Raw genomic sequence first — 225,125 nt, 5'->3', positions numbered from 1 at the left:
CGATGTGCTCCTCCGGCCAGTACAGGCGCATGGGGTTGTCGACCAGCAACTTGCGTTGCAGCTCGGGTGTGGTTGCGATGTGCGGGATGAAATCGACCAGCAGGCCGTCGTCCGGCATGTGGTTCTTCAGGTTCGGGTGAGGCCAGTCGGTGCCCCAGAGCACGCGGTCCGGGAACTCCTCGACGATGCGACGCGCGAAGGGGACCACGTCGACATAGGCATCGCGCTCACCCTGGAGCGCAGGCGGTCCGCTCGTCGATAGCCGCTCCGGGCAGGTCACCTTGCTCCACACGTTCGGATGCTCGCGCATGAACTTCAGCAAGAGAGCGAACTCCGGGCCATCGACCGACTGGGTCACGTCGGGTCGGCCCATGTGGTCGATCACCACGTCGGTGGGCAGTTCGCTGAAGAAGTCCCACAGCTCCGGCAGGTCCTGCGCCTCGAAATAGATGACGACATGCCAGCCGAGCCGTGCGATGCGGCCCGCAATCTCCATCAACTCGTCCTTGGGCGTGAAATCGACAAGGCGCTTGACGAAGTTGAAGCGCACACCGCGGACGCCGGCCTCGTGCAACTGTTGGAGTTCGTTGTCCGTGACGCCGCGGCGCACCGTGGCGATGCCGCGCGCCTTGCCGTTCGAGTGCGCAAGGGCGTCGACCATTGCGCTGTTGTCCGCACCGTGGCAGGTGGCCTGCACGACGACATTGCGAGCGAACCCCAGGTGGTCGCGCAAGGCGAACAGTTGGTCTTTGCTGGCATCGCAAGGCGTGTACTTGCGCTCCGGTGCGAAGGGGAATTGCTCGCCGGGGCCGAAAACGTGGCAGTGCGCGTCCACAGCGCCAGCGGGGAGCTGAAATCGAGGCTTGCTGGGGCCGGCGTACCAGTCGAGCCATCCGGGAGTCTTGGTGAATTCCATGGTCATGCCTTTGAATGAGGGCCGCTGATGAATGCAGTTCGTTTCGCCGTGTCGCCGCTATTGCTTCGCGATGCCTGCACGCGTCATCACATCGCCCCACCGCGTGATCTCGCTGGTGAGCAACTCGCGCGCTTGCTCGGGCGTGCTGGCGCCGGGCGATACGTGCAGTTCACGCAGCTTCTTCACGACCTCCGGGTCCGCGAGCGCTGTATTGACTTCACGGTTGAGCCGTGCAATGACCGATGCAGGCGTGCGCGCGGGTGCGGCGAGCGAGTTCCACGATGTCACTGAATAGCCAGCAATGCCGCTTTCGATCACGGTCGGCACGTCCGGCAATGCGGGTGAGCGCTTCTCGCCCGTGACCGCCAGGACGCGCAGCGCCTTGGACGTGACTTGCGCCATCACGGGCGACAGGATCTCGACCGCGGCATCGATCTGGCCGCCGCGCAGGGCGGTGAGCACGGCGGGCGATCCATTGAAGGGCACCACCTGGAAGTCGACGTTGGCCCGGATCTTCAGCAGCTCTGCGGCCAGGTGCTGGGTGCTGCCGACATTGATGCTGCCGATGTTGAGCTTGCCGGGGTTGGCCTTCGCATACGCCAGCAGGTCGGCGGCATTGCGAAAGCGCGAGTCGGTCTTCGTGAGCAAGCCGAGTTCGAACGTGCCGAGGGTCGAGATCGGCGCGAAGTCCTTGCGTGCATCGAAGGGCAGGGTCTTGAACAGATTGGCGCTGACCGCGGTGGCGTTGGACATCAGCAGCAGCGTGTAGCCGTCAGGCGCCGCCTTGGCCACGGCATCGGACGCGACCACACCGCCGGCCCCTGGCTTGTTGTCGATGATCACGGCCTGGCCCAGCGATTGGCCCATGCGTTGGGCCACGACGCGTGCCGTCAGGTCGGCGACGCCGCCGGCACCAAAGGGCACCACGATGCGAATGGGTTGGGCCGGCCAGTTTTGCGCGTAGGCGCTCAGGGCGGGGGCGAGTGCGCTTGCGGCGGCGACCACCCAGAGCAGGCGGCGGATTCTGGATTTCATGTTGTGTCTCCTGGATCAGTTGAGCGAGTGTGGGTACTGTCAGCTATGCCGAAGAGATCAGCAATGTCAGGAAAAGACTTCTTGATATGCCGAAATGCGATAGCTCACCCTTAACATGGCCCCATGGACCTGAAGCAACTCCAATACTTCGTGCGTGTGGCTGAACTCGGCAGCTTCACGAGGGCCTCCGCAGTCCTTGACATTGCGCAGCCCGCCTTGAGTCGACAGGTGCGAATGCTGGAGGTTGAACTGCGACTCAACTTGCTGACTCGCAACGGCCGTGGCGTCACGACGACGGAAGCCGGCAGGCTGCTGCTCGAGCACGGCCGCGGCATCCTGCACCAGGTGGCGCGCATGCGCGAAGAGCTGGGTCGGGTGCACGGTGCGCTGGCGGGCCGCGTCTCGCTGGGCTTGCCACCCAGCGTTGCGAAGGCCCTCACCGTGCCTCTCACGCGTGAGTTTCGCAAGCGCCTGCCCAGTGCCGCGCTGTCGGTCAGCGAGGGGCTGTCGACCTACATGCAGGAAAGCTTGCTGACCGGTCGCCTCGACATCGCATTGCTCTACAACCCGATTCCCTCACCAGACCTCGAGATTGCGCCGCTCATGGAAGAGGAGCTTTTTCTCATCGGCCGCAGGAGCCAGAAGGCAAGTGCCAAGGAGGTGGGCGCGGCCCGCACGCTGGCAGACGTCGCGAAGCTCCCCCTGGTCATCCCGACCCGACCCAACGCGATACGCATGCATGTGGAAATGCAGATGGCGGAAATCGGTTGCCGGCCGAACATCGCGCTGGAGATCGACGGGATCACCGCCATCCTGGATCTTGTCGCCGATGGCGCGGGGTACGCCATCCTGCCGCGACATTCGCTGCGAACCTCGGACCAGCCACAGGCCTTTGTCGTTCACCCGATCGTGCAGCCAAGCCTTCGCAGCAAGCTGTCCATTGCGATCGCCGCGAACCGTCCGTCGACGCTGACCCAGAAGGCGATGGTTGAGCTGTTGCGCGACGTGACAGCGTTGGTGTTCAGCGGCGCCTTGCGCAACACGACCGCCTGACATCGATGCGGCTGACTTGCCGCGCATGAAGGGCTCGCTGCAGCGCGGACGCTACCCTGCACCTCGCCGGCATAAGCACAGCTTATGCAAACGCAACGCGCCACGACTGACAACCGATTGAAGCGTTTCGGATACTGGGCGACAGACACCAGGCCTCCGAATGACCCACACCTTTTCCCGCAGTCTTACGCCCGTCAGCGCAGTCGACAGCCACGCGCACGTGTTCCGCCACGACCTGCCGTTCGCAGACGGTCGGCGGCACTCGCCGGACTTCGATGCGCCTCTTGCCGAGTATCTCGGCCTGCTCGACGCGAACGGCGTGTCGCATGCGCTGCTGGTGCAGCCGAGCTTTCTCGGTACCGACAACACCTTCCTGCTTGCGGCCCTGCGCGCCAACCCGGACCGTTTGCGAGGCGTGGCCGTGGTCGATCCATCCGTCTCCGATGCCGAACTCCAGGCACTTGCAGGCCAGGGCGTCTGCGGAATCCGCTTGAACCTCGTCGGCGCAGCGATACCGGACCTTCGCAGCCGCGCGTGGGTCGCGTTGCTCCAGCGCGTGAAAGCCTTGAACTGGCACGTCGAGCTTCATCTCGAGCTTCCTGCGCTGCCTCCGGTGGGACAGGCCGTGATCGACAGCGGCTGCCGCCTGGTGATCGACCATTTCGGACGGCCCGGCGCTGCGGACGCCGCAGGACTCGCCTGGATGCTGAATGCGGCTGGGACGGGTCGGGTCTGGGTCAAGCTCTCCGCCGCGTATCGCAACTGGGCGCCCTCGGCAGGGCAGGCGCAAGCCACGGCGGCTGCCGCCCGGCTGCTGAAAGCGTTCGGCCCCGAGCGCCTGCTGTGGGGCAGCGACTGGCCGCACACGCAGCACCGCGACCTCGCTTCGTTTCCATCCACCTTGGCGTCATTGCATGCCTGGGTTCCCGACGCCGCCGCGCGTCAAACCATCCTCGTCGACACCCCCTGTCGCTTGTTCCAGTTTTCTTCAGGAGACAACAATGAATCGATCTAGAAATTTCAATCGCGTGCGTGTCGTCGGCGCCGCCATCGCATGGATGCTTGCATCCAGCGTTGCCATGGCCCAAGCCTGGCCCTCCAAGCCGGTCAAGCTGGTGGTGAGCTACCCGCCGGGCGGCACTGTCGATGCGGTCGCGCGCGTGATCGCACCGAGGCTGTCGGAGCGCCTGCACCAGCCCGTGGTGGTGGACAACCGCGCGGGTGCCGGGGGTGCGATCGGCGGTGAAGCGGTGGCCAGGAGCCCGGCCGACGGCTACACGCTGCTGCTCGACGCTTCCAATCACGCCCAGAACCCGGCCCTGCGCAGCAAGATGCCGTTCGACACCTTGCGCGACCTGGTGCCGGTGTCGTTGCTGGTGAAGGTGCCCAATGTCCTGGTCGTCACGCCATCCACGCCTTATCGCAGCGTGAAGGACTTGCTCGCCCAGGCCAAGGCGAAACCTGGCGAAATCAACTTCGCCTCCTCCGGCAACGGCTCGGCACAGCACCTGGCGGGCGAGCTGTTCCAGACGATGGGTGCGGTGCGCCTGACGCATGTCGCCTACAAGGGCGGCGGCCCGGCATTGACGGACGTGATGGCAGGGCAGGTGCCGGTCTTCTTCGCCAGCCTCGCGTCGAGCCTTCCGTACATCCAGAGCGAGAAGCTGCGTGCGATCGCCGTGACGGGGAAGACCCGGTCACCCGTGTTGCCCCAACTGCCGACCGTTGCGGAGTCGGGCCTGCCGGGCTATGAGGTCTACGAGTGGAACGCGATCTTCGCGCCGCGCGGCACGCCGCCGGCGGTGATCGAACGCGTCTCGACGGAGCTGGCCGCTGTCGTCCAGGAGCCGGCGGTGAAGAGCCGCCTGGAGGCCATGGGCGCCGAAGTGATCGGGTCCGGACCGGCAGAGCTCGAGCGCTTCCGTCGTGCGGAAATCGAGAAATGGGCCCGGCTCGCCAAGGACAACAAGATCAGCCTGGACTGAAGACCGATCAGGCGTCGCGGCTTGCCAGGACTGCGGCGAATGCATCCGCGAAGCCCGGCCTCGATCGCGCGCGCCACATCGCTGCGAGCTCGTATGACGGCAAGCAGGCGCCGTCTCGCACCTCGGCATAGCGCACGCCGTCGTGGTGCAGGGCGCGTACGGAGCGTGGCAGCAGGGACCAGCCCAACCCCGCTGCCACGGCGGCCAGCACCGTCAACGTGCGGTTGGCTTCCTGCACCACCGCGACCTGGTGGCCGGCGCTGCGGATCGCACTGAGCATCTCGTTGCGAAGGCCCGATACCTGCCGCTCGGGAAACCAGACCAGCCCCTGCTGCGCCAGTTCGGCGAGCGAGACACAGCCGTCGTCGGCGACTTTGAAAGCCGAAGGGAGCGCGGCGATCATGGCCTCCGCGCCGAGTTTGAGTTCGTGCACACGGGCGTTGACCGACACCGGCGGGTGGAGCAGCGCGATGTCGATGTGGCCCCGCTCCAGCGCCTCGACCTGCTCCGCATTGTTCATCTCGCGCAGGAGGAATTGAACCTCCGGATGAAGCGCCCTGAAGCGCCTCAGCGCGCGGGGCAGCACTTCGTACAACGCATGCGAGACGAAGCCGATCGTCAGTTCGCCGCCGATCCCAGTGCCGATCGCGCGGGCCCGGGCGAGCGCCACGTCGCCATAGGCCAGGCTCGCACGGATGTCATCGATGATCGCGTGACCCGCCTCGGTCAGCGTCGCGCCGCGACGCGAGCGCACGAAGAGCCGGGTGCCGATCTCGGCTTCCAGTCGGTTGATGGTCTGGGTCAGGGCCGGCTGCGCCAAGCCCAAGGTCTCTGCAGCACGCGTGAGGCTGCCGCTATCGGCGATCGCCAACACACATCGCATCTGCCGGGTGTCCATTGCGGGATTATGAGTCGAGGGTTCGCGAGCCCGGCTTGGCACGCAGGACGGTGCACCGAAGCCGGCTGGTGGACGACTGGCGACTTCCGCAACGAACCGCTTGCCTGGAGGCCGACCGACAGCAAGGGCTGCTGCGCCCGACCTACTTCGGCGTGCCCCCTGGCATGGGCTTGGGCTTTCCGGGTCGGCGCATGTCGCGCGTCTCGGCCCTGCGCTCGCCGGTCATTGCAGCCTTGTCCGTTCCGATCGCGCCGCCCTCCGCGACCTTGGGCATGTCGCTGCCACCGCGCGGGCTGATGCCTTGTGCCAGGCGCGAATCCTTGCGCACTTCTCCAGCCCGCTGTGCCTTGTCACTGGCAACGCCGGGTGTGTTGGGCGGAACCGCCACGCCCGGTGGGCTGGATTGCGCCCAGGCTCCGCCCGTCAGCGCGCCCAGCAAGGTGAGTGCATGGAACATCTTCTTCATCGTGACTCCTTCAACAGTTGAGCGCCGTCAGCGCCAGTGCGAATGCACTCTGCTGGTACGCAAGGGGCACGGGTTTGGATGTGTGGCGGCGTTGGCGCGGCAGGAGGGATGCAGTTGATGCACGCGCTCGATGGCCTCGCCGTGCCCACGGGCATCACGAATACGCCGGCAGCCGCTTCGCAGCGGTTGGCGATGGACCTATCGGCCGCCTTTCATGAGCTTGCTTGAAAGCCCGCTCGGCTACCGCCTCAGGAACATCCTCACCGAGACGAGTGCATTGCTCGCAGGAAAGCCGCGCGCGCGGCACCTTGCCACCGCGCCTGAAGATCCGCTGCTGCGCGTGCAGCGGTCCGAACCCTCAGCGTCTGTCGACAGGCTCCAGCGTCCAGAGATATTCGCTGTTCTCATAGAAATGCAGGTACCAACTCCGATTACCTGGCGCGATGGTGGTCAGGTAGTTCTCATGGTCATAGCACGGCACCAGGCACTGTCCGCTGCCGCCGGTTGCCCATCCGAACTCGTATGCGCTCTGGATGCCGACGCGGTCACCGAAATGGACCGGGCCTGGCTTGTCCTTCACGAGGATCCAGGTCTGGCGCGTGCTGTTGTCGCCTTCCATGTAGTCGTTGAAATAGTAGGCGTCGGTGGAGTCCTTCCATGCGCCCAGCACGTTGTAGGCGCCGAGCCCGCTCTCGGCGGCGACCAGCCTCGTCTTCGCGCCGGGGATTGCCTGGACGCCACCCGCGTACGGGCGATCTTCGGCATTCTCGAAATAGAACTCGGTGCGCTTCGCGGCGGGCGCCATATTGCTCAGGATCGGAAAGAACTCGCTGATGTTCGGATCGGCGGCGACTGTCGAGAACGGCAAGACGTAGTGTTCCGCAAATCCGGCGACATACCGGCCCTTGTGATCCTTCAGCCAGAAGCGATCGTGGTACGCGAGAGGTTCGCCGTTCGCGTGTGACTTGAGGAAGCGGACCGCCTTCTCGTCGCGCCGTGCGGTCTTCAAGGAAGGCACGCCGTCGAAGGTCGGTGCCTTCGCGGTACGGCTGCCGAAATCCGGGATGTTCTTCTCCAAGCCACGCCATTTGAGGATGGTCGCGATGAGCGACGTGTGATCGTAGGGCGCTTCTGTTTTCGACCTGAACACGGTGCCCTTCTCGATCCACGGCGACACCAGGATGGCGGGTACGCGACCGCCATACCGGCGAAAGTCGAAACTCGATTCCTGCTTGATTTGCGAAGACCCGTCGCCCCAGGGCGGTATCGCCGCGGGCGGCGGCACGTGGTCGAACGAGCCGACGGGTTCGTCGAAGGTGAGGACGAACAGGGTCTTTTCCCAAGCGGCCCGGTTCGCGATCAGGCTGTCGTAGATGTCCTTGACCAGGTTCTCCGCGGCATCGAGGTTGCCGGGCGGGTGGTAGTCCCGGCCCTGGTGGAAGAGCACGCTCTGGATGCCCAGCGTGGAGCCGAAGCCGCCGCCGGTGCCGGCGTGGGCGATCGTCCATTCGGGTTGCAGGTAGGAGAAGTGCGGCAGTTTTCCGGCGCGCGCCAGCGTGTGGAAGTCGTCGAGTTTCGCGAAGTGGGAGTCCGCATTCGCGACGCGAAGGATCTCCGGGAAAAGGCGGTGGGTGTAGTCGGACACCACGTCCGGAGAGCTCAGCTCCTTGAGGTATTGCGCGTGGTCCGCGCTGATGGCCGCGAGGATCACTTGCCCGAGCGCAAGCAGGGGTGCCCTTGCCGCAAACCCGATCTCCGCCGCGATGCTGCCGCCCGTGGCAAGTTGGATGGCGTTGTAGATGTTGCTCGGAAGATAGCCGCTCTGGTAGAACACCTTCCACGTCGAATGGGCCTCCTCCAGCGCGTTGAAGATCGTCTTCGATTCGAAGCGGTCGTCGCCGATCAGGTATCCGAAGGCGTTCTCGATGGGGGCCGCGCGCGAATCCTTCTCCAGGAAGCCGTTGTTGACCAGGCCCATCGAGGTGCCGCACATCGCGAAAGCGCGGTTGGGGTTCGTCTGCGACGGCACCGACGAGAACCACATGTCAGAGACGGCGTAGTGCTCCGCCAATCCATTGATGACGGGCAACTGATCGGGCGTGAAGCTCTGCATCACGTGGGAGGCGTAGCGCCCGACAGCATCTTCCGGAAAGGCAAGGTGTCGCAGCACATTCGTGTAGTCGCGCACATAGCCTTTCATGCTGGCCTTGCGCGAGCGCGTCCATGCCATGAGCACGAGGTCCTCGTTGGCGCTGCCCTGGAGTTCGCCCGCCGGAATGGAGAAGGTGTTCGCCAGCCACGCGATCACGGTGTTGCGATGCTCGTCGTCGGTATGCGACTTGAGCCACGGCACGTCGCGGATCTTCGCGTCTCGCAGGAGCGCGACGATGGCCAGCTTGCCGGCCAGGTCGTCGGCGGGCGGACCATTCAGGGGCCGGCTGTCGGGGAAGGCCGAGAAGTAGGCCTGGCCCTGGGTGCTGTGGTCGGCCAGCGTGGCACTCAGCGCCTCGTGCACCTGCGCGGGCGACATGCCCTTCACGGCGTCGTGGGTGCGCCATCTGCCTGCCGCCAGCACGCCGCCCGGCGTGATCTGGATGGGCGGTGCGAAGGTCATCTCGAACGGCCATTCGTACAACTGCGTGGCGACCTGCGCGAAGTTCTCGCCCGGCGCAATGTTGGGGACGTTGAGCCCCTGCGCGCCGCGGGTCGGCCTGACCTTGATCCGCCCGGTCGCATCGACGTTCTCGAATGCGCCCAGATCGAGACCTTGCAGGCCTTCGTAGGCGCGCAGTCCCTGCCGAAGCGGCGGCACGTGCCGGGCCGGATGGCCTTTCTCGTAGAGCCAGCCCAGCAGACTGTCGAACGATCGGTTCTCCATCATCAGCAGCACAACGTGTTCGATCTGCTGCATGGGCCGGCCCGATGTGCCTGCGGCGCCGGTGGCCACGACGCGGGTCACGAGCTTGTCGGCGTAGTTCGCGACCCACATGCAGGTGCCGTCGAAGACCATGACGGCGGCGCTGGACACGCGGTCGATCGTCTCCACGACCTCGCCGGAGGCGGCATCCAGCTTTGTGATGACGCCTCGGGCCTGGTCGGCGGCCCAGATGCAGTGGCCGTCAAAGGCGATTTCCTGGGGACTGTTGCCGGCAGGGCGTTCCCAGACCACCGCGCCGGTGTCGACAGCGAGCTTGGTCACGATGCCCCGGCCCGTTCCCGAAACCCAGACATGGGTGCCGTCGCAGACCAGGCCGCCCGACGACTCGGCGACCCGATAGGTGCCGACCACGGCGCCCGTGGCCGCCATGAGCTTGGTCACGCTCTCGCCGAATTCGCTGGTGACCCAGATGTGCGTCCCGTCGAACGCCAGAGCCGAGGGCCGCTCGCCGGTGGGATAGGTGCCGACCAGTTCGCCGGAGCGCGTCAGCAGCTTCGACACGCTGCTGTGGCGGTAGTTCACCGCCCAGACGTTGGTTCCGTCGGCGGTGATCGCGGACGGTTGATCGTCGGAGGCCAAGGCATACGCATACTTGCCGACCACCTCGCCGGTCTCGATCGACAGCTTGAGCAAGCCGTCGGCCGACAGGACAACCATGTCGGTACCGTCGAAGGCCAGCCCTGACGGTGCGAGGACAGGATAGGTGCCCATGGTCACGGCCGTGGCGGCCTGTATCCGCATCACGTTGTTGCTGGCCCAGTTGGCCACCCAGACGCAGGCGCCGTCGAAAGCCAGGGCACTCGGATTGACTCCGGCCCGTATCGTGATCTTTTCCGTCATCTCGATTCCCCTCTGGTTGCGCAGGAAGATGTGCAACATCGACGTGGGCCGCTGCCTGGCAGGGGCTCGCGTCGATGGGGCGGGACCGGGAGGCGATGCTCTCGGAAGGACGTGTCGCGCGGCATATTGGCATGGGAGGCTCGCGCTTGTCCATGACAAGTTGCATGCGGCGCGATGCACTTGTCTTCCGTGATATGCCCGAGGAATTAGCCTGTGCCGTACGCTTTCACCGGCGTTCATGCGACATGCCGGCCAGCTTCGTTCTTGCACTTGCGCGCGCCGCGCTCGCAGTGATGATCCCGTCGAGCGTCGTCTCGACTTCGCGCCACACGTCGGACGCATCGTTGAACGCGCCGAGTTGCGCGAAGGGTGCCAGGCCGCGTCGCTTCAGTCTGGACAAACAGCGCTACTTCTTTGTCAGCAGCAGTTGTCCCATTTTCTGAAGCCTGTCCTTGAGGCCGCCTGCGATGACGCGCAGGACACCAGGCAGTTCGATTTCAATCGTTACCGTGGCATCGAGGACCTGGATGACGCCGGCGATAGCCTGGCCCAGCGCCTCGACGCTGAAGATGAGCCGGTCCCCGTCCCAGCGCTCGCTGAGGGCCCCGCTGCTGACAGGCAGGACGTTGATGATCTTCGAGAAACCGCCTTCGATGCGACGACGTGCCTCGGCGCGGCCGAGCTGATGTGGAATGCTGATGATGATGGGCGCTGCCATATGCATAGAGTGCAGCGAATTGCCGCATTGGGCAAGAGGCTGCAGGGGCACGGTGCAGCTCCGCAGTCCCGCGCACGCGCGCATGCCTGTGATCTAATCGCATGACTACATTCGGTTTGTAGACAATAAGGGAATGGGCATGCCGATCAAGAAACCAGAACCCGGCGCGGCGCGGGCCGAAGCGCCACCAGCGCGCGCCAAGAAGGCCGCGAGCCGCCAATTGCAGACGCTGCCGGAGCAGATCGCCGAGCACATCTTCAATGCCATTGCAAGCGGTGAATACGCGCCGGGCGATCGCATTCGCGAAGAGTCGCTGGCCGAGGAATTCGAGGTCAGCCGCGGGCCGGTGCGCGAGGCCTTGCGAATTCTCGAGAGTGACTCGGTGGTGCGCATCCTGCCCAATCGGGGGGCGCATGTCACGCAGCTGTCCATCAAGGAGGTCGGCGACATCTTCGAGATTCGCCGCACGCTGTCGGGCGCCATGGTCGCCCGGCTCAGCGCCGAGGAGGCGGTCGCGGTGGCGGCGAGCCTGGATGCGGACATCAAGGCGCTGGATGCACTGGCGCAGGACCCCAACGCTGACGGCACAGCCTACTTCGACACTTCGTTTCGCCTGGGCCGGGTGTTGCGCGACAACTGCGGCAATGAGCGCATGGCGGAGATCCTGTCGTCGCTGTCGCGGCAGACCCTGCGCTACACCCAGTTGGGCCTGGCCACGCCGGCCCGGCGCAAGGAATCGGCGCGCAATTGGCGGGCCATGCAAAAGGCACTGAAGGCGGGCAACGTGGAAGCTGCCGCCGAGTCTGTGGAAAAGCTCATCGAGGATTCGAAGCGCGAAGCGGTCCGGCAGCTCCAGGCGCGCGAAGCGGGCGAAGGCGCATGACAAACCCACCCCGAATGCGCCTGCGGCGCCGGGGCGGCCGCCAGAGGCGGCTGCTCTTGCGGGCCGTCCAAGCCTGCGCAGGCAGGCTTGGAGCCGCGGCCCTCAGCCCTCAAGTGGGCGCACCCGGCGGCCCGGCAGAGCCGGATCCGCGAGTGCCCACGCACAGGCATTGCTCGCCCTCGTTTCATGCGTCGCGGGGGCACACGATAGCGTGATGCACAGCTGACATGAACCGCGCCTTTGCTTGAGGTCACTCAGGCTTGAAGTCGATGGCCTTCAGTACGGCGCCGATGCGCTCGTAGTCGGCGTGCAGCGACTTCGTCAATTCGTCCGGCGTGCGCGGCTGGCCGGGTGCCAGGCCGAATTCCGTCAGGCGATCCCGCATGGCCGGTTGCGCCATGACTTTCATGGCGGCTTCGCGCAAGCGGTTTTGCGCGGCAGCCGGCACGTCCGGGGTCAACCACAGGCCGACCCACGCCAGCGCCTCCAACTGCGGGTAGCCCAGTTCCGTGAAGGTCGGCACGTTGGGCAGGTTCGGGGAGCGCTGCGGCAGGCTCACCGCATAGGGCACGATCTTGCCGGACTTGACCAGCGGAACGGCGTTGGGAATGCCGGCAAACATCAGCGGCACGTGCCCGCCCATCACGTCCACCAGCGCGGGTGGCGTGCCCTTGTAGGCGACGTGCGACATGTCGATGCCGGCCGCCTTGTTGAGCTGCAGCCCCATCACATGCGACACGGTCCCGGCGCTGTAGCTGGCGTAGCTCACCTTGCCGGGGTTGGCCTTCACGTAGGTGATCAGCTCGGGCAGGTTCCTGGCCGGCAGCGATGGATTTCCCACCAGCACGAGGCCGCCGCGCGCGAGTTCGGCGATGGGCTTGACCTCCTTGGCCATGTCGTAGCGCAGCTTGATGATGTGCGGGATCTCGCTGACCAGTGCGTCGAGCGTGACGACCATCGTGTTGCCGTCGCGGGGCGCCTGCATCAGGTCATTGACGGCCACCGCGCCGCCGCCTCCGGGCTTGGCCTCCACGATCACGGAGCGGTCGAGTTCACGCTGCAAGCCTTCGGCCAGCAAGCGTGCCACCACGTCGAGGGTGCCGCCGGGCGGACCGGCCGCAATGATGCGCATCGCCTTGTCGGGCGTTGATTGCGCGAAAGCGAGGGGCGCTGCAATCAGTGCGAGCGCGGTGGCCAGGGTGCGCCAGGTTTTCATTTCAAGCATGGATGCTCCAGAAGATGGGATGTGGGAAGCGTGTCGATGCCGACGCGCTGAAGAAGGTCGTCAGGCGTTCATCGCGATTCGGTGTCCAGCACCATCACCATGTACGCCGACATCACGAGGCCCCCGGCCTGCATCAGGCAGTTGCGCGCGCCTGGCACCTGGCGGTCGCCGCAGTCGCCGCGCAGCTGGCGCACCGACTCGATCATCAGCGGCATGCCGAACATGCCGCCGTGGTTGAAGGACAGCCCGCCGCCGGAGGTGTTCATGGGGAAAGCGCCGCCCGGCGCAATGCGACCGCCTTGCACGAAGGCGCCGCTTTCGCCGCGCTCGCAGAAGCCCAGTTCCTCCAGGCCGACCAGCACGCCGATGGTGAAGGCGTCGTAGATCTGCACGAGGTCGATGTCGGAACGGGTCATGTCGGCGCGTTGCAGCGCCAGGCGGCCCATCTTCGCGAGCACGCCGTTGTCGAGCCAGTCGTCGGTGCCGAAGGGCGTGGCGTGCTGGATGTATTGCTCGGCAAAGCCCTGGACGAGCACCGGCTTGCGGGGCAGGTCGCGTGCGTGGTCGGCGCGCACCAGCACGACGGCGCCGGCGCTGTCGGTCACCTGGCAGATGTCGAGCTTGCGCAGCGGGTCGGCCACCATCGGCGAGGCGAGGTAGTCGTCCATTGTGAGCGGACCTTGTGCGATCGCGTTGGGGTTGAGCTGGGCCCAGCGCCGTGCGGCCAGCGCGACTTCGCCCAGGTCTTCGGCGCGCGTGCCATGGCGGTGCTTGTGCAACTGCGCCTGCATGGCATAGAAGCCGATCGGGCTCAGCATGCCGTAGGGCAGCACGAACTGGCCGCTGGGCATGCGCGCGTCCTGCATCGTGCCGCCGCGCGAGCGGCTGCGGTCCAGGCGTTGCGTGCTGCCGTAGCTGATCAGCGCGACATTGCACAAGCCCGCTTCCATCGCCGCCATGGCATGGGCGATGTGCGTGAGGTTCGACTGGCCGCCGACCACGGTGCTGTCGACGTAGCTCGGCGTGAGGCCCATGTACTCCGTCACGAGCAGGCCGGCCGCGCGGTCGTCCCAGTGTGCGAACACGCCGTCGATGTCGGAAGGCTTCAAGCCCGCGTCCAAGATGGCTTGGCGCGCCGCCTCGCATTGCAGCGACAAGGCCGTGTCGCCGGCCTGTGCCTTGCCCATGCCCGCCTCGCCGATGCCGGCGATCGCATAGCGACCACCCAGTGCTTTGGGATCCATGTGCATTCCCTTCAAGCCGACAACGGTGCGGACGTGAGCTTGGCGCGCACATCCTTCTTCAGCACCTTGCCCACCGGGCTGCGCGGCAGGATGGGCCAGAACTCCACCTGCTTGGGCGTCTTGAGGCTGCCGAAGCGCTTCTTGCACATCTCGATGATCTCCTCGGCCGTCGCGCTGCTGCCGGGCTTGAGTTCGATCACGGCCGTGAGGCGCTCGCCCCAGTCGGCGTCGGGAATGCCGACCACGGCGCAGTCCTGCACGGCGGGGTGGCCCCAGATCACCTGCTCGATTTCGCTCGGATAGATGTTGAAGCCGCCGGAGATCACCATGTCCTTCTTGCGGTCGACCACGTAGAGGTAGCCGTTGTCGTCGAACACGCCGATGTCGCCGGTGTGATGCCAGCCGAAGGCGCGTGCGGCCACGGTGGCTTCGGGGTTGTTGTAGTAGCCGGGCGAGACGAGGTCGCCACGCGCGACGATCTCGCCGCGTTCGCCGGTGGGCACGATGTTGCCGTCGTCGTCCATCAGCGCCACTTCGCAGGCGCCCGAGGGGCGGCCGGCGGATGCGAGGTGCTTGTCGAGTTCGGGGTCGTTGTGCACGCAGTGGTCCTTGCGCGACAGGCAGGTGATGACGCCAGGCACTTCCGATTGGCCATAGGACTGCATGAACACCTGGCCCCAGCGCGCGATGCCCTCGCGCAGCTTGTCGACAGACATGGGCGCGGCGCCGTACATCACGTATTCGAGCGACGAGCAATCGCGCGTGGCCACATCGGGATGCGCCAGCAGGCGATAGATCATCGTCGGCGGCAGGAAGATGTGCGTCACGCGTTCGCGCTCGATCGCCTCCAGGATCACGCCGGGATCGGCCGATGCCGCGATGACATTGCGCGTGCCGAAGCGCGACAGCGCGACCATGGTGGCGCCCGCGGCGTGCGTCAGCGGTGCGACGACCAGGTGCACCGGGTCTTTCTTCGGTGGCGTGAACTGGTTGGTGATGCGATAGGCCGTTTCCAGCGAGCGGTGGCTTTGCATGATCGCCTTCGGCCGTCCGGTGGTGCCGCCGGAGGATTTGATGAGGGCGATGTCATCCGGTCCGCGCCGCACGTCGACCCGTTGGCCCGCGAAGTCTGCCAACCATTGCGTGACGGAGGCACCACCGGCTTCCAGCGGCTCGGTCAGCCCGATGACGCGCTTGAGTGAGGGGATTTCCGCCTTCATCCGTTCGAGGTGCGGCGTGTACTGCGAATGGCAGACCAGCACCGCTATCTCGCAGAACTTCGCGAACCAGATGATGTCCTCGATGGGGTCGCGTGCATTGAGCGGCACATAGACCGCGCCGCTGCGCATCACGCCGAGCATGGCCGGCAACACCATCGGGTGGTTGGGCGAGAGCACGGCCACGTGCGTGCCCGGTTGCACATCGCGCACCAGCGCGGCAGCGACGGCGTGCGATGCGTCGGCGGCCTGGGCATAGCTCATCTGCATGCCGCCGCCCTGGACGAAGGTGCGCTCGGGGAACGCCGTGGCGCCGGCGTCGAAGGAATCGATGATCATCTTGTCTCCGGGATCTCTTGGGTTTGTGGGGCAGCCGTGGCGCCGCCCGTGAGCCTGAACATCGGCAGCGCGATGTCGTCGGCGATGTTCTCGAAGCACACCTCCACGGGCGCGCCGATGGCCAGTTGCTGGAGGTCCGGGCCGACGATGCCCGCCAGCATGCGGACGCCCTCGTCGAGTTCGACCATGCCGATGGCATAGGGCACGCGCGATTCGAAGGCAGGATGCGCCGCGACGTGGCACACCGTGTACGTGTAGACGCGGCCCTTGCCGCTGGCCTGCACCCATTCGATTTCGGTCGTCAGGCAGGTGGTGCAGAAGCGGCGCGGATAGAACTGGTGGCGCTGGCAGGCGGGACAGTACTGCACCTTGAGGCGGCCTTCGAGGGCCGACTGCCAATAGTGCGTGGTCTCGGCGGTGGGGATGGGAAGCGGGCGTTGCAGCGTGGCGGTCACGGTCGTGCTCCTTCAGTTCGCGCAGAGCGAGAAGCTGGCGCCCGACAGGCGCACCTGCGACTTGCGCTTCGATCGGGCCAAGCCCGACACGAGGTCGACCACCGGGTGATGCAGGCTGTAGGTGTCGTCCGTGGCGGTCGGCTTCAGCGCGTTGATCTTCTCGTCGCCGTACATGTAGCGCAAGAGCAGTTCGTCGTCGCCGATGTCCTTGTAGCGCTGGCGCAGGCCGGGCAGCACGGGCTCGATCACGGGTGGCTGCATGGCCACGTCCTTCGAGCCGTTGGCGATGACCTTGTCCTTGACGTTGCCGTCGACTGGCAGCGGCAGGTCGCCGAAATAGCCGCAGACGTACTTCTTGACCTCGTCGGGCACGACCTTGTAGCGCTCGCCGTTGAGCACGTTCATCACCGCCTGCGCGCCGACGATCGCGGGGTAGGGCGTGACCATGATGGGCGAGCCCAGTTCCACGCGCACGCGGCCGATTTCTTCCAGCACCTGGGGCATCTTGTCGGACATGCCGGCGAGCTTGAGCTGCGATTCGAGGTTGCTCATGGCGCCGCCCGCGTACTGTGTGATGTAGTGGCTGGGCTCGTACTCGGCGGGCACGCCGACCGGCTGGTTTTCACGTTCGGCCAGCGCGCTGAAGTAGTCACCGACCTCGTCGAGCAGGCGGTCGTCGACCTTGACGTCGAAGCCGATCTCGCGCAGGTTGCGGGCGATCATCTGGGCGGCGGGCAGCGAGTTGCCGTTGGCGAGCGGATCGACGGCGGTGAGGATGCTGTCGGCGCCGTGCACTGCGGCCTCGATGGCCAGCAACGGTCCCAGGCCGGTCAGGCAGTGGGTGTTGAACTCCAGCTTGGCGCGGTTGCCGATGGCCGCCTTGATGGCCGGGATCAGCGTGCGTACACGCTCCAGCGTCAGGATGCCCGCCGCGTCTGCCAGCGTGACGGTCTGCGCGCCAAAACGCTCGACCGCCTCGCGTGCCTTGCCGGCATACAGCGCGTCGTCATAGCCGGGGGCGATGTTGTAGCCGAGCAGGTAGGTGATGTTGGCGCCAAGCCGCTTCGCCACGCCGATGGCCGGGGCGAGGTTGTCCGAGCACATCAGCGCGTCGAAGATGCCGATGTCGCGTACCCCGTTGGCGATCTGCCGCTCGACGAACAGTTCGGTGATGTCATCGGCCACCGGAAAGAAGCCGCGCATCAGGTTGCTGCGGATGGCCGCGCGCAGGGGCGTGCGCGGCATGCGTTGGCGCAGTTGGCGGATGCGCTCGAAGGGGTCCTGGTTCAGGAACAGCACGCTTGCATCGAACTGCACCAGCGCAATCGCCTGGATCGACAGGAAGCCGGCGCGGTCCATGCGTTCGGCGATGGGCAGCATGTGCTCGGTGCGCATGCGCGTGGCCCACAGGCATTGCTGGCCGTCGCGCAGGGTGTCGTCGGTCAGGTGGACGGTGCGGCGCTTGCCGGTGCGCGTGGTTTCGGCCGCGACGAGCTGTTTGAGATGGTCGAGCATGGCTTTCAGCCCTCCGTGCCTTGAAGTTGAACCGCCACGCCGGGGCCTGTGACCTCGAGTTGGGCATAGCGCGCCGCACGCTTGGTGAGACCGGCGATGAGTGCGTCCGTCGGGGTGGTCTGGACGTAGCGAAGGGCGTCGGTCGATGCCGGCGCGGGGTGGGTGTCAGGTTCGACACCACAGACCATCGCGGTCACGAGTGCGGCGTCGCTGGCTGTGGGGTAGGCCGTGCGCAGCAGTTCGACCCACGGCGATTCCGTTTGGGGCAAAGCACCCACGCGACGGGCGAGCCCGGCATCGACGCTGCCGGGCGCGGCACCGTAGACCTGCTGCAGTGCGCGGCGCACGCCCGGCCGCAGTTCGGCGTGGCGCGGCATGCCCTGCAGATGCATCAGCGCCTGCTCCGCGATGGGCTGTGCAAAGGGGGCCAGCATCGGCGGCGAACCGAGGTCGGTGCGGATGCGCGCGCATTCGTTGGCGAAGGCGTGCAGCTTGTGCATCAGGCCTGATGCGGCGAGTTGGCGCATGCAGTGCGCGGCGATGTCGCCCGGCAACTGGTGTGCGTAGGGCGCGAGGTCGAAGACCCACGCGCGACCGGCTTCAAAGCCGTGGCGGTCCGCGATGCTGGTGAGCAGCTTGTCGGCTTCGCGCACCGCGTGCAGGCGTTGTTCGGTCACCGGGCATCCGGTCTTGAGCAAGCGCAGCGATTTCAGCAGCGTGCCCAGCGCGGGTGTCGAGGCGCCGTTGGCCAGTGGCGCAAAGGCCGTGTCGAGCCCGTCGATGCCGATGCGCACCGCTTCGAGCGCGATCATCGGGCCGAGCGCCGTCTGGCAGCGCAGGTGCAGGTCGAGCGGCGTGGCGCCCAGCCCTGCGCGCAGGGCGGGCAGCAAGCTCGCGAGGCGGTCGGCGGCCAGCAGGCTGGACTCGTCGCGCAGCATCACGCGACTGGCGCCTGCGGTGGCCAATCCCTTGGCCTGCGCACGCAGTTCCTCATCATTCAGCGCTCCGCTGAAGGGCAGGGCGGCGATGGCGGTCAGGCCCATCGACGTGGCGGACTTCAGCACTGGCGAGATGCGATCCATCTGCATCAGCGGGTCGATGACGAGGACTTCGTTGACGCCGCGTTGGGAGAGCTCGGCGAGCCACAGGGTGGCCATGTCGGTCGACACCACGTCGGCGCCGCGCTTGCCGTGCGAGGTCAGGAGCGAGAGCGATGCGCGCAGCGCGACGGCGGGGCAGCGCTCGCGCAGCAGTTCGATGCGCTGCCACGGGTTTTCGCCGCGGGCCACGCATTGCTGCATCGTGGCATTGGAGGTCACCTCGATGGCGGCGGGTTGGGCGGCGGCCAGTTGGCTGGCGGCGGCCAGCGCCATGGGCGTGGTCATCGCGCCGGCCCAGCGTGCGCTTTGGCCGTCGGTCAGGCTGACGTCGGTATGGCGGATGGTGCGTTCTGTCATGGCTGCGCCTCTGCCGATGCTTGCGCAAGCTTGGCAGCCTGCGCCGCCGCCTTCTGCGCCGCCTTGCGCTCGGGCAGGAAAGTCTCTTCGACCCAGCGCGTTGTGACCTTGCCCTGGATGAAGTCCTCATGCGCGAGCACGGAGTCGTGGAACGAAGCCGTGGTCGTCGGCCCCTCGACACGCAGCCCGCCCAGCGCCTGGCGCATGCGCGCGATGGCCTGCTCGCGCGTGGCGGCATGCACGATCAGCTTGCCGAGCAGCGAGTCGTAATAAGGCGGCACGGTGTAGCCGGCATAGCAGTGCGAGTCGACGCGGATGCCCTCGCCCGAAGGCACCTCCCACGCCGAGATCAGTCCCGGCCGCGGCAGGAAGTTGCGCTCCGGGTCTTCGGCGTTGATGCGGCATTCGATGGCGTGGCCTTGCAGTTGGACTTCGGCCTGCGTGAACGAGAGCGGCAGGCCGCCCGCCACGCGGATCTGCTCGGCCACCAGGTCGAAGCCGGTGATCATTTCCGTCACCGGGTGCTCGACCTGGATGCGGGTGTTCATCTCGAGGAAGAAGTAGCGGTTGTCTCGCTGGTCGACGACGAATTCGATGGTGCCGGCGCCGCAATAGTTGGCATTGCGCGTGAGGCTCACCGCGCATTCGCCCATGGCCTGGCGCATGGCCGGGTCGACTGCCGGGGAGGGCGCTTCCTCGATGAGCTTCTGGTGGCGGCGCTGCGTGGAGCATTCGCGCTCGCCGAGGTAGACCACGTTGCCGTGCGAGTCGGCCATCACCTGGATCTCGATGTGGCGCGCGTGCTCGATGAACTTCTCCATGTAGAGCGTGTCGTCGCCGAAGGCGGACTTCGCCTCGTTGGCGGCCGAACTCATCAGCGATTCGAGTTCGCTTTCATCGCGCACGATGCGCATGCCGCGCCCGCCACCGCCGGCGGTCGCCTTGATGAGCACCGGATAGCCGATCTCGGCGCCGGCGCGCTTCGCGTGCGCCACGTCGGCCAGCGCGCCCGTGCCAGGCACCCGCGGCACGCCGGCCTTTTGTGCCAGGCCCACGGCCGTGATCTTGTCGCCCATGGCGTCGATCGACTCGGCCGAGGGACCGACGAACACCAGGCCCGCTTCGACGCAGGAACGCACGAAGGAGGAACGTTCGGAAAGAAAGCCATAGCCGGGGTGCACCGCGTCGCAACCCGTGCGCAGGGCCGCTTCGACGATCTTGTCGGCGCGCAGGTAGCTTTCGGCCGCCAGCGGCGGGCCGAGCACCACCACTTCGTCGGCCATCTTCGCGGCAAGGGTTTCGGTATCGGCTTCGGAAACGCCCACCACCGCCTCGATGCCGAGCGTGCGGCAGGCGCGGATCACGCGCACGGCGATCTCGCCGCGATTGGCCACGAACACGCGGCGGATGTCGCGCTTGGCGACGGGGATCGTTGCAGTCGTGTTCATGGTCAGGCTCCCTTCGAAGGCTTGATGAGCATCAGGATCTGGTCGTGGGTCACGGGCTTGCCGTTGCCCACCAGGATGCGTTCGACCGTGCCCGCCACGTCGGACTTGACCGTGTTGAACATCTTCATGACTTCGACCAGGCAGACCGTGTCGCCGGCCTGGACAACTGCGCCGACGGCCACGAATTCGGGCTGGTCGGGGCTCGGCCGCAGATAGAAGGTGCCGACCATCGGGGCGCGCACGGCGAGCAGGCCTTCCGGTACTTCGGTGAGCGCTTCTTCTGCTGCTGCTGTTTCTGTTGTTACGACTGCTTGCGCTGCTTCGGTGGAGGCGGTGCGGGCTGCCAGGGCTTGCCCAGCCCGTTCGCGGGTGAAGGCAGAGGCGCCGGGCTTGCGGGCATGAAGTTCGAACTCCCCCACGGTCACGTCCAGCGATTCGAGGTGTTCGGCGCTGTCGAGGATCTCGAGGATGCGACGTACGTCGGAATAGGAAAGAGGCACGGTTTTATCTCCGGTTGCGGCGGGAGTGTCCGCCTTGTCTGCGCAGCTGTCTTGCTGCAGTGAACGGATTAGATCATGCGAATATTAGGATTGTCAACAATCATAATGTCGATTACAGTACGTCCATCCCGACACGAAGTCGGGCATTTCAAAAAGGAAATCGACATGACGACACAGACGACGATTCGCTCCGACATCACTGGAACCGTGTGGAAGATCGTGGTGGAAGACGGGGCCACGCTGCAGGCCGACGACACCATCATGGTTCTCGAATCCATGAAGATGGAGATCCCGGTCCTCGCCCCCGAAGATGGGCGCGTGATCAAGCTCTTGATTGCCGAGGGCGCGCCGGTGCGCGAGGGGCAGGAGATCGCGATCTTTGAAGAGGCTTGAGCGCCGTGCCGGACATGAGTGTTTCCGAGGGTGCGGCAAAGCTGATGACGCTGCCCGAGCAGATCGCCGAGCGCATCTTTGCGGCGGTCGTCAACGGCGAGTACGCGCCGGGCGATCGCATCCGCGAGGAAATGCTGGCCGAGCAGTTTGATGTGAGCCGCGGGCCGGTGCGCGAAGCGCTGCGCATCCTCGAGAAAGACTCGGTCGTGCGCATCCTCCCCAACCGGGGCGCCCACGTCACGCAGTTGTCGGTCAAGGAGGTCAGCGACATCTTCGAGATCCGTCGCCAGCTGGTGAGCGCCATGGTGCGCGGCATGGCCAGTCCGGACGACAGGTTGATGGCCTGGATCGACGGCAAGGTCGGCGAACTCGAAGTGCTCGCCAGGACGCCGGACACGGGCGACGACTACCTCTCCATCAGCTACCGGCTCAGCCGCATGCTGGCTGAGAACTCGGGCAACGAGCGCCTGGCTGAAATCCTGACCTCCCTGGCGCGGCAGACGCGGCGCTACTCGAAGCTGGGCCTGGCCACCGCCACACGCCGCCGTGAATCGGCACGCCTGTGGCGCGCCACGGCCGATGCGATGAAGGCGGGAGACATCGACCGCGCCGCCGCGGCCATCGAACAAATGATCGACGCGTCCGAGCGCGAAGCCGTCCGGCAATTGCAGCCGAGGAGAACGGCCAGCCGCCCATCGACCCGCACGACCGGGTCCGCTGCATCCGCAGCGAACGACCACCCCACACAGGACATCCATCCATGAGTTCCACACGAATCGCAGGCCACGCCCTCTCCTGGGCCGCCGGTCAGTTTCGCGACTGCACGGCGGTCGTGTTCCGTGACCGCAGCTTCACTTACACGCAGATCGAGCGGCGCAGCAACCAGTTGGCCAATGTGCTGATCGGGCTGGGTCGCCGCCCCGGCGAACGACTGGCCGTGCTGCTCAACAACTCGGTCGAAAGCATCGAGGCGCAGTTCGGCGCCGAAAAAGCCGCGCAGGGCTACGTTGCCCTCAACGCGCGCCACACCGTGCACGAGCAGGCGGCGATCCTGAACGACGCCGAGGCCTCGGTGCTCATCGCCGGGCCCGAGTTCCGCGACTCGGTGATGAAGGTGCGGCTGCAGGTGCCGTCGTTGCGCGTCGTGATCGGCGTGGGTTGGCAGGATGCCAGCGTGCTCGATTACGACGCGCTGCTGGCGCGCGCTTCCGACCGGGCGCCGCACCTCACGGTGCCGGCGGACCTGCTGCTGCGCATCGCCTACACCTCGGGCACCACCGGCAAGCCCAAGGGCGTGGCCTACAGCATCGAGCGCTGGGAAGCCCGCCTTGCCAATCATTTCGCCGCGATGGAATACGGACTGGGCATCGATGACGCGATGCTGCATGTCGGCCCGCTCACGCACGCCGCCGGCGTGCACCTGCTGCCGTGCTACCTGCGCGGCGCAAGGAACATCGTCGCGGACAAGTTCGATGCCGAGCAGGTGCTGGCGCAGATCGGCAGCGAACGCATCAGCCAGTTGATGATGGTGCCGACGATGATGGGCCGCTTGCTCGAAGCGGTGGCTGCCAACCCCGGCGCGGACCTGTCTTCCCTGAACCGCGTGCACTACGGCACGGCGCCGACGCCGACGAGCATGGTGCACGAAGCGCTCGAACGCCTCGGCCCCATCCTTCGCCAGCAATACGGCATGACGGAAGCAGTGCAGCCCTTGTGCGTGCTCTATCCGCACGACCACCTGCAAGACGGCAAGCCGTCGCACCGCATCACCTCTTGCGGGCGCCCGACGATGGACGTCGAGATCACCGTGCGCGGTGCCGATGGCCGACCGGTGGCACAGGGCGAAGTCGGCGAGATCGCGATCGCCCACCGCGGCATCGGCGAAGTCGCCTTCTGGCGCCGCCCGGACCTCGAAAGCGAATCGATCCGCCATGGCTGGTACTACAGCGGCGACCTCGGCCGTTTCGACGAGGAAGGCTTCCTCTACATCGTGGGCCGGAACAAGGACATGATGATCAGCGGCGGCTTCAACGTCTATGCACGTGAAGTCGAAGACGCGCTGCACGCGCACCCGGCCGTCGCCGAGGTCGCCGTGCTCGGCCTGCCCGACACCGAATGGGGCGAAGTCATCGCCGCCTTCGTGGTGCGCCGCCCCGGCGAAAGCATCGATGCCGCGGCGCTCGCCCGGCACAGCGGCGAACTGATCGCCGGCTACAAGAAACCACGCGTGATCGAGTTCGTCGACGCGCTGCCGCGCAACCACGCCGGCAAGGTGACCAAGAACGACCTGCGCGATGCGTACCTCGCGCGCCATCCTGAAGGAGCCCTTTCCAAATGAACACCACACTCACATCCGCACCCGTCGCCAACACAGTCCAAGAGGGGGACTGGGCCGAAGACCTGCAGGAGCTCAACGAGCGCCGCGCCATCGCGAATGCGCTGGGCGGCGAAGAGCAGGTCGCCAAGCACCATGCGCTGGGCAAGCTCACGGCGCGCGAGCGCATCGAGCATCTGCTCGACGCCGGCAGCTTCGGCGAGATCGGCGCGCTGGCTGGCGCTGTCAAGTACGGCGCGGACCGCAAGCGCGCGAGCTTCACGCCAAGCAATGCGGTGGTCGGCATCGGCAAGATCGATTCAAGGCGCACCGTGGTGGCGGCCGACGACTTCACGATCCGCGGCGGTTCCTCCGAAGGCTCGGTGTCGGAAAAGTGGATCTACGCCGACCGCTACGCCTGGGAATACAAGCTGCCGCTCGTTCGCATGATCGACAGCGCCGGCGGCAGCGTGAAGCTGCTCGACAAGCTCGGCCACACCAAGATCCCCGGCTACCCGATGCTGCCGATGACGCAACTGTTGGGCGTGGTGCCCGTGGTCGGCATCGCGCTCGGCGCCTGCGCCGGCCTGGGGGCGGTCCGCGTGGGCGCATCGCACCTGGCCATCATGATCCGCGGCAAGAGCCAGATCTTCGCGGGCGGCCCGCCGGTCGTGAAGCAGGCGCTGGGCATCGACATCGACAAGGAATCGCTCGGCGGCTATGAGCAGATGCACCGCTACAGCGGCGCGGTCGGCCTGGCCGTCGACACGGAAGAAGATGCGTTGAAGGCGACGCGCCGCTTTCTCTCCTACCTGCCAGCCAACGTGTGGGAGCGCCCGCCGGTGGTGTCTTGCACCGATCCGGTCGATCGCTGCGACCCGTGGCTCAACAAGGCGATCCCGGCGGACAAGCGCAAGGTCTTCAACCCGCGCAAGATCCTGAAGTCCATCTTTGACGAAGGCTCGGTCTTCGAGATGTCGCCGGACTTCGGCGGCTCGACCATCACCTGCTTCGCGCGCCTGAAGGGCCACGCAGTCGGCGTGTTGACCAACAACCCCATGATCATGGGCGGCGCGCTGACGCGTTCGGCGGCCCTCAAGATGGCGCGCTTCGTCGACCTGTGCGACACCTTCCACTTGCCCATCGTCAACCTGGCCGACCAGCCGGGCGTGATGACCGGCGCCGATGCCGAGCGCGAAGGCACCATCTCGGCGGCACTGCAGGCGATGCATGCGATCGAGCAATCGGGCGTGCCGTGGCTCGCCATCGTGCTGCGTCGTTGCGTCGGCCTGGCCGGCGCGATGCTGAGCCCCTTGCACGGGCCGTCGGGCACCTCGCTGCCGAACCGCTATGCATGGCCGTCCGCGCGCTGGGGTTCGATCCCGGTCGAAGGGGGTGTGGCCGCGGCGTACAAGAAGGACATCGCCGCTGCCGAAGATCCGGTCGCGCACCGCCTCGACCTGGAGGCGCACTACCACGCGATCTCTTCCCCGATGCGCACCGCCGAACGGTTCGGCGTGCTGGACATCATCGAGCCGGCATCCACGCGGCCCTTGTTGTGCGCCTGGGTGGAGGACGCCTACCAGGCCACCGGCCGCCGCCTCGGCCCGGTCGGCCGCACGATGCGCTGATACGAAAGGAATCCAGATGAACGCCGCACTGATTGCACCCATGATTGAACCCACCGCCCCCGCCGCCCCGTCGAAAGGGTCCGGCACCTACGAAGACCAACGCGTCGAACTCGATTCGCGCGTCCATACCGCACTCGCCATGGGCGGCGAAGCCAAGCTCGCGAAACGCCGCGCCAGCGGCCACCTGAACGCCCGCGAGCGCATCGAGCAACTGTTGGACGATGGCTCCTTCAACGAGTCCGGCATGCTGGCCGTCTCGGTGGTGCCGGGTGATCGCGAATCCTCGCCGGCCGACGCCAAGATCACCGGCACCGGCCGCATCGAAGGGCGCCGCGTGGCCGTGGTGTCGAACGACATGACGGTGATGGGCGCATCGTCCTCCGCCATCAACATGCGCAAGATCGCCCGCCTCAAGGAGACGGCCACGCGCAACGGCATGCCGCTCATCTTCCTCGGCGAATCGAGCGGCTCGCGCGTGCCCGACAGCCTCGGCGCCGAGGCGATGGCCGGCGCCGGGCAGGACCCGCAGCAGTATTGCCGCCGCCGCGAGATCCCGTGGGTCAGCGCGGTGCTGGGGCCGTGCCTCGGTTCATCGACCTGGTACACCTGCCTGTCGGACTTCGTGGTCATGCGCAAGGGTGCGTTCCTCGCGGTGTCGAGTGCGCGTGTCACTTCGCTGGCCATCGGCGAAGCCGTGGATCCCGAAGAACTCGGCGGCTGGAAACTGCACGCCGAGCAAACCGGCCTCGTGGACGTGGTCGTCAACAGCGACGAGGAAGCGCTCGCGGCGATCCGCCGCTTTCTCAGCTACCTCCCTTCAAATTCGGGGGCAAAGGCGCCCAGCCTGCCCGCTACCGCGGCGGTTGCGCCCGACGCCGACAAGCTGCTCGAACTCGTGCCCTCCGCCCGCAGCAAGACCTACGACATGCGCAAGGTCATCGCCGGCATCGTCGACGAAGGCAGCTTCTTCAACCTGAAGGACCGCTTCGGCCGCGCCGCCGTCACCGGCCTCGCACGCCTGGACGGCGAGAGCGTCGGCATCGTCGCGTCGAATCCGATGTTCAAGGGCGGCGCCATGGACCCGGACGCCTGCCGCAAGGTGACGTCCTTCCTGGTGATGTGCGACTCCTTCAACATCCCGGTCATCTTCCTGGTCGACACGCCCGGCTTCCTGGTCGGCATCGAAGGCGAGCGCAAGGCCGCGCCGGCGCACATCATGAACATGATCCACGCGGTGCAGCTGTGCAGCGTGCCCAAGCTGTCGGTGATCCTGCGCAAGAGCTTCGGGCAGGCGTACATCAACATGGGTGGGGGTCGCAACAGCGACGAGACGGCGGCCTGGACCAGTGCCGACGTCAGCTTCATGGATCCGCACATCGGCGTGAGCGTGCTCCATGGCATCCAGCGTGAAGATGCGCCAGACCACTTCGACCGGCTCAAGGCCGAGCTCTCGCGCGACACCTCGGCCTACGCACTGGCCGGCGCCTTTGGCGTGCAGTCCGTGATCGCGCCGCAGCAAACCCGTGAATGGCTCATCGATGCGATGGCCACCCACCGCCGCGACCGCAACGGCGGCATCGGGCAGCACGACATGCGCTCGTGGCCGACCTATATCTGAAATGAAGCCCACCCCCGCAGCGCCTGCGGCGCACCCCCTCGAGGGGGCGCACCCAGCGGCCCGGCAAAGCCGGTTCCGCGGGTGCCCACGAACAGACATTGCTCCGCCAGCTTTCATGCGTCGAGGAAGACGCGGAAGCGCCGTGGAGCAACTCGCACCCACATCCTGACAAGAGACAACAGCCATGAACCCCACCCTTTCGGCGGACTCCGCCAGCCTCGACGCGCCCGACGACAAGCGCCGCATGCCACGCCTCTACGCCTGGTCCGTCTTCGCGCTCACCTTCGGGCTGATGATGTCCGACTACCTGTCGCGGCAGGTCATCGGCGCGGTCATGCCCGCCCTCAAGATCGAGTGGTCGCTGCTCGATTCGCAACTCGCCATGCTGGTGAGCGTGGTCTCGCTGGTCGTCGGCGTGCTGACCGTGCCCATCTCGCTGGTCGCCGACCGCTGGGGCCGCGTCAAGAGCATCACGCTGATGGCCTTCGTCTGGTGCCTGGCAACCATTGCCTGTGGCATGGCGCAAAGCCATGGACAGCTGCTGTGGGCGCGTGCCTTCGTGGGTTTGGGAGAAGCCGCGTACGGGGCCGCCGGCGCCGCGCTGCTGGCCCATGTGTTTCCTGCCCGGCAACGCGCAGCGGTGCTGGGAGCCTTCCTGTCGGCGAGCCTGTTCGGCTCGGTACTCGGCGTGGTGATTGGTGGCGCCGTCGCGGCGCAATCGGGCTGGCGCATGGCCTTCTTCGTCGTCGGCGCGCCGGGGCTGTTGCTGGCCTTGATGTACCCCTTCGTGGTGCGCGACTACAAGACGGTCGCCCTGGACGGCACGAAGGGCCTTGGTGACCCGAGCACCGGCCGCCCGGGCTTCCAGCGCGTGGTGCGGGAGGTCTTCGCCTCGCGTGCCGGCAACTTCGCCTTCCTTGCAAGCGGCCTGCAAATGGCCATGCCCGCAATGCTCATCGCCTGGTTGCCGACCTACTTCAACCGCTACCACGACATCGACCTGAAGAAGGCGGGGTTGATGGCGGGGGTTGCCGTCATGGCTGCCGGCCTCGGCATGATGTTCGGCGGTGGCGTCGCGGACCGGTTGAGCGCCCGCCACCCGCGGCGCAGGGCGCTGGTGCCGGCGGTCTACTCCGTGCTGACGGCCGTGGCGCTGATGGGCGCGTTTGCCTTGCCCGCGGGTCCGATGAGCTTGGGGCTCATCTTCCTGGGCGCCTTGTTTGCTGCTGCGCAGGGTGGCTGTTCGAGCGCCATCGTGTGTGACGTGACGCACCCTGGTGTGCGGGCCACGGTTGCGGCGACGATGGCCTTGGCCAACAACCTCATCGGCCTCGCGCCCGGACCGCTGATCGTCGGCATGCTGTCGGACCACGTGGGGCTGAAGCTGGCGATGACGCTGACACCCGTGCTCGCACTGGCCGCGGCCTTCTTCTTCGTGCTGTCCTCGCGCAGCTACGAGGCGGACGCGGCGCGCATCCGGGCGAGGGCCGCGGCATGAACCTCTCGCTGAGCTTGCCGGCCTGGCGAGAACCCGCCCGCACGAATTTCCACGGCGTCTTGATGTCGGTGGTGGTGGCGGTGGCCGCCATCTCGCTGGCCGAGCACTACCACGTCTCCGCAATGCTGTTTGCCCTGCTGCTGGGCATGGCATTGAACTTCCTTTCGACCGAAGGGCGTTGCGTGCCGGGCATCCGCTTCTCCGCGAGCACGCTGCTGCGCATCGGCGTGGCGCTGCTGGGCGTGCGCATCACGCTGGGCCAGATCACCGCGCTGGGCGCGATGCCGATCGCGATGGTCGTGGTCTCCGTCGCATTGACCATCGGCTTCGGCATCCTGCTGGCGCGCATGATGGGCTACCGAAACCGCTTCGGCGTGCTGACAGGCGGGGCCGTAGGCATCTGCGGCGCGTCGGCCGCGATGGCCATCGCCGCGGTGATGCCCGCGCATGCCGACGACAAGGTGAAGGAGCGCGCCACCATCTTCACCGTGATCGGCGTGAGCACGCTTTCCACCGTCGCGATGGTGCTCTACCCCATGATCGTCACGCTACTCGGGTTCGGCCACGAAGCCTCCGGCGTCTTCCTGGGCGGCACGATCCACGACGTGGCACAGGTTGTGGGCGCAGGCTACGGCATGTCGAAGGAAACCGGCGACGTCGCGACCATCGTGAAACTGTTGCGCGTTGCGATGTTGCTGCCGGTGATCCTGGTCATCACGCTGTCGTACCGTAAGGACCACGCGGCGACAGGCGCGACCGGCCCCAAGCCGCCGCTGCTGCCCTGGTTCGTCGTGGCCTTCGCGTTGCTGGTCGGCGTCAACAGTGCGGGCTTGATCCCGACGGCGTTGCAGCACGCGCTGCAGACGCTGTCCACCTGGCTGCTGGTGATCTCGATGGCGGCCATCGGCATGAAATCCCACCTGAAGGACTTCGCGACGGTGGGCGTGAAGCCGATCGTGCTGATGGTGAGCGAGACGGTGTTTCTTGCGCTCCTGGCCGCGGCCTTCATCCATTTCGCGCGATAAGCGATGACTTCCATGATCACAGCAGACGACGCCCTCCAGCGCTTGCGCGAAGGCAATGAACAGTTCGCGTCGGGCATCGGCAGCGCAGAGACCTTCCTGCGCCGCGTGCAGCGTGCCCGCACGGACTTCAAGCAGGAGCCTTTTGCCATCATCATCGGCTGCTCCGACTCCCGCGTGCCGGTGGAGATCGTGTTCGACCAGGACCTGGGCGACCTGTTCGTCATCCGCGTGGCCGGCAACATCGTCTCGCCTTCGCAATTGGGCAGCGTCGAGTTCGCCGCCGCGGCCTTCGGCACGCCGCTGGTGGTCGTGCTTGGCCACTCGAACTGCGGTGCGGTGCTCGGCACGCTGGAGCGGCTGCGCCGGCCGGCCGAGGCCCGCTCGCCGCACATGCGCTTCATCGCGGAACGCATCGAGCCGGCGGTGGCGGGCTTGCTGGCGCCGGAACTGGGCTACGACCGCGAGACCTTGATCCGCAAGAGCGTGAAGGCCAATGTGCGCCAGTCGGTCGCGCAATTGCGCAAGGGATCGAAGATCCTTGAGGAACTGATCGAGGCCGGCAAATTGCGCGTCGTGGGCGCCGAGTATTCGCTCGCAACGGGCAGGGTCGAATTCCTGGACGATGCCGTTGAAGCCATGCGGTCGCGGATCGCCTGACCGCCGCGGGTCTATTTCTTGCGGCAGCGTGGGTGGCGGGTACAGTGCAGACCGTACTTCGTAGCTCCCCTTTCACTCGGTTCTGACTGGAGGATGTCGATGCTGAAACCTGATTCCGGACGCCCGCGTGTCGCCGTCATTGCGCTGCTGGTCGTCATCGCCGCATGCCTGGCCTGGATCGCCCAGCAGCGCGGGTGGTTCGAACGCCATGACCTGCTCTACGTCGAGGCCCCCGATGCCGCCGGAATGACCGAGGACATGCAGGTCACGAGCCGCGGCGTGGTGGTCGGCAGCGTTCGCCACATTGCGCTCACGTCGTCGCAGGAGTCCGCCGGCCACGGCGCACGGATCGAGTTGCGCATCGGGCACGAGCACATGCAGGGCATTCCCAAGGGCAGCACGGCGAAGCTGGTGCGCGAGAACCTCATCGGCAAGCAGACCATCGACCTGCTGCCGCCGAGCGGCCCGGCACAACCGGTGGTTTCCGGCGACGTCCTCGCCTTCGAGCGCGGCAAGGACCGCAGCCAGCAGGTCGTCGAGGAGATCCAGGCCGCGCTGATGCCGGTGATCGCCGATGCGCGCAAGCTGACCGACAGCCTGAACGATCCCGAAGGGCCCTTTCAGCAATCGCTGAAGGCAGGTCAGGAGGTGGCCGAGAAGTTGCCTGCCATGGCCGAAAAGACCGGTGAAGTGCTCGATCAAGCCCGGGAAGGCGTGAAGTCCATCGAGAACGGCGCGAAGGCGACCTTGCAGAAGGCCGGTCGCACCATCGATGTCGTGCAGGAGGCCGCGCCAGCCGTGATCGAGAGGGTGCAGCAGGCGGCAGCCACCTCGCAGAAGGCCAGCGCAGACGTACAGGCCATGGCCGCGCAGGCGGCTGAGCGCTTGCCCGCGGTGCTGGACCAGGTGCAGGCTGTTGCCACGCAGGCCAACCAGATGGTGAGCAATGCGCGGCAGACCTGGCCGATCAGCATGCTGACCGGCACGGCCACCACGCCGCAGTCGTTGCCGATCGACAGCATCGGCGGCTTGCCGTTGCCAGGGGAGACGCGATGAACGGCATGTGGCGATTGATGGCGTGTGGCCTGCTTGCCGTGGCCACGGGCCTGCTCGGCGCATGCTCGACGCCGCCCGCGCGATCGTCGGCCGATATCCAGGCACAGGGCTACAACACGCAGGGGATGGATCGCTACAAGGCGGGCGACTTGCCGCGTGCGCTCAGCTACTTCGAGCAGGCGCTGGTGGTCGCGCGGTCCATCGAGGACGAGGAGGCCATCGCCGCCACCCGGCTGAACCTGGCCATGGTCCATCTCGGCATGGGTCGCCAGGACGAGGCCTTGAAGCAACTGGACGCAGTGATGGATGAACGTCGGCTTGCCTTCAGTGCCGACCGGCGCGCTGAAGCCGCTCTACGGCGCGCGATGGCCGTGCAGGCCAGCGATCCTGCAGGCGCCGAGCAAGCGCTAGACCGCGCTGGCGTGCTGTGCGGCAACAAATGCAGCGTCAGGGGAAAGATCCTCAACCTGAAGGCCTGGCTGGCATTGAATGGCGGAAGCCCTGCGGAGGGCTTGCGCTTCGCGCAGCAGGCGCAGAGCGCACTGGCCAAGAACGACATGCTGGAAAGGGCCAACGCGCTTCGCCTGCAGTCGAGCGCCTACATTGCGATGAAGACGCCCGCTGCCGCGGTGCCCCTGCTGCACGAGGCCCTCAAGATCGACAAGGCCGCGGGCGCGAGCGGAAAGATTCACCAGGATCTGCTGCTCCTTGGCCAGGCCTCCGCGGACAAGCCGGAACTCGCGAGGGACTATTGGACCCGGGCACGCGACGTGGCGGTCGCGGCCGGCAACGCGGCGGGGTCGGAGAAGGAGCCTGCATGGCTGGCGGGACCATCGCCTTAGCGAGCCTGCCATCGGCGTTCAGGCGCTTCAGCAATCCAGCGGATTCAAACCCCGACATTGCATCGAACCCTTGACGTTCAGCGGCATCAACGTCGTGACGGCCAACGCAACGCCTGCTTCGCGATAGGGGAAGAACCTGGCCCCGGTCAGGGCCTGCACCGCCGCACCGTCCAGGACCGCGCTACCGCTGCTACTGGCGAGCGATGCCTTGCGCACATTTCCCAGCGTGTCCACGTGCAGGCGCAGAACCGCTGTTCCATTGGGCATCGGTTCGTTCAGATTGCGCCGGGGCATCTTGATCTGCAAGGGTTCCGCCAATCGCATCTGGTTTGACGGGACCTGCGTGGCCGGCCAGGCGTCTACGTCGTTGCTCGTCGCACAACCTTCAATGCCAGGAAGTGTGGAGAGGAGCATCGCACCCAGCAAGAAGCGCGATGCGATTCGGCGAAGTCGGCAAGGCATTGCGCGAGATCCCATGGACTGATCGGCTGAAATTTCACACGCCATCAGGGCGCCGGCAACATCCGCCGCAACGCCTCGAAGAACAGGTCCGACTGCTCCCGCTCCCCCTGGATCTGCGCCGCCACGCGCGCCGCCATCGCCGGGTCCACCGGCACCAGTGGACGCCCGGTCTGCTGTGCGATCACTTGGTGCAGGCAACTGCGCTCGAGGTAGTAGAGGTCGTCGTAGGCATGCGCGATGGCCGCGCCGGCCACGATCACGCCGTGGTTCGCGAGGAAGGCCACGTCCTTGCCGGCCATGGCCTTCGCGATGCGCTCGCCCTCGGCATCGTCGAGCGCGAGGCCGTTGTAGACGGTGTCGATGGCGATGCGGTTCATGTAGCGCATCGCGTTCTGGCTCAACGTGGGATCCAGCGCCCGGTCGGTGGTCAGTGTGAGCGCGGTGGCATAGGGCATGTGGCAATGCAACACCACCGCATGGCCGGTCAGGCGATGCACCGCGCCATGGATGAAGAGCGCGGTGGGCTCGACGCGATGACGACCCGCCAGCACCTTGCCCTGCACGTCGATGAGCACGATGTCGTCCGGCCCGATCTCGCTCCAGTGCAGTCCGCGCGGATTGATGAGGTAGCGGTCAGTGGCACCGGGCACCAGCACGCTGAAGTGGTTGCAGACGCCTTCCGACAGCCCGTGGTGCGCAGCCGCACGCAGGGCCAGCGCGAGGTCTTCGCGCAGCTTGCGCACGCGCGGGTTGGCGTACTGGGCTTGGGGGGTGTCGCGGATGTTGCCCTTGATGATCGTTTCAACCATGGTGATGGGGTCCTCAAGCAGTGATGGTGCCGGCCCATGCCGACACGAATCGGGTAGCGTCCTCGCGGACGGCGGCAGCGGATTTGCCGGGCTTGTAGAGCGACGAGCCGATGCCGAAGCCGGCCGCACCCGCGGCCCGCCACTCGCCCATGTTGTGTGGCGCGATGCCGCCCACGGGCATCAGCGGCGTGCCGGCCGGCAGCACGGCCAGCAGCGCCTTCACGACGGCCGGCGAGGCCAGTTCCGCCGGGAACAGCTTCAGCCCCGTGGCCCCTGCGGCCAGCGCGCCAAAGGCTTCGGTGGGCGTCATTACGCCGGGCAGGCAGACCATGTCGAGCCGCACCGCTTCCGCGATGACTTCCGCGTTGAAGTTGGGCGAAACGATCAGTTGCCCGCCGGCCGCATGCACCTCGCGAACCTGCTGTACATCGAGCACCGTGCCCGCGCCGACCAGCGCCTGCGGAAAGCGCTTGCGCATCAACGCGATGCTCTCGAGCGGATCGGGCGAATTGAGCGGTACTTCAAGCAGCCGGAAGCCCGGCTCGACGATGGCATCGCCCACGTCGGCGGCCTCGGCCGGCGTGAGCCCGCGCAGGATCGCGATGAGGGGAAGCTGCTGCATCGCAGCGTTGAATGTGGCGAGTGCGGTCATGGTGTGGGGTTGTGTTGGATCAAGGCCAGCGCATGAAGTCCAGCCCAGGTGGCTTCGGCGCCCAGCGTGCGTGTCGCAACGCCGGCGGCGCCGATCGCCAATGCATAGCGCTGGGTGAGGGCGGGGGAGCCGATCAGCACCACCTCGCCCGAAGTCTTCAGCGACTGCGTACGCAGTTCCTCGCCGATGAGCAGGCCGGAGAGGTAGCTCGACAGATGCGCCTTCGGCGTGCGGTTGAACAAGGCCAACGTTCGCGCGCCGAATGCGTTGTGCAGCAGCCCTTCGCCATTGTCGGACTGCGCGACGCCCTGGAGGAATGCGGCTTCATCGAGCGGCGCATCCGCATCGAGCGTGCGGGCGATGATGGAGTGCTGGCTCAGTAGCGCATAGAACTCGCCCGTCATGAAGGTGCGGAAGCCTTCGACGCGGCCGTCCTTCACGCGAACCCATTTGTTGTGCGTGCCTGGCAGCACGAAGACCCCGTCCCGCAAGCCCGTGAGCGCGATGGCGCCGAAGATCTGGACCTCTTCGCCACGCATCACATCGGGCACGCCGGCGTGCTCGTCGCGCAGGCCCGGCACCAACGCGATGCGGCCCGGCTGGATGTCGATGATGCTGCGGGCCACTTCGCCGAGCCCGGCGGGGCAGGCGCAGTAGGGCGCCTCGACCCAGCCCTGCTGGCTGCCGGCCATGCCCGAGATGATGCAGCGCGTGCCTTCGGGCCGCATCCATTCGGCGAACAGCGACTCGAACACCTCGGGGAATCCACCCGCGGGAACGCTCAGGATGCCGCGTGGATGGCCTTGCTCGGCGAGCACTGTTCCGGTGCCGTCGAGCAACGCGCCACGCAGGGAACTGGTGCCCCAATCGACCGCGACCAAATGCATTGGTTCATGTCTCCGTATGGCATGTTTCAGGAGGCCGCAGATCAGGGTTTCCCTGCAGTGGCGGCCATTTCAATCATCATATGATAAGCCGCGAACCGGGCAGCAAGCCTAGGGTTTTCCGAGTGAAAAATCAACGGACCAACTACATGCAAAGCTCACCTGTGGCGCACCGCCGCCAAGTCCTGCAGGGCCTCGCGGCCATGCTCTTGCCCACCTCCTTCGCCGCCTTTGCCGAGGACTATCCGACCAAGCCGGTGGAACTCGTCGTGCCCGCATCGGCCGGCGGCGGCACCGACGCCCTGGCCCGCAGCTTCGCCGAGCTGGCGAAGAAGAATTTCTCGCAGCCCCTCATCGTCAACGACAAGCCCGGCGCCAGCGGTGTGGTCGGCATGTCCGACGTGCTCAACAGCAAGCCGGATGGCTACAAGGTCAGCGTGGTGATCGCCGAACTGGTGATCCTGCCGCACCTGAACCTCTCCAAGTTCACCTATGCCGACTTCCGCCCGGTCGCGCGCCTGAACGCCGACCCGGCCGCCATCACCGTCAAGGCCGACGCGCCCTGGAACACCATCGAGGAATTCATCGCGGCGGCCAAGGCCAAGCCGGGCGAGATGAAGGTGGGCAACGCGGGCAACGGTTCGATCTGGCACCTGGCTGCGGCGGGCTTCGAGGACAAGACCGGCGTCAAGTTCAACCACGTGCCCTACCAGGGCGCGGCGCCGGGCGTGGTCGCCTTGCTCGGCGGGCACATCGATGCGGTCGCGGTCAGCCCCGGCGAAGTCTCCGCGCATGTGCAGGGCGGCAAGCTCAAGATGCTGGCGGTGATGGCGGACGAGCGACTCAAGGCCTTCGACAAGGTGCCCACGCTGAAGGAGCGCAAGATCGATTTGTCGATCGGCACCTGGCGCGGCCTGGCGGTACCCAAGGCCACGCCCAACAACATCGTCGACGCGCTGCGCGAAGTCGCACGCAAGACGGCCGCGGACCCCGCCATGCGCGAATCGCTGGACAAGCTCAACCTGGGCTTCGCCTACCTCGACGCCGACGCCTTCGGCAAGGCCATGGAGCGCGACCACGCGTACTTCAAGCAGCTGGTCGAGAAGGTCGGTATCAAGTCATGAGCGACAAGATCGAAGTCCTCGCCGTCGCGGCGCTGATGCCCTTCCTGATGGAAAAGCTGCGTGCCGAATACACGGTGCATGACCGCATCCACGTCAGCGATCCGGACGCGTTCGCTACGGTCGCGCCGCGCATCCGTGGCGTCGTCGCCAATGGCGAGGCCAAGGTGCCGCGCGAACTCATCGGCAAGCTGCCCGCGCTCGAAGTGATTTCGGTCTTTGGCGTCGGCTATGACGGTGTCGACGTGGCGGCTGCGCATGAGCGCGGCGTGCCCGTCACCAACACGCCGGAGGTGCTCAACGATGACGTGGCCGACCTGGCCATCGGCTTGCTGTTGTCGATTGCGCGGCGCATCCCTCAGGCGGACAAGTTCGTACGCAACGGCTCGTGGCTCAACGGCCCGATTTCGCTGGCGCGCAAGGCCACTGGCGCGCGGCTGGGCATCGTCGGCATCGGTCGCATCGGCCAGGCCATCGCGCACCGGGCGCAGGCTTTCCGCATGGACATTGCGTACACCGCGCGCTCGCCGCGTGCTGGCGTGCCCTACACCTACTACCCCAATGCCGAGGCGCTTGCAGCGGCGGTCGACTTCCTCGTCGTCATCACGCCCGGCGGCGCGGCCACGCGCGGCATGATCGATGCCAAGGTGCTGAAGGCGCTGGGCCCGCAGGGCTACCTGATCAACGTGGCGCGCGGCACGGTCATCGACCAGCCGGCGCTGATCGCCGCCTTGCAGGCCGGCGACATTGCCGGCGCGGCGCTCGATGTGTTCGTCGACGAGCCCAACGTGCCCGCCGTGCTGCGCGAGATGGACAACGTGGTGCTCACGCCGCACATCGGCAGCGGCACGCGGCAGACGCGCGAGGCCATGGGCCAGCTCACCTTCGACAACCTGCGCGCGCATTTCGCGGGCGAGCCGTTGTTGACCCCGGTCGCTTCCTGAGCCTCGCCCCGAATGGTCAAGAACGCCCACGGCCACACGGTCGACCTGCTTGGCGAGTCGATCGTTGCGGGTCGCTATCGCGAAGGCGGGGTGATCCCGCCGGAGCCGATCCTGGGCGAGGAACTGGGCGTGAGTCGCACCGTGGTGCGCGAGGCGATCAAGGCGCTGGCGGCCAAGGGCCTGGTCGTGACCGGTCCGAAGGTCGGCAGCCGCGTGCTGCCGCAGGACTCCTGGAACTGGTTCGATCCCGACGTCATCACCTGGCAGGCACGCGTGGGCTTGACGCCGGAGTTCCTGCGCGACCTGCAGGACTTGCGCCGCGTGGTCGAGCCCGCGGCCGTGCGCCTGGCCGCGGAGCGCGCCACTGCAGAAGACATCGAGGACATCGAGGCAGCCTACGCCGGCATGAAGAACGCCATCGAGCATGGTGGCGACTACGTCACGCATGACCTGCGTTTTCATCACGGCCTGCTGCGTGCCGCGCGCAACCGCATGCTGACGCAGATGAGCAAGGCGCTGAACGCGCTGCTGCGCACCAGCTTTGAAATTTCCACCACGCGCAGCAATGGCCCGGCGCTGTCGTTGCCGATGCATCGCGCGGTGCTGGATGCCGTCATCGCCCATGAGCCGGCGAAGGCAGAGCGTGCCGTCCTCAAGCTGATCGATGGTGCGCGCGTCGACATCGAGGCCGTGCTCGGCTCGCGCCGTCGGTTGCCGCGATTGAGCAGGCCACCGCCGCGGCTCAAGGCGCATTGAGGCGCGGCCACAGACATTCGAGTTCCCCCCAATTCCCGGTCCCCCCTTCCCCCGTTGCAATCGAAGCATCCGTCATCAAGGAGACATCTCACCATGAAATTGAAACCGCTATTCGCCGCGTCGCTCGTTGCGCTGGGGCTCGTGGCCAGTGGCCAGGCGGCCGCAGAAGAAAAGCTCACCGTCTGGTGGGTCAAGGGCTTCTACAAGGCCGAGGACGAAGCACTCTTCGCCGCCATCAAGAAGTACGAGGCGAAGCACAAGGACGTCAAGATCGACCTGTCGCAGTACCCGATCCAGGACATGATCCCCAAGACCGTGTCCGCGCTCGACTCCGGCAGCCCGCCGGACGTGGCCTATGCCGACGTGTACGACTTCCAGGTCACCGGCAAATGGGCCTTCGAGGACAAGCTCGAGGACATCAGCAGCATCATCAACCCGATGAAGGCGCGCTTCGCACCCAACACGGTCGAGACCACCTTCCTCTATGACGACAAGACCAAGCAGAAGGCCTACTACGCCTTCCCGATCAAGCAGCAGACCATGCACGTCGAGTACTGGCTCGACATGCTGACGGAGGCCGGCTTCAAGGAATCGGACATCCCGACGACGTGGAAGGAATACTGGCCGTTCTGGTGCGAAAAGGTGCAGCCCGCCAGCCGCACCAAGACCGGCAAGCGCACCTTCGGCATCGGCCAGCCGATGGGCGTGGATTCGAGCGACTCGTTCTATTCCTTCCTGACCTTCGCCGACGCCTACAACGTGAAGATGGTCGACGACAACGGCAAGTTGCTGGTCGACGATCCGAAGGTCAAGGCCGGCCTGGTCAGCGCCCTGACCGACTACACGATGCCCTACATCAAGGGCTGCACGCCGCCGTCCGCCACGAGCTGGAAGGACCCGGACAACAACGTCGCCTTCCACAACAAGACGACCGTGATGACGCACAACGCGACCATCTCGATCGCCGCCAAGTGGCTCGACGACATGAACAACGAGACGCTCACGCCCGAGCAGCGTGAAGAGGCCAAGAAGAACTTCAACGAGCGCATCCGCACGGCCGGCTTCCCGACCAAGCCGGACGGCAGCAAGATGGTCTACCGCACCGCGGTGAAGACCGGCGTGATCTTCAAGGAAGCCAAGAACAAGAAGCGTGCGAAGGAGTTCGTCGAGTTCCTGATGCAGGAAGAGAACCTGACGCCCTACGTGGAAGGTTCGCTCGGCCGCTGGTTCCCGGTGACCAAGGCCGGCCAGGCCAGCCCGTTCTGGCAGGCCAACGAGCATCGCAAGTCGGTGTTCAACCAGTACGCCAGCGGCACGGTGACCTTCGAATTCACGAAGAACTACAAGTTCACCATTCTCAACAACGAGAACGTGTGGGCCAAGGCAATGAGCCGCGTCGTGACCGACAAGATCCCCGTCGACAAGGCCGTCGACGAGATGATCGAGCGCATCAAGGTGGTCGCGAAATAGTTTTCGCTCCGCCCCAAGGTCGGCTTGCTTCGTGAGTCGACCACCCCCTTCGCCGGGGGCAACACCTGCGGCCCGGCAAGGCCGGTTCCGCGGTGTTTCTGAACAGACAAATCCGATGAACTAGAGGAAGGGGGCTTGTATGAGCAGTACCGCAACCGTCGGTGGCGCCGTGAGTGGCGCGTCGACCATGCAACGCAAGGACCGATGGCAAGCCTGGGGCCGATGGATGGTCCTGCCTTACCTGCTGATCTTCCTGGTGTTCGTGCTGTACCCGGTGGGCTATGGCCTCTGGCTGGCGCGCCATCCGCAGAGCTACGTGCACCTGGAGGCCGACCCGATCTTCCTGCGGTCGGTGGTCAACACCTTCGTGTTCCTGATCGTCGCGATCAACGTCAAGATGATCCTGGCACTGGTCCTGTCGGGCTTCTTCGTGCAGACGCGCTGGTGGATCAAGATCGTCTCGGCGCTGTTCATCCTGCCGTGGGCCATGCCCTCGATCCCGACCATCCTCTCGGTGCGCTTCATGCTCAACCCGGAGTGGGGCGTGATCAACACGACGATCTTCCGGCTGACGGGTGCGGATGGGCCCAACTGGCTCAACGACCCGACGCTGGCGCTGACCTTCGCGATGCTGATGCATGTGTGGAAGTCGCTGCCGTTCTGGACGCTGATCCTCGTGGCAGGCCGCCTCGCGATTCCTTCGGAGCAATACGAGGCCGCCTCTGTCGATGGCGCCACGTCATGGCAGAAATTCAAGTTCATCAGTTGGCCGGCGCTCAAGACGCTGTACCTGACCTCCACCATCCTCTCGATGATCTGGACGCTGGGTGACTTCAACAGCGTCTACCTGCTGACCGGCGGCGGTCCGGCCGACATGACGCACGTGCTGGCGACGCTGGGCATCCGCTACCTGCGGCTGGACCAGGTCGACTTGTCGATGGCGTCGATCGTCGTTGCGATGCCTCTTGTGTTGCCCTTGGTTTATTTCATGATGAAGAGGTTGTCCAAATGAGCAAGCGCTGGACCCCCAAGGCCATCGCCACCGAGGCCAAGCTGCTCCTGATTGGCATACCGGTGGTGCTGTGGACGCTGATCCCGGTCTATCACATGGTGCTGTTCGCGATCTCGCCGCGGGACTCGGCCACCTCGGGCCACCTGTGGCCGACGCACCCGACGTTGCAGAACTTCGCCATCGTCTTCGGGCAGAAGCACTTCTACCTGACGCACTTCTGGCAGCAGCTCTGGAATTCGTTGCTCATCGCGGTCACGGTGGGCGTGCTCACGCTGTTCGTCGCGACCACTGCCGCCTTCGCCATCAGCCGCTTGCGCGTGCGCGGTGGCCGCACGGTGATGAACATGGCACTGTTCACGTACTTCATCCCTGCTGCATTCCTGGCCGTGCCGATGTACAAGACCATGGGCAACTACGGGCTGCTCAACAGCCAGTGGTCGCTGATCCTGGCGATGGTGACGATTGCCTCGCCGTACTGCATCTGGGTGCTCAAGCAGGCTTCCGACAAGCTGCCCTACGAACTCGATGAGGCCGCGCGCATGGACGGCGCCTCGCCGCTGCAGTTGTTCCGCCTGGTTTACCTGCCGCTGATGGTGCCGTCGCTCGTGGCGGTCGGCACCTATGCGCTGCTGCTGGCCTGGAACGAGTACCTGTTCGCCTTCCTGCTGTTGTCGAAGGACACGAGCGTGACGCTGGCCGTGGCGCTCGGCAACTTCCTGTCTGCCGACGATTCGCCATGGGAGCTGTTGATGACGACGGGCCTGATCTACGCGCTGCCGCCAGCAGCCATCTACTACACCTTCAAGCGCTACATGGTCGGCGGCCTCACGGCCGGCGCGGTGAAGAGCTAAAACGATAACGAGGAGATTCAATGGCTTCCGTCACATTCCGCAATATCAAGAAATCATTCGGCAAGACCGACATCCTCAAGGGCCTGGGCTTCGAGATCAGCGACGGCGAATTCGTCGTGCTGGTCGGCCCCTCGGGCTGCGGCAAGTCCACGCTGCTGCGCATGCTGGCCGGCCTGGAAGACATCACCGGCGGCGAGATCCTCATCGATGGCAAGGTGGTCAACGAGCTCGAATCGAAGGACCGCGACATCGCGATGGTGTTCCAGAGCTATGCGTTGTATCCGCACATGACGGTCGGTGAGAACATGGCCTTCAGCCTGCGCTTGCGCGATGCCGACAAGGGCGTCACGGCCGAGCGCGTGGCCAATGCCGCAAAGATCCTCAACCTCGACAAGCTGCTGGAACGCTATCCGCGTGAACTCTCCGGCGGCCAGCGCCAGCGCGTGGCCATGGGTCGGGCCATCGTGCGCGACCCGAAGGTGTTCCTGTTCGACGAGCCGCTGTCCAACCTTGATGCCAAGCTGCGCGTCGCGATGCGCGCCGAGATCAAGGCGCTGCACCAGCGGCTGAAGACCACGACGGTCTACGTGACCCATGACCAGATCGAGGCCATGACCATGGCCGACCGCATCGTGGTGATGCACGACGGCATCATCGAGCAGATCGGCACGCCGCTGGAACTGTTCGACCGACCCGGCAACCTGTTCGTCGCGCAGTTCATCGGCTCGCCGTCGATGAACGTGCTGGCGGGTGTTGCGCGCAAGGTCGAGGGCAGTTTCTGGGTCGAGGCGCAGGGCGCGTACTGGCCCTTGCCGGACGGTGCCAAGGTCACGGACGGCCAGTCGGTGCACTATGGCGTGCGGCCGACCGACCTGGTGCTGGCGCCGACCAACCAGGGCATTCCGGCGCAGGTCGTGGTGGTGGAACCCACCGGCGCTGAAACCGAACTGCTGGTGCAGGTCGGGCAGGAGAAGCTGGTGCTGGTCATGCACGGCCGCACGGACGTGGGGCCGGACGACACGGTCTACCTGGCGCTCGACCCGGCCAATGCGCATGTGTTCGATGGCGCCAGCGGCTTGCGCCTGGATTGAAGGGATCGACCACATGACCGCATTCAGCAAAGTCATCCTGTTCACCGACACCGACGGCAAGGCGCGCTTTCGGGAGGAGCCGATCGAACTCGGCGAGGGCACGCCGGCGTCGCAGCTGTCGCAACTCTTCCCGTCGCAGGGCTACCAGTTGCGCCACAGCCCGGTGGGCTTTCGCAGCCAGTTCCATTGCACCGTCACGCCGCAGTGGGTGCTGATCCTGCAAGGGCAGATGGAGATCGGCCTGCAAGGCGGCGAGTCGCGCGTGTTCAAGGCTGGCGAGCATTTCTATTCGGACGACAAGTTGCCGGAGGGCGCGACCTTCGATGCGTCAGTGCACGGCCACTGGAGCCGGCAAGTCGGTGACGAGCCGCTGGTGACGATGTTCGTACGGAGCTGAACAAGGAGAGAAGGCCATGGCACGCTTGTCCGCCAGCGAGATCGCGCAGTACCGCGCGGAAGGCTATGTGATCCCGCAGTTCCGTCTCCCGCCCGATCGCGTCACGCAGATGCGCGAAGCGCTCGATGCGCTGATCCGCGACAACCCCGGCGTGCGGCCGGAGAAGCTGGTCTCGGCGCACATCGAAGGCGACAACGGCGAAGGCGTGCGGGGCAGCCGCTCGTTTCTCGACCTGGCCAAGGACCCCGAGATCGTCGAACTGGTCTCCGGCGTGATCGGTGAGGACGTGATCCTCTGGGGCTGCCACGTGTTCTGCAAGCCGCCGTCCGAGGGCTTCGAGACACCTTGGCACCAGGACGGCCACTACTGGCCGATCAGGCCGCTCGCCAATTGCACGGTGTGGGTCGCGCTGGAGGAGTCCACGGTGGAGAACGGCTGCCTGCGCGTGATCCCGCGTTCGCACATCGGCGAGGTGCTGCACCCGCATCTTCACGAAGACCGGACCGACCTCACGCTGAACCAGCGCATGGCCGAAGGCGCATTCGACGAGGCCGATGCGGTCGACCTCGAACTGCAGCCCGGCCAGATGTCATTGCACGACGTCTACATGATCCACGGCGCCAAGGCCAATACGTCGACGAAGCGGCGCACCGGCGTGGCCTTGCGCTACATGCCGGCGACCTCGGTGTTCGAGCGGGACTTGCGGCCCTCGGATGGCAAGACTGGCGTGGCTGTCAATTTCGGGCAGCGACCGTTGTGGCTGCTGAAAGGCGTGGACCGCAGCGGGCGCAACGATTTCGAGATCGGGCATCGGCATGGCGCCGCGGCGACCTGACGCACCCCGCTATTCGCTCCAGTTCAGGTAAGAAAGAAAGAGCGGCGCAGCCGTTCGGAGAATCAACGCCTCGGCAGGATCGATGTTGCGGCGCTCCACGTCGAAGTGAATCAGCACGCCGCAAGGCACCGTGCCCGCGACGGGTTGCAGCAGGCGCCCGAAGCACGATTCAAGTGAACCGGTCCGGTCGTGGGGACTCAGGCGACTGTCCTCCGAAGCGCTGTTCGTCATGAATTCGCCATCCTGCAGCATGCGGCGCCAGACGCTCGTGCGAAGTGGCGTCACTCGTTGTCGCGGTCGAAGCTCTGTGGCCCTGTCGAACAGGAAAATCGCGCACATGCCTGCGCCACGCAGCTTGAACAGGCCGGTGTAACGGTACTCCGTCTTGTCGTTGAGCGTGGCCAGCGCCGAGACCACGCCATCCGTCGCAAGAACGCTCCGGATGCTCGCGATCCGAAGGTCCACGTCCAGTTGTTGCATCGCACGCCTCCCAGTGGCAGCGCGTCACGTCAGACACATCGTCGACGCAGCCGTGCGCATGCATGCAACGATAGGGCGAGCGATTGCCGTCGTCTGTGCGGTGCCGTACGCAGGGAGCACACCAGCGGCTTCAGCGCTCTCCGAGGAACTCGTCGTAGGTTGTCCGTTCGGCGGCATAGCATCCGCACGCAGCCGCTTCGAGGCCCCTGCGGTCCAGCACTTCGATGTCGCCCCTGCTGTAGTTGATCAGGCCACTGCGCTGCAAAGCGCCGGCGGCTGCGGTGATGCCGGCGCGCCGCACGCCGAGCATGTACGCCAGGAACTCCTGCGTGACGCGGAAGCGCGCAGACTCGGCGCGATCCTGGCTCATCAGCAGCCAGCGTGCCAGGCGCGGCTCGATCATGTGAAAGCGCAGGCATGCGGATGAGGTCGCCAACTGCTTCATCAGGACGTAGACATAGCGGTGCATCGATTGCTGCAATGCGGGGCTGTGTTTGAGCAGCGTGCGAAACGCCGGTGTGGTGATGCACAACGCCGCGCCCCGGCCCTGTACCAGTGCCCGCAGCGGCGTCACCGATATGCCCAGGGCGAGTTGTGCGCCCAGCATCCCTTCCTTGCCGATCATGCCGACCTCGACGCCCGGGCTCTGGTCGATCACCGACACCAGCGAGACGAAGCCCTCGGTGGGGAAGAACACATGGGTCGTGAGGGTGCCGCTTTCGCAAAGGACCTCGGACAACACCAGGGTCACCGGCTCGCAGACCGCGAGGAGGCGCTCTTGATCAGGGAGCGGCAGCCCTGCGATCAGGCTGTTGCGAGCGTTCGTCATGCGGCATCTCCAGAAGAATGCCGCCTGCCGGGTCGGCGAAACGGCTTGCCGTCAACGCTCTTTTCTCGCCTGCAGTAGGGTCCGGTGGCGAAGTATGCGCGCTTTCACGACGTCGCGCCCGGCGGGAGCAACCGGTCGTATTCGTTCTTGACGACTGCATAGCATTCGCAACTGCGTTTCTCCAGCCCGGCGCGGTCCAGCACTGTGATGCGCCCGCGCGCGTAGCGAATGAGGTTTGCCTTCTGCAGCTTGAGTGCGACCTCCGTCACGCCTTCGCGCCGCACGCCGAGCATGTTGGAGATCAGTTCCTGGGTCATGGACAGTTCGTTGTCCCGCAGCCGGTCGAGGCTCAGCAACAACCATCGGCAGAGTTGCTGGTCCAGCGTGTGGTGGCGGTTGCAGACCGCCGTTTGCGACATCTGCGTGATCAGCGCCTGCGTGTAGCGCAGCAGCAGATGCAAGACCGGCCCGGCCCGGTCGAACTCTTCCTTCATGGCATGCGCCGTCATGCGGAAGCCTGAACCCGAACTCTGCACGACCGCGCGGCTGGGCGTCGAGCCGCCCCCCATGAAGAGCGAGATGCCCACGATGCCTTCGTTGCCGACGACAGCGATCTCTGCCGAAGCCCCGTTCTCCAGGACGTAAAGGAGCGAGACGATGGCCGTGGTCGGGAAGTAGACATGTGTTTGCCGGCCGCCCGATTCGTAGAGCACGTCACCCAGTCCGAGCTCGACCGGTTCCAGGTTCGGCAGCCATCGCTCCCATTCGGAGGTCGGCAGCGCGGCGAGCAGCCGGTTCTCCCTTGGATCGAGCAACAACATCTGCAAAAAACTCCTGGCGCGAGCGGGCGCGGACATGGCCCTTGTGGCGCCCCCCTGCAGAGTGCCGGCTGAAGTATATGAACCGGGTTCCGGTTCGTATGTTCGCTAGCGCACAGAGTCAATTGAATGTCAGCATGCCCTGCGTCGTCCGGCCGGTGGCCGTTGGCGACGGGCCGGGATCGACGTGCAGGTCCGGCAAGCGTCAATCGAAATTCAGGATCACCTTCATCGCCTGTGTGCGATCGGCCGCCAGCGCAAAGGCGCGGGCCGAATCGCGGTAGGAGAGCGTGGCCGAGATCAACGGCTTCACGTCGACCAGTCCTTTGTTGAGCAACTCGACGGCAACCGCGAATTCCTCGTGGAAGCGGAAGGTGCCGCGCAGGTCGAACTCCTTGGCGACGATGGTATTGATCGGCAGCGTGAAGTCCCCGCCCAGGCCCATCTGCACGATGATGCCGCGCGGTCGCAGTGCGTCGAAGGCGCCGACGAGGGCGCGCGCGTTGCCGCTGGCTTCGAAGAGCACGTCGAAGCTGCCCTTGTCGGCGGTGAAGCGGGCCAGGCCTTGCGGGTCCTCGGCCACGTTGACGACTTCATCGGCACCGACCTTCAAGGCCTTGCCCAAGGTGTGCGCGCCGACGTCGGTGCCAACGATGTGGCTTGCGCCCGCCCGCCGCGCCGCGATGATCGCCAGCGCGCCGATCGGGCCGCAGCCGGTGACCAGCACGCGCTTGCCCAACAGCGGGCCTGCGCGCCGCACCGCATGCAGCGCCACGGCAAAGGGCTCGGCCATGGAGCCTTCGCCATCGCTGACCGAATCGGCCAGCAAGTGTGCCTGGTGCTGCTCGACGACGATCTGCTGGCGGAACGCGCCCTGCACATGCGGCGTGCGCATCGCGCTGCCGTAGTAGCGCATGTCGAGGCAATGGTTCTGCAGGCCTTCCTGGCAATATTTGCAAAGGCCGCAAGGCCGGCTCGGGCTGATCGCGATGCGGTCGCCCGCCTTGTACTTCGTGACCTGGGCGCCGACCGCTTCGATCATGCCGGCCACTTCATGGCCAAGCACCATCGGTTCCTTGATGCGGATCGTGCCGAAGCCGCCGTGCTGGTAGTAGTGCAGGTCGGAGCCGCAGATGCCGCCGCAGCGCACGCGCACCTGGAGTTGATCCGGGCCGAGTTCGGCGGTTTCGTATTGCTCGACGCGCAGGTCGCCGGGGGCGTGGATGACGAGGGCTTCCATGGTGTTGTGTGCCTTGATCAGAGTTGAGCGGTCACGCCGCCGTCGACGTAGAGGATGTGGCCATTGACGAAGTTCGACGCGTCGCTGGAGAGGAACACGCCGGCGCCGACGAGATCTTCCACGTCGCCCCAGCGGCGCGAGGGCGTGCGGCCGATCAGCCAGGCCGAGAACTCGGCGTTCTTGACCAGCGCATCGTTGAGTTCGGTCTTGAAGTAGCCCGGCCCGATGCCGTTGACCTGGATGCCGTATTGGCCCCAGTCGATGGCCATGCCCTTGGTCAGCATCTTCAGCGCGCCCTTGGTGGCCGCATACGGTGCGATGCCGGGCCGGCCCAGTTCGCTCTGCACCGAGCAGATGTTGATGATCTTGCCGCGCTTGCGCGGGATCATGCGCTTGGCCACTGCCTGGCCGACGAGGAACACGCTGTCGAGATTGGTCTTGATGATCTCGTGCCAGTGCGCTTCCTCGAACTGGTCGAGCGGGTTGCGGCGCTGCATGCCGGCGTTGTTGATGAGGATGTCGATGGGGCCGGTCTCGCTCTCGATCTTCTCGATGGCGGCGTTGACGGCTTCGCCCGAGGTCACGTCGAAGGCGGAGGTCACGACCTGCGCGCCTTCGGCTCGCAAGGCTTCGGCAGCGGCTTCGAGCTTGGTGGCGTTGCGCGCATTCAGCACGATGCGCGCGCCGGCGCCGGCCAGGCCGCGCGCCAGTGCCAGGCCGATGCCGGCGCTGGAGCCGGTGATGAGCGCGGTGCGCCCGGTGAGGTCGAAGCTCTTGAGGACGGGGTTCAAACGGTGCTCCTGGATTCTGTGGCTTGCTGCGTCAGCACTTGCGGGTTGACGGGCGTGGGCGACTGGCCGGCGCGCGGGCCGAAGCCGAGCGCGGCGATCAGATTGTCGATGGTCAAGGCCGCCATGGCTCGGCGCGTTTGTACCGATGCGCTGCCGATGTGGGGTGTGAGCAGGGCGTTTGGCAAGCCGATCAAACGGGGGTGGATGGTGGGCTCGCCTTCGAACACGTCGAGGCCCGCGGCGGCGATGGTGCCGGCGCGCAGCGCTTCGGCCAGCGCCGCGTCGTCGACGATGCCGCCGCGTGCGATGTTGGTCAGCGTGGCCGATGGCTTCATCTGCGCCAGCTCGGCGGCGCCGATCGCGTGATGCGACTCGGGGGAATAGGGCAGCACGAGGATCAGGTGGTCCGCTTCCTTCAACAAGGTGGCCTTGTCGACGTACCTCGCGCCAGATTCGGCCTCGGCTTCAGCGGGCAATCGGGAGCGGTTGTGATAGATCACCTTCATGCCGAAGCCCAGCGCGCCGCGACGCGCGATGGCACGGCCGATGCGGCCCATGCCCAGGATGCCGAGCGTGGACCCATGCACGTCGCCACCGACGAACATGTCGAAGATGCCGGTCTTCGTCCATTCCTTGCGCCGCACGAAGTCCTGCGACTCGGCGATGCGCCGGGCCGTCGCCAGCATCAATGCGAAGCCGTAGTCGGCCGTGGTTTCGGTCAGCACATCAGGCGTGTTGGTGACCAGCACGCCGCGCGCCGTGCAGGCCGCCAAGTCGACGTTGTTGTAGCCCACGCCGACGTTGCAGACCGCCCTGAGTTGCGGGCAGGCGTCGAGCAACGCGGCGTCGATGCGCTCGCTACCGGTGCTCATCACGCCTTGCTTGCCCTGCAGGCGCTGGCGCAGTTCGGCGGGGCTCCAGATGGTGTCCGAGGGGTTGTCTTCGACGTCGAAGTAGAGGTGCAGGCGGTCGGCGATGTCGGGGAAGGTGGCGCGGGTGGCCAGGACGGATGGGCGCAAGATGTCTCCGGGGTTGTTTGATGCCTCACAAGGCGAAGGCGCCACCTTACGCACCGGGCCGGTGCGCAACAAGACGAGTTCGGTCTGATCCCATCCGGAATGCTTATGCCGGGGTCCCGGTCGCGGACTGCTTCCGCGGGCATCGACTTGAGGATCGGGGTGAATGTCGCGATCAGCCCACTTGCCATCAGCGAATGCGAACGCCGTAGAACAAAGGCGTCTTGGCCTCGCCAGCCGGAAAAGCCTACCGTTCGTTCCATTGCAACGCAGAGGAACTACCCCAGTGACCGCTTCCCGGATTTCGTCGCGCATCCGTCGCATCAAGCCATCCCCGAGCGCCGCGGCGGCCGAGCGCTTCGCCGCATTGCGCCGCGAAGGCCGAGACATCATCAACCTGGCCATCGGCGAGCCCGATTTCGACACGCCGGCGCACATCCGCCAGGCCGGCTGCGACGCGATTGAGCGCGGCGAGACGCGTTACACACCCGTCGCTGGCACGCTCGCGCTGCGCCAGGCCATCGCGGCGAAGCTGAAGCGCGAGAACGGCCTGGACTACTCACCGCGCGACATCATCGTGACCTGCGGCGCCAAGCATGCGCTGTTCAACGCGTTGTCGGTGACGGTGGAAGAAGGCATGGAAGTCATCATCCCTGCCCCCTTCTGGGTGTCCTACCCCGACATGGTGCTGGCCTGCGACGGCACGCCGGTGATCGTCCAATGCCGCGAGGAGGACGACTTCCGCCTCACGCCCGACGCGCTGGAAGCCGCGATCACGCCGAAGACGCGCTGGCTGGTCTTCAACTCGCCGACCAACCCGACCGGCACCACCTATACGCCGGCCCAGTTGCGCGCGCTGGCCGACGTGCTGATGCGCCACCCGCAGGTGATGGTGCTGACCGATGACATCTACGAGCACATCCGCTTCGACGATGTGGAGGCGCATCATTTGCTCGAGATCGAGCCGGGGCTGCGGGATCGAACGCTGCTGGTCAACGGCGTCTCCAAGACCTATGCGATGACCGGTTGGCGCATCGGCTATGCGGCCGGGCCGGAGGACATCATCGGCGCGCTGGACATGCTGCAATCGCAGTCCACCAGCGGCGTGTCGTCGATGAGCCAGGCGGCGGCGGTGGTCGCGCTCAACTCGGCGCCGACGTTTCTCCCCGAATGGGTCGCGACCTACCGCAAGCGCCGCGACACGGCGGTGCGCCTGCTCAACGCCATCCCAGGCATCCGTGCTCGCGCACCGGGCGGTGCCTTCTACCTCTATCCGCATTGCGGCGGTCTGATCGGCAAGCGCACGCCTGCGGGCAAGGTGCTGGAGACCGACAACGACGTCGTCATTCACTTCCTGGAGGCGGGCGGGGTGATGGTGCTGGCCGGCACGGCCTACGGCCTGTCCCCTTACTTCCGCATGTCGACCGCCACCAGCGTCGAGCAGATCGAGGAAGGCTGCCGCCGCATCGCGGCTGCCGTGGCCGAGCTTTCGTAGCCCCATCAGGAATGGCGATGCCCGAAGCCGGATTCCCTATTGGCCCTTTCGCCGCGCCGTTCCTACCATTCATTCACAACCCCACCATTCACCTGCAATCGACCGGAGAAATGCGATGAGCTGTTATCCCACGACCCCCACCCTTGGCGCGGCTGCACGGGGCGCCGCCGCGGCGCTTCTCGGCCTGTGTGCCTTCTCGTATGCCGCGGCGCAGGCGGGCGATCCGATCAAGATCGGCATCATCAGCCCGATGAGCGGCCCGAACGCGCGCTACGGCGCCTTCGCGAACAAGGGTGCGGCGCTGGCAGCCAGCGAGATCAACGCCGCAGGCGGCCTGCTGGGGCGCAAGGTGCAACTGGTGAGCGGCGACAGCCAATGCGTGCCGTCCGAAGGGGTCGCGGCCACGCAGCGCATGATCAGCCTGGAGAAGACGCCGATCATCATCGGCGACATCTGCAGCTCGGTGACGCTGGCGATGCAGCCGCTGGCCGAAGAATCGAAGGTGCTGCTGGTCAACGCTGCATCGTCGAACCCGGACATCACCTACAAGGCCGGCGTCGGCGGCTTCAAGTGGACCTTCCGCAACTACCCGACCGATGAAGTGCGCGCGGCGACCGTGCTGGAGTATTCGGTCAAGACCAAGGGCTTCAAGAAGTTCGCCGTGCTGTCGGTGGACAGCGACTACGGTCGCGGCGCCATCAAGTTCACCAAGCGCTACCTGCCGAAGTACGAAGGCGCCGAGATCCTCAGCGAGGACTACTACAAGGACTCGGAGACCGACTTCCGCACGGTGCTCAGCAAGATCCGCCGCTCCGGCGCGCAGGCCATCATCCTCTACGGCCAGGCCGACACCACGCCGATCATCGCGCGCCAGATGCTGGAGCTGGGCCTGGCCGGCAAGATCGCGCTGGTCGGCAACGGCGAGTTCAACACCAAGGACACGATTGCCGCCGCACCCAAGGTCATGAACGGTGCGGTCGAGGCCGCCGCATGGCTGCCCGAGGTGCCGGCACCGCGCAGCCTGAAGTTCGTCGAGGACTACAAGAAGGCCAATGGCGGCGAGATGCCGAACAACCATGCCTACACGCACTACGACACGCTGCAGCTGATCGCGCAAGCGGTGCGCGATGCCAAGAGCGCGAAGGGCGAGGACGTGCGCAACACGCTGGCCGGCATCAAGTACGAAAGCCCAATGGGCAGCGTGACCTTCGACGATCACAACCAGGCTGTGCTGCCGATGGCATTGGTCGAGATCGTCGATGCCAAGCCGGTCATCAAGGGAATGATCACCACCAAGGTGGACTACGGGACGAGCGCCAAGTAAGGCGCGAAGCAAGTTCCCCAAGGACATCCACGTGGACTCCTTCATCCTCGAGCAGATCGTCAACGGCATCATCACCGGGTCGATGTACGCCCTGGTGGCTGCCGGCATGACGATGATCTTCGGCGTGCTGCGCGCCATCAACTTCGCGCACGGCGAGTACTACATGCTGGGCACCTTCGCGGCCTGGTGGGTGATGAGCCACCTGACCAGCGAATACAGCCTGGCGATCATCGGCGGCGTCGCCATCGTCAGCGTGATCGCGGTGGTCATCGGCCGTGCCGTCATGCAGCGGCTGGTGGGCCAACCCTTCCAGGCCGGCGTGCTGGCCACGCTGGGGCTGTCGCTGATCCTCCAGAACGTCGTCATCCTCGCCTTTGGCGGCGGCTACAAGGTGTTCTCCGGCGGCTGGATCGAGCCGATCGAGCTCGGTGACTTCGGCATGTCGCAGCAGCGCGTGATCCTGGTCGGCGTCACCGTCGTCGTGTTCGTCGCGCTGGAATGGATGGTGCGCAGCACGCGGCTCGGCCGCTCGATCCGCGCCGTGTCGCAGAACATCGAGTGCTGCCAGGTCAACGGCATCGACGTAGAGCAGGTGGTGCGCAAGACCTTCCTGATCGGCGTGGCGATCGCAGCCCTGTCGGGCATCCTCACCGGCCCCATCAACGTGAGCATCTACGGCGGCATGGGCGAGTCGATCACGCTCAAGACCTTCGCCGTGATCGTCATGGGCGGCATGGGCAACGTGCGCGGCACGCTCATCGCGGGCTTGCTGCTGGGCGTGGTGGAAAGCCTGGTCGCAGGCTTCATCGGCCTGCAGTACCGCGACTCCGTCGGCTTCATCGCCTTGCTCCTGATGCTGATGCTGCGGCCGCACGGCCTGTTCAGCAGCAAGGCCAGGTTCTGACTAACCCCACCCCATGCAACAGGCCATCATGTCAACCACCACGCTGGACACTCCCCGCCTGCCCGCCGCGCGGCTGGCCACGGTCAACTGGAGCGCTTGCGCCCTGGCCCTGGCCGCGCTGCTCGCGGCACCGCTCTTCATGGGCGACTACTACCTGCACGCCATGGTGCTGGCGATGATCTTCCTCCTGCCCGCCCTGGGCCTGAACCTGATCCTCGGCTACACCGGCATGCTCTCGCTCGCACAGGGCGTCTTCTTCGGCATCGGCGCGTATGTGTCGGCGCTGATGTCGATTCACTTCGGCACTTCGTTCATCGTCAACCTCCTGGTCGCGGGACTGGCGGCCGGTCTCATTGCCTTGCCACTCGGCATCCCGGCGCTGCGGTTGCGCGACACCTCCTTCGTGATGTGTACGCTGGGCCTGGTCGTGATCGCGCAGATGGTCTCGAAGAACTGGGTCGACCTGACCCGCGGTGACATGGGCCTCTCCGGTGTGCCGCGTCCGCGGATCGGCTTCGGCGACTGGGCCTTCACCGTCGTCCAGGCGCCGGAGTATTTCTATCTCGCGCTGGTGATTGCCGCGCTTGCGGTGCTGGGCTTCGTGGCGCTGATCCGCTCCCCGGCCGGGCGCTGCATGGTGGCCATCCGCGACAACGAGCGGCTGGCGGAATCACTCGGCGTGCCGACGTGGACCTACAAGCTGCTGGTGTTCATGCTGAGTGCGGTGTTTGCCGGCCTGGGCGGCAGCCTCTACGCGCACTTCTCGACGGTGGTGAGCCCGCTGGTGTTCCAGGCCTACTACTCGAACACCATCCTCATCATCGTGCTGGGCGGTGGCGTCGGGAAGATTCCGGGCGCGGTGATCGGCAGCTTCGTCTTTGTCGCGGTGTCGGAAGCGCTGCGCATCACGCCGGAACTGCGCATGGTGATCTACGGCATCGTGCTGCTCGGCCTGGTGTTCGTGTTCCCGCAAGGGCTGGCGCCATTGTTCGAACGCTTTGCAGCGCGCATCGCTGGCTTCGGCAGCAACAAGGAGGTGGCGAAATGACCGACGGCACATCCATGCTGCGCATCGAAGGCTTGCGCAAGAACTACGGTGCGGTGGCAGCCCTGCAGGGCGTCGACATCGAAGTGCGCCGCGGCGAGGTGTTGGGCCTGATCGGCCCCAATGGCTCCGGCAAGTCCACGCTGTTCGACTGCTGCACCGGCTTGCAGAAGAGCGACGCGGGCCGCGTGCTGCTCAAGGGCATCGACATCACCGACTGGCCCATGAACCGCATCGCACGTGAAGGCCGGTTCCTGCGCAGCTTCCAGAAGACCGTGGTCTTCCCGACGCTGGACTGCGAGGAGAACCTGGTGCTGGCGGGGCAGATGTCGAGCTTTCCGAATGTGCTGTCGACCTTCTGGATCGGGCCCTCGGCCAAGCGCCGGGTGAGCGCCTTGCGCAAGCGGGCCAAGGAACTGATCGAGATCACGGGCCTCTCGCGCGTGGCGCACCTGCCGGCGGGGAACATGTCCGGTGGCCAGCAGAAGCTGCTGCAGTTCGCCTCGATGCTGATGCCCGAGCCGGAACTGATCCTGCTGGACGAGCCGTTGGCCGGCATCAACCCGATCCTGATCGAGAAGGTGATCCAGAGCATCGAGCATGCGAACCGCGAACTGGGCGTGACCTTTGTCGTGATCGAGCACAACACCGACGTGCTTATGAACCTGAGCCACCGCGTGGTGGTGCTGCACCAGGGCGCCAAGCTGGCGGACGACACGCCCGAGGCCGTGGTGAAGAACCCCGAAGTCATCGAAGCCTATCTCGGCGGCTGAACACGGAGCCCCTCATGGAACTCGAAATCGACAACCTCTACGCCGGCTACGGCCACCTGGACATCCTGCACGGGGTGGACCTGAAGATCCGCCACGGCGAATTCGTCACGCTGCTCGGCCCCAACGGGGCCGGCAAGTCGACGCTGCTGAAATCGCTCTTCGGCATGACTACCCACAAGGGCGGCGCGATCCGCTGGAAGGGCAAGGACATCGCCGGCCTCAAGCCGCAGGCCATGCTGGGCCACGGAATCGCCTACGTGCCGCAAGGGCGTTGCAACTTCCAGCTCATGACCATCGACGAGAACCTGGAGATGGCGGCCTACACCATCAAGGACGGCGACCTCAAGGGCGAGCGCGACTACGTCTATGACCTGTTCCCGATCCTGCAGAAGCGCCGCAACGAGCTGGCCGGAAACATGTCGGGCGGCGAGCAACAGTTGCTCGAGATGGCCATGGCCGTGCTGCGCCGGCCGGAGATCCTGCTGGTGGACGAGCCTTCGGTCGGTTTGTCGCCGCAGGCCATCACGCTGGTCTTCAACGAACTCAAGCGCCTGCACAAGGGCGGCCGAACCATCCTGCTGGTCGAGCAGAACACCCGCAAGGCGATGGAGGCGGCCGAGCGCGCGGTGGTCCTTCGCCTGGGCAAGGTGATCTGGGACAGCCCGTGCAGCGAGCTGAGCAATGCCGACCTGGGCGAACTGTTCATGACAGGCCGCCGCGCATCCGACACCGTCACCGCCTGAAGTCCAGGCAACTCAACTGAACACTTAGGAGCTGAAAAGCATGAAACTGGCATTCGACACAGGTGGCACGTTCACCGACTTCGCCATGACCGAGGACGACGGCACCATCCTGCTGCACAAGGTCCTGAGCACGCCGGACGCGCCTGCGCGTGCGGTGTTGCAGGGCGTGGATGAACTGCTCGCCAAGGTCCGCGCCAAGAACGCCGATAAGAAGGCCAAGTCCAACGGCGCGTTGCAGATCCTCGGCGCCACCACGGTGGTCACCAACGCCGTGCTGGAGCGCCGCGGCGTGCACACCGCCTTCATCACGACCGACGGCTTCCAGGACATGCTGCGCATTCGCACCGAAGGCCGTTACGACCTGTATGACCTGCGCATCCAGTACCCGGCCCCGCTCGTGTCGCGCGAGTTGTGCTTCGGTGTGGAGGAGCGCATCGCCGCGGACGGCACGATCATCAAGGCGCTGGACGAGGAGGGCGTGCGCGCCATCGCCCGCACGCTGCTGGAGCGCAAGGTCGAGTCCGTCGCCGTGTGCCTGTTGCATGCCTACAAGTACGCGCAGCACGAGCGGCGCGTGGCCGAACTGATCGCCGAGGTGGCGCCGAACATCTCGGTGTCGCTGTCGTCGACGGTGTGCCCCGAGGTGCGCGAATACGACCGTGCCTCGACCACCGTGGTCAATGCCTACACCCGGCCGATGATGGTCGGCCATGTGAACCACCTGGAGCGCGAGCTGTCGCAACGCGGCGTGGATGGGCAATTGCTTTGGATGACGTCCAGTGGCGGCGTGGTGCCCAGTTCGTCGGCCTCGCGCACGCCGGTGCGCCTCATCGAATCCGGGCCGGCCGCCGGTGCCGTTGCCGCGGCAGACTATGCGCGCCAAGCCGGCGAGCAAAGCGTGCTCTCCTTCGACATGGGCGGCACGACCGCCAAGCTATGCCTGATCCCGAACGGCCAGCCGATGGTGGCCAACGACCTCGAAGTGGCGCGCCATGAGCGCTTCCGCAAGGGCAGCGGGTTTCCGCTGAAGATCCAGTCGATCCACATGATCGAGATCGGCGCGGGTGGCGGCAGCATCGCGGCGCGCAACAAGATGGGCCTGCTGAGCGTCGGTCCGCGCAGCGCCGCGGCGGCGCCCGGACCGGCCTGCTACGGCCGTGGCGGCACGGAGCCGACCGTGACGGATGCGGACCTGCTGCTGGGCTACCTCGATGAGAAGTCCTTCCTCGGCGGCGACTTCGCGCTCGACCGTCCGGCCGCCGCCGCGGCGATGGCGCGCCTCGCCAAGGACCTGGGCATCAGCGCCGAGCGCGCCGCCTGGGGCATCCACGACATGGTCAACGAGAGCATGGCCGAGGCCGCCTCGATGCAGGCGACCGACAGCGGCGTCGACCCGCGTGCCCTGCCGCTGATCGCCTTCGGCGGTGCCGGCCCGGTCCATGCCTATGGCGTGGCGCGCAAGCTCGGCATTCGCAAGGTGATCTGCCCGCTGGGCGCTGGGGTCACCTCGGCCATCGGCCTGCTCGGCGCGCCGGTGGCGGCGGACCTGTCGACCAGCCTGCCGATGCGCTTGTCGGCCTGGAATCCGAGCGCGGTGAACGTGGTCAAGACCAGCCTCGCCAACCAGGGCCGCGAAGTCGTGCTGGCCAGCAAGGTGCCGGCCGATCGCATCAGCTTCTCGTACACGGTCGACATGCGGCATGTGGGGCAGGGCTATGAGATCTCGGTTGCGCTGCCGGACATCGATCCGGCCGACCCAGCCTTCCTGCCGGAGTTGCTGTCGCGCTTCCACGCGAACTATGTGGCCCTGTATGGCCGGGCCGTGGCCGGCACCGATGCCGAAATCATCACCTGGCGCATCCGTGCCAGCGGCCCCAAGGCAGCAGTCTCACTTGCGAACCTGCGCGGCGAGGCCGGTGCGGTGCGCGACCCGCGCAAGGGCACCCGCCCGGTGTTCTTCTCCGAACTCGGCAAGACGGTCGACACGCCGGTCTACGACCACTATGCCTTGCTGCCCGGCGTGCCGGTGGAAGGCCCAGCCATCATCGAACAGCGCGAGTCGACCGTCGTCATGGGCCCGAACGCTAGTGCCTCGCTCGACGCCCAGCACAACCTCATCATGCTTCTGAACTGAAGGCCACACGCCATGTCCATGCTCAAGCCCGACTTCAACGACCCGATCACGCTGCAAGTGATGTGGGACCGCCTGGTGTTCATCGCCGACCAGGCCGACAGCGCCCTCGGCCGCACCGCCTTCTCGCCGATCGTGCGCGAGAACCACGACTATGTGAACGTGCTGCTCGACGCCAAGGGCCGCGCGCTGGCGCAGTGCACCTGGTCGATCCCGGTGTTCATCACCACGCTGCCGATGGCTGCGCAGAACTACTTCCTGCCGGCCTTCCCGCCCGAATCGCTGGAGCCGGGCGACGTGCTTGCGACCAACGACCCGATCATCGGCACCGGCCACCTGCCGGACATGGTGATGCTCACGCCCATGTTCCGCAACGGCAAGATCGTGGCCTATGCCGGCAGCATCGCCCACCTTCCCGACATCGGCGGACGCCCGCAATCGCCCGATTCGACCGACATGTTCGAGGAAGGCATCCGCATCCCGATGCTCAAGCTGTTCAAGGCCGGCCAGCCGAACACGGACGTGTTCTCCGTCATCGAGGCCAGCGTGCGCCTGCCGCATGAAGTGCGCGGCGACATCCAGAGCATGGTGGCGGCCAACGAGGTGATGTGCCGCGAGTTCATGCGCTTCATGGACGAGTACGGGCTGGACGATTGCGAAGGCCTCGGCGAAGCCATCTTCAGCCGTTCCGAGCGCCACATGCGCCAGGCCATCGCGGCCTGGCCCAACGGCAGCTACAAGGCCGACATGACCATCGACGGCTTCGAGACCGAGGTCAAGCTGTGCGTCAACGTCGAGGTGGGCGACGACTCGATTCATGTCGACTACACCGGCACCTCGCCCGAGGTGGCGCGCGGCATCAACGTGGTGCCGCACTACCGCGTGGCGCACAGCGTCTATGCGCTCAAGTGCCTGCTGGACCCGGACACGCCGAACAACGAAGGCTGCATGGTCGCGTTGACCGACTCCGCGCCGCAGGGCTCCATCCTCAATCCACGCCCGCATGCGGCAGGCGCCGCGCGCAACCTGGTAGGGCACTGCATTCCCAGCCTGATCTTCAAGGCCTTGCAGGACGTGGTGCCGCACGGTGCGATGGGCGACAGCGGCGGCGCGCCGATCTGGGGCATCAATTGCCAGGGCCAGCGCTCCGACGGCACGGCCTATGGCAGCGCGCAGAACTTCCACGGCGGGCAGGGCGGTCGCTCTTCGATGGACGGGCTCGACACGCTGAGCTTCCCGTCGAACTGCCGCGTGACGCCGATCGAGATGTACGAACTGGCGGTGCCGGTGCTGACCGAGTGCAAGGAGCTGATCCCCGACTCTGGCGGGCCGGGCAAGTACCGCGGCGGCCTGGGCCAGCGCGGCGTGATCCGCAACCTGTCGGACCGCGAGATGAACATCTACCTGAGCACCGAGCATGTGAAGTACCCCTGCCTCGGCGTGTTGGGCGGACAAGCCGGCCGCAATGGCGCGGTGCTGCATGACGGCAAGGCCGTGTTCGCCAAGGGGCGTCTCGTGCTGGCACCGGGCGAGCGCTTGCAGATCGAACTGCCCGGCGGCGGCGGTTGGGGCGAGGCGCTGGAACGCCCGCGTGAACTGGTGGAAGACGACCTGCGCCAGGGGCTGGTCAGTTCCGAGCGGGCGCGCATCGACTATGGCTACCTGCCGGCTACTGCGCCTGTCGTCGCGCCAGCGGCCAAGCCTGCCGAGGTGCCGGCGTGACGGCTGGCGCGGCGTTGAAAGGTCAGGTCGCGCTCGTGACCGGTGGCGGCTCCGGCATCGGGCGCTCGACCGCCCTGATGCTCGCCGCCGAGGGCGCGCGCGTGATCGTCATGGGCCGGCGCAAGGAGCCGCTCGATGCCGTGGTGGCCGAGATCAAGGCGGCCGGCGGCGAAGGCTGGGCCCGGCAGGCCGACCTCCAGAGCCGTGAGCAGTTGCAGGAGCTGGTGCGGTGGATCGAGGCCGAGGTCGGCCCGGTCGGCATCCTCATCAACAACGCAGGCCTGACGAGCCGCGTGCGCAACATCCGCTGGATCGAGGCGGACGACTGGGAGTCGGCAATCTCGGTCAACCTCACCGCCGTGTATGTGCTGATCCAGGCGGTGCTGCCCGGCATGCTCGGGGCCGGCGCGGGCACGGTCGTCACGGTGTCGTCGCTCGCGGCCGTGCGGCCCAACCTGCTCGGCGGTGCGCCCTACGGCGCCGCGAAGGCAGCCGTCGTCAACCTCATGGGCTTCCTGCACGGCACCTTCCGCAACAACAACATCCGCTCGACCACGATCCTGCCCGGCGAGGTCAACACGCCGATTATGGACACGCGCGTGCGCCCGCCGACGGCCGAGGAACGCGCCGCGATGGTCGCCCCCGAGGACGTGGCGCGGGCCATCCTGCTGGCCTGCACGTTGCCGCAGGGCACAACCATCGAACAACTCGTCATCAGCCCCACGCTCGCGCGCGACCAGGGGCCTGACGTCGAGATCAGCCGCTGGCTCGGTGCCCCCGAAGGCACGCCAGGCAAGCCTTGAATCGAGAGACAAAGCAATGAGCACTTCACCCCACCAACGCCTGGCACGCGGCGATTCCGTGCTGATGGTCAACCCCAACCACATCTCGCCCACGCTGTGCGAGAAGCTGGTGCGCTCGGGCGCCGATTCGGTCTTCATCGACTGCGAGCATGGGCTCGCGAGCTACGAGGACATCCACCACATGGCCAAGGCCGCGCGCTATGCCGGCGGCTTCGGCATCGTGCGGCCGCAGAACCAGGAACGCTCGACCATCACGCGCTGCCTCAATGCAGGCGCGGACGGCGTCATGGTGCCGCTGATCCACACGGCAGAGATCGCGCGGCAGGTGGTGCATACCTTTCGCTATGCCGTGCCGGACGACCATGCGAGCAAGCTGCTGGTCGGCATGGTCGAGTCGGTGGAAGCCGTGCGCAACCTCGACGAGATCCTGGCGGTCGAAGGCATCGACGTCTTCTTCGTCGGACCGGGCGACCTGTCTCAGTCGATGGGCTATTCGCCCGCGGTCGCGCCGGGCAAGCGTCGCGCGCAGCCGGTGCTGGACCTGGTCGACGAGACCTTGCAGCGCATCCGCGCGGCCGGCAAGGTGGCAGGCACGCTGGTCGTGCGGCACGACGTGGAGCACCTGGTGTCGATGGGTGCGCAGTTGCTCTACTACCATGCGGACCCGTTTGTGGCCGAAGGGGTGAGCGCGATGCGCCAGCTGTCCACGCCGGCGACGGCCGAAGCGCACTGACGTTCAGGCCGGCGCCTCGGGCGCGCGGATGCCGGCGAAGCGTCCCTCGGCGAAAAGCTCATCGACCTGCCTGCGAAGAATGGCCAGCACCGCGCTGGCCTGATCCGACATCGGCAGATGGTCGGTGACGCACAGCGAGATCGTGGCCTGCATCGCCGGCTCGACGATGCGGCGTACGACGGGCCCGTCCACGGCGGATGAGACGCCTGCAACTGCGGCGGGAAGGATCGTCGCGCCAAGTCCGACGTCGATCGCCTGGCGCAGCGTGGCCGCCGACTCGATCTCCGCTGTGATGCGCGGTGCGACGCCGATGCGTGCGAACTCATCGTCGATCATCCGGCGCAGGAAGTGCATACGGCTCGGCAGCAGCAGGTCGAACCCTGCGAGCGCACGCAACGGGATGGTCTGGTCATCGGACGGAGGCAATGCGGTGCCGGCTGGTGCCACGAAGAACAGCTCTTCCGTGAGCAGAGGCTGCAACTGCAATCCCTTGATCGGACTGCCGGCATAGATCACGGCCATGTCCATGCGCCCCGTCATCACCATCTCGCTGAGCACGAGCCCGAAGTTGTCGTTGATGAAGAGGTTGACGTTGGGGCATTCACGGCGCACCGCTTGCAGCAGCGGCGTGGAGAGGATCGAGGCAGTGCTGTAGGTGGCCAGGCCCACCGAGACCGGGCCGGCAATGAATCCCGCTTCGCCGGCGGCCATCAGTTCGCCTTCAGCCTGCTCCAGGTGGCTGAGGATCAACTGCGCATGCCGGTAGAGCGCGGTGCCCGGCCGCGTCGGTGTGACGCCGGCATTCGAGCGGCTCAGCAGCTTGTGCCGGAAGTGGTCTTCGAGGGAGGCAATGTGCTGGCTCAGGGCCGACTGCGCGAGGCCGAGTTGCTGCGCCGCGGCCGACAGGCTCCGGGCATCCACCGCGGTGACAAAGCTCTTCAAGGTCTTGAAATTCACCGTCATGGTCGCGTGATCGTAACCCCGGTTGACGCGTCAGGAGGGTGGCTTGATGCTTGCTTGGACAAGGCAATAGCAACCATGAGGCCCCCGTGAATCTCCGGCGCTTGAAGTATTTCGTGAAGATCGTCGACGTCGGCAGTTTGACCCAAGCCTCCGAGGTGCTCCATGTCGCGCAGCCGGCGTTGAGCCAGCAGATCGCCACGCTGGAGGGCGAGTTCAAGCAGCAACTGTTGCTGCGCACGCAGAAGGGTGTGGAGCCGACCGAGGCAGGCAAGGCGCTGTATCGACATGCGCAACTCATCCTGCGCCAGTTCGAGCAGGCGCAGGCCGACGTGCTGAACGCGGGGCGCGCGTTGTCAGGGCAAGTGTCGGTGGGACTTGCGCCCGGCACCGCGGCTTCGACGCTGGCGCTGCCGCTGCTGCAGACCGTGCATGGCCGCTATCCGCAGATCGTGCTGCACATCAACGAGAACCTCGGCACCACGCTGTGCGACGTGGTGCGCGAAGGCCGGATGGACATGGCCGTGCTGTATGGCGGCGGGCGTTTGATGCAGGGCCTTTGCTTCGACCACTTGCTGACGGAGAGCCTTTACGTCGTGGCGCCGCAGGGCGTATTGGGCGATGGCGATGAGGTCATGATCGAACGCCTGCGTCACGTCGACTTGCTGCTGCCACGCGCGACCAATGAACTGCGTCGACGGGTCGACCAGGCCTTCGCAGCGGTGAACGTGGTGCCGCGCGTGGTCGCGGAGATGGAGTCGTCCGACACGCTTGCAGCGGCAGTGGCGTCGGGCGTCGGGGCGACGATCCTGCCGTGCTCCGTGGCGCGCGGCGTGGCGTCCACGGCCTCGGGCGAGTTGCGCCGTATTGCGTCACCGACGATCGAGATGCCGCTGGCGCTGTGCTGCTCGGATCACCTGCCGTTGTCGGAGCCTGCGCAAGCGGTGAAGGCGATCCTGCTCGAATTGGCGAGCAAGCGGATGGTCCACCGGGCGGGGGCGGACGCGTAGGCCATTGCCGAGTGCTCAGTTCGGGCAGCGTGCCTCGAGGGCGTCGATGAAGCTGCGATCCCAGCGCCCCTCCGTCATCGCACGAATCGTCTCGGCCTCCGTTGCCAGGTGCGCGCGCGCCTTCTCGATCAGCCACTCCGCATCGTCGGGCGAGAAGGCCATCAGTCCGTCCATGTCTCCGACCACGATGTCACCGGGGTTCACCACCATGCCGCCCACGGCCACCGGCACATTGATCTCGCCCGGCCCGTCCTTGTAAGGCCCACGATGGTTCACGCCGCGCGCATACACCGGGAAGTCGCGCTCCGAGATCTCGGCCAGGTCACGGATGCAGCCGTCGAGCACCACGCCCACCGTGCCGATCTTCGCGGCGTAGAAAGACAGGATGCCGCCGATCATCGCGTTCGACATGTCGCCGCCGCCATCCAGCACCAGCACGTCGCCGGGCCGGCAGAACTCGAAGGCGCGCAGCATCGTCAGGTTGCAGCCGCCGCGCGACTTGACCGTGACAGCCGTGCCGGCCATGGTCTTCTTGCCGGCGCGGTGATAGGGGCGCAGGCCGACGCTGCCGATGTTGCGGTGCATGTTGTCGCTCAGCGCCGCCACGGGGATGTCGCGCAGGGCTTCGAGGATCTTCGGGTCGGCCTGCGGGGCCGAGGGGTTCTTGCGGATGGCTTTGAATTGCACGGTGTGTCCTTGGTGTTGTTGTGTGGTTGTTCAGTGCAGCTCGGCGACGGCGCCGGCGATGCGCTTGCAGCCTTCGTCGAGGTTCTCGATGGACGTGGCGATCGACAGCCGGAAGTAGGGCGAGAGGCCGTAGGCCGTGCCCGCGACCGTGGCGACGCCGGCGTTCTCCAGCAGGTACATCACCACGTCGCCGTCCTGCGCCAGCGGCTTGCCGGCGGGCGTCTTCTTGCCGATCAGGTCGCTGCAATTGATGTAGAGGTAGAAGGCGCCCGGTGGCGTCGCGCAGCTCAGGCCCGGGATGGCGTTGATGTTGGCCAGCGTGCGGTCGCGGCGCTGCTTGTAGACCGCCACGCTCTCCGCAACAAAGCTCTGGTCGCCATTGAGCGCCATCGTGGCGGCGGCCTGGCTGACCGAGCAACAGTTGCCGGAGGTCTGCGACAGGAGCGTGTCCATCGCGGTGACCAGGTCGGCAGGACCGGCCGCGAAGCCGATGCGCCAGCCGGTCATGGCATAGGTCTTGGAGACGCCGTTCACCACCAGCGTGCGGTCGCGCAGCGCCGGCTCCACGGCCAGGATGTGCGCGGTGGCCTCGCCGTCGAAGCGGATGTGCTCGTAGATGTCGTCGGTCATCACCATCACGTGGGGGTGCTTCAGCAGCACGTCGGCCAGCGCGCGGTATTCGGCGGCGGTGTAGCTCGCCCCGGTCGGGTTGCTCGGCGAGTTGATCAGCAGCCAGCGCGTGCGTGGCGTGATGGCGGCTTCGAGCTGTGTGGCGGTGAGCTTGAAGCCGTTGGCCTCGGGGCAGGCGACGATGACGGGCTGGCCTTCGCAGGCGATCACCATGTCGGGGTAGGAGACCCAGTAGGGCGCCGGGATGATGACCTCGTCGCCCGGCTCCACCGTGACGGCGAAGGCGTTGTAGATCGCGCTCTTGGCGCCGCTGGTCACGATGATCTCGTTCATCGCATAGTCCAGTCCGTTCTCGCGCTTGAGCTTGGCGACGATGGCCTGGCGCAGTTCCACCGTCCCGGACATCAGCGTGTAGCGCGTGGCGCCCTTGTCCATGGCCTCGGTGGCGGCGCGGCGGATGTGGGCGGGCGTGTCGAAGTCCGGCTCGCCGACCACCAGGTTGACGATGGACTTGCCCTGCCGGCGCAGTTCGTTGGCGCGGTCGGCGGCGGAGGTGCTTGGCGAGGGCTTGATGCGGCGGACGCGCGACGAAATGCGGGAGGGGGTGTTCACGGAACTTCCTTGGAGTGGGCGGTGCATGGGACGTAACGGTACGCAGATCGCCGCTGCAAGGCCAAGACGAGATCGGTCTGTATCGATAGGCGCTGCTTATGACTGCGCTGATCCGGCCCCGATTGCGCCGCGGTTTGCGGAACGCGTGAAGCGGCCAAGGGTGCCTTGGGTGTCGTCCGATGGTCACACCGCCTGCCCGGTGCTAGGCTCGGCTTTTGCGTAGGACCCGGTGTGAACCTGCGACGCCTCAAATACTTCGTGAAGATCGTGGACATCGGCAGCCTGACGCAGGCAGCCGAGGTTCTTTTCATTGCCCAGCCCGCCCTGAGCCAGCAGCTTGCGACGCTCGAAGGCGAGGTGCGGCAACAGTTGCTCGTGCGCACCAAGCGCGGCGTGACGCCGACGGAAGCCGGCAAGGTGCTCTACCGCCATGCGCAGATCATCCTGCGGCAATGCGAGCAGGCGCGGGTCGACATGGAGGCGGCGGGGGAGGGCCTGTCGGGGCAGGTGTCGGTCGGGCTGGCGCCGGGCACGGCCGCCTCGGCCTTGTCGCTGCCGCTGCTGCGCACCGTGCGCGCGCGCCATCCCGGCATCCTGCTGTACCTCAACGAGAACTACGGCACCACGCTCAGCGAGCTCATCATGAACGGCCGCATGGACCTGGCCGTGCTGTACGGCGACAAGGCCATCCACGGCCTGACCTTCCAGCCGCTGCTGAAGGAGCCGCTGTTCCTGGTCGGCCCGGCCTCCACGCCGCCGCCGGCGCAGCCCGTCAAGCTGGCCGATTTGCGCGATATGGAGCTGATGCTGCCGCGCCCCTACAACGTGGTGCGCAAGCTGGTCGATGCGGCCTTCGTGCGCGCGGGCATGGTGCCGCATGTGGTGGCCGAGATCGAATCGGCCTTCACGCTGACGGCCGCCATTGCCGACGGGCTGGGCGCCAGCATCCTGCCGGCCTCGATGGCGCGCGAGGTGGTGGCCGCCTGCGGCGCCTGGCAGTTCCAGATCGTCGAGCCGGTGATCGAGGCGCCGCTGGCGCTGTGCCTGTCGGACCATTTGCCGCTGTCGGAGCCGGCGCAGGCGGTGAGGGACATCGTGCTGGAACTCGTCGTGGAACTGGCTGGCACGGTGGCGTCGACGCCCACGCCCGAGCTGACCGCCTTGTCCTGAGCGGCTTGTCATAAGCCCCCCTTATCCCGGCACAGCCAATCCGTCTTTGGCAGGAAGGCCGCCGGCCGTTACCTTTCATGCATGCCGTCACGCGTCCGCTGGATGCGTCGGTCCAACAGGATGCGCCATCCAGCGCACGATGCATGAAGCAGGAACAGATCAAGACGCTCATCGACGCGCTGGCAGGCTCCGACCTGTCGGAGCTGGAATTCAGCGAGAACGGCAGCACGCTGCGGCTGGTGAAGAAATCGGCGTTGGGCAATGCAAGGCCGCACGGTGTTGCGACTCCCGCTCGCGCCACCGGTGAACGCACCGCCGCAAAGGTTGCCAAGGCGCCTGCCGCGGTTGCTGACGAATGCTTGGCGCCGCTCTTCGGCGTGGTGCATCTGCAATCGACCCCCGGCGAACCACCCTTCGTGCAGGCCGGCCAGGCGGTGAAGGCCGGCCAGCCGCTCTGCGTCATCGAGGCCATGAAGGTGTTCAACGAAGTGCGTGCCGAGCGCGATGCGACGGTGCTCGAAGTGCTGGTCAAGTCCGGCCAGGAAGTCGAGGCCGGCCAGCCGATGTTCCGCTTCTCGACGGAAGGATGACACGCATGTTCGACACCGTCCTCATCGCCAACCGCGGGGAAATTGCGCTCCGCATCCAGCGCGCCTGCCGCGGCCTCGGCCTCAAGACCGTGGTCGTGCATTCCGAGGCCGACCGCGACGCCAGCTATGTCGCGCAGGCGGACCAGGCGCTGTGCATCGGGCCGGCGGCGCCGGGGCAGAGCTACCTGAACCAGTCCGCGGTCCTGTTCGCTGCCGAGGTCAGTGGGGCGCAGGCCATTCATCCGGGCTACGGCTTCCTGTCCGAGAACGCGGGCTTCGTGGAGAAGGTCGAGCGCGCCGGGCTGACCTTCATCGGCCCGAGTGCCGCCTGCATCCGCACGATGGGTGACAAGGTCGCGGCCAAGAATGCGATGCGGCGCGCTGGCGTGCCCTGCGTGCCCGGGCCGGACGAAAGCCTACCGGACGATCCGGCGCAGGTGCTCGCGTTGGCGCGCGACATCGGCTATCCGGTCATCGTCAAGGCGGCGGGCGGCGGCGGCGGGCGCGGCATGCGCGTGGTGCACGAGGAAGCCGCCTTGCTCGACGCAATGGCCTTGACTCGTGAGGAAGCGCGGCGTGCCTTCGGCAACCCCGAGGTCTACATCGAGAAGTTCCTGCTGCACCCGCGCCATGTCGAGATCCAGGTGCTGGCCGACAGCCACGGCAATGCGGTGTGGCTCGGCAGCCGCGACTGCTCGCTGCAGCGCCGCCACCAGAAGGTGATCGAGGAAGCGCCCGCGCCGGGAATCGACGAGGCGCTGGTGGCCGAGGTCGGCGAGCGTTGCGCTGCGGCGTGTCGCCAAATCGGCTACTGCGGCGTCGGCACCTTCGAGTTCCTCTACGAGCGCGGTGCCTTCTTCTTCATCGAGATGAACACGCGGCTCCAGGTCGAGCATCCGGTCACCGAGATGACGGCCGGCATCGACATCGTGCAACAGCAGATCCGCGTGGCCCGCGGCGAGCGCCTGTCCTTCACGCAGGCCGACGTGCAATGCCAAGGCCACGCGATCGAATGCCGCATCAACGCCGAAGACCCCCGGACCTTCGCACCCTCGCCGGGGCGCATTACCGGCTGGCAGGTGCCCGGCGGCTTCGGCGTGCGGGTCGACTCGCATGCCAACGCGGGCTATCGCGTACCGCCCTACTACGACTCGATGATTGCCAAGCTAATCGTGCATGGCAGCACGCGCGACGATGCGCTGGACCGCATGCGCCTGGCGCTGGCGGAGATGCGCGTCGAGGGCATCTCGACCAACGTGCCGCTGCACCGCGACGTGCTGCAGGACGAAGGCTTTGCCAGCGGCGGCGTGGACATTCATCATCTGGAGCGTTGGCTTCAACAGAGGGCAGCCCAATGAGCACGACGACGACCCCGCGTGCGGCGCGCAAGACGAGCGCGAAATCCGCGGCGCCCAAGCCCGCCGCCTCCATCAGCCTGCTCGGTACGACCGCGTTGCTGTTCGAGGCCCCCGGCGAACTCGAACTCGCCTCGCAGAAGCGCATCTGGGCGCTGGCCCGCGAGACGCAGGCCTGGCCCGAGATCCGCGAATCGGTCCCCGGCATGAACAACCTCATGCTGACCTTCGTGCGCCCGCCGCGCAGCACCAGCGCGCTCGAGGAACTCGAAGCACGGCTCCAGAAGGCATGGGATGCGGCCATCGAACTGCCCATCGAAGGCCGGCTCATCGAACTCCCCGTGGTCTACGGCGGCGAGGGCGGCCCGCACATGGCGGACGTGATCGCGCACACGGGCCTCAGCGCCGAGGAAATCGTCGAACTGCACAGCGCACCGACCTATCCCGTCTACGCACTCGGCAGCCACCCCGGCTACTGCTACCTCGGCGGCATGGACCCGCGCATCGCCACGCCGCGCCGCAAGGTGCCGGTGCTGAGCATTCCCGGCGGCGCCGTGTCGATCGGCGGCGCGCAGACCGGCGTGTCGGCATCGGCCGGGCCGAGCGGCTGGAACACCATCGGAAGCACCTCCATGTCCTTCTTCGACCCCACGCAAGACCCGCCCGCGCTGCTGCAGCCCGGCGACATGATCCGCTTCCGCGTCGAGAGGATCGTCAAATGATCGAAGTGCTTTCTTCCGCCGCCCTCGCCACCGTGCAGGACCTCGGCCGCGCCGGCAGCCTGCGCTGGGGCGTGGGTACATCGGGCGCCATGGACAACCTGGCGCTGGCCGCCGGCAACCTGATGCTTGGCAACGACGTCAATGCGGCCGGTGTCGAGGTGCCGGTGTTTCCGTTCAAGGTGCGCTTCGATGAGGACTGCGCGTTTGCGTTGACCGGCACCGATTGCGCGGCGCGGCTCGACGACCAGCCGTTGATGCCATGGTGGAGCCACCAGGCGCGCGCCGGCCAGGTGCTGACGCTGGGCCTGCCAAAGGCCGGTCCGCATCGCGGCAGCCGTGCCGTGCTGTGCGTCGCGGGCGGTGTCGATGTGCCCGAGGTGCTGGGCTCGCGCAGCACGCAGATGCGCGGAGCGTTCGGCGGCCATGAAGGCCGGGCACTCAAGCGCGGCGACGCGCTGCGTGCGGCCGGGGCAGGGACCGAATGCAAGACCGGCTTCGGCCTGGTGCCACCTTCGCTGGCGCTGCCGCTCTACAGGGACGAGGTGCTCGCCGTGCGCGTGCTGCCCTCGGCCGAATACGCCGCCTTCGAGGAAAGTTCGCGCGCCGAATTCTGGGCTGGCGAATGGAAGATCACCGCGCAGAGCGACCGCTATGGCTACCGCCTCGAAGGCGAGGCACTTCGGCCGATTGCGCCCATGGAAATGCGTTCGCATGGCATCGTGCCCGGCGTGATCCAGGTGCCCCACAGCGGCCAGCCCATCATCCAGATGCGCGACGCGCAGCCTTCGGGCGGCTATCCCAAATTCGGCACGGTCATCGAGGCCGACCTTTGGCGGCTGGGCCAGGCGCCCATGGGCAGCCGCATCCGCTTCATCGAGGTCGACTGGGACCAGGCCGTCGCGGCGCTGGACGAGGTCGAGGCCTGGCTTGACAAGGTGAAGCGCGTCGTCGACCTGCATCGCAGTTCGCCAAGGGTGAATTGACATGCCGCGCACCGAACAACTCCAGCAATTGATCCAGTGGCTGGCCGGCACGGACATCGGCCTGCTGGACCTGCGCACGCCGGAAGGCTCGATCCGTCTCGAACGAAACGGCGCCTCGGAAGAGATCCTCGAACTGGACACCGACGAAGACGCAGCACCGCCGAACGACGCCACGCCCGTCGCAGCGTCTTCACTGGGCATCTTCCTGCACACCCACCCCATGCAGGCGACCGCATTGACCAACGTCGGCGACCAAGTCTCCGCAGGACAGCCCCTCGGCCTCTTGCAGATCGGCCCGTTGCTGCAATCGGTCGATGCGCCGCTGGCCGGCGTCATCACCCAGTTGCACGTCGACAGCGGCCGACCCGTCGGCTATGGCGAACCACTGCTCGACCTCCAACCCCTCGAATGAACCCAAGGACCAAGACATGGACATCGACCTGAACGCCGACCTCGGCGAGGGCTTCGGCCCCTGGCACATGGGCGAGGACGAGGCGCTGCTCGACATCGTCTCCTCGGCCAACGTGGCCTGCGGCTTCCACGCCGGCGACCCGGTCATCATGGACCGTACCGTCCGCATGGCGCAGTCGCGCGGCGTCGATGTCGGCGCACATGTCGGCTTCCCGGACCTGCTCGGCTTCGGCCGGCGCCAGATGCAGATCGACCCGGTCGAACTCGCCACCTACGTCACCTACCAGCTCGGCGCACTCGCCGGCATGGCACGTTCCGCCGGCCACCGCATGACGCACATGAGCTTCCACGGCGCCCTCGGCAACATGGCCGCGGCCGATGCGCAACTGGCCGCGCCGCTGGTGCGCGCCGTCGCCGCCTTCGACCCGGATCTCATCATCAGTTCGTCCGCCAGCCGCGCCATCGAAGACGCAGCAGCCGCTTGCGGCCTTCGCGTCGCCACCACCTTCCTCGCCGACCGCGCCTGCGACGACGACGGCCTGCTGGTGCCGCGCAAGCTGCCCGACTCGGTCATCCACGACAAGGAGGCCGTGCTGGCACGCGTGAAGCAACTGCTCGACGACGGCACCGTCACCACCTACAGCGGCAAGAAGATCCCGATGAAGGTCCATTCGATCCTCTTGCACGGCGACACGCCCGGCGCCGTGACGCTCGCGCGCACGGTGCGTGAAGTGGTCGAGTCGGCAGGGCGCGTCGTGCCTATTTCGCGCCAACAGGTCCAGTGATGAATCCGTCCTGGCCAGCCCTCCAATGGTGCGCTGCAGCAGTGCGCGTGCACGCCTTCAGGGCGACATAAGGACCCCTTATCTCTCCACAGACATTCCGTCTTGGCGCCAAAGCACCGCCCTCGACACAATGAAACCACTCCTCCACGAAAGACCCGAAGATGCCGTTTTCTGACTACAAGACCGCCCTCGTCACAGGCGCCTCCTCGGGCATCGGTGCCGCCGTGGTCGAGCGCCTCAGCAAGGAGGGACTGAAGGTCCACGCGGTGGCGCGCAGTGCCGGCAAGCTGGACGAACTGGCAGCGCGCACCGGTTGCATTCCCCACGCCTTCGACGTGAGTGACCTCGAGGCCATGACGAAACTGGCAAGCGAAGTCCCATTCGACGTGCTGGTCAACAACGCGGGTGTCGACCGCCCCGGCTCCATCCTCAAGGCCGACGCCGAAGGCATCGACTTGCTGGTCGACGTCAACCTGCGTGCCGTGCTGCACCTGTGCCGCTTGGTCGTGCCGGGCATGGTGGCGCGCGACCGCGGCCACGTGGTCAACATCAGCTCGATCGCCGCGGCCTACAACTTCGGCGGCAACAGCACCTACCACGCAACCAAGGCCGCCGTCAGCATGCTGTCGCGCCAGTTGCGCATCGACGTCTTCGGCAAGCGTGTGCGCGTCACCGAGATCTGCCCGGGCCGCGTCGCCACCGATATCTTTGCCCACGTGCATGGCGACTCCGAGGAAACCTACAAGCGCTTCGTCGAAGGCTTCGAGCTGCCCAAGGCCGAGGACATCGCGAACGCCATCGCCTTCGCCATTGCCGCGCCGATCGCGGTGAACGTGGGCCACATGGAAATCACGCCCACGCTGCAAGTGCCCGGCGGCCTTTCCACCACCCGGCCCGAAGCGGCGCAGGCCTGATCCAGCAACCGCCGCAACGCACCCCAAACACACAACGACAAGGACCGGCGCATGAAAGACTTCGACCTTCTCGCGGTGCTGTTGAAACCGGAGTTCGGCGCGATGCTGCTGCACGGCATCGTCATGACGCTGAAGATCGCGGCGGGCTCATGGCTCCTGGCCATGGCCATCGCCATCGTGCTGCTGGTAGTGCGCCTCAGCACCAACCGCATCGCCGAGCGCGCGGTCGCGGCCTATGTCTCCTACCACCGCAACGTGCCGACGCTGGTGCAACTGATGCTCTGGTACTTCGGCATCTTCAGCCTGTTGCCGGACCCGGTGCAGGAATGGCTGTCGAATCACAACGCCGAGCTGCTGATCTCCATCATCGCGCTGGGCCTCTGCCAAGCGGCGTACTTCAGCGAGGACATGCGCTCCGGCCTGCGCGCCATCCCGGCCGGGCAGGCAGAAGCGGCACGTGCCCTGGGCCACGGCTACATCGGCTCGATGCGCCACGTGATGCTGCCGCAAGCCATCCGCAATGCGATCCCGGCACTCATCAACCACAGCGTGTCGCTCTTCAAGAACAGCAGTTTGGCCATGGCCATCGGCGTCGCCGAACTCACCCATGCGGTCAAGGAGATCGAGAGCCAGAGCTTCCGGGCCTTCGAGGCCTACAGCATCGCGACCGTGCTGTATCTCTTGTTTTCGCTGGTCATCATGGCCATCGGCGCGGGTGTGTCGCGTCGCTATCGCGTTGCCGGCGCAAGGTAAGAAGCCATGTACAGCATCTACGAAATCCTGCGCGACAACTGGCTGCTGCTGCTCATCGGGCAGTACCCCAACGGCCCAATGGGCGGCATCGTGGCGACGCTGATGCTCTCGGTGCTTGGCATCACGCTGGCGTTCCCTCTTTCGGTTCTGCTGGCGCTGGCCCGGCTCTCGCCCTGGAAGCTGTTGAGCTGGCCGGCTGCCGTGCTGGTCTACGTGGTGCGCGGCGTGCCGCTGCTGATGGTGATCCTCTGGGTCTACTTCCTGGTGCCGCTGCTGATCGGCCGCGAAGTGTCCGGCTTCACCACGATGCTTTGCACGCTGGTCATCTACGAAGGCGCGTACCTCTCGGAAGTTGTGCGCGCCGGCATCCAGTCCTTGCCCAAGGGCCAGTCCGAAGCGGCCCGTGCGCTCGGCCACAGCCACCTCGGAACCATGTTCTACGTGATCCTGCCGCAGGCGCTCTACAACATGCTGCCGAGCATGCTGAGCCAGTTCATCTCCACGATCAAGGAGACCACGCTGGGCTACGTGATCAACGTGCAGGAACTGACCTTCGCCGCCAACCAGATCAACAACCAGCTGCTGACCAAGCCCTTCCAGGTCTTCTTCATCCTGGCCATGACCTTCTACGTCGTCTGCTTCAGCCTCACGCAACTCGCGCAGTGGGTGGAGCGGCGCATCGCACACAAGCGGCTCGGTGCCGCGCCGGTCAAGACGCTCGACGAAGACGTCACGCCGATGCCGCCGCCCGTGGCAACCCTTCCCTGAGATCGCACAGACGGTCCTTTCCAGAACTTTCGGAGACAAACGCATGACCCAAGTTCCAGCCCAAGGCCGACCGCAAGGCGGCGAGGACACTCCGATGATTCTGTTCAACAACATCAACAAGTGGTACGGCGAGTACCAGGCGTTGACTGACGTCAATGCCGAAGTGAAGAAGGGTGAAGTCGTGGTGGTCTGCGGCCCCTCGGGCTCCGGCAAGTCCACCCTGATCCGCACCGTCAACCGGCTGGAAGAGGTCAAGTCGGGCCAGCTCCTGTTCGACGGCCACGACATCCACGCACCGATGAGCGGCCCGGCGCTGAATAAGCTGCGCAGCCGCATCGGCTTCGTGTTCCAGAGCTTCAACCTGTTCCCGCATCTTTCGGTGCTGGAGAACATCATGCTGTCGCCGATGCGCGTGCTCGGCGTGAAGCGCTCGGCAGCGCGCGAGAAGGCGATGCAGTTGCTCGAGCGCGTGGGCCTGGCGAACAAGGCTGGCGCCTATCCGGCGCAGTTGTCGGGTGGCCAGCAGCAACGCGTGGCCATCGCACGCGCCCTGGCGATGGAGCCGCCTGCGATGCTGTTCGACGAACCCACCAGCGCGCTCGACCCCGAGATGGTCGGCGAAGTGCTCTCGGTCATGCGCAGCCTGGCCAACGACGGCATGACCATGATGTGCGTCACGCATGAGATGAACTTCGCCCGCGAAGTCGCTGACCGCGTCTGGTTCATGGACGCCGGCCAGATCCTCGAGAAGGCCGACCCCGAATCCTTCTTCAACTCGCCGCAGCATCCGCGCGCCAAGCGCTTCCTGTCGGACCTGCGGGCCCACTGAATTCACCCTTCCCGTCACACATCACCTCATCACTCAACCGGAGTCCATCATGTCGAAGAAGACCGCTTATTTCCGTCTCGCCGCCATCGGCTGTTGCCTTTCCACGCTGGGCATGCTCGCCCATGCCGACCAGTGGGACGACATCCAGCAACGCAAGGAACTCAAGTGCGGCACCTTCGCCGACGTGCCGCCCTTCGCCGCCCCGGACCCGAAGACGCGCGAGATGGTCGGCTTCGACGTTGACCTCTGCAACGCGGTGGCCAAGCAGCTGGGCCTACCCGCCAAGGTCACGCCGCTGTCGGTAGAGGCCCGCGTGCCCGAGGTCAAGCTCGGCCGTGTCGACATCACCGTCGCCAACCTGGCCTATACCAAGAGCCGCGGCGAGCAGATCCAGTTCAGCGACCCGTACTACGTTGCCAAGGAAATGCTGGCCGTGAAGGCCTCCGACCCCGGCACCACCAAGGCCGACTTCAAGGGCAAGCGCCTGAGCTCGACCAAGGGCTCGACCTCGGAACTCTCGATCAAGATGAACGGCTCCGAGCCCGTCACCTTCCAGGACACCGGCTCCGCATTCATGGCCGTGCAGCAGAACAAGTCGATGGGCATGGTCGCCAACACCATGACCATCACCAAGCTGGTCAACCAGTCGAAGACCTCCGGCGTCGAGCTCAAGATGATCAAGGAGCCGATGGTGCTGCAACCGGTCGGCATCGGCATGAAGAAAGACGAGCCCGTGCTGCTCGCCAAGGTCAACGCCGCGCTCTACGCGCTCGACAAGGCCGGTGAGATCGACAAGCTGTGGGCCAAGTGGCTCGGGCCGAACACCGAGTACAAGCTGACGCGCGACGAGAAGGTCACGCCTTTGGCGGAACTCAAGTTCGAACTCTTGCCCTGAGTGACCGTTGGAGATCGCTCCCGCGTCAACACGGGGTGCGAATCATGTTCACCATCCGTAGAAGCGGGGCCACACCTTCGTAGCCCCGGAAGCCGCAAGCGCGTGGTATTCCGGATGTTGCGCGCCGGTTGCGCAGGCATGGTTGGGCAGGATGCGCAGGCGCGTTCCGATCGGGAAGCGCCTCGCGATGTCGCCATCCGCATCACCGACTCGGGAAATGATCCCGTGCTCCTGGTTGGCTGAACTGACGACGTAGCCGTCAAGAACCTGGCCCGCCAGAGTGCACACCTGCCCGAAACCAAAGTCGTGCTTCTGCTTCTGCGTCCCCCGGTCACGGCTCATCGCCATCCAGCCGGCATCGACGATGACCCAGCCCTTTTCCTCCTGATGACCGATGACCGTCGTCAGCACGCTCAGCGCAATGTCGCTGATGTCGCACACCCCCACGTTGTGCATGACCAGGTCGAAGAAGACGTAGACACCCGCGCGAACCTCCGTCACGCCGTCGAGCTTCGGAACCGTCAAGGCGGTTGGCGTCGAGCCCAGGCTGACGACGGGGCATGCAAAGCCGGCGGCGCGAAGACGTTCGGCTGCGCGCACGACGCCATTGCGTTCCTGTTCCGAGATCTTCATCAGGTCTTCGTGCGTGTCGTAGTCGTAGCTCGAGCCCGCATGCGTCAGCACGCCACCCAGCTTCATGCCGGCCGATTCGAGGGCCCGCGCAACGCCCAGGAGCTTTTCCTCTTCCGGGGTAATCCCTGATCGGTGCCCGTCAGTGTCGATCTCGATCCAGACCTCGAACACCTCGCCCGTCTCACGCCCGAAGGCGCCGATGGCCTCGGCCGCCGCGACGCTGTCCGCGATGATCTTCAGGTCGCAGCCACGTCGTCGCAGCGCCAGCGCCTGGGGCAGCTTGGTGACGACCATGCCGACGGCGTAGAGGATGTCCGTCACCCCCGCGTCGAAGAACTGCTCCGCCTCCTTCAGTGTGGAAACCGTGATGCCGCGCGCACCGGCCGCGATCTGTGCCTGCACCACCGGCAGGCATTTGGTCGTCTTGACGTGAGGACGGAAGCTGACGCCGAGCGCCTCCATCCGCGTCTGCATCCGTTCGATGTTGTGCTCCATTCGCGCGGTGTCGACCACTGCAGCGGGGGTGTTGAGTTCCAGGAGGCCTGTCATACGTGTGTCCCTTCAGTGGCGTTGGGCGAGGGCGGGTGGGTTCAGTTTGTCCGCAGCCGCAACAGCGCCCGCACGAAGCCGTGGTCCGAGCGCGACCGGTCGCGGCCTTCGTGCAGGTGGTCGTTGAAGTAGTCGACGCGCCGCACGTCGCCGAGGTTGTGGTGGCTGCCGGGCATGAACTCCTCGCTGACGAGGATCTGGTCCAGCACCTCCGGATAGCCCTGGTGGATGTGCGAATAGGCCACGTCCTTCTTCAGCGCCGACTCGCCCTGCATCTCGTAGGCATTGAACAAGGCCACGTCGCGCGCGGCCTTGTCGTAGGCGACGTCGGAGGTCGCGGCCACGAGCTGCGTCGTCACGCTGTGCGGGTTGTCGTTGAAATCGCCCATCACGACCAGCGGCGTGCCCGAGCCGCGCAGCAGGTCGATCACGATGCAGCGCAACGCAGCCGCCTCGGCGCCCCGCATCAGCAGCGAGCGCAACGACGCACGCACGGCAACCTTGCGATCGTCGCGGTCCTCGATGGCATTGCCGTTCGCATCCTGCAGGAACTTCGGCCGCTTCGACTTCAGGTGCACCGACATCACGTGCACCAACTGCCCATGCTTCATGCGCAGCGTGGCCAGCAGCGGTGGGCGCTCGAAGCGCGTGTGCGGACCGAGCCCCGGCACATCGACGACAAAGCCCGGCTGGAATTCGGTGAAAGACCGAAGTTCCTCCACACGCAACCGCGTCGCGATGCCCACGCGCGGCGTGCCTTGCGCGCCCTGGGCCGGTGGCGTGTTCTCCGCACCCGGCACCGACACGAAGTCATAGCGCAGCCCACTCGCGCCGATCGCGTCCTTGAAGGCCGCTTCGTCCCACACTTCCTGCACCGCCAGCACGTCCGCGTTGAGCGCACGAAAGCGCTCGCCGGTCCAGGCGATCTTGCGTTCGTACTCCTGCTGCGTGTAGCCGTCCTGGTTCTCGTAGAAGATGCGGTTCGGCAGCGCCAGGTTCAGCAGGTTGCCGGTGGCAAGGAAGAGGGTGGCTAAGTTGGGTGGGATGTCGGGCATGGCGCGATCTTAGGCAACGCTGAGCAAGTACCGGTGATGGCCCGCGCCGCGACGCACAAGCAACCGATCCAGCGCTGCCCAAACCCCTTGGCGGCAGAATCGGCCCGGGGTCGGCCCAAAAACGTTCCCCAGAAGGCGAGATTGCTCACGGACCCGCTTGCGCAACGCGTTGAACTTCGCGTGGCAGGCTTGGATCGACCAACTCTTCGTGCGCGTGGCACCCGCCTGGCTGATGCCTCAGGAATCATTCGAGATGAACACGAATTCTGTCTTTGCGGAACTGAGCTTCTGGTTCATGGCCATCGCGTCCGTGGCGGTGCCGATCGTGATCTACGCGGCCCTGCTGGCAAAGCGGGCCGTGTCGCGCACCACGGTGCTCGTGCTCGGCATCACGCTTGTGGCGATCGCCGGGCTCGACATCTACTTCCTGCGGCACATGGCCGCGCTCGCGGCCACGACGGCATCTCTCGCCGATGACGCGCTCTTCCTGTCGGAGCTGTCCTTTGCGCTCTACCTCTTCCCGTTGATGTTCGGCGGCATCGGCGTGAACCTGATTTCGCATGTGCTGATCTCCCACCTCATTGCGGCCGAACGGCGCTTCGAGAAAGAGCATCACGAGAACCGATGAGCGAATTGATCCAGCCGTGAATCGCGAGTGCGCCTTGCGGTCCGCCAGTGTCCAAGTAGTACGTTCGTTGAGTTCCGACCGGCCCGCTACAGCATGGCCGAGATCATGATGGCCAGGCCCGCGAAGCCAACCAGCCACACGACGGTACGGAGGTAGGTGATGCCGGCGTAATAGACCGGCAGATAGAGGACACGCGACCAGAAGAAGATCTGCGCGCCCATGGCGACCTTCGGACCATCCACGCCGGCGGCATGGGCGGCCAGGGCGATGGCCGCGAAGAGCACGAAACCCTCCAGCGTGTTCTGGCCTGCGCGCATGGCGCGACCCGCCAATGGCGTTGGCTCCGGCATCCTGTCGCGATTGCCGATGGCCAGCATCGTCCCCGCGAAGGTCCATCCCCTGGCGCGGATGAGGCTCCCCGCAAGGAGCGCCACCCAGGTGAGGATGGCCGTGTAGACAACGAACTTGAGGGTGTCGGTCATCGCAGTCTCCCGTTGGAAATGGGGGCGAGTGTAAGGGGAGACAGTGACCGCCGCTCCACAAAAAAAGGCGCCGAGTCGGCGCCTTCTTGAGGGAATTCAGGCCGGGCTCGGCCCAAGCTGGACGCTCAGTACGAGCGACCGCCGCCGGAGCGGCCACCGCCGCCATAACCGCCGCCGCCGCCCGAACGACCACCACCGCCGTAGCCACCGCCACCCGAACGGCCGCCGCCGCCCGAACGGTTGCCACCGCCGTAGCCACCACCACCACCGCCGCCCGTGCGACGACCGCGGCCGCCGCCCATGCTGTCGACGCTGGTGCGCAACGGATCCGGTTGACCCGCAACGCCGCTGGCGACCGATTCAGCGCGGCGATGCGCGACCTGGTCGGCTTGCGTCGGGCTGTGGCTGTTGCCGTGATGGCGCGGTTGGCGCTCTTCATGCGGCATGCCGTGATTGGCTTGATGGCCGTGATGCGTAGCGTGCGGTTGCGGTGCACGCGCGGCGCCCTGATGACCTCCAGCACCCGCGCCGGCGCCAGCACCGCCGCGACGGCGACGACCGCCTTGGCCGCCTGCACCTCCGCCGGCGCCGTGGCCTGCGCCACCTGCGTTGCGGCCTTCAGCACCGGCATTGCCGGCGCCACCGGCACGACGTTGACCGCCATTGCCGCCACGCCCGCCGCCTTCGCCACCCTGCGCAGCCTTGTTCTCGCGAACGCGCTGCAGCATCTCCGTGCGCGCAGCCTTGGCGGCCGCCTGCATCACTTCACGGCTCGGCGGACGACCGGCGCCGCCCCAGATCGTCTGGCGACCCATGGCGATGGGCTCGGCGCGTTCACCGGCTTCGGGACCAAAGCCGTCGACCAGCTTGACCGGGATCGTCTGCTTGGTGAAGCGCTCGATCTCCAGCATGAAGCCTTCCTCGTCCAGGCAGACCAGGCTCACGGCCTCGCCGCTGTTGCCGGCACGGCCGGTGCGGCCGATGCGGTGGACGTAGTCTTCGCTGACGTTCGGGATCTCGTAGTTGACGACGTGCGGCAACTCGTCGATGTCGATGCCGCGGGCCGCGATGTCGGTGGCGACCAGCGCGCGAATCTCGCCGCTCTTGAAGCCGGCCAGCGCCTGTGTACGCGCGCTCTGGCTCTTGTTGCCGTGCAGCGCCATCGCCTCGATGCCGTTCTTGGTCAGGAACTCGGCCACGTTGTTGGCGCCGAACTTGGTGCGGGTGAACACCAGCACCTGGCTCCAGTTGTGCTCGTTGATGATGTGCGCGAGCAGTTGCTTCTTCTTGCCGCGGCCCACGGGGTGGATCACCTGCGTGATGCGCTGCACGGTGGTGTTGCGTGGCGTGACCTGCACGCTTTGCGGGTTCTTCAGCAGCGTGGCCGCGAGGTCGCGGATCTCGTCGCTGAAGGTGGCCGAGAACAGCAGGCTCTGCTTGTCCCTGGGCACCAGTGCCAGCACCTTCTTCACGTCATGGATGAAGCCCATGTCGAGCATGCGGTCGGCTTCGTCGAGCACCAGGATCTGGACTTGCGCGAGGTCCAGCATGCCTTGCTGTTGCAGGTCCAGCAGGCGGCCAGGCGTGGCCACGAGGATGTCGACACCCTTCTTGAGCTTGCTGATCTGCGGGTTCATGCCGACGCCGCCGAAGATCACGGTGGAGTCGAGTTCGAGGTACTTGCCGTAGGTGCGAACAGACTCTTCGACCTGGGCCGCGAGTTCACGCGTGGGGGTCAGCACCAGGGCACGGATGCCGATGCCGCCGAACTTGTTGGTGGCCGTTTCGCCGGTGGCCAGGCGATGCAGCATCGGCAGCGTGAACGCTGCAGTCTTGCCGGTGCCGGTCTGGGCGCCGCCCAGCAGGTCGTGGCCTTCGAGGACCACGGGAATGGCTTGCGCCTGGATGGGGGTGGGGGTGTCGTAGCCGTGCTCGTGCACAGCCTTCAGGATGGCCGGGGCCAACTTCAGATCGTCAAAGTTCATTGAGAGTAATAGCGCCTTCCATGGCGCAGTGGCATCAGCCCGCCGTGGTGCTCTTTTGTCTGGGAGCGACCCGGCCAGTCAAGGCAGATGAGATCAGGAGTGGGAGCCGAAGGCCTGTGATGAGCCGACTTGTCCCCGGCAGAAGAGCCGCTGTTGCGGGCAACTGGACCCGGCAACGACCCGTATTGTCGCATGACTCGTCAAGATTGCGGTGCGGACGCTTCCGAAAGGCCTCCGCCAGCTTCCTGCAAACTGGCCCGACGGCCCTTTCAACCGAGGCTCTTGCGGTCATGCGGTAAACTCTTACCAAGCCAGTATTACCAGGAGCGCAGCATGCGGCTCACGTCCAAGGGGCAGGTCACCATTCCCCAGAACATCCGCGAACTCGCGGGGCTCAAGCCCTACGACGAGGTCGAGTTCGAATACAAGAACAAGCAGATCGTGGTCCGCCCCGTGAAGCGCAAAAACACGCCCGCAGAGGAGGCCATCGCATTGCTGCGTGGCAGCGCCACGTCCAACCTTGACATGTCGGCTGACGAATGGCTTGAGATGACGCGGGGCGAACGCTGAAGTGAGCGAGACTTTCCTGATCGACAGCAACGTCCTGATCGACGTCATTCACGAAGACCCAAACTGGATGGACTGGTCTGCCGCCGCCATCACCGATTGCCTGGGGCGCGGCAAGCTGGCCATCAATCCGCTGATCTATGCCGAGGTTTCGGCCTATTTCAATTCCGACCGCGATACCGATGCCGCCTTGCCGGCCCGGCTTTACGAGCGGCTGGAGTTGCCCTACGCCGCCGCACGCGGCGCGGCGGTGGCGTTCCGCAAATACCGCAAGGCGGGCGGGACGCGACCGTCGTTGCTGCCCGACTTCTACATCGGCGCGCATGCGCAACTGATCGGGTGCACGCTCGTGTCACGCGACCGTGCCCGCTACAAGACCTACTTTCCCAAGATCAAACTGATTTCACCCGAGTAAAGACACAAAGACACCCAACATGGCCCAGTACGTCTACACAATGAACCGCGTCAGCAAGACCGTGCCGCCCAAGCGGCAGATCTTGAAGGACATTTCCCTCAGCTTCTTCCCCGGCGCCAAGATCGGCGTGCTGGGCCTCAACGGCTCCGGCAAGTCGTCGCTGCTGAAGATCATGGCCGGCGTCGACAAGGAGATCGAAGGCGAAGCCATCCCGATGCCGGGCCTCACCATCGGCTACCTGGAGCAGGAGCCCAAGCTCAACGCCGAGCACACGGTGCGCGAGTCGGTGGAAGAGTCGATGGGCGCGGTCTACGCGGCCAAGGCGCGGCTCGAACAGGTTTACGAGTTGTACGCCGCCGAGGATGCGGACTTCGATGCGCTGGCCGCTGAACAGGCCGAGCTCGAAGCCATCATCGCCACCGCCGGCACCGACTCCGAGCACCAACTGGAGATCGCCGCCGACGCGCTGCGCCTTCCGCCGTGGGACGCGAAGATCGGCTTGCTCTCCGGTGGTGAAAAGCGCCGCGTCGCGCTGTGCCGCCTGCTGCTGTCCAAGCCCGACATGCTGCTGCTCGACGAACCCACCAACCACTTGGACGCCGAATCGGTCGAGTGGCTGGAAGTGTTCCTCAAGCGCTTCAGCGGCACTGTCGTGGCCATCACCCACGATCGCTACTTCCTCGACAACGCGGCGGAATGGATCCTGGAACTGGACCGCGGTCGCGGCATTCCATGGAAGGGCAACTACAGCACCTGGCTCGAGCAGAAGGGCGACCGCCTTGCGCAGGAGCAGAAGAGCGAAGAGGCGCATGCCAAGGCGCTGAAGAAGGAACTCGAATGGTCGCGCCAGAACCCGAAGGCACGCCAAGCCAAGAGCAAGTCGCGCCTGGCCCGTTTCGAGGAACTGAGCGATGTCGAATACCAGCGCCGCAACGAGACGCAGGAAATCTTCATCCCCGTGGCCGAGCGCCTGGGCAACCAGGTGTTCGAGTTCAAGAACGTCAGCAAGTCCTTCGGCGACCGCCTGCTGATCGACAACCTGAGCTTCAACGTGCCGGCCGGCGCCATCGTCGGCATCATCGGCCCGAACGGCGCCGGCAAGTCGACGCTGTTCAAGCTGATCGCGGGCAAGGAGAAGCCGGATTCGGGCGAAGTCATCGTCGGCTCCACCGTGAAGATGGCCTTCGTCGACCAGCATCGCGATGAACTGGCCAACAACAAGACCGTGTGGGAAGACATCTCGAACGGCCTCGACATCATCAACGTCGGCAAGTTCCAGATGGCCAGCCGCGCCTATGCGGGCCGCTTCAACTTCAACGGCAGCGACCAGCAGAAGAAGGTCGGCACGCTGTCGGGTGGTGAACGTGGACGCCTGCACTTGGCGAAGACGCTGATCGCCGGCGGCAACGTGCTGATGCTGGACGAACCGTCGAACGACCTCGACGTGGAAACGTTGCGTGCACTGGAAGACGCGTTGCTGGAATTTGCAGGCTCGGTGCTGGTGATCAGCCATGACCGATGGTTCCTCGACCGCATCGCGACGCACATCCTCGCGGCCGAAGGCGACAGCCAGTGGACCTTCTTCGACGGCAACTACCAGGAGTACGAAGCCGACAAGAAGCGACGCCTGGGCGAAGAGGGCGCGCGGCCGCATCGCATGCGCTACAAGGCGCTCAAGTAAATCGCCCGACCTACAAAGGCCCCGGAAACGGGGTCTGCGCTTACAAATGAAACCGCCGCGAGGCGGTTTTTTTTCGGCGGTCTGGGCCTGAAACTTGCACCATATGCCTGTCGAGAATCACCGAACGATGAAAGAAGGTCAGGGATGAATGTTTCGATGCGATTGCTCTGGACTGCCGCGCCCATGTTGGTTGCGAGTTGCGGCGGCGGGGGAGGGGGCGGTGGCGCTGCAATTCCCCTCATTGCTTCCACGACGCCGGTGACCACCGAGGGTGTGCCGGTATCTGCACCGGCCGCCCCTTCGGGCACCCCGGTGGCTCCGGGCACGCCGGCGGCCGCGCCGTCTCCCGCACCATCGCCTGCACCTGCACCTGCACCTGCACCATCTCCAGCGCCATCTCCAGCACCCGCTCCCACACCGGCGCCGGCGCCGGGACCAGCCCCCGCGACTGCGCCCGCGGGGCCACCGATGGCCGCACCACCACCCGCCCCATCACCGGCGCCCGGACCCGTCCCGGCGCCCGCCCCCGCGGGACCACCGGTGAGCGCACCGCCACCCGCGCCAGCGCCAGCCCCCGCGCCCCCGCCCACGCCCGCCCCCGCCCCCGCCCCCGCCCCCGCCCCCGCGCCACCTTCGGGTCCGCTGAAAGTGACGGAGGTCGCCACGGGCCTGCTGTACCCCTGGTCGCTCGCCTTCCTGCCCGATGGCCGCATGCTCATCACGGAGCGCACCGGCCGCCTTCATATTCGCAGCGCCGACGGCTCCGTGGTCAATGGTGGCGACGACACCGTGTGTTGCGTCCCCGCAGTCGCCAGCGCTGGGCAAGGAGGCTTGCTCGACGTTGCGCTCGATCCGGCCTTCGCCACCAACAAGCGCATCTACATGACGATCGCCGAGCGCGATGCGGCCGTTCCGGCGCTCAACGGTGTCGCCGTGTTGCGCGCGGTGCTCGATGCGGACAGGCGCACGCTGGCCAACGTGACGGTGATCTATCGACAGGAGCCCAAGGTCGCGAACAGCGAGGCGCACTTCGGCTCGCGGCTCGCGTTCGACAACCAGGGCTATCTCTTCGTGACGATGGGCGAACGGCTGCTCGATTCGCAGCGCGGGTTTGCGCAGGACCTGACGCGCGGCAATGGCAAGGTGGTGCGCATCACCACCGAAGGCGGCGCGGCGCCGGGCAATCCCAACTTCGGCGTGCCGGGCGCGCAGCCTGCCATCTGGAGTTACGGCCATCGCAACCCGCAGGGCGCGGCCATGCGCCCCGGCACCAACCAGTTGTGGACCAACGAGCACGGCCCGCAAGGCGGCGACGAGGTCAACCTGACGCAGGCGGGTCGCAACTACGGCTGGCCCGTGATCAGCTACGGCCAGGAGTACGGCGGGCTCACCCAGGTCGGCGAGGGCACGGCCAAGGCCGGCATGGAGCAGCCGGCTGCGTACTGGGAAAAGAGAGACGGATCGGCCTGGACGCCCGGCACGCAGAAGTCGTCGATCGCACCCAGCGGCATGGCCTTCTATTCGGCCTCGAACATTCCCGAATGGCAGGGCAACCTGTTCGTCGGCGCGCTGGCCGGTGCGGCGTTGTGGCGCCTCACGCTCAACGGCGACACGGTCGTATCGCGCGAGCGCCTGCTGGCCGAGCGGGTCGAGCGCATCCGCGACGTGCGCCAGGGACCTGACGGCTGGCTGTACGTGCTGACCGACGGCGCGAGCGGAAAACTGCTGCGACTCACGCGTTGATCGACAAGCTCAAGGCCGCGCTGCGATCACCCGCTTGCGCACGGCAAGGATGTTGTTGCGCAGCGCATAGAGCTCGTCCGCATACGAAAGCGGCACCGCCACCTTGTTGACCTTGCGGTCGATGTCGTCGAGTTCCTTGAGAAGTGCCTCGTGCTCGCCGGTGCCGCCTTCCAGCCGGGTTTCCACGTCGCGCAACCGCGCATACCAGCGGAACACGCGCGAGCGCACGCGAAAGGTGTAGAGCGGCGGCACCACTTTAGACAGCGGCAGCATCAGCACGATCAGGCCGCCCAGCACCAGCCACATGCGCTCGACCAGGTTGCTGGCCCAGAAGGGCAGGTAGCGTTGCCAGAACGGCGGCGAACCGTTGATGGCGCGGTCGCCTTCGGGGCTGACCGGAAGTTCGCTCGTGCGCGTGTTGGGAAAGTCGCGCGCGCGGTTGAACCAGCCGGCCTCGCTGTGCAGCTTCTGCGCGGTCTGCGCGAACAGCTGGCGCAGGGCAGGGTGCGTTTCCTCGCGCGACAGCAGCGAAGTGGTGGCGGCCAGCAGCGCCACGTCGTGCGGCGGGATGTCCTTGTCCAGCGTGACCACGCCGCGCGGCAACGCCACGGCCGAGAGGAAGGCGAAGCGCCGCGCATAGGCGTCGCCCTGGTCGAAGGGCATCAGCCTGATGTTCGGCGAGCGCAGCAGTTCGCGCACCAGCGGCGATTGCGGCGCCGACGCCAGCACGACGACATCGATCAGTCCGGCCTGCAGCGCCGCGTTGGCCGGTGCCGGGTCCAGATGGGACAGGTCCATGTCCTTCGTGTCCATGTGGTTGGCGGCGAACAGCTTCTCCATGATCTGCGGCACGCCGCTGCCGGCCTTGTCGATGTTGACGTGCAGGCCCTTGAGCTGCGCCAGCGAGGTGAGCAGTCCGGTCTTGCGATCGATCTTGCGGCCCACTTCCTCGCGGTAGAACACCCAGATCGGTTCGTAGAAGAGGCTGCCCAGCGAGGTGATGCCGGCCTCCTCGTCCGCCACCGGATCGGCCGCGCCGCCTCGCACGAAGGCCACGTCGGCGCCGCCGCTGCGCAGCAGGGCCAGGTTGTCGAGCGCGCCCTCGGTGGTCTTCAACTCGACCTGGATGCCGCTGGCTGCGAGCGACTGCTGGTAGCGCTTGCCGAACTCGGCATAGGCGCTGCCTTGCGGGCCGGTCGCCAGCACGACGGTCTTTGGCGGCTGCGGATCGAGGTACCAGTACGCAGCGATCAGCAGCCCGATCACGATGAAGATCACCGGCCCGATCGAGACAATCAGGTCCCGGATAGTCAGCAGAAAGAGACGAAGGGCACGTGGCATGTGAATCAAAGGTTTTCAGTCATCGGTGCTTGCAAGCAAAGCATTTGACGTGCATCCGGGATCGTCATCAGAATGATGATATGTTGCAGTTGGTAACAGTGAATTGAGTTCAATGGCAGGCCGCGCCTGGGCGAGAGGCACGGGGTCTTTCAGGGGGAACGAAGTGACTATACAAACGCCCGGCGCTGGCTGGGCCGGGAGTCTGGAAAAGGTCGACCACGCTGACGCTCTGAAGCGCTGGCTGGACGGGCCGCTCCAGGAACTGGTGCCTCATCGCGCAGCGCTGGCGGGCCATGCGCTGGCCCATTCCGCCGGCTACACGGGCACCCAGTTGTGGAGCGCGGGCCTGTCGGCCGCCTACCTGGCCACGATCGTGCGGCTGGGCGCGAGCGTGGTCAGCCCGATGTTGAGCCGGCTTGTGTCGAGCGGCAAGGGGTACATGTTCTTCGATGCGGGTCGCGGGTGCGACGTCGCTGGCGTGAATCCCCTCTGGCTGTCCACGTTCAAGGACGCAGGCATGCACAACCTGCTGGCCCTCGGCGATCGATTTGCATGCGGGCCTGACCAGTTCCTGACCTCGATCGCCCTGTACAACGTGCCACCCGAATTCGAGGCCCGCGGCGAAGCGCTCCAGCTTGCGTTGCTGCCCGCATTGCATGCCGCCTTGTGCCGCATCCAGCAGTCGATGGCGGCGCCGCCGACTCCCGTGCCGGTCCGGCGCTTGCGGCTGACGCCAGTGGAGGAGGACATCGTCCGCCTGCTGATCCAGGGCAAGACCAACAAGGAGATCGGCCAGTTGCTCGGCAAGAGCGCCGAAACCATCAAGAGCAGGATCAGCCCGCTGATGCACCGCTGCGGCGTGAAGAACCGCACCGAACTGGTTTCGATGATCCTGGCCAGCCAGCCCGATCTCGTGGCGCCGGGCAGTTGAATGTGTGGCATGCAGTCATGGGCAGATATGCATACACCCAAGCGGGGGAATTGTTACGAGAGCGTCCAGTACTTACATTTTGGGTGTCGATTCGATGCCCTTCGACATCGGCCAGGCCTTCTGAAACCGCCAGCACAGCGATCCTCGCCGTAGGGCGCCGGCCTGAATACAGAGGGAGAGGAGTGCCCATGTCGCAACACAATCTAGGTCTTCCGGTTGCCGCACAGGTTGCGGTGCAGTTGCTTTCGATCGGTTTGCTCGCCGTGGTGGCGGGGCAGGACATCGTGCCCGAACTCGAACTGGTCAGTGAGCTCATCCGTTGCGCGGCGGGCTGCGGATTGGTGCTGGTCGCGATGGACCTGGTGGCCGTCGTGCGGGGCGATTTCGACAAGCTTTCGAACGACCAGGGCCAGTCGATGGAACCCCACGCGGAGTCGCGCGTGCCGGCCGCCAGCATGCCGCCGCTACCGCAAGTCCCGCGCGGCCAGCGCATGGCGGCCGCCCACCGTCAGCGATTCCGCAGCACGCACGGCGCGTAGCGTCGCGCGCGCCACCGCTTCCGCCGCCATCGCACTCAGCACCGTCATCCCCGGCGTGGCGCCGGTGCCGGGCGCGCGGCAGGTGGCGAGCGCGAACAGCGTGTCGCCGTCGCTCATCGTGTGGACCGGGTTGATGCTGCGCGCCAGCCCGTCGTGCGCCACCATGGCGAGGCGATTCGCCTGCACCTTGGTCAGCACCGCATCGGTCGCAACCACGCCGATCGTGGTGTTGGTGCCGGCCAGCAGGGGTTGGGGCAGTTCGCCGCGCAGCAACGCGCGGCGTGTGTCGAGCAGCGCGAGGCCATCCGCCGTGCGCGCGCCGGCCACGACCTGCCCGGTGTCGGGATCGATCACGTCGCCGAGTGCGTTGCATGCGATCAGCGCGCCGACGGTGACGCCGGCCACCGTCACCGAAGCCGTGCCGATCCCGCCCTTCATGGCCCGGTCGATGCCGAACAACTTGCCCACCAGCGCACCGCTGCCGGCGCCGACATTCCCCTCGGCCGGCGCTTGGCACGTCGCCGCCTCGCAGGCCGCGTAGCCCGCTGTCGCGTCGGGCCGGATGCGCGGGTCGCCCATGGGCAGGTCGAACAACACGGCGGCCGGAATGATGGGCAACGTGCCGTAGCGCACGTCCATGCCGACGCCGCGCTCCTCCAGCCAACGCATGGCGCCTTCCGCGGCGGCCAGCCCCCAGGCGCTGCCGCCGGCGAGCATCACGCCATGCACGCGTTCGACCAGGTTGCCCGGCGCCAGCAGGTCGGTCTCGCGCGTACCGGGCGCCGCGCCGCGCACATCGACGCCGCCGACCGCGCCTTCGCGCGTGAGGATGACGGTGCAGCCTGTGGGGCGGCGGGTGTCGGAGAAGTGGCCAACCTCGATGCTGGCGACATCGGTGATGGCGCCTGCGGGCGGCAACGGGGTGTAGGACATCGGCGGCGATGATAGGCGACCCGACTTCGCAATCAGGCGCATGACTGCGTTGAATCGCCTTGCCGTGCTACAGCACCGTCTGCGGCGCTCCGCCTTGTCCTGCGCTTGATTGCAAAGTCGTATCGCGGGCAGGCTCATTCGGCCTCGACCGTCACCTCGACCCGGCCGGAACGCACGGCGTCGGCCAGCACCTCGTGGTCGGCTTCGTTCTGGTCCGCATAGGCCACTCCGAATTTCATGATCGCCTTGTCGAAAGATTCGCTCTTGCCCAGGTAGCCGCTGATCTCCGCGGCCTCGCCCGAGCGCGCGTGGGCGCGAGCGAGCGTCCAGCCGCACAGCTCGGCGTACTCGGTCATCGAACTGGGTTGCATGATCTCGACCTCCGCACTGACCTTCATGTCCTTGAGCTGGCGCACGAAGTAATGGCGGCCATGCCGGCCCATGGTCCAGCCCAGGAAGATGTCGCTGGCAGACTGGATGCGCCGATAGCCGTTGACCACCCGTTGCCCTTCGTTCGGATACAGGCTCTTGCCCGCGTAGGGCGCCAGCACCGAGGCGCGTGCTTCCTTCACCTGCAGGAAGAGCGGATCGTCCTTGTTGGCCATCAACAGCAGCACGCCGCAGAAGGTGCCTACGCTGCCGACCCCGACCACCTTGAAGGCGATGTCCTTGAGTTCGTAGCGGTCGATCAGCGTGCGGCGGTCTTCCTGAATCGACTCGCGGTACATGGCGAAGGCTTCGCGGGCTTGCTCCAGCAAGGATTCCTCGTCGATGTTGCGCGGGTGGTAGACGAGCGGCGGGTTGTCCTTGATCGAGGGCTCCTCGCCCCGCATGGCGGCGAGCTTGGGGAAGTCGTGCTCAAGCACGCTGCGCGCGCGGGCCTGCGCGATGCGCTTTGCCAGGCGCTTGCGTCCGTCGGCGTTGCTGAGGGCGTCCACGGCCTGCTCGATCTCGATGCGCGAGTACCAGGTGTCCAGCGCCGACATCTGGCTGTACTCCGCCATGCGCTCCCGATACGAGCGCACGCAGGTCATCGCCGCATCGCGCGCCGAGCCTTCGCCGAAGCGGTTGTCGCGGCAAGCCAGGATGAAGCTGGCGGCCAGCCGCTTGAGGTCCCACTCCCATGGGGCGGGCAGCGTCTCGTCCATGTCGTTGAGGTCGAAGATCATCCGCCGCTCCGGCGTCGCGAAGGCGCCGAAGTTCATCAGGTGGCAGTCACCGCAGGCCTGCACGCGCAGGCCCGTGACGGGCGTGTTCGCCAGGTCGTGCGCCATGTTGAGCGCGGCGCCGCGGTAGAAGGTGAAGGGCGTGCGCACCATCCGACCCATGCGCAGCGGGATCAGGTCGGGGACGCGGCCCTTGTTGGACTGGTCGATCAGTGCCAGCGGACTGGGGCGATCGGGCGGCGGATTCCAAGCGCCATGGGAATCGCGTGGGCACTTCTCGCGCAGGCTCTTGCCGAGTGCCTGCTGCTCGTCGCGCGAGAGGCGAGGTCGGGTGGGTGCTGCGGGCTTCTGCTTGCTTTCCTTGGCCACATGGACTCCCGGCTACCGCGAATGCGGCCGTGGGCAAAGAGCGTAGCGCATGTCGATTTGTTTGGCACCATATGGCTCATGCCTATTGCCGCCACTGCCATTCTTTGCCTCGTGCTGTCCGTCTCGGATGGCGACACCCTCAAGGCGCTCTGCGACGAAGCAGCGCTGCCGCAGAACCTGCTCACGGTGCGTCTCGCCAGCATCGACGCGCCGGAAAGCAACCAGGCTTTCGGGCGTCGGGCCCGGCAGGCCCTGAGCGGGCTCGTGCTCGACAAGATGGCCCGGCTCGAATGCCGTGGCAACCCGGACCGCTACGGCCGAAGCGTGTGCAAGGTGATGGTGGCGCCGCCTTCATGCACACGCGAGCCGTGTGCGAGGACGCTGGATGCGGGGCTCACCTTGGTCACGCTGGGCCTGGCGTGGTGGGAGCCGCATTACGCGGAGGAACAGACGCCGCAGGAGCGCGGCCAGTATGAGTTTGCCGAGGTCGAGGCCAAGGGGAAGCATGCAGGCCTTTGGCGGGACGGCGATCCGGTGGCGCCATGGACCTGGCGCCAGGAACATCCGCGTCCGCGCTGAGGGCGCGACCCGTGAATGAATCAGTGGAGCGTGTTCGGTTCCTTCGATGCCGCGCGCGATTCCGCGCGCCGTTCGAGGGCCGCAATGCCGGCCCTCATGGCGGCGGTGTAGGTGGGCATCGGCCCGGCGGCGTAGTCGACGGGGACCGGGTTCTGGTCGGGTGCCTCCTGCTTCAGCAGGACCCAGCAATAGTGCCCCGGGATGGGCTCGTCGACGATCAGTTCAATGCTGTGCGCGTTCATGGCGTGTCCTTTCGCGGGGGCGTCAGCGCTGGCGGTTCTCATGCAGAACGAATGGCCTTGGCGGAATTGAAACGCCCGCATCCAGACTAACTTTTGTCGTAGCGGCAATCCAGTGGTTGGCGCTCCAAAGAAGGCCACGGATGTGATCGGTTGCACACTGGCGGCACGTCAATCGTGTAGGGAGGCAACGAAGGTTGACAAAAGAAGCGCCGCAGTCGTCGTGCACATCGCGTCCAGGGAAGGGAATCGCGTGAACGTCGAGTATCGGCCGCGTGCGGACGCGCTGGTTGCGTACTTCGCACGGGATTGCGCGAAGCCACGAGGGGTCGAATCGGCAACGGCTCGTCAGCGAGCCGTCGTGACAGGCAGGACCCGATGATCCATTGCCGCGACACCGCGTTCTCGCAGCACGTCACCCAGCACATCCGGAAAGTCCGTGATGATGCCGTCGACCCCCATGTCCAGCAGCCGCAACATGTCGACGCGCTGGTTCACCGTCCAGGGCAGTACCGTCATCTTCAGCGCCTGCGCCTGTCGGACTTGTGCCGGAGTCAGGTCGTTGAACGCTGGCGACCAGATCACCGGCGCCTTGCCGCCGGCGGAGGCGGCCTGCACCAACAGTGGCGTGGAGCCGAAGCTGGTGGCATCGAGGCCCAGCGTCCAGCGGCTGTCACGCAAGGTCCGCGGGCTCGTGAGATAGGCGCGTGGCAGGTCGGGCCCCAGTTGGCCGACCAGCGCGAGCGTGCGCCAGTCGAAGCTCTGGATGGTCACGCGCCGGGCCATGCCGGCCTTGTCGATCTCGGCGAGCAAGGCGCGCACCATCGGCTCGGGCGCGGCGGTCTCGTCGGGCCTGGTGGGGTCGATCTTGGTCTCGATGTTGAAGCGGACCTGCGTGTTGCCGCTTTCGCTGGCCAGTGCAAAGAGTGCGGCCAGTGTCGGGATGCGTTCTCCATCGCTGGGCTTCTGGCTGCTGAAGGGCTTGCCGTAGCTGCTGTCCGGATGGAGCCGGCCGACGTCATGGGCCTGGACTTGCGCCAGCGTCATCGAGCGGATCGTGGGGCCGACGGCCGGCAACCATGCGCCCCTGGCATCGCGCGTGTGGTCGGGATTGAGGGCGGTGTCGTGCGAGATGACGACCACGTTGTCGGCGGTCAGGCCGATGTCGAGTTCGAGCGTCGTCACGCCGAGCTGCATCGCGTTGCGGAACGCGGCCAGCGTGTTCTCGGGCGCGAGGCCGCGGCCGCCGCGATGGGCCTGGAGATCGAAGCTGCCTGCCGACGAGGCCGGCGGCGCGACGCAACCCACCAGCAAGGCTCCCGCCAACACCGAGATGCACCGGACAAGCGCCGTCACTTCAGTTCCACCTTGATGCCATCGTCCAGGACCGTGATCGCGCCGATCTCGTAGGTCTTGCGGCCCACGGTCAGTTCCTCGCGCTTGAAGGTGTGCAGCGGATAGTCGCGCAGCAATTCCTGCGCGACCACGCCGCCGACTTGCTGCAGCCGCGCAGCGTCGCGCCCGCCGAGGCCTTGCAGTTCGATGCGGTCGGCGCGCGGCTGGTCCAGCCGCAACGTCAATGCAGCAACGTCGTACTTCAATGCACTGCTGACCGACACGATGCCGCCGACCGCCGACGGCTGCATCAGCGGGCTGCCGATGACGACGATCGCCGAGATGGCTGCGCGGTTGTTGCGGGCATCCAGCGTCAGCCGCGGATCGCGCAGCAGCACCTCGAAGATCTCCGCATAGCGCTGCTGGACCGGAAAGCGCTTGACGATCTGCGCCTCCAGCTCGGCCCGGCTGGCGGTGTATTCGCTGGTGAAGAAGTTGAAGCCGGCGAGCGCGGGGAATGGCGTCGGCAGCAAGGCGGCGCCAACCAGGCCGCCGATGAGGCCGCGTCGTGAAAGTGAAGTCCGTTCGAGGGCTCTTGCGGAATCGGCTTCGCCGGCCCGCTGGCTGCGCCCGCTGGAGGTGGAGGCGCCGCAGGCGCAGTCGGGAGTGGGTCTCATGCTTTCGTGAGCTTGCCACAGCACGAACGTTCCGTGCCAGTGGTGCATTCGCCGGCTACGATGGGCGCCGCACAACGCCACGGAGGTGACATCGTGACCCCTTCCTCATCCGACATCGCGGCCCGGCGCCGCGCCTTCCGGCAACTGCACGCGACCGGCTGCTTCGTCATTCCGAACCCATGGGACGTGGGCAGCGCGCGCTACTTGAAGACGTTGGGCTTCAAGGCACTGGCCACCACCAGTTCCGGTTGTGCATGGTCGCTGGGCCTCGCCGATGGCGACATGTCGCGCGAGATGGTGCTGGCGCATCTGCGCGAGATGGTGGCGGCCACCGACCTGCCGGTGAACGCGGACTTCGAGAGCGGCTTCGCGGCCGATCCGCAAGGCGTCGCGGAAAGCGTGCGCCTGGCCATCGAGACCGGTGTGGCCGGCCTGTCGATCGAGGATTCGACCGGCGATCCTGCCGATCCGTTGCTGGACATCGAGGTGGCGGTCGCGCGGATTCGCGCGGCCCGCCATGCGATCGACAAGGCCGGTGGCGACACCCTGCTGGTCGGCCGCGCCGAGAACTTCTTTGCCGGGCGGCCGGACCTGGACGATGCCATCGCCCGGCTCAAGGCCTATTCCGAGGCCGGTGCCGATTGCCTCTACGCGCCGGGCATCCGCACCCGCGAACAGATCGAGATCGTGGTCGCGGCCGTGTCGCCGAAGCCGGTGAACCTGCTGGTCGGCTCGGCCAGCGACCTGACGATGCACGACATCGCGGCGCTGGGCGTGCGGCGCGTGAGCGTCGGCGGTGCGCTGGCGCGCGCGGCATGGGGCGGCTTCATGCGCGCGGCGCGCGGGCTGTCGGAGCAGGGCAGGTTCGATGGCTTCGCGGACGCGGCGTCGGGCGTGGAACTCAACGGCCTGTTCCGCGCATGACGCCGCCTCATCCCATCAGGATGGCTTCTTCGTCGACGCCTTCAGCGCGTTGAGCGCCGCGTCCGAGAAGATCTGGTGCCCGCGCGGCGTCGGGTGGAACGCATCCGACCACAGCCAGGTCGTCGCGGCGTCCGGAGCCCGCAACGTTGCCGCCGTGCAGAAGGCGGCGCTGGCCACCGTGCAGGCAGGCGCGTCGACATTCACCAGGCCGTACTTCGACGGGTTGGCCACGGCGTCCGCGAAGTCGGTCGCGGCGTCCACGTAGATCACGTTGCTCATGCCTGCGATGCCGGCCTGCAGGATCGTGTTGAACTGCGTCGTCCACGCGGTGATCTGCGACGCAGGCACCTTGGTGTAGCAGCCGGTGGTCTGGTAGGCATCGCTCAGGTAGTGCGCGCCGAAGGGGTTGCTGCCCCAGTCCGACGCCGCGGCCACCAGCACCACCGGCGCGCCGTTGTCATGGATGCGCTTGATGTTGGCGACCTGGGCATTGGCGGCCGTCACGATCTCGCTGGTTGCGCCCGCGATGGTGGCTTTGCCGCCGCCCGTGCCGGGCCCGTTGTCGTCGGTGCCCCAGCACACCGAGCTGAACTGCGCGTAGGTGTCATTGCCGCCGCCGTCGAGGATGACGAGTTCGCTGGCAGGGAACTTGGCGTGGCTGGCCAGGTAGCTGGTGATCTGGCGCGAGATCGGCGCCACGATCTGGTTGTTGCCGATGCCGCTTTCGCTGGGGAGTGCGTCGATGCGCGCGCCGCCTTCGGCATAGCCGTTGCCGCCAATCGCGGTAGCGGTGCCCACGCCGGCACCGGCCACGCCGCTGGCGGTTTCGTCCAGCGTGAGCGAGCGGTTCGGCTTCACGGTCAGGCCGAAGAAGCCGGCGATGTTCTCGACCCAGAGCTTGCCGGGGTTGACCGTGAACTTGCCGGGGTTGGCAGGGTCCCCGGTGGCGGCCGCATAGGTGCCGACGTCGCTGAGGCTGTCGCCGAAGACGGTGACCGAGGTGATCGCCACACGCGCATCGGGTGGCGGCGCCTCGGTCCTGGGGGGCGTGGTCACGATGGGAAAGCTGTAGCCGCCGCCACCACCGCCGCAGCCCACGAGGGCGCTGCCTAACACCACGCACATGGCGGTCAAGCGCAAGGCCTTGACGCTGCTCTTTTTCATCTGTCTGTCTCCGGGAGTTCAATCGATCGAGGTAAACGGGGATGGCGCGCACGCCAAGCCCCGCCGCGATTCTTGAAGTGCGTCCAGGAGTGCTGCGGTCGCGGAAATGACAGATGGAATGAGCCCGGGGGAAATCCCCGATGAGGTGCGCCGTTAGTTGATGCCTGCAAGCAACATACCGCGCGGTATCACGATGGCGAACTACCACCGGGGACGCGCATTTCAGAAGGCGGGGGAGCCGTTGCCGCCCGCACAAGAGGCATCAGCTCTTCAGCGTCGCCTTCATCGTGATCTCCGGCACGCTCGCCAGCGCCTTCGACAGCGGGCAACCCGCCTTGGCGCCGGCCGCGATCTTCTGGAACGTGGCTTCATCGATGCCGGGAATGGCCGCTTCGAGTTCCAGCGCGATGCGGTCGATCTTGAAGCCGTCGCCATCCTTCACCAAACGCACGGCGGCCTTGGTATCGATCGACGTGGCCGCCAGGCCCGCACCCTCCAGCGCGAAGGCAAAGGCCATCGTGAGGCAGCCCGCGTGCGCCGCGCCGAGAATCTCCTCGGGGTTGGTGCCCTTGCGGTCGTCCTCGAAGCGGCTGGCGAAGCCGTAGGGGTAGGCCTTCAGCGCACCGGTCTCGGTGCTGATCTGGCCCTTGCCGGTCTTGCCGGCGCCTTCCCAATGGACGCTTGCGTGCTTTTCGGGCATGTGGATTCCTCGCGTAGGGGTTGAACGACCTGCGGTTGTAGGTCGTCGCGGCGGACTTGTCTGTAGTCATGTGTCGCATCCCAGCCGAACGTCGCCAAGGTGACGCCATTGGGGCTTCCCTGATTTGGGATTGCTGCGCTGCCGCGTAGGCTCGGCCTCTCTCCAGGAGACCCAATGGACCGCCCGCATTACAAGTTCTGGCCCGCGCGCCTGCCGAAGTCGATCACCGTACCCGCCACCTCGCTGTGGCACAACTTGGCCACCAGTGCTGCCCGCTATCCAGACAAGCCCGCGCTGGTCTTCTTCGGCAGCGTCATCACCTACCGTGAGTTCCTGGCGCAGACCGAGCGCCTGGCCGGCACGCTGTACGCCCTGGGCGTGCGGCGCGGCGACCGTGTCGTGCTCGACATGCAGAACTGCCCGCAACTCGTGATCGCGCACTTCGCAATCCTGCGGGCCAATGCCGTGGTCGTTCCGGTCAACCCGATGAACCGGGCCGAGGAACTCAAGCACTACATCACCGACCCCGACGCCAAGGTCGCCATCACCACCGGCGACCTCGCGCCCGAACTGGCCAAGGCCAGCGACGCGCTGCCGCCGGCACAGCGCTTGGCGCACCTGATCGTCACGCAGTTCACCGACACTTTCGATCCCGCCGTGGAAGGTGATGAAGCCCCGGCCCCCGCCTGGCGCGACTGGCTGTTGACGCAATACCCGCCGGCCAAGCTCGAAGGCGGCCAGGTCATGACCTGGAAGGAAGCGGTCAACGCCGACCACGAGGCGCCACCGCACGTCGTGGGCGCCAACGACATGGCGCTGCTGCCCTACACCAGCGGCACCACCGGCCTGCCCAAGGGCTGCATCCACAACCATTCGAGCCTCAACCACAACGCCTTCGCCAGCCAGCTCTGGGGCCTGGGTTCGTCGGAAGGGGTGATGCTGGCCGTGGTGCCGATGTTCCACATCACCGGCACGGTGAGCCTGATGCACACGACCATCGTGTTCGGCGGCACCATGGTCATCATGCCGCGCTGGGACCGCGACGTGGCCGGCCGCCTCATTTCGCGCTGGAAGGTCACGAGCTGGACCAACATCCCGACCATGGTCATCGACCTGCTGGCCAGCCCCAATTTTGCGAGCTATGACCTCAGCAGTTTGGTCTACATCGGCGGTGGCGGCGCGGCGATGCCGCAGGCCATCGCGCAGCGCCTGCTCGATTCCTATGGCCTCAAGTACCAGGAAGGCTATGGCCTGACCGAGACGGCCGCGCCCTCGCATGCCAACCCCTTCGAGAATCCGAAGCAGCAGTGCCTCGGCATTCCGTACATGAGCACCGACTCGCGCGTGGTCGACCCGGACACGCTGAAGGAGCTGCCGATCGGCGAATCGGGCGAGATCATCACGCACGGCCCCGAGGTGTTCCAGGGTTACTGGAAGCGTCCGGACGCGACCGCGGCGGCTTTCGTCGACTTCGAAGGCAAGCGCTTCTTCCGCACCGGCGACATGGGCCGCATGGACGAGGACGGCTACTTCTTCATGACCGACCGCCTGAAGCGCATGATCAACGCGAGCGGCTTCAAGGTTTGGCCGGCGGAGGTGGAATTGCTGATGTTCAAGCACCCCGCGATCCAGGAAGCCTGCGTCATTGCGACCAAGGACGAGTACCGCGGTGAATCGGTCAAGGCGGTGATCGTGCTGCGCGCCACGCACAAGGACACCACCGAGCAGGAGATCATCGACTGGTGCCGCGAGAACATGGCGGTCTACAAGATCCCGCGCAAGGTGCAGTTCGTCGATACGCTGCCGAAGAGTGGCAGCGGCAAAGTCATGTGGCGGTTGCTGCAGGAGGCGGAGTCGGCGGTGAAGGGCTGAGCGTCTGGCGGTGCGGTTGCCGCCTGATACGCGTCTCGCGATTTTCTCCACGCCGAAGGCAGCAGATTCACCCCAGATGCACGACCGCCAAAGCCAGCGCGGTCCACAGGCCGATGAAAACCTGGAAGCCGATCAACAGCAACGGGTCTTCAGGCAGCATGCGCTTCTTCGTCCTGGCGATGCGCCTCGATCAGCGAGGTATAGAAGTCGATGGTCGCGTTGATGGCCGCGAGGTCGTTCCGTCGCAGCTTGCGGCCCGCGGTGACCGCCTCGGCAACCTTGCGCGTGAGCGGGTGGATCTGCTTGCTCAGCGGGCGCGCGGAGGTGCAGTGCGAGCGGATCTCGGCTTGCAGGATTTCAATCCAGGTGGCAATGGCGGCCAATGCGGTGTCGAACAGGGCGGCGGTTCCCTGGTCCTTTTGATCGATAACGTCGTTCATGCGAATTTTCCTGAAAAAGACGGCCCGCGGGAGGCGGACTGAAGTGCTCAGGTCGATGACTTGGTTCATTGACCCAGCGAACCTCGATTGGGCGCCAATCGTGGGTTCTCCGATGCAGGCAACTGGCGTTGCGTCGGCAGGAAACTTCTGCGTCAGCGGCAGAAAATTCGCCCTGCATTGACAGGCAGGCGACCGCGCCGCTCCGCCCGTGCCGGCGCGGGGGCGGCAACCTGCACCGGGCGAGCCGCAGGCGGTTGGGGCGGCAGTGGATCAGGTGTGGTTTGCGGGCCGATGCTCGGGCAGCGTCTCGGGAACCACGCGCGCGCTGCGCTGGTAAGTGCCATAGGCGCTGGCCCAGTCCATCAGCACGATCAGCCGGTTGCGAAAGCCGATCAGGAAGTAGACGTGTGCGAACAGCCAGAACAGCCAGGCCATGCGGCCGCTGAATCGCAACGGGCCCAGCGGCGTGCTCAGGTCGACCACGGCGGCGTTGCGGCCGATGGTGGCCAGGTTGCCGTAGTCGGCGTAACGGAACTGCTCGGTCGGCTGGCCGTTGAGCCGGCGCAGGATGTTGGCCGCCGCAGTGCGGCCCATCTGCTTGGCGCCCGGCGACACCCCGGGCACCGGCTTGGGCTCCTTGCCCTTGTGGTAGCTCATGGCGGCGGCCAGGTCGCCCACCACGCTGATCTCGGGGTGGCCGGCAAGGCTCAGGTCGGGTTCGACCTTGAGACGGCCGGCACGGTCGACGCTCATGCCGAGCGCTTCGCCCAGGCCGCGTCCCAGCGGCGACCCGGTCACGCCTGCGGCCCACACCACGCAATGGCTGTCGATCCTTTGCACGTTGGCGGGCGTGCCGTCCGCCCCGCCGCCGGTCTGGAAGCTCAGGCCGTTGGCATCGATGGCGGTGACCTTGGCACCCAGCTGCACCTCGACGCCCAATTCCTCCAGATGCACCTGCGCCTTGTGGCTCAGGCTTTCCGGCATGGCTTGCAGCACGCGAGAGCCTCCCTCGATCAGCAGCACCCGCGAGTCGGCCGGGTCGATGTGGCGGAACTCGCCCTTCAACGTGTGCCGCGCGATTTCCACCATCGTGCCGGCCATCTCGACACCGGTCGGTCCCGCGCCGATCACGCAGAACGTGAGCATGGCGCGGCGCTTTTCCGGGTCGGATTCTCGCTCCGCCGCCTCGAAGGCGAAGAGCACCTTGCCGCGCACGGTGAAAGCGTCCGCCAGCGTCTTCAGTCCGGGCGCGTGGGCGGCCCAGTCGTCGTGCCCGAAATAGCTGTGCGTGGTGCCGGCGGCAACCACCAGGTGGTCGTAGACGATGCGATGGCCGTCGGCCAGGATCACCTCGCGCGTGGCTGGCGCGAAGCCGCTGACTTCTCCCATCAGCGTCGTGACATTGCGCTGGTTTCGAAACAGGGTGCGAGCGGGCGCCGAGATCGAAGGCGCCGCCAGGCCGGCCGTGGCCACCTGGTACAGCAGGGGCTGGAACAGGTGATGGTTGGTGCGCTCGATCACGGTGATGTCGACATCCGCACGCTGCAGTGCCCGTGTCGCTTCGAGCCCGCCGAAGCCGCAGCCGATGATGACGATATGGGGACGGGCAGTGGGGGAGGACGGAGTGCTCATGCGGCTGATTATCCATGTCGCTTCAGGGGGTTCAGCCTGCGTTGCGCGGACGATTTGACAGGTGTAGGTCAAAGGTTTTGAGACGGTCCCGGCGCCTGAACGAATTTGTCCTACGCGCATCGATCGCGCTGATCGGCTACAAACACGCTTTGCCCGCGATGGAGACTGCATGAATCCGGACAGCCCGCTCGCGCAGGCGGCCGACACCCTGCGCCAGCAGTACCGTGCCGTGCGTGCCCACAGCCTCGCATTGGCGGCGCCGTTGTCGCCCGAGGACCAGTGCATCCAGTCGATGCCTGACGCCAGCCCGACCAAATGGCATCTGGCCCACACCACCTGGTTCTTCGAGACCGTGCTGCTGCAGCCGCATGCCCGCGGCTACCAGCCATTCGATACGCGCTTTCACTACCTCTTCAATTCCTACTACGAGGCCCTGGGACCGCGCCATCCCAGGCCGCAGCGGGGCTTGCTGACGCGGCCTTCGGTGGACGAGGTGCGTGCCTATCGCACCCACGTGGACGAGGCCGTGGAGGCGCTGATTGGCCAGCCGGGCGCGGGCGCATGGCCGCAGATCCAGGGGATCGTCATGCTGGGGCTGCACCACGAGCAGCAACACCAGGAACTGCTGGTGACCGACATCCTCCATGCGTTGTCGTGCAACCCGATGTTGCCGGCGTACCGCTCTGCATCCGGTCCGGCGCTGCGGCTGGCCGCCGTGCCGGCGCCGGTGCGGTGGCTGCCTCATGCGGGTGGTCTGGCTGAAGTCGGCCACGCGGGCGAGGGCTTCTGCTTCGACAACGAGACGCCGCGCCATCAGGTGCTGCTGCGGCCCTTCGAGATCGCGGACCGGTTGGTCAGCTGCGGCGACTATGCGCAATTCATTGCCGATGGCGGCTATCAGCGGCCCGAGCTGTGGCTCTCGGATGGCTGGGCCGCGGTGCAGGCGCAGGGCTGGCATTGCCCGGCTTATTGGCTGGCGCCCGACGATCCGCGCCTGGCGCTGCGTGGCCATGGCGCCGGCCATGCATCGGGCTGGCATGTGTTCGGTGTGCATGGCTTGCGCGCGCTGGAGCCCGAGGCGCCCGTGGCGCAACTGAGCTTCTACGAAGCCGCCGCGTATGCCGAGTGGGCCGGCGCGCGCTTGCCTACCGAATTCGAATGGGAGGCCGCAAGCAGCCTGCCCGGCATTCGGCAGCTCACCGGGCATGCCTGGCAGTGGACGCGTTCGTCCTATGACCCGTACCCGGGCTTCCGCCCGCTGCCCGGCATCGCGGCCGAATACAACGGCAAGTTCATGGTCGGGCAACTGGTGTTGCGCGGCGGTAGTTCGGCCACGCCGGACGGGCATGCGCGCTCGACTTATCGCAATTTCTTTCCGCCGGCCGCGCGCTGGCAGTTCACCGGGCTAAGGCTCGCGCGGGGGCTCTAAGACATGCGCAATCCATCGTTCAACATCGATTCGCTGTCGGCTCGCCAGGAGCAGCCCCTGTCCGACTTTGCGCAGGACATGCTTTCGGGCCTGGCCAGCAGGCCGCGCAGCATTCCGCCCAAGTACTTCTACGATGGCGCCGGCTCGGCGCTGTTCGATCGCATCTGCGGGTTGCCGGAGTACTACCCGACGCGCACCGAACTGCGCATCCTCACCGACCGCGCCGCGGAGATCGCCAACCACATCGGGCCGGCGGCCGAGATTGTCGAATTCGGCGCGGGTTCGCTGACCAAGGTGCGCCTGCTGCTGGATGCGCTGGAAACGCCCAGGCGCTACCTGCCCATCGACATCTCGGGCGAGCACCTGGAAGGGGCCGTGGCACGGCTGCGGGCCGACTATCCGGGCCTGGAAGTCGTGCCCATCGTGGCCGACTACACGCGCCGCTTTGCGCTGCCTTCGCCAGAGACGGTGGGTGGCCGCCGCGTCGGCTTCTTTCCGGGCTCGACACTCGGCAACTTCAGCCCCGAGGAGGCACTCGCCTTCCTGCAAAGCGCCGCGCGCATGCTGCGCGGCGGCGGCCTGTTGCTGGGCGTGGACCTGATCAAGGACCCGGCGTTGCTGCACGAGGCTTACAACGATGCGCAGGGCGTGACCGCGGCCTTCAACGTCAACCTGCTGCACCGCGCCAACGCCGAACTGGGTGCGGATTTCAGCCCCGGCAACTTCACCCATGCGGCCTTCTACAACGCGCCGCTGCAGCGCGTCGAGATGCACCTGGTCAGCAAGCGCGCCCATGCGGTGAGCCTGCTCGGCGAGCGCTTCACCTTTGCCGAAGGCGAGACCATCCACACCGAGAACTCGCACAAGTTCAGCATCGACGGACTGCGCACGCTCGCCGTGAAGGCGGGCTTCGGCATCGGGCCGGTGTGGACGGATGCGGACCGGCTGTTCAGCGTGCACTGGCTGCCCGTCGCAACGGCACAATAATCGGTTGCCCCGCGCGTTGCGGGATGTCCCCGGAGAATCTGGTCAATGAAAGCAATCTGGAACGGCGCCGTCATCGCCGAGAGCGACGACACCGTCGTGGTCGAAGGCAATCACTACTTCCCGATGAGCGCGCTCAACCGCGACTTCGTCACCTTCAGCAATCACCGCACCACCTGCGCCTGGAAGGGCTCGGCCAACTACTACTCGCTGCTCGTCAACGGCGAGCTCAACGCCGATGCCGCCTGGTACTACGCCGACCCGAAGCCCGAGGCCGAAGAAGTTCGCGACCGCGTGGCGTTCTGGAAGGGCGTGAAGGTTTCGGCGTAGATGTGCCGCCAAGACATGAACAGGCGTGGGAGTCCGCGCCCATGACCGACTTCGCACCCCGCTTCTGTTCGCCCGCGCAGCTCGACACCGCACTGCGCGAAGACGGTTACGCCGTCCTCGATCCACAGGCCGTGGCCGAATGGATCGGCCACTCGCTCGACGAACTCGACGCGATGCATCCGGACTGGGACAACCTGCCGCCCGACGACTACCTGAAGGACGGCGGGCGTTATCGGCAGCGCCGTCATGCCTGCTTCACCGTGGAGAGCGACGTGCTGCACCTGGTGCCGCATCGCGCCCACTGGCAGTCGGTCGAATACAACGCGCTGCATGGCGGCATGCAGCGCTGGTTCGCGCCGATGGAGGCGCACACGCTGGTGCAGCCGGCGTGGCAGCACCTGATGTTGAGCGTGGCCCGTGCCGCCAGCACCTTGCGCGGCGGGCAAACCTGGTACATGGAAGCGCACCAGTTCCGCATCGACACCGCAGGCGGCATCGGCCGGCCCACGCCAGAGGGTGCGCACCGGGACGGTGTCGACCTGGTGGCCGTGGCACTGATCGGAAGGCACAACGTCAAGGGCGGCGAGACGCGCGTGTTCGAGGCCAGCGGCCGGCGCGGCGAACGCTTCACGATGACCCAGCCATGGAGCCTGCTGCTGCTCGACGATGCCCGCGTCATCCACGAGTCCACGCCGATCCAGCCCTGGAACGAGAACCATGGCGGCTGGCGCGACACGCTGGTCCTGACCTGCCGGGCCGGCGCGTTTCAAGGCGACGGCATTTGAAAGTGTGAATCTGGCCGGCCGCCGATCGCAGGCTTGAAGTGCTGGCGCCCGTGCTCGGCAAGGTCATCGGCGGCGGCATGCCGCTCGCGGCCTTCGGCGGACCGCGCGCCGGCCTGGCAAGCGCTTCCGAACCTGTCGGCCCCCTGCCGCAACTTCGTTGTCGCCATGCCGGTGCACGGTTTAGCCCCGGGAACCGGTCTCCTGGCTGGCGCCTTCGCCGCGAAATCTTCTTGCCTTCGGCGCCCGTATCCACGAACGCTCGATCCATGGCTGGCACGGGCCTCCAAATTGCTTGCTTGAGGGTTGGCCGGGCTTGTGGGCTTGCTGTCCCGGTCCTACAGTCTTTCTGCCCGACGCACGTTAAATTGGTTTGCGCACCGCATGCAAGAAGGAGAGGTGGTCATGTTCAATCACATCATGGTTCCGATCGATGGCTCCGAAACGTCGATGACCGCGGTCAGCAAGGCCAGTGCGCTCGCGCTGGCCTTTGGCAGCCGCATCACGCTGATCCACGTGATCGACAACTACCCCTTCATCGGCGTGGGCGCGGACTATGCGCTGGGCCAGAACGAGTATCTCGCCGCAGCCACCACCAGCGCCAATGCGGCGCTCGCCCGCGGCGTGGCTGCGCTCGCGGCCGAGGGCCTGCACAGCGACCAGCGTGTCATCGACGGGCATGTGGTGCATGAAGGCATCACCGACACCGCCCATGCCATCGGTGCCGACCTGATCGTGATGGGCTCGCACGGGCGCTCGGGCATCGAGAAGTTGCTGCTCGGCAGCGTGACGCAGCGCGTGTTGCAGGACGCGCATATGCCCGTCCTCGTCGTCAAGACCTGAACGGCACGAGGCTTTCGAAGCGCATCTGCTGCTGCGTCGCAGGGTGCGTGAAGGCCACCGATGTCGCATGCAGGAGGAGGCGAGGCGCACGGGCTATCACCGCTTCGCTCGCATACAGCGTGTCGCCGAGGATCGGATGGCCGATCGACAGCAGGTGCACACGCAACTGGTGCGAGCGCCCGGTGAGCGGCTCCAGTTCCACATGCGTGGCGTCGTCGAGTTGACGCAGTGCGCGCCAGCGCGTCTGGCTCGGCTTGCCCGCCGCATCGATCTTCTGCAAGGGGCGGCGCGGCCAGTCGGCGATCAGCGGGGCATCGATCAAGGCCCAGTCCGCTGACACCGGCAACAGCCCGTCGACTACCGCTTCGTAGCGCTTGTCGACGCGGCGTTCCGCGAAGGCATCGCCCAATGCACGCTGCATCGCGGCGCTGCGGGCCATCAGCAGCAGGCCACTGGTCGCCATGTCGAGCCGGTGCACGATGAGCGCGTCGGGCCACCGTTGCTGGGCGCGGGCGCTCAGGCAGTCCTGCTTGTCCGGGCCGCGGCCGGGCACGCAAAGCAGTCCGGCGGGCTTGTCGAGGACGAGCAGGTGCTCGTCCTCGTGGATGGCGCGGACCGTGTCGTGCGTTTCATGAGCGAGGGAAATCATCGGGCGATCAGTGTAGGGAGAGATTGATCAAGTCCTCCGCGGACCGCGCATCCTCGGCTCGGGCGGTCTGCGGCGTTGCAACTCTTCGCCATAGCTTCGGCTATGGCTGCGGGTTGCGCCTTGCATCCCATCCCGACCCGAGGCGCGCGGCCTCGCGGCCGACTTGATCAGAGTCTCCTGGCGCGCGGCCCGTCGGCTATCCTCGAAGCGATGCCCGAGTCCCAAGCCGCCGCCCCTGGATTTTCCGACCTCACGCGCGAGCGGCCCTTCATGCACATGTGGATGTCGCGCCTGTTCGGCACGGCCGGCACGCAGATGCTGATGGTGGCCATCGGATGGCACATGTACGACCTCACCAGCAGCGCGTGGGACCTGGGGCTGGTCGGCCTCTTCCAGTTCGTGCCGGCGCTGTTGCTGGCGCTCTATGCGGGCCATATCGTCGACCGGCATCACCGGGGGCGCATCGTGGCCGCCTGCCTTTCCGTGCAAGCGTTGGTGGCGCTGGCATTGCTGGTCGCCGGCCACCTTCAACTCGATTCGCGCGGGCTGCTGCTGGGCCTGTCGCTGGTGCTGGGCGCGGTGCGGGCCTTCCAGATGCCCGCCCAGCAGGCGCTCACGCCGATGCTCGTGCCGCCGATCATGTTGCCGCGCGCGATGGCCTTCAGCTCGGCCGGCACGCAGGGCGCGATCATCGCGGGGCCGGCCATTGGCGGGCTGTTGTTCGTGGCCGGGATCAGCGTGGTCTATGGCGCCTGCATGCTGCTGTTCGTCGCGGGCGGCGTGCTGGTGGCTCGCCTGCGCTATGCCCATGCGCCGCCGCCCAAGGCGCCGGTGACGCTGCAGACGCTGTTCGCGGGGGTGGACTTCATCTGGCGGCGCAAGACGGTGCTCGGTGCGATTTCGCTCGACCTGTTCGCGGTGCTGCTGGGCGGCGCGGTGGCGCTGTTGCCGATCTATGCCAAGGACATCCTGCACACGGGGCCGTGGGGCCTGGGCCTGTTGCGCGGTGCGCCCGCCGTGGGTGCGCTGCTGGCCTCGATCGCGCTGACGCGCCGGCCCATCGAGCGCAACGTGGGCCGCACGCTGCTGGCGGCGGTGGCGGCCTTCGGCGTCTGCATGATCGTGTTCGGCATTTCGCAGAGCTTCATCGTGTCGCTGCTGGCGCTGGCGGTGTCGGGTGGGGCGGACATGGTCAACGTGGTGATCCGGCAGACGCTGGTGCAGTTGGAGACGCCCGACGAGATGCGCGGACGTGTGAGCGCGGTGAACTCGATCTTCATCGGCGCCAGTAACCAGCTCGGCGAATTCGAATCGGGCGCGACCGCTGCATTGATCGGGCCGGTGGGCTCGGTGGTGCTGGGTGGCGTGGGCACCGTGATGGTCGCAGTGGGCTGGCTGTGGCTGTTTCCGTCGCTTGCCAAGCGCGACCGGATCGTCGCCACTCCGGACGCGAAGTCGTCAGGAAAATAGCGCCGGCGCCCGCGAAGGGCGCCGAGGTTCTGGGGCCATTCCTGCCGTGCAAACAGCCGCGCGGCAGTTTGCGAGACCGCACGCCAGGAACGAGGGCGTTCAGTTCAGCGAACCGGCGCGGGTCGTACTGCCCCCGCGCGCTCCAACGCCGGGTTGTGGCCCAGGGTCAGCACGATGACGATGCCCACCACGGCGCAGCCGGCCAGGAAGTACAGGCCGGCGTTGTCGCTGCCGGTGCTGTCTTTCAGGATGCCGAAGATCTTGGGACCGAAGAAGCCGCCCAGGTTGCCGATGGAGTTGATCGCCGCGATGCCGGCCGCGGCCGCCGCGCCGCTGAGGTAGGCCGTGGGCAGGGTCCAGAACACCGGCAGCACCGCGAAGAAGCCGAAGCCTGCCACGCAGAGCCAGAGCATCTTCGTCGCCGCGCTGGGTGCCATCGCCGCGGCGATCAGGCCCACCACGATGAACATCAGCGGAATGGCCGTGTGCCACTTGCGCTCGCCGGTGGTGTCGGAATGGCGGCTCCAGAGGATCATGCCGATCGAACCCACCGCGTAGGGCAGGGAAGTGATCAGGCCGATCTCGATGTTGCCCAGCCCGCCGAAGGCCTTGACGATCTGCGGCAGGAAGAAGCTCAGGCCGTACTGCGGGATCACGGCCGCCATGTAGAGGAAGCCGAATGCGATCACGCGCGGGTTCATGAGCGACTGCTTCCACGACATGTGGTGCGCGCTTTCGCGGTTGGCGCGTTCGTCGTCGAGGCGCCGTTGCAGCCACGCCTTCTCTTCGGTCGTCAGCCACTTGGCTTCCTTCGGACGGTCCGTCAGGTAGTAGAGGACAGCAAAGGTCAGCAGCACCGCCGGGAGCGCCTCGATGATGAACATCCACTGCCAGCCATGCAGGCCGCCCATGCCGTCGAGGTTGAGCAGGAGGCCGGAGATGGGTGCGCCGATCACGGTCGAGATCGGGATGGCGAACATGAACAGCCCGCAGATGCGTGCGCGATACGCCGACGGAAACCAGAGCGTGAGATAGAAGATGATGCCGGGGAAGAAGCCGGCCTCGGCCACGCCCAGCAGCAGTCGCACGATGTTGAGCGAGGTCTCGCCGGTGACGAAGGCCTGCGCGCCGGTGATGATGCCCCAGGTGAACATGATGCGGGCGATCCACTTGCGCGCGCCGAAGCGCTCGAGCATCAGGTTGCTGGGCACCTCGAAGAAGAAATACGCCACGAAGAAGATGCCGGCCGCCCCGCCGAATGCGGCCGCGGTGAGGCCCAGGTCCTTGCTCATGCTGGCACCGGCGAAGCCGATGTTCACGCGATCGAGGTACGCGATGAAGTAGCAGAACATCAAGAACGGCACGAGCCGCCAAGATACCTTCGCCATGACCTGGCGTTCAATCGATTCCATGACCGTCTCCCTGACTTTGTCGTGAATTGGATGGGCTTCGGTCAGGCGACTGACCGGTCTCCACGATAGCCCTTGCACGTACAAACGCAAGGGGCTTTTGCAGGCAGTGCGGCTACAGGAACTGGTAGGCGAGAGGCACGTCGAGCGTGACGTTGCTGGTGGGCTCGGCCACGCAGGGCAGGATCAGGCCCTCGTCCCTTTCGTCGACGCTGACGCCGGGCCAATCGATCTGGTAGCGGATGGTGCCTTCGACCATGCGGCACAGGCAGGTGCGGCAGGTGCCGTTGCGGCATGAACTGGGGAGTTCCACGCCGGCCTGTTGCGCGGCGCGCAGCAGGGTCTGGCCGGGCATGGCTTCGAAGGCATAGCCGGCCGGCTCGATGCGCACCGTCCAGCGTGGTGGTGCAGGGTTTTCTGTGTTCATTGCGGCCCCCACGCTCGGCGGTCCTCGCTGCCCCCCGAGGGCCTGCGAGCTTGCCTGGGGCGGTCCTGCGCGGCGCTCAATGGCTGTCGCCGGGCTCGGCCAGTCGGTTGCGGCGGATGTCGCGCAGCATGAAGAGGTAGAGGCCCTCCACCTTTTCCCGCGCCCAAGGCGTCTTGCGCAGGAACTTGAGGCTCGACCCGACGCTCGGGTCATGGGTGAAGCAGCGCACCGGGATGCGCTGGCCCAGGTCTTCCCACCCGTAGTGGTCCGCCAGCGCGGTGACGATGGCTTCCAGCGTCAGGCCGTGCAGCGGATTGCGCGGCTGGGCGGGCGGCAATTCGCTCACTGGCTCACTTGTTCTTGAGCTTGCCGCGCGGGATCACTGAGGTGGTGACGGTAGGTCGCACCAGTTCACCGCCGACAGCGGGTGCCTTGGGAGGAGAAGTGTCCTTCTTCGGCTTCTTCGATTCCTTGTTGCTCTTTTGCTGACCTTTGGCCATGACGAACTCCATTCCGGATGCGAGGGATAAGAAGGGAATCAGTTTAGGGCAACGCGTGGCCCTGAGCGCGCAGCGACAATAGCGCCCCGATTCCGTTTGATGTTCGATCCATGTCCGATTACCAAGTCCGTCCCGCCGAGATGAGCGATTCCCGCGCCGTCGCCGAAGTCCATGCCGCCGCCGCACGCGCCGCCTATGAAGGCCTGCTGCCCGAAGACCAGTTGAAAGCGCTGGCGCCGGCGACGCGCGAGGCCAAGTGGCGCGAGGCCATCGAGTTCAGCGAGCCCCAGGTCCACGTGGCCGAACTCGACGGCCAGGTCGTCGGCTTCGTCGGCTTTGACCGTTCCCGCGACCCCAAGACCCCGTCCACGGCCGGCGAGATCTGGGCCATCTACGTCAAGCCCGAGCACTGGGGCAAGGGCGTGGGCGTCGCGCTGTGGGACGCCGCGCGCGAAGGCCTCGAGGAAGAAGGCTGCACCAGCGTCACCGTCTGGGTGCCGCTGCGCAACGACCGTGCGATCCGGTTCCATGAACTCGCCGGTTTCAAGCGCGAGATGAAGACCGCCCGGACCACTTCCGTCGGCGGTGTGAAGATCGAGGAAGTCCGCCTCAAGCGCAGCGTCGCCTGATGCGCATGCGTACCGCGATTGCCGCCCCGGACTGCTTCGGCTTGCCGCTGTCCGGCTGCTGACGCTGGCGTTGGCCAAGCCCTGATGAATTACCTGCTGGAGCGTTGCTGATGGCTGCGAGCCTTTTCCTGTTGCTGGATGACATTGCCACGGTGCTCGACGACGTCGCCGTGCTCACCAAGGTGGCGGCCAAGAAGACCGCCGGCGTGCTCGGCGACGACCTGGCGCTGAATGCGCAGCAGGTGTCCGGCGTCAAGGCCGACCGCGAACTGCCGGTGGTGTGGGCGGTGGCCAAGGGCTCCTTCATCAACAAGGCGATCCTGGTGCCGCTGGCCTTGCTGATCGGCACGTTCCTGCCCTGGGCGGTGATTCCGCTGTTGATGGTCGGGGGTGCGTTCCTGTGCTTCGAGGGCGTGGAGAAACTCGCGCACAAGTACCTGCACAAGGCGGAGCACGAGGCCGAGGTCAGGCAACACGTCGACGCCATCGCCACCCCGGCGGTCGACGTGGTCGCGGCCGAGAAGGAAAAGGTCAAGGGTGCGGTTCGCACCGACTTCATCCTGTCCGCCGAGATCATCGTCATCACGCTGGGCACCGTGGCGGACCAGCCTTTCTCGTCGAAGGTGGCGGTGCTGGTCGGCATCTCGCTCCTCATGACCGTGGGCGTGTATGGCCTGGTGGCCGGCATCGTCAAGCTTGACGACGCGGGCCTGTGGCTGAGCCAACGCGCGGGTGCGGCGCAACGGGCGCTGGGCCGCGGGCTGCTCGCATTCGCGCCCTGGCTGATGAAGGCCTTGTCGGTGGCCGGGACGGCCGCGATGTTCCTGGTGGGCGGCTCGATCCTGATCCATGGCGTGCCCGCTGCGGGGCATGCGGTCGAGGCGTGGGCTGCGGGCATTGGCGGGATCGGTGGAACGCTGCTCTCGATGGTGGCAGATGCGGTGGTCGGCATCGTGGCCGGGGCGGTCGTGCTGGCAGGAGTCGAGGGTGTGAAGAAGGTGTTGAAGAAATAGTGGCTTGCAACAGCCAATTCACGAGTGCCGGCTGTCACTCGCGAATCGACAGTTGCACGCCACCAGGCGCGACGATGCGGGCTCGGCCCGCGCCTTCTCAAGTGAGCTCGTAGTTCGTCGTCACGGCGGAATCGTCCTGCGCGCCCAGGCCGCGTGCCGTGGTGCCAAGGAAGGCGAGGTACGCCGCATGCGCGAGCGCGGCCGGAAAGCGCGACTCACGCGTGGCGTCGAGCACCAGCGACATGTCCTTGACGAAGATGTCGACGGCCGAGGTCACGTTGTCGAACTGGCCCGCGATCATCCTCGGCCCGCGGTCCGCCAGCATCCAGGAGCCGGCCGCGCCGCTGCTGAGGATTTCCAGCGTCAGGTCGAGTGGCAGGCCTTGTCGCTTCGCGAGCGCCAGCGCTTCGCCCGCGGCGGCCAGGTGCACGCCGCACAGCAGCTGGTTCAAGACCTTCATCTGCGCGCCGTTGCCCGCCGCGCCGAGGCAATGCACGGTGGCGCCGAAGGCCTGGAGCACCGGGCGCGCGAACTCGAAGGCCTCCGGCGTGCCCGAGCCCATGATCGTCAGCGTGCCGCGCGCGGCGCCGACCGCGCCGCCCGTGACGGGCGCGTCGATCAGCGAGATCGCGTGCGCCGACAAGCGCGCCTCGAGCGCCCGTACGTAGCCCGGGTCCATGGTGCTGCAGGCGATGAACACGGCACCGGCCGGCAGTTGACCGACCAGCCCGCCCTCGCCGAACAGCACCGCCTCGGTCTGCGCCGAATTGACGACGAAGCACACGACGATGCGGACCTGGGCCGCCATCTCCGCCAGCGAACTGGCGGGCGTGCCGCCCTGTGCCTGCAGCCAGTCGAGCGCGTCCGGACGCACGTCGCAGCCCACCACCTCGAAGCCCTTGGCCAGCAGGTTGCCGACGGCGCCGCAGCCCATGGCGCCGAGGCCGATGAGGCCGACTTTGGTCCTGGTGTTGAGGTGCGTGTCCATTGAGGGCTCGAGGCTGCGCGTCATGGTCGACGAGACCGGGCTCAGAGCCAGCCCTTGATCTGCTTGCCCATCGCCTCCGTGGAGATGCCGTACTTGTCGTGCAGCGTCGGCAGCGCGCCGGCATCCAGGAACGCATCGGGCAAGCCGATCTGGCGGAACGGCCGCGTGACGCCCGAGCGCATCAACAGGCCCGCGACCGCCTCGCCGAGACCACCGATCACCGAGTGGTTCTCGGCCACCACGACGAGCCGTCCCAGGCGCCGGACTTCGGCCAGGATGGTCGCCTCGTCGAGCGGCTTGATCGTCGGTACGTGCAGCACGGCGACGTCGATGCCATCGGCCTTGAGCTTGTCCGCGACCTCCAGCGAGCGCATCGTCATGAAGCCGCTGGAAATCACCAGCACGCCGTTGCCGTCACGGATCAGCTTGGCCTTGCCGAGTTCGAACTTGTAGTCGTACTCGTCGAGCACCAGCGGAACGTTGCCGCGCGGCAGGCGCATGTAGACGGGGCCCTGGTGGTCGGCCATCTGCGGCACGGCCTGCTCGATGTCGAGCGCGTCGCACGGGTCGATGATGGTCAGGCCGGGGATGCCGCGCATCAAGGCCAGGTCTTCCGTCGCCTGGTGGCTCGGTCCGTAGCCGGTGGTCAGGCCCGGCAGCGCGCAGCAGATCTTGACGTTGAGGTTCTCCTCGGCGATCACCTGGTGCACGAAGTCATAGGCGCGGCGGGTGCCGAACACGGCATAAGTCGTTGCGAAGGGGATGAAGCCTTCCTTGGCCATGCCGCCCGCGGCCGCCATCAGCAACTGCTCGGCCATGCCCATCTGGAAGAAGCGCTCGGGGTACTCCTTGGCGAACAGGTGCAGGTCGGTGTACTTGGCGAGGTCGGCCGTCATGCCGACGACCTCGGGGCGGTGGCGGCCCAGTTCGACCATGGCCTTGCCGAAGGGCGCCGCGGTGACGCGCTGGCCCTCGCTGGCTATGGAGGCAATCATGGCGGAGGTGGTGAGCCTCGGCTTCTTGTTTTCGATCACGGCGTTCATTACAGGGCTCCTTCGGTTTGGGTGCTGTCGACATGGCCGATGGCTTGTTGCCATTCGGGCGGATCGACTCGGATGAAATGGTTCTTGTCGCGGGTCTCGAGGAAGGGCACGCCCTTGCCCATCAAGGTGTCGAAGAGGATCACGCGGGGCTTGTCTTCCGCCAGCGCGCGGGCCGCATCGAAGGCCGCGATGACCGCGGGCATGTCGTTGCCATCGACGCGTTGCACGTGCCAGCCGAAGGCGGCCCACTTGTCGGCCAGCGGCTCGAAGCCCATGATCTTTCCGGAGGGGCCGTCGGCCTGCTGGTTGTTGATGTCGATGAGGCAGATCAGGTTCGACAGGCGGTGGTGGGCAGCGCCCATCGCGGCTTCCCAGGTCGAGCCTTCGTCGAGTTCGCCATCGGACATCGAGTTGTAGACGAAGGCCGGGTTGCCCTTCAGGCGCAGGCCGAGCGCCATGCCGACGGCGATCGGCAGGCCCTGGCCGAGCGAGCCGCCGGACATCTCCATGCCGGGTGTGTAGGTGACCATCCCCGACATCGGCAGGCGGCTGTCATCGCTGCCGTAGGTTTCCAGTTCGTCCTCGGGAATGATCCCGGCTTCGATGAGCGCTGCGTAGGCGGCGATGGCGTAGTGGCCGTGCGAGAGCAGGAAGCGGTCGCGGCCTTCCCATTCGGGATCCTCAGGCTTGTAGGTCATCGCGTGCTTGTAGGCCACGGCGAGCACGTCGGCCCATCCGAGCGCCTGGCCGATGTAGCCCTGGCCCTGGACTTCGCCCATGCGCAGGGCGTAGCGGCGGATGCGGTAGGCGCTTTGTTGGAGCGTGGTTAAGTCAGTCATGGAGTTTCCTTGCTTGAGTTGATGTTGGAAGCGCGGGTGGGAATCAGAGGAAGCCTGTCGAAATCCACGGAATCGCAGCCACCACGACCGTCCCGATGAACAGGGCGACCATGTAGCCCACGATAGGTTTCATGCCCTCGTTCGGATGGATTCGGCTGATCGCGCAAGCCGCGTAGTAGCCGACACCGAAGGGCGGTGCGAAGAGGCCGATGCCCATCGCAAGGGTCACGACCATGGCGTAGTGCACTTCATGGATGCCGACCTGGCGTGCAATCGGGAACAGCAGCGGGCCGAGCAACACGATGGCCGGGATGCCTTCGAGCACCGAGCCCAGGATGATGAAAGCCACCACCGACACCGCCATGAACGTGATCGCGCCGCCGGGCAGGGCCTTCATCGCATCGGCCAGCGCCGTCGAGAAGCCCGACTGGGTCAACGCCCAGGCCATGCCGGTGGCCGCACCGATGATGAACAGGATCGAGCCCGAGAGCGACGCCGTGCTGACCAGCATCGGATACACCCGCTTCCAGTCGAATTGCCGGTAGACGAGCAGCCCGGCGACGATCGCATAGACGATGCCGATGGTGGACACCTCGGTGGCCGTGGCGACGCCTTCGACCACCGCGGCACGAATCACCACAGGCAGGGCCAGCGCGGGAACCGCAATCATCAGCGACTTGCCGATCTCGCGACCCGACGCCTTGCGAACGCCCTCCAACGACTCGCCCCGATAGCGCCACCACACCAGCGCCGCCAGCGTCGCGCCGACCACCACGCCGGGCAGCAGGCCACCGGTGAACAGCGCCGCAATCGATACACCCGTCGCGGAGCCGATCGTGATCAGCACCAGGGAAGGCGGGATCGTCTCGGTCTGCGCACCCGTTGCCGACAGCAGGGCCACGAGGTCGCCGGGCTTGGCGCCGCGCTTGCGCATCTCCGGGAACAGGGCAGGCGCCACGGCCGCCATGTCCGCTGCCTTGGACCCCGAGATGCCCGACACCAGGTACATCGCGCCGATCAGCACATAGGACAGCCCACCGCGCACATGCCCCAGCAAGTTGGCCAGGAAGTTGACCATGGCGCGAGCGATGCCCGTCATTTCGATGAGCAGGCCCAGCAGCACGAACAGCGGAACCGCGAGCAGGATCAGGTGGCTCATGCCTTCGTCCATGCGGCCCACGATGACGACCGTCGGCGTGGAGGTCGTCAGCGCGATGTATCCGAAAGTCGCCAGGCCGAAGGCGAACGCGATCGGCAGTCCGAGCAACACCATGGCGCCGACGCCGAACACGAAGAAGATCAGCAGGTTCAAGTTGCCGAGCTTGATGAACAGCGGCCCAAGCAGCGCGACCGCGCCGACGACGAGGGCGACGAGGCCCACGGCCAGCAGTGCATCCTTGATCCGCCCCAGTCGGAAGATCTGCATCACGCCGACCAGCAGCATCAGCCCGAGGCCCACCGGCAGCGCAGCAGCCCGCCAGGAGTTCACGATGCCCATGGCCGGGGTCGTCACATACACCTCGTCCTGCGCGAACTCGTAGGCCGGATGCACCACGAAAGCCAGGAAGGCGATGGCCGAGGCGATGGCGACCAGGTCCAGGAAGGCGCGCTTTCGAGGCTCCAGCTTGCCGACCACGGCCGTCATGCGCATGTGCTCGCCGCGCTGGAAGGCCACGACCGAACCCAGCATCGCCAGCCACAGGAAAAGGATCGATGCCAGTTCGTCCGACCAGACCAGCGGCTCGTGCAGCAGGTAGCGGCTGGTCACGCCCATCAGCAGCACCACCACTTCGGCCAGCACCATCAGCGCTGCCGGGATTTCGACCAGCGTGGCGAGCGCCTTGTTCAGGGTCTCCAGCCAGGCAATCGGCTCGCGCCTGCCCGTGTCGACCGCGAATGCGGGATCATCTTGAGGAATGTTCATAGCTTTCTTTCAGGCGAAAGGGGGCCGCGGGCCTGCGCGGCAACGCGCGGCTTCCCGTTTCAAGGATGTGTGTGAAAGAGCACCCCGCCCGGCCACTGCCGGCGCGAGATGTCGCCGGTCAACCGAGCTTGCCGGAGACCTTTTCCAGCAGTTCCCACGGCGCAGCGCCGTACTTCGACTTCCACTCGCCGTAGAAGCCCGTGCTCGCGAGCTTCTTGCGGAAGTCGTCCTGCTGAACGTCGACGAAGTTGATGCCCTTGGACTTGAGGTCCGTGATCAGGCTGGTGCTGAGCTTGGCCACGTCGGCGCGCTGGTCGGTGGCCGACTTGTCGAGTTCGCGCTTGATGACCTGCTGCACGTCCTGCGGCAGCTTGTCGAAGGCGCGCTTGTTGCCGAGCACCCAGTAGCCGTCCCACACGTGGCCGGTCAGGCTGCAGCTTTTCTGCACTTCATAGAGCCGCGCGGTCGCGATGATGGCGAGCGGGTTCTCTTGGCCTTCCACCACCTTGGTCTGCAGGGCTGTGTAGACCTCATTGAAGTTGATGGGCGAGGGCGCGGCATCCAGCGACTTGAACAGAGAGGTCAGCGGCGGCGCGGCGGGCACGCGCACCTTGAAGCCCTTGAGGTCGGCCGCGGTCTTGATTTCCTTGCCGGAGGAGGTGACGTGGCGGAAGCCGTTGTCCCAGATCTTGGAGACGGTGAAGATCGGCGTCTTGGCGATCTCGGCGCGGATGTGGTTGCCCAGGTCGCCGTCCATCGCCTTCCACACGTCGTCGTAGTTCTTGAACGCGAAGCCGACGCTGGTGATGCCTGAGACCGGCACGAAGGTCGACAGGATCAGCGACGAGAGGTTGAAGAACTCGACCGAGCCATTGCGTACCTGGGACAGCAAGTCCGTGTCGCTGCCCAACTGGTTGGCCGGGAAGAGCTTGATATTGACCCGGCCTGAAGTCGCTTCGCGAATGCGGTCGAGCGCTTCCTTGGCGCGCAGGTTGACCGGGTGTGTCGGGTCCTGGCCGGTGGCGTACTTGAGTTCGAACTCGGCCGCGTCGGCGCGATGCGAGAGGATGGAAAAGAGCGGCAATGCGGCACTGGCGGCCAACAGTTGCCTGCGATTGAACTTCGGAAGGGTGAGCTTGGGCTCGGTCATGTCTTGTCTCCTGGTCGTGGCTGTGAAATAGGATCGATGGCTCAATGGATCAACATGCCGCCGTTCACGTCGAGCGTGATGCCGGTGCAGTACAGCGAGAGGTCGCTGCTGAGGAAGACGCAGGCGCCGGCGATGTCCTCGGCGCGGCCCAGGCGAGCCAGCGGGATGGTCTCGGCGATCTCGGCCTTCTTCTCTTCGGTGAGCTTGCCCTTGATGATGTCGGTGCCGATCAGGCCGGGCGTGATGCTGTTGATGCGGATGCCCTCGGGGCCGAACTCGCGTGCCATGGCGCGCGCCAGGCCCAGCACGCCGGCCTTGGCCGCCGAGTAGTGCGGGCCACCCAGGATGCCGCCGCCGCGCTGCGCGGAGACCGAGGAGATGCAAATGATCGATCCGCTGGTCTGCTGCTGCATGGCAGGCAGCACTGCCTGCGACATGTAGAGCGTGCCGCGCAGGCTGACGTCCAGGATGCGGTCGTAGTCTGCGCCGCTGATCTGCAGCGTCTTGACCGGCTGCGTGATGCCGGCGTTGTTGACAAGCGCGTCGATGCGGCCGAAGGCCTTGAGCACCGCTGCGGCGGCCGCATCGCAGGAGGCCTTGTCGGTGACATCGGCCACGATGCCGAGATGGTCGGGGCCGAGTTGCGCGGCCGCGGCGGCAGGGTCGGCCCGCTCCAGGTCGAGCACCGCGACGCGGGCGCCGTGCGAGGCCATCAGGCGCGCCGTGGCGAACCCGAGTCCGTTGAGGCCGGCGCCGCCGGTGATGACGACAACTTTGTCCTTGAGAAGCATTTGGTTTGTCTCCAGAGTGGTGTGGTTCGATGCGGCCCCCGATTGGCGATGTGTCGTCGGTAACCGCTGCAGCGCGAAGTGGATTTGCTTCGTGTGGGCCAATGGTCGTCAGATGGATGCATGACGACAAGCGATGTGTTTTCAGCCTAAGATGACGTTTCATCATCCAACGACCGGGTTGACCCTATGTCCTCTTTGCCCGCCGTCACCAACCTGCAAGCCTTCGAAGCGGTGGCGCGCCGGCGAAGCTTTGCGCTCGCAGCGTCGGAGTTGCACCTCACCGCCTCGGCGATCAGCCACCAGGTCTCGCGCCTGGAGGCGCACCTGGGGGTGCGGCTGTTCGAGCGCAGCGCGCACGGCGTGCGTCTCAGCGTGGCGGGGGAGATGTACCTGTCGAAAGTGGGGGGTGCGCTGCAGGCCATCGCATCGGCCACGGAGGACCTGCGGCAGGGTGTCAGCAACAGCCTCTATGTGCACTCGGCGCCCAGCATCGCGAGCCTGTGGTTGATGCACCGGCTGCGCGGCTTCGCGCAGGCCTGGCCAGACATCTCGCTCAACCTGTCAGCCGCGCACACGCCGAGCGACTTCACGCTGGGCCAGTCCGACGTCGACATCCGCTACGGCATTCCGAACTGGCCGGACCTGGTGGTGGAACCGCTGTTCGAGGAGCGCATCGTGCCGCTCGCCAGCCCTGAGTTCATCAAGCAGCATGGCCTGAAGCGCATCGAGCAACTCTTCACAGTGAAGCTGATCCAGAGCAACGTCAGCGTGGTGCAGTGGTCGGACTGGTTCGCGCAGTTCAGCGACAAGCGCGCGCCGGAATGGTTTGCCGTGCGGTTCGACCGCGCCCAGATGTCACTCGATGCCGCAACGCAGGGACTGGGCGTCGCGTTGGAAAGCACGACGATTGCCGCCAGGCACATCGCCGAGCGCAAGCTCAAGCCGGTATTCGGCCTTGACCAAGCGATCAAGGTCAAGGCGCACTTCGTGGTGTACCCGCCGCGGCATGCGAAGCGGCCTTCCGTGGAGGCTTTCGTGGGATGGATCCACGCTGAAGCCGCCAGGGGGTGAGTCAGCGCCCCTTGGCCCGCTTGACCAGTCCCACCACGATCAGCGCCACGCCCAGCACGATGGCGAACCAGCCGACCACGTAGGCGCCGGCGAACATCTCGCGGTAGGCCTGCGACTGCAGGTAGCTCGGCGCCAGCAGCACGGCCAGGCCGATCAGGATGCAGGCGATGCCACGAGGCAATAGTTGCGCGTTGTCTTTCATTGCCATTCGATCGATCTCCGGAGGAAGGCGTAGCCGAGGGCCGTGAAGGTGGCCCGCTCGGCGTTGTTCTTGCCGTAGGCATGGCCGCCGGCGTCGAGTTCCAGCAGCCACGCGGGCTGCACCATGGCTTGCAGTTTCGCAGCCATCTTGCGCGCATGGCCGGGATGCACGCGATCGTCGCGGCGATTGCTGGCCAGCAGGATGGGCGGGTAGCCATGGCCCGGCTCCGCGCAGTGGTAGGCCGACAGGTGCTGCAGGAAAGCCCAGTCCTCGGCGACGTCGGGATCGCCATATTCGGCCACCCAGCTCGCCCCCGCCAGCAGCTTGTTGTAGCGCCGCATGTCGACCAGCGGGATGGTGCAGAACAGCGCGCCGAAGCGTTCCGGGTAGCGCGTCAGCATGTTGGTGATGAGCAGGCCGCCGTTGGAGCCGCCCTCGGCTGCAATTCGCTTGGGCACGGTCACGCCGCGCCGAACCAGGTCGGCCGCGACCGCCGCGAAATCGTCATGTGACTGCCTTTTGCCCGCGCGCCGGCCGGCGTCTTCCCAGGCCGGGCCGAACTCGCCGCCGCCGCGGATCTGCGCCACCACCGACACGCCGCCGCGCTCCAGCCAGAGCTTGCCGATCGATGCGTTGTAGCCCGGCAGCACCGAGACACCGAAGCCGCCGTAGCCGTACAGGTGCACGGGCGCGCGGCCGGGTTCGTGCAGCGTCGGGTCAACCGGGCCGGTCATCGTGTAAGGGATGGCGACGCCGTCGGTCGAGATGGCCTCGTGCCGCGTGGTGACCAGGCCGCGTGCATCGAAGCGTTCGGGTGCACGTTGCAACAGTTGCGCGCTGCCGGCATCGGCGGGCAGCAGGTAGAGCGACTCGGGCGTGAGCGGGCCCAGGCACATCGCGAGCGCTTCGCCGTTCGATTCTTCCTCGCAGGCATCGAGCGGCCAGAGGTAGGCGGTGCCGCCTTCGGGCAGGCCGGTGACCGTGGTGAGCGTCCAGCCTTGCGCCGACGGCGTCCAGCGTTGGAACACAGGGTTCAGGTTGTCGAGGATCGACAGCAGCATCTGCCCGCCGGTCCACGAGAAGCCCTGCACGGCACGCCGGTCCGACGGCTCGAAGAGCAGGTCCATGGCACGGCTGCCGCTGATGTACGCGGCGAGGCCGATGCCGAGCACGCTGCCTTCGCGCCATGGGGTGTCGCCCAGGGTCCAGTCGCTGCGCAGTCGCAGCACCATCCAGTCCTCGTAGATCTCGGGGATGGCGTCGGCAGGGATGTCGATGAGCGTCTTCGGGCCGTGGCGGTCGCCCATCCACAGCACCAGCTTGCGAAGGTCCGGCCGGGCGACATACCAGACGCATTCGCGCTCGCCGGTGCGGCCCGCCTGCATGCCCGCGGACAAGTGCGTGGCCGGCACCTCGAACAGCAACGGGGACTGCAGCGGATCGGCGCCGCGCTGCCAGCGCCACACCTTGCGGCCGTAGCCCGACTGCGTGGAGTTGTCTTCGCCGAGCGCGGAGAGCAACAGCAAGGTGTCGCGGTCCAGCCATTCGACGCCACCCTTGGAGGCGGGCAGCGTGAAGGCGTCGTTGCCGGTGACGAAGCTGCGCGATGCGATGTCGAACTCGCGCAGTACCACGGCATCGCCGCCGCCGCGCGACAGGCGCAGCATCGCCCGGTCGTGCGTGCGCGGCAGGGTGCTGGCGCCGCCCCAGACCCAGTCCTCACCTTCGGCCGCGGCCAGCGCGTCGAGGTCGAGCAGCAGGTCCCATTCAGGCTTGCCGGCCCTGAAGCGGTCCATCGTCGTGGTGCGCCAGATGCCGCGCGGGTGCTTCGCGTCTTTCCAGAAATTGAACAGCAGCGTGCCACGCCGCGTGATCATCGGCAGGTTGTCGTCACGGTCGTAGATGGCCTGCAGGGCATCGCGGTCCTGTGCGAAGCGTGCGTCGCCGAACGCGGCCAGGGTGCGACCCGACTGGGCATCGGCCCATTGCACGGCGGCCGGTGCGTCGATGTCCTCGAGCCACCGGTGCGGATCGTCGTCCGGAGCCTGCAAGGTGGGGAGGTTGGCGGGGATGGGCGGCACGGGCATCGAGGGAGCTTAACAAGCAAGGGGCCTCGAGGCCGCAGTGTGAGCCGCCTCCCTGCATGCGGATGCGCGACGTGCGAGGGACTTGGTTGATGGGGTCTCACCGTGTGCCCCGGCCTGTTGGACAATCCGCGCTCCATTCGAGTCGAATACACCTCATGCAACGCATGCCAATTCGCAACCTGTTTCATTCGGCCGCGCACTCCATCGCCGCGCTGGCACTCATGGGCGCGCTTGCGCCAGGTGCGCAGGCGCAATCGCCGGTCGACGGGTTTCCAGCCGCCGCCGTGCGCTTCCTGGACAACGAACTGCCGCAGATGGACAACGCCGTCAAGGAACGCGACCGCGACTACTTCGAACAGGCCATGGGCCGCATGATCGAGTTCTCCAGCGCATGGGGCTTCAAGACGTCGGCCAACCCCGACCTCGCGCGTTACTCGATGTGCACCGACGCGGTGAACGAATTCGTCATCGTCGGCCTCTGCCGCGTGATGCCCAAGGGCAGTGAATGCGAGCCTGGGATGGGGGCGAAATTCGATGCCAATCTGCAGCGCTGCCGGGATGCGGCGAAGCGGTGACTATGCCGGGAACACGACGCCCGCCTGACCGCTCTTCCACACCGCGTACTTCTGCGTCGCGCCGGTCCACAACGCGGATTCGGTCAGCGCGACGAGCCAGGCTTGCAATGCCGTCCACGGTTGCGCCGTGAACCAGGCGAGGTCAGTCTGCGCGAACTGGCGCACGAAGGGCGCGATGGCGTAGTCCGCCAGGGCAGGGTGGTGGCCGAACAGATGCGGCGTGCCGCGCAGCAGCAGATCAAGTTCGGCGAGGAACTGCGCGCCGTTGCCACGATGCGCGGTGGCGTCCGCGCCTTCGAATCGGTTCGGGTACTTGTAGCGGTCGAGCTGCTGCTTGAAGTCCCCATCGCATCGTGCGACCAGCGCCAGCATTTCGGCCAGCGTGCCCCGCTCGGGCTGCAGCCACCGCGCGGGGTCGTGGCGATCCAGCGCCCACTGCATGATGTCCAGGCTCTGCTCGATCACCGTGCCGCTGGTCTCGACCAGCACCGGCACAGTCCCCTTGGGCGACGCCGCAAGCAACTCGGCGGGCTTGTCGCGCAGCACGACCTCGCGCAGTTCGCAACGCTCGCCGCTTGCCATCAACGCAAAGCGTGCGCGCATGGCGTAGGGGCAGCGGCGGAAGGAGTACAGGACGGGCAGGGCGGTGGGCAGGGCGGGCATTGGCGCGATGCTACAAAATCGCGGCCACGCCGATTCCGGCACCCATCCGCCACATCTCCGGCACCCACCCAAGTCACACCACACCATGTCCCTCGCCCCCATCGAAATCGAAACCGGCCCGCGCCCCACTGCGTCGGTCATCCTCATGCACGGCCTCGGCGCCGACGGCAATGACTTCGTGCCGATCTGCAATGAACTCGAACTGGGCGGCATCGGCCCGGTCCGCTTCGTGTTCCCCAACGCGCCGGTGATGCCGGTCACCATCAATAACGGCTATCCGATGCCGGCCTGGTATGACATCTACGGGCCGATCGGCGACAAGCGCGAGGACGAGGCGGGCCTGCGACGTTCGATGGCCAGTATCGAGGCCTTGATCGCGAAGGAGAAGACGCGCGGCATCCCGGCCAGCCGCATCGTGGTCGCCGGCTTCTCGCAAGGTTGCGCGATGGCGCTGCTCACGGGCCTGCGCCATGCCGAGCGGCTCGCAGGCATCGTCGCGCTGTCGGGCTACCTGCCGCTGGCTTCGACGACGGCCGCCGAGGCCACCTCCATGAACCGCGACGTGCCGATCTTCATGGCGCACGGCCAGCACGATGGCGTGGTGGTGATGCCGCGCGCCACCGCCTCGCGCGACGCACTGGAGGCGCTGGGCTATGCGATCGAGTGGCACGAATACCCGATGGAGCATTCGGTGTGCCTGGAGGAAATCGCGGACTTGGGGACGTGGCTGCGAAAGGTGCTGGCCTGATTCACGGCAGGGTGCTCGCGCTCATCGTGCGACCGCGGTAGCCGACGGCAACACGAGGTGACCGCGGTAGTCCGCGACCTTGCCCACCAGGCGCACCGAAGCGGAGACGGCGAAGTCCAGCCGGTCATGGCGCCCGCGCTCTTCGGCCACGATTCGCGGCATCAACCATCGGGGGCAAGGTATGCCGATGAAGTGCATGCGCAGAAGCCTCATCACCAATGCGCCATCGCGCTCATGCAGTTCGAACGCCAGGCGCGCGGCGCCAAGCGATTCGATGATCTCGCGGCCCTGAGGCCGGAAATTGGAGGCCATCACTTTGCCCGGGAAGTGACGCACCCAGGTCTCGGCCGCCGGGCTGGCGTCCAGCTCGAATCGAATCGGCCCCTGTTGCGAACGACGGGGTGTGCCGAGGCACAGCGCGAGCAGCTTTCCGATGACCGATCGAGGCGCGATGGTTTCGACCCGACCCTCCAGTTCATGCTTGCCGGCCAGTCGATGGAATCGTTGAACAGCCGCATCGAGGCGGTGAAACTCGTCGCCCATCGCGCGCTCGTACATCGACGCCACGCCAGTCATCCAGCAACCCCGGCCATGCTGATCTTCAGGCCCTGCGCCTCCTCCGCGAAATCCTCCAGCGAGAGCAGCCCCATGCACGGCAATGCGCCTGCCGTGCGAAGCGTGCCCGTCGCCAGCTTGCGCGCCAGCGCCGACGCGGCGAGCGTTGGCACGTAAGGGCCATCGCCGTCCGTTGCGACGAGTGCCCAGTGCCTTTGCACCGCCGCGCCTTGGTCGTCCGTGCCAATCACCGACACATGCATGGCGCCCGCGTCCGAGCCCCAGGTCTTGAACAGGTCGGCTGCGCGCTTCAGCAAGTTCGCGTAGGCCGACCAGTCGTCTACCAGCCCGATGCGCACGAGCCAAGCCATCAGGTTCATGCCGTGATGGAGAAACGGCAGCTCCAGCCCCGCACCGAAGCGCACCGCCGGCTGCCCCGCATAACGCCCCGGCAGCAGCGCCAGATCGGGCACATCGCAAGGCGACAGCAGCCGTGACCCGACCGGCGCCGGATAGCGGTGTCGATACGCGCCCGACCAGCCGAACACCTCGCGACCGCCGCTCGGAGGAATCGGCTTGCCGCAATAGCTCAGGATGCCGGCCACCGTGGACAGCCCGCGCTCGGTCTTGTTGCCCGGGCTGATGCCGATGTCGATGAACGCGACTTCACGCATGCCCCGCGCGAGCCGGTCGACCACTGCCGATGACAGCGCGGGGACGGAACTGGCCCCGCTCGTCACCAGCACGCCCGCGTCTTTCGCGCTCGCATCCAGCGCGCCGATGCCTTGCACGAAGTCTCGCCCGTCGGCCAGATCAACGTAGTGCGCGCCGGCTGACACGCAGGCGAGGGCGACGCGATAGTCCTGCCCCTGGAACGGACCGGACGTGTGGATGACAAGATCCGGCCGCAATTGCAGCAACAGGCGCGGCAGCGAATCCGCCATCGCATCCAGTTCGACGCTGGCCAGCCTCGCAAGCGCCTGCGGACCCAGCTCGGCCACCAGCGCCTCGGCCTGCGCCGAAGAGCGCCCCGCGACCGTCACATGCAGGCCCTCCTGTCGTGCCAGCCCTTCCACCAGCCTGCGGCCAAAGAAACCATAGCCCCCGATCACCAGGACCCGATAGCGATCCATGGTCGGGATCAGCCGGGACGGCCGAACGCGAGGGTCAGATTGTTGGCCGGCATGGGCGTCGTCTGGAGAAGCTGGAAGCCGACCGCACGGGCCTCCAGCGCCACGTCCTCGATTCGACGAATCCCCCAGGCTGGATTGCGCGCGCGCAGGCTGCTATCGAAGGCGACGTTGCCCGGCGCCGTTTCGACGCCGTCCTGCAAATACGGCCCATAGGTGACCAGCAGGCCGCCCGTCTTCAGCACCTGCGCCGCGCCGCGCATCAATGCCGCGCAGGTGGCCCAGGGCGAGATGTGCAGCATGTTCGCGCAGAACACCGCGTCGAAAGGCCCGCGCACCGGCCAGTCGCCGGCCATCACGTCGAGCAAGACGGGTGGCTCCACGTTGGCCGCGCCCGCGCGCCATGCGTCGATCGAATCCAGCGACTGCGCATCACCATCGCTCGGCTGCCACTGCCAGCCCGGCATCGCCGCGGCGAAGAAGGCCGCATGCTGGCCGGTGCCGCTGGCAATCTCGAGCACGCGAGCCTCGGCGGGCAACAGGCGCCGCAGCACGTCGAGAATCGGTTGCGCATTGCGCTCGGCGGCGGGGCTGGACAGGCGCTGGTGGGGCATGCCGGGCACTGTACCCGGCGCCGACTTGTTTCAATGAGAAAATAGCCGCCCGCGTCCATCTGGCGCGGTCCTCGTCTGCTGGTAAAACAGGGTGGCGCCCGTCCTTGTACGCATCGGTGTCCCGAGCCAGCACCCGGCCATCAAACGTACGCCAGCGGGCATCGCCGGCCCGTGCTACCTTCCTGCCCCACAAAAGAACCGAGTTGGACAAGAACCTATGAGCAAATTGACGGAGCGGTTGAACGCGCTCTCGCCCGCGCGGCTGAAGGGAATCCGGCGCGGCATCGAGAAGGAGAGCTTGCGGGCCCAGGCCGACGGCAAGCTCGCGGCCACGCCCCATCCGTTGGCGTTGGGTTCGGCACTCACGCATCCGCACATCACGACCGACTTCAGCGAATCCCAGCTCGAACTGATCACCGGCGTCCATGCCAGCCCCGAGGCCGCCCTCGACGAGCTGGTGCAAGTCCATCAATTCACTTACCGCGTGCTGGCCGAGCAGGGCGACGAACGCATGTGGGTGTCGAGCATGCCCTGCGGCCTGCCGACCGACGAGACCATTCCGATCGGCCGCTACGGCTCGTCCAACGTCGGCCGCGCCAAGAGCGTCTACCGCATGGGCCTGAGCCACCGCTATGGGCGGCGCATGCAGACCATCTCGGGCATCCACTACAACTGGTCGCTGCCCGATGTGTCGAGCGAACAGTACTTCGCGCTGATCCGCAACTTCCGCCGGCATGCTTTCCTGCTGCTGTACCTGTTCGGCGCCTCGCCCGCGCTGTGCTCGACCTTCGTCGCCGGCCGTCCGCACGAGCTGCAGCCGCTGGGCGACGGCGGCACCATGTACATGCCGCACGGCACCTCGCTGCGCATGGGCCGCCTGGGCTACCAGAGCGAGGCGCAGGCTTCGCTGGCAGTGAGCTACAACAGCCTGGACGGCTATGGCGCCTCGCTGCAGGAGGCCCTGACCAAGCCCTGGCCCGCCTATGAGGCCATCGGCATCCAGAACCTCGGCGGCGACTACAACCAGCTCGCCACCAGCCTGCTGCAGATCGAGAACGAGTTCTACGGCACCATCCGCCCCAAGCGCGTGATCTATTCGGGCGAGCGCCCGCTGCATGCGCTGCGCGAGCGCGGCGTGGAATACGTCGAAGTGCGGCTGATGGACCTCGACCCCTTCGAGCCGGTCGGCATCTCGGCGCAGACCATGCGCTTCATCGACGTGTTCCTGCTGCACTGCCTGCTCAGCGACAGCCCCGATGACACGCCGCAGGAAATCGCCGAACTGGCGCACAACCAGCACCTGACCGCGGCGCGCGGCCGTGAGCCGGGGTTGAAGCTGCGTCAAGCGGGTGTCGAGGTGACGCTCGCCGAATGGGGCGCGATGCTGGTTGGCGAGTTCGCACCGATTGCCGCTGCGCTCGACGCGGCGCATGGCGGGCATGACTATGCGGATGCGCTGGCTGCGGCGACGGTGGGCCTTCGGGATCCCGACAGCCTGCCCTCGGCGCGCGTGCTTGCGGCGATGGCCTCCGAGCACTACAACTCCTTCATCGGCTTCGTGCGCGCGCAGTCCGAACACACGCGCAAGGCCATCCTCGACCTGCCGCTGGAGCCGCACCAGCTCGCGCATTTCGAGCAGATGACGCAGGACTCCCTCGATGCGCAGAAGGCGATCGAGGCGGCGGACACGATGCCCTTCGAAATCTACCGGGAGCAGTACGTTTCGCCGACGCGGCTGGGGATTCGGAGTCGGGCGGTGGTAGCTGCTTGAGTTCGTCGGCCCGTTGCGGGCATCGAGGCAGGCACTTGCCTTCCGTGCAGTAGGCGGGCGCCTACCCATTTTGAACCGCATCACCCACTGACCTTTCGATGGCGTGCGCGCATGCTGCATGCATGGCTTGCAAGACGTACCTCGTGGAAGATAGCGCTTTGATCCGGGACAACCTGGTGGGCTTCCTCGAGGACGTGGGCGAGGCCGAGGTCGTGGCCTGCGCCGCTTCGGAGAACGAGGCCGTCGCCTGGTTGCATTCCCACAGGGATGACTGGGAACTGGCGATCGTCGATCTGTTCCTGTTGCAGGGCAACGGCTTCGGCGTCATCAAGGCCTGCCGTGACCGCGCGGCCAACCAGCAGGTCGTCGTGCTCACCAACTACGCCACTGTCGAGATGCGGGAACGCTCGCATGCGCTTGGCGTCGATGCCTTCTTTGACAAGTCATCCGAACTCGACTTGCTGGTCGACTGGCTCGAGTCGCGTCGCGCCAAGCATTGACACAGTGATGTTCGGACGAGTGGCCCGGCCTGCGCCGCGCCGGCTACAGTCGTCGCCATGCCTCCAATCCTGGCCCTCTTGCCGCTGCCCGACGGCGTGCGCTCTCGTTTCGCCGACAACGGCAATGGCCTGCAGATGCACTGGCTCGAAGCCGGCTTCGAGCAACCCGGTCGCCCGCTGGTCGTGCTGCTGCACGGCTTTCCGGAACTGGCCTTCAGTTGGCGCCACCAGATGTTGCCGCTGGCGGCGCTGGGCTTCCATGTGATCGCCCCGGACCAGCGCGGCTACGGCCGCACCACGGGCTGGGATGCGCGCTACGAAGGCGACCTCGCATCCTTCCGCATGCTGAACCTGGTGCGCGATGTGTTGGGTTTGGTATTCGCGCTCGGCCATCGTCATGTAGCGGCGGTGGTGGGCCATGACTTTGGTTCGCCAGTCGCGGCATGGTGTGCCCTGCTGCGTCCCCACGTGTTCCGCTCGGTCGTGCTGATGAGCGCACCCTTTGCCGGCCCACCGGCCCTGCCCTTCGACACCGTCGGACAACCCACATCCGCCCGTGCGCCGATGGCCGAGGTGCTGGAGGCGTTGGCTGCGCTCCCGCGTCCTCGCAAGCACTACCAGTGGTACTACGCCACCCCCGAGGCCAATCCCGACATGCACGGCGCGCCGCAAGGCGTGCACGACTTCCTGCGCGCCTACTACCACCACAAGAGCGCCGACTGGCCCGGCAACCAGCCCCACCCGCTGCCCGGCCTGACTGCCGAAGCGCTGGCTCGACTGCCCACCTACTACGTGATGGACAAGGCGCCAGGCATGGCCGCCACGGTCGCCGCCGAGATGCCATCCCCCGACGTGATCGCCGCGTGCAAGTGGTTGCCCGACGACGCCTTGAAGGTCTACACCGCCGAGTACATGCGCAATGGCTTCCAGGGCGGCCTGCAGTGGTACCGCTGCGGCATCTCGCCGCGCTTCGCTGCCGAGTTGCAGACTTTCGCGGGCAAGACCATCGACGTGCCCGCCTGCTTCATCGCCGGACACCAGGACTGGGGCGTCCACCAGGTGCCAGGCGCCTTCGAAGCGATGCAGCGAAGATCCTGCACCGACATTCAATCGGTGCACCTCATCGACGGCGCCGGTCACTGGGTGCAGCAGGAGCAGCCCGAGGCGGTCAACCGGCTTCTGGCCGATTTCCTGGCAGGGCTGGCCTGAGCGTGCGGAGACGCTGATCAGCGCCAGCCGATGAACCTGGTCAGGGCCTCCCTGACGCCGCTTCACTCCGGCGCGATATCCACGTCCTTCCTGATCGAGTCGCGGTCGCGGCGGCCTTCGATGCGGTCCAGCGTGTGTTCGACCATGCGCTTGAGCTTGGCCAGTGCGCCGCGGAAGGCTTCGTCCTGCGAAGGCGCGTCGTGCGTGACGGCCACCGGCTGGTGGTGCGCGAGCCGGGCCTCCATCGTGCAGCGCTTGTCGCCGCCGCCGCTCTTGCCGGTTGTCTCGTCGCTCAGGTGCACTTCGACACGCGTGACTTCTTCCGCGAAGCGCGACAGCGTGCCCTTGATTTCCCCGTCCGCCCAACGCTCCAGCGCGTCCTTGTTCTCGATGCCATTGCTGGCGTTCACTTGAATCTGCATGGTGCCTCCTCAGTCCAATTCAACACTTTCGGCGGTTTGCCTGCCCCATCATGAACCGATGTGACCGCTTCCGGCTTGCGCCTGCCTTAAATTCGATGCTTTCTGGCATGGGCGCAGCCCGATCACTTACAGGAGCAATATGTCAATCGAATTCAAGGGCCGCGTGGCCATCGTCACCGGCGCAGGTGGCGGACTCGGCCGTCAGCATGCATTGGCCCTTGCGGCGCGCGGCGCCAAGGTGGTGGTGAACGACCTGGGCGGCGCACGCGACGGCTCGGGCGGCTCGGTCAGTGCGGCACAGGCCGTGGTCGACGAGATCAGGGCTGCCGGCGGCGAAGCCATCGCCAACGGCGCATCGGTCACCGACTTCGAAGCCGTGCAAGCCATGGTCCAGCAGGCCGTGGATGCCTGGGGCCGCGTCGACATCCTCGTCAACAACGCCGGCATTCTGCGCGACAAGAGCTTCGCCAAGATGGAACTGGCCGATTTCAAGCTGGTGATGGACGTCCACCTGATGGGTGCGGTGAACTGCACCAAGGCCGTCTGGGCGCTGATGAACGAGCAGAAGTACGGCCGCATCGTCATGACCACCTCGTCCTCGGGCCTGTACGGCAACTTCGGCCAGAGCAACTACGGCGCGGCCAAGATGGCGCTGGTCGGCCTGATGCAGACGCTGAGCATCGAAGGCGCCAAGAACAACATCCGCGTCAACTGCCTGGCGCCCACCGCCGCCACGCGCATGACCGAGGACCTGATGCCCGCCGAAGTGCTGGAAGCCCTGAAGCCTGAAGGCGTGGTGCCTGCCATGCTGGTGCTGGCCGCGCAGGATGCGCCGACGCGCGCCATCCTCTGCGCCGGCGCCGGCTCCTTCGAGGCGGCCCACATCACGCTGACCCAGGGTGCCTACATCGGCATCGCCCCCGATGCGCCCGAGGAACTCGTGGCCCGCATGGCCGAGGTGACCGACCGGGAGGGCGAGCAAGTGCCGATGAGCGGGTCGGCGCAAGGCACGGTGGAAATCGGCAAGGCGATGGCGGCGGCGAAGGCCCTGGCCTAGTCAGAAGTGCCGAGCCGGGGGGCGAATCGCCGGACCGGCATTGATGCCCGCTACGGCGTCGTCCCGAACCCCGTCACGCTCGTCGACGTCGTGCGAATCGGCTTGGCCGGCGCACCCCATGACGACGCTGGCTGCCGGGGCTCCGCCTCCAGCGCGATGCTGTGCTTGTCCATGAGCCGGTAGAGCGTCATGCGCGACACGCCCAGCTCGCGCGCCGCATGCGTGATGTTGCGGCCCACGCGGTTCAGCGTGAGGCAGATCACGTCGCGCTCGGCGGTGATCCGCGCGGTGTTCAGCGCCATGCCGATGGTGCTGTCGGCCATCGACAGGCCCAGGTCGGCCGGCGCGATCAGGCGGCGGTCGGTCATCACCACCGCGCGCTGCACGCGGTTGAACAGCTCGCGCACATTGCCGGGCCAGGTGTGGGCCTGCATCGCCTCCATCGACTGCCGGCTGAAGCCGCGCGCATGCGTTCGGCTCTTGGCAGCGCAGCGCTGGAAGAAATGCTCGGCCAGGATCGGCACGTCTTCCATGCGCCGCCGCAGTGGCATCACGTCGATCGACAGCACATTGAGCCGGTAGAACAGGTCCTCGCGGAACTGGCCCACGGCCACCGCTTCCGCCAGATTCACGTGCGATGCAGCCACCACGCGCACGTCGACATGCAGGTTGCGCACGGCGCCCACGCGGTTGATGGTCTTCTCCTGCAGGAAGCGCAGGAGGTTGGTCTGCAGCTCCAGCGGCAGGTCGCCGATCTCGTCGAGGAAGATCGTGCCGCCGCTGGCTGCCTCGATCAGCCCGCGCCGTTCCGCCGACGCGCCGGTGAACGCGCCGCGCTCATGGCCGAACAGTTCCGACTGGATCAGCGTCGGTGCGATGGCGCCGCAATTCACCACCACGAAGGGCCCGGACGCGCGTGGCGAGCATTGATGGATGGCACGCGCCGCCAGTTCCTTGCCGCTGCCGCTTTCGCCGCCGATGAGCACCGGCGCCTCGGTTTGCGCCACCTTGCGGATCTCGGAGCGCAGGCGCGTCATGTCCGTGCCCTGGCCGACCATGCCCAGCGCGTCGACGCAACGCGAGTCGGACCGGTGGCGGCGCTTGAGCAGGCCGCGCTGGCGCGCGTGGCCGAGCATCATGGAGAGGTCACCCCAGTCGACTGGCAGCACTTGTTCGTCGAAGAAGCAGTTGAGCACCAGGTCGCGGAACTCGGCCGATTCCAGCGCCTCGGGTTGGCACAGCGCGACCCACTGCGTGGTGTCCGACGCGGCCACCAGCGCCTCCACGGCGGAGGCCGGCACGCCCAGCTTGGCGCCGACGATCAGCAGGCCGACATGAAAGCTGCCGTGCGTGAGGATGCGCACGGCAGAGCCCACGTCGCGTGCCTGCGTGACGGTCCAGCCGTTCGCGGAGAGCTGCGTCGTCGCGGTGTCGGCGTCGCCTTCCAGGTTCAGGCAAAGGATGTGTTGCGGTTGCATGGGGGTGGCCCGGTGGGCCAAGACTTTAGAAGGAGAAAGGCACCCGAACGGTCAGCGTCAGGTCTGGCGTGTCGCGCGTCAGGCCGGCGCCAATCGACACGTTCAGTGTCTGGCGATCGGTCATGCGGTAGGAATAGCCCAGCAGCAGCGAGGCCAGTTGGGTGCGCACCGAGCCCGACACCGATTGGCCGTTCTGCTTGGTCGGGCCAACGGAATACAGCTCCACGCCCAGGCTGAAGGAGGACCGGTCGTTCAGCGCCAGGCCCATGCCCACGTTCAGGCCCCATGCATCGCCCGGCTTGATGTCGCCAAGCTGCTCGATACCGCCGTTCAGCACCTTGCGGCTCACGTCGTTGCGTTTGAAGTTGTAGGTGTAGTTGATGCCGCCGAAGAACACGGCGGGGTCGGTCGGGAAGAGCCAGGTCAGGCTGGGCTGCAAGGAATAGAAGCCCGAGCCGGTCGGCAGTTCGGTCGGCAGCCCGGTCCCGGAGGCGTTGGTGCCGCCGATGCAGCGGATCTGGCAATCGGTCACGACGTCGAACGGATCGGTGCCGGTGCGCGACTTGAAGCGCAGCCCGCCGACCATGTAGGGCCAGCCGTCCTTGCCGGCGTTCAACTGATAGCGCATGGCGGCTTCCACGTCGCCGATGGCATTGCCCTTGGTGTTGAAGACGTTGTCCACCGCCGCGCCGGCTCCGACCGCGCGGCTGACGGTGGAATCCGAGCGCGCGACGTAAGGCACCTTCAGTTCCAGTTCCATCCGGCTGGTCACGCCCCAGCGACCGGTCAGGCCGGCGACAAAGGTGCTGCGCTTCTGCTCGCGCACGTCGATCAGGCCGATCAGGATCGCCGGGATCACCGTGTAGCCGACCAGTGCCACGCGGTTGCTGGACGAGTAGCCGTACTGCAGCGAGGGTTCGAGCGTGAAGCGGCCGCGCGGCGTGAGCACGCTCGGTTCGTCGAACAACTGCGCTACCGGTGCTTGCGGCTCGGGCGTGGCGGCCGGCGCGACGCCCACGCGCACCGGGCGCTCACCGTCCTCCGCGGGCGGGGCGCCGGCTGAGGGCTTCGCGCCGGGCGCGACGGCGGCGCCGCCGAATGCCGCCGCCGCGCTTGGCCGAGCGGGCCCGCTGGCCGTGCGCGCGGCGTCCTTGTCCAGGCGCTCCTGCAGTTCGCGGTAGCGCGAATCCTGCTCGGCCACCTGCTTCTTCAGCGCCTCGATCTGTTGCCCTTGTGCGTTGACCTGGCGCTGCAGCACGCTTTCCCGTCCCGAGGCCGGCCTGGTACTTTTTGCAGGGGCCTTCGCGCTACTCCCCGGACTATTCGCTGTCGATCCCGACTGGGCGAATGCACTTGCACAGGCCAGTGAAGAGCACGCCACCACCAGCGCGCGCAACTTTTGCGGGTGAAAAGTCGTCATCTTGTCCCTCATTTGTTTCTAGGTGTGAGGTAGCAGGCGAGAGCGTAAGTGTTTCACTCAAAACGTGGCAAGAAGTATTTGAAAACAAAGGTAAACAAATTGGGGGGAGGATCGGTCGGTGTCACAGAGGTGTGGCACTCCTCTACGTCCGGCCTTGGGAATGCGGACCCCGCGCCAGCACTGCGCTGCAGCGGAAGTCAGCAGGCACCGTACGCGGGGAAAGGGCGCGAATGCGTCACGTCGAAGTGACACTTGCGCAAGGCGTCTTTACATGGCGCATGTAAGGCGCTCAGAGGCAAAGCTGTTGCGTCGACGTCGACGCAGCCTTCGATTCGTCAACGCAGCGTGACAGTCGGTGCGCGAATCCGCCTGCTTTTGAGGGGTTGCGCGAACTTCGAGCGGCACAGCGCACAGCCCCTCGAAAACATTTCTCCAATGAAGCGAAGCGCTTTCATCCCTGTGGATTCGCTAGCTGGTCTCGAAGTTGCAGAGGGCGCTTCCGATTTGCGATTGCGCAAGTCGATCGCATGTCCTGCCCTTTCATCATCAACCCTTTGGAGACTGTATGAAAAAGACACTTCTGGCCGCTGCACTTGCGCTGGCCTTCACAGGAGCTGCATACGCGCAGAGCGGAGCACAGACAGCAGACAGGGGAGGGGAAAACACCTCTGGCGAGAACACGGCAAGTGCGGCGCGCTCGGCCGCGCTGAACAACGGATCGACCGGCACTTTCGACAACGCCTTCAACAGCACGTCCTCGCACATCACTGGCTACAGCGAACTGACGGGCACGGTCTCTGGCAACACGGTTTCCTACATCGGCAACAGCCCGTCGAATTCGGGCAATGCCAATGGCGGCAAGGGCTATGGCGGCGCTGGCGGCGGGGGCAAGGGCGGCACGGCGAGCGGCACCGGCACCGGTGCGGTGGGCGGCAGCGGCCAGGCCGCGGTTGGCGGTTCAGGCGGCAGCGCCACCAATGGCAGCGCCTCCAACGGGAGCAACACCAATGGCAGCGCAAGCGCCGGCAACGGTGGCAGGGGCTCCGGCGGCAGTTCCAATGGCGGCGCGTCGGGTGGCGATGCCACCACCACGGCCGGATACGGCGGCAAGGCAGCCGCGGCTGCGAACGGCGGCTCGGGCGGCGACGGTGGCAATACCGGACGTTCGTCTACCGGCAGCGGCGGCAGCGGTGGGGATACCGGCAATTCCTCCACAGGCTACGGCGGCGCCAGTGGCAACACCGGCAACGCCAACGCCGGCAGGACTGGCGGTGGTGGTGACACCGGAAACGTGAGTTCCGGCCGAGGCGGCAGCGGTGGCGCCACCGGCACGGCGAACTCCGGCTACACCGGTAACGGCGGCAATACCGGCAATGCGAACGGTGGCAGGGGCAGCGGCGGCGGTGCGGGCGGCAGCAACACCGGCGGCGCCGGCGGCGCGAGCGGCGCGGGCGGCTCCAACACGGCTGGCGCGGGCGCAGCCGGCGGTGCTGGCGGCACCAACACGGCGGGTGCGGGTGGCACGGGCGGCGCTGGCGGCACCAACACCAGCGGCGCTGGCGCAGCTGGCGGTGCGGGTGCCCCCAACACCGCAGGCGCTGGTGCAGCCGGCGGTGCGGGTGGCACGAACACCGCGGGCGCAGGCGCAGCCGGCGGTGCGGGCGGCACGGGTGGTGCAGGCGGTGCAGGTGGCACAGGTGGCGCGGCCACGGGCGGCGCCGGCGGCGCGCACACGGCAGCAGCAGGCACCGGCGGTGCAGGCGGCAACGCCACCAATGGCAGTGCCTCCAATGGCAACGCCACCAATGGCAGCGCCACGGCCGGCAACGGCGGTGCGAGTGGCGGCGGCACCGGTGGTGCGGGCGGCGCGGGCGCTGGCGGCACCAACACCGCCGAAGGCGGAACGGGTGGCGCAGGTGCAGCCGGAACGGGTGGCGCTGGCGGTACCAACACCATCGACGCCGGCACGTTCAACGCGTACAACACCATGGCGGGCACCGCGCAATCGGCAGCCGGCGTCCTGAACATCGTGCAGAACACCGGGCACGCGGCCCTGGTTCAGCAGAGTGTGAATGTCCAGGCCAACATGGCAATCGGCAAGTAACGCCTGCGCGCATCACGGCATTCGTCGCGCGGCCTGCATGCCATGCAGGACCGGGCGGCGTCTGCCGCGTTGCGCATCATCAACGCCACTGGACAGACGCCATGAAATCCATCCATTCCCTCGCATTCGCTTGCGTGGCGATCGGGTCCCTCCTTGCGGCACCTGTTGCCGCGCAACCCCCCGCTGCGGCAGAGCCTGCAGCGGGCGCATCGGCGAGTGCGGCGGATCATGTAGCCGCATTCGTGGCCATTCCGGCCGATGAAGAAACGCTGTCGGCGTCGAGGGGCGGGGTGCAGACGTGGAACGACGCGACATTGACCGGCACCACCGCGGACAACTCCGCGCGCAACGTCACCACGGGTTCCAACAGCATTGCGGGCGGCTCGTTCGAAAACATGAGCGGCTTGCCGGTCGTGATCCAGAACACGGGCGCCAACGTGCTGATACAGAACTCGGTGATCCTCAACCTGCAGATGAACTGACGGGAATGCCGATGCGGCACCTGTTGCTCTGCATGACGCTCGCTGCGACGGCTGCTTCGGCGCCGGCGCAGCAAGCCTATTTTCCGGGCATTGGCGGCGGCGGTGATGTGACGCTGCCAGTGACCAATATGCGGCAAGCGAAGTTCAAGACAACGCTGCTGCAGAAATACGACTTCAGCTGCGGCTCCGCGGCTGTCGCCACCCTGCTGACGCATCACTTCAGCTATCCGGTGACCGAGCAGGCGGTGTTCGAGGAGATGTACGCCCAGGGCGACCAGCAGAAGATCCAGAAGGAAGGGTTCTCGCTGTTCGACATGAAGCGCTACCTGGCCAACCACGGCTTCGTGGCCGATGGCTTCAAGCAGCCGCTCGAGAAGCTCAACGAGGCCCGTGTGCCGGCCATCGTGCTGATCAACGAGAACGGCTACCACCACTTCGTCGTGATCAAGGGCGTGCAGGCCGATCGTGTGCTGGTCGGCGACCCGGCGCAGGGCACGCGTGCGATTCCGCGCCATGTCTTCGAGAAGCGATGGGGGAACAAGTTGCTCTTCGTGGTTCACAACCGCATGGACATCGCGCGCTTCAATCTCGCCGCCGATTGGCGCGTGGCGCCGAGGGCGCCGGTGGGCGACGGCGTCGACCGCGGCAGCATGACCGCCATCACCCTGCCCAAGATGGGCCCGGGAGACTTCTGATGACACGCCGCGCGGCCCCCGTCAAGAAGTCGCCGCTTCGGCCCCGCTGGGGCTCGCGCTGGTTCACGCCGGTGCTGGTCTGCGCCGCCTTGCTGGCGAACGCGACCGGCGAAGACCCGGACGAGCAGTCCGAGGTATGGATGGCCGTCAGCGACACCAAGCTCGATGACCTGCGCGGCGGCTTCGACCTGGGCTCCGGGTTGCTGGTGAACTTCGGCATCACGCGCGCGGTGTACGTCAACGGCGACCTCGTCACGCACACCACACTCGACTTCGGCAACCTGACCAGCCTGTCGCCGGCCCAGGCCGCGCAGCTCAACGCCCAGTTGCGCGCACTCAACCTCGTGCAGATCGGCCCCGGCAATGTCGTCGATCCGTCGGTCGCGGTCGGTGCGGGCGGCACCATCGTGCAGAACACGCTGAACGACCAGCACATCGTCAACCAGACCGTCATCAACGCCAGTTCCAACGCCCTGAGCACGATGAAGGGCCTGAACTCGATGGCGACGATCAGCGATGCGGTGACGCGAGGACTCGGGCGCTGAGTCGAGGCTGGACGGTCATGCATCACATCCTTGCCCGCATCACCTTCAAGCCTGAAGCCGCGTCGCAGGGGCTGGCCATCATGACGGAGCTGGCGGCCCGGTCGCGCGAGGAAAAGGACTGCGTCTCCTATGTGCTGTTTCAGCAGGCCGATGCGCCGCACGTGTTCCAGACTGTCGAGGAGTGGTCCGACAAGGCCGCGGCCGATGCCCACATGGTCACGCCGCACGTCGGCGCCGCGGTGGCTGCGGCAGGTCCCCTGTTCGGGGCGCCGCCGGAAATTCTTGCCTACACCCGGCTCGCCTGACGGTCCTGCCAGTCCTGCCAGTCCTGCCAGTCCAGCCAGTCCAGCCAGTCCAGCCAGTCCAGCCAGTCCAGCCGGCCGCCGGCCGACGGCTCGCTCGGCCAGTGCACTGCATTGACGTTGAACAAATCTGCCGAGAATCGACGCCATGCGGCGTTGCAAATGCTCGCCATGCTTCCGGCATGGCCGTGCTTCGTGCCTAGCACCGCTTTCAGGACGGATTTTTTCTTCAACGAACCTCCAACTCAGGACACCAGGACTTCGCATGACTACTTCCACCCCACCGCTTCGCATCGGCATCCTCGGCTGCGCCAACATCGCCCAGAAGTTCGCGCGCGACGTCGCGCCCAGCCAGGCGGCGCAGGTCGTGGCCGTGGCCAGCCGCAATGCCGAGACCGCTGCCGCCTTCGCCGCCGCGCAAGGCATTGGCCGTCATCACGGCAGCTATGAGGCCCTGCTGGCCGACGAGGGCGTGGACGCCATCTACCTGCCGCTGCCCAACAGCCTGCATGCCGAATGGGCCATCAAGGCTGCACAGGCCGGCAAGCATGTGCTCTGCGAGAAGCCGCTGGCCCTGAATCGGCGCGAGGCCCAAGCCATGTTCGACGCAGCGAGCGCTGCCAGGGTGATGCTGCTGGAGGCCTATCCGTACTACTTCCAGCCGCAGACCCGCGACATGCTGGCGTTGCTGGCCGAGGGCGCCATCGGCGAGGTGCGCTCCGCGCAGGCGAGCTTCGGCTTCGTGCTGGCCAACGCGCAAGGCAACATCCGCATGAACCCCGAGCTGGGCGGCGGCGCGTTGCTGGACGCCGGCAGCTATGCGCTGAGCGCGATCCGCCTCGTCATGGGCTGCGCGCCGCAGCGCGTGACGGCCGATGCGAGCTGGGCCGATTCAGGCGTGGACATCAGCATGATGGCGACGCTGCACTATGCCGATGGCCGACGCGCCCAACTCTCCTGTGCCATGGACGCGGCCAACCACCGGCACCTGCTGGTGACCGGCAGCCAGGGCACGCTCGACAGCGAATACCTCAACCACACCAGCGATGTCGCCGGCACGCATCCGTTCGGCTACCTGCCCAGCCAGCTGCGCGTGCGCCGGGGCACGGCCAACTCAGTGCCGTTCGAACTCATCCGCTCCGCCACCGGCAGCGGCTTCCGCTTTGCGGTGGAGGCCTTTGCCAAGGTCGTGCGAGAGGGGGACTTCGATGCGATCGGGCGAGCCGCGCAAGCCAGCCTGGACAATGCGGCCACGCTGGAAGCGATCGCGCAGAGCGCGAGGTCCGGCAGCGCAGTCGAAGTGCCGGCGTGATCAATCCGCGAACACGACCTTGCTGCCCTGCTGCACCCACTCCTCGAAGCGCGGCCCATAGGCTTCCTCCACGCTTGCGCGCTTGACCTTGAGCGTGGGCGTGAGGAAGCCGTTCTCCACGGTCCAGGGGATCTTCAGCAGCACCAGGCAGTCGAGTTGCTCGTGCGGGTCCAGCCGGGCGTTGATGTCGTCCAGGTGTCCGCGCATCTGCGCTTCCAGCTGCTGCCGCGCGGCCTCGTTCGCGTGGGCCGTCGGCAGCAGGCTGACCAGTCCCAGCGGCTGGCTCAGGTTGGCGCCCGCGACCATGCAAGTCTCGATGGCCGGATGCATGCACAGGCGGTCCTCGATGTGCGCCGGCGCCACGTACTTGCCCTTGCCGGTCTTGAACTGGTCCTTGATCCGGCCGGTGATGCGCCAGCAGCCTTGTGCATCCACCTCGCCCTTGTCGCCGGTGTGCAGCCAGCCGTCCTCGGTGAAGGCCTCGCGTGTCAGCTCCGGGTCCTTGTAGTAGCCCAGCATGAGCCCTGGGCTGCGCATCTGGAGTTCGCCCGTGGCCGGGTCGACGCGCGCCTCGACACCCTCGCTCGCCGGTCCCACGGTGCCTTCCTGGTTCTTCCCCGGCACGGTGCAGTGCGAGACGGCCAGGTTCTCGGTCATGCCGTAGGCTTCGTTGATCGGCAGCCCGATGCGGCGATACCACTGCAGCAGCGCCAGCGGCATGGGCGCCGCGCCGCCGCCCGCCACGCGGCATTGGTCCAGCCCCAGGGCGCCGAGGATCTTCTTGCGCACCACGCCGCCGACCAGAGGGATGCGCAGCAGCAGGTCGAGCCGCTCTGCCGGCATCCGCGCGAGCACGCCTTGCTGGAACTTGACCCACAAGCGCGGCACCGAGAAGAACAGCGTCGGTCTGGCGCGGACCAGGTCGACCGCGAAGGTCTCCAGGCTTTCGGCGAAGTAGATGTGCATGCCGGTGGCCAGCCAGCCCTGCTCGACCAGCACCCGCTCCGCGACGTGCGCCAGCGGCAGGTACGACAGCACCCGGTCGGTCTCGAAGCGCGGCACCTGCTTCTTGCCCGCCTGCGCGGCCCAGGCCAGCGTGCCGAAGCTGTGCATCACGCCCTTGGGACGCCCGGTGGTGCCGGAGGTGTAGATCACCGTGGCCAGTTCGTCGGCGCGGCGTTGAACCTCGCCCTGCATCGGCAGGGTGCCCGCGCAGATCGCGTCCCAGCTCTCGTAGCGGTTCACGGCATCGGCCGGCGCGAGCGGGAAGCAGACGCAGGGCATGTCCTCCGGAATGCCACGCACCATCGAAGTCCAGCCGTCGAGCTTGCCGATGAAGCAGGCGCGGGCCTCGCTGTGGTCGAGGATCAGGCGGATCGAGTCAGCCGCCAAGGTGGGATAGAGCGGCACCGACACATGGCCGGCCATCCAGATCGCCAGGTCGCTGATCAGCCACCAGGCGCAGTTCTTCGAGAAGATGCCGATGCGGGAGCCCGGTTCGAAGCCCTGACCCTGCAGCCACGTGGCCATGCGCCGCGCCTGGTCGGCCACCTGCGCCCAGGTGAAGTGCTGCAGTTGGCCGCCGCCGACGGGCTGCGTCAGGATGACGCGCTGCGGCGCCGTGCGCTCCCAGTGGTAGAGGCGCTGCAGCGCGAGGCTCTCTCCGGAAATCTCCACCATCGGGGCTCCTTGTTGTTCGTTGACGTCCCGCACCCAGCTTAGAGGTGAAGCCGGCCGTCGGTCCAGCGGGTTTTGCCGGCCATCCTCCTGGCTGGCAACCGTCTTGCTTTCGTCTCCTGACCCTGCACACTGCGTCGAAGTCGCGTTAAGGTGCGGGCCCATCGCCATTGGCGCAAGCATCCAGGAGATCTGCTCATGAACGTTCGGCATCGTTGGCTCGGCCTGCTGGCCTGCGCCGCCCTGCAGGCTTGCAGCACGCCGCCACCGCCCGCATCGCCCCCGCCAGCGCCAGCGCCCGTGACGGCGGCGCCGATGCCGATGCCGATGCCGGCACCCGCCCAGCCTGCCGCCGCCGCGCCAGCACTCACCCCCGCGACGACACCCGTGGCGCAGGCACAGCCCGAACCCATGGTCGACCTGCGCGCCTTGTGCGATGGACGCGCCGAAGGTGAGCGCCTGCAGACCCGGGGGCCGGGCGGCGAATCACTGGCCGGTGTGTGTGTGCGCGGCGCGAACGGCTGGCTGAGATTCAGCGCGACCGGCCGGCGCTAGGTGTGGACTGCCGAACGGGGGTACGCAATGCGCCCGCCCGTCCGGCCCTCTGGCTCAACTCTGGATGTAGTTGGTCAGTTGCTCGATGGTCTGCTCGTGGTCCGCGATGATGTCGTCCATCAGGTCGCGGATCGAGATCATGCCAATCACGATGTTGCCGTCGACCACCGGCAAGTGGCGGATGCGCTTCTGGCTCATCAGGTTCATGCACTCGTGCGTGTTCGACTTCGAGCTCACGGTGATCACGTTGCCGGTCATGATCTCCGACACGTTCATCTCCTTGGAGTTCTTGCCCAGCAGCGCCACCTTGCGTGTGTAGTCGCGCTCGGACAGCACGCCGACCAGCTTGCCATCGCTCATGACCAGCAAGGCCCCCACCTCGTGCTTGGCCAGCACCTGCAAGGCATCGAACACGATGGTGTCCGGCGAAATATGAAACAGGGCGGGGCCGCGGCGCTTGAGCAATTCTGAGACGGGTTTCATTGGGTTCTCCTCTGGATTCGTGATCGCGACACACGCAAGGGTCGCGCCTGCCAAATGATAGGCGGCGCAGGCGTCAGCGCTATTGCAATTCGCAACAAAAGGGCTTTACGCGCGCTTCGTTGCAATACCTTCGTATTCGTTTTCGCTTGGGCGTGGCCGGTGACGCCCCGCCTCAGACCTGCCGGAGCAGCACGAGGCCAAGCGCGAGCATCATCGCGCCCACCAGCGCGTCGAGCCAGCGCCATGCCACCGGCTTCGCGAACAGCGGCGCGAGCAGGCGCGCACCAATCCCGAGCAGCGCAAACCAGGCCGTGCTGGCCAGGGCCGTGCCAGTGACGAAGCTGACGCGCGCCGCGCCGGCCTCCTGCGCCCCCACCGATCCGACCAGCAGCACCGTGTCGACATACACATGCGGATTCAGCAGCGTGAACGCGGCCGTCTGCGCCAGCACGCGAGCGCGCGATGCCGCCTCGGGAGCGCCTTGGGCGGCCAGCAGCACGTGCGGCTTCAGGGCCCGCCGCAGCGCCAGCAGGCCGTAGCCGAACAGGAACAAGGCACCGCCCAGCGTGAGCGCGGGGGCCAGTGCGGGCAAGGTCGTGCGCAGGCTGCCCATGGTCCAGACCCCGACCATCACGAGCAGCGTGTCGGCCAGCGCGCAGAACGCCACCACCGGCCCGACATGCTCCCGCCGCAAGCCCTGCCGCAGCACGAAGGCGTTCTGCGCACCGATGGCGACGATCAGGCCGAGCGTGATGCCGAACCCGGTGAGGAAGGCGGAGGCGAGGGCGGGAGTGGGTTGCGGCATGGCTTCGCATTCTCGCCAGCGCGCTGCACCGCAAGCCCGCGAGGCCTGTTCGCGGGCTCGCGGGGCGCGCTGGGCGGACCGACGGATGCACCCCCTCGAAGGACCGGAGCCGCGACTGCGAGCCTGCCTTGGGACGACCCGCAAGAGCAGCCGCCCCTGGTGGCCGCCCGCGCGCGCCGCAGGCGCATTCGAGGGTGGGCCTCATCGGATCCGCGCGTCCTTTGGATAGCTGATCGTGTAGTCAGCGGCGACACGCGCGCTTTCTCCCGCGGCCAGGTCGAAGGACCAGAGCGTCATCCCCGGCTGCTTGTTCCACTCGCGCTCGGCCGGCTTCGGCTGGAAGGCGGCGCTGACCTGCACCGCCTCGTTCACCGACACTGGCGCTGCCTCGAGCACCTGAACCGCGATCGGCGTGCGATGGCGGTTCTCGACCACGTAGCCGCGCTGCAGCTTGCGCTCGGCCCGCAGGCCGACGAAACCGCCGGTGCCCTGGTTGTCGCGCTCGGGCTCGGCCTGCACGCGCACCAGTTCGTCGCGGCCGAACGAGAGCGTCAAGCGCACATCACTTGGCGGCGTCCATTGCCCGTTGCCGACGAAGGCGCCGTCCCGATACAGCTGCAGCGGGCCGGCCGGCCACACGCCTTCGGGCGGCGCCATGTCGGCGATGAGGAAGGCGCTCGGGTCAACCTGCGGACTGGTGCGCGCCGCGAGCTTGACAGTGTCCTCCACCTGCCCGAGCGCCAGGCCGACGCGCTGGCCGCTGGAAGGCACGTCGACGGCATTGGGCACCGCGAACTCGGTGGCGAAGCTGTTGTTGAACACGCTCACGTCGAAGGCGGGTTCGTCGAAGCGGTCCATGGCGGACTTCATCATCGGCGCGGGCGCTGCCGCGGCCATCGGTGCGCTGGGTGCGGCGCTGCGTTCGCGCAGGGGCTGCGGCTGCTCGATGCCGATGCGCCATGGGGCCGGCAGGCGGCCAGCGGTTTCGCGGCGCGGCTGGCCGGTGGAGAGCGTCAATTTCACGCCGCGCCAGTCCTCGCCGGTGGATTGCGTGACCAGCGCCTGCCGCTCGATGCGGACCTTGCGCGTGCTGGTATCGAGCAGCGCGCGGTACGCCGGCGACCAGCCCGGGCCGGCGACCTGGTAACTGAGCTTCACATCGGCATCGCGCGCAGCGGCCATCGTCACGGTGACGGTCGCCACGTTGCCGCCCTGGCCTCGCGCGCGACCGCGTTCGGCGATGAGGGGAGCGAGTTGCTTGTCCAGTTCGGCCTGGCGGCGCTTCAGCTGGTGCTGCTTCTGCAGCGAATCCTGACCGGTGCGGCGCAGCGCCTCGGCCATGGCCGCGATGGACTTCGCGTCGGGCGCGGCGACGCGGACCCGCGGCAGGCCATCGCCGGTCGTGCCGCTCGTCCCGTTGGCGGTGATGCCCTTGAGGTAGCCGTTCACCAGGTCCAATGCATCGCTTTCCGATTGCAGCGCGGCCTTCTGGTCTTCCAGTGCGCGAATGCGGCCGTCGAGTGGATCCGCGGCGCACTCCGCGACGAGTGCGCGCGGCTGCGTCAGCACCGACGTTTCGCCAAGGCGCACGGCAGCATCGGCGCTCACCTGGATGCTCTGCGCGTCCAGACCCGCGGGCAGGCAGGTGAAAGTGAGCGTGCGGCTGCCCGCAGCAACGCGAGCCACGCGCTCCACCGTGGCGCTGCCGGGGTAGACCTTGACCTGCGTGATGCGCGAATCGGCCTGTGCGGCGAGGGCCAGCAGGGGTGAAGAAAGAAGCGCCAGCGCGAACGCAGGGCGGCAGCGAGCGAAGGGGAAGGACATGAGGGCCTCGTGAAGTGATGAACCGACTTGTACGGGGGGCGAGTCCGAAGCGGGTTAATCGATTCATCGTCGCGCGAGGCACCCGCATGGCTGTCGCGCATGCAACTGCCGGCGCCAAACGGGTCGCCGCGGTGACCTGCCACAGCGCGATCCATGCCTAGAGTGCCCCTTTGATCCACGAGCAGGAGGCACGCCATGCTGGACACCGTCCGGTCCATCAACCAGACCGCCGCATTCAACCGCTGGGCGGGCTTCGAAGTCACGCACGCGGCCGACGGCGAGGCCGAACTGCGCATGCCCTGGCGCGACGAGGTGGGCCAGTACGCGGGCTTCCTGCACGCGGGCCTGATTGGCGCCATGCTCGACACGGCCTGCGGCTTCGCGGCCAGCACCGTGGCGGGCAACGTGCTCGCGTCCCATTTCTCGGTCAACTGCCTCGCGCCCGCCGTGGGCCGCGCGTTCGTCGCGCGAGGCCGCGTCGTGAAGGCCGGGCGCAAGCAGGTGTTCGCGGTGGCGGAACTGTTTGCGGAGGGCGAGGGCGACGCCCCGCCCAAGCTGGTGGCGACCGGGAGTGCGATCCTGGTGCCGGTGCCAGCGAACTGAGGCCGCGTTGTTACGAGAGCGCGAGCTCTCGCATGAGGTTACTGCGGACCCACGAGAAACCGCCCGCCTCGACGTTGCTGGCTTGCCAGCGACGGAATTCGGGGTCGGCTGAAAGCAGATCCGTCACCTTCGCGTACTCCAGCGCGTTCTCGAACCGGATGCTCAGCACATAGTTGCCCAGTTCGCCCGCAGCCACGCTCCAAAATTGCGGGTCGGGTGCGCCATGCTTTTTCCAGAGGGCCGCGCCAGCCTTCACGGCTTCGATGACGGCACCGAGATCGGCGCCCGGGTTGGGACGCAGGACATATCGCGCTTCGTAGGCCATCGCAGTCTCCTTCATCACGAAAGAGGGATGATTGAATCACTTGGGCGCATGGCGAGCAATCGCGGTGGCTCTCAATCGTTGGCGCTGCGTGCCCGCAGCCGGTCGAACAGCACCGCCACGATGATGAAGCTGCCGACGAAGGTGCCCTGCCAGAAGGTGCTGATGCCCAGCAGGATCAGGCTGTTGCGGATCACCTCGATCAGCGCCGCACCCACGACCGCGCCAAACGCCGTGCCGATACCGCCCGCCAAGTTGGTCCCGCCGATCACCGAGGCCGCGATCACCGACAACTCCATGCCCTGCCCGAGGCTGGTCGTCACGGTGCCGAGCCAGCCGACTTCCAGCACGCCAGCGATGCCCGCGCAGAGTCCGCAGAACATGTAGACGCTGACCTTCACCAGCTTGACCGGCACGCCCGTCATCGTCGCTGCGCGCTCGTTGCCGCCGATGGCATAGAGGTGCCGCCCCCAGCGCGTCCAGCGCAGTAGGAAGCTCGCCACCACCAGCAGCACGATCAGGAACAGCACCGGGCTCGGCACGTGGATCGCGTCGGTGAAGGGCAGAGGCACGGTGACGAAGCCGCCGCCCAGCGCCAGCAGCTTCGGCTGGTCCGGCCCGAACTGGTAGACCATGCGGTTGTTCGACAGCACCATCGCCAGGCTGCGCACGATCGAGAGCATGCCCAGCGTCACCACGAAGGGCGGCACGCCGATGTACGCGATCATGAAACCGTTGATTGCCCCCACCAGCAGCGAAGCGCCAAGCGCCAGCGGAATCGCCAGCCAGATCGACATGCCTCCGGCCATCGACATGCCCACCACCATGCCCGACAGCACCAGCGTCGCACCCACGGACAGATCGATGCCGCCGGTGATGATCACGGCCGTCATGCCGATCGCGATCAGCGCCACGAAGGCGAAGTTGCGCGTGACGTTGAAAAGGTTCTGCTGTGTCGCGAACACGTCGCTGGAAAACGCCAGCACCACGAAGGCCACCACCGCCGCCACGGACACCCAGAAGGTCTGCTGGCTCACCAGCCAACTGAACCAGGTGCCGTGCACGCGCCGGTCGATGGTTTCCTCGAGGCTGATGGCGGGCATCCGCTTGTCCTGCGTTGTCATGCGGTCTCGATTGCGCCGGTGATGAGCCCGGTCACTTCTTCCGGCGAACTCTTTGCGATCAGCTTGTCCGCCACCTTCACGCCGCGCCGAAGCACGACGATGCGGTCGGCCACGGCGAAGACGTCGGGCATGCGGTGGCTGATCAGCACCACCGCAATGCCGTGGTCGCGAAGGCGCCGGATCAGGCTCAGCACCTCGGTGATCTGCCGCACGCTGATGGCGGCGGTGGGCTCGTCCATAAGAACGATCTTCGGGTCGGCCAGGCGCGTGCGCGCGATCGCCACGGCCTGTCGCTGCCCGCCGGACATGCGCCGCACGAGGTCGCGCGGCCGCGTCTCCGACTTCAATTCCGCGAACAGTTCGCCAGCACGTTGGTACATCGCCCGGTAGTCGAGGATCCTGAACGGCCCGATGCCGCGCCGCAACTCGCGGCCGAGGTACACGTTCTCGGCCGCACTGAGGTTGTCGCACAACGCCAGGTCCTGGTAGACCACCTCGATGCCTGCGCCTCGCGCGTCGGCGGGCTTGTGGAAGGCCAGTTGGCGGCCGTCCATCGCCAGCGTGCCGGCGCTCGGCGGGTAGTTGCCGGCGACGATCTTCACCAGCGTGGACTTGCCTGCGCCGTTGTCGCCCATCAAGCCGACCACCTCGCCGGCCTGCAGGGAGAGGGAGACGTCGGTCAGCGCCTGGATGGCGCCGAAGTGCTTGGAGACTCCGCTGAGCTCCAGGACAGCCATGCCTGTTACTTCGCCGGGCACTTGTCCAGGTTGGTGGGCACGCATTCATCGAGCCCGGTGAACAGCGGATCCGCCACCTTCTTGCCGCCAATCAGGTCGATCAGCACGGCCGGCGCACGATGCCCCATCTCGAACGGACGCTGGCCGATCTGCGCATGGCTGCGGCCGTTCTTCAGCGCGTCGAGCTGCGGCGGCAGCGTGTCGCCAGCGATGATGATCAGCTCCTTGGAGGCCAGCTTCGGCTTCACCTGGTCCGTCACCTGCGCGTAGGCCGACGGTCCGAACTGCGCCCAGCCGCCCACCAGGATGAAGGCGTTGAGCTTCGGGTTCTTGGTGAACACGTCGGACATCTGCTGGTTGGCCAGGTCGATCTGGTCATTGGTGAACAGCGGGCAGCCGGCGATCTCGGTCCAGCCGCCTTCGCCCTTCAGCCGGTCGATGCCCTTCTTGCCGCCGATGGTGTCGCGGAAGCCGGCGGCGCGCTGGTTGATGTTGTCCGCCGCCACGTTGCCGAGCTGCATGCAGACCGTGCCGCCCTTGGCATTGAGCCCCTTCAGGTGCTTCGCCATGAGCACGCCCATGTCGTAGTTGTTGGTGCCGAGGTAGGTCTTGCGCAGCGCCTTGTCGGCTGCGCCGAGGTCGGCGTCGATCGTCATGATCGGCATCTTGGGCGCCTTTGCCTTGAGCATGGTCGCCATGGCCGGCGCGTTGGACGGCGAGATGGCGATGCCGGCCACGCCCTTGTTGATCAGGTCCTCGACGATCTGCACTTCGCCGGCTTCATCGGCGCTGGAGGCCGGGCCGGTGTAGAGGCAGGTGTATTCGGACGTGGGGTTCTCCTTGTTCCACAGCGCGCAGCCATCGCCGAGCACCGTGAAGAAGGGGTTGTCCAGCCCCTTCACGACCACCGCCAACGTCTTCTTCTGGGCCATCGCCGGCGTGGCGGCGAGGAGGGCGGCCAATGCCGCGCCGACGAACACAAGAACCGACTTCTTCATTGCGTCTCCTTCGTTGTGGGATATGCACTGACAAGGCTCTCTTGCACCGCTGGCAAGCCGCGCGGGATCTCATGCGGGCTGTCTGTGACCCAAGAGAACGCGGACTTTAGTACTCGGACCGGGGTGTGTCGAGCGGGCAGACCCGACTTGGGTTCGACGATGTTCGGCTTTGATTGAAGGTGTCGTGCAGGCCGGACAAGGTCGACATGAAGCAATGCGTTGCCCGGCCGTGCGGCAGAAGCGACCGGGCCTGGTGACGCAGGGACAAAGGGGGAGGCGTGTTGCAGGCCGCGGATTGCTGTGCAGGCTGGCCTGCACGTCGCAGCAGGGCGCGGACGCGCGATTCCCCGCTGCCTGGCGCCAAGGCCAAAGGTCAAGGGCCCAGGCCGGCCCCGGACGCGGCGGCCGGGGTCAGGCGGCGAGGCCGTCGATCAGTTCGGCGGGCTGTACATCACGCGGTCCAGCACCGCGGGCGTGGCTGTCACAGCCTTCACCTTGCCAGCCTTGTTGAAGGCGATCTGGTACTCCGACCATGGATCGATCCAGTAGCGCCACACGTCGGCCTCGAGGCGCGGGTTCTCGCTGGCGATGGGCCAGCCGACCGCCATCGTCACCTGTTCGCGCGTCATGCCTTCGGTGATCTGGGCCGCTTGGATCGCGTCGCGGACACGTGGCTCGAAGGCTGCGATGCGCACGCGCGGGTCTTCGTTGACGACGTAGCGGTAGGCGAATGGCGTCATCGCGACATCGCGGCTGTAGTCATTCTTCAGGCGCTGGATCTTGCCGCCGACATTCAGGTAGACGAAGTGCCGCTCGTAGCCCGTGACCTGCGTCGGCGTGCCGACCGGGAGCAGGCTCGTGCCTTCCTCGCGATAGTTGCCGTCGCCCATCTGCACACCATAGGTGAACATGTTGCAGCACAGGAAGCCCGTGATGAGGGGGCCTTGCAGCGTCGAAGGGCGCTGCGCATATGCGACTGGAACAGGAGCCGCAATCGCGATTGCGGCCGCCAACGCGAAGCGTCGAAGCATGTCTGGATCTCCCTGATGTGTGTTCCAGCAAATTCTATGGGTCACGGACAATGCGATTCCGTGGCCCGAAGGCCGCGTCCCCCATAGCCAGTTCAACGAGTGAGAGAAAGTACACAGATGGCCATCCAGTGGTTTCCCGGTCATATGCACGTGACGCAAAAGGCCATCGCTGAACGCGTGAAGGACATCGACGTGGTGATCGAGTTGCTCGATGCCCGGCTGCCGGGTTCCAGCGCCAATCCGATGCTCGCCGAACTCACCGGCCACAAGCCCGGCCTCAAGGTTCTCAACAAGCAGGACCTGGCCGACCCGGATCGCACCGCGCTCTGGCTCGCGCACTACAACGCCCAGCCCGACACGCGCGCCATCGGCCTCGACGCCAGCCTGAGCACGCCGGCGCAACGCCTCATCGCCGCCTGCCACGAACTCGCGCCCAACCGTGGCGGCATGGCCAAGCCGATGCGCGTGCTGATCTGCGGCATCCCCAACGTCGGCAAGTCGACGCTAATCAACACCATGACCGGCGCCAAGAAGGCGAAGACCGGCGACGAGGCCGGCATCACCAAGCTGGAGCAGCGCATCGTGCTGGCCGACGACTTCTACCTGTGGGACACGCCCGGCATGCTGTGGCCGCGCATCATCGTGCCGAAGAGCGGCTTCAACCTGGCGGCCAGCGGCGCGGTGGGGCGCAACGCGTACGACGAGGAACTGGTCGCGCTGGAACTGCTGGCCACGCTGAAGAAGGACTATGCGGGGCTGGTGGAGGCGCGCTTCAAGCTCGCCGAATCGATCGCGGAACTGAGCGACGAAGAGGCGCTGGAAGCCATCGGCCGCAAGCGCGGCGCGTTGCTGGGCAAGGGCAAGGTCAACACCCAGAAAGCGGCCGAGGTCGTGATGCACGAGTTCCGCAATGGCAGCATGGGCCGCATCACGCTGGAGACGCCGGAGGAGTTCCTGCAATGGTTCGCGGCGGGGATGCAGGCCGATGCGGAGCGCGCCGCGAAGAAGGCTGCACGCTCGAAGAAGAAAAAGCCGCAGCGCGGGGGCGATGGGGCCCCGACCGCCACACCGTGGCCCATCGAGCCCTCCGAGCCCTCCGAGCCCTCCGAGCCCTCCGAGCCCGACCGACCTGACACGGCCTGACACGGCCCAACGGCCCAACGGCCCAACGGCCCAACGGCCCAACGGCCCAACGGCCAGCGCGACTGTGGATGCAGACCCGTGCACGTACAAGCTCAGCGCGCGCGTCGCCTTCTGATCAGGACCGTCAAGTCGATGGGGCTTTGCCTTGCCCCGCGCGGCGTACGGGGCGTCTGCGACCCGTCCTTCGAAGTTCAAGACGCCAGTTTCGGATTCCAGTCGGTGCCGCGTTTGCGGCGGGCGTGAGGTCGAGATGTTCCACAACGGTGTCAGGTCGGTTGCGCCGCGCGGGTCCTGGCCAGGGTCTTCGGTGCCGCCCATCAAGGCGATGCTCATCGGGCACAGCCACTCGCGCTGGGGGCCGTACATCCAGAAGTGGCTGACCGGCGTGCGCGCGCGGAACAGGTCGACCAAGCCGATAGTCTTGCAGTTCTCGTCCTTGAACTGGCGGGTAGGCGATCACGTTCGCCGCCGGGGTGAAAGCGCCATGCACCCGATTGCACTGCGCTCGACGCGCCATGCGGCGTTGCTCGGCCTTGCGGGCACGGGCCCGCCGCGTTCTCCCGCCTTGCCTGGCACGCCGATCACGGCGCACTCGGGCGCATCCAACTGGTATTTCCAGGTTGAACCATGTGCTGCACCTTTGATTCGAAGCCATCACGCGCGTCGTCCGTGAGGGCAAGGCTCTGGCGCGGGAAAACCTTGTCAGCCTGCGCCGACGCCACGGCGTTGGTCGAAGGACGCACAAACTGCATGCAAAGGAGGCGCGAATGAAAACACGAATGCACCATGCCGGGTTGGCCTTGGCACTGGGCGGCTTGCTTGCGCTTGGTGGCTGCGTTGCCGTGCCGGCGGACGGCGGGTACGTGGCCGCATATCCCGCATACCCCTATGTCGATTCGTACACCTATGGAGGACCGTACCTGGCACCCTGGCTGTACGTCGGCGGGGGCTATTACGGCGGGTGCTGCTACCGGAGACCCTATGGCTATGCCTACCGCGGCGCGCGGCCCTTCTATGGCTACGGGCACGGCTACGCGGCCAGGCCCGGCTACGGGCGAGGCTACGGTTGGCCCGGCGGCCCGGGAAGGGGTGGCCGGGGTGGCTGGCGACGCTAGTTGCAGAACCATCGGTTGGAAGGTCGCGACCACGGCCTTGCCGTAGATCGTCTTGCGGATGAAGCACTCCACCGCTGGCATCAGCAGCAGCGCACCGCCGACCACCAGGATTTCCATCGGGAGCACGTTGGCACCGAAGAACTCCAGCGGCGATTCCGGCAGCGGCGAAGGGAACTTCAGGTGGTCGCGGCCCCAGACGTACTCGGCCACGTTCTTGAAGATGATGCCGAGCGCGATGGTCGACATGATCCGGCCGAACTCGCTCTTGATCGACCACCATGCGCGCCGTGTCCGGGATGATCGCCGCCCCCGGTGGCGAGATCACGCTCAACGGCAAGCGCAGCGACGGCCTGGAGGCCTATGACATCGAGCGCCTCAAGAGCCAGGGCGTGACGATGCAGCTGCCCGAGCAGTGCGGCGCCGCCGAATTGGGCGTGGCCGACTACGGTTACGTGCTGGAAAACGGCGGCATTTCGGTGGAAGGCCCGGCCGAAAGAACTGCGCAGTGACCCGGCGGTGAAGGCGGCGTATCTGGGTGGCGGGCACTGAACTGCAACGCCCCTGAATGCGGGCGGCCGAACCTTCGCGTCCGGTTGCCCGAATTCTTCAGCGGTTGATCAAGAACTTCTGCGCCCGCTTCCCCGTGTCGACCTCGCCCGCATACAGGTTGCCCTGCGAGTCGACCGCCAGGTCATGCACCCAGTGGAACTCGCCCGCATAGCGTCCCGCGCGACCCAGCCGGCCCTGCACCGCGCCGGTGTCGCGTGACAGCACCAGCACCTGGTTGTTGCGGCCGTCGGCCATCAGCAGCCAGCGTTGCGCAGGGTCGCGCGACAGCACGATGTCCCAGACGGCGCCATTGCCGGCGGTCTGCGGTTCGACCGAAAACTCCCTCACATACTCGCCGTTCTTGCGGAACACCTGCACGCGGTTGTTGAGCCGGTCGCAGACGTAGACGAAGCCATCGCGCGCGACCCGTGCGCAGTGCACCGGGCTGGCGAAAGTCTGCAATTGCGCGGCGGTCGGCGGCGCGGTGCGGCGGCCATCGGGCTTGCCAACGGCGATGGGGGGCTTGCCGTAGGCGCCCCACATCCGCTTGAAGGTGCCGCTGTCGGCGTCGAACACGATCACGCGGTTGTTGTGATAGCCGTCGGCCACATAGACCTCGTTGGCTGCCATGTCCACGTCCACGCCGGCCGCGCGGCCGAGGCGCGTGGTGTCGGCGCTGCCGGTCTGCGGGCCGACCTTGCCGATCTGCATCACGAACTTGCCGTCGCGCGTGAACTTCAGCACCTGGCCGTCGTTTTCGCCATTGCCGGTGATCCAGACGAAGCCCTTGGCATCGACGTGGATGCCGTGCTCGTTCTCGGGCCAGTCATAACCCGTGCCCTTGCCGCCCCAGGAGCGCAGCAGGTTGCCGGCCGCGTCGAACTCCAGCACCGGCGGCGCGGCGGTGCAGCAGGTCGCTTGCGGCGGGTTGAGCGCGGCGCTGCGCTCGTCTTCCGTCAGGCTGCCCGGGCGCTGCAGCACCCAGACATGGTCGTCGGCATCGGTGGCGATTCCGCTGACCTGGCCCAGGATCCACTTGTTGGGCAGCGGCTTGGGCCACGCGGCGTCCACGCGCCAGCTGGGGAGTGCGGCGCTGGCCGTGCCGGAGGAGGGCGACGTGCAGCCGATGGTCGACGCGGCGATGGCGCCTGCGCAGGCCAGCAGGGCCAGCCAGCGAGGGAGGGGGGACTTCATGGGCGATGTGTCTCAGGTCTGTTGTTGTTCGGTTCCTGCGGATGCGCCACGGTCTACTCCATGACGATCTTCCCTTCTTCCACATACTCGTCGAACTGCATGCGCGGAATGGCCGTCAGGCCGACCACGCCGCGCTCGGCTTCCCAACTCAGGGTGGCGCTGTCGAAAGTCAGCTCGACTTCGATGCGGCCCTTGGGGATGGGAATCGGCGTGCCGTCGCCGGGCGTGTACGTCACGTTGCCAGTCACCGTGGCGAATTGGGACATGTCATTTCCTTCCTCGTTGATGAGTCGCCCATTAGAGCGGGTTTGCAGGGCTTGCGTGTGTCGGAATTCCGGCCGACAACGCGACCTGCCAAGGTGTAGCAAACTCCTGCGGGCAACGCACTCCCACAACCATGACCGCAGAAACCATCGCCTCACCTCCCGCCCTCATCGAAGTCATCCAGGGCGACCTGTCGGCCTATCGCCAGGGCAACATCGGTATCGACTACGTGCATCGCTTCGAGTCCGGCAAGCCCGGCCCGCACGTCCTGATCAACGCGCTCACGCACGGCAACGAGATCTGCGGAATGGTCGCTGCGAAGCACCTGCTCGACACAGGCGTGCGCCCGCGGGTCGGCACGCTAACGGTGAGCTTCGCGCACGTCGAGGCCTACGACGCCTTCGACGTCGACCATCCCTACGAGAACCGGCAGATCGTCCACAACCTGAACCGCATCTGGTCCGACGAACTGCTGGGAGGCACCGAAGACAGCCCCGAACTGCGTCGCGCCCGCGAGATGCGCCCGGTGGTGGCGGCGGCCGACCACATCCTCGACATCCACTCCACCAGCCAGGACGTGGTGCCGTTCTGGGTGTATCCCGACTTCGCGCGCAATGCCGACGTGGCACTGGGCATCGGCCTGCCGCCGGTGCACCTGGTCATGCCCAACGGCCTCGGCTCCGGCACGCCGCTGATCCAGCATGGCCGGCATGCAGGCGCCGACGCGCCGGGTGCGGCGGTGGTGGTGGAATGCGGCCAGCATTTCAAGCGCGCCACGGCAGACGTGGCGACCGAGGTGAGCTTGCGATTCCTCGCGCACTTCGGCCTCATTGCGCGCGAGACGCCGCCCGTGACCGAGCCGCAGCGCCGCTTCGAGCTGCTCCAGACGCTGATGGTCAAGACCAGGGACTTCGCCTTCACGCGTCCCTTGATCGGCTTCGAGACCTTCGCCAAGGGTGAGTTGATCGGCATCGACGGCACCGAGGAAATCCGCTCGCCGTGCGACGACTGCACGGTGTTCATGCCGACGCGCGAGCCGATCGTCGGGCGGGAAGCCGTCTACCTGACGCGGCCGATCGCAGGATAGGCCCTGCCAAGCCGGGCGGGTCCAGCCGGCTTGGACGACTGCTTTACGTTGCGGCAACGTAAAGGGTCCGTTACGGGTACGGTCGGGATACGTTGCCGCACTAATATCCGCCGACGTCATGGGGACCAATGTCATGCAGAACTTCTTCGGCGCGCGGATGCTGTCAGCCATCGCCACAGCGGTCTTGCTCGCGGCATGCAGCAACACCGCCGAGCAACTGGATTTCCCCGTGCCCGTCTCGTCGGCCAACGTCGGGGGTGCGCCGCAGCGCGCCGTGAACAACTGCGTCAACGCCTCGGCGCGAACCTTGAAGGTGCCCGTCTCGGACATCGTCGTGGTCAACGGCACCTCGACGGTCGATGGCGTCTACGCCATCAATCTGAAAGTGGGGGCGTCGGCTCGCAGCGCCGTCTGCAGCGTGGACGACAACGGCACGGTGATGGGCGTGGTGTACAAGCGGCCCGAGTAGCCCCCCGCGAGCCTCACTCGATGAAGAGTGCGGGGTCGACCATCACGCGGTTCAGCATCACCGACCAGTGCAGGTGCGGCCCCGTGACGCGGCCCGTTGCGCCGACCAGCGCCAGGCGTCCACCGGTGTCCACCATGTCACCCGGCATCACGTCGATGCGGCTCAGGTGGCAATACATGGTCAGCAGGCCGCCGCCGTGGTCCATCCACACGGTGTTGCCGTTGAAGAAATAGTTGCCTGTGTCGATGACCCGTCCCGGCAGCGGCGCCAGCACCGGCGTGCCCGTGCCGGCCGCGATGTCCATGCCGCTGTGCGGATTGCGCGACTGGCCGTTGAACACGCGGCGCAGGCCGAAGGAGCCGGAGCGGCGGCCCGGCACCGGCACGCGCATCCGCAATTGCTGCGGCAGCGGTTCGGTGAAGGCGGCGGTCACTGTGTCCAGGTGCGCGCGCTCGCGCTTGTAGCGGGCCTCGTCCTCCGCGGAGAGGTCGACCGTGCCGGGTGCGACCTTGAGACGCTGGACGCTGTATTGCTTGGGCGCGATCGTGTAGCTGATCTCGCGCGATGCGCCGCCTTCGGGCGGGAGCATGGAGATGTGGGCCTCACCGGGCTGGGCGGACAAGGGAATGCCGACCAGCGCGGTCCATTCCTTCGTGCTGCCGATGACGAGCAAGGGAACGTCGCCATCGTGCGCCGCGGGGCGCGTCTGGCCCGGGCCGAGCGACAGGCGGGCGACGCCGCCGGGGACCTGGGAGGCACGCGGCCACGAAGATGCGGTAGACGAGGATGGCTTTGAGGGGCGGGCGGCCATCGCCGGAGTCGCTGCAGACAGGGCCAAGAAGCCGACGGCGCCGAGCAGCGCTGAGCGGCGATTCAAGAGCCCCCAGGGCCGGGCCATGCCCAGCCCGCCCCCCGCGGGGGATTGAGTCGAGATGGCAAAGCCACATCGACTCAAGAGCGCCGAGCAGTCCATGGCGCCACGAGGGAAACCCTTGTCGACGACTTCGAGGGAATGTAGTGAAAGGGCTTCAAAAGGTCGCATCGGTCGAGTTTAGTGCGGCACCCTCGGGCAACGCGCGCCCGGCCCGACCGGCCGATGCTTCTACTTCCCCCAGCTGTCACGCATGCCCGCGGCGCGGTTGAACACGCGCTGGCCTTGTGTGGCAGCCTTCGTGTCCGCCACGAAGTAACCATGCCGCTCGAACTGGAACCCTGCGCCGCCGGCCGCTTCGGCCAGCGAGGGTTCGACGTACGCCGTGCAGGTCACCAGGCTGTCCTTGTTCAACTCGTCCAGCAGTTCCCCGCTGCCCGGATTCGCCGCCGCGAACAAGCGCTCGTACAGGCGCACTTCGGCCTGCAGTGCGTCGGCCGCGGCCACCCAGGTGATATTGCCCTTGACCTTGATCGCGTCGGCGCCGGGCGTGCCGCTCTTGGTGTCGGGCACCAGCTTCGCCTGCACCTCGACCAGCTTGCCGCTGGCATCGCGCGTGCCGCCGGTGCATTCGATGACGTGGCCGTACTTGAGGCGCACCTTGTTGCCCGGGAAAAGGCGGAAGAAGCCCTTGGGCTGCACGTCCTCGTAGTCGGTGGCCTCGATCCACACTTCTCGGCCGAGCTTGAACTCGCGGCGGCCCATCTCGTGATGGTGCGGGTGGATGGGCGCGGTGCAGTCGTCGAGGGCGTCGTCGCCGCCCATCAGTTCGCCCCAGTTGGTGATGACCAGCTTGACGGGGTCCAGCACGGCCATGGCGCGCGGGGCGATGGGGTCGAGCGTGTCGCGCAGCGCGGCTTCCAGGCTGGCGTAGTCGATCCAGCCGCCGGACTTGGTCACGCCGCTGCGTTCGCAGAAGAGCTTGAGCGCATCGGGCGTGTAGCCGCGGCGGCGCAGGCCGGCCAGGGTGGGCATGCGCGGGTCGTCCCAGCCGTCGACGTGGCCCTCTTCGACCAGTTGGCGCAGCTTGCGCTTGCTGGTGATGATGTGGGTGACGTTGAGCCGCGCGAACTCGTACTGGCGCGGGTGCGGGCTCTCAATCAGGTCGCCTTCGGCCAGGCGGTCCAGCAGCCAGTCGTAGAAGGGGCGCTGGTCCTCGAATTCCAGCGTGCAGATGCTGTGGGTGATGGCTTCCAGCGCGTCCTCGATGGGGTGCGCGTAGGTGTACATCGGGTAGATGCACCACTTGTCGCCGGTGTTGTGGTGCGTGGCGCGGCGGATGCGGTAGAGCGCCGGATCGCGCATGTTGATGTTGGGGCTGGCCATATCGATCTTCGCGCGCAGGATGGCGGCGCCGTCGTCGAGCTGGCCGTCGCGCATGGCGCGGAAGCGGGCGAGGTTCTCTTCCACGCTGCGGCTGCGGAAGGGGCTGTCGGTGCCGGGCGTGTTGAAGTCGCCGCGGTTGGCGCGAATTTCCTCGGCGCTCTGCTCGTCGACGTAGGCCAAGCCGGCGCCGATCAGGTATTCGGCGGCGCGGTACATGAAGTCGAAGTAGTCGCTGGCGAAGTACTCGTGCGACTGTGTCGTGCCGGCGGCGTCGGGGCGGTCGGCCAGGTCGGTTGCGTAGCCGAGCCAGCGGACCGCGTCACGGATGGAATCGACGTATTCCTGCTCTTCCTTCTCCGGATTGGTGTCGTCGAAGCGCAGGTGGCAGACGCCGCCGTATTCCTTGGCCAGTTCGAAATTCAGCCAGATGCTCTTGGCATGGCCGATGTGCAGGTATCCGTTGGGTTCCGGTGGGAAGCGCATGCGCACTTTCGCTGGGTCCTGCATGCCCTGGGCGTGGTGCTGCGCGTCTCCGGGGCTGCCGCCCCATTTGCGGGCGGTGTAAACCCCTTGTTGGAGGTCGCTTTCGATCACGTGGCGCAGAAAATTGCTTGGTTTGGCGGAATCTTTGTCAACGGGGGAAGTCATCTATTCATTCTAGGTGGCAGGTAGAGCGTTACTTTTGGCTACCTTCTTCACAGGAGAGCAGGTATCGGCTTTGCACCTGGCGCGTTGAATACCTGCATGGGCGTCTTTTTTCAGCCCCTGAAACCGGAGAACCCGAATCATGAGCCTCAATCGTTCAACTCTTTTCAAGTTCGCGGCCGCCGCCGCAGTGGCCGCTGGCGCGCTTTTTGCAGCTGCCTCGGCCAACGCCGGGGTGTCCTGGTCGGTGGGTGTCAACGTGCCGGGCGTCGCGATCGGTGTCGCGCAGCCGGGCTACTACGCGCCCGCGCCGGTCTACTCGGCGCCTGCGCCCGTGTACTACCAGCCTGCACCGCCTGTCTACTACCGGCCGGCGCCGGTGTATTACGCGCCGGCACCGGTCTACTACCGTCCGGCGCCCGTGTACTACGGCCCGCCGCGCGGCTACTACCGCAATGGATATGGATACGGTCATGGTCGTGGCCATGGCCCCTATTACCGGTGATGCGCGCGAAGGGCCTTCGTTGCATGACGAGGGCGTGAGTGACCGGACGATGGCCGGCTCTGCAACGAGCCGGCTTTTTTCATGGGCGCGTGGTTTGAGCTGCCTACATCGCGCGAAACAGGTGCGCGAAGAGCCGGCTGACGGCGAGGCGCTCGGCACGGCCGCGCAGTTGCAGGTGCAGTTTGCCGGCTTCGTCGCGATGCACGGACTCGATCGCATTCGTGTTGACCACGACGGCGCGGTGCACCTGCCAGAAGGCGTTGGCATCGAGTTGTGGCAACAGCTGCTTGAGCGGTGTGCGGATGAGGTACTCGTGCGACGCGGTGAGCACGCGCACGTACTTGTCGGCGGCTTCGAAGTACTGCACCTCGTCGATGGGCACCATGCGCACGGTGGAACCCCCGGCATCGCTGGCGGCGATGAGCTTGAGCGGGGCGGGCGCGGCAGCAGGCGAACCGGGCAGGGCGCCGGTGCCGGCGGCGGAGAGCACGCGGCGCCACTGCGCCAGCGTTTCCTCGATCGCGGCGCTGGCGCTGTCCGGCGCGGGGGCGCGTGCGGCGAGCGCGGCTTGCAGGCGGCCGACGGTTTTTCGCAGCCGCTCGGGCAGCACCGGCTTCAGCACATAGTCCACGGCCTGTTGCTCGAAGGCGCGCACGGCGTATTCGTCGTAGGCGGTGACGAAGACCAGCTGTGGCAGCGGCGCTTTTTCCAGGGGCCAGGTGTCCGCAAGCTCCGCTGCGGCGGAAAGGCCGTCCTGGCCGGGCATGCGGATGTCGAGGAACAGCACGTCGGGCAGACGCTCCAGCGCGGCGGCGACGGCGCTGCGGCCATCGCCGACCATGGCCACCACTTCGAGTTCAGGCCAGGCTTGCGCGAGTTCTGCGCGCAGGGCCTGGGCCAGGAGTTGTTCGTCTTCGGCGATGAGGGCGGTGGGGCGGGTCATGGCTTGCGGGCGGTTTGCCGTTGCTGCGTGGCGGCGCGCTTGGGCATCCGCTTGTCGGGATGGCGACGCTTGACATGCGCGCGGATGCCATGCTTGAGCGCGTCGAGCGACTTGCCCGGCGGCGAGGCCTCTTCCTTGGGAAATAGCGCATCGTGCACGGCTTGCGAATCGTGCTGGGTTGCGCGCGCCATGAGCTTGCCTTGTGTGTGCACCATGGAACGAGGCTAGCAAATTGCCGGGGCCATGCGCGCTGGTCAGCCCAGCGGCAAGATGGCCGCCGCGCATGTCCCGCCGCTGCCTGCCGGCGCAAGCGTGATGGCGCCGCGATCGCCGTAGGTACTGGCCAGTCGTTCGCGCACCTGCGTGAGTCCGAAGCCGCGCCCGGGTTCGTCGAGCGTGCTCGCGTGCTGCGACAGGCCGACGCCGGTGTCGTTGACCTCGAGGACGAGCCGCGCCTCGCTTCCCGTGCCTTGTTGCGACGCGCGCACCACGATGCTCCCGCCTCCCACCTTCGGCTCCAGCCCATGCTGGATCGCGTTCTCGACCAGCGGTTGCAGGAGCAGCGGTGGTACCGGCACATCGCGAAGGTGGTCGGGCAGGTCGAGCGTGTAGTGCAGCCGGTCGCCCATGCGCACCGACATCAGTTCGAGGTAGTCACGCAGCAGGTCGAACTCAGAGGACAGCGGATGCGCCAGCGCGCGCGAGCCGCTGAGCGTGGCGCGCAGGTAGCTGTTGAGGCGGTCGAGCATGGCCACGGCGCGTTGCGGGTCCGTGGTGATCAGCACGCGCAGGTTGGCCAGTGTGTTGAAGAGCATGTGCGGCTCAAGCTGGGTTTCGAGCAGCTTGAGCTTGGCCTCGCTGGCGTCGCGTTCGGCGGCGTTGATCTGGGCCGTGAGCGCGGACGCCTTGCCACGCGAATGAAAGTAGAAGGTGATCGCAGCGCCGGCAAAGATGGTGAGGATCAGGCTCGCCTGGTTGTCGCGCAAGGACGTCGAGAACCCCATGCCAAAAAAGCGACTGCCGAGCATTTCGCCGAAATACCAGCCGAAGCCGATGCCCAAGGCAACCAGCAACAGGCCACGCCAGCCCTTGGGCCAACCGTGCCCTCCCGAACTGCTCGCATGGCAATGTCGCTCGTCGATGAAGTAGCGGCCGAACTCGATCACGGCCCATGTCAGGGTGCCGATGCAAAGCGAATAGCCTACCTGCTGCAGATAGGTCTTGTTCGGCCAGATGGCCGTCGTCAGGACGGACACCACGCAACAGAACGCGATCACCTGCAGATAGTGTTGGGCGACGCTTCGCCAGTGGATCTTCATGGGGCGATCGTCGCCTTCAGCAGCAGGGCGTTCATGGTGCGAGATTCTGAGTGAAGAAACGGGTGATCGCTGTGTAGGTGGCGGGCAGCGTGGCACGGTCGAATCCGGGCGGGTCGTTGATCAGGCGGGCTGCGCGGGGCGGCAGGTCGGGTGGCATCGGCGAGAGCGTGGAGCCGTGGCCGGCGGTGGGCACGTCAGCGACCAGCGTGCAGGTCTTGCAGGCGGCGCGGACCGCATCGATGTGCCATTGCGGCTTCAGCCATTCGTCCTTGCCGGCACGCACCAGGCCGAGCGGCACGCGGGGTTGTGCGAGGCTGGCCATGTCGAATGTGGTTGCCGCGGGCACCGTCGCGACGATGGCGGCGATACGCGGATCGCTCCATTCGCGCGGCGCGGTCTCCTCGTCGAACTTGTGATGGATGACCTTGCGTGCGATGGAGAGGCGCAGTGCGTCGAGGCTGCCGCCGGTCAGTTCGGTGGCGAGGCCGACGCAGGCGGGGAAGTCATCGGCGAGGTGCGCCTCGCAATGCTGCGCCAGGCGTGCCGGTGACCAGCGGCCGCCGGCCAGCGTCAACGCGGTATGGCCGCCCGCGGACATGCCGTACATGCCGACATGCTGGAAGTCGAGTTGCGTTGCGAAGCGCGTGTCCCTGGCCATCGCGTCGATGGCTTGCGTGACCTCCTTCGGGCGGTGTTCCCAGCTCGGCGGGCCGACGCGGCTCATGTCGTGGAAGTTGTCGCCGGCATGCTCCGGCATGGCCACGGTGAAGCCAGCATCGACCAGCGTCATGGCCAGGTCGGCCTGCGGCCAGGGCGAGCCGCCGGAGCCGTGCGAGATCACGATGAGGTGGCCATTGCCGCGCAAGGGTGGGGCGTCGGACGCGAGCTGGAGCACGAAGGGGCCGCGCTGGTAGCGGGCCGGTGCCGCGTCGGTTGGGTAGAACACCGTGACCGGGCCGCTGTCGGGCGGTGCGGGCAGGACGGTGATGCCAGTCGCGGCGGAGGCGGCTGTGGCGCCCGCCATGATCGCCAGCACCGGCAGTTCCGCAAGATGCCGAAGAAGGCGTGAAGAAACCGTAGCGAGCGGTCCGAGGTCGCGTCGAGGACCGGAACCGCACTCTCGTGCGGTGAGGACCGCAGGCGCGAGATCGGCCCGCGCAGCAGGTTTATTCATGCCTTCGCTCACCAGGGTTCGGACTTCGACACCAGCTTGGCGCGCTCGCGCTGCACCATGCTTTCCATGAAGTTGCCGCCTGGTGCGAAGACCCAGACCGACAGCCCGTGCGCCAGCAGCCCGACGCCCCAGCCGAGCAGCGGGAACAGGGCCCAGTGCCGGCCGGTGCTCAGCGAGAGGGCGATCAGGCCGATGTTGACGGCGGCGTAGATGGCAGCGTGCATGAGGAAGCCGAGCTTGGCGCGGGCGCGGCGGCGGGCCAGCTTGTCGAGGCGCGCGTTTTCGTCGCGGGGCAGGGTGGTGGCTTGCATGTCGTTCTCCTTGGCGTGCGTTGCGTTCAGGCGGCCTGTTCGGTGGCCAGGGCGCGGTCGTGGCGGATCGCCAGTTTCCAGAGGCGGATGGCGCGTCCGGCGAAGGTGCCGGAGAAAGCGCCGTACAGCGTGCCGAGGCCGAGGGCGAGGTTGTGGTTGTGCGCGAGTTCAGGGTGCATCGCCATCATCACGCCGACCACGTACTTGGTGAAGAAGATGCCCATCATCAGCACCAGCGGCACGGCGCTGCCTTGCAGGTGGAAGCGGCGCGTGTCGGCGTCGTAGCGCGTGCCCTCCGGCAGGCCGAATTGCAGCACCAGCGCCGCGAGGACGACGGCCGCCGTGCCCCAGCCGACCAGCGCCATCGGTGAATCGCCGAAGGCGGACAGCACGCCGGAGATCGACAGGCCGGTCATTGCGATGGGCATGACGGTGGTGCGCGCAAGGCTCACGCTGCTGGCAAGCAACTGTTTCGCGCCGAACCAGAGCAGCACGGCGAACAGCACGAAGACCCAGCGGGGCGTGTGGGAGAGGATTTGCAGCAGCATGGTGATGGTCCGATCAGGAAGTGGTCTGGAAGGCGATGGGCGGACTGTGCCGGTCGACCGGCGACGTGGCGACCGGCATGCGACGAAATGCAGCCAAGCGGCGCGAAATGCAGCCGGCTGGCGTGGAATCCAGGGCGTCGCGGCGCGCTTTACAAGCGCTTTACGGCGCGGCAGGACAGCGGTCGTAATCGCCGTGGATGGGCGCGCTACCATCGCCCGCGACCCGTATCGAAGCGCCGTTTTGCGCGCAATGCACCGTTGACCCAGGACGATCCATGGATTCCCGCCCCCCAGAGCTTCAACCCTTGCCGCCGTCCGCTGCTGTGCCGCCGCCGCGCCGTCGGCGCTTGCTGGGCGCCGTGGTGGCGCTGGTGCTGGTGGCTGGGGTGGCCGGTGCGGCCTACTACCTGATCAATCGGCCGCCGGTCGAGGCGGCTGGCGGGCGTCCTGGGGGGGCGCGCGGACCGGGCGGGCCAGGCCCGCGCGGCGCTGGCAACGGCGCAGGGCCGACCGTCACGGTGGGCATGGCGGTGGCGACCCATGCGGACATCCCGGTGATCCTCGATGCGCTGGGCACCGTCACGCCCTTGACAACCGTGATGCTGCGTTCGCAGGTCAGCGGCGTCATGACCGACGTGCTGTTCAAGGAAGGCCAGGTCGTGAAGAAGGGCGAGGTGCTCGCGCGCATCGACCCGCGGCCGTTCGAGCAGGCGCTGATGCAGGCCAACGGCACCCGCGTGCGCGACGAGGCGCAACTGGAGGCGGCACGCGTCACGCTGACGCGCTATCGCACGCTGCTGGGCCAGGACTCGATCGCACGGCAGGACGTGGACACGCAGGCCGCGCTGGTCAAGCAGCTCGAAGGCACGGTCATCACCGACAAGGCCGCGGAAGCCGCCGCCAAGCTGAACCTCGACTGGTCGCGCATCACCTCGCCGGTGACCGGCCGCGTCGGCTTGCGCACGGTGGACCCGGGCAACTACGTGTCCGCGGGCGGCACCACGGGCATTGCGACGATCACGCAGATGAACCCGATCGACGTGCAGTTCGCGGTGCCGCAGGACCGGGTGCCCGAGATCGAGGCGCGCATGGCGCAGGGCGCGAAGCTGACGGTCACCGCGCTTGACCGCACGCGCGCCACCACGCTCGACACGGGCACCTTCTCGACGCTCGACAACATCGTCGACACCACGACCGGCACGGTGAAGGCCAAGGCGCGCTTCGACAACACGAGGAACACGCTGTTCCCGAGCCAGTTCGTCAACGTCAAGTTGCAACTGCGCACCATCACCGCGGCGGTGGTGGTGCCGGTGACGGCGCTGCGCACTGCGGGGACGGGCAACTACGTGTACGTGATCAACGAGGACCGCACGGTGAGCATGCGCAACGTGAAGCGCGGGGATGCGTCGGTGGATTCGGTGGTGATCACGGAGGGTTTGAAGGAAGGCGAGCAAGTGGTGACGGAGGGCGGTGACCGGCTGAAGGATGGCTCGCGCGTGCAGTTGCCGACCGATGCGCCGGGGGACCGGCAGCGTGGCAAGCGGCAGGGTGCGGCGGGCGGGCAGGCGCCGGCTGCGGGGGAAGGCGCCGCCTCGCCGGGACCGGCCAATGGCACTGGCGCAGCGCCGGCGAGCTCGGCTGGGTCCGACGGTGTGACGCCGCCGGCCGCCGTCGGAGCCGCGCCTGAACGCCGGCAGCGTCGCGCGGGTGGTGAGGGGGCGAGTGGCGAGGGTGCTCAGGCACCGGGCAGCGCCGGCGCACCGCCGTCGTCGTCCGCAGCGGGCGCTGCCACTGCGCCGGGGACCAGTGCTTCACCGCAGGCGCCGGGCAGTGCAACCGTGGCTGCCGCCGCCAAGCCGCCCACGCCCGAGCAACGCCAGCGCATGCTCGACTCGGTCAAGGACGACCCCGAGCAACTGGAGCGCCGCAAGAAGTTCCTAGAAGCCATCGACCGTGGCGACCCTGCCGCGCTGGAGCGCTGGCAGCGCATGAGCGAGCGCCCGCGGCGCCAGGCGGAATGAACGCAATCCGCATGGACAACAGCACGGCAACGAGCGCAGCGCCGGGCCACCCCAAGCCCGCTCTGGTGTCCGCGCGAAACAGCGACGGTGCGAAGTGCCGGGCGAGGAGGCCGCGATGAGCCCGTCGCGCCCGTTCATCGAGCGCCCGGTTGCGACGGCGCTGCTCATGGTGGCGATCGTGCTGGCCGGACTGGTGGGCTTCAAGTTCCTGCCGCTGTCGGCGCTGCCGCAGGTCGACTACCCGACGATCCAGGTGCAGACGCTTTACCCCGGCGGCAGCCCGGAGGTCATGAGCCGCACCGTGACCGCGCCGCTGGAGCGCAACTTCGGCCAGATGGCGGGCCTGAACCGCATGAGTTCGACCAGCGCGGCCGGCGTGTCGATCATCACGCTGCAGTTCTCGCTGACCGAGACGCTGGACGTGGCCGAGCAGGAGGTGCAGGCCGCCATCAACGCCAGCAACTCGCTGCTGCCGGCCGACCTGCCGGCGCCGCCGGTGTATGCCAAGGTCAACCCGGCCGACGCGCCGGTGCTCACGCTCGCGATCAGCTCGAAGACGATGCCGCTGACGGAGGTGCAGAACATCGTCAACACGCGCCTTGCGCAGAAGATCAGCCAGGTGTCGGGGGTGGGTTTAGTCACGCTGTCGGGTGGGCAGCGGCCTGCGGTGCGCATCCAGGCCGACACGCGCGCTCTGGCCTCGTATGGCATCGGGCTCGATGCGTTGCGCACCGCCATCTCGAACGCCAATGCCAACAGCGCCAAGGGTAGCTTCGACGGGCCGAAGCGCTCGTACACCATCAATGCCAATGACCAGTTGGTGACGGTCGAGGACTACAAGAACCTGATCGTCGCGTACAAGAACAACGCGCCGGTGCGCATGATCGACGTGGCGCAGGTGATCGACAGCGCGGAGAACACGAAGCTGGGCGCGTGGTCGGGCACGAAGAGATCGAGTGGCGCGCCAGTCCGCCCCGGGCAGGCGGGAACCCCTTCGGCGGGAAGCGCGGACACGACGCAGAGCGTCGAAGGCGAACTGACCCCCGCGATCATCCTGAACGTGCAACGCCAGCCGGGCGCCAACGTCATCGCCACCGTCGATGCCATCAAGCGTCAACTGCCCGACCTGCAGGCGCAATTGCCCACGGGCCTGGACGTGAAGGTGTTGAGCGATCGCACCACCGGCATCCGCGCGTCGGTGATGCACGTCGAGATCGAACTCGCGCTGGCCGTGCTGCTGGTGGTGCTGGTGATCTTCTTCTTCCTGCACAGCTGGCGCGCGACCGTCATCGCGAGCCTGGCGGTGCCGATCTCGCTGATCGGCACTTGTGGCGTGATGTACATGCTGGGCTACAGCCTCAACAACCTGAGCCTGATGTCCCTGACCATCGCGACCGGCTTCGTGGTGGACGATGCGATCGTGATGATCGAGAACATCTCGCGCTACCTGGAGGAGGGCGAGAAGCCCTTCGCCGCAGCGATCAAGGGCGCGGCGCAGATCGGCTTCACGATCATCTCGCTGACCGTGTCGCTGATCGCGGTGCTGATCCCGCTGCTGTTCATGGGCGACGTGGTGGGGCGGCTGTTCCGCGAGTTCGCGATGACGCTGGCGATCACGATCCTGATCTCGGCCGTGGTGTCCTTGACGCTGGTGCCGATGATGTCGGCGCGCATGCTGAAGAGCGAGCCGCACAACGCGACGCGGGGTCTGGCGGGCAAGGTGCAGGCCTTCTTCGACGGTGTGATCGCGCGTTATGACGTGTCGCTGGGCTGGGTGTTCCGCAGGCAAGGGCTGACGATGATCGTCGCGCTGCTGACTTTGGTGCTGACCGTGGCGCTGTACGTGTTCATCCCGAAGGGGCTGTTCCCGACGCAGGACACGGGCCAACTGCAGGCGCGCATCGAGGCGGCGCAGGACGTGTCGTACGAGCGCATGTCGGAGCTGCAGCAATCGGCCGCGAAGGCCATCCTTGCCGACCCGGACGTGGAGAGCCTGAGTTCGTTCACCGGCGTCGATGCAGCGAACAACACGATGCTGAACACGGGCCGCATGCTGGTCAACCTGAAGGCCAGCCATGGCAACCAGGAAGACGTCATGAACCGCTTGCGCGACCGCGTGCGCGAAGTGGCGGGCGTGACGCTCTACCTGCAACCCACGCAGGACCTGACCATCGATGCGGAGAGCGGGCCGACCGAGTACCGCCTGTCGATCGAAGGCGTGAGTTCGGCCACGGTGACCGAGTGGGTGAAGAAGTTGATGGCCCGGCTGGAGCATGAGCCGCGTGTGCGCAACGTGACGAGCGATGCCGGTGCGGAGGGCTTGTCGGCGTACGTGGACATCGACCGCAACACGGCGTCGCGCCTGGCAGTGACGGCGAGCGCGGTGGACGACGTGCTCTACAGCGCCTTCGGTCAACGCATCGTGTCGACGATCTTCACCGAGACCAACCAGTACCGCGTGATCCTCGAAGCCAAGGCCGATTCGATCGAGACGCCGCAGCAACTGGGCACGCTGAACCTCAAGACGGGCACCGGCGCGCCGACGCCGTTGTCGGCGGTGGCGACGATCCGCGAGCAACTGGCACCGCTACAGATCACGCACGTGGCGCAGTACCCGGCCGCGACGGTGGGCTTCGACACGGCGCACAACGTGTCGCTGGGCAAGGCGGTGGATTCGATCCGCCAGGCCGCGAAGGACATCGGCATGCCGGCGAGCGTGACGATGACGTTCCTGGGCGCTTCGGGCGCGTATGAGAAGTCGCTGTCGAACCAGTTGTGGCTGATCCTGGCCGCGGTGGTGTGCGTGTACATCGTGCTGGGTGTGCTGTACGAGAGCTACATCCATCCGCTGACGATTTTGTCGACGCTGCCGTCGGCGGGCGTGGGCGCGTTGCTGGCCTTGTGGATCACGGGCAATGACCTGGGCGTGATCGGGATCATCGGGATCATCCTGCTGATCGGCATCGTGAAAAAGAACGCGATCATGATGATCGACTTCGCGATCGATGCGGAGCGGACCGAGGGCAAGTCGCCGCAGGAGGCGATTCACCAGGCGGCGTTGTTGCGGTTCCGGCCGATCCTGATGACGACGCTGGCGGCGTTGTTTGCGGCTGTGCCGTTGATGCTGGGGTTTGGCGAGGGGGCGGAGTTGCGTCGTCCCCTCGGTCTTGCGATCTTTGGTGGGTTGATCGTGAGCCAGGTGTTGACGCTGTTCACGACGCCAGTGATTTATCTGGCGTTCGATCGGCTGGGTCGTCGGTTTGGTCGTCGGGCTTCTTCGGAGGTCGTTGCGTGATTGAGGTCGTTACGCTTCGGAGAGCGCCCGGTACGCGGTGCGGGCCGTCCGACCCTACTGCGGCGGCCCCTTCGGGGCTCCCTTGCGGTGCTCGCTTTGGGCGGGGTCCGCATGAACTCGCTTCGCTCAAACAGCATGCGGCCCTGATCCGCCCAAAGCTGCGCTCCTCAGCACCGCAGAAGGGATCGGCCGTCCCGTACCGCGTACCGGGCTTGGGGGGGATCGAGCGTCTCGTCCGTGGGGGAGGGGGCTGCCCTCACCCCGGCCCTCTCCCAGAGGGAGAGGGAGGAAGACCCAGTCGATGGGTGCGTGGAGGCTGCCCTCACCCCGACCCTCTCCCAGAGGAAGAGGGAGGGAGACCGGGTCGACGGGTGTGCGGGTGCTGCCCTAATCCCAGCCCTTTGCCGGGGGGAGAGGGGGCAATACCGGCGCGACCTGTCCACGGCGGCGGGTGGCATGCGGTGCGGGCTGGGCGATCCCTTCTGTGCCGCCGAGCAGCGCAGCGTTTGGCGGATCAGGGCCATGTGCTGTTTGAGCGAAGCGAGTTCACATGGACCCCGCCAAACGTGAGCAGCGCAGGGGAGTCGCGAAGCGACCGGCACAGTAGGGTCGCACGGGCCGCACCGCATGCCGCCCGCCGCCGCACCCCCGCGCGTAAAGACAGCAGCGCCTCCAACGGAGCAGGTCGATGAACCTCTCCAGACCTTTCGTAGAGCGCCCGATCGCCACGGTCCTCCTGACCATCGGCATCGCACTGGCCGGCATCGCGGCCTTCTTCGTGCTGCCGGTCTCGCCGCTGCCCAACGTCGACTACCCGGCGATCTCGGTGACGGCGCAACTGCCCGGTGCCAGCCCCGACACCATGGCCAGCAGCGTCATCACGCCGCTGGAACGAAGGCTCGGAACCATCGCGGGCGTCAACGAGATGACGTCGAACAGTTCGACAGGCTCTGGCCGCGTGAGCCTGCAGTTCGACCTCAGCCGCAACATCGACGGCGCGGCGCGCGAGGTGCAGGCGGCCATCAACGCGGCGCGCGTGGACCTGCCTGCCACGCTGCGTCGCAACCCGACCTATCGCAAGGCCAATCCGGCGTCGTCGCCCGTCATCATCCTGGCGCTCACGTCCAAGACCAAGACACCGGGGCAGATCTACGACGCGGTGTCCAACATCGTCAGCCAGCGCGTGTCGCAGGTGCCGGGCGTGGGCGATGTCGAGATCGGCGGTGGCTCGCTGCCGGCCGTGCGCATCGAGTTGCAACCCTACGCGCTCAACCAGTACGGCATCAGCACCGAGGACGTGCGCGCCGCCATCCAGGCCAGCAACGCCAACCGGCCCAAGGGCGCGATCGAAGGCGAAGGGCGGCGCCTGCAGATCTACACGCCCTCGCCGGGGCTGCGTGCGGCCGACTATCGCTCGATGATCATCGCGTGGCGCAACAACGCGGCGGTGCGGCTGTCGGATGTTGCGAACGTGATCGACGGCGTCGAGAACCGGCGTACCACCGGGCTCTTCAACGGGCAGCCGGCCATCATCATCCTCATCACGCGCGAGCCGGGCGCCAACATCATCGAGACGGTCGATGGCGTGCGGGCGCTCCTGCCGGAACTGCGCGCGCAACTGCCGCAGGACATCAGCGTCGAGGTGGCATCAGACAGCACCAACTCCATCCGCGCATCGCTGCGCGAAGTCGAGGCCACGCTGATGATCTCGATCGTGCTCGTGGTGCTGGTGGTCGGCCTGTTCCTGCGCAAGGCGCGGGCGACCATCGTGCCGGCGGTGGCGACCGTGGTGTCGCTGCTCGGCACCTTCGGCGTGATGTACCTGCTGGGCTTCAGCCTCAACAACCTGAGCCTGATGGCGCTGACCGTGGCCACCGGCTTCGTGGTGGACGATGCGATCGTCGTGTTGGAGAACATCACGCGGCACGTCGAGGCCGGCATGGGCCGCGTCGAGGCCGCGTTGGTGGGCGCACGCGAGGTCGGCTTCACCGTGCTGTCGATCAGCCTGTCACTCGTGGCGGTGTTCATCCCGCTGCTGTTCATGGACGGGCAGGTGGGGCGGTTGTTCCGCGAGTTCGCGGTCACGCTGTCGGCGGCCGTGCTGATCTCGCTCGTGATCTCGCTGACCACCACGCCGATGATGTGCGCCTGGCTGCTGCTACCCGAGCCGAAGGAGGAGCCTGACGCCCCCCCGCGCAAGCACCCCTGGCTGGTGCGCTGGGCCGAGAACGGCTACGACTTCATCCTGCGCACTTACGAGCACAGCCTCGACTGGGCGCTGCACAGCAAGACCATCGTGATGCTGGTGCTGGTCGCGGTGATCGGCCTGAACTTCTATCTCTTCAAGAACATACCCAAGGGCTACTTTCCGCAGCAGGACAACGGGCAGCTCAACGGCGGCCTGCGCGCGGACCAGAGCATCTCCTCGGCCGCGCTAGGCGAGAAGCTGAAGCAGGCGGTCGACATCGTGCGCGCCGATCCGGCCGTCGACACGGTGGTTGGCTTTGCGGGCGGCAGTCGCGCGGGCGGCGGCTTCATGTTCGTCAACCTCAAGCCGGTGAACCAGCGCGACGCGACCAGCCCGCAGGTCATCGCGCGGCTGCGCCCGCAGCTCGACAAGCTCACCGGCCTGCGCGTGTTCCTCGGCCAGGTGCAGGAGCTGCGCATGGGCGGGCGTTCCAGCAACTCGACCTATCAGTACACGCTCAAGAGCGACAACCTGAAAGACCTGCGCACGTGGGTCGGCAAGCTGGCCGATCGGCTCAAGCAGGAAGAGTCGCTGACCGACATCGACAGCGACCAGTCGGACAACGGCGTCGAGACTTTCGTGAACGTCGACCGCGACAGCGCCTCGCGCCTGGGCCTGAGTTCGAGCGCCATCGACAGCTCGCTCTACAACGCCTTCGGCCAGCGCTCGGTGGCCACCATCTACGACGAGCTCAACCAGTACGCCGTGATCATGGAATGGGCGCCGCGCTTCATGCAGGGGCCGGTGGAGTTGAAGGACCTCTATGTGCCTTCGAACCCGGCCGTGACCAGCGGCAACGTGCCTGTGCTCACCTCGGCCAACCCAGGGCTGCGCGGCGCATCGACCGGCTCGCCGCTGGCGAATACGACGACCACGATGGTGCCGCTGAGCACGGTCGCAACGGTCTCGGAGCGCGCCATTCCCACCTCGATCTCGCACGAGGGCGGCGAACTGTCGAGCACCATCTCCTTCGACCTGGCGCCCGGTGTTTCCATCGGAGAAGCGCGCACCATCGTCGAGCAGGCCGGCGCCGATATCGCCATGCCGATCAACGTGCGCGGCAGCTTCAGCGGCACGGCGGCGAGCGCGCAGCAATCGCAGGGGCAGCAGGCCTTCCTGATCCTCGCCGCGCTGGTGGTGATCTACATCGTGCTGGGCGTCCTTTATGAAAGCCTGGTCCATCCGATCACCGTGCTGACCACGCTGCCATCGGCCGGTGTTGGCGCGGTGCTGGCGCTGCTGCTGTTCCGCATGGACTTCTCGATCATTGCGCTGATCGGCGTGTTCCTGCTGATCGGCATCGTGAAGAAGAACGCCATCCTGATCATCGACTTCGCGCTCGACGCCGAACGCGCGCGCGGCCTCACCGCCACCGAGGCGGTGCGCGAGGCCTGCCTGCTGCGCTTCCGCCCGATCCTCATGACCACCATGGCCGCCGCGCTCGGCGCCCTGCCGCTCGCGATCGGCTTCGGCCAAGGCGCGGAACTGCGCCAACCGCTGGGTGTGTCGATCATCGGCGGCCTCATCGCGAGCCAGTTGCTCACGCTGCTGACCACGCCGGTCGTCTATGTGCTGATGGACAAGCTGCGCCGCCGCCCTGCCAACGAAAAATACCTGAGCCGTTCCGGCGGCCTCTCGACATGACTGCCCCGCATTCCCTCCTGATCAAACCCGTCGTGCTGGCGCTGGCCATGTTGCTGGCCGGATGCGCCGTCGGGCCGACCTACGAAAAGCCGGTGATGGCCTCACCCGACACCTGGAAGGAAGCGGCCGTCGCAGAAGGCTGGGTGCCCGCCGCGCCGGCCGATGCGATGGACCGCGGCGAATGGTGGAAGCTGTTCGGCGACGAGGACTTGAACGCGTTGGCCGAGCGCGTGCAGGTGTCGAACCAGAACATCGCCGCGGCCGTCGCCAGCTACGACCAGGCCCAGGCGCTGGTGCGCGAGCAGCGCGCGGGCCTGTTCCCGACGCTGGGCCTGTCCGGCAACGCGCGGCGCAGCGGCGATCGCACCGTGCCAATCGTCGCGGGCTCCGCCGGCGTGTCGCTCGACGCAGGCTGGACACCCGACATCTGGGGCAACCTGCGTGCCGCCGTCAACAGCGCGCAGGCCCAGGCCCAGGCCAGCGCGGCGGACTTGGCGGCGGCGCGGCTGTCGGCGATCGGCCTGCTGGCCACGAGCTACTTCTCGCTGCGCGAAGCCGATGCCGAATTGATCCTGCTGGACGACACCATCGAGGGCTACCAGCGCAGCTACACCATCGCCCGCAACCGTTACGAGGCCGGCATCGCGCCGCAGAGCGACGTGCTGCAGGCGCAGACGCAACTGGTCAATGCGCGGGCGGAACGCGTGGCGTTGAAGCGGACGCGCGACACGCTGGAGCACGCGATTGCGGTGCTGGTCGGCGCGGCGCCGGCCCAGTTCCAGCTGGCGGCCTTGACCGCCTGGAAGCCGGTCGTGCCCTCTGTGCCGCTGGGCATACCGTCGACCTTGCTGCAACGCCGACCGGACATCGCTTCCGCTGAGCGTGCCGTGGAAGCCGCCAATGCGCAGATCGGCATCGCACGCAGCGCCTACTTCCCGAGCCTGACGATCAGTGCCTCCGCCGGCACGACCTCCGTGCGCTGGCAGGACCTGTTCAGCGCGCCGCAACTGGTCTGGTCCTTCGGGCTCGCGGCGTCCCAGGTGCTGTTCGATGCGGGGGCCATCGGTGCGCGCGTGGATGCCGCGAAAGCCGCGCATGAAGGGTCCGTGGCGCGCTACCGCCAGACCGTGCTGACAGCTTTCCAGAACGTCGAGGACCAGCTCACGGCCACGGCCAGCCTGGCCCAGCAGGAGGCGCTGCGTCGCGAGGCTTCTGTCGCGGCCGACAAGACCGAGCAACAGTTTCTCAATCGCTATCGCGCGGGGCAGGTGAGCTACACCGACGTGGTCACGGCGCAAGCCTCGGCGCTGAGTGCGCGGCGCACGGTGCTGCAGTTGCAGGTCAGCCGGCAGGCGGCGGCAGTGGGCCTGATCCAGGGGCTGGGGGGCGGTTGGGATGCGGAGTGGCTGCGCGGCGATGGCGAGGCCGTCTCCACGCGTTGATCGCGCTGCGGCGCATGCGCCATGTTCGAGCGCCCGCTGAATGCATCGCGCCGACGGCTTTTTCGGTGTCAAACCGTTTGAATCACAAAATGGTTTGACAGTGCCGAATGATCATCTAACAATGAATTGACAATTTAGAAGAACAAAAGCCTGCCAGGCCAACGGCGGTCCGGCACTCAATTTATCTGCAGAGGAGAGGACACCCTGTGGAACAGCGCAACCAAGTTTTCACCAAGGCACAGGAGCTGCGCAGCTTCCTGTTCCTGTCCGTTGTCATGGCCCCTGTGCTCGCCGGCATCATCGTCGCGGGATGGGGCTTCATCGTCTGGATGTACCAGGTGTTCGTCGGGGGACCGCCGGGCGTCCACTGAGCGACTGTGCGTTTTCCGTTGAGCCACGCAAGCCACCTGTCAAGAGGAAGCCAAAGTGCCAGAGGAAGTCCATATCAGCAGTCTGGTCGTGCATGCCACGCCCAAGCGCCTGCAGCGGGTCGAGGACGCCATTGCAGCGATGCCCGGCGCGCGCGTGCATGGCAGCTCTCCCAACGGCAAGCTGGTGGTCACGCTGGACGCGGTCAGCGCGGATGAAATGATCTCGCGGGTCGGCGATATCCAGCGCACCGATGGCGTGTTGTCCGCGGCGCTGGTGTACCAGTACGCCGACACCGTCGAAGCCATGAACGAGGAGATTCCGGATGCCAGTTGATCGACGGGATTTCATTCGTCAGACGGCCGCCGCCACGGCCGGTGCGATCGCCGGGATCCCGCTACCGGGCAACACGCAGGTGCCCCCGCTGGACGCCGGCTTCGACACGGCCACCGGCCTCAAGTGGTCCAAGGCGCCATGCCGCTTCTGCGGCACCGGCTGCGGCGTGACAGTGGCGGTGAAGGACAACCGCGTCGTCGCCACGCACGGGGACCCCAAGGCCGAGGTCAACCGCGGCATCAACTGCGTCAAGGGCTACTACCTGTCGAAGATCATGTACGGCGACGACCGGCTGACCCGGCCGTTGCTGCGCATGAAGAACGGCAAGTACGCGAAGGACGGCGACTTCACACCGGTATCCTGGGACCAGGCCTTCGACGAGATGGCCGCGCAGTTCAAGCGCGTGCTCAAGGAGAAGGGGCCGACGGCTGTCGGCATGTTCGGCTCGGGCCAGTGGACGGTGTGGGAAGGCTACGCCGGCCTCAAGCTGATGAAGGCCGGCTTCCGCTCGAACAACCTGGACCCGAACGCGCGGCACTGCATGGCCTCGGCGGCGGTGGGCTTCATGCGCACCTTCGGCATGGACGAGCCGATGGGCTGCTACGACGACATCGAAGTCGCCGATGCCTTCGTGCTGTGGGGCTCGAACATGGCCGAGATGCATCCCGTCCTGTGGACGCGCGTGACCGACCGGCGCCTCACCGGCAAGAACGTGAAGGTGGCGGTGCTGTCGACCTTTGAACATCGCTCCTACGAGCTGGCCGACATCGAGCTGACCTTCACGCCGCAGACCGACCTGGCCATCCTCAACTACATCGCCAACCACATCATCAAGACCAACCGCGTGAACCGCGAGTTCGTCGACAAGCACACGAACTTCAAGCTCGGCAACCCCGACATCGGCTATGGCCTACGGCCCGAGCATCCCCTGCAGAAGGCCGCTAAGAATGCGGGTGATGCGGGTGGGTCCAAGCCCATCACCTTCGACGACTTCGCCAAGTTCGTGTCGACCTATGACCTGGACTACACGGCCAAGCTGACCGGTGTGCCGTCGACGCGCCTGGAGGCACTGGCAGAGTTGTATGCGGACCCGAAGATCAAGGTGATGTCCTTCTGGACCATGGGCTTCAACCAGCACACGCGCGGTGTCTGGGCCAACAACATGGTCTACAACATCCACCTGCTGACCGGCAAGATCTCGACGCCCGGCAACAGCCCGTTCTCGCTCACGGGCCAGCCCTCCGCCTGCGGCACGGCACGCGAGGTCGGCACCTTCGCGCACCGCCTGCCGGCCGACATGGTGGTGACCAATCCCAAGCACCGCGCCCATGCGGAAGAGATCTGGAAGCTGCCGGAAGGCACCATCCCAGACAAGGTCGGCTACCACGCCGTGCTGCAGAACCGCATGCTCAAGGACGGCAAGCTCAATGCCTATTGGGTGATGGTCAACAACAACATGCAGGCCGGCGCCAACCTGATGCAGGAAGGCTATCCGGGCTATCGCAATCCGGCCAACTTCGTCGTGGTGTCCGACGTGTACCCGACGGTGACGGCGCTTGCCGCCGACCTGGTCCTGCCTGCCGCGATGTGGGTGGAGAAGGAAGGCTGCTACGGCAATGCCGAGCGCCGCACGCACATGTGGCACCAGCTTGTGACGGCGCCTGGCGAGGCGCGCTCCGACCTGTGGCAACTGATGGAATTCTCCAAGCGCTTCACGGTCGAGGAAGTCTGGCCAGCGGAGCTGATCGCGAAGAAGCCCGAGCTGAAAGGCAAGACGCTCTACGAGGTGCTGTTCCGCAACGGCAACGTCGACAAGTTCCCGACCTCGCAGATCGAGGCCGGCTACGACAACGCGGAGGCCAAGGAGTGCGGCTTCTATGTGCAGAAGGGCCTGTTCGAGGAGTACGCGAGCTTCGGTCGTGGCCATGGCCATGACCTCGCTCCCTTCGACACGTACCACAAGGAGCGCGGCCTGCGCTGGCCGGTGGTCAACGGCAAGGAAACGCTCTGGCGCTACAAGGAGGGCACCGACCCGTATGTGAAGGCCGGCACCGGCTGGCAGTTCTACGGCAACCCGGATGGCAAGGCGATCATCTTCGCGCTGCCCTACGAGCCGCCGCCGGAGGTGCCCGACAAGGACTTCCCCTTCTGGCTGTCGACCGGCCGTGTGCTGGAGCACTGGCATTCGGGCTCGATGACGCGGCGCGTCCCGGAACTGCACAAGGCCGTGCCGAATGCGGTCTGCTACATGCACCCCGACGATGCGATGGAACTCGGTGTGCGGCGCGGCATCGAGGTGGAGATCAGCTCGCGCCGCGGCGCCATGCGAACGCGGGTGGAGACCCGCGGTCGCAACAAGCCGCCGCGCGGCCTGGTGTTCGTGCCCTGGTTCGATGCCAGCCAGTTGATCAACAAGGTCACGCTGGACGCCACCGACCCGATCTCCTTCCAGACGGACTTCAAGAAGTGCGCCGTGAAGATCACCAAGGTGTGAGCCCCGGAGCGCTGCCATGAACCTTCGCAAGCTCATCCCGCTGCTCGCCCTGTGTGGTGCCTGCGTCTGGGCGCAGCAGCCCGCGGCGACCGGCCTGGTGGACGCCGCCCGCGGCCGCGTCGCGATACCGGACCCGACGAATCCGCCTCCACTGACCAACTCGGTCAACGACGACCACCGCCGCCCGCGCAACTACGACATGCAGCCGCCCACCATTCCGCATCGCGTGGATGGCTACCAGATTGACAAGAACTTCAACAAGTGCATGGATTGCCATGCGCGCGACAAGTCGGCCTTCTCGCTGGCCATTCCGGTGAGCGCGACGCACTACATCGACCGCGACGGCAAGGCGCTGCAGCAGATCTCCACGCGGCGCTACTTCTGCCTGCAATGCCACTTCGCGCAGGAGCCGGTGCAGCCGATCGTGGACAACGGCTTCGAGAACGTCGACACGCTGGCGAAGAAGGCCGCCGCCGCTTCGCAAGCCGCCAGGAAATAAGAAGCGGAGACCCCACACCATGACGATCAGGGACCGCCTCCGCAACTACTGGGCCATCATCCGCCGGCCGAGCGTGCACTTCAGCCTGGGCTTCCTCACACTGGGCGGCTTCATCGGCGGCATCATCTTCTGGGGCGCCTTCAACACCGCGCTCGAATTCACCAGCACCGAGAAGTTCTGCACCGGCTGCCACGAGATGCGCGACAACGTGTTCGCCGAACTCAAGACCACCATCCACTACACCAACCGATCGGGCGTGCGCGCGATCTGCTCCGACTGCCATGTGCCGCACAACTGGACCGACAAGATGGCGCGCAAGATGCAGGCGTCCAAGGAGGTCTGGGCCAAGATCTTCGGCACCGTCGGCACGCAGGACAAGTTCCGGGCGCATCGGCTGGAACTGGCCCAGCATGAATGGGCACGTTTCAAGGCCAATGACTCGCTCGAATGCCGCAACTGCCACAACTACGAGTACATGGACTTCACGCGGCAGAGCGCGCGCGCACAGGCCATGCACTCGACCTACCTCGTCAACAAGGAGAAGACCTGCATCGACTGCCACAAGGGCATCGCCCACAGGCTGCCGCACATCCCGCCAGGGCAGTCGCCGAGTGACACGCCCGGGCAGGTCGTCCCCAAGGAAGGCGATGAAGCACTGGCGCCGGTCAGCCCCGCGCCCGGTGCCGCGCCGGGCGGCACCAAGACGGGTGGCTGAGGTCTTGGGCAACGGCCTGTCGGTGCGCGACCTCGAATGCACGCGCGCGGGGCGGCGCGTGTTCTCTGGCGTGAGCTTCGATGTGGCGCCGGGCGACGTGGTGCAGGTGCGCGGGGCGAACGGCAGCGGCAAGAGCAGCCTGCTGCGGTTGCTGTGCGGCCTGTTGCAGCCAAGCCGCGGCGAGGTGCAATGGTGCGGACAGCGCATCGGTGCGCGCGATGCGGGCTTTGAGGATGACGTGGCCTACATGGGGCATGCGGATGGGCTCAGCGGCGATCTTTCCGTGCTGGAAAACCTGCACTTTTGCCTGCATGTGGCGGGCCGTGTCGGCGCCGAGGTCGAGTTGGCCGAGGTACTGCATGATTTGCGCCTGGCGCACCGCGCGCATGAGCATGTGCGGCAACTTTCGCAAGGACAGCGAAGGCGCCTCAACCTTGCGCGCGTGGTGCTCAGCCGGCGGCGGCTGTGGCTGCTCGACGAGCCCTGCGCAGGGCTGGACGCGCAAGGGGAACAGCACTTTGATGCGTACCTGGCCGAACACCTGCGCCAGGGCGGACTGGCCGTCGTCACGACGCACCGCGACATCGGTCGCGACGGGCCCTGTGCGCAGGCGCTCGAAATGGACTCGTTCAATGATGCCGACAGCCTCGACAGCGATCATCGGCCGTGAACTGCGCATGGCTGCGCGCCGGCCGATGGATGCGCTCGGCGCGCTGCTGTTCTTCATCGTCGTCGGCAGCGTGTTTCCGCTGGCCGTGGGGCCGGACGTGGCGCTGCTGGCGGCGATCGGGCCCGGTGTGGTCTGGGTGGCGGCGCTGCTGGCCGTGATGATCTCGCTGCATCGCCTGTTCCTGCCGGACCTGGAGGATGGCACGCTCGAACAATTGATCCTGTCGCCGCGCTCGCTCACGGGCATCGTGTTCGCACGGATCGGGGCGCATTGGCTCGTCACCTGCCTGCCGCTGGTCGCGGTCGCACCCTTGCTGGGCTTGCAGTTCGGGCTGTCGGCGCAGGCCATCGGCATGCTGCTGCTGTCGCTGCTGCTGGGCACGCCGACGCTGGCGTGCCTCGGTGCGCTGGGAGCCGCCCTCACGCTGGGCTTGCGCGGCAACGTGCTGCTGGCGCTCATCGTGCTGCCACTGTGCGTGCCGGTGCTCATCTTCGGCAGCGGGGCCGTGACGGCTTCGCAGCAGGGCTTGCCGTCGAGCCCGCACCTGTCGCTGCTAGGGGCCTTGCTGCTCGCGGCGACGTTCCTGTGTCCCTGGGCGGTGGCCGCGGCATTGCGGCTGGCCGTCGAATGAGGCGGGACGCCATGGCCTCGCTCCGGAACATCGCTTCAACCCGGTTGGCATCTACTGCCGACGAGTCACACGCGGCTTCGTGGCGCCGCTTGGCATCGCCCATCGTGTTCCATCGGTGGGCCGGACAGGCACTGCCTTGGTTCGCAGTGCTGGCCGGCGTGCTGGCGGTGGCGGGGCTGTGGGTGGGATTCGGCATCGCGCCGACCGACCACCAGCAGGGTGAGGTCTATCGCATCATCTTCATCCACGTGCCTGCGGCGTGGATGTCGATGTTCATCTACCTCGTGGCGGCGATGCATGCGGCGCTGGGCTTGATCTTCAACACGCGCCTGTCGCCGCTCATGGCGCGGGCGCTGGCGCCCACGGGTGCGCTGTTCACCGTGATCGCCCTGTGGACCGGCGCGGCATGGGGCAAGCCGACCTGGGGGACGTGGTGGGTGTGGGACGCGCGGTTGACGTCGGAGCTGATCCTGCTGTTTCTCTACCTCGGCTACCTGGGCTTGGTGTCGGCCATCGACGACCCGCGCCGCGCCGACCGCGGCGGGGCGATCCTGCTGCTGGCGGGGGTGGTGAACGTGCCGGTCATCTACTTCTCGGTGCAGTGGTGGAACACGCTGCACCAGGGGGCATCGGTGAGCCTCACGGCTGCGCCTGCGATGGCGCACACGATGCTGGCGGGGATGCTGTTGATGGTGGGCGCATGCTGGGCCTATTCGATCGCGGTGGCGTTGGCGCGGGTGCGTTGCCTGATCGTCGAGCGCGAACGGTTGGCGGGGCGGCGATGAGTGCAACTGCGGTCCTTCCCAAGCTCGTTGGCGCACCCTTGGGGTGCGGCGCGGACACCCGGGTGCGGGGGCTTCAATGACCGGCACGGACCACACCTTCTACATCGTCGCGGCCTACGGCGTGACGCTGGTGCTGCTCGCCGCCGAGGTCTGGACGCTGGTGCGACGCAGCCGGGCTCAAGCTCGCCGGGAAGACGACGCGAGGCGCGCAAGATGAAACCCCGGCATCGCCGCATCGCCGTCATCGGCATCGGGCTGCTGGCATTCGGCCTGGCCACGCTGCTGGTGCTCAACGCGCTGCGTGCCAACCTCGTGTTCTTCTTCAGCCCCAGCCAAGTGGTGGCGAACGAGGCGCCGCGCAATGGCGCGTTTCGCATCGGCGGCCTGGTCGAGCAGGGCTCCGTGATGCGCGCCAGCGATGGACTGACGGTCCGCTTCGTCGTGACGGATCTCGCGCAGCGCGTGCCCGTGAGCTACAAGGGCCTGCTGCCCGACCTGTTCCGCGAGGGCAAGGGTGTGGTCGCAGCGGGGCGCCTGCATGCCGATGGCTCCTTCGAAGCGACGCAGGTGCTGGCCAAGCACGACGAGAACTACATGCCGCCCGAGGCCGCCGCTGCGCTGGAGAAGGCGCGCCAGTCCCACAGCTCGCCCACGCTGGAAGGGGCGCCGCAATGATTCCCGAGGTCGGCGTGTTCAGCCTGGTGCTGGCGCTGCTCATGTCGGTGGTGCAGGGAAGCGTCCCGCTGGCCGGTGCGCATTGGGGCGTGGCGAACTGGATGCGCCTTGCGCGCACGGCGGCGCTGGGGCAGTTCGTCTTCGCCAGCATCGCGTTCGCATGCCTTGCATCGTGCTTCCTGGACAACGACTTCTCCGTGCTCTACGTGGCCTCCAACTCGCATGCCGACCTGCCGGCGGCGTATCGATTCGCGGCCGTGTGGGGTGGGCATGAGGGCTCGATGTTGTTGTGGCTTTGCATGCTCACCGCGTGGGGCCTGGCGGTGTCACTGTTCAGCCACCAGCTGCCGGAAGCCTATGTCGCGCGCGTGCTCGCGGTGATGGCCTGGCTCAGCGTGGGCTTCCTGCTGTTCCTGCTGTTCCTGTCGAACCCGTTCACCCGCCTCCTGCCGCCGGCATTGGCCGGACGCGACCTCAACCCCTTGCTGCAAGACCCCGGCATGGTGGTGCATCCGCCGATCCTCTACATGGGCTATGTGGGCTTCTCGGTGGCATTTGCCTTCGCGATCGCGGCGCTGCTGTCGGGTGAGCTCAACGCGGCCTGGGCGCGCTGGTCGCGGCCCTGGACGGTCGCGGCCTGGATGTTCCTGACGCTGGGCATCATGCTCGGCAGCGCATGGGCCTACTACGTGCTCGGCTGGGGCGGCTGGTGGTTCTGGGACCCGGTGGAGAACGCATCCTTCATGCCGTGGCTGGTGGGCACGGCATTGATCCATTCGCTCGCGGTGACGGAGAAGCGAGGCGCCTTCCGAAGCTGGACCGTGCTGCTGGCCATCTGCACCTTTTCGCTGAGCCTGCTGGGCACCTTCCTGGTCCGCTCCGGCGTGCTGACCTCGGTGCATGCCTTCGCGGTCGATCCGGGGCGCGGCCTGTACATCCTGGCCTTCATGGTCGCCGTGGTGGGCGGCTCGTTGCTGCTGTTCGGCTGGCGCGCGCCGCGCATCGGTCTGGGCGGCCGCTTCGATGGGGTGTCGCGCGAATCGCTGCTGCTGGCCAACAACGTGGTGCTGACGGTGGCGGGCATGTCGGTGCTCATCGGCACGCTCTATCCGCTTGCGCTCGACGTGCTGACGGGGCAGAAGATCTCCGTGGGTCCGCCGTACTTCGAGTCGGTGTTCGTGCCGATCATGGTGCCGGCGATCTTCCTGATGGGCGTGGGCCCGGTGGCGCGATGGAAGCGGGCCGCGTTGCCTGAGCTTGCGATGCGCTTGCGTTGGGCGCTGGCAGCCAGTTGCGTGGCGGCGTTGCTGTTGCCGATGACCTTGCCGGCCGGGCAACGCGCTTGGTCCGCGATGTCGACCTTCGCGCTGCTGCTGGCTGCGTGGGCCGTGGGCAGCGCGATCACTCATGCGGTGCAACGCCTGGCCGGCGCGCAGGGCGGCTGGCTCGAGCGGGCGAGGCGCCAGCCGCGCGGCTGGTACGGCATGCTGGTGGCGCACGCGGGCATCGGCGTCTTCATCTTCGGGGCGACGATGGCCAACGGTTTCGAGGGCAAGCAGGAGCTGAAGCTTCGGATCGGCGAGCACGCGACCGTGGCCGGGTACGAATTCCGCTTCGAAGGCATCGCGCCGTCCACCGGCCCGAACTTCGACGCGCAGCGCGCGACGGTCGTGGTGACGCGCGACAACACGCCGGTGGCGTTGCTGCACCCCGAGAAGCGCATCTATCGCGCCCAGCAGATGCCCCTGACCCAGGCTGCGATCGACGTGGGCTTCACGCGAGACATCTTCGTCGCGCTGGGCGATCCGGCGGGCGAGCAAGCCTGGACGATGCGCCTGCACGTCAAGCCCTTCATGGCCTGGATCTGGGGTGGCTGCCTGCTGATGGCGCTGGGTGGATTGCTTTCTGCCAGCGATCGGCGTTACCGCCTCGGCGCGGCGTCGCGCGCCACGTCGCCAAGCGACCACGGCTACTCGCCATCGCCTTCGCCTTTGCCGGCAGCAGCGGCGGCGTTGCAGCCCAGGGAGCAGGTCTGATGCGATTCAAGCTACCCTTCGCCATCTTCCTCGTGCTGGCCATCCTGCTCGCTATGGGCCTGAGCCGCGACCCCAAGGTGCTGCCCTCGGCACTGATCGACAAGCCCGCGCCCGCCATCGACCTGCCCTTGCTTGATGACCCGCAACAAATGCTGAAGGTCGACAGCCTGCGCGGCAAGGTGTGGCTGCTCAACGTCTGGGCCTCCTGGTGCGCGCCTTGCCGCGACGAGCTTCCGGTGTTGACGGCGCTGGCGCGCGAAGACGGCGTGGCGCTCTACGGCCTCAACTACAAGGACAAGAGCGACGTCGCGCGCACCTGGCTGCGACGCCATGGCAATCCCTATCTGGGTTCGGCGGTCGACAGCGACGGCCGCGTCGGCATCGACTATGGCGTCTACGGCGTGCCGGAGACTTTCGTGATCGACCGCGCAGGACGGATCCGCTTCAAGCATGCGGGACCGATCACACCGGAGATCTGGCGCACCACGATGCTGCCGGTCGTGAGGAGCTTGCAATGAGGGCCCGCACCATGGCGCTGGCGATGTGTGCCGCGATGCATATCGCAGCCAGCGCAGGCACCCTCGAGGAAAGGGAAGCGAAGCTGTCGGCCAACCTGCGCTGCATGGTCTGCCAGAACCAGACATTGGCCGAGTCGAATGCGCCGCTGGCCGCCGACATGCGCCAGCAGATCCGCGAGCAACTCGCGCAAGGCAGGAGCGAACAGCAGATCCGCGACTACTTCGAGCAACGCTACGGCGCGTTTGTGCGCTACGACCCGCCTTTCATGCCCTCGACCTGGCTGCTGTGGCTCGGGCCTTTCGTGCTGCTCGCGGCAGGCTTTGCGGCAATGTGGCGCATCCTCTCGCATCGCAACCGCGCCGAGCGTACGCCGCTGACGCCGGCTGAACAGGCCCGCGCCGCCGCGCTGCTGGGAGGCGACGCGCCATGACCGGCTTGTGGCTGGCTGCGCTTCTCTTGCTGGTGCTGGCGCTGCTGTTCGTGGTGCCGCCCCTGCTGCGCTCACCGACGGCGCCGCCGGCCATCGAGCCCACGGACCTGGCCCGCCGGCTGTTCGCGGACCAACTGGCCCAACTCGACAAGGACCTGCAATCCAGCGTCCTTGATGCACAAGACCGCGCGCAAGCCGTCGACGACCTGAAGCGGCAGGCGCTGGAGGAGGCATCGCAACCGACGACCCCGCCACGACGCATCGCTGCACGCCCCTGGATGGGTTGGGGCGTTGCTGCCATCGTGAGCATTAGCCTGCCGACCGCCGCGTTGGTGCTCTACCTCCAGGTCGGCAACCCGATGGCCGTGGCCACGCAGCTCCTGGCCGCGGAACGGGCCGGCACCCACGAGGCCGGCGGCCAGGACATGGAAAGCATGGTGAGCCGCCTGGCCCAACGCCTGCGCACGCAACCGGACGATGTCGAAGGCTGGATCGTGCTGGCCCGCTCTTATGAAGTCCTGCAGCGCTACGACGATGCCGTGGTCGCGTACCAGAAGGCGATGACGCTCGCGCCGAACCAGCCCCAACTGCTGGCCGACTACGCGGACGCGCTCGGCTCGGCGCGTGATGGCGACCTCGCAGGCCCGGTGCAGGCCGCCATCGATGCGGCGCTGGCCCTCGATGCCAACCACCCGAAGGCGCTGGCGCTGGCCGGCATGGCCGCCTTCAAGCGCGGCGATCCTGCGACGGCCCGGCAGCGCTGGGAAAAACTGCTTGCGTTGTTGCCAGCCGATTCGGAGGCCGCCATGCAAGTCACAGCCGATTTGGCCCAACTGGATGCACTGAACGAGACCCAGGTGCCGGCCGCCAAGGCGCCACGGAACAAGCGGCTGGGCGGCACGGTCGCCATCGCGGCCGGGCTGCGCGACAAGGCCTCGCCGCAAGACACCGTCTTCGTGCTCGCCAAGACGGCGACGACCGGGCGCATGCCCGTCGCGGTGCTGCGCCTGCAGGTCAAGGACCTGCCCGCGAAGTTCGTGCTCGACGACAGCCTGGCCATGTCGCCCGATCTCCCGATCTCACGCTTCGAGGCGGTGACGGTGGAAGTGCGAGTGTCGCGTTCAGGCCAGGCGGCACCGCAGCCCGGCGATCTCATCGGCTCGGTTGCGCGGGTGGCGCTGGGGCAGGAGGATGTCGCTTTGCAGGCGGACCGCGTTGTTCCGTGAACTGGCCTCTTGAAATCAGGACATCCAGTTGCCACCGTCCACGTTCAGCGTCTGGGCGGTGATGTACGAGGCTTCGTCGCTCGCAAGGAACACTGCGGCACCTGCGATGTCGGAAGGCTCTCCCATGTAGCCGAGAGGGACCGCATCTCCGACGGCCTTCTTCTTTTCCCCGATAGGCAGGTTTTCATACTTGGCGAACAAGGCATCCACATGCGCCCACATCGGTGTGGCAATCACTCCCGGAGCAATGCCATTGACTCGAATCTTGTGCGGCGCCATGGCCAAGGCAGCACTCTGTGTATAGCTGATGATGGCTGCCTTTGTAGCGCAATAGTGAGACACGAGTGCCTCCCCCCTGCGGCCCGCCTGTGATGCCATGTTGACGATGGCGCCCTTGGTGCCGCTGTCCACCATGTGCGCCAGGACCTTCTGCATGACGAAGAACGCACCCTTGACGTTGACGGCGAACATCTTGTCGTACATCGCTTCGTGGCTTTCCAACAGAGGCGCCATGTCGAAGACCGCTGCGTTGTTGAACAGGATATGCACAGGGCCAAACTTGGCGACGGACGCTGCCAGCAATCGTTCGATGTCAGGCGCTTGGGTGACATCGGCCTGGACGTAGTGAACACCGGTCGGGTGTTGCTTGATCAGCGATTGCACTTCATCGCTCGGGCTTCCAGCGATGTCGACGATGCTGCATCGGGCACCAGACGCCAGATAGGCAGCAGCCACTGCCGCTCCAATGCCTCCGCCAGCGCCGGTCAGGATGGCGTGTCGATCTTGCAGGCGTGCGTTCTTTGTGAGGGACATGTTCATTTGCTCCGTGGATGGTTTTCGATGAGTTGATTGTTCAGATGGGAAGAAGGTGCTTGGATTCATATTTGCGGTAGTGCCTCGCATGCGGTGCAGCTAGCGTCCAACCCTGCTGCATGCGTCACTTCGGCTTTTGTGTGAACCGGAGTCACGCGGCAACAGCCAAGCCGGCGCTGTTGAACAGGTGCAGCACCCTCGGATCGAGTTCCACGCCCACGTCGTCGCCGATGCGCAGTGGCGTGCGTTCGTTCTGCCGCGCGATCAGCGGTACGCCGCCCACGTCCACATGGATCAGCGTGTCGGAGCCCAGCGCTTCGATCAGGTCGACCTTGCCGGGCACGCCTGCACCGACGCCGGGATGCACCTGCAGGCCCTCCGGCCGCACGCCGAGGAAGCCGTTGCTCGGCAGCCTGCCGCCGGTCGCCGCCGAGAAGCTTGGGATGGCCGCGGCAGGCACCATGTTCATCGACGGCATGCCGATGAACTGCGCGACGAACTTGTTGACCGGATGGTCGTACAGCTCCATCGGCGTGCCGACCTGCTCGATCAAGCCGTCCTTCAGCACCACCACGCGGTCGGCCAAGGTCATGGCCTCGACCTGGTCGTGCGTCACGTAGATGCTGGTGGCGCCGAGCGAGACGTGCAGCTTGTGGATCTCCACCCGCGTGTTGCCGCGCAGGGCCGCGTCGAGATTGGACAGCGGCTCGTCGAACAGGAACACCTTGGGTGCGCGCACGATGGCCCGTCCGATGGCCACGCGCTGGCGCTGGCCGCCGGAGAGTTCCTTGGGCGTGCGGTCCAGGTACTGCGTGAGGTTCAGCTGCTTGGCCGCGTAGTCGACCTTCTTCTTGATCTCGTCCTTGGGCACGTTGGCCAGCTTGAGCGCAAAGGACATGTTGTCGGCCACGCTCATGTGCGGGTACAGCGCGTAGCTCTGGAACACCATCGCCAGGTCGCGCTTGCCGGACGCGAGGTTAGTGATGTCCCGGCCATCGAGCATCAGTTGCCCGCTGGTGGTCGGCTCCAGCCCGGCGATCAGGCGAAGCAATGTGGACTTGCCGCAGCCCGAGGGCCCGACGAAGACGATGAACTCGCCCTTGTTGATCTCGAGGTTGACGCCCTTGATGATGTGCGCGTCGCCGAAGCTCTTCTTGATGTTGCGGAGTTCGAGGTAGGCCATGTGTGTCGCTCCTTGATTTGTTTACTTGACGGCGCCGAAGGTCAGGCCTTGGACGAGTTGCTTTTGCGAGAACCAGCCGAACACCACGATGGGCGCAATGGCCATCAACGACGCAGCCGACAACTTGGCCCAGAACAGGCCCTCGGGGCTGGAGTACTGCGAGATCAGCGTGGCCAGCGTGCCCGCCTTGGCCGACACCAGGTTCAAGGCCCAGAAGGCCTCGTTCCAGCTCAGCACCAGGCACAGCAGGCCGCAGGATGCGAGGCCCCCCACCGACAGCGGCATCACCACATGGCGGAACTCGGTCCAGATGCTGGCGCCGTCCATGCGCGCGGCTTCGAGGATCTCGTTGGGAATGTCCTTGTAGCTCGTGTAGAGCATCCAGACCATGATCGGCAGGTTCGACAGCGTGAACACGATGATCAGCGCCGGGATCGAGTCGAGCATGCCGGCGGTCTGCGCCAGCACGTAGATCGGCACCAACGCGCCGACGGCCGGCATCATCTTGGTCGACAGCATCCACATCAGGATGTCGCGCGTCCGCTTGGTGCGGAAGAAGGCCATCGAGTACGCAGCCGGCGCCGCGATCAAGAGACCCAGGATGGTCGAGCCCACGCTGGTGATGATCGAGTTGCGTGCATACAGCAGGTAGTCGCTGCGGCGCTGCACTTCGCTGAAGTTCTCCATCGTCGGCTCGAAGATGAAGAGCGGCGGCACGTGGATGGCCTGCAGTTCGGTCTTGAACGCGGTGAGGAACAGCCAGCCCAGCGGGAAGAACAGCAAGAGCGCGGCGCCCCATGCGCCGAGGGTGCGCAGGACGGTGAACAAGGAATTGGGTTGCATGATTTTTTCGCTCCCTCAGTCGAGGTTCTTGCCGATGATGCGCACGAGGAAGGCCGCCACGATGTTGGCCAGGATCACCGCGAACAACGCACCGGCCGAAGCCACGCCCACGTCGAAGTTCATCAGCGACTGCTTGAAGATCATGTAGGTGAGGTTGGTGCTCTCGTTGCCCGGACCGCCATTGGTGGTGATGGCGATCTCCGCGAACACGCTGAGCAAGAAGATCATCTCGATCATGATCACGACTGCCATCGGCCGGCCCAGGTGGGGCACCGTGAGGTAGAAGAAGCGCTGGAAGGAATTGGCACCGTCCATGCGCGCCGCTTCCATCTGCTCGCGGTCCAGCGACTGCAGCGAGGTGATGAAGATCAGGCATGCAAACGGCAACCATTGCCAGGCCACCATGATGATCACGGAGAACAACGGCAGGTCGGTCAGCCAGTCGACCGGCTCGGCACCGAAGAAGCGCCACAGGTCGGCCAGCACGCCGTAGATCGGGTTCATCATCATGTGCTTCCACAGCAGCGCATTCACCGTGGGCATGACGAAGAAGGGCGAGATCAGCAGCACCCGCACGATGCCACGGCCCGGGAAGGGCTCGTTGACCAGCAAGGCCAGCAGCACGCCGAAGATCACCGTGATCAGGATGACGCTGCCAATCAGCGTCATGGTGTTGGCCACGGCCGGCCAGAAGTCGGGGTCGGTGATGAAGTAGTGGAAGTTCTCGAGGCCGGCGAAAGGCCGGTCGCCGGGTTGCATGAGGTTGTACGTCACGAAGGAGAAGTACAGCGTCATCACGAGTGGCACGATCGACCACGCCAGCAGCGTGATCACGGCCGGCGCCATCAGCGCCCGGGGCAGGAGTCTTGTCATTGTTCGTTCCCTCTGGGTGGTCGTCTCTGACTCCTTCCCCCGCTGGGGGAAGGCAGGGATGGGGGCTCCCTGTGATCGATGGCGTTGGCGGTGGAGGTGCAGCGTGCCCCCACCCCGGCCCTCCCCCAGAGGGGGAGGGAGAAGCAGTCGGGCTACTTGTAGTAGCCGGCCTTTGTCATCTCGCGTTCAGCCGCGTTCTGCGAAGTCTTCAGGGCCTGGTCGACGGTAACCTTGCCAGCCAGCCCCCCGCTCATCTGCTGTCCCACCGCCACGCCGATCGCCTGGAACTCCGGAATGGCCGCGAATTGGACACCGACATAGGGTGACTTCGGCAAGGTGCTGTCTGTCGGGTTGGAAGCCAGGATGGCCTGGCGTTCCATTTCGCCGAACCGCGCTACCTTCTTGTACTCCGGCTGGTCATAGGTAGACGCCCTGTTCCCCGTGGGTACGGCGACCCAGCCCGACGCCTTTGCGACGGAGGCAATGTAGTCCTTGGACGTCGCCCAGTTGATGAACTTCTGGGCCGCGTCTTCCTTCTTCGTACTCGCAGGAATGGCCAGTGCCCAAGACCACAGCCATCCCGCACCCTTCGGAGTGACTGCAACGGGAGCCTTGGCGAAACCAAGCTTGTCTGCGACCTTGCTGAACTTGGGATCTGCAACGGAGGCGCCGGCGCTCGTCGCATCGACCCAGATGCCGCACTTGCCTTCCGCAAAGAGCGCAAGGTTCTCATTGAAGCTGTTGGCACTCGCGCCGGGTGGGCCAGACTTCTTCATCATGTCGACGTAAAACGTGATGGCGTCCTTCCATGGCTTGGAATCGATCTGCGGTTTCCATTTCATGTCGAACCATTGCCCTCCGAACGTATTGACCATCGTGGACAACAGGGCCATGTTGTCGCCCCAGCCCGGCTTGCCGCGCAGGCAGATGCCGTAGATGCCCTTCGAAGGATCGTTGATCTTGGCGGCCACCTCCCGCACCTGCTCCCACGTGGGTTGCTCAGGCAGCGTCAGGCCGCTCGCCTTCACCAGGTCTTCGCGATAGATGGTGAAGGAGCTTTCGCCGTAGAACGGGGCGGCGAAGAGCTTGCCGTTCGCAGAGAGCCCGGCCCGGATGGGCTTGAGCACGTCCTCGATGTCGTAGGTCGCGTTGGGCTTGAACTCCTTCAGCCAGCCCTTGCCGCCCCAGATCGGCGTCTCGTACATGCCGATGGTCATCACGTCGAACTGACCGCCTTCGGTGGCAATGTCAGTCGTGACCCGTTGCCGGAGCGTTCCTTCGTCCAGCGTGACCCACTTGACCTTGATGTCCGGATTGGCCTTCTCGAATTCAGGCGTCCGCTTCTGCATCTCGATCATCTGGCGGTTGTTGACCGTGGCGATCACAAGTTCCGTCTGGGCATTGGCCAGGGAACTCAGGAAAAGGCCTGTTGCGGCCGCTATCAAGGCAACTGATTTCATGACGATGTCTCCACAAGGCTCCTATGGGCGAACGCTGACCACGCGGAGCCCCATTCCGCGGCCTGCAACGATGCGAACAAGTAAAACGTCAAGTGCGGCAAGCGGCGGCGTAGGGCCGCAGCGCGTCGCGCACACGGTCGAGCACCAGCGCGCGTGGCTCGGCTGCCAGGCGGCCCTCGCGGATGGCGATGTATTGGTTCGGCAGGTACTGGCTGATCACGTTCTCGGGAAGCTCGATGTCCGCGAGGTTTTCCAGCAACCGTCGAGTGGCTGCTTCGATGGACTCGTCGTTCCAGTAATAGCGAATGCGATCGCTGTAGCTGTAGACGCGCAGCAGTTTTTGCTGCGAGGCATTGCCGTGGTAGTAGCGCGCCCAGTTGGCCGGCTTGTCGAGCATGACCCTTTCGACCACCTCCGGGAGGTAGGCTCGACGCTCGGGTGCGGCCAATGCGGCTTCGATCTCGGAGAGCGCGTAGAGCGCTTCGCGCAGCGCGAAGCTCAGGCCTGGGCCCACCTTGAGAATGGCGAAGCCATCCCGGACCAGCGCTGCCAGTGCATGCTCGCCTTGGTAGTCTGTCGAATGTGCCTCGAACACGATCTGCGTCTGATCGTCCAGCAGCCGGGTCAGATCAGTGGCGGCGGACGGGACGTAGTCGATGACCGAGGTGTGATCGAACTCGACACCAGGTTGCACGACCATCGCAATGACGCGCGGCCAGACATGGCGCAGGCCCGCATCTTCAAACGCCTTGCGATGAACTTCAAGCGTGTTGCGGGCGGCGGAGGCGGAGGTGACTTCCACATGATCCAGGGCCTCAGTGGCTCCTCCCGGCACGGGTACCTCGGTGCCAATCACATAGACGATCTGCGCCCCGTCGGCGGCCGCTTCAGCCGCTCGACACAGGCGGGCGGCGCGTTGCGCGACGACTGCATCGTCCAGTCGCTCGGGATCGCCGCCGCAAGCCATGCTTGCATCTAGGTGGAGCTTGAGGAAGCCTGCCGACGCATAACTCGCCATCAGGTCTTCCGCCAGGCGCATGGCCTCTTCAGATGGGCGATCACGCCAGGGGTTGGGGCCCAGGTGATCGCCGCCCAGGATGATGCGCTCGATGGGGAACGCGACCTTGGCCGCAATGCCAGCCACGAACTTGCGAAAGTCACTCGGACGCATGCCGGTATAGCCACCGAACTGATCGACCTGGTTCGACGTTGCTTCGATCAGCAGTGGCGTTCCGTCCTCGAGACTCTGCTGCATCGCCGCCTCGATCACGAGCGGATGCGCAGAGCACACCGAGTAGATGCCGCTTGCATTGCCCGAGCGCCTGGACGATGCGAGATTCGCGATCGGATTGGTCATGTCGTCTCCCTGGAGGCGTGCGACGCCAGAAGTTGCTGTATTTCCACCATGGCTGCCGTCCCTTCCATCGGGCCCTTCTTGCCCACTGCGAGAGCCCCGGCTGCGTTGGCGTAGCGCAGCGCGTCCTCTGGCGATTCGCCGAACGAACGAGTCGCGACATACGTGGCGCCGAAGCAGTCCCCGGCGCCGGTCGGATCCACTTCGTCCACCGAAAGTCCGTCCACATCGACTCGATGCTGCGCATCGAAGTAGGTACACCCGTGGGCACCGCGCTTGACTACGATTTCGCGGATGCCGAGATCGAGGAGTTCCTTGACCGCACCTTGCTCATCCGCGGCATTCGCGAGCAACGTCACCTCATTCCCGCTAGGAAGGAATACGTCGGTGTATTCAAGGATGAAGCGCAAGGCCTCGCGCATCTCGGGGATGCGCAGCATCTCTTTGCGGATGTTCGGATCGAATGAAATCGTTCCACCCTGGCCCTTCACGATCTCGATGGCCTTCTTCATCGCGTCGACGATGCGAAACGAAAACAGCGATGAGCCCATCACATGAAAGTGCCCGCAGTCCTTCATGGACGCTTCGGTCACGTGCGCGGGCGTCAGTTGAGCGGATGCGCTGTTGCTGATGTTGAAGATGAAGTCGCGCTCTCCGTCCTTTCGGTAGGTCACGAAGGCACTTCCTGTGACGGCCTGCTTCAGCACGTGGATCGAGCGGGTGTCCACGCCATCGCGCTTGAGACGCTCGATGTTCAGGACACCGAAGTCGTCATCCCCGACACAGCCGATGATGCCGGCGGGGTGTCCCAGCCTGGCCACCTGGTCGATGAATATCGCCGGCGCGCCACTGGCGTACGGCCCGACGAGCGTGCCCGGTTCCCTGAAGGTCTGGCCGCGTTGGCTGGCCATGATCTCGACGAGGATCTCGCCCATGGTCATGATCTTTTTCATGCGGCGCTCTGAATGTTGGACATAGGGATCAAGCTTTCTTGCGTTCGTTGGTCTGGGGTTGATGCCGATGCCTCCGGATCGAATTGAGCTTTCGAACCGAAGATCATTGCTTTCATATCGAAAGTATCACTTTCAACTTGAAAGTGGTCAATCGGCGATTCATCGGTGTTTACCCTTCCATGTTTTTGCCTGATCTCCCATTAGGGAGGTGTGTTCCCAGGGGAAGTGTTGCTTCGGTTAACATTGCCGAAGACAAAATCCGGACTTTCGATTCGAAACACAAAGGCGTTCGCTGAAAGCTTCACATATGCAGAACGAAGGCAACAGCGCTCTCAAACGGCGGCTTGAGATCGTCGACTTGGTGCGAAAGGATGGTGAAGCGCGGGTGGAAGACCTGAGCACGCAGTTGCGCGTGTCGGCGGTCACGATCCGCAGCGACCTGAACTACCTGGAGCAGCAGGGATACGTTGTCCGTGCCTTCGGGAAGGCGCGCTACAACCCTGCACTGCAGAACACTGCGATGCAGTTGCCGGAACTCGATGCGGTTGGAAGAGGAGCGGGGGAGGCCCAGGTGGCTGCCGCTGCATTGCGCTGGATCGACGACGGAGCGTCGGTGTTCCTGAGCACGGGCAGCATCGCTCACCGGCTCTTGCCCCAACTCGTATCAAAGCAGGGCCTCTCGTTGACCCTGCATGACCTGGCGATGGTCGCGACGGCTCGCCAGTTCCTGCAGAGCGAGATTCACGTCACGGGTGGCCTGCAGGGCAACGACGAACCCGGGCTTCTGGGTCCGGCCGCTGAACTTGGTGTGCTCTCCCACCCGCTGGATCTGTGCGTCCTCGCGGTCGACGGTATCGACACGCGCGGACGCGTGCTCGCTCGCCACGCAGGTGCAGCGCGCCTCTACAGCGCCGCGGTGCGCCATGCAGGCAAGGCCATCGCGCTCGCCTTCAGCCCGGCCTTCACGTCGACCGAGGGGCACCCGATCTGCAATCTGGGCGATCTCGACGGCTTTGCGGTCAATCACGACCTTGAGCCGGCGGTATTCGACCTGCTGTCGGAACACGAGCTTCAAGTGGAACGCAAGGCCAACGGCCTGATCGAATTCACCCGCGTCTGACGCGGCGCCCCATGACAACGGAAGACGGAGCTGCGATGGGAAAAATCATGACCTTGGGCGAGATCGTGGTCGAGATCATGGCGACGCAACGCGGGCAGACCTTTCTGGAGCCGGGACTGCTGGCGGGCCCGTTTGCTAGCGGTGCGCCAGCAATCTTCATTGACCAGGTCGCCATGCTCGGACAGCCCGCTGGCATCATTGGCTGCGTGGGCGATGACACGTTCGGGGTGCTCAACATCGAGCGCCTGAAGCGCGATGGTGTCGACGTCAGCGCGATCCATGTGATCAAGCAGGCGACGACCGGCAGCGCGTTCGTCACCTACCGCAAGGACGGCGAGCGCGACTTTGTCTTCAACATCGCCAACAGCGCGTCGTCACAGATTTCGCCGGCGCATGTCGATGCTCAGGTGCTCAAGGACTGCAAACACTTCCACGTCGTAGGTTCGTCGCTGTTCTCGTTCCGCATCATCGACGCGATGAAGAAAGCCATCGAGATCGTCAAAGGCCAGGGTGGGACGATCTCCTTCGATCCGAACATCCGCAAGGAGATGCTTCGAATCGCCGAGATGCGCGAGGCGCTGCGCTACATCCTGGAGTTCACCGACATCTTCCTTCCAAGCGGAAACGAGGTGACGTTGCTCGCGAATGCCGCAGATGAGCAGGGTGCGGTGCGTGAAATCCTGGACCTCGGCGTGCGTGAGGTTGTCATCAAGCGAGGGGCCAGGGGCAGCAGTTTCTACGACGCCTCCCACCACGTGGATGTGCCTGGCTTTGTCGTCGAGGAGGTGGATCCGACAGGCGCAGGCGACTGCTTTGCTGGAACGTTCGTTACTCGCCGGCTGCAAGGAGACGCTTCTGAAACGGCGCTCCGGCATGCCAATGCAAGTGGCGCGATGGCGGTCAGTCGCCAGGGTCCCATGGAAGGAGCTTCAGACATGGTGAGTCTGCTGGCGTTCGAGGAGAGCGCTGTCGCCTTCGAAAGCTCGAGATCGAGCATGTGAGCAGGATCACACCGACGGCGTGCACTGCTCCGCGAATGTCTCCGGCCGACGGCTACCGGCGGCTCCTCTATGAGCCAGGCGCACAGTGGTCAACGGCCGGCACAACGCGGCGTGACCTGTGCCGGGAATGCTGGGTGTGTCCGCATTGAAACAAGGGAGAGCCAAAGGCGGGGGGCCATTCGCGGAAGGCGGCGCTCCGGGGGGAGGCTACAGATACGCCCCTGACTGAAATAGCTGCGCCTCAGCCTCATCGATGCGCTTGACCACCGTCTTGCCGGCGCGGCTGGCGAGCAATTCCACGAGCGCCTCCGTCACCGCAAAGCCCGAGGTGACTGACGGGAAGAACGACGGACTGTGGATCGCGAACAGGATCGTCTCGTCCGCAAGCAACGACAGCGGAGAAGCCGCGCTGTCGGTGATGGCCACGATCCTGCAGCCCGCTGCCTTGGCCGCCTCAGCCACCTGAAGCGCTTCGCGCGAGTACGGCGCGAAGCTGATGACGATCAGCGCGTCGCCCTTGGCCATCGCACGTTGCTGCATCTCCAGCGAACCGCCCTGGCCGTCGATCAGGTGCACGCCAGCGCGGAACAGCCGGTACACATAGACGAACGAGAACGCGACCGGAAAGCACGCCCGGAAGCCCGCCGCATGCACGCTGCCCGCCTTCTCCAGCACGGCGGCCGCCTTGTGCAGCGAGTTCGCGTTGTGGCGCTCGGTGGCATCTAGGTTGCGCCGCTGCGCCTCGAACATCTCGCTTACCAGATCGGGGCTTTTCGCGCGCCCCACCAACTGCCGCGCCCGTTCGCCGTAGGCATCGGAAGGCCCCAGCCCCATGTCGCCCGCCACCGCTTCCTTGAGTTGCGGCCAGCCGGCATAGCCGAGGTGCTGGGCAAAGCGCACCAGCGTCGCCGGCGTGCTCTGCGAGCGCTGGCCGATGGTGCGCATGGAACTGGTCACCACGTCGTTCGGGTGGTCGAGCACGTACTTCGCCACCTGTTGCAGGGCAGGGCTCAGTTCGGCGAAGCGCTGGCGCAGGTCGTCCTTGACGGGCATCGGGTTCTTTCAGGAGCTGCGAGGGATGGAACGAATGTACCAACGTTGTTGCACATCAGGTATTGACGGAACGTATGTTCCAAACAATAATTCGTCCAGAACATTGATTACACGCCTTCAGAGGTGCCCTCCATGACCCATGTTTTCCATCGCCACCTGCGCAACACCCCGCCCGTCGCCGTCGCCGCCAGCGGCATGACCATCCGCGATGCCGCGGGCCGCGAGTACCTCGATGCGTCGGGCGGTGCTGCCGTGTCCTCCCTCGGCCATGCGCATCCCGACGTGCTGGCCGCCATGCACGCCCAGATCGACCGGCTGCCCTATGCCCACACCAGCTTCTTCACCACCGAAGTGGCCGAGCAACTGGCCGACGAACTGATCCGCACCGCGCCCGAAGGCATGAGCCACGTGTACCTGGTCAGCGGCGGGTCGGAGGCGGTGGAGTCGGCGCTCAAGATGGCGCGGCAGTACTTCGTCGAGATCGGGCAACCGCAGCGCACGCACTTCATCGCGCGCCGCCAGAGCTACCACGGCAATACGCTGGGCGCGCTGGCGGTGGGTGGCAACGAATGGCGCCGCGCGCCTTTCGCGCCCATCCTCACGCCTGCCACGCACGTCGCGCCGTGCTATCCGTACCGCGAGCAGCGCGCCGATGAATCGGCCGAGGCCTATGGCCTGCGCCTGGCAGAGGAACTCGAAGCGGCCATCCTCGCCCAGGGCGCCGACCGCGTGATCGCCTTCGTCGCCGAAACCGTCGGCGGCGCCACGGCCGGCGTGCTGACGCCAGTGCCCGGCTACTTCAAGGCCGTGCGTGCCGTCTGCGACAAGTACGGCGTGCTGTTGATCCTCGACGAGGTGATGTGCGGCATGGGCCGCACCGGCACGCTCTACGCCTGCGAGCAGGAGGGTGTCGTGCCCGATCTCGTGACCATTGCCAAGGGACTCGGCGGCGGCTACCAGCCCGTGGGTGCGGTGCTCGCGCAGAAGAAGATCGTCGAGGCGATGTCGAAGGGCAGCGGCTTCTTCCAGCATGGCCACACTTATCTGGGCCATCCGGTCGCGTGTGCGGCGGCGCTGGCGGTGCAGCAGGTGATCCATCGTGACGGACTGCTGGCCAAGGTGCGCGACGACGGTGTCGCGTGCGGCCAAATGTTGCGTGATGAACTGGGCGCACATCCGCATGTGGGTGACATCCGCGGCCGAGGCTTCTTCTGGGGCGTGGAACTCGTGGCCGACCGCGCCACCAAGGCACCCTTCGATCCGAAGCGCGCCGTCAACGCGCTCATCAAGAAGGACGCGATGGCGAGGGGCCTGCTGTGCTACCCCTTCGGCGGCACCGTCGATGGCCGGCAGGGCGACCACGTGCTGCTTGCGCCGCCTTTCATTGCGTCACGGCAAGACCTGCAGAGGATCGCAACCTTGCTGGCCGAATCCATCGACGTTGTCACGCGAGCCGCCGTGGCCCAGGCCGCCTGAGAAGCCATGAATCTTCCTACTGCGGACGCCGATCTCGGGCCTGCGGTGCTCACCGTACGGGTGTACGGTTCCGCTCCTCGACCCGACCTCGGCGCCCTCGCTACGGAATCTTCACGCCTTCTGCGCTCGCGTTCTTTTATTTGATCCGTCAACCTTCAAGGAGATTCCCCATGGCTTTGCCCTGCCTGTCGATATTTGCCCGTCGCGCATCCCTGCTGGCCATCCTGGCCGTCCTGCCCCTCGCAGCCGCCCAAGCGCAGGACGCCGGCACGCTGGCCAAGGTCAAGGCCAGCGGGAGCATCACCCTGGGCTACCGCGAGTCCTCCTTCGGCTTCTCCTACCTCGACGGCAACACCAAGCCGGTGGGCTACAGCATCGAGATCTGCAAGCGCATCGTCGATGCGGTCAAGGCCGAGTTGAAGATGCCCGCCGTCGAGATCCGCTACCAGGCCGTGACCTCGGCCAACCGCATCCCCCTCGTGACCAACGGCACCGTCGACATCGAATGCGGCTCCACCACCAACCTGGTGGAGCGGCAGAAGCAGGTCGCGTTCTCGCCGGACATCTTCCGCTACAACGTGCGCATGCTGGTCAAGGCGGATTCGGGCATCAAGAGCGTCGCCGACCTGCAGGGCAAGACGGTCGTCACGACCACTGGCACCACCTCTTTCAGACTGCTGCGCGACGCCGACAAGGGCAAGAACCTCGAGGTCAACACGCTCGCCGGCAAGGACCACACCGACTCCTTCCTGCTCGTCGAAAGCGGTCGCGCGCAAGCCTTCGTGCTCGACGACATCCTGCTCGCAGGCCAGATGGCCAACGCACGCAACCCCAAGGATTTCCTCATCACCGGCGAGAGCCTGCGCACCGAGAACCAGTCCCTGATGTTCCGCAAGGACGACCCAGCCTTCAAGGCATTGGTCGACCGCGTGGTCGGTGGCATGATGAAATCCGGCGAGATGGAAAAGCTCTACAACCAGTGGTTCATGTCACCGATTCCGCCCAAGGGCATCAACATCAACTACCCGCTCAATGCCGAGACGAAGGACGCCTTCGCGAACCCTTCGTCGAAGGGCATCTGAGCCCGCAGCCTCATGACCCGCATCGCACTGATCCACGCACTGACGCATTCGATCGACCCCATCAACCAGGCCTTCGCGCGCGACTGGCCCGAGGCGGTGCGCATGAACCTCCTCGACGACAGCCTCTCGGCCGACCTCGCGCGCAGCGGCGGCGAACTCGACAGCGCAATGCACGAGCGTTTTGCGCACCTGGGCCAGTACGCGGTCGACACCGGCGTGCAGGGCATCCTGTTCACCTGCTCGGCCTTCGGGCCGTGCATCGAGCGCGTGGCCCGCACGCACTTCGCGATCCCGGTGCTCAAGCCCAACGAGTCCATGATCGAGGAGGCCGTGCAGGGGCAGGGCAGGCTGGGGCTGATCGCGACCTTCGGGCCGACGCTGCAGTCGATGCCGCCGGAATTCCCGGAGAGCGTGGAACTGGAGTTGGCGTTGGTGGAAGGCGCGATGGATGCCCTGAATGCCGGCAATACGGAGCGCCATGACGCGCTGATCGCGGCAAAGGCCAAGGCGCTGGCCGACCGCGGCTGCACGCGCCTCGCGCTGGCCCAGTTCAGCATGGCCCGTGCACGTGCGGCCTGCGAGCAGGCCTCGGGCCTGCAGGTCATGACCACCGTCGACAGCGCGGTTCGCGGATTGCGCCACAAACTGAACGCAGGCTGACTTTTCCCGACATCTGGCCTCGCGATAATCGGCGCTCTTTCAAGGAGTGCGCGTGGATATTGTTTTGCTGGCCAAGGCCGCCGTCATGGGCATCGTCGAGGGCCTGACGGAGTTCCTGCCGATTTCATCGACCGGTCACCTGATCCTGGCGGGTTCGCTGCTCGGCTTCGATGACGAGAAAGCCAAGGTGTTCGACATCGCGATCCAGACCGGCGCGATCTTCGCGGTGATCCTGGTCTACTGGCAGAAGATCCATTCGACCGTTGTGGCCCTGCCCAGGCAGGCCAAGGCGCAGCGCCTGGCGCTCAACATCCTGATCGGCTTCCTGCCGGCCGTGGTGCTGGGCCTGCTGTTCGGCAAGTTCATCAAGTCGCACCTGTTCATCCCGTCGGTGGTCGCCAGCACCTTCATCATCGGCGGCTTCATCATCCTGTGGGCCGAGAAGCGCCCCCCGGGCTCGGTGCGCATCGAGAACGTCGACGACATGACGCCGTGGGACGCCCTCAAGGTCGGCCTGGTGCAGTGCTTCGCGATGATCCCCGGCACCAGCCGCAGCGGCGCGACCATCATCGGCGGCATGTTGCTGGGCCTGAGCCGGCAGGCGGCGACGGACTTCTCGTTCTTCCTGGCCATCCCGACGCTGATCGGTGCCGGCGCCTACAGCCTGTACAAGGAACGCGCGCTGCTGTCGATGGCCGACCTGCCGATGTTCGGCGTGGGGCTGGCCTTCTCGTTCATCAGCGCCTGGCTGTGCGTGCGCTGGCTGCTGCGCTACATCAGCACCCACAACTTCGTGCCCTTTGCCTGGTACCGCATCGCCTTCGGCATCGTGGTGCTGGCGACGGCCTGGAGCGGGCTGGTGGTCTGGGCGGAGTGAGCGAACGCTGAGCCGGAATGTGGTCAGGGGGAGGCTGGCCCCTCGCTGTGCGCCCCGCGAGGGAACGCCATCCGGCTGGTGCGCAACTGAATGACCGAGCCTGAGGAGACCAGCATTTCGCCGGTCTCGGCTGGATTTTCGAGGCCGGAAAGTCGCGGTAGGCCCCCAAACTCATGGCGGCAAGTTCGCTGCCTGGGGGCCATCCAAGCTAAGCCGGGGTAGGCGCGGTGGAGAACGGCCGATACACTCGGAAATCATTCTTCGCGGATTCTGATCCATGGATGAAGCGCTCGTTCCCCAGTTGGCGTCGATTCCGGCGTCGCGTCGGCGTTACCTCACGGTCCTGTTCGCGGATCTTTGCGGCTCCACTGCGCTCAGCGGCCGCATCGAGACCGAACTCTATGCCGAGATGCTGAGCCGCCTGCGCGCGATCGGCCGTGATGTCATCGGCCGCCATGGCGGCGTCCTGGTTCGTGCCCAAGGCGACAGTTTGCTGGCGATCTTCGGCCAGCCCGAAGCGCGCGAGGACGACGGCCGGCGCGCGGGGGAAACCGCTCTCGAATTGCATGCGGCGATCCGCGAACTGGCGCTCGACGCGCGTGCATTGCCCCGGGGCTCGCTCGGCCTGCACAGCGGCATCCATGCCGGCCTGGTGCTGTTGGGCGAGGGTGACCTCGAGCTGGGCCGCTTCGAACTGCTGGGTCCGGTGCCGAATGTGGCCGCGCGGCTGTCCGCCGTCGCCGCGTTCGACGAGATCCTCGTCAGCGAGGAAACACTCGGCCCGCAGACCCATTTTTTCACGACAGACGAACGCCGCCTGCTCAGTCTGCGGGGCCACGCGCACCCCGTGCCGGCCTACCGACTGCTGGGGCGTGCGCGAGTGCACAACCGTTATGCCGCACTGGCGCTGCGTGGACTGACACCCTTCGTTGGCCGGGGCGCTGAAATGGACACCCTGCGCCAACACCTGCACCTCAGTGCCAGCGGTGCGCCACAGTTCGTCGCGGTCTCGGCCGGTCCGGGCATGGGCAAGACCCGTCTGGTCGAGGAGTTCCTTCACCTGGCCGACATCGCCAACCACGAAGTGCACCGGGGCTATTGCGAAAGTTATCTCAGCGCCGAACCGCTGCAACCCTTCCTGCAGATGCTGCGCGCCCTGTTCGGATTCATCCACGGACTCGCGCCCGCCGAGGCGGTCCGGCTGGTCGAACAAACGCTGTCAGGGCTGGATCCGGCGCTGCTGGCGCATCGGGACGAGTTGCTGCGGGCCTTGTCGCTTTCCACCGCCGACGGCGACACACGGCGACCGAATCCTGAGCGCACCGTGGCTGCGCTGAGCGACCTGTTCAACAGCCTGGCAGCGCGTCGCCCGGTGGTGCTGTTCATCGACGACTGGCAGTGGGTCGACGATGCCAGCAGCCAGGTCCTGCGCGCGCTTCGCGGGCTGCCTCGGCCGATCTTTGTCTTGCTGGCGACACGCGACCATGCCGCCGACGGCTTGGCTGCCGACGGCGCCCGGATCATTGAACTGGCGCCGCTCAGCGCGGAGGAAGGCGGGCTGACGATCAGGCGCTTGTTACCTGGCACCGACCCCTTCGACGCCGCCGAGATCCACATGTACGGCGGTGGCAACCCCTTGTTCATCGAAGAGCTGTGCCATTCGGCGGCGGCCTCGGGCGCGCAGGGCCGGCCGCACCGCCCGCACGACAGTGCCGCCTGGCTCGACTCGCTGATCGAGTCGCGTGTCGCGCGGCTGCCTGAAAGCCAGGCGCGCATCGTTCGCGCGGCAGCCATCATCGGCAATGTCGTTCCGGCCTGGCTGTTGCATCGCGTCACCGGCCATGCCGAAGACGACCCGCTGGTGCTTGCGCTGGCTGAGCAGGACTTCATCTTTCCCGCGGGCCAGGCTGGCAGCCTGCGCTTCAAGCACGGCATCACGCGCGATGTGATCTACGACTCCGTGGGCTTGCGCGAACGCCAGGCCATGCATCGCCAAGTCGCCGAAGTGCTGGCGACCCGTGCGACCGCGCAAGAAGAAGCCTATGAGGCCCTGGCTTATCACTATGGCGCCGGCGGCTTGCCTGCCGAGGCGGCGCGCTTTGCCGAACTCGCGGGCGACAAGGCGACGGCGGCGTCGGCGCTGGACCGCGTGCGCACGCAGTACCGCGCCGCACTGGCGGCGCTGGACGAATTGGGGACCACGTCGGATGAGCTGAAACTGCGTTGGATTTCCATCATGCAGCGGCTGGCCGTGGCCTATGTGTTCGACCCGCATGGCCTGCAGGACGGGCTGGAATTGTTCGAGCGCGGCGTCGCCTTGGCACGTGACACTGGCGACCCGGGGACGCTGGCGCGCGCCGAGTATTGGCTGGGCTACATCGCCTATGCCAAGGGCGACGCGCGCAAGTCGATCGCCCTCGAGGAGCACGCGCTCGGGCTGGCCGAGCAGCTCGGCGACGAACGGCTGGCGGCGCAGATCCGCGCCACCCTCGGCCAGACGCTGGCGTCGGCCGGAGACTACGGGCGGGCGCTGCCCATGCTTGACCTGGCGGTCGACCTGAAGCGGCGCAACATCCAGGGGGGCGGCAAACTCGCCGTCGGCGCGGCCTTCACGCTGGCGACCAAGGGCCAGGTGCTCGGCGACATGGGGCAGTTCGACGCCGCCTACGAATGCCTGGGACAGGCGCTGTCGCTGGTCAACGGCACCGGCCACCAGATCGAGAGTTCGGTGCTCGGCTGGATGACCACGGTCCTCCTGTGGCAGGGCCGCTGGGCCGACGCGATCCGCAGCGCCGAACGCTCGTCGACCATTGCGGACAACTGCAAGAGCGCGCACCTGTTCTCCATGCACCGCGCGCAGATCGGCTACGCCGAGTGGATCCTGACGGGGCGGCCCGAGGCACTGCGCATCGTCCAGGATGCCACCCATTGGATCGAGACACGAAACGGCCGTTTGTTCAGTTCGCTGATCTACGGCTGGCTCAGTGACGCCCTGGTGACGTTGGGCCGGGTTGACGAAGCGCGCCGCCATGCAGCGCGGGCGCTGCTTCGCGGCCGCGCGCTCGACCGCATTGGCGAGGCGATGGCCTGCCGCGCCATGGCACGCGCCGCCGCGCAGTCCAACGACCGGCCGGCAGTGGCACGCTATCTGGCGCTGGCCCACCACTCGGCAGCCGCCCGCGACTCATGGCACGAGCAGGCCGTGACGACGCTGTGCGCGGCCGAAATCGAGGCTGCCCTGGGCTCCGGGCACGAGGCGGCGCGGCTGCTCGAAGCGGCGACGGCCGCGTTCGAGAGCATGAAGATGGACTGGCATCTGGCTCAGGCGCGGCAATTGGCCGCCCGACTCTGACCCGTCGGGTCAGGGCGGCGGCGCCGCGGTAATCGTCAGCGACAGCGGCGCCGGGCTCGGCCGCACTTCGTCCGACACCTGCAAGAGCGCAGTGAACATGCCCAGCAACACGCCCATCGCGGCGTTGTAGCCGGGGCAGGCATGGGTCGGCATGCCGCGTCCCCATGCTTCGTCGGCGCGTTTCCGCTGGCCGCCGAACACCGCATAAACATCGTCCTTGTTGCCTTCCTCCAGCCGCTGCTGCATGGCCGAGACGATGGAGACGACTACGCGATGCTTGGGCGTGACCTGGATCTTGTCCTTGCCCAAGCCCAGTTCGTGGGCCTTCGTCGGCGTGCGCCACACCAGTTCGGGTGAGGGACGCAATTGCATGGTCTGCACTATCGGTTCATTCAGCGCCGCGTCGGCCTCGTCGTAAGTTGCCGTGCCGCCTGCCCCCAGTGCCTGTCGCAATCGCCAGAACGTGCCGTCGCGCAGCCATTCGTTCAGGATTGCGCGGAAATTGCCGTCCACGGTTGGCAACATGCCCTCCAGGCTGCCGACCAGGGTGCGCGCCGCGAGGTCGTCGTCCTTGGGGAAGGCGTCGAAGATGGCAACGCCGAGCGCGGCGGGCCCTGCAGCCAAGCCGACAGCGGGAGCGGCCGCGTGCTCAGGCAGGGTGTTTGCAGCACGATGTGCCTTCACGAATTTCAGCGCTGCTGCAGTCGAGGCTTTGCCGTACTTATTGGCATAGTTTCTTACCTCCGGCTTCGGCCATGGCTGGAAGATGTATCGCGATGGCGCAAGAAAATTGCCAGGGTACAGCGGCTTTTCCCCTTTCTTCCAGTTCCAGCGGTACCCTCCGAGCTCGAACTGCCCGCCATCGGGGCCTGGCAGACCAAACCAGACCTCGCACAGCTTGCCCAGCACGCCATCGGAGACTTCCTTCATGTCGAGATTGAGTTCCCAGGGGATCGGCATCTGGTAGTCGCCAGTGAGCTTCTTGGCCCCACCAACGTAGGTGTCGATCACGCCCTGGGTCAACCCTCTCGTCAACTCGAACGCCGCCCGCGCCGTCAGGGCCTGGATGGCCGCATTGGTGTCCTTGGAGAGCTGGTTGTAGGGACAGCCCGTTTCGACCGGGTTGCGGTTAAGCCCAAGATAGATTTTGCCAAACGATCCCAGCATGCGATGCAGGTGCTTGCGCATCGAATAGTTCTGGTCGTCATCGGCGAACACCTGCTGTACCAGTTTGGCGTCGGCAACAAGCACCCCGAAAGGGGTCTCCAGGACGCCGCCATGATCGGCACGGATGGCGGCCCATATCGCCGCGCTGCGGAACAGGCGCCGTTCCTCGGGATCTTCCAGCCCTGCCTTCCAGGCGTCACGCAAGTCGTTGTGCGCCGCGCTTCCTGGTGCTGCGTTTGCCGCCTTTTCCTGCAATTCGCGGATCAGCTCGCGGCCGAGGTCCACGTCCCAGACCGGTTGGGGTCGGACTGCCTTGGCTGCTGCCTCCCGGGCCCGTTCGCGCAGCCACTTCAGTGCGCGGACCGCAGGTGCAAACAGGTAAATGCCCCATTCCAGCCGGACCAGCGGCGGCGGTGAGTTCGAAGCGTCCGTCCCGACATCCGGGCCATCGATCAAGACACGGTGCGGCGTTCCGTTATGGTTGAAGCGGAAAACGCGCGGCTCGCCCGGCAGTGGCGTACCCAGCAGCGGGTCGCTCTGCGACGACACGATGCCCGTGCTGTTGCCGCCGCTGACCCAGCGCTGCACGACCTCGAACTGCTCCGCGATGCTCGCGTTGTAGACCATGAAGCAAGTTCCGCGCTCTTTCGCGTTGTCGCCAACGTCGGCGTGCTGTGCCGTGTTGAAGGGCGGGCCGTAGGACATGCCGCGACGCATGATGCGCGGCATGCGTCGGCCCGGCGGGGCATAGGATTCGAGCGCCGTGCGCGGGTTGGTGCGGCGCACATGGGACTGGAACGGACAGGCTGCGCCGTCGGGGTCTGCCTCGTAATTGAAATCGTTCCGGCAACTGCCTGCCGGCGCCACCAGCGACCGCCCATCGAGCGTGCGCCCCATCATCTTCGCCTTGATGTCGTCGGCCGTCAGTACACCGGGCACGGCGGCCGCCGCCGTCACGGCATTGAATCGGGCGACATCCTGGCGCAGCTTGCGGATCACGAGGTAGCTGCCGTCGTCCATCAGTGGATCGGCTTGCTTCGGCTTTGCATCGGCCTGGTTGGCGTGGCCGAGCAGGATTTCGCCCAGCGGCACGTCGTCCGTGTAGTGGTCGACCGCCCGCACGGGCAAGTCGACTCGCGGGTCGCTCAGGCCGTCGATGAAGCCGAAATGCTCGCGCGGCTGTTGGCCCGGCTGGAAGGCGCGGCGCATGGTCTGCACTGACAGAATGCGCACGCCGCGAATCTCGCCGAGCGCTTTCACGTTGTCATGCAGCGGGTGTGTCGGGTTGGCGATGTCGTCGAAGTTGGTTTTGGATGCGGCATCGATCCGCATCTGCACCACGACATGAACCGCGGACATCTCGACGCGCGACGCAGGCGCCGGCGCAGGCGCAGGCGCAGGCGCAGGCGCAGGCGCACCCGCGGGCGCAGGCGCACCCGCAGGCGCGTTCGCAGCTGCACTCGCAGGCGCACTCCCACCCGCGCTCGCACCCGCACATGCAGGCGCATCCGCATCCGCACCCGCACCCGCAGCCGCAGCCGCAGCCGCAGCCGCAGCCGCAGCCGCAGCCGCAGGCCAGTTGCGCAGCGGCAGCCGCCAGCGTCGCGGATGGTTGGCATGCAGGTCGCCGAGCAGGCTGCTGCGCGTTTCCATGCCCTCCTGAAACTCCTGCGGAAAGCGCCCCAGCTGGGTCTCGGTCAGTCCGAGCTGGCGCAATCCCTCGTGGGTGAAGGCGATGGTGGTCAGCGCCTTCTTCTTGCCGTCGGCGACGGCGACGGCGACGGCTTTCTCGTGGGTCCAGAGGTCCGGCAACAGCTTGTCGATCAAGCTCATGCCTGCGGCAGCGTCATTCAAAGCGATCAGCACCAGGCAGCCGTGCGTGATGTCCGGCGGATACCCGGTGAGGATGCCGCCTTGGACATTGGCTGGGTCGCAGGTTTCAAGCTCGGGCGTAAACAACGGGCGCCTGTCCACCTTCTCCTCGAACCATGCCAGCTGTTTTGCGAAGCGGAGGCGCACGGCTGCGGTCTTCGGATCCCTTGTCGTCAGCAGAGTGGCCGTGTCCAGCCTGTGCAGTTCCTGCAAGGCGTCCTGAGCGGCGCGCTGCAGATAGTCGCCGTCCGGGGTGTCGGGCAGGAACATGTCGGTCAGCCGGTACAGCACCGACAGCGCCTGCATGCCCTGCTTCACGGTTTCTAGAGTGCCCAGCGGTGTGGGGCCGCCGGTGCCGGGCGGAAAGTCGGGCGGTGTCTTCACGGCCCTCCATGCCAGCACTTCCGGCTTGATGACCTGCTGCTTCGTCGCCGCCAGGTCGGTATCGGCCGCGCCCAACTGACGCTTCTGCTCGTCGAGCAGGTACTTCGCATCGTCAAAGGTCAGGCCCGGGATGCTGTACCACAGCTCGGTTTCGCATTGCACCGAATAGACCCAGTCCCGCCACTGCTCGTAGCTGTGGTCGTGCGAGCCGACATGGCCGACGGTGTTGCAGAAGATCAGGTCGAGCAGGGTGCCGACCTTCTGCCACAGAACCCGCAGATAGGATTCGAAGCTGCCATCGAAGGTGGCCGCCAGCATCACCTTGTCGTCGATGACGGCGATGCGCACCGAGTGAATGCCGCCGACCCGCTCGACCGAATCGGAAAACGGCCGCAACAGTGCATATTCCTGGGACGAAGAGCGCGAGGCATTGAGCGCCTTCATGACCATCTTGACGCGGCTCTTGTAGGTCACCGAATCGATCGACGGCACCAGGCCCGGTTTGATGGGTGCGGCGATCGTCAGATCGCTGGTGCCCACCAGGGTCTTGGTCTTGATGAGGAGTTCTTTGCGCATATCTCGCCGCTCCACTTGTTGGGAGTCGAATGTAGTTCGCCGTGGATGCGACTTCAATCCCCATAACTGAGGACGACGAGGGGGTGCGAGCGAGCTACGCAGGGACCCTGCGCGCAAGCTCCGAGGCGCTTCAGCCCAGCAAGTTGCGCAACGCCGCCTCGACCGCAGCCGCCGTGGCGATCGGCTTTTCCATCGGGAACAAGTGGGTCCCGTCCAGCATGCTGATGCGGCCATGCGTGACCTTCTCGGTCATCTGCATGCCCACCGCCTTCATCTCGCGCGACTGGCGCCCGCCGATGAAAGCGGCCGGGCATTTGAGCGGGTGCTTCCGCAGCAGGCTGCCAAGGTTGTGCGGAATGGTGTTGTAGATGGCCGTTTCCACGTCGCGGTCGAAGCTCAGCACGCGTGAGTCATCGGCCTCCAGCGTGCCGTGGTCGATGTAGTCGTGCAGCACCTGCGCATCCCATTTCGCGAAGGCCTTCTTGCTGCGGAAATGCTCGAACACTTCATCGCGATGGGCCCAGGTGGTCCTGCGTTTGCGACTCACCGCGCCCGGTGACATCTGCTGCATGAAGGGCGAGAGCTTGGCAAAGCCCAGTGTGTCCGCACGCCAGCCGCCAAGGAGTGGTGAATCGAGCAGCACCACACCCTTCGCCAGTTCCGGATGCTGGGCCGCGCACATCAGGCTCAGGAAGCCGCCGAGCGAATGGCCGACCAGGAACACCGGGCCACTCTTCTTCTTGCCGATCCGCGCTTTGGTGAAGTCGGCAAGCTGCTGCACCAGGTTCGGCCAGTTGTCGGTGACGGGGTACTTCGGGTCGTGGCCGAATTTCTCGATCGCGTCGACCTCGAAGCCGCGGTTGCGCAGGCTGTCGAGCATCACGCGGTAGGTGCTGGCCGGGAAGCTGTTGCCGTGGGAGAAGACGATGGAGGGCAGCACGGGATTGAACGAGATTTAGATGAGCTTTTCTTCGGGCGTGGAGATTTTGCGCAGCGCACTGTGGCGCGCGGCCGGCATCTTTAGCGGATGCTCGGAGACGGCGTCGTCCCAGACCGGGTCCTCGATGCTGTCGAACACCTCGCGCAGTTTCTGGCCCCAGCTGTTGTGCATCATGCGGTAGTAGGGGTTCTCGGCGTCGATGCAGATCACGCGGTCGGTCTGCAGCTTGTTGGCTTCGTAGACCACGAGGTCCAGCGGCAGGCCGACCGAGAGGTTGGACTTCATGGTCGAGTCCATCGATACCAGCGCGCACTTGGCGGCCTCGTCGAGCGGGGTCTCGGGCGTGAGCACGCGGTCGAGCACCGGCTTGCCGTACTTTGATTCACCGACCTGGAAGTAGGGCGTCTCGTTGGTGGCCTCGATGAAGTTGCCGGCCGAGTAGACGAGGAACAGGCGCATGCCTTCGCCCTTGACCTGGCCGCCGAAGACGAAGGACACGTTGAAGTCCAGGCCCGCATGCTTCAACGCCTCGGCATCGCGGTCGTAGACGTGGCGCACAGCCGAGCCGAGCACGCGGGCCGCATCGAACATGCTCTTCGCGTTCCAGATCGTGATGGGCGGGCCGCCATTGGGCTCCTGCAATTCCTCGATCTGCAGGATCTCGCGCACCGACTGCGAGATGCTCAGGTTGCCCGCCGACAGCAGCACCATGAAGCGGTCGCCTGGCTGCTCGTACACGATCATCTTGCGGAAGGTGCTGATGTGATCGACGCCGGCGTTGGTGCGCGAGTCGGAGAGGAACACCAGGCCGGCGTTCAGTTTGATGCCTACGCAATATGTCATGAGCAGTCTCTGTGCACGAATCGGGCCCGTTCGTCAGCCCGTGGTTCGTGCGTTCAGTCTTTGGAGTGTGTAGAGCGCCTCGAGCGCCTCCCTGGGGCTCATCGCGTCGGGGTCGAGCGCAGCCAGCGCGGATTCTACGGCGCTGCTTGCCGGTGGCGCGACCTCCGGTGGTGGCGCGAACAGGTCGACCTGCGCGCGGGTCTGGGTCTGCTGCGCTTCCAGGGCTTCCAGCGCCTGTCGTGCATGGTTGACCACGGCCGCCGGCATGCCGGCCAGGCGCGCGACCTGGATGCCGTAGCTCTTGCTGGCCGGGCCGGGCTGCATCTCGTGCAGGAACACGATGTCGCGGCCCGACTCGGTCGCGCTCACGTGCATGTTGACGGCGGCATGGTGCGTGGCCGGGAACTCGGTCAGCTCGAAGTAGTGCGTGGCGAACAGCGTGAAGGCCTTGGTGCGGTCATGCAGTTGCGCCGCGATGCCGGCCGCCAGCGCAAGGCCGTCGAAGGTGCTGGTGCCGCGGCCGATCTCGTCCATCAGCACCAGCGATTGAGCGCTGGCACCGTGCAAGATCTGCGCGGCCTCGGTCATTTCCAGCATGAAGGTCGACTGCGCATTGGCCAGGTCGTCCGCCGCGCCGATGCGCGTGTGGATCGCGTCGATCGGGCCGAGCCGGCAGGCCGTGGCCGGCACGTGGCTGCCGATGGAGGCCAGCAGCACGATGATCGCCACCTGCCGCATGTAGGTCGACTTGCCGCCCATGTTCGGGCCGGTGATGACCTGCATGCGCTGTTGCGGGCCCATCCTGGTGTCGTTGGCGATGAAGTTGCCGGCGGATTTTTCAGCGAGCCGCGCCTCGACCACGGGATGCCGGCCGCCGGTGATCTCGATGCACGGGTGTGCCACGAAGGCGGGGGCGCGCCAGTTCAGCGTGTGCGAGCGTTCGGCCAGGGCGCAGAGGGCGTCGAGGGTGGCCAGTGCGCTGGCCAATCGGGTCAGCGCAGGGACATGGGCTTGCAGTGCGTCAAGCAACTGTTCGTACAGGTACTTCTCGCGGGCCAGCGCGCGGTCCTGCGCCGACAGCGCCTTGTCCTCGAAGGTCTTGAGCTCCGGCGTGATGAAGCGCTCGGCATTCTTCAGCGTCTGGCGGCGGCGGTAGTTGTCCGGCACCTTGGACAGCATGCTCTGCGTGACCTCGATGTAGAAGCCGTGCACGCGGTTGAACTGCACCCGCAGGTTGCTGATGCCGGTGCGTTCGCGCTCCTCGACTTCGAGCTTGAGCAGGAAGTCGTCGCAGTTGTCGCTGATGGCGCGCAGCTCGTCGAGGTCGGCATCGTGGCCGGTGGCGATCACGCCGCCGTCGCGCACGAGCGCGGACGGGTCGGGCTTGATCGCGCTGACCAGTGATTCCGCGCAGCCGGGTGGTGCTGCGAAGTCGTTGCAGATGCCTGCGAGCAATGAAGCAAAGCCCGGCAGCGCGGGCGCCAGCTGTTCGGTCTTGGCGAGCGCCAGGCGCAGCGCCACGAGCTCGCGCGGGCGCACCTGGCGCAAGGCGATACGCGCGGCGATGCGCTCGACGTCGCTGGTGTTCTTGAGCTGCTCGCGCAGCGTACGCCAGGGCAGGGCGGTGCTGCCCGCAGCGGGCGCCTGCAACGCGGCAATGGCTTCCAGTCGGGCCTGCGCCTCGCTGCGGTCGCGCCGCGGCGCCAGCAACCAGCGCTTGAGCAGACGGCTGCCCATGCCGGTCATGCAGGTGTCGAGCAGCGAGAACATCGTCGGCGAGTCTTCGCCGCGCAGCGTCTGCACGAGTTCAAGGTTGCGGCGCGTGGTGGGCGGCAGTTCGATCAGTTCGCCGTCGCGCTCGACCACGAGGCGCTGAAGGTGGGTCAGCGCACGGCCTTGCGTGTGCTCCGCATAGCCGAGCAGGGCGGACGCCGCCGCGTGGGCATTGACCAGCCCTTCGGCGTTCCATGCCGCGAGGCTCACGCTCGCCAGTTGCTCGCTGAGCTTGCGTTCGCCCAGGCCGCCGTCGAACTGCCACGCGGGCCGGATCGACAGCGTGAAGGGCGCGGTGCCGGAACGCGCCGCCTTCAGCCGGTTCTCGAAGGCCGGCGTGACTTCGGCGCTGTAGAGCACTTCGCTCGGCGCGATGCGCCCGATCCAGGCTTCCAGCGCATCGGCCGGGCATTCGGCCAGGTGCAGGTCCGCACCCGTCACGCTGAGCCAGGCAAGTCCGACGAAGTTGCGCGTGCCGGCATGCACGGAGAGCAGCAGCGATTCGCTGCGGTCATTGAGCAGTTCGGAGTCGGTCAGCGTGCCCGGTGTCACGACCCGCATGACCTTGCGCTCGACCGGCCCCTTGCTCGCACCGACCTCACCAACCTGCTCGCAGATCGCGACCGATTCGCCGAGCTTGATGAGCCGTGCCAGGTAGGTGTCGACCGCGTGGAAGGGCACGCCGCACATCACCACCGGCTGGCCGGCCGACTGGCCGCGTTGTGTCAGCGTGATGTCGAGCAGGCGCGCGGCCTTCTCGGCATCGGCCCAGAACAGCTCGTAGAAATCGCCCATCCGGTAGAACAGGAGGGTGTCCGGGTGGTCCGCTTTGAGGCGCAGGTACTGGCCCATCATGGGCGTATGGGATGCCAGCTCGGCTGGCGAAATCGAAGTCAAGACGGGAATCCGTTTCCTGGAAGGCCGACGCCGGGCAGCGTGGGCGAAAGAAGTCTGGCGGGGATTTTCCGCGACATTCAGGCGCGGATGCGCTCGGCTTGCTGCGCGATGAAGGTCGCACAGCGCTTGCCAAGCGTGGGGTTGGCGCCAGCAGCCTGGAGAGAAGCCTGCGACTGTTCGGCCACCGTGGCGCTGATCGATTGGATCAACGCCTCCGCCGACGCCTGCGTCAGCCCGAAATGCGGTGCCGCCTCGCGTGCCAATGCAAGGCTCGATGCGTGCCGGCCGGGCAGGATCGCCAGTTCCTGGTAGCCGGTGTGACCGGCCAACTGCGCGACAAGGTCGAAAGCAGGCGCCAGCCGCCACGAACCATCGCCCCGGCGCAGCATGCCGTGGTTCTTCACGTGGTCGTCGCTGTTGCCCACGCACAGGTTGAAAACCATGCGGCGAAACAGTTCGCGAACGTCCTGCTCGGGGCTTGCGGACAGGCGACGCAGTGACTGGGCCAGTTCGACGTAGCTGCCGCCGCTGGATTCGTAGGGCACGTCCAGCAACGCGGACGACGAAAGATAGTGCAAGCGTCGCTCGTCGGCCACGGGGCCGACGCGATCGAAGCGCTGGACCAGCAAGGCATTGCCGCCCGTGGCCAGGGACTGCAACAGGAAGCTCGGCACTGTGATGCCGCAATACCTGGCAAGCCCGAGTGTCGCGGCCTCGACGATTTCCATGTCGTGCTCGTCCCCGCGCGACGCGAACTTGGCAATGTGCCGGCGACCCTCGTGCACGAAAGTGGCCTTGGGTCGCGTGCCGCCCAGGCTGCCGCCTCGCAGCAGTTGCTGCATGCGCGGTGTGACTTCCATTCCTGCCTCGATGCGCCGTGAGGCGTCCGCCAGTTCGGCGAGCGACAGCAGCGCGGTTGTCGGTGTGTCCGGCCGGATGGGCAAGGACTCTGCGAACACCATCGAACCGACGCGGTCCTCGTTCGTGAGCAGCAGGGCGTCGATGTCCGATAGCGGCCTGCCTTGCTGCACCTCCAGCACCTTGCGCCCCCAACTGTCGGGCAGTGCATCGCGCAAGGTCAGGGGCATGGCGCCGCCGTCCCGGATGCGCCGTTCGGGCAACACGAATGGGGCATCGCGCAGCGGGAGATGGTCCGGGTTCAATGCCAGCGCGTCGGTTTGCAGCAGGTAGCGGCGGCCATAGGCGAACTCGCCCGACTCCATCACGCCGTGCCGGGCCAATTTCAGCAGGCCCACGGGCTGCACCTCCGCTGGCCCACCTTGTGCAACGCCGACGTAGAGGCTGCGTTCCATGGAGCCGGCTTCAGAAATCACGTTCGGCCTCTCCGATCACGCCTGGGGCAAGCTTGCCGGCCGGCCGGCGCACCCGGCGGTTGGAAGCCAATCCGGCAGGTGCTGGCGCCACGCCGTCCAGTGATTCCAGTTCCCCGAACAACCAAAGCGCCTGCGCAAAGAGGCCGATGCTGGTGCCCGGCTTGCCGGCCTCCAGGGCTCGCCAGGTGGTGGGTGAGCAAAACAGGCGCTTTGCCGTTTCGGCCACTGTCCAGGCGCGCTGGACGCGGTGTGCGCGCAAGCGTTGGCCGGTGCGTACCAGGGCCGCCTGTGCCTCTTCAGGCAGGGCTATGAGGGCAGGGCTATGCTTGGACATCAATAAAACGTTCTTAATACGGTTTAAAAGACATTTTATTGATCATCTCGCATCATGGCAAATTGGTGCGTGCCTTGCTTGGCCACCGGTGAATGCAATTTAATAAGCATGCTTATAATCGACAAGCTTATGAAGAGAGATTTCACCCAGCGCTTCGGCTTCCTGGTCAATGACGTCGCCAAGCTCCACGGCGAAGCCTTCGACCGCCTTGCGCGCGAACGCATTGGCCTGTCGCGGGCGCAATGCCGGTTGCTCGGCGTGCTGGCGATGAACGACGAGGACGGTACCCTGTCGCAGACCGAGTTGGCGCAGCGCTTGGGCCTCAGCACCATGGCCGTGGCCACGCTGTGCGACCGCATGGCCGCCGCCGGCTGGATCCGGCGCGAGCCCAGCGCGACCGACCGTCGCATCAACCTGATCCACCTCGAGCCCAGCGCCGGCAAGGCGCTGGACGGCGCGCTGACCATCAGCGACAGCCTGCAGGCCAAGACGCTCAGCGTGCTGGAGCCGGCCGAACGCGCCCAGTTGCTGGCCTTGCTCGGCAAGGTGCGCAGCGGACTCGTGGCCGCGGCGAGCGAGACGGAGGGGAAGCCATGAGCCGCCGGGCCGCTCCCAAGGCGGATACCGCAGTGCGCAGCGCGGAGGTCAGCCGATGACCACCCCCGCCAGCTTCCCGCACCGCGGCATGATCACCCTCTCGATCATGCTGGCGACCATCATGCAGGCGCTCGACACCACGATCGCCAACGTCGCGCTGCCGCACATGCAGGGCAGCCTGCAAGCCTCGCAGGACCAGATCACCTGGGTGCTGACTTCCTACATCGTTGCTTCGGCCATTGCGTTGCCGCTCACCGGCTGGCTGTGCGGCCACTGGGGCCGGCGTCGCGTGTTCATCATCTCGGTGGTCGGCTTCACCATCGCCTCCGCGCTGTGCGGGCTGGCCGGTTCGCTGGTCGAGATCGTCGGCGCGCGACTGCTGCAGGGCATCTTCGGCGCGGCGCTGGTGCCGCTGTCGCAGGCCGTGCTGCTGGACATCAACCCGCGCGAGAAGGTCGGCCAGGCGATGGCGATCTGGGGCGCCGGGATCATGGTCGGACCGATCCTCGGGCCGCTGCTGGGCGGCTGGCTCACGGAGAACTTCGACTGGCGCTGGGTCTTCTTCATCAACTTGCCGGTCGGCCTGTTCGCGCTGTGGGGCATCGCGCGCTACCTGCCGGAGAGCCGGCCCAAGGGCGAGAAGCTCGACGTCTTCGGATTCGTCACGCTGTCATTGGCCATCGGCATGCTGCAGATGTTCCTCGACCGCGGCGAGCAGCTCGACTGGTTCGACTCGTGGGAGATCAAGCTCGAAGCCGCCGCTGCGTTGGTTGCTTTCGGCTTCTTCGTGGTCCATACGTGGACGGTGCGCGGCGTGTCCTTCCTCGACCGCGAGCTGCTGAAGGACCGCAACTTCGTCACCGGCCTCCTGTTCGCCTTCATCGTCGGCATGATCCTGTTCGCGACGATGGCCTTGCTGCCCAACTTCCTGCAGGGGTTGATGGGCTATCCGGTGATCTACACGGGCCAGGTCACGGCACCGCGCGGCATCGGCACCATGATCGCGATGATCCTGGTCGGGCGGCTGGTGCAGCGGTACGACGTGCGCGCCATCATGGCCGTCGGCTTCAGCCTCACGGCGTTCTCGCTCTACCAGATGACGCGGCTGACGCTGCAGATGGACAGCACGCTGATCGTGATGTCCGGCTTCATCCAGGGCCTGGGCATCGGCTTCACCTTCGTGCCGTTGTCGACCGCCACCTTCGCGACGCTGGCGCCGCGCCTGCGCAACCAGGGCACGCCGGTGTTCAGCCTGCTGCGCAACATCGGCAGCAGCGTCGGCATCTCTGTCGTGCAGGCGTTGTTGACTGAAGGCTCCAGCAAGGCGCATGCGCAGTTGGCGGCCACGGTGTCACCGGGCAACCTCGGTTTGCCCAGCCTCCCGCCGATGATGAACCCCGACACGATCGGTGGCTTGGCGCTGCTCAATGCAGAGGTCACTCGGCAGGGCGCCCTGATCGGCTACCTGAACGACTTCGGGATCATGATGGTGATCACGCTGGCGGCGATCCCGCTGCTGCTGATGATCCGCAGCCCCAAGCGCACGCCGGTCGCAGGCGCGGCGGTGGAAGTGCCGCACTGAAAAGGGTCAGTGCGCCAGCCCGCGGCGGCGGCGTGCCACGCGAACGGCTTCCACCCACGTATCGAGATTGAAGCGCTGTCCCGTCTCCGCACTGCGCGCGGCCAGCACCTGGTGCAGGAAGATCTTGCGCACGTCTCCGGGGGTGTCGGTGTGGCCGACGATCAGCTTCTTCTGCAGGTCGAGTTGCTCGACCTGGAGCACGTTCTGCACCTTCCTGCCATCGACGTCCAGGTAGCGGATCTGCATTCGCGGCGTTTCGTCGACCATGGCGTGCTCGCCGGACCCCTGGATGAACCACTCGGGCAGCGTGTCGGGGTCGTCGGTGTTGCCGGAGCTTCGCAGGCCGCCGCGCGTGGTCGGGATCTCGAGCGGCACGTGGCCGGACCGGATGCGAGCGGCTTCGATGCGCCGTGCCTGCTCGCTCTTGATGGCTTTCTGGTTCCATCCCCAATAGAGGAAGGCGAGCAGGACGACGGCTGTGACCATACAGCCGATCAGTTGCCACTTCTCAAGCAAATCCATTGCAGTTCACTCCGGGAGTAGTTCTTAGGTTCTCAATCTCCGTGAATTCTGCGATTCCGTCGAATTGAGTGTCAACCGGACGAATGGCCAGCGCCGTCTGGCGCATTGCGAAAAACGGGTGCGAGCGCGCGCCGCGAGACTTCTTGACCAAGCTGGTCAAGCGCAGCGCACGCGGCGTGCCGCAAACCGTGCGGTAGCACGGCAAGGCGATCCAGCACGGGCGGCCTTGCGGCGAAGCCGTATCAACGCTGCGGCATGTCTTTTGCGGAATAGCCCAGGCTGACCGTGGCGTCCGCCGGAATCGGCGGCATGGTGGCGTTCCAGGCCAGCCAGTCGGCGCGCATCGCGGCCAGTCGCCCGGGCTCGCGCTTGGCGCGGTTGGCCCGTTCGCGCGCATCGGCGGGGATGTTGAACAGGTATTCGTTGCCGTCGACCTGCAGGTATTTCCAGTCGCCGTCGCGCAGCGCACGCTGGTCGCGGTGGTTCATGCGCCAGTGCATGGGCCGCGCAAAGGCCTGGGCAGGGTCGCGCAGCACCGGCAGCAGCGACACGCCATCGAGCGGATACGCCGGGTCCGCCGCGGCGCCGGCCACGTCAAGCATCGTGGCCGACCAGTCCATCGTCATGCAGTGCTGGGCGCTTTCGCTGCCAGCGTGAATGGCGGCGGGCCAGTGCGCGATCCAGGGCACGCGGATGCCGCCTTCGGTCAGGTCCATCTTGCCGCCGACCAGCGGCCAGTTGTCCGAGAAGCGCTCGCCGCCGTTGTCGCTGGTGAACACCACGAGCGTGTCGTCGGCGATGCCGGCCTTCTGGAGCGCGGCCATGATCCAGCCGATGCCCTCGTCCATGTGATGAATCATGCGGCGATAGGTGTCGACGTTGCCGCCGTCCAGGTGGAACAGGTTGTCGGCCACCTGCGGGGCGATGCCTGCGTCCTCGCGCGTCTCCCAGGGCCAGTGCGGCGCGGTGTAGGTGAGGCAGAGAAAGAACGGATCAGGCTGCGCGCTCATCCGTTCGATGTAGTCCACGGCCCGATGCGAGAACAGGTCGGTGAGGTAGCCCTCGGCGACCGTCTCTTCATCGCCTTCATACAGGTCATGCGTGCCGCGCGAGTCGCAATGGGTGAAATAGTCGACACCGCCCGACAACGGTCCGAAGAATTCTTCGTAACCAGATTGCAGCGGCCCGAAGGCGGGCGGATAGCCCAGGTGCCACTTGCCGACCAGCGCGGTGCGGTAGCCGGCCTTGCGCAGGAGTGACGGCAGCGTGGGATGTTCGGGCGGCAGGCCCAGCGTGGCGCTGCCGCGGGACTTGCTGTTGATCGGTTCCTCGGCCGCGCCGCGCAGGCGGTACTGGTAGCGCGCGGTCATCAGTGCGAAGCGGGTCGGCGAGCAGACGGGCGAGTTCGAATAGCCGTCCGTGAAGCGCATCCCGCGCGCGGCCAGGCCGTCGAGCACGGGCGACACCGGGCCGAAGCTGGCGTCGCGTCCGCCATAGCAGCCGAGGTCCGCAAAGCCGAGGTCGTCGGCCACGATGAAGATGATGTTGGGTCGCTTGGGTTTGTTCATCGTGCACGTGTAGAGAGAAGGTAGATGGCGAACAGCGACACCATGACGGAGTCCACCGCCACGGCCACGCCAGCCTGGAACTGGAGAAACTGTTGGCCGATGGAGAGAACGAGGCCGATGAACGCCACCTTGCTCGTGCCTGCCACCAGCAAGGCGATGCGTCGCGCGGGTTCGTGAAATGCACCGTGGATGAGCAGGAGACCCATGAGCCCGACGAGAACGCCCCAGTTCCGGACAACGATCTGCGCGACCGGCCCGTCGAGCGACTGGCCGAAGGTCGATTGCAGGAAGGCCGCTGGCGCAATGGCCGCCTGGAACATGGTGCAGGTGAGCAAGCCCGAGGCAAGCATCACCCATTTGATGGATCGATGAAGCATGTTCACTGGCGGAGCCCGGAGATGGATCGATGAAGCATGTTCACTGGCAGCGCCTGGTGGGAAGGCGTTGAGCTTGACGGAGGGTGGCGTTCAATCGTTGGCCTGGAAGTCGACGGCTTTCATGATCGTGGCCCAGCGCGTCGTGTCTTCGCGCATGGTCTTCAGCAGGGCGTCGGCGGTGTCGCCGGTGGGATACATGCCGTTCTGCAGAAGTTGCTGGCGTACCTCGCGCGTGTTCACGGCGCGCATGAATTCGGCACGCAGTTGCTCGACGATCGGCTTCGGTGTCTTCGCCGGTGCGTAGTAGGCGAACCAAGCGGTCGCGATCACATCCTTGTAGCCCGCCTCGACGAAGGTCGGCAGGCTCGGCATCAGCGGCGAACGCTTGTCGCCGCTCGTCGCGAGCACCTTCACGCGGCCGCTCGGCAGCATCTGCAGCGCGCCGCCGACGGTGTCGAAGTAGACCGGGATGCTGCCGCCCATCACGTCCTGCCGCGCCGGCGTCGAGCCGCGGTACGGCACATGCACCATCTTCAGGCCGGCCGAGCGGTTCAGCATCTCGCCAAGGAAGTGCGAGGGCGTGCCGGCGCCGTACGAGGCAAAGCTGACCGCGCCGCCCTGCGCCTTGGCCCAGGTGACGAACTCGGCCAGCGTGTTGGCCGGCACGTCCTTGTTGACCACCAGCGCCAACTCGAAGCGGGCTGCATTGATGATCGGCTGGAAGTCCTTCACCGGGTCGTACGAGAGGTTCTTGTAGGCGCTCGGGTACATGGTCATCATGCCGGCCGTTCCCAGCAGCAGCGTGTGGCCATCGGGCGCCGCCGACTTCACCGCCTCGACCGCGATGCGGCCCGCCGCACCCGAGCGGTTGTCGACGATGAGCGGGCCCAGCGAGTCCCGCACCTGCTGCGCGATGGCACGCGTCAGCACGTCCTGCGTGCCGCCGGCCGGCACGCCGATCAGCACCTTGATCGGCGTGCCCGGCGTCATGGCGTTCTGCGCCATGGCGAAGGGCGTGAGGGCCATCGCGCCGATGGCGGCCAGCGTGGTGTTCAGGCGGCGGCGCTGCAGGTCCGGTCCGATGCGCATCGATGTGTCTCCTTGTGGGCTTGGGCTCACTTTAGAGCGCCGACAATTGATTCATCTAATCAACCATTCCCCGGACTTACCCGATGGCCGAAGCGCCGCGCCCGCTCGACGACCTGCTGCTCTATCGCATCAGCCGCCTGTTGTCGGTGGCGGGCGGCATGGTGATCCGCTTGTGCGAAGGACGCTTCGGCATCACGCGGCGCGAATGGCGGCTGATCGCGACGCTTGCCAGTCGCGGCGCGCTCGGGTCCTCGCAACTGGCCGAGCATGTGCAGCTCGACCGGGGCCGTACCTCCAAGGCGGTGGGGACGCTGGTCGCGAAGGGGCTGGTCTCGCGCAGCCAGCCGGTCGGCGATAAGCGGCATGTCGTGCTGCGGCTCACGCCGAAGGGCGAGACCTTGCATGCCGAACTCTTTCCGCTGGCGACGGAGATCAATGCGCAGTTGATGAGCGTGCTGGACGATGCGGCACGCACTTCGCTGGACGATGCGCTGCGGCGCTTGCAAGCCCAGGCCGATGCGCTGGTGGCAGCGGCTGACTTGCCGAAAGCGGACCGCCGCCGTCGGGGCGGCGTGCCTTCAGCGGAGCGCGACTGAGGTCAATGCTCCGCGCCTCACGCACGCTGTCGGCGTGATCCCGCCGCGGACGCACTTCCGCAGCCTCACTCGTCGTGCGAATCATGCGTCGCGGCGGCACCCCGGCGCCAGTAACCCGACGCGCGGATCCACTTCGGATTGGCCCCGCACTCGTTGACGAGGTGGGCGCGCACGGCCTTGGCGTCGGCGGACTCGCACCCGACCCAGCAATGGAAGTCGCCGGTCGGCAGGCGCGTGTTGCGCAACGCGGTCAGCAAGGGCGGCTCCGACGAGTTCGCCCCGGCATCTTCCCGATGCACCCAGACCAGGTCGACATCGGCGCGGCTTTCCAGCGCAATGTGATCGTCCGGGCCATCTACCTCGGCCAGCACCAGCGTACGCGCGCCGGCGGGCAGTTCGGCGAGTCGGCGCGAGATCGCGGGCAAGGCGGTGTCGTCGCCGACCAGCAGGTGCCAGTCGAAATCCATCGGCACGACGAAGGAGCCGCGCGGTCCGCCGATGCCGATGACCTGGCCCGGTTGCGCCTGTTCGGCCCAGCGCGTGGCGGGCCCCGCTTCGTGCAAGGCGAAGTCGATTTCCAGCAGGCGCGCCTCGGCATCGAAGCGGCGCGGCGTGTAGTCGCGCATGACGGCCTTGGGGCCGGGCGGCCAAGACGGGCTGCCATCGGCGCCGATGGTCGGCACGGTCAGCACGCCGGTCACGGCGTCGGGCAGCGTGAGCTTGACGTGGTCGTCGAAGCCCAGGCTGATGAAGCCTTCGAGCGCATCGCCGGTGAGCGTGATGCGCACCAGGTGCGGCGTGACGCGCTGCACGGTGTGCACTTCGAGCTTGCGAAAACGCAGCGGATGCCGCACGCGATGCGGCAGGCGGGCGGGGAGGGTGGTGAGGGTGGTGCTCATCGTCAGATTTGTTCCAGTTGCTGGGCCGCGCTGTCGAGCACGGCCGCGAAGGCGCTGGCTTGCGCCGGTGTGAGGGGCTCGCGCGAGAGGCGCATGCGCATCGCGAGCTTGAGGTTTTCGATGGCCCGCGTCACCTGCGGCGGCCGTCCGCCGCGCGGGCCGGCGCCGTCGACGCCGCCCTGCATGCGGGCCAGCATCGCATCGGCCGTCACGCGGTTCTCGGCCAGGAAGTCCTGGCCCGCCGGGGTGATGCTGTAGCGCTTGCGTCCGCCGGCATCGGCCTCGTCCACGGTGAGGTAGCCGAGTTCTTCCAGCAGGGTGAGCGTGGGGTAGACGGTGCCCGGGCTCGGGCTGTAGCTGCCGCCGAGACGGTCTTCGATCGACTTGATCAGTTCGTAGCCGTGGCTGGGCTTGTCGGCGATCAGCTGCAGCAGCACGAAGCGCAGGCCGCCGTGGCCGAACACGCGACCGCCGCCACGCATGCCCTCGCGCATGCCGTCTCGATGGTGATCGCCTCGGCCCCGCCCGCCGGCACCGGGGCCGTCGCCGTGTTCGCCACGACGGATGCAGCGCTCGAAGTTCTTGAAATGGCGCATTTGCAAATCCTGATTGCTTGTTTAGATGCAGTTACGATATATCTAAATCGAATCTAAATCAAGTCGAAAGCAGAGACGACCCTGATGTGTTCAGGGTTCCAGCAGCGCGAGAGTGCGTGGGTCCGGGACGCCGCCGAAGTACTTGCGCAGGCACGCGTCGAACACCGTCTTCTCCGGCGCGGCCTTGGCAAAGAGCGTCATCGATGACCGGAACTTGAGGTCGTCCGGCGGGCCGAGGATGAGGTCGAGCGGCGTGTCGGCCACATCGAGCACCAGTGCGCTGCAGGCCTCCAGACGTGGCCCGAGCAGCGGATGCCGCAGGTAGTCGCGCGCCTCGGCCAGCGACGCGATCGCATAGCGCCGGGCCATCGCGCTGTGCCCCAGTCCGTCGAGTTGGGGAAAGATGAACCACATCCAGTGGCTGCGCTTGCGACCTGCGCTCAGCTCGGCCAGCACGGTGTCGTAGACCGGCGCCTGTGCATCGACGAAGCGTTGCAGGGCGGCCTGGTCGGTCATTCAGCAAGATCCGGGGTGTGCGCTGCGGTGCGAGCTTGCTTGCGGCGGCCCGGCGCGGCGCTCATTGAGAACTCTCCACGCTGTGCGTTGCGGTGCCAGCGGCTTCGAGCGGCCGGGCGGTGCGCATGGCCGTCAGCGCGTGCGGTAGTGCGAGACGCCCGCGTCGATGGTGCCGAAGACCTCGACGCCGCTCCCGCCGGTCGAAGTGCCGGCGCCCTGGCTGCCGTTGGCCGGTGAAGATGGCGCGGTGCCGCAGCCGGCCACGAGGCAGAGCACGGCCGCGGAGATGGCGGCAAGCAGGATCTTTTTCAATTCAGCTCCTTGAGGCGATGGCCGGCGTGCCTTCCGGTGCCGGCGGGCCTTCAGCATACGACCCCGCGCCGGCCTCCTCCGTCCGAAGCTTGGGCAGGTGTTGTGGGTATTCACGCTGCATGAAGGTCATCATCCCTTCGCGAATGCGGCAGCGCAGGTCGAAGGCCAATCCCGCCGTCGCCGCCGTGGCCAGCATGCGCACCTGCATGCTGCGTTCGGTGACGTCGGTCACCTGCAGCACGAAGGTGCGGCCGTCCCATTCCGGCGCCGCGCGCACGATGCGCTCCAACTCCGCGCGCAGAGGCGCCAGCGGCGTGCCGTAGTCGACGTAGATGAAGGCCGAGCCGAGCAACTGCGCGGTGTGCCGCGTCCAGCACTGGAACGGCTTCTCGATGAAATAGCTGAGCGGCAATATCAGGCGCCGGTCGTCCCACAGCTTCATCACGACGAAGGTGCCGGTGATTTCCTCGACCGTGCCCCATTCGCCCTCGACCACCAGCACGTCGTCGAGGCGGATCGGCTGCGCCAGCGCGATCTGCAGCCCGGCGATGAGGTTGCTGAACACCGGCTTGGCCGCCAGGCCGACGATCAGGCCGATGATGCCGGCCGACGCCAGCAGGCTGGCGCCGACCTGCCGCGCTCCCGGAAAAGTCATCAGGACCAGCGACACACCCGCGACCAACACCATCCCCACGGCAGTGCGCGACAGCACGCGCGCCTGCGTGTGGATGCGGCGCGCGTTCAGGTTGTCCGCGACGTTCGCGGGGTACTTGGTCAGCAGGCCTTCGGTGAAGCCCGAGATGGCCCGCACCAGCAGCCAGGTCAGCGCGGCGATCACCAGCAGCCCATTCAGGTGCCGCACGGTATTGATGTAGCGCAGGTCGTCCGGCGCGGCCTGCCACACCATCTGCAATGCGACCAGCGGCAGCGCCCAGCGCGCCGCCGAGCGCGCCTTGTCGACCATCGCATTCAAGCCGGGCGTCGGTCGCGTCACGCGCATCAGCACCAGCCCGCCGATGCGATAGGCGATCAGCGCTGCAGGCACCGCGACCAGGGCGGCCAGCCAGGTGCCGAACCAGGGATGTTCCAGCAGCAGTTGTGCGTTCATCGGGAAACCTGGGTGCTCCGCGCTGCGGGCCGGCAGGGTCTGGGGCGGCCTTGCGTAGACCCCCGGCGGGCCCCCACGCTTGGCGCATGTGCGTCCTTCTTGCCGCCGACGGCGGCGCGAGCTTGCCTGGGGCGCGGCGCGGCACTCATGCCGCTTCGTGCGGGACGGTGCCCGCAACTGGCGTGGCGGCAGGCGGCGCGGCGGCCGTCGCCGACGACGGCTGCAGGATGCGCGCCGCGTCATCCCGGATCTGCGTCGCAATGCCCGTGGCCAGGTCGAGCCGGCGCAGCAGCCATGGGCTGATGTCGTTCTCGAACGGGTCGGGCAGCGGAATCGCGCCGCCCAATGCGGTGGCGGGCGCGCTCGTGGGCATCGGCGTGGACGCGATCGGTGCGCTGCCGATCAGCGACTCGATGCGCTCCGCGGTACGCAGCAGCGGCCCTTCGATATCGGCCGGCGTGAGCCGGTCGCGCCGCAGCACCAGCATCGACTTGATCGCGCTGAGCTGTGCGAGCAACTGGTAGCTGTGGGCCTGCAGGTGTTCGAGCGGTTCCATGGGCGGGCGCACGGCGCGCGGCTCGGCCAGCGAGCGCTGGGTGGCCTGCACCAGCGCGGATAGGCTGTCGAAGGCTTCGCGCCGCGCCAGCCGCCATTCAAGCTCGATGCTGTTGTCGATGTCATGCAACTGCCCCAGCCCCAGCGCGAGCCGGGCATGCAATGCCTGCGCGACCAAGGTGCGCCTCACCAGGTCGGGAAGCTGGCCGCGCTCCCACGACGGCAGCACGTAGCAGAAGGCCCACGACACCGCGACGCCGATCAGCGTGTCCGCGATGCGCTCGACCAGCGCGAAGGTCGTGCTCGCGCCCATGTTCAGCAGGTGCGCCTGCACCAGGCCGAGCACAGTGCCTGCCACGGACGTGACCAGGTACTTGCGCACTGCGAAACCATGCGCAATCGCCTGCGCGAAGGTCACGCAGGCGAGCAGCAACATGGCCGACGGATGCGTCGCCAGCAGGCCGACGGCCAGCACGCAACCCAGCAGGGTGCCGGCCACGCGGGCATTGCGCCGTTCCAGCGTCTGGGAGAGGCTCCCGCGCAGCACCACCACGATGGTGAGCAGGATCCAGTAGTCGTGCGAGCCCCAGGGCATGAAGACGGCAATGGTGTAGCCGACCGCGATCGCGAGCGTGGCCCGGATGGCGTGGCGCAGCGGCGGCGCGTCCCAATGCCACAGCGCCAGGAAAGGCCGCCAGGACCAGGCGGTCGGGCTCACGAACACCCGCCAGTTGGCGCGCACCACGGCCAGGTCGGGCTCGATCTCGTGGCGCATGAGCTTGTTCAGCTTCAGCACCTCGTCGTTGATGTGGCCGATGCGGTTGGCCAGGCCGCGTGCCAGCACGGCGGGCGACGGGCCGGCATGCGGCGGGGCGTGCGGGTGGTCCGCCGGCAGGTGGATCATCGACAGGCGCGGCCGAAGGTCGGCCAGCGGGCCCGGCGTGCGGAACATCAGCATCGCGTCGGCGATCGCGACGACCTCATCGGACAACTGCTCCAGCACGCTGCGCATCTCGGCCAGCGCCGGCGCATGCTCGGGCAACTGGGTGAGCGCGTCCAGGTCGAGTTCGCTGGCCAGCAACTGGTCGCGCATCTCCAGCACCACCACCAGCATGCCGGCCAGCCGCTGGCGCCGGGGCGTGCGTGGCGATTCGAGCGCAATGTCGCGTGCGCCCTGGATCTGGTCGGCGAATGCGGCGGTCTGCTGCAACAGCAGGCCGAGCAGCGGCGCGGGCGTGTCGCGCACGTCGCTGGTCTCGTCAGGCGCCTTGAACTGGCTGGCCTCGGTGCGCATCAGCGCCGCCATCGAATACAGCACGTCCGCGATCAGCAGCGTGCGATAGCGCCCGTTCATGGCGAGGTTGGCCAGCGTGGCATAGACCACGTAGAGCCCGGCGCCGAGCGCGAAGTGGGCGGTGCGATCGAGCGCTTCCTGCAATCCCGTCGGCGCGGGCGTCGCCATCGAGAAGATCATCGCGAACATCACGGCGATGGCGATCGGGATGCCGCGCTTGCCCCAGGCCATGGCGCTGAAGGCGATGAAGGTGGCGGGAATCAGCACCATGCCCAGCCGGATCGGCATGGTGTGCAGCATCTGCACCGCAAAGAACAGCGGGATAGACAGCAGCGGTGCCGGCAGCATCTGCAGGAACTTGCCGCGCCGCGGGCCGGGCGCGTCGGGCGGCGTGGCCACGATCACGCCGACGGTGGCCGCGGCGCTGGCGATGGCGCCCAGCCACAGGTGCACCGCGCCGGAGATCAGGAACAGCCCGAGCGCAACGGACAGGCCGTTCGCAACATAGTGGCTCAACGCAACACGCAACGCGGCGCGGGTGCGCAGCGCCGCAGTGGCGTGTGGCGCCACCCCTTGCATCACTCGCCGGCGGGATCGGCCGGCGCGGCGACGGGCGGACGGGCGCGGGTCAGCTTGCGCGGCGCCGGCGCTGCCGCGCTTGCGGGTGCTGCGGACCCGTCGCTGCCATCAGGCTGCTGCAAGTCGACCGTGCTACGGGCGTAGAGGTCCTTCGACGAGTCGACGGCACGGATGCGGTCGCTGGCCGCCATCTTGTCGTCGACACCGGCGAACTTCGAATATTTGGTCAGCAGCGGCACCAGTTGGCCGTAGATCTTCGGATTGCCGGCCAGGCATTCGCGCTGGTCGAGGAAGTCGGGCTCGCCGGTGAAGTTGCCGATCAGGCCACCGGCCTCGGTCACCAGCAGCGAGCCGGCGGCGATGTCCCACGGGTTCAGGCCGGTTTCGAAGAAGGCGTCGCTGAAGCCCGCGGCCACGTAGGCCAGGTCCAGCGCGGCCGAACCCGGGCGGCGCAGGCCGGCGGCGCGCGGCATCAGGTCGGCCATGATGGCCAGGTACTGCTTGAAGTTGTCGCCGGTGCGGAACGGGAAGCCGGTGGAGATCAGGCACTCGTTCATGCGGGTGCGCTTGCTCACGCGGATGCGTCGGTCGTTCATGAAGGCGCCGCGGCCCTTGGTGGCGGTGAACAGGTCGTTGCGGCTCGGGTCGTAGATGACGGCCTGTTCGATCTTGCCGCGGACCGACAGCGCGATCGACACGCAGTACACCGGGAAGCCGTGGATGAAGTTGGTGGTGCCGTCGAGCGGGTCGATGATCCAGACGAATTCCGAATCCTTGGCGCCGTGCTCGGTGCCCGATTCCTCGGCCAGGATGCCGTGGCCGGGGTAGGCCGTCATGATGGTTTCGATGATCACGCGTTCGCTCGCGTGGTCCACCTCTGTCACGAAGTCGTTCACCTGCTTCTGCGAGACGCGCACGGCCTCGACGTCGAGCGCGGCGCGATTGATGATGGCGCCCGCGGCGCGTGCGGCCTTGATGGCCACATTGATCATGGGATGCAGATTGGGTGAAGACATGGACTGTGAGAAAGAACGCGGGGCCAGGGAGACCGGTGGATGCGACCCGGCGATGCGGGCGGCGACAATCCCCGAGTTTACCCGGCACGTCCCCTTCAGCCCCCATTTCCAGCTCATGCGCACCCGCTTCATTCTGATCCAGACCAGCCATGCCGGCAACGTCGGCGCCGCCGCGAGGGCGATGAAAACCATGGGCTTCGGCGACCTGGTGCTGGTGGCCCCGCGCTGGGCCAATGTGTTGCGGCGGGAGGAGACGATCCAGCGGGCCAGCGGCGCGCTGGATGTGCTGGCCAACGCCCGCATCGTCGAGACGCTGGCCGAGGCGCTTGACGGCATCACGCACCTGTGCGCCACGGCGATGATCCCGCGTGACTTCGGGCCGCCAACGCGCACGCCGCGCGAGCACCTGGAGCCGCTGGCGAGGGGCGATGGACAACACGTGGCTTTCCTGTTCGGGTCGGAGCGCTTCGGCATGCGCAATGAGGACGTGTACCGCTGCAACGTGGCGCTGAGCATTCCGGCCGATCCTGCCTTTGGCTCCTTGAACCTGGGGGCGGCGATCCAGTTGATCGCGTATGAATGGCGACTGGCGCTGGGTGGCTTCGAGGTGCGCGATGCGACGCCGGAGCACGTTCCGGCTGACGCGCAGGCCGTGGCGGGCATGCTGGCGCATTGGGAGCGTTCACTGGTGCAGATCGGTTTCCTGGACCCCTCGGCACCGAAGAAGCTGATGCCCCGGCTGCAACAGCTTTTCAATCGCGCGCAACCGACGCAGGAGGAGATCCACATCCTGCGCGGCATTGCCAAGGCGATGGTGGACCCGCATCGCCCTCCCGTGGAGGGGGAATCCACAGCGCCCGTAGGTGATGCCGGCGCACCTTAGACTTTGC

At 66.5% G+C, this 225,125-nt stretch carries 222 protein-coding genes and 2 pseudogenes (2 of these 224 running past the window's edge); 115 read left to right on the top strand and 109 right to left on the bottom strand.

The window, feature by feature from the left end; translation table 11 throughout:
• Together WKW82_RS05475 and WKW82_RS05470 are read right to left on the bottom strand one after the other, a co-directional pair.
• Positions 1-916: the 5' portion of an amidohydrolase family protein gene (locus WKW82_RS05475; RefSeq protein WP_340341236.1), read on the bottom strand. 23 nt of this gene lie to the left of the window's left edge; only the first 916 of its 939 coding nucleotides appear in the window; the start codon lies at positions 914-916; its stop codon lies beyond the left edge, outside the window.
• Positions 917-973: 57 nt separating this feature from the next.
• Positions 974-1,951, bottom strand: coding sequence for a Bug family tripartite tricarboxylate transporter substrate binding protein (locus tag WKW82_RS05470; protein ID WP_340341235.1), 978 nt, complete (start codon positions 1,949-1,951; stop codon positions 974-976).
• A 123-nt stretch (positions 1,952-2,074) separates the two neighbouring features.
• On the opposite strand from WKW82_RS05470, the gene WKW82_RS05465 reads away from it, so the two are divergent.
• The 3 genes from WKW82_RS05465 to WKW82_RS05455 all read left to right on the top strand — a co-directional run bounded on the left by WKW82_RS05465 (position 2,075) and on the right by WKW82_RS05455 (position 4,989).
• Complete coding sequence (locus WKW82_RS05465; RefSeq protein ID WP_340341234.1) at positions 2,075-3,004, top strand: LysR substrate-binding domain-containing protein; 930 nt, start codon at positions 2,075-2,077, stop codon at positions 3,002-3,004.
• A 160-nt stretch (positions 3,005-3,164) separates the two neighbouring features.
• Entirely contained in the window at positions 3,165-4,019 is an 855-nt protein-coding gene (locus WKW82_RS05460; protein WP_340341233.1) for an amidohydrolase family protein, read from the top strand.
• Complete coding sequence (locus WKW82_RS05455; RefSeq protein ID WP_340341232.1) at positions 4,006-4,989, top strand: tripartite tricarboxylate transporter substrate binding protein; 984 nt, start codon at positions 4,006-4,008, stop codon at positions 4,987-4,989. The genes WKW82_RS05460 and WKW82_RS05455 overlap by 14 nt, the downstream gene beginning before the upstream one ends.
• Positions 4,990-4,996: 7 nt before the next feature.
• On the opposite strand, the gene WKW82_RS05450 is transcribed toward WKW82_RS05455, so the two are convergent.
• The 5 genes from WKW82_RS05450 to WKW82_RS05430 all read right to left on the bottom strand — a co-directional run bounded on the left by WKW82_RS05450 (position 4,997) and on the right by WKW82_RS05430 (position 10,900).
• Entirely contained in the window at positions 4,997-5,887 is an 891-nt protein-coding gene (locus WKW82_RS05450) for a LysR family transcriptional regulator (RefSeq protein ID WP_340341231.1), read from the bottom strand.
• 142 nt (positions 5,888-6,029) lie between these two features.
• Positions 6,030-6,353: a cell envelope biogenesis protein TolA gene (locus tag WKW82_RS05445; RefSeq protein WP_340341230.1), complete on the bottom strand. Its 324-nt coding sequence runs from the start codon at positions 6,351-6,353 to the stop codon at positions 6,030-6,032.
• A 358-nt stretch (positions 6,354-6,711) separates the two neighbouring features.
• Positions 6,712-10,131, bottom strand: coding sequence for an alkaline phosphatase family protein (locus tag WKW82_RS05440; protein WP_340341229.1), 3,420 nt, complete (start codon positions 10,129-10,131; stop codon positions 6,712-6,714).
• 226 nt (positions 10,132-10,357) lie between these two features.
• On the bottom strand, positions 10,358-10,531 hold the full coding sequence (locus WKW82_RS05435; RefSeq protein WP_340341228.1) for a hypothetical protein: 174 nt from the start codon (positions 10,529-10,531) through the stop codon (positions 10,358-10,360).
• A 6-nt stretch (positions 10,532-10,537) separates the two neighbouring features.
• On the bottom strand, positions 10,538-10,900 hold the full coding sequence (locus WKW82_RS05430; protein ID WP_340341227.1) for a polyhydroxyalkanoic acid system family protein: 363 nt from the start codon (positions 10,898-10,900) through the stop codon (positions 10,538-10,540).
• A gap of 88 nt (positions 10,901-10,988) precedes the next feature.
• On the opposite strand from WKW82_RS05430, the gene WKW82_RS05425 reads away from it, so the two are divergent.
• Positions 10,989-11,732, top strand: a complete 744-nt coding sequence (locus tag WKW82_RS05425) for a GntR family transcriptional regulator (RefSeq protein ID WP_340341226.1) — start codon at positions 10,989-10,991, stop codon at positions 11,730-11,732.
• A 250-nt stretch (positions 11,733-11,982) separates the two neighbouring features.
• Here the strand turns inward: WKW82_RS05425 and WKW82_RS05420 are convergent, their stop codons facing one another.
• The 8 genes from WKW82_RS05420 to accB form a co-directional block, all read right to left on the bottom strand.
• On the bottom strand, positions 11,983-12,957 hold the full coding sequence (locus WKW82_RS05420; RefSeq protein ID WP_340341225.1) for a Bug family tripartite tricarboxylate transporter substrate binding protein: 975 nt from the start codon (positions 12,955-12,957) through the stop codon (positions 11,983-11,985).
• Between the two features lie 68 nt (positions 12,958-13,025).
• Positions 13,026-14,201 (bottom strand): thiolase C-terminal domain-containing protein, encoded by a 1,176-nt coding sequence (locus WKW82_RS05415; RefSeq protein WP_340341224.1) that lies wholly within the window; start codon positions 14,199-14,201, stop codon positions 13,026-13,028.
• 11 nt (positions 14,202-14,212) lie between these two features.
• Entirely contained in the window at positions 14,213-15,757 is a 1,545-nt protein-coding gene (locus WKW82_RS05410; RefSeq protein WP_340341223.1) for an AMP-binding protein, read from the bottom strand.
• Positions 15,754-16,212 (bottom strand): Zn-ribbon domain-containing OB-fold protein, encoded by a 459-nt coding sequence (locus WKW82_RS05405; RefSeq protein WP_340341222.1) that lies wholly within the window; start codon positions 16,210-16,212, stop codon positions 15,754-15,756. The genes WKW82_RS05410 and WKW82_RS05405 overlap by 4 nt, the downstream gene beginning before the upstream one ends.
• Positions 16,213-16,224: 12 nt before the next feature.
• Complete coding sequence (locus WKW82_RS05400; protein ID WP_340341221.1) at positions 16,225-17,727, bottom strand: carboxylase; 1,503 nt, start codon at positions 17,725-17,727, stop codon at positions 16,225-16,227.
• A gap of 5 nt (positions 17,728-17,732) precedes the next feature.
• Positions 17,733-19,184: an acetyl-CoA carboxylase biotin carboxylase subunit family protein gene (locus tag WKW82_RS05395; RefSeq protein WP_340341220.1), complete on the bottom strand. Its 1,452-nt coding sequence runs from the start codon at positions 19,182-19,184 to the stop codon at positions 17,733-17,735.
• On the bottom strand, positions 19,181-20,632 hold the full coding sequence (accC, locus tag WKW82_RS05390) for an acetyl-CoA carboxylase biotin carboxylase subunit (RefSeq protein ID WP_340341219.1): 1,452 nt from the start codon (positions 20,630-20,632) through the stop codon (positions 19,181-19,183). The genes WKW82_RS05395 and accC (WKW82_RS05390) overlap by 4 nt, the downstream gene beginning before the upstream one ends.
• Positions 20,633-20,634: 2 nt before the next feature.
• Positions 20,635-21,132 carry an acetyl-CoA carboxylase biotin carboxyl carrier protein gene (gene accB, locus WKW82_RS05385; RefSeq protein ID WP_340341218.1) on the bottom strand — a complete coding sequence of 166 codons (498 nt, stop codon included), beginning with the start codon at positions 21,130-21,132 and terminating at the stop codon, positions 20,635-20,637.
• Positions 21,133-21,297: 165 nt separating this feature from the next.
• Here accB and WKW82_RS05380 point away from each other — a divergent pair, with 165 nt between their 5' ends.
• From WKW82_RS05380 to WKW82_RS05335, 10 genes are all read left to right on the top strand, one after another.
• The gene (locus tag WKW82_RS05380) at positions 21,298-21,525 is read left to right on the top strand and encodes a biotin/lipoyl-binding carrier protein (RefSeq protein ID WP_340341217.1); all 228 of its coding nucleotides are present in this window, start codon (positions 21,298-21,300) and stop codon (positions 21,523-21,525) included.
• 14 nt (positions 21,526-21,539) lie between these two features.
• A complete protein-coding gene (locus WKW82_RS05375; RefSeq protein WP_340341216.1) occupies positions 21,540-22,289 on the top strand; it encodes a GntR family transcriptional regulator in 750 nt (249 codons plus the stop codon).
• Positions 22,286-23,863, top strand: a complete 1,578-nt coding sequence (locus tag WKW82_RS05370) for a class I adenylate-forming enzyme family protein (protein WP_340341215.1) — start codon at positions 22,286-22,288, stop codon at positions 23,861-23,863. The genes WKW82_RS05375 and WKW82_RS05370 overlap by 4 nt, the downstream gene beginning before the upstream one ends.
• Positions 23,860-25,470, top strand: coding sequence for an acyl-CoA carboxylase subunit beta (locus WKW82_RS05365; RefSeq protein ID WP_340341214.1), 1,611 nt, complete (start codon positions 23,860-23,862; stop codon positions 25,468-25,470). The genes WKW82_RS05370 and WKW82_RS05365 overlap by 4 nt, the downstream gene beginning before the upstream one ends.
• Positions 25,471-25,486: 16 nt before the next feature.
• On the top strand, positions 25,487-27,088 hold the full coding sequence (locus tag WKW82_RS05360) for an acyl-CoA carboxylase subunit beta (protein ID WP_340341213.1): 1,602 nt from the start codon (positions 25,487-25,489) through the stop codon (positions 27,086-27,088).
• A 184-nt stretch (positions 27,089-27,272) separates the two neighbouring features.
• The gene (locus WKW82_RS05355; protein WP_340341212.1) at positions 27,273-28,586 is read left to right on the top strand and encodes an MFS transporter; all 1,314 of its coding nucleotides are present in this window, start codon (positions 27,273-27,275) and stop codon (positions 28,584-28,586) included.
• Positions 28,583-29,611, top strand: a complete 1,029-nt coding sequence (locus WKW82_RS05350) for a YeiH family protein (RefSeq protein WP_340341211.1) — start codon at positions 28,583-28,585, stop codon at positions 29,609-29,611. Before WKW82_RS05355 ends, WKW82_RS05350 begins: the two co-directional genes overlap by 4 nt.
• A gap of 12 nt (positions 29,612-29,623) precedes the next feature.
• Positions 29,624-30,268: a carbonic anhydrase gene (locus tag WKW82_RS05345; protein ID WP_340341210.1), complete on the top strand. Its 645-nt coding sequence runs from the start codon at positions 29,624-29,626 to the stop codon at positions 30,266-30,268.
• 99 nt (positions 30,269-30,367) lie between these two features.
• Positions 30,368-31,324 carry an MlaD family protein gene (locus WKW82_RS05340; protein ID WP_340341209.1) on the top strand — a complete coding sequence of 319 codons (957 nt, stop codon included), beginning with the start codon at positions 30,368-30,370 and terminating at the stop codon, positions 31,322-31,324.
• Positions 31,321-32,166, top strand: a complete 846-nt coding sequence (locus WKW82_RS05335; protein ID WP_340341208.1) for a tetratricopeptide repeat protein — start codon at positions 31,321-31,323, stop codon at positions 32,164-32,166. Before WKW82_RS05340 ends, WKW82_RS05335 begins: the two co-directional genes overlap by 4 nt.
• Positions 32,167-32,193: 27 nt before the next feature.
• Here WKW82_RS05335 and WKW82_RS05330 read toward each other — a convergent pair whose 3' ends face one another.
• From WKW82_RS05330 to WKW82_RS05315, 4 genes are all read right to left on the bottom strand, one after another.
• Positions 32,194-32,472 (bottom strand): energy transducer TonB, encoded by a 279-nt coding sequence (locus WKW82_RS05330; RefSeq protein ID WP_340341207.1) that lies wholly within the window; start codon positions 32,470-32,472, stop codon positions 32,194-32,196.
• Positions 32,473-32,672: 200 nt separating this feature from the next.
• Positions 32,673-33,437, bottom strand: a complete 765-nt coding sequence (locus WKW82_RS05325) for an aldolase (protein WP_340341206.1) — start codon at positions 33,435-33,437, stop codon at positions 32,673-32,675.
• A 13-nt stretch (positions 33,438-33,450) separates the two neighbouring features.
• The gene (locus tag WKW82_RS05320; RefSeq protein ID WP_340341205.1) at positions 33,451-34,089 is read right to left on the bottom strand and encodes a 2-dehydro-3-deoxy-6-phosphogalactonate aldolase; all 639 of its coding nucleotides are present in this window, start codon (positions 34,087-34,089) and stop codon (positions 33,451-33,453) included.
• Complete coding sequence (locus WKW82_RS05315) at positions 34,086-34,976, bottom strand: 2-dehydro-3-deoxygalactonokinase (RefSeq protein WP_340341204.1); 891 nt, start codon at positions 34,974-34,976, stop codon at positions 34,086-34,088. The genes WKW82_RS05320 and WKW82_RS05315 overlap by 4 nt, the downstream gene beginning before the upstream one ends.
• A 146-nt stretch (positions 34,977-35,122) precedes the next feature.
• Here WKW82_RS05315 and WKW82_RS05310 point away from each other — a divergent pair, with 146 nt between their 5' ends.
• The 9 genes from WKW82_RS05310 to WKW82_RS05270 all read left to right on the top strand — a co-directional run bounded on the left by WKW82_RS05310 (position 35,123) and on the right by WKW82_RS05270 (position 43,450).
• Positions 35,123-36,097 (top strand): Bug family tripartite tricarboxylate transporter substrate binding protein, encoded by a 975-nt coding sequence (locus WKW82_RS05310; protein WP_340341203.1) that lies wholly within the window; start codon positions 35,123-35,125, stop codon positions 36,095-36,097.
• Positions 36,094-37,038: a 2-hydroxyacid dehydrogenase gene (locus WKW82_RS05305; protein ID WP_340341202.1), complete on the top strand. Its 945-nt coding sequence runs from the start codon at positions 36,094-36,096 to the stop codon at positions 37,036-37,038. Before WKW82_RS05310 ends, WKW82_RS05305 begins: the two co-directional genes overlap by 4 nt.
• A gap of 12 nt (positions 37,039-37,050) precedes the next feature.
• On the top strand, positions 37,051-37,794 hold the full coding sequence (locus WKW82_RS05300) for a FadR/GntR family transcriptional regulator (protein ID WP_340341201.1): 744 nt from the start codon (positions 37,051-37,053) through the stop codon (positions 37,792-37,794).
• Between the two features lie 93 nt (positions 37,795-37,887).
• Positions 37,888-39,264 (top strand): ABC transporter substrate-binding protein, encoded by a 1,377-nt coding sequence (locus WKW82_RS05295; protein ID WP_340341200.1) that lies wholly within the window; start codon positions 37,888-37,890, stop codon positions 39,262-39,264.
• Positions 39,265-39,403: 139 nt separating this feature from the next.
• Complete coding sequence (locus WKW82_RS05290; protein ID WP_422823417.1) at positions 39,404-40,276, top strand: carbohydrate ABC transporter permease; 873 nt, start codon at positions 39,404-39,406, stop codon at positions 40,274-40,276.
• A complete protein-coding gene (locus WKW82_RS05285; protein WP_340341199.1) occupies positions 40,273-41,127 on the top strand; it encodes a carbohydrate ABC transporter permease in 855 nt (284 codons plus the stop codon). The genes WKW82_RS05290 and WKW82_RS05285 overlap by 4 nt, the downstream gene beginning before the upstream one ends.
• Positions 41,128-41,147: 20 nt before the next feature.
• Entirely contained in the window at positions 41,148-42,218 is a 1,071-nt protein-coding gene (locus WKW82_RS05280) for an ABC transporter ATP-binding protein (RefSeq protein WP_340341198.1), read from the top strand.
• A gap of 13 nt (positions 42,219-42,231) precedes the next feature.
• Positions 42,232-42,615 (top strand): cupin domain-containing protein, encoded by a 384-nt coding sequence (locus WKW82_RS05275; protein WP_340341197.1) that lies wholly within the window; start codon positions 42,232-42,234, stop codon positions 42,613-42,615.
• Between the two features lie 16 nt (positions 42,616-42,631).
• Positions 42,632-43,450, top strand: coding sequence for a phytanoyl-CoA dioxygenase family protein (locus WKW82_RS05270; protein ID WP_340341196.1), 819 nt, complete (start codon positions 42,632-42,634; stop codon positions 43,448-43,450).
• Between the two features lie 9 nt (positions 43,451-43,459).
• On the opposite strand, the gene WKW82_RS05265 is transcribed toward WKW82_RS05270, so the two are convergent.
• The 6 genes from WKW82_RS05265 to WKW82_RS05240 form a co-directional block, all read right to left on the bottom strand.
• Positions 43,460-43,930 (bottom strand): hypothetical protein, encoded by a 471-nt coding sequence (locus WKW82_RS05265; protein ID WP_340341195.1) that lies wholly within the window; start codon positions 43,928-43,930, stop codon positions 43,460-43,462.
• 130 nt (positions 43,931-44,060) lie between these two features.
• Complete coding sequence (locus WKW82_RS05260; protein ID WP_340341194.1) at positions 44,061-44,759, bottom strand: Crp/Fnr family transcriptional regulator; 699 nt, start codon at positions 44,757-44,759, stop codon at positions 44,061-44,063.
• Positions 44,760-44,863: 104 nt separating this feature from the next.
• A complete protein-coding gene (locus WKW82_RS05255; protein WP_340341193.1) occupies positions 44,864-45,580 on the bottom strand; it encodes a Crp/Fnr family transcriptional regulator in 717 nt (238 codons plus the stop codon).
• Between the two features lie 202 nt (positions 45,581-45,782).
• Positions 45,783-46,817, bottom strand: a complete 1,035-nt coding sequence (locus tag WKW82_RS05250) for an L-idonate 5-dehydrogenase (RefSeq protein WP_340341192.1) — start codon at positions 46,815-46,817, stop codon at positions 45,783-45,785.
• A 17-nt stretch (positions 46,818-46,834) separates the two neighbouring features.
• Positions 46,835-47,608: an SDR family NAD(P)-dependent oxidoreductase gene (locus WKW82_RS05245; protein ID WP_340341191.1), complete on the bottom strand. Its 774-nt coding sequence runs from the start codon at positions 47,606-47,608 to the stop codon at positions 46,835-46,837.
• Complete coding sequence (locus WKW82_RS05240; protein ID WP_340341190.1) at positions 47,605-48,627, bottom strand: 2-hydroxyacid dehydrogenase; 1,023 nt, start codon at positions 48,625-48,627, stop codon at positions 47,605-47,607. The genes WKW82_RS05245 and WKW82_RS05240 overlap by 4 nt, the downstream gene beginning before the upstream one ends.
• A 283-nt stretch (positions 48,628-48,910) precedes the next feature.
• Here WKW82_RS05240 and WKW82_RS05235 point away from each other — a divergent pair, with 283 nt between their 5' ends.
• The 10 genes from WKW82_RS05235 to WKW82_RS05190 all read left to right on the top strand — a co-directional run bounded on the left by WKW82_RS05235 (position 48,911) and on the right by WKW82_RS05190 (position 60,297).
• Positions 48,911-50,119: an aspartate transaminase gene (locus WKW82_RS05235; RefSeq protein ID WP_340341189.1), complete on the top strand. Its 1,209-nt coding sequence runs from the start codon at positions 48,911-48,913 to the stop codon at positions 50,117-50,119.
• Between the two features lie 115 nt (positions 50,120-50,234).
• Positions 50,235-51,443, top strand: coding sequence for an ABC transporter substrate-binding protein (locus tag WKW82_RS05230; RefSeq protein ID WP_340341188.1), 1,209 nt, complete (start codon positions 50,235-50,237; stop codon positions 51,441-51,443).
• Between the two features lie 31 nt (positions 51,444-51,474).
• Complete coding sequence (locus WKW82_RS05225) at positions 51,475-52,347, top strand: branched-chain amino acid ABC transporter permease (protein ID WP_340341187.1); 873 nt, start codon at positions 51,475-51,477, stop codon at positions 52,345-52,347.
• A 13-nt stretch (positions 52,348-52,360) separates the two neighbouring features.
• Complete coding sequence (locus tag WKW82_RS05220; protein ID WP_340341186.1) at positions 52,361-53,395, top strand: branched-chain amino acid ABC transporter permease; 1,035 nt, start codon at positions 52,361-52,363, stop codon at positions 53,393-53,395.
• Positions 53,392-54,165, top strand: coding sequence for an ABC transporter ATP-binding protein (locus WKW82_RS05215; protein WP_340341185.1), 774 nt, complete (start codon positions 53,392-53,394; stop codon positions 54,163-54,165). The genes WKW82_RS05220 and WKW82_RS05215 overlap by 4 nt, the downstream gene beginning before the upstream one ends.
• A 14-nt stretch (positions 54,166-54,179) precedes the next feature.
• The gene (locus WKW82_RS05210; RefSeq protein ID WP_340341184.1) at positions 54,180-54,908 is read left to right on the top strand and encodes a branched-chain amino acid ABC transporter ATP-binding protein; all 729 of its coding nucleotides are present in this window, start codon (positions 54,180-54,182) and stop codon (positions 54,906-54,908) included.
• Positions 54,909-54,948: 40 nt separating this feature from the next.
• Entirely contained in the window at positions 54,949-57,042 is a 2,094-nt protein-coding gene (locus WKW82_RS05205; protein ID WP_340341183.1) for a hydantoinase/oxoprolinase family protein, read from the top strand.
• Positions 57,043-57,054: 12 nt separating this feature from the next.
• On the top strand, positions 57,055-58,761 hold the full coding sequence (locus tag WKW82_RS05200; protein ID WP_340341182.1) for a hydantoinase B/oxoprolinase family protein: 1,707 nt from the start codon (positions 57,055-57,057) through the stop codon (positions 58,759-58,761).
• The gene (locus WKW82_RS05195) at positions 58,758-59,564 is read left to right on the top strand and encodes an SDR family oxidoreductase (protein WP_340341181.1); all 807 of its coding nucleotides are present in this window, start codon (positions 58,758-58,760) and stop codon (positions 59,562-59,564) included. The genes WKW82_RS05200 and WKW82_RS05195 overlap by 4 nt, the downstream gene beginning before the upstream one ends.
• A 16-nt stretch (positions 59,565-59,580) precedes the next feature.
• On the top strand, positions 59,581-60,297 hold the full coding sequence (locus WKW82_RS05190; RefSeq protein ID WP_340341180.1) for an HpcH/HpaI aldolase family protein: 717 nt from the start codon (positions 59,581-59,583) through the stop codon (positions 60,295-60,297).
• 3 nt (positions 60,298-60,300) lie between these two features.
• Here WKW82_RS05190 and WKW82_RS05185 read toward each other — a convergent pair whose 3' ends face one another.
• On the bottom strand, positions 60,301-61,260 hold the full coding sequence (locus tag WKW82_RS05185) for a LysR substrate-binding domain-containing protein (protein ID WP_340341179.1): 960 nt from the start codon (positions 61,258-61,260) through the stop codon (positions 60,301-60,303).
• Positions 61,261-61,346: 86 nt separating this feature from the next.
• On the opposite strand from WKW82_RS05185, the gene nac (WKW82_RS05180) reads away from it, so the two are divergent.
• Positions 61,347-62,267: a nitrogen assimilation transcriptional regulator NAC gene (gene nac / locus WKW82_RS05180; RefSeq protein ID WP_340341178.1), complete on the top strand. Its 921-nt coding sequence runs from the start codon at positions 61,347-61,349 to the stop codon at positions 62,265-62,267.
• Between the two features lie 15 nt (positions 62,268-62,282).
• Here the strand turns inward: nac (WKW82_RS05180) and WKW82_RS05175 are convergent, their stop codons facing one another.
• Complete coding sequence (locus WKW82_RS05175) at positions 62,283-62,954, bottom strand: RraA family protein (protein WP_340341177.1); 672 nt, start codon at positions 62,952-62,954, stop codon at positions 62,283-62,285.
• Positions 62,955-62,984: 30 nt separating this feature from the next.
• Positions 62,985-64,223, bottom strand: a complete 1,239-nt coding sequence (locus tag WKW82_RS05170) for an aspartate transaminase (protein WP_340341176.1) — start codon at positions 64,221-64,223, stop codon at positions 62,985-62,987.
• Positions 64,224-64,427: 204 nt separating this feature from the next.
• Between WKW82_RS05170 and nac (WKW82_RS05165) the strand changes: the two genes are divergently transcribed.
• The 12 genes from nac (WKW82_RS05165) to WKW82_RS05110 all read left to right on the top strand — a co-directional run bounded on the left by nac (WKW82_RS05165) (position 64,428) and on the right by WKW82_RS05110 (position 74,371).
• Positions 64,428-65,366 (top strand): nitrogen assimilation transcriptional regulator NAC, encoded by a 939-nt coding sequence (gene nac / locus WKW82_RS05165; protein WP_340341175.1) that lies wholly within the window; start codon positions 64,428-64,430, stop codon positions 65,364-65,366.
• Positions 65,367-65,509: 143 nt separating this feature from the next.
• Positions 65,510-65,956 carry an acetyl-CoA carboxylase biotin carboxyl carrier protein gene (locus WKW82_RS05160; RefSeq protein ID WP_340341174.1) on the top strand — a complete coding sequence of 149 codons (447 nt, stop codon included), beginning with the start codon at positions 65,510-65,512 and terminating at the stop codon, positions 65,954-65,956.
• Positions 65,957-65,961: 5 nt separating this feature from the next.
• Positions 65,962-67,314, top strand: a complete 1,353-nt coding sequence (gene accC / locus WKW82_RS05155; protein ID WP_340341173.1) for an acetyl-CoA carboxylase biotin carboxylase subunit — start codon at positions 65,962-65,964, stop codon at positions 67,312-67,314.
• Complete coding sequence (gene pxpB / locus WKW82_RS05150) at positions 67,311-68,033, top strand: 5-oxoprolinase subunit PxpB (protein ID WP_340341172.1); 723 nt, start codon at positions 67,311-67,313, stop codon at positions 68,031-68,033. Before accC (WKW82_RS05155) ends, pxpB begins: the two co-directional genes overlap by 4 nt.
• Positions 68,030-69,016: a 5-oxoprolinase subunit C family protein gene (locus tag WKW82_RS05145; RefSeq protein ID WP_340341171.1), complete on the top strand. Its 987-nt coding sequence runs from the start codon at positions 68,030-68,032 to the stop codon at positions 69,014-69,016. The genes pxpB and WKW82_RS05145 overlap by 4 nt, the downstream gene beginning before the upstream one ends.
• Position 69,017: 1 nt before the next feature.
• Positions 69,018-69,428, top strand: a complete 411-nt coding sequence (locus tag WKW82_RS05140; RefSeq protein WP_340341170.1) for an acetyl-CoA carboxylase biotin carboxyl carrier protein — start codon at positions 69,018-69,020, stop codon at positions 69,426-69,428.
• A gap of 16 nt (positions 69,429-69,444) precedes the next feature.
• The gene (locus tag WKW82_RS05135; RefSeq protein ID WP_340341169.1) at positions 69,445-70,212 is read left to right on the top strand and encodes a LamB/YcsF family protein; all 768 of its coding nucleotides are present in this window, start codon (positions 69,445-69,447) and stop codon (positions 70,210-70,212) included.
• A 161-nt stretch (positions 70,213-70,373) separates the two neighbouring features.
• Positions 70,374-71,126: an SDR family oxidoreductase gene (locus WKW82_RS05130; RefSeq protein ID WP_340341168.1), complete on the top strand. Its 753-nt coding sequence runs from the start codon at positions 70,374-70,376 to the stop codon at positions 71,124-71,126.
• A 51-nt stretch (positions 71,127-71,177) separates the two neighbouring features.
• Positions 71,178-71,879, top strand: coding sequence for an amino acid ABC transporter permease (locus tag WKW82_RS05125; protein ID WP_340341167.1), 702 nt, complete (start codon positions 71,178-71,180; stop codon positions 71,877-71,879).
• Between the two features lie 6 nt (positions 71,880-71,885).
• Positions 71,886-72,647, top strand: a complete 762-nt coding sequence (locus WKW82_RS05120) for an amino acid ABC transporter permease (RefSeq protein WP_340341166.1) — start codon at positions 71,886-71,888, stop codon at positions 72,645-72,647.
• A gap of 94 nt (positions 72,648-72,741) precedes the next feature.
• Complete coding sequence (locus tag WKW82_RS05115; RefSeq protein WP_340341465.1) at positions 72,742-73,476, top strand: amino acid ABC transporter ATP-binding protein; 735 nt, start codon at positions 72,742-72,744, stop codon at positions 73,474-73,476.
• 49 nt (positions 73,477-73,525) lie between these two features.
• The gene (locus WKW82_RS05110) at positions 73,526-74,371 is read left to right on the top strand and encodes an ABC transporter substrate-binding protein (protein WP_340341165.1); all 846 of its coding nucleotides are present in this window, start codon (positions 73,526-73,528) and stop codon (positions 74,369-74,371) included.
• A 48-nt stretch (positions 74,372-74,419) separates the two neighbouring features.
• On the opposite strand, the gene WKW82_RS05105 is transcribed toward WKW82_RS05110, so the two are convergent.
• Positions 74,420-75,553, bottom strand: a complete 1,134-nt coding sequence (locus WKW82_RS05105; protein ID WP_340341164.1) for a DSD1 family PLP-dependent enzyme — start codon at positions 75,551-75,553, stop codon at positions 74,420-74,422.
• 41 nt (positions 75,554-75,594) lie between these two features.
• Complete coding sequence (locus WKW82_RS05100; RefSeq protein WP_340341163.1) at positions 75,595-76,608, bottom strand: endonuclease/exonuclease/phosphatase family protein; 1,014 nt, start codon at positions 76,606-76,608, stop codon at positions 75,595-75,597.
• 253 nt (positions 76,609-76,861) lie between these two features.
• Here WKW82_RS05100 and WKW82_RS05095 point away from each other — a divergent pair, with 253 nt between their 5' ends.
• Entirely contained in the window at positions 76,862-77,236 is a 375-nt protein-coding gene (locus tag WKW82_RS05095; protein WP_340341162.1) for a hypothetical protein, read from the top strand.
• 86 nt (positions 77,237-77,322) lie between these two features.
• On the opposite strand, the gene WKW82_RS05090 is transcribed toward WKW82_RS05095, so the two are convergent.
• Both WKW82_RS05090 and WKW82_RS05085 read right to left on the bottom strand, forming a co-directional pair.
• Positions 77,323-77,718, bottom strand: coding sequence for an MAPEG family protein (locus WKW82_RS05090; protein ID WP_340341161.1), 396 nt, complete (start codon positions 77,716-77,718; stop codon positions 77,323-77,325).
• Positions 77,719-77,843: 125 nt separating this feature from the next.
• Positions 77,844-79,703 (bottom strand): DEAD/DEAH box helicase, encoded by a 1,860-nt coding sequence (locus WKW82_RS05085; RefSeq protein ID WP_340341160.1) that lies wholly within the window; start codon positions 79,701-79,703, stop codon positions 77,844-77,846.
• Between the two features lie 333 nt (positions 79,704-80,036).
• Between WKW82_RS05085 and WKW82_RS05080 the strand changes: the two genes are divergently transcribed.
• From WKW82_RS05080 to ettA, 3 genes are read left to right on the top strand one after another with little or no spacing between them, the layout of a single operon-like run.
• A complete protein-coding gene (locus tag WKW82_RS05080) occupies positions 80,037-80,273 on the top strand; it encodes an AbrB/MazE/SpoVT family DNA-binding domain-containing protein (protein WP_340341159.1) in 237 nt (78 codons plus the stop codon).
• A gap of 1 nt (position 80,274) precedes the next feature.
• Positions 80,275-80,685, top strand: coding sequence for a type II toxin-antitoxin system VapC family toxin (locus tag WKW82_RS05075; protein ID WP_340341158.1), 411 nt, complete (start codon positions 80,275-80,277; stop codon positions 80,683-80,685).
• Positions 80,686-80,704: 19 nt separating this feature from the next.
• The gene (gene ettA, locus WKW82_RS05070) at positions 80,705-82,366 is read left to right on the top strand and encodes an energy-dependent translational throttle protein EttA (protein ID WP_340341157.1); all 1,662 of its coding nucleotides are present in this window, start codon (positions 80,705-80,707) and stop codon (positions 82,364-82,366) included.
• Positions 82,367-82,604: 238 nt separating this feature from the next.
• Here the strand turns inward: ettA and WKW82_RS05065 are convergent, their stop codons facing one another.
• Entirely contained in the window at positions 82,605-82,832 is a 228-nt protein-coding gene (locus WKW82_RS05065) for a hypothetical protein (protein WP_340341156.1), read from the bottom strand.
• A 182-nt stretch (positions 82,833-83,014) separates the two neighbouring features.
• Between WKW82_RS05065 and WKW82_RS05060 the strand changes: the two genes are divergently transcribed.
• Positions 83,015-84,109 carry a PQQ-dependent sugar dehydrogenase gene (locus WKW82_RS05060; protein WP_340341155.1) on the top strand — a complete coding sequence of 365 codons (1,095 nt, stop codon included), beginning with the start codon at positions 83,015-83,017 and terminating at the stop codon, positions 84,107-84,109.
• A 9-nt stretch (positions 84,110-84,118) separates the two neighbouring features.
• Here the strand turns inward: WKW82_RS05060 and WKW82_RS05055 are convergent, their stop codons facing one another.
• Positions 84,119-85,456, bottom strand: coding sequence for a TAXI family TRAP transporter solute-binding subunit (locus WKW82_RS05055; protein WP_340341464.1), 1,338 nt, complete (start codon positions 85,454-85,456; stop codon positions 84,119-84,121).
• Positions 85,457-85,613: 157 nt separating this feature from the next.
• Between WKW82_RS05055 and WKW82_RS05050 the strand changes: the two genes are divergently transcribed.
• Complete coding sequence (locus tag WKW82_RS05050) at positions 85,614-86,381, top strand: helix-turn-helix transcriptional regulator (RefSeq protein WP_340341154.1); 768 nt, start codon at positions 85,614-85,616, stop codon at positions 86,379-86,381.
• Positions 86,382-86,569: 188 nt separating this feature from the next.
• The gene (locus tag WKW82_RS05045; RefSeq protein WP_340341153.1) at positions 86,570-86,920 is read left to right on the top strand and encodes a hypothetical protein; all 351 of its coding nucleotides are present in this window, start codon (positions 86,570-86,572) and stop codon (positions 86,918-86,920) included.
• Here WKW82_RS05045 and WKW82_RS05040 read toward each other — a convergent pair.
• Positions 86,846-87,853, bottom strand: coding sequence for a P1 family peptidase (locus WKW82_RS05040; RefSeq protein ID WP_340341152.1), 1,008 nt, complete (start codon positions 87,851-87,853; stop codon positions 86,846-86,848). The genes WKW82_RS05045 and WKW82_RS05040 overlap by 75 nt on opposite strands.
• Before the next feature lie 134 nt (positions 87,854-87,987).
• Positions 87,988-89,388, bottom strand: coding sequence for a DUF2252 domain-containing protein (locus WKW82_RS05035; RefSeq protein ID WP_340341151.1), 1,401 nt, complete (start codon positions 89,386-89,388; stop codon positions 87,988-87,990).
• Positions 89,389-89,466: 78 nt separating this feature from the next.
• Between WKW82_RS05035 and WKW82_RS05030 the strand changes: the two genes are divergently transcribed.
• Positions 89,467-89,967 carry a thermonuclease family protein gene (locus WKW82_RS05030; protein WP_340341150.1) on the top strand — a complete coding sequence of 167 codons (501 nt, stop codon included), beginning with the start codon at positions 89,467-89,469 and terminating at the stop codon, positions 89,965-89,967.
• A 20-nt stretch (positions 89,968-89,987) separates the two neighbouring features.
• On the opposite strand, the gene WKW82_RS05025 is transcribed toward WKW82_RS05030, so the two are convergent.
• The 3 genes from WKW82_RS05025 to WKW82_RS05015 form a co-directional block, all read right to left on the bottom strand.
• Entirely contained in the window at positions 89,988-90,209 is a 222-nt protein-coding gene (locus WKW82_RS05025; RefSeq protein WP_340341149.1) for a hypothetical protein, read from the bottom strand.
• A gap of 345 nt (positions 90,210-90,554) precedes the next feature.
• Positions 90,555-91,562 carry a glycerophosphodiester phosphodiesterase gene (locus WKW82_RS05020; protein ID WP_340341148.1) on the bottom strand — a complete coding sequence of 336 codons (1,008 nt, stop codon included), beginning with the start codon at positions 91,560-91,562 and terminating at the stop codon, positions 90,555-90,557.
• Entirely contained in the window at positions 91,559-92,218 is a 660-nt protein-coding gene (locus WKW82_RS05015; RefSeq protein ID WP_340341147.1) for a DUF1439 domain-containing protein, read from the bottom strand. The genes WKW82_RS05020 and WKW82_RS05015 overlap by 4 nt, the downstream gene beginning before the upstream one ends.
• A gap of 93 nt (positions 92,219-92,311) precedes the next feature.
• On the opposite strand from WKW82_RS05015, the gene WKW82_RS05010 reads away from it, so the two are divergent.
• Positions 92,312-93,142: an isocitrate lyase/PEP mutase family protein gene (locus WKW82_RS05010; protein ID WP_422823414.1), complete on the top strand. Its 831-nt coding sequence runs from the start codon at positions 92,312-92,314 to the stop codon at positions 93,140-93,142.
• Between the two features lie 15 nt (positions 93,143-93,157).
• Here WKW82_RS05010 and WKW82_RS05005 read toward each other — a convergent pair whose 3' ends face one another.
• Positions 93,158-94,306 carry an SGNH/GDSL hydrolase family protein gene (locus tag WKW82_RS05005; RefSeq protein WP_340341146.1) on the bottom strand — a complete coding sequence of 383 codons (1,149 nt, stop codon included), beginning with the start codon at positions 94,304-94,306 and terminating at the stop codon, positions 93,158-93,160.
• A 262-nt stretch (positions 94,307-94,568) separates the two neighbouring features.
• Complete coding sequence (locus tag WKW82_RS05000; RefSeq protein WP_340341145.1) at positions 94,569-95,006, bottom strand: OsmC family protein; 438 nt, start codon at positions 95,004-95,006, stop codon at positions 94,569-94,571.
• 174 nt (positions 95,007-95,180) lie between these two features.
• Here WKW82_RS05000 and WKW82_RS04995 point away from each other — a divergent pair, with 174 nt between their 5' ends.
• The gene (locus WKW82_RS04995) at positions 95,181-96,878 is read left to right on the top strand and encodes a long-chain fatty acid--CoA ligase (RefSeq protein WP_340341144.1); all 1,698 of its coding nucleotides are present in this window, start codon (positions 95,181-95,183) and stop codon (positions 96,876-96,878) included.
• Positions 96,879-97,027: 149 nt separating this feature from the next.
• On the opposite strand, the gene WKW82_RS04990 is transcribed toward WKW82_RS04995, so the two are convergent.
• Both WKW82_RS04990 and WKW82_RS04985 read right to left on the bottom strand, forming a co-directional pair.
• Positions 97,028-97,318, bottom strand: a complete 291-nt coding sequence (locus WKW82_RS04990) for a hypothetical protein (RefSeq protein WP_340341143.1) — start codon at positions 97,316-97,318, stop codon at positions 97,028-97,030.
• A gap of 270 nt (positions 97,319-97,588) precedes the next feature.
• Positions 97,589-98,950: an NAD(P)/FAD-dependent oxidoreductase gene (locus WKW82_RS04985; protein ID WP_340341142.1), complete on the bottom strand. Its 1,362-nt coding sequence runs from the start codon at positions 98,948-98,950 to the stop codon at positions 97,589-97,591.
• A 169-nt stretch (positions 98,951-99,119) separates the two neighbouring features.
• Between WKW82_RS04985 and egtB the strand changes: the two genes are divergently transcribed.
• The 5 genes from egtB (at position 99,120) to WKW82_RS04960 (ending at position 103,318) form a co-directional block, all read left to right on the top strand.
• Positions 99,120-100,379, top strand: a complete 1,260-nt coding sequence (gene egtB, locus WKW82_RS04980; protein ID WP_340341141.1) for an ergothioneine biosynthesis protein EgtB — start codon at positions 99,120-99,122, stop codon at positions 100,377-100,379.
• Positions 100,380-100,382: 3 nt separating this feature from the next.
• Entirely contained in the window at positions 100,383-101,366 is a 984-nt protein-coding gene (gene egtD / locus WKW82_RS04975; protein ID WP_340341140.1) for an L-histidine N(alpha)-methyltransferase, read from the top strand.
• A gap of 45 nt (positions 101,367-101,411) precedes the next feature.
• On the top strand, positions 101,412-101,693 hold the full coding sequence (locus tag WKW82_RS04970; protein ID WP_340341139.1) for a DUF427 domain-containing protein: 282 nt from the start codon (positions 101,412-101,414) through the stop codon (positions 101,691-101,693).
• Positions 101,694-101,734: 41 nt separating this feature from the next.
• Entirely contained in the window at positions 101,735-102,478 is a 744-nt protein-coding gene (locus WKW82_RS04965; RefSeq protein WP_340341138.1) for a 2OG-Fe dioxygenase family protein, read from the top strand.
• Positions 102,479-102,880: 402 nt separating this feature from the next.
• Complete coding sequence (locus WKW82_RS04960) at positions 102,881-103,318, top strand: universal stress protein (RefSeq protein WP_213958330.1); 438 nt, start codon at positions 102,881-102,883, stop codon at positions 103,316-103,318.
• On the opposite strand, the gene WKW82_RS04955 is transcribed toward WKW82_RS04960, so the two are convergent.
• Positions 103,308-103,967, bottom strand: a complete 660-nt coding sequence (locus WKW82_RS04955; protein ID WP_340341137.1) for an RluA family pseudouridine synthase — start codon at positions 103,965-103,967, stop codon at positions 103,308-103,310. The genes WKW82_RS04960 and WKW82_RS04955 overlap by 11 nt on opposite strands.
• 210 nt (positions 103,968-104,177) lie before the next feature.
• Here WKW82_RS04955 and WKW82_RS04950 point away from each other — a divergent pair, with 210 nt between their 5' ends.
• Positions 104,178-105,437, top strand: a complete 1,260-nt coding sequence (locus WKW82_RS04950) for an MFS transporter (protein WP_340341136.1) — start codon at positions 104,178-104,180, stop codon at positions 105,435-105,437.
• Between the two features lie 104 nt (positions 105,438-105,541).
• Here WKW82_RS04950 and WKW82_RS04945 read toward each other — a convergent pair whose 3' ends face one another.
• From WKW82_RS04945 to WKW82_RS04930, 4 genes are all read right to left on the bottom strand, one after another.
• The gene (locus WKW82_RS04945) at positions 105,542-106,849 is read right to left on the bottom strand and encodes an MFS transporter (protein WP_340341135.1); all 1,308 of its coding nucleotides are present in this window, start codon (positions 106,847-106,849) and stop codon (positions 105,542-105,544) included.
• A 112-nt stretch (positions 106,850-106,961) separates the two neighbouring features.
• Positions 106,962-107,273, bottom strand: a complete 312-nt coding sequence (locus WKW82_RS04940; RefSeq protein WP_340341134.1) for a 2Fe-2S iron-sulfur cluster-binding protein — start codon at positions 107,271-107,273, stop codon at positions 106,962-106,964.
• Between the two features lie 76 nt (positions 107,274-107,349).
• On the bottom strand, positions 107,350-107,619 hold the full coding sequence (locus WKW82_RS04935; RefSeq protein WP_340341133.1) for a VF530 family protein: 270 nt from the start codon (positions 107,617-107,619) through the stop codon (positions 107,350-107,352).
• 4 nt (positions 107,620-107,623) lie between these two features.
• A complete protein-coding gene (locus WKW82_RS04930; protein WP_340341132.1) occupies positions 107,624-107,773 on the bottom strand; it encodes a hypothetical protein in 150 nt (49 codons plus the stop codon).
• Between the two features lie 110 nt (positions 107,774-107,883).
• Between WKW82_RS04930 and WKW82_RS04925 the strand changes: the two genes are divergently transcribed.
• Together WKW82_RS04925 and WKW82_RS04920 are read left to right on the top strand one after the other, a co-directional pair.
• Positions 107,884-108,402, top strand: coding sequence for a GNAT family N-acetyltransferase (locus WKW82_RS04925; RefSeq protein ID WP_340341131.1), 519 nt, complete (start codon positions 107,884-107,886; stop codon positions 108,400-108,402).
• A gap of 110 nt (positions 108,403-108,512) precedes the next feature.
• Entirely contained in the window at positions 108,513-109,415 is a 903-nt protein-coding gene (locus tag WKW82_RS04920) for a DUF808 domain-containing protein (protein WP_340341130.1), read from the top strand.
• A 97-nt stretch (positions 109,416-109,512) separates the two neighbouring features.
• On the opposite strand, the gene WKW82_RS04915 is transcribed toward WKW82_RS04920, so the two are convergent.
• The 6 genes from WKW82_RS04915 to WKW82_RS04890 all read right to left on the bottom strand — a co-directional run bounded on the left by WKW82_RS04915 (position 109,513) and on the right by WKW82_RS04890 (position 116,150).
• The gene (locus tag WKW82_RS04915; protein ID WP_340341129.1) at positions 109,513-110,403 is read right to left on the bottom strand and encodes an NAD(P)-dependent oxidoreductase; all 891 of its coding nucleotides are present in this window, start codon (positions 110,401-110,403) and stop codon (positions 109,513-109,515) included.
• A gap of 41 nt (positions 110,404-110,444) precedes the next feature.
• Positions 110,445-111,446 (bottom strand): transketolase family protein, encoded by a 1,002-nt coding sequence (locus WKW82_RS04910; RefSeq protein WP_340341128.1) that lies wholly within the window; start codon positions 111,444-111,446, stop codon positions 110,445-110,447.
• Entirely contained in the window at positions 111,446-112,285 is an 840-nt protein-coding gene (locus tag WKW82_RS04905) for a transketolase (RefSeq protein WP_340341127.1), read from the bottom strand. Before WKW82_RS04905 ends, WKW82_RS04910 begins: the two co-directional genes overlap by 1 nt.
• 43 nt (positions 112,286-112,328) lie before the next feature.
• Positions 112,329-114,209, bottom strand: coding sequence for a TRAP transporter large permease (locus WKW82_RS04900; RefSeq protein ID WP_340341126.1), 1,881 nt, complete (start codon positions 114,207-114,209; stop codon positions 112,329-112,331).
• Between the two features lie 118 nt (positions 114,210-114,327).
• Positions 114,328-115,359, bottom strand: a complete 1,032-nt coding sequence (locus WKW82_RS04895; protein WP_340341125.1) for a TRAP transporter substrate-binding protein — start codon at positions 115,357-115,359, stop codon at positions 114,328-114,330.
• A 41-nt stretch (positions 115,360-115,400) separates the two neighbouring features.
• Positions 115,401-116,150 (bottom strand): SDR family NAD(P)-dependent oxidoreductase, encoded by a 750-nt coding sequence (locus WKW82_RS04890; protein ID WP_340341124.1) that lies wholly within the window; start codon positions 116,148-116,150, stop codon positions 115,401-115,403.
• A gap of 186 nt (positions 116,151-116,336) precedes the next feature.
• Between WKW82_RS04890 and WKW82_RS04885 the strand changes: the two genes are divergently transcribed.
• A complete protein-coding gene (locus WKW82_RS04885; protein WP_340341123.1) occupies positions 116,337-117,221 on the top strand; it encodes a LysR substrate-binding domain-containing protein in 885 nt (294 codons plus the stop codon).
• Between the two features lies 1 nt (position 117,222).
• Here the strand turns inward: WKW82_RS04885 and WKW82_RS04880 are convergent, their stop codons facing one another.
• A complete protein-coding gene (locus tag WKW82_RS04880) occupies positions 117,223-117,429 on the bottom strand; it encodes a hypothetical protein (RefSeq protein WP_340341122.1) in 207 nt (68 codons plus the stop codon).
• The gene (locus tag WKW82_RS04875; protein ID WP_340341121.1) at positions 117,420-119,510 is read right to left on the bottom strand and encodes a prolyl oligopeptidase family serine peptidase; all 2,091 of its coding nucleotides are present in this window, start codon (positions 119,508-119,510) and stop codon (positions 117,420-117,422) included. The genes WKW82_RS04880 and WKW82_RS04875 overlap by 10 nt, the downstream gene beginning before the upstream one ends.
• Positions 119,511-119,665: 155 nt before the next feature.
• Between WKW82_RS04875 and WKW82_RS04870 the strand changes: the two genes are divergently transcribed.
• Positions 119,666-120,085 (top strand): hypothetical protein, encoded by a 420-nt coding sequence (locus tag WKW82_RS04870; RefSeq protein WP_340341120.1) that lies wholly within the window; start codon positions 119,666-119,668, stop codon positions 120,083-120,085.
• Here WKW82_RS04870 and WKW82_RS04865 read toward each other — a convergent pair whose 3' ends face one another.
• Positions 120,086-120,748 carry a glutathione S-transferase gene (locus WKW82_RS04865; RefSeq protein ID WP_340341119.1) on the bottom strand — a complete coding sequence of 221 codons (663 nt, stop codon included), beginning with the start codon at positions 120,746-120,748 and terminating at the stop codon, positions 120,086-120,088. It lies immediately after the preceding gene.
• Positions 120,749-120,833: 85 nt separating this feature from the next.
• On the opposite strand from WKW82_RS04865, the gene WKW82_RS04860 reads away from it, so the two are divergent.
• Positions 120,834-121,496: an alpha/beta hydrolase gene (locus WKW82_RS04860; protein ID WP_340341118.1), complete on the top strand. Its 663-nt coding sequence runs from the start codon at positions 120,834-120,836 to the stop codon at positions 121,494-121,496.
• 21 nt (positions 121,497-121,517) lie between these two features.
• On the opposite strand, the gene WKW82_RS04855 is transcribed toward WKW82_RS04860, so the two are convergent.
• The 3 genes from WKW82_RS04855 to WKW82_RS04845 are packed head-to-tail and all read right to left on the bottom strand — an operon-like array spanning position 121,518 to position 123,795.
• A complete protein-coding gene (locus WKW82_RS04855) occupies positions 121,518-122,054 on the bottom strand; it encodes a DUF4166 domain-containing protein (protein ID WP_340341462.1) in 537 nt (178 codons plus the stop codon).
• 14 nt (positions 122,055-122,068) lie between these two features.
• Complete coding sequence (locus WKW82_RS04850; RefSeq protein WP_340341117.1) at positions 122,069-123,184, bottom strand: saccharopine dehydrogenase family protein; 1,116 nt, start codon at positions 123,182-123,184, stop codon at positions 122,069-122,071.
• Between the two features lie 8 nt (positions 123,185-123,192).
• Complete coding sequence (locus WKW82_RS04845; RefSeq protein ID WP_340341116.1) at positions 123,193-123,795, bottom strand: DUF938 domain-containing protein; 603 nt, start codon at positions 123,793-123,795, stop codon at positions 123,193-123,195.
• A 217-nt stretch (positions 123,796-124,012) separates the two neighbouring features.
• Between WKW82_RS04845 and gshA the strand changes: the two genes are divergently transcribed.
• The 3 genes from gshA (at position 124,013) to WKW82_RS04830 (ending at position 127,275) form a co-directional block, all read left to right on the top strand.
• Positions 124,013-125,566 carry a glutamate--cysteine ligase gene (gene gshA / locus WKW82_RS04840; protein ID WP_340341115.1) on the top strand — a complete coding sequence of 518 codons (1,554 nt, stop codon included), beginning with the start codon at positions 124,013-124,015 and terminating at the stop codon, positions 125,564-125,566.
• A 122-nt stretch (positions 125,567-125,688) separates the two neighbouring features.
• Positions 125,689-126,066, top strand: coding sequence for a response regulator (locus WKW82_RS04835; RefSeq protein ID WP_340341114.1), 378 nt, complete (start codon positions 125,689-125,691; stop codon positions 126,064-126,066).
• Between the two features lie 57 nt (positions 126,067-126,123).
• On the top strand, positions 126,124-127,275 hold the full coding sequence (locus WKW82_RS04830; RefSeq protein WP_340341113.1) for an alpha/beta fold hydrolase: 1,152 nt from the start codon (positions 126,124-126,126) through the stop codon (positions 127,273-127,275).
• A 62-nt stretch (positions 127,276-127,337) separates the two neighbouring features.
• On the opposite strand, the gene WKW82_RS04825 is transcribed toward WKW82_RS04830, so the two are convergent.
• Positions 127,338-127,697 (bottom strand): HPF/RaiA family ribosome-associated protein, encoded by a 360-nt coding sequence (locus WKW82_RS04825; RefSeq protein ID WP_340341112.1) that lies wholly within the window; start codon positions 127,695-127,697, stop codon positions 127,338-127,340.
• A 139-nt stretch (positions 127,698-127,836) separates the two neighbouring features.
• On the opposite strand from WKW82_RS04825, the gene WKW82_RS04820 reads away from it, so the two are divergent.
• Positions 127,837-128,754 (top strand): SDR family oxidoreductase, encoded by a 918-nt coding sequence (locus WKW82_RS04820; RefSeq protein WP_340341111.1) that lies wholly within the window; start codon positions 127,837-127,839, stop codon positions 128,752-128,754.
• Positions 128,755-128,804: 50 nt separating this feature from the next.
• On the opposite strand, the gene WKW82_RS04815 is transcribed toward WKW82_RS04820, so the two are convergent.
• On the bottom strand, positions 128,805-130,232 hold the full coding sequence (locus tag WKW82_RS04815) for a sigma-54 dependent transcriptional regulator (protein WP_340341110.1): 1,428 nt from the start codon (positions 130,230-130,232) through the stop codon (positions 128,805-128,807).
• Between the two features lie 25 nt (positions 130,233-130,257).
• Positions 130,258-131,652, bottom strand: a complete 1,395-nt coding sequence (locus WKW82_RS04810; protein ID WP_422823412.1) for a transporter — start codon at positions 131,650-131,652, stop codon at positions 130,258-130,260.
• A gap of 565 nt (positions 131,653-132,217) precedes the next feature.
• On the opposite strand from WKW82_RS04810, the gene WKW82_RS04805 reads away from it, so the two are divergent.
• The 5 genes from WKW82_RS04805 to WKW82_RS04785 all read left to right on the top strand — a co-directional run bounded on the left by WKW82_RS04805 (position 132,218) and on the right by WKW82_RS04785 (position 135,783).
• On the top strand, positions 132,218-133,756 hold the full coding sequence (locus tag WKW82_RS04805) for a hypothetical protein (protein WP_340341108.1): 1,539 nt from the start codon (positions 132,218-132,220) through the stop codon (positions 133,754-133,756).
• Positions 133,757-133,857: 101 nt separating this feature from the next.
• Positions 133,858-134,238: a hypothetical protein gene (locus WKW82_RS04800; RefSeq protein ID WP_340341107.1), complete on the top strand. Its 381-nt coding sequence runs from the start codon at positions 133,858-133,860 to the stop codon at positions 134,236-134,238.
• A gap of 5 nt (positions 134,239-134,243) precedes the next feature.
• Positions 134,244-134,933 carry a C39 family peptidase gene (locus WKW82_RS04795; RefSeq protein ID WP_422823411.1) on the top strand — a complete coding sequence of 230 codons (690 nt, stop codon included), beginning with the start codon at positions 134,244-134,246 and terminating at the stop codon, positions 134,931-134,933.
• Entirely contained in the window at positions 134,933-135,478 is a 546-nt protein-coding gene (locus WKW82_RS04790) for a hypothetical protein (RefSeq protein WP_340341106.1), read from the top strand. Before WKW82_RS04795 ends, WKW82_RS04790 begins: the two co-directional genes overlap by 1 nt.
• Positions 135,479-135,495: 17 nt before the next feature.
• Entirely contained in the window at positions 135,496-135,783 is a 288-nt protein-coding gene (locus WKW82_RS04785) for a putative quinol monooxygenase (protein ID WP_340341105.1), read from the top strand.
• Here the strand turns inward: WKW82_RS04785 and WKW82_RS04780 are convergent.
• Complete coding sequence (locus WKW82_RS04780) at positions 135,765-136,013, bottom strand: hypothetical protein (RefSeq protein WP_340341104.1); 249 nt, start codon at positions 136,011-136,013, stop codon at positions 135,765-135,767. The two genes, WKW82_RS04785 and WKW82_RS04780, sit on opposite strands and share 19 nt — an antisense overlap.
• A 32-nt stretch (positions 136,014-136,045) precedes the next feature.
• On the opposite strand from WKW82_RS04780, the gene WKW82_RS04775 reads away from it, so the two are divergent.
• On the top strand, positions 136,046-137,092 hold the full coding sequence (locus WKW82_RS04775) for a Gfo/Idh/MocA family protein (RefSeq protein WP_340341103.1): 1,047 nt from the start codon (positions 136,046-136,048) through the stop codon (positions 137,090-137,092).
• Here WKW82_RS04775 and WKW82_RS04770 read toward each other — a convergent pair whose 3' ends face one another.
• Positions 137,093-138,772: an AMP-binding protein gene (locus tag WKW82_RS04770; RefSeq protein ID WP_340341102.1), complete on the bottom strand. Its 1,680-nt coding sequence runs from the start codon at positions 138,770-138,772 to the stop codon at positions 137,093-137,095.
• 195 nt (positions 138,773-138,967) lie between these two features.
• Between WKW82_RS04770 and WKW82_RS04765 the strand changes: the two genes are divergently transcribed.
• A complete protein-coding gene (locus WKW82_RS04765; protein WP_340341101.1) occupies positions 138,968-139,324 on the top strand; it encodes a hypothetical protein in 357 nt (118 codons plus the stop codon).
• Between the two features lie 54 nt (positions 139,325-139,378).
• On the opposite strand, the gene WKW82_RS04760 is transcribed toward WKW82_RS04765, so the two are convergent.
• The 3 genes from WKW82_RS04760 to WKW82_RS04750 form a co-directional block, all read right to left on the bottom strand.
• Positions 139,379-139,807 (bottom strand): CBS domain-containing protein, encoded by a 429-nt coding sequence (locus WKW82_RS04760; protein WP_340341100.1) that lies wholly within the window; start codon positions 139,805-139,807, stop codon positions 139,379-139,381.
• Positions 139,808-139,979: 172 nt separating this feature from the next.
• On the bottom strand, positions 139,980-140,612 hold the full coding sequence (locus WKW82_RS04755; protein WP_340341099.1) for a LysE/ArgO family amino acid transporter: 633 nt from the start codon (positions 140,610-140,612) through the stop codon (positions 139,980-139,982).
• 201 nt (positions 140,613-140,813) lie between these two features.
• On the bottom strand, positions 140,814-142,436 hold the full coding sequence (locus tag WKW82_RS04750) for a DUF4139 domain-containing protein (protein WP_340341098.1): 1,623 nt from the start codon (positions 142,434-142,436) through the stop codon (positions 140,814-140,816).
• Between the two features lie 195 nt (positions 142,437-142,631).
• Here WKW82_RS04750 and WKW82_RS04745 point away from each other — a divergent pair, with 195 nt between their 5' ends.
• Positions 142,632-143,039, top strand: a complete 408-nt coding sequence (locus WKW82_RS04745) for a PaaI family thioesterase (protein ID WP_340341097.1) — start codon at positions 142,632-142,634, stop codon at positions 143,037-143,039.
• A gap of 10 nt (positions 143,040-143,049) precedes the next feature.
• On the opposite strand, the gene WKW82_RS04740 is transcribed toward WKW82_RS04745, so the two are convergent.
• From WKW82_RS04740 to bamE, 5 genes are all read right to left on the bottom strand, one after another.
• Positions 143,050-143,364 (bottom strand): hypothetical protein, encoded by a 315-nt coding sequence (locus WKW82_RS04740; protein WP_340341096.1) that lies wholly within the window; start codon positions 143,362-143,364, stop codon positions 143,050-143,052.
• A gap of 71 nt (positions 143,365-143,435) precedes the next feature.
• A complete protein-coding gene (locus WKW82_RS04735) occupies positions 143,436-144,485 on the bottom strand; it encodes an ABC transporter permease (protein WP_340341095.1) in 1,050 nt (349 codons plus the stop codon).
• On the bottom strand, positions 144,482-145,222 hold the full coding sequence (locus WKW82_RS04730; protein ID WP_340341094.1) for an ATP-binding cassette domain-containing protein: 741 nt from the start codon (positions 145,220-145,222) through the stop codon (positions 144,482-144,484). Before WKW82_RS04730 ends, WKW82_RS04735 begins: the two co-directional genes overlap by 4 nt.
• A gap of 5 nt (positions 145,223-145,227) precedes the next feature.
• The gene (locus WKW82_RS04725) at positions 145,228-146,220 is read right to left on the bottom strand and encodes a substrate-binding domain-containing protein (RefSeq protein WP_340341093.1); all 993 of its coding nucleotides are present in this window, start codon (positions 146,218-146,220) and stop codon (positions 145,228-145,230) included.
• Positions 146,221-146,651: 431 nt separating this feature from the next.
• On the bottom strand, positions 146,652-147,251 hold the full coding sequence (bamE, locus tag WKW82_RS04720; protein ID WP_340341092.1) for an outer membrane protein assembly factor BamE domain-containing protein: 600 nt from the start codon (positions 147,249-147,251) through the stop codon (positions 146,652-146,654).
• 117 nt (positions 147,252-147,368) lie between these two features.
• Between bamE and ylqF the strand changes: the two genes are divergently transcribed.
• Positions 147,369-148,394, top strand: a complete 1,026-nt coding sequence (ylqF, locus tag WKW82_RS04715; protein ID WP_340341091.1) for a ribosome biogenesis GTPase YlqF — start codon at positions 147,369-147,371, stop codon at positions 148,392-148,394.
• Between the two features lie 767 nt (positions 148,395-149,161).
• A complete protein-coding gene (locus WKW82_RS04710; protein ID WP_340341090.1) occupies positions 149,162-149,509 on the top strand; it encodes a hypothetical protein in 348 nt (115 codons plus the stop codon).
• 18 nt (positions 149,510-149,527) lie between these two features.
• Here WKW82_RS04710 and WKW82_RS04705 read toward each other — a convergent pair.
• Positions 149,528-149,779: pseudogene (locus WKW82_RS04705) on the bottom strand (branched-chain amino acid ABC transporter permease); the annotation flags it as partial.
• Positions 149,780-149,874: 95 nt separating this feature from the next.
• Here WKW82_RS04705 and WKW82_RS04700 point away from each other — a divergent pair.
• Positions 149,875-150,058, top strand: a pseudogene (locus WKW82_RS04700) (ABC transporter ATP-binding protein C-terminal domain-containing protein); the annotation flags it as partial.
• A 57-nt stretch (positions 150,059-150,115) separates the two neighbouring features.
• Here the strand turns inward: WKW82_RS04700 and WKW82_RS04695 are convergent.
• A complete protein-coding gene (locus tag WKW82_RS04695) occupies positions 150,116-151,252 on the bottom strand; it encodes an NHL repeat-containing protein (protein WP_340341089.1) in 1,137 nt (378 codons plus the stop codon).
• 53 nt (positions 151,253-151,305) lie between these two features.
• The gene (locus WKW82_RS04690) at positions 151,306-151,518 is read right to left on the bottom strand and encodes a hypothetical protein (RefSeq protein ID WP_340341088.1); all 213 of its coding nucleotides are present in this window, start codon (positions 151,516-151,518) and stop codon (positions 151,306-151,308) included.
• A 131-nt stretch (positions 151,519-151,649) separates the two neighbouring features.
• Between WKW82_RS04690 and WKW82_RS04685 the strand changes: the two genes are divergently transcribed.
• Complete coding sequence (locus WKW82_RS04685) at positions 151,650-152,603, top strand: M14 family metallopeptidase (RefSeq protein ID WP_340341087.1); 954 nt, start codon at positions 151,650-151,652, stop codon at positions 152,601-152,603.
• Positions 152,604-152,721: 118 nt separating this feature from the next.
• Positions 152,722-153,072: a hypothetical protein gene (locus WKW82_RS04680; RefSeq protein WP_340341086.1), complete on the top strand. Its 351-nt coding sequence runs from the start codon at positions 152,722-152,724 to the stop codon at positions 153,070-153,072.
• Between the two features lie 13 nt (positions 153,073-153,085).
• Here the strand turns inward: WKW82_RS04680 and WKW82_RS04675 are convergent, their stop codons facing one another.
• Positions 153,086-153,970, bottom strand: coding sequence for a peptidoglycan DD-metalloendopeptidase family protein (locus tag WKW82_RS04675; RefSeq protein ID WP_340341085.1), 885 nt, complete (start codon positions 153,968-153,970; stop codon positions 153,086-153,088).
• Positions 153,971-154,174: 204 nt separating this feature from the next.
• Positions 154,175-155,977, bottom strand: a complete 1,803-nt coding sequence (locus WKW82_RS04670; protein ID WP_340341084.1) for a glutamine--tRNA ligase/YqeY domain fusion protein — start codon at positions 155,975-155,977, stop codon at positions 154,175-154,177.
• Between the two features lie 139 nt (positions 155,978-156,116).
• Between WKW82_RS04670 and WKW82_RS04665 the strand changes: the two genes are divergently transcribed.
• Positions 156,117-156,479 carry a hypothetical protein gene (locus WKW82_RS04665; protein WP_340341083.1) on the top strand — a complete coding sequence of 121 codons (363 nt, stop codon included), beginning with the start codon at positions 156,117-156,119 and terminating at the stop codon, positions 156,477-156,479.
• Between the two features lie 103 nt (positions 156,480-156,582).
• Here WKW82_RS04665 and WKW82_RS04660 read toward each other — a convergent pair whose 3' ends face one another.
• From WKW82_RS04660 to WKW82_RS04635, 6 genes are read right to left on the bottom strand one after another with little or no spacing between them, the layout of a single operon-like run.
• The gene (locus WKW82_RS04660; RefSeq protein WP_340341082.1) at positions 156,583-157,422 is read right to left on the bottom strand and encodes a LytR/AlgR family response regulator transcription factor; all 840 of its coding nucleotides are present in this window, start codon (positions 157,420-157,422) and stop codon (positions 156,583-156,585) included.
• Positions 157,419-157,637, bottom strand: coding sequence for a hypothetical protein (locus WKW82_RS04655; RefSeq protein ID WP_340341081.1), 219 nt, complete (start codon positions 157,635-157,637; stop codon positions 157,419-157,421). Before WKW82_RS04655 ends, WKW82_RS04660 begins: the two co-directional genes overlap by 4 nt.
• A gap of 39 nt (positions 157,638-157,676) precedes the next feature.
• Entirely contained in the window at positions 157,677-158,741 is a 1,065-nt protein-coding gene (locus WKW82_RS04650; protein WP_340341080.1) for a sensor histidine kinase, read from the bottom strand.
• A 31-nt stretch (positions 158,742-158,772) separates the two neighbouring features.
• Positions 158,773-159,915 carry an alpha/beta hydrolase family protein gene (locus WKW82_RS04645; protein ID WP_340341079.1) on the bottom strand — a complete coding sequence of 381 codons (1,143 nt, stop codon included), beginning with the start codon at positions 159,913-159,915 and terminating at the stop codon, positions 158,773-158,775.
• Positions 159,916-159,923: 8 nt separating this feature from the next.
• Positions 159,924-160,226, bottom strand: coding sequence for a 2TM domain-containing protein (locus tag WKW82_RS04640; protein ID WP_340341078.1), 303 nt, complete (start codon positions 160,224-160,226; stop codon positions 159,924-159,926).
• A 26-nt stretch (positions 160,227-160,252) separates the two neighbouring features.
• The gene (locus WKW82_RS04635; protein ID WP_340341077.1) at positions 160,253-160,774 is read right to left on the bottom strand and encodes a DUF6622 family protein; all 522 of its coding nucleotides are present in this window, start codon (positions 160,772-160,774) and stop codon (positions 160,253-160,255) included.
• Between the two features lie 275 nt (positions 160,775-161,049).
• On the opposite strand from WKW82_RS04635, the gene WKW82_RS04630 reads away from it, so the two are divergent.
• The 18 genes from WKW82_RS04630 (at position 161,050) to ccmI (ending at position 182,809) form a co-directional block, all read left to right on the top strand.
• The gene (locus tag WKW82_RS04630) at positions 161,050-162,795 is read left to right on the top strand and encodes an efflux RND transporter periplasmic adaptor subunit (RefSeq protein ID WP_340341076.1); all 1,746 of its coding nucleotides are present in this window, start codon (positions 161,050-161,052) and stop codon (positions 162,793-162,795) included.
• 115 nt (positions 162,796-162,910) lie between these two features.
• A complete protein-coding gene (locus WKW82_RS04625) occupies positions 162,911-166,090 on the top strand; it encodes an efflux RND transporter permease subunit (RefSeq protein WP_340341075.1) in 3,180 nt (1,059 codons plus the stop codon).
• A gap of 688 nt (positions 166,091-166,778) precedes the next feature.
• The gene (locus WKW82_RS04620; protein ID WP_340341074.1) at positions 166,779-169,982 is read left to right on the top strand and encodes an efflux RND transporter permease subunit; all 3,204 of its coding nucleotides are present in this window, start codon (positions 166,779-166,781) and stop codon (positions 169,980-169,982) included.
• Positions 169,979-171,424, top strand: a complete 1,446-nt coding sequence (locus WKW82_RS04615) for an efflux transporter outer membrane subunit (protein ID WP_340341073.1) — start codon at positions 169,979-169,981, stop codon at positions 171,422-171,424. Before WKW82_RS04620 ends, WKW82_RS04615 begins: the two co-directional genes overlap by 4 nt.
• Before the next feature lie 206 nt (positions 171,425-171,630).
• Positions 171,631-171,795, top strand: coding sequence for a periplasmic nitrate reductase, NapE protein (gene napE, locus WKW82_RS04610; protein ID WP_340341072.1), 165 nt, complete (start codon positions 171,631-171,633; stop codon positions 171,793-171,795).
• A 55-nt stretch (positions 171,796-171,850) separates the two neighbouring features.
• Positions 171,851-172,129 carry a chaperone NapD gene (locus WKW82_RS04605; RefSeq protein WP_340341071.1) on the top strand — a complete coding sequence of 93 codons (279 nt, stop codon included), beginning with the start codon at positions 171,851-171,853 and terminating at the stop codon, positions 172,127-172,129.
• Positions 172,119-174,623 carry a periplasmic nitrate reductase subunit alpha gene (gene napA, locus WKW82_RS04600; protein ID WP_340341070.1) on the top strand — a complete coding sequence of 835 codons (2,505 nt, stop codon included), beginning with the start codon at positions 172,119-172,121 and terminating at the stop codon, positions 174,621-174,623. The genes WKW82_RS04605 and napA overlap by 11 nt, the downstream gene beginning before the upstream one ends.
• Positions 174,624-174,639: 16 nt before the next feature.
• On the top strand, positions 174,640-175,122 hold the full coding sequence (locus WKW82_RS04595; protein WP_340341069.1) for a nitrate reductase cytochrome c-type subunit: 483 nt from the start codon (positions 174,640-174,642) through the stop codon (positions 175,120-175,122).
• A gap of 19 nt (positions 175,123-175,141) precedes the next feature.
• On the top strand, positions 175,142-175,837 hold the full coding sequence (locus WKW82_RS04590) for a cytochrome c3 family protein (protein WP_422823410.1): 696 nt from the start codon (positions 175,142-175,144) through the stop codon (positions 175,835-175,837).
• Positions 175,830-176,507 carry a cytochrome c biogenesis heme-transporting ATPase CcmA gene (gene ccmA, locus WKW82_RS04585; protein WP_340341068.1) on the top strand — a complete coding sequence of 226 codons (678 nt, stop codon included), beginning with the start codon at positions 175,830-175,832 and terminating at the stop codon, positions 176,505-176,507. The genes WKW82_RS04590 and ccmA overlap by 8 nt, the downstream gene beginning before the upstream one ends.
• Positions 176,470-177,138 (top strand): heme exporter protein CcmB, encoded by a 669-nt coding sequence (ccmB, locus tag WKW82_RS04580; RefSeq protein ID WP_340341067.1) that lies wholly within the window; start codon positions 176,470-176,472, stop codon positions 177,136-177,138. Before ccmA ends, ccmB begins: the two co-directional genes overlap by 38 nt.
• An 11-nt stretch (positions 177,139-177,149) precedes the next feature.
• A complete protein-coding gene (gene ccmC / locus WKW82_RS04575; protein ID WP_340341066.1) occupies positions 177,150-177,923 on the top strand; it encodes a heme ABC transporter permease CcmC in 774 nt (257 codons plus the stop codon).
• A 76-nt stretch (positions 177,924-177,999) separates the two neighbouring features.
• Positions 178,000-178,140: a heme exporter protein CcmD gene (gene ccmD / locus WKW82_RS04570; protein ID WP_340341065.1), complete on the top strand. Its 141-nt coding sequence runs from the start codon at positions 178,000-178,002 to the stop codon at positions 178,138-178,140.
• Positions 178,137-178,598, top strand: a complete 462-nt coding sequence (ccmE, locus tag WKW82_RS04565; RefSeq protein ID WP_340341064.1) for a cytochrome c maturation protein CcmE — start codon at positions 178,137-178,139, stop codon at positions 178,596-178,598. Before ccmD ends, ccmE begins: the two co-directional genes overlap by 4 nt.
• A complete protein-coding gene (locus WKW82_RS04560) occupies positions 178,595-180,634 on the top strand; it encodes a heme lyase CcmF/NrfE family subunit (RefSeq protein ID WP_340341063.1) in 2,040 nt (679 codons plus the stop codon). The genes ccmE and WKW82_RS04560 overlap by 4 nt, the downstream gene beginning before the upstream one ends.
• The gene (locus WKW82_RS04555) at positions 180,631-181,152 is read left to right on the top strand and encodes a DsbE family thiol:disulfide interchange protein (RefSeq protein WP_340341459.1); all 522 of its coding nucleotides are present in this window, start codon (positions 180,631-180,633) and stop codon (positions 181,150-181,152) included. The genes WKW82_RS04560 and WKW82_RS04555 overlap by 4 nt, the downstream gene beginning before the upstream one ends.
• Complete coding sequence (locus WKW82_RS04550; RefSeq protein WP_422823409.1) at positions 181,149-181,583, top strand: cytochrome c-type biogenesis protein; 435 nt, start codon at positions 181,149-181,151, stop codon at positions 181,581-181,583. The genes WKW82_RS04555 and WKW82_RS04550 overlap by 4 nt, the downstream gene beginning before the upstream one ends.
• Positions 181,580-182,809, top strand: a complete 1,230-nt coding sequence (ccmI, locus tag WKW82_RS04545) for a c-type cytochrome biogenesis protein CcmI (RefSeq protein ID WP_340341062.1) — start codon at positions 181,580-181,582, stop codon at positions 182,807-182,809. The genes WKW82_RS04550 and ccmI overlap by 4 nt, the downstream gene beginning before the upstream one ends.
• A gap of 15 nt (positions 182,810-182,824) precedes the next feature.
• Here the strand turns inward: ccmI and WKW82_RS04540 are convergent, their stop codons facing one another.
• The 7 genes from WKW82_RS04540 to WKW82_RS04510 all read right to left on the bottom strand — a co-directional run bounded on the left by WKW82_RS04540 (position 182,825) and on the right by WKW82_RS04510 (position 190,288).
• The gene (locus WKW82_RS04540; protein ID WP_340341061.1) at positions 182,825-183,622 is read right to left on the bottom strand and encodes an L-iditol 2-dehydrogenase; all 798 of its coding nucleotides are present in this window, start codon (positions 183,620-183,622) and stop codon (positions 182,825-182,827) included.
• 151 nt (positions 183,623-183,773) lie between these two features.
• Positions 183,774-184,805 (bottom strand): ABC transporter ATP-binding protein, encoded by a 1,032-nt coding sequence (locus WKW82_RS04535; RefSeq protein ID WP_340341060.1) that lies wholly within the window; start codon positions 184,803-184,805, stop codon positions 183,774-183,776.
• Positions 184,806-184,826: 21 nt separating this feature from the next.
• Positions 184,827-185,648: a carbohydrate ABC transporter permease gene (locus WKW82_RS04530; protein ID WP_340341059.1), complete on the bottom strand. Its 822-nt coding sequence runs from the start codon at positions 185,646-185,648 to the stop codon at positions 184,827-184,829.
• A gap of 15 nt (positions 185,649-185,663) precedes the next feature.
• The gene (locus tag WKW82_RS04525) at positions 185,664-186,521 is read right to left on the bottom strand and encodes a carbohydrate ABC transporter permease (protein ID WP_340341058.1); all 858 of its coding nucleotides are present in this window, start codon (positions 186,519-186,521) and stop codon (positions 185,664-185,666) included.
• A 152-nt stretch (positions 186,522-186,673) separates the two neighbouring features.
• On the bottom strand, positions 186,674-187,981 hold the full coding sequence (locus WKW82_RS04520) for an ABC transporter substrate-binding protein (protein ID WP_340341057.1): 1,308 nt from the start codon (positions 187,979-187,981) through the stop codon (positions 186,674-186,676).
• 88 nt (positions 187,982-188,069) lie between these two features.
• Complete coding sequence (locus WKW82_RS04515; RefSeq protein ID WP_340341056.1) at positions 188,070-189,338, bottom strand: D-tagatose-bisphosphate aldolase, class II, non-catalytic subunit; 1,269 nt, start codon at positions 189,336-189,338, stop codon at positions 188,070-188,072.
• A complete protein-coding gene (locus tag WKW82_RS04510; protein ID WP_340341055.1) occupies positions 189,335-190,288 on the bottom strand; it encodes a tagatose kinase in 954 nt (317 codons plus the stop codon). The genes WKW82_RS04515 and WKW82_RS04510 overlap by 4 nt, the downstream gene beginning before the upstream one ends.
• A gap of 361 nt (positions 190,289-190,649) precedes the next feature.
• Here WKW82_RS04510 and WKW82_RS04505 point away from each other — a divergent pair, with 361 nt between their 5' ends.
• Together WKW82_RS04505 and WKW82_RS04500 are read left to right on the top strand one after the other, a co-directional pair.
• A complete protein-coding gene (locus WKW82_RS04505; RefSeq protein ID WP_422823426.1) occupies positions 190,650-191,408 on the top strand; it encodes a DeoR family transcriptional regulator in 759 nt (252 codons plus the stop codon).
• Between the two features lie 35 nt (positions 191,409-191,443).
• Positions 191,444-192,409, top strand: coding sequence for a tagatose kinase (locus WKW82_RS04500; RefSeq protein ID WP_340341457.1), 966 nt, complete (start codon positions 191,444-191,446; stop codon positions 192,407-192,409).
• A 207-nt stretch (positions 192,410-192,616) separates the two neighbouring features.
• On the opposite strand, the gene WKW82_RS04495 is transcribed toward WKW82_RS04500, so the two are convergent.
• Positions 192,617-193,462, bottom strand: coding sequence for a MurR/RpiR family transcriptional regulator (locus WKW82_RS04495; protein ID WP_340341053.1), 846 nt, complete (start codon positions 193,460-193,462; stop codon positions 192,617-192,619).
• A gap of 132 nt (positions 193,463-193,594) precedes the next feature.
• Between WKW82_RS04495 and WKW82_RS04490 the strand changes: the two genes are divergently transcribed.
• From WKW82_RS04490 to WKW82_RS04470, 5 genes are all read left to right on the top strand, one after another.
• Positions 193,595-194,938, top strand: coding sequence for an aspartate aminotransferase family protein (locus WKW82_RS04490; protein ID WP_340341052.1), 1,344 nt, complete (start codon positions 193,595-193,597; stop codon positions 194,936-194,938).
• Positions 194,939-195,108: 170 nt separating this feature from the next.
• The gene (locus WKW82_RS04485) at positions 195,109-196,020 is read left to right on the top strand and encodes a transporter substrate-binding domain-containing protein (RefSeq protein WP_340341051.1); all 912 of its coding nucleotides are present in this window, start codon (positions 195,109-195,111) and stop codon (positions 196,018-196,020) included.
• Positions 196,021-196,032: 12 nt separating this feature from the next.
• A complete protein-coding gene (locus WKW82_RS04480; RefSeq protein WP_340341050.1) occupies positions 196,033-196,680 on the top strand; it encodes an aspartate/glutamate racemase family protein in 648 nt (215 codons plus the stop codon).
• A 52-nt stretch (positions 196,681-196,732) separates the two neighbouring features.
• On the top strand, positions 196,733-197,557 hold the full coding sequence (locus WKW82_RS04475) for an undecaprenyl-diphosphate phosphatase (protein ID WP_340341049.1): 825 nt from the start codon (positions 196,733-196,735) through the stop codon (positions 197,555-197,557).
• A gap of 277 nt (positions 197,558-197,834) precedes the next feature.
• Positions 197,835-200,909 (top strand): ATP-binding protein, encoded by a 3,075-nt coding sequence (locus WKW82_RS04470; RefSeq protein ID WP_340341048.1) that lies wholly within the window; start codon positions 197,835-197,837, stop codon positions 200,907-200,909.
• A gap of 9 nt (positions 200,910-200,918) precedes the next feature.
• Here the strand turns inward: WKW82_RS04470 and WKW82_RS04465 are convergent, their stop codons facing one another.
• The 6 genes from WKW82_RS04465 to WKW82_RS04440 form a co-directional block, all read right to left on the bottom strand.
• Positions 200,919-204,908, bottom strand: coding sequence for a hypothetical protein (locus WKW82_RS04465; protein WP_340341047.1), 3,990 nt, complete (start codon positions 204,906-204,908; stop codon positions 200,919-200,921).
• 130 nt (positions 204,909-205,038) lie between these two features.
• Positions 205,039-205,845, bottom strand: coding sequence for an alpha/beta hydrolase (locus WKW82_RS04460; RefSeq protein WP_340341456.1), 807 nt, complete (start codon positions 205,843-205,845; stop codon positions 205,039-205,041).
• Positions 205,846-205,863: 18 nt separating this feature from the next.
• Positions 205,864-206,691, bottom strand: a complete 828-nt coding sequence (locus WKW82_RS04455) for a proteasome-type protease (RefSeq protein ID WP_340341046.1) — start codon at positions 206,689-206,691, stop codon at positions 205,864-205,866.
• A 33-nt stretch (positions 206,692-206,724) separates the two neighbouring features.
• Positions 206,725-209,319, bottom strand: coding sequence for a DNA mismatch repair protein MutS (mutS, locus tag WKW82_RS04450; protein ID WP_340341455.1), 2,595 nt, complete (start codon positions 209,317-209,319; stop codon positions 206,725-206,727).
• 119 nt (positions 209,320-209,438) lie between these two features.
• Positions 209,439-210,695 (bottom strand): type II toxin-antitoxin system HipA family toxin, encoded by a 1,257-nt coding sequence (locus tag WKW82_RS04445; RefSeq protein WP_340341045.1) that lies wholly within the window; start codon positions 210,693-210,695, stop codon positions 209,439-209,441.
• Positions 210,685-210,954: an XRE family transcriptional regulator gene (locus tag WKW82_RS04440; protein WP_340341044.1), complete on the bottom strand. Its 270-nt coding sequence runs from the start codon at positions 210,952-210,954 to the stop codon at positions 210,685-210,687. The genes WKW82_RS04445 and WKW82_RS04440 overlap by 11 nt, the downstream gene beginning before the upstream one ends.
• Positions 210,955-211,158: 204 nt before the next feature.
• Here WKW82_RS04440 and WKW82_RS04435 point away from each other — a divergent pair, with 204 nt between their 5' ends.
• Together WKW82_RS04435 and WKW82_RS04430 are read left to right on the top strand one after the other, a co-directional pair.
• On the top strand, positions 211,159-211,626 hold the full coding sequence (locus WKW82_RS04435; protein ID WP_340341043.1) for a MarR family winged helix-turn-helix transcriptional regulator: 468 nt from the start codon (positions 211,159-211,161) through the stop codon (positions 211,624-211,626).
• A gap of 55 nt (positions 211,627-211,681) precedes the next feature.
• Positions 211,682-213,208 carry a DHA2 family efflux MFS transporter permease subunit gene (locus tag WKW82_RS04430; protein ID WP_340341042.1) on the top strand — a complete coding sequence of 509 codons (1,527 nt, stop codon included), beginning with the start codon at positions 211,682-211,684 and terminating at the stop codon, positions 213,206-213,208.
• A 6-nt stretch (positions 213,209-213,214) separates the two neighbouring features.
• Here the strand turns inward: WKW82_RS04430 and WKW82_RS04425 are convergent, their stop codons facing one another.
• The 4 genes from WKW82_RS04425 to WKW82_RS04410 all read right to left on the bottom strand — a co-directional run bounded on the left by WKW82_RS04425 (position 213,215) and on the right by WKW82_RS04410 (position 216,764).
• Positions 213,215-213,730, bottom strand: a complete 516-nt coding sequence (locus tag WKW82_RS04425) for a hypothetical protein (RefSeq protein ID WP_340341041.1) — start codon at positions 213,728-213,730, stop codon at positions 213,215-213,217.
• Positions 213,731-213,972: 242 nt separating this feature from the next.
• A complete protein-coding gene (locus tag WKW82_RS04420) occupies positions 213,973-215,298 on the bottom strand; it encodes a sulfatase family protein (RefSeq protein ID WP_340341040.1) in 1,326 nt (441 codons plus the stop codon).
• Positions 215,295-215,675, bottom strand: a complete 381-nt coding sequence (locus WKW82_RS04415; RefSeq protein WP_340341039.1) for a hypothetical protein — start codon at positions 215,673-215,675, stop codon at positions 215,295-215,297. The genes WKW82_RS04420 and WKW82_RS04415 overlap by 4 nt, the downstream gene beginning before the upstream one ends.
• Positions 215,676-215,765: 90 nt before the next feature.
• Entirely contained in the window at positions 215,766-216,764 is a 999-nt protein-coding gene (locus tag WKW82_RS04410) for a Bug family tripartite tricarboxylate transporter substrate binding protein (RefSeq protein WP_340341038.1), read from the bottom strand.
• Positions 216,765-216,847: 83 nt separating this feature from the next.
• Between WKW82_RS04410 and WKW82_RS04405 the strand changes: the two genes are divergently transcribed.
• Positions 216,848-217,360, top strand: a complete 513-nt coding sequence (locus tag WKW82_RS04405; protein ID WP_340341037.1) for a MarR family winged helix-turn-helix transcriptional regulator — start codon at positions 216,848-216,850, stop codon at positions 217,358-217,360.
• Between the two features lie 65 nt (positions 217,361-217,425).
• On the opposite strand, the gene WKW82_RS04400 is transcribed toward WKW82_RS04405, so the two are convergent.
• From WKW82_RS04400 to WKW82_RS04370, 7 genes are all read right to left on the bottom strand, one after another.
• Positions 217,426-218,259 (bottom strand): siderophore-interacting protein, encoded by an 834-nt coding sequence (locus tag WKW82_RS04400; RefSeq protein WP_340341036.1) that lies wholly within the window; start codon positions 218,257-218,259, stop codon positions 217,426-217,428.
• Between the two features lie 2 nt (positions 218,260-218,261).
• On the bottom strand, positions 218,262-218,855 hold the full coding sequence (locus WKW82_RS04395; protein ID WP_340341035.1) for a PadR family transcriptional regulator: 594 nt from the start codon (positions 218,853-218,855) through the stop codon (positions 218,262-218,264).
• Positions 218,856-218,945: 90 nt separating this feature from the next.
• Positions 218,946-219,371, bottom strand: coding sequence for a DUF1810 domain-containing protein (locus WKW82_RS04390; RefSeq protein WP_340341034.1), 426 nt, complete (start codon positions 219,369-219,371; stop codon positions 218,946-218,948).
• A 132-nt stretch (positions 219,372-219,503) separates the two neighbouring features.
• Entirely contained in the window at positions 219,504-219,683 is a 180-nt protein-coding gene (locus tag WKW82_RS04385; protein WP_340341033.1) for a hypothetical protein, read from the bottom strand.
• A gap of 1 nt (position 219,684) precedes the next feature.
• Positions 219,685-220,791 carry a mechanosensitive ion channel family protein gene (locus tag WKW82_RS04380; protein ID WP_340341032.1) on the bottom strand — a complete coding sequence of 369 codons (1,107 nt, stop codon included), beginning with the start codon at positions 220,789-220,791 and terminating at the stop codon, positions 219,685-219,687.
• 145 nt (positions 220,792-220,936) lie between these two features.
• Positions 220,937-223,219 carry an FUSC family protein gene (locus tag WKW82_RS04375; protein ID WP_422823408.1) on the bottom strand — a complete coding sequence of 761 codons (2,283 nt, stop codon included), beginning with the start codon at positions 223,217-223,219 and terminating at the stop codon, positions 220,937-220,939.
• Complete coding sequence (locus WKW82_RS04370) at positions 223,219-224,235, bottom strand: inositol monophosphatase family protein (protein ID WP_340341030.1); 1,017 nt, start codon at positions 224,233-224,235, stop codon at positions 223,219-223,221. Before WKW82_RS04370 ends, WKW82_RS04375 begins: the two co-directional genes overlap by 1 nt.
• A 115-nt stretch (positions 224,236-224,350) precedes the next feature.
• Here WKW82_RS04370 and WKW82_RS04365 point away from each other — a divergent pair, with 115 nt between their 5' ends.
• Both WKW82_RS04365 and cysE read left to right on the top strand, forming a co-directional pair.
• Entirely contained in the window at positions 224,351-225,118 is a 768-nt protein-coding gene (locus WKW82_RS04365) for an RNA methyltransferase (protein ID WP_340341029.1), read from the top strand.
• Positions 225,102-225,125 carry the start of a serine O-acetyltransferase gene (cysE, locus tag WKW82_RS04360; RefSeq protein WP_340341028.1) on the top strand. The gene runs 795 nt beyond the window's last position, so the window shows 24 of its 819 coding nt (coding positions 1-24); it begins with the start codon at positions 225,102-225,104; its stop codon lies beyond the right edge, outside the window. Before WKW82_RS04365 ends, cysE begins: the two co-directional genes overlap by 17 nt.

The sequence above is a fragment of the Variovorax rhizosphaerae genome (assembly GCF_037889975.1).
Lineage (GTDB): Bacteria > Pseudomonadota > Gammaproteobacteria > Burkholderiales > Burkholderiaceae_C > Variovorax > Variovorax rhizosphaerae.
Note: the sequence above shows the minus strand (reverse complement) of the source record. Positions and strands in the feature narration are given on the sequence as shown.

Coding starts and splice junctions, on each gene's coding strand:
- WKW82_RS04430 (WP_340341042.1), top strand. CDS start 211,682: ATGACCACCCCCGCCAGCTTCCCGCACCGCGGCATGATCACCCTCTCG.
- WKW82_RS04435 (WP_340341043.1), top strand. CDS start 211,159: ATGAAGAGAGATTTCACCCAGCGCTTCGGCTTCCTGGTCAATGACGTC.
- WKW82_RS05450 (WP_340341231.1), bottom strand. CDS start 5,887: ATGGACACCCGGCAGATGCGATGTGTGTTGGCGATCGCCGATAGCGGC.
- WKW82_RS04410 (WP_340341038.1), bottom strand. CDS start 216,764: ATGCGCATCGGACCGGACCTGCAGCGCCGCCGCCTGAACACCACGCTG.
- WKW82_RS05290 (WP_422823417.1), top strand. CDS start 39,404: ATGAGCAGTACCGCAACCGTCGGTGGCGCCGTGAGTGGCGCGTCGACC.
- WKW82_RS04730 (WP_340341094.1), bottom strand. CDS start 145,222: ATGGCTGTCCTGGAGCTCAGCGGAGTCTCCAAGCACTTCGGCGCCATC.
- WKW82_RS04760 (WP_340341100.1), bottom strand. CDS start 139,807: ATGAAACCCGTCTCAGAATTGCTCAAGCGCCGCGGCCCCGCCCTGTTT.
- WKW82_RS04525 (WP_340341058.1), bottom strand. CDS start 186,521: ATGACAAGACTCCTGCCCCGGGCGCTGATGGCGCCGGCCGTGATCACG.
- WKW82_RS04515 (WP_340341056.1), bottom strand. CDS start 189,338: ATGACCAATCCGATCGCGAATCTCGCATCGTCCAGGCGCTCGGGCAAT.
- WKW82_RS04845 (WP_340341116.1), bottom strand. CDS start 123,795: ATGCCCCACCAGCGCCTGTCCAGCCCCGCCGCCGAGCGCAATGCGCAA.
- WKW82_RS04890 (WP_340341124.1), bottom strand. CDS start 116,150: ATGCTTCTCAAGGACAAAGTTGTCGTCATCACCGGCGGCGCCGGCCTC.
- WKW82_RS05260 (WP_340341194.1), bottom strand. CDS start 44,759: ATGACGAACGCTCGCAACAGCCTGATCGCAGGGCTGCCGCTCCCTGAT.
- ccmC (WP_340341066.1), top strand. CDS start 177,150: ATGGCCTCGCTCCGGAACATCGCTTCAACCCGGTTGGCATCTACTGCC.
- WKW82_RS05345 (WP_340341210.1), top strand. CDS start 29,624: ATGATCACAGCAGACGACGCCCTCCAGCGCTTGCGCGAAGGCAATGAA.
- WKW82_RS04850 (WP_340341117.1), bottom strand. CDS start 123,184: ATGGATCGCTATCGGGTCCTGGTGATCGGGGGCTATGGTTTCTTTGGC.
- WKW82_RS05425 (WP_340341226.1), top strand. CDS start 10,989: ATGCCGATCAAGAAACCAGAACCCGGCGCGGCGCGGGCCGAAGCGCCA.
- WKW82_RS04640 (WP_340341078.1), bottom strand. CDS start 160,226: ATGCAAGCCACCACCCTGCCCCGCGACGAAAACGCGCGCCTCGACAAG.
- WKW82_RS04900 (WP_340341126.1), bottom strand. CDS start 114,209: ATGAACATTCCTCAAGATGATCCCGCATTCGCGGTCGACACGGGCAGG.
- WKW82_RS05410 (WP_340341223.1), bottom strand. CDS start 15,757: ATGATCATCGATTCCTTCGACGCCGGCGCCACGGCGTTCCCCGAGCGC.
- WKW82_RS04395 (WP_340341035.1), bottom strand. CDS start 218,855: ATGCGCCATTTCAAGAACTTCGAGCGCTGCATCCGTCGTGGCGAACAC.
- WKW82_RS05325 (WP_340341206.1), bottom strand. CDS start 33,437: ATGGTTGAAACGATCATCAAGGGCAACATCCGCGACACCCCCCAAGCC.
- WKW82_RS04455 (WP_340341046.1), bottom strand. CDS start 206,691: ATGACATATTGCGTAGGCATCAAACTGAACGCCGGCCTGGTGTTCCTC.
- ccmD (WP_340341065.1), top strand. CDS start 178,000: ATGACCGGCACGGACCACACCTTCTACATCGTCGCGGCCTACGGCGTG.
- WKW82_RS05365 (WP_340341214.1), top strand. CDS start 23,860: ATGAACACCACACTCACATCCGCACCCGTCGCCAACACAGTCCAAGAG.
- WKW82_RS04665 (WP_340341083.1), top strand. CDS start 156,117: ATGAGCCTCAATCGTTCAACTCTTTTCAAGTTCGCGGCCGCCGCCGCA.
- WKW82_RS04990 (WP_340341143.1), bottom strand. CDS start 97,318: ATGAACGACGTTATCGATCAAAAGGACCAGGGAACCGCCGCCCTGTTC.
- WKW82_RS04765 (WP_340341101.1), top strand. CDS start 138,968: ATGAACGTTCGGCATCGTTGGCTCGGCCTGCTGGCCTGCGCCGCCCTG.
- WKW82_RS04540 (WP_340341061.1), bottom strand. CDS start 183,622: ATGTCCCTCACAAAGAACGCACGCCTGCAAGATCGACACGCCATCCTG.
- WKW82_RS04960 (WP_213958330.1), top strand. CDS start 102,881: ATGTTCAATCACATCATGGTTCCGATCGATGGCTCCGAAACGTCGATG.
- WKW82_RS04500 (WP_340341457.1), top strand. CDS start 191,444: ATGGGAAAAATCATGACCTTGGGCGAGATCGTGGTCGAGATCATGGCG.
- WKW82_RS04680 (WP_340341086.1), top strand. CDS start 152,722: ATGGGGACCAATGTCATGCAGAACTTCTTCGGCGCGCGGATGCTGTCA.
- WKW82_RS04880 (WP_340341122.1), bottom strand. CDS start 117,429: ATGGCAATGAAAGACAACGCGCAACTATTGCCTCGTGGCATCGCCTGC.
- WKW82_RS04490 (WP_340341052.1), top strand. CDS start 193,595: ATGACCCATGTTTTCCATCGCCACCTGCGCAACACCCCGCCCGTCGCC.
- WKW82_RS04920 (WP_340341130.1), top strand. CDS start 108,513: ATGGCTGCGAGCCTTTTCCTGTTGCTGGATGACATTGCCACGGTGCTC.
- WKW82_RS05220 (WP_340341186.1), top strand. CDS start 52,361: ATGCAACAGGCCATCATGTCAACCACCACGCTGGACACTCCCCGCCTG.
- WKW82_RS04470 (WP_340341048.1), top strand. CDS start 197,835: ATGGATGAAGCGCTCGTTCCCCAGTTGGCGTCGATTCCGGCGTCGCGT.
- WKW82_RS04710 (WP_340341090.1), top strand. CDS start 149,162: ATGAAAACACGAATGCACCATGCCGGGTTGGCCTTGGCACTGGGCGGC.
- WKW82_RS05040 (WP_340341152.1), bottom strand. CDS start 87,853: ATGTCCTACACCCCGTTGCCGCCCGCAGGCGCCATCACCGATGTCGCC.
- WKW82_RS05210 (WP_340341184.1), top strand. CDS start 54,180: ATGGAACTCGAAATCGACAACCTCTACGCCGGCTACGGCCACCTGGAC.
- WKW82_RS05185 (WP_340341179.1), bottom strand. CDS start 61,260: ATGACGGTGAATTTCAAGACCTTGAAGAGCTTTGTCACCGCGGTGGAT.
- WKW82_RS05465 (WP_340341234.1), top strand. CDS start 2,075: ATGGACCTGAAGCAACTCCAATACTTCGTGCGTGTGGCTGAACTCGGC.
- accC (WP_340341219.1), bottom strand. CDS start 20,632: ATGAACACGACTGCAACGATCCCCGTCGCCAAGCGCGACATCCGCCGC.
- WKW82_RS05355 (WP_340341212.1), top strand. CDS start 27,273: ATGAACCCCACCCTTTCGGCGGACTCCGCCAGCCTCGACGCGCCCGAC.
- WKW82_RS05470 (WP_340341235.1), bottom strand. CDS start 1,951: ATGAAATCCAGAATCCGCCGCCTGCTCTGGGTGGTCGCCGCCGCAAGC.
- WKW82_RS04635 (WP_340341077.1), bottom strand. CDS start 160,774: ATGCTGCTGCAAATCCTCTCCCACACGCCCCGCTGGGTCTTCGTGCTG.
- WKW82_RS04400 (WP_340341036.1), bottom strand. CDS start 218,259: ATGAGCACCACCCTCACCACCCTCCCCGCCCGCCTGCCGCATCGCGTG.
- WKW82_RS04965 (WP_340341138.1), top strand. CDS start 101,735: ATGACCGACTTCGCACCCCGCTTCTGTTCGCCCGCGCAGCTCGACACC.
- WKW82_RS04420 (WP_340341040.1), bottom strand. CDS start 215,298: ATGAACAAACCCAAGCGACCCAACATCATCTTCATCGTGGCCGACGAC.
- WKW82_RS05190 (WP_340341180.1), top strand. CDS start 59,581: ATGAGCACTTCACCCCACCAACGCCTGGCACGCGGCGATTCCGTGCTG.
- WKW82_RS04550 (WP_422823409.1), top strand. CDS start 181,149: ATGAGGGCCCGCACCATGGCGCTGGCGATGTGTGCCGCGATGCATATC.
- WKW82_RS05130 (WP_340341168.1), top strand. CDS start 70,374: ATGCCGTTTTCTGACTACAAGACCGCCCTCGTCACAGGCGCCTCCTCG.
- WKW82_RS04770 (WP_340341102.1), bottom strand. CDS start 138,772: ATGGTGGAGATTTCCGGAGAGAGCCTCGCGCTGCAGCGCCTCTACCAC.
- egtB (WP_340341141.1), top strand. CDS start 99,120: ATGAATCCGGACAGCCCGCTCGCGCAGGCGGCCGACACCCTGCGCCAG.
- WKW82_RS04630 (WP_340341076.1), top strand. CDS start 161,050: ATGGATTCCCGCCCCCCAGAGCTTCAACCCTTGCCGCCGTCCGCTGCT.
- WKW82_RS05255 (WP_340341193.1), bottom strand. CDS start 45,580: ATGTTGTTGCTCGATCCAAGGGAGAACCGGCTGCTCGCCGCGCTGCCG.
- WKW82_RS05145 (WP_340341171.1), top strand. CDS start 68,030: ATGATCGAAGTGCTTTCTTCCGCCGCCCTCGCCACCGTGCAGGACCTC.
- WKW82_RS05080 (WP_340341159.1), top strand. CDS start 80,037: ATGCGGCTCACGTCCAAGGGGCAGGTCACCATTCCCCAGAACATCCGC.
- WKW82_RS05100 (WP_340341163.1), bottom strand. CDS start 76,608: ATGCCCGACATCCCACCCAACTTAGCCACCCTCTTCCTTGCCACCGGC.
- WKW82_RS05400 (WP_340341221.1), bottom strand. CDS start 17,727: ATGCTCGACCATCTCAAACAGCTCGTCGCGGCCGAAACCACGCGCACC.
- WKW82_RS04740 (WP_340341096.1), bottom strand. CDS start 143,364: ATGGCCTACGAAGCGCGATATGTCCTGCGTCCCAACCCGGGCGCCGAT.
- WKW82_RS04950 (WP_340341136.1), top strand. CDS start 104,178: ATGCCCGAGTCCCAAGCCGCCGCCCCTGGATTTTCCGACCTCACGCGC.
- WKW82_RS04685 (WP_340341087.1), top strand. CDS start 151,650: ATGACCGCAGAAACCATCGCCTCACCTCCCGCCCTCATCGAAGTCATC.
- WKW82_RS05370 (WP_340341215.1), top strand. CDS start 22,286: ATGAGTTCCACACGAATCGCAGGCCACGCCCTCTCCTGGGCCGCCGGT.
- WKW82_RS04370 (WP_340341030.1), bottom strand. CDS start 224,235: ATGTCTTCACCCAATCTGCATCCCATGATCAATGTGGCCATCAAGGCC.
- WKW82_RS04655 (WP_340341081.1), bottom strand. CDS start 157,637: ATGGTGCACACACAAGGCAAGCTCATGGCGCGCGCAACCCAGCACGAT.
- accC (WP_340341173.1), top strand. CDS start 65,962: ATGTTCGACACCGTCCTCATCGCCAACCGCGGGGAAATTGCGCTCCGC.
- WKW82_RS04725 (WP_340341093.1), bottom strand. CDS start 146,220: ATGAAGAAGTCGGTTCTTGTGTTCGTCGGCGCGGCATTGGCCGCCCTC.
- WKW82_RS04690 (WP_340341088.1), bottom strand. CDS start 151,518: ATGTCCCAATTCGCCACGGTGACTGGCAACGTGACGTACACGCCCGGC.
- WKW82_RS04390 (WP_340341034.1), bottom strand. CDS start 219,371: ATGACCGACCAGGCCGCCCTGCAACGCTTCGTCGATGCACAGGCGCCG.
- WKW82_RS04415 (WP_340341039.1), bottom strand. CDS start 215,675: ATGCTTCATCGATCCATCAAATGGGTGATGCTTGCCTCGGGCTTGCTC.
- WKW82_RS04425 (WP_340341041.1), bottom strand. CDS start 213,730: ATGGATTTGCTTGAGAAGTGGCAACTGATCGGCTGTATGGTCACAGCC.
- WKW82_RS04955 (WP_340341137.1), bottom strand. CDS start 103,967: ATGATTTCCCTCGCTCATGAAACGCACGACACGGTCCGCGCCATCCAC.
- WKW82_RS05460 (WP_340341233.1), top strand. CDS start 3,165: ATGACCCACACCTTTTCCCGCAGTCTTACGCCCGTCAGCGCAGTCGAC.
- WKW82_RS05205 (WP_340341183.1), top strand. CDS start 54,949: ATGAAACTGGCATTCGACACAGGTGGCACGTTCACCGACTTCGCCATG.
- WKW82_RS05125 (WP_340341167.1), top strand. CDS start 71,178: ATGAAAGACTTCGACCTTCTCGCGGTGCTGTTGAAACCGGAGTTCGGC.
- WKW82_RS04650 (WP_340341080.1), bottom strand. CDS start 158,741: ATGAAGATCCACTGGCGAAGCGTCGCCCAACACTATCTGCAGGTGATC.
- WKW82_RS04670 (WP_340341084.1), bottom strand. CDS start 155,977: ATGACTTCCCCCGTTGACAAAGATTCCGCCAAACCAAGCAATTTTCTG.
- WKW82_RS04520 (WP_340341057.1), bottom strand. CDS start 187,981: ATGAAATCAGTTGCCTTGATAGCGGCCGCAACAGGCCTTTTCCTGAGT.
- WKW82_RS04595 (WP_340341069.1), top strand. CDS start 174,640: ATGAACCTTCGCAAGCTCATCCCGCTGCTCGCCCTGTGTGGTGCCTGC.
- WKW82_RS04560 (WP_340341063.1), top strand. CDS start 178,595: ATGATTCCCGAGGTCGGCGTGTTCAGCCTGGTGCTGGCGCTGCTCATG.
- WKW82_RS04940 (WP_340341134.1), bottom strand. CDS start 107,273: ATGAACACAGAAAACCCTGCACCACCACGCTGGACGGTGCGCATCGAG.
- WKW82_RS04985 (WP_340341142.1), bottom strand. CDS start 98,950: ATGAGCACTCCGTCCTCCCCCACTGCCCGTCCCCATATCGTCATCATC.
- WKW82_RS05455 (WP_340341232.1), top strand. CDS start 4,006: ATGAATCGATCTAGAAATTTCAATCGCGTGCGTGTCGTCGGCGCCGCC.
- ettA (WP_340341157.1), top strand. CDS start 80,705: ATGGCCCAGTACGTCTACACAATGAACCGCGTCAGCAAGACCGTGCCG.
- WKW82_RS04695 (WP_340341089.1), bottom strand. CDS start 151,252: ATGAAGTCCCCCCTCCCTCGCTGGCTGGCCCTGCTGGCCTGCGCAGGC.
- WKW82_RS04835 (WP_340341114.1), top strand. CDS start 125,689: ATGGCTTGCAAGACGTACCTCGTGGAAGATAGCGCTTTGATCCGGGAC.
- WKW82_RS05095 (WP_340341162.1), top strand. CDS start 76,862: ATGAACACGAATTCTGTCTTTGCGGAACTGAGCTTCTGGTTCATGGCC.
- WKW82_RS04815 (WP_340341110.1), bottom strand. CDS start 130,232: ATGCAACCGCAACACATCCTTTGCCTGAACCTGGAAGGCGACGCCGAC.
- WKW82_RS05315 (WP_340341204.1), bottom strand. CDS start 34,976: ATGCATTTGGTCGCGGTCGATTGGGGCACCAGTTCCCTGCGTGGCGCG.
- WKW82_RS04660 (WP_340341082.1), bottom strand. CDS start 157,422: ATGACCCGCCCCACCGCCCTCATCGCCGAAGACGAACAACTCCTGGCC.
- WKW82_RS05305 (WP_340341202.1), top strand. CDS start 36,094: ATGAGCGACAAGATCGAAGTCCTCGCCGTCGCGGCGCTGATGCCCTTC.
- WKW82_RS05085 (WP_340341160.1), bottom strand. CDS start 79,703: ATGAACTTTGACGATCTGAAGTTGGCCCCGGCCATCCTGAAGGCTGTG.
- WKW82_RS04495 (WP_340341053.1), bottom strand. CDS start 193,462: ATGCCCGTCAAGGACGACCTGCGCCAGCGCTTCGCCGAACTGAGCCCT.
- WKW82_RS04870 (WP_340341120.1), top strand. CDS start 119,666: ATGCAACGCATGCCAATTCGCAACCTGTTTCATTCGGCCGCGCACTCC.
- WKW82_RS05250 (WP_340341192.1), bottom strand. CDS start 46,817: ATGGAAGCCCTCGTCATCCACGCCCCCGGCGACCTGCGCGTCGAGCAA.
- WKW82_RS05300 (WP_340341201.1), top strand. CDS start 37,051: ATGGTCAAGAACGCCCACGGCCACACGGTCGACCTGCTTGGCGAGTCG.
- WKW82_RS04895 (WP_340341125.1), bottom strand. CDS start 115,359: ATGACCGAGCCCAAGCTCACCCTTCCGAAGTTCAATCGCAGGCAACTG.
- WKW82_RS04970 (WP_340341139.1), top strand. CDS start 101,412: ATGAAAGCAATCTGGAACGGCGCCGTCATCGCCGAGAGCGACGACACC.
- WKW82_RS04855 (WP_340341462.1), bottom strand. CDS start 122,054: ATGTACGAGCGCGCGATGGGCGACGAGTTTCACCGCCTCGATGCGGCT.
- WKW82_RS04820 (WP_340341111.1), top strand. CDS start 127,837: ATGTCAATCGAATTCAAGGGCCGCGTGGCCATCGTCACCGGCGCAGGT.
- WKW82_RS05270 (WP_340341196.1), top strand. CDS start 42,632: ATGGCACGCTTGTCCGCCAGCGAGATCGCGCAGTACCGCGCGGAAGGC.
- WKW82_RS05170 (WP_340341176.1), bottom strand. CDS start 64,223: ATGCACCGCCCACTCCAAGGAAGTTCCGTGAACACCCCCTCCCGCATT.
- WKW82_RS05140 (WP_340341170.1), top strand. CDS start 69,018: ATGCCGCGCACCGAACAACTCCAGCAATTGATCCAGTGGCTGGCCGGC.
- WKW82_RS05215 (WP_340341185.1), top strand. CDS start 53,392: ATGACCGACGGCACATCCATGCTGCGCATCGAAGGCTTGCGCAAGAAC.
- WKW82_RS04645 (WP_340341079.1), bottom strand. CDS start 159,915: ATGAATAAACCTGCTGCGCGGGCCGATCTCGCGCCTGCGGTCCTCACC.
- WKW82_RS05275 (WP_340341197.1), top strand. CDS start 42,232: ATGACCGCATTCAGCAAAGTCATCCTGTTCACCGACACCGACGGCAAG.
- ccmI (WP_340341062.1), top strand. CDS start 181,580: ATGACCGGCTTGTGGCTGGCTGCGCTTCTCTTGCTGGTGCTGGCGCTG.
- WKW82_RS05265 (WP_340341195.1), bottom strand. CDS start 43,930: ATGCAACAACTGGACGTGGACCTTCGGATCGCGAGCATCCGGAGCGTT.
- WKW82_RS05420 (WP_340341225.1), bottom strand. CDS start 12,957: ATGCTTGAAATGAAAACCTGGCGCACCCTGGCCACCGCGCTCGCACTG.
- WKW82_RS05135 (WP_340341169.1), top strand. CDS start 69,445: ATGGACATCGACCTGAACGCCGACCTCGGCGAGGGCTTCGGCCCCTGG.
- WKW82_RS05440 (WP_340341229.1), bottom strand. CDS start 10,131: ATGACGGAAAAGATCACGATACGGGCCGGAGTCAATCCGAGTGCCCTG.
- WKW82_RS04875 (WP_340341121.1), bottom strand. CDS start 119,510: ATGCCCGTGCCGCCCATCCCCGCCAACCTCCCCACCTTGCAGGCTCCG.
- WKW82_RS04405 (WP_340341037.1), top strand. CDS start 216,848: ATGGCCGAAGCGCCGCGCCCGCTCGACGACCTGCTGCTCTATCGCATC.
- ylqF (WP_340341091.1), top strand. CDS start 147,369: ATGGCCATCCAGTGGTTTCCCGGTCATATGCACGTGACGCAAAAGGCC.
- WKW82_RS04375 (WP_422823408.1), bottom strand. CDS start 223,219: ATGCAAGGGGTGGCGCCACACGCCACTGCGGCGCTGCGCACCCGCGCC.
- WKW82_RS04615 (WP_340341073.1), top strand. CDS start 169,979: ATGACTGCCCCGCATTCCCTCCTGATCAAACCCGTCGTGCTGGCGCTG.
- WKW82_RS04925 (WP_340341131.1), top strand. CDS start 107,884: ATGTCCGATTACCAAGTCCGTCCCGCCGAGATGAGCGATTCCCGCGCC.
- WKW82_RS05120 (WP_340341166.1), top strand. CDS start 71,886: ATGTACAGCATCTACGAAATCCTGCGCGACAACTGGCTGCTGCTGCTC.
- WKW82_RS04535 (WP_340341060.1), bottom strand. CDS start 184,805: ATGGCCTACCTCGAACTCCGCAACATCAAGAAGAGCTTCGGCGACGCG.
- WKW82_RS04775 (WP_340341103.1), top strand. CDS start 136,046: ATGACTACTTCCACCCCACCGCTTCGCATCGGCATCCTCGGCTGCGCC.
- WKW82_RS04485 (WP_340341051.1), top strand. CDS start 195,109: ATGGCTTTGCCCTGCCTGTCGATATTTGCCCGTCGCGCATCCCTGCTG.
- WKW82_RS05015 (WP_340341147.1), bottom strand. CDS start 92,218: ATGAGACCCACTCCCGACTGCGCCTGCGGCGCCTCCACCTCCAGCGGG.
- WKW82_RS05030 (WP_340341150.1), top strand. CDS start 89,467: ATGCCTATTGCCGCCACTGCCATTCTTTGCCTCGTGCTGTCCGTCTCG.
- WKW82_RS05110 (WP_340341165.1), top strand. CDS start 73,526: ATGTCGAAGAAGACCGCTTATTTCCGTCTCGCCGCCATCGGCTGTTGC.
- WKW82_RS04905 (WP_340341127.1), bottom strand. CDS start 112,285: ATGACTGACTTAACCACGCTCCAACAAAGCGCCTACCGCATCCGCCGC.
- WKW82_RS04800 (WP_340341107.1), top strand. CDS start 133,858: ATGAAATCCATCCATTCCCTCGCATTCGCTTGCGTGGCGATCGGGTCC.
- WKW82_RS04830 (WP_340341113.1), top strand. CDS start 126,124: ATGCCTCCAATCCTGGCCCTCTTGCCGCTGCCCGACGGCGTGCGCTCT.
- WKW82_RS04945 (WP_340341135.1), bottom strand. CDS start 106,849: ATGGAATCGATTGAACGCCAGGTCATGGCGAAGGTATCTTGGCGGCTC.
- WKW82_RS04795 (WP_422823411.1), top strand. CDS start 134,244: ATGCCGATGCGGCACCTGTTGCTCTGCATGACGCTCGCTGCGACGGCT.
- WKW82_RS04865 (WP_340341119.1), bottom strand. CDS start 120,748: ATGCCCGCCCTGCCCACCGCCCTGCCCGTCCTGTACTCCTTCCGCCGC.
- ccmB (WP_340341067.1), top strand. CDS start 176,470: ATGATGCCGACAGCCTCGACAGCGATCATCGGCCGTGAACTGCGCATG.
- WKW82_RS05320 (WP_340341205.1), bottom strand. CDS start 34,089: ATGACCGCACTCGCCACATTCAACGCTGCGATGCAGCAGCTTCCCCTC.
- WKW82_RS05160 (WP_340341174.1), top strand. CDS start 65,510: ATGAAGCAGGAACAGATCAAGACGCTCATCGACGCGCTGGCAGGCTCC.
- WKW82_RS05000 (WP_340341145.1), bottom strand. CDS start 95,006: ATGCCCGAAAAGCACGCAAGCGTCCATTGGGAAGGCGCCGGCAAGACC.
- WKW82_RS05045 (WP_340341153.1), top strand. CDS start 86,570: ATGTCGCAACACAATCTAGGTCTTCCGGTTGCCGCACAGGTTGCGGTG.
- WKW82_RS05350 (WP_340341211.1), top strand. CDS start 28,583: ATGAACCTCTCGCTGAGCTTGCCGGCCTGGCGAGAACCCGCCCGCACG.
- egtD (WP_340341140.1), top strand. CDS start 100,383: ATGCGCAATCCATCGTTCAACATCGATTCGCTGTCGGCTCGCCAGGAG.
- WKW82_RS04995 (WP_340341144.1), top strand. CDS start 95,181: ATGGACCGCCCGCATTACAAGTTCTGGCCCGCGCGCCTGCCGAAGTCG.
- WKW82_RS04620 (WP_340341074.1), top strand. CDS start 166,779: ATGAACCTCTCCAGACCTTTCGTAGAGCGCCCGATCGCCACGGTCCTC.
- WKW82_RS05005 (WP_340341146.1), bottom strand. CDS start 94,306: ATGAAAAAGAGCAGCGTCAAGGCCTTGCGCTTGACCGCCATGTGCGTG.
- WKW82_RS05395 (WP_340341220.1), bottom strand. CDS start 19,184: ATGACAGAACGCACCATCCGCCATACCGACGTCAGCCTGACCGACGGC.
- WKW82_RS05200 (WP_340341182.1), top strand. CDS start 57,055: ATGTCCATGCTCAAGCCCGACTTCAACGACCCGATCACGCTGCAAGTG.
- WKW82_RS04745 (WP_340341097.1), top strand. CDS start 142,632: ATGCTGGACACCGTCCGGTCCATCAACCAGACCGCCGCATTCAACCGC.
- WKW82_RS04930 (WP_340341132.1), bottom strand. CDS start 107,773: ATGGCCAAAGGTCAGCAAAAGAGCAACAAGGAATCGAAGAAGCCGAAG.
- WKW82_RS04910 (WP_340341128.1), bottom strand. CDS start 111,446: ATGAACGCCGTGATCGAAAACAAGAAGCCGAGGCTCACCACCTCCGCC.
- WKW82_RS04735 (WP_340341095.1), bottom strand. CDS start 144,485: ATGACAACGCAGGACAAGCGGATGCCCGCCATCAGCCTCGAGGAAACC.
- WKW82_RS04480 (WP_340341050.1), top strand. CDS start 196,033: ATGACCCGCATCGCACTGATCCACGCACTGACGCATTCGATCGACCCC.
- WKW82_RS05335 (WP_340341208.1), top strand. CDS start 31,321: ATGAACGGCATGTGGCGATTGATGGCGTGTGGCCTGCTTGCCGTGGCC.
- WKW82_RS05380 (WP_340341217.1), top strand. CDS start 21,298: ATGACGACACAGACGACGATTCGCTCCGACATCACTGGAACCGTGTGG.
- bamE (WP_340341092.1), bottom strand. CDS start 147,251: ATGCTTCGACGCTTCGCGTTGGCGGCCGCAATCGCGATTGCGGCTCCT.
- WKW82_RS04915 (WP_340341129.1), bottom strand. CDS start 110,403: ATGGACACGCACCTCAACACCAGGACCAAAGTCGGCCTCATCGGCCTC.
- WKW82_RS05340 (WP_340341209.1), top strand. CDS start 30,368: ATGCTGAAACCTGATTCCGGACGCCCGCGTGTCGCCGTCATTGCGCTG.
- WKW82_RS04860 (WP_340341118.1), top strand. CDS start 120,834: ATGTCCCTCGCCCCCATCGAAATCGAAACCGGCCCGCGCCCCACTGCG.
- WKW82_RS04510 (WP_340341055.1), bottom strand. CDS start 190,288: ATGAAAAAGATCATGACCATGGGCGAGATCCTCGTCGAGATCATGGCC.
- WKW82_RS04625 (WP_340341075.1), top strand. CDS start 162,911: ATGAGCCCGTCGCGCCCGTTCATCGAGCGCCCGGTTGCGACGGCGCTG.
- WKW82_RS04790 (WP_340341106.1), top strand. CDS start 134,933: ATGACACGCCGCGCGGCCCCCGTCAAGAAGTCGCCGCTTCGGCCCCGC.
- WKW82_RS05445 (WP_340341230.1), bottom strand. CDS start 6,353: ATGAAGAAGATGTTCCATGCACTCACCTTGCTGGGCGCGCTGACGGGC.
- mutS (WP_340341455.1), bottom strand. CDS start 209,319: ATGATGGGCCAGTACCTGCGCCTCAAAGCGGACCACCCGGACACCCTC.
- WKW82_RS04825 (WP_340341112.1), bottom strand. CDS start 127,697: ATGCAGATTCAAGTGAACGCCAGCAATGGCATCGAGAACAAGGACGCG.
- WKW82_RS05105 (WP_340341164.1), bottom strand. CDS start 75,553: ATGACAGGCCTCCTGGAACTCAACACCCCCGCTGCAGTGGTCGACACC.
- WKW82_RS04465 (WP_340341047.1), bottom strand. CDS start 204,908: ATGCGCAAAGAACTCCTCATCAAGACCAAGACCCTGGTGGGCACCAGC.
- WKW82_RS05415 (WP_340341224.1), bottom strand. CDS start 14,201: ATGGATCCCAAAGCACTGGGTGGTCGCTATGCGATCGCCGGCATCGGC.
- WKW82_RS05310 (WP_340341203.1), top strand. CDS start 35,123: ATGCAAAGCTCACCTGTGGCGCACCGCCGCCAAGTCCTGCAGGGCCTC.
- WKW82_RS04590 (WP_422823410.1), top strand. CDS start 175,142: ATGACGATCAGGGACCGCCTCCGCAACTACTGGGCCATCATCCGCCGG.
- WKW82_RS04380 (WP_340341032.1), bottom strand. CDS start 220,791: ATGAACGCACAACTGCTGCTGGAACATCCCTGGTTCGGCACCTGGCTG.
- gshA (WP_340341115.1), top strand. CDS start 124,013: ATGAGCAAATTGACGGAGCGGTTGAACGCGCTCTCGCCCGCGCGGCTG.
- WKW82_RS04885 (WP_340341123.1), top strand. CDS start 116,337: ATGTCCTCTTTGCCCGCCGTCACCAACCTGCAAGCCTTCGAAGCGGTG.
- WKW82_RS05285 (WP_340341199.1), top strand. CDS start 40,273: ATGAGCAAGCGCTGGACCCCCAAGGCCATCGCCACCGAGGCCAAGCTG.
- WKW82_RS05115 (WP_340341465.1), top strand. CDS start 72,742: ATGATTCTGTTCAACAACATCAACAAGTGGTACGGCGAGTACCAGGCG.
- WKW82_RS05025 (WP_340341149.1), bottom strand. CDS start 90,209: ATGAACGCGCACAGCATTGAACTGATCGTCGACGAGCCCATCCCGGGG.
- napA (WP_340341070.1), top strand. CDS start 172,119: ATGCCAGTTGATCGACGGGATTTCATTCGTCAGACGGCCGCCGCCACG.
- WKW82_RS04365 (WP_340341029.1), top strand. CDS start 224,351: ATGCGCACCCGCTTCATTCTGATCCAGACCAGCCATGCCGGCAACGTC.
- WKW82_RS04530 (WP_340341059.1), bottom strand. CDS start 185,648: ATGCAACCCAATTCCTTGTTCACCGTCCTGCGCACCCTCGGCGCATGG.
- WKW82_RS04805 (WP_340341108.1), top strand. CDS start 132,218: ATGAAAAAGACACTTCTGGCCGCTGCACTTGCGCTGGCCTTCACAGGA.
- WKW82_RS05090 (WP_340341161.1), bottom strand. CDS start 77,718: ATGACCGACACCCTCAAGTTCGTTGTCTACACGGCCATCCTCACCTGG.
- WKW82_RS05295 (WP_340341200.1), top strand. CDS start 37,888: ATGAAATTGAAACCGCTATTCGCCGCGTCGCTCGTTGCGCTGGGGCTC.
- WKW82_RS05360 (WP_340341213.1), top strand. CDS start 25,487: ATGAACGCCGCACTGATTGCACCCATGATTGAACCCACCGCCCCCGCC.
- ccmE (WP_340341064.1), top strand. CDS start 178,137: ATGAAACCCCGGCATCGCCGCATCGCCGTCATCGGCATCGGGCTGCTG.
- WKW82_RS04785 (WP_340341105.1), top strand. CDS start 135,496: ATGCATCACATCCTTGCCCGCATCACCTTCAAGCCTGAAGCCGCGTCG.
- WKW82_RS05230 (WP_340341188.1), top strand. CDS start 50,235: ATGAGCTGTTATCCCACGACCCCCACCCTTGGCGCGGCTGCACGGGGC.
- WKW82_RS05375 (WP_340341216.1), top strand. CDS start 21,540: ATGAGTGTTTCCGAGGGTGCGGCAAAGCTGATGACGCTGCCCGAGCAG.
- WKW82_RS04810 (WP_422823412.1), bottom strand. CDS start 131,652: ATGACGACTTTTCACCCGCAAAAGTTGCGCGCGCTGGTGGTGGCGTGC.
- pxpB (WP_340341172.1), top strand. CDS start 67,311: ATGAGCACGACGACGACCCCGCGTGCGGCGCGCAAGACGAGCGCGAAA.
- WKW82_RS04750 (WP_340341098.1), bottom strand. CDS start 142,436: ATGTCCTTCCCCTTCGCTCGCTGCCGCCCTGCGTTCGCGCTGGCGCTT.
- WKW82_RS04675 (WP_340341085.1), bottom strand. CDS start 153,970: ATGGCCCGGCCCTGGGGGCTCTTGAATCGCCGCTCAGCGCTGCTCGGC.
- WKW82_RS04755 (WP_340341099.1), bottom strand. CDS start 140,612: ATGCCGCAACCCACTCCCGCCCTCGCCTCCGCCTTCCTCACCGGGTTC.
- WKW82_RS05280 (WP_340341198.1), top strand. CDS start 41,148: ATGGCTTCCGTCACATTCCGCAATATCAAGAAATCATTCGGCAAGACC.